Source organism: Halomonas pelophila (assembly GCF_040196315.1).
In the GTDB taxonomy this organism is placed as follows: Bacteria; Pseudomonadota; Gammaproteobacteria; order Pseudomonadales; family Halomonadaceae; genus Halomonas; species Halomonas pelophila.
The window spans coordinates 111,667-304,265 of the sequence record NZ_JBEGCI010000005.1 but is presented as its reverse complement, the minus strand read 5'-3'; the positions used below and the strand labels follow the sequence as shown (position 1 = coordinate 304,265).

Here is a 192,599-nt window from a genome sequence, read left to right as displayed (position 1 = left end):
CAGCAAGGGCTCGATCAGTACATCCATTACTACAACCACGAACGCATCAGGCTGAAACTAAAAGGCCTGAGCCCCGTGCAGTACAGGACTCAGGCCTTGGGCGCTGGCTGAATGAACCGTCCAACTATTGGGGGTCAGTTCATGCCGGCGGGGCCTTTTTCGTTCAATTCGACGGTGCGGAAGGGCTAGACTGCAAGGACACGCCCCGCGACCCGGATCGCCTCAACAGGGAGCCACGACGATGACGGACCACGCCCTGGACTACTATCGCCCGCCACATTCCGAGGCCCTCGGCCTGATTCGCCTGCGCGCCAGCGCCGACGGCCTCACCGAGATCGCCTTCGTGATGGAAGCCGAGGAGCCGGCCCGCCCCAACGCGGCCACCGAGCAGGCCCGCGCCCAGCTCGACGAGTACTTCGCCGGCGCGCGCCACGCCTTCGACCTGCCGCTGGCGCCCGAGGGCACCGACTTCCAGCAGCGCGTCTGGCAGGCGCTGGCGACCATCCCCTTCGGCGAAACCCGCTGCTACGCCGAGATCGCCGAGCAGCTGCACTGCCGCGGCGGCCAGCGCGCGGTGGGGGCGGCCAACGGCAAGAACCCGCTGGCCATCGTGGTGCCCTGCCACCGGGTGATCGGCAGCGACGGCCGTCTCACCGGCTACGCCGGCGGCATCGGCCGCAAGCAGTGGCTGCTGGCCCACGAGGCCGGCGAGGTTCCCTTCGCGCTGAGCTAACGCCTCACCCGGCCTCGACGCTGCATCGACCCGGCCTCTAGCGCGTCACTCGTGCGTCAGCCTCGCGTTCCGCCTGCGATGGCACCTCGCCTACGCCAGGGGGACCGCATAGAAGAGGCAATCGCTGCGGGCGATCTCGCTGTTGGTGGTGGCCATGAAGATGCGCAGCGGGCGGCGAGCATGGAGCCGTCCCTTCCGCACGCAGAACAGCTCCCCGACAAGCTCCCGGCCATCCCCGTCCCGCGCCTGCAGGCAGGAAAGGCCCTGGTGACCCAGCCAACCGAGCGGCGCGGCCGGGGAGGTCACGCCACGGTTGTGCTCGTCGATACGCGCCCAGAGCGTGACATCCACGTCGGGACGGGGCGCGCGGTCGTAGGCGACGCTGGCGCCGGGTCGCAGCTCCACCCGCAACGGATGAACCAGCACCTCGAGCCCAGGGGCGGCGGGCAGGGCCGTCAGGTCCGGACACTCGGCGAGCAGCCGATAGAGGCCCTCGGCCACGTCACGGGCGGCGGGTTGCAGGGCGCCGCCGCACTCGAGGGTGAAGACGGGACAGCCCGCCAGTCGCGGCCGCTGGAGCGGCAGCTCCATGAGGCTGCCCAGCCGCAAGTCGGTGACGATCAACTGCTCGCAGAAACGACCGGTCAGGGCCTCGACGACCGGGTGGCGATGGGTGGTCACGGCGAAAGCGGGCCCGTTGCCGGAGGTGTTGTGGAGATCGATGACGCATTCCGGCGCCCAGGCCTCCAGGTCCTGAATGATGCTCCAGGCGAGCTCCCCGGCCGGCCCTTCGAAGGGGGGGCGGAAACAGCGATTGAGATCCCGGTCGTCCGGGGTATGGCGATGGGTAAAGGCCGGATGCGACAGCGCTCCCCGGACGTTGGCCAGCAACACCGCCAGCCGGGTACGGGGCCGCGGGCGTTCCCCCAGCCAGCGGTGCAGCGCCAGGGTGCCGGAGGGTTCATTGCCGTGCAGCAGGGTGGTGACCACCCGGCAGCGCCGGTCATCCTCACCCTCGAGCATCAGCCAGACGGGCCCGCCGAGGGTCTGGAGCCAGGCCTCGACCTCGCGATGGTCATCCGGTGGGTCGGTGATGACCGGCAGCGACAGTCCCTTCATTCACTCCTCCTGCGGCCAGCGCGCCACCGGCCGGTTGGTGGCCGCCGCGGCACGGTAGGCGTCGAGCAGTCGATGACAGGCCTTGTCGCGGGACAGGCCCCGCCCCTCGAGATGCGCCAGCATCCGACGCTGCCAGCGGGCACCGCTGGCCCGAGCCTGGAGGCGCTCGGCGATCACCCCGAGGTAGCGGTGGCTGTCGGCATCCGCCACGCCCAGGGCGCGCAGCCCCCGCTGGGCCTCGGGCAGCAGCCGCTCGAGCAGCGTCACCACCGACGTCTCCTCCAGGCGGTGGTGCTTGCGATGCGGCCACAGCAGCCGGGCGTCCAGCCCCGACTGGGCGGCGCGATAGAAGTTGTAGTCGGCATAGCGGAACGGCATGGCGCTCAGCCACTCGGTGATGTCGTCGCGCAGGGCGGCCACCAGCCCCAACAGCAGAGCCGCGTTGGCCACCATGTCCACGGCGCTCGGCCCCGACGGCAGGGCGCGCATCTCCACCCGCAGGTGGCCGCCGTCGGCGGGGTCGTAGACCGCCCGGTTCCAGGGCCAGATGGTGCCCATGTGCAGACGCAACTCGGCCAGCCCCGGCGCCGTGGTGCCGGGCGGCCGATCCTCGGGGAGGGTGTCGGAAGTGAGCGGCAGGATCGGCGGGTAAAGGGCCACCGCCTCGGCGAACAGCTCGAAGGCGCCCTCGCGCACCCAGCCCTGGCCGAAGGTCACCCGCGCCGGCTGCTGCCAGCGGTCGGCGCCGCGCATCCGGCAATCCACCGCCTGCTTGAACAGGGCGACGCGGGTCTCGTCCCACAGTCGGCGCTGCAGGAAGAGCGGTGAGTTGGCGGACAGCGCCATCACCAGCGGGGTGACGACTTGAGCGGTGTTGTAGGTCGCGGCGAAGCGTTCGGGGGGAACCCGCAGGTGGAGCTGGAAGGAGGTGTTGGCCCCCTCCAGGACCACATGGTCACTGCTGACCCGCACGCTGTCCTCGCCATGGATCTCGACATCGAAGGGCTCGCCGCGCAGACGCTTGAGGCCCTGCTCCAGGGCGCGATAGCGCGGCAGGTCACTCATGGCGTGCTCCCCCAGGTCCGTCCTGCGCAGGGTGGGCAGAATGCCGATCGGCACCACGTGGGCCTGATGCGCCGCCGCGGCCGCCTCGAGCCGCGCCAGGGCCTGTAACAGCTGGCGCTCCAGGGCATGTAGCGGGCCGCCCGAGAGCGGCAGCGGCGCCAGGTTGTACTCGATGTTGAAGCGGTTGAGCTCCAGCTGCAGCTGGGGATCGTGCAAGGTGTCGACCAGGGTCTGGTTGAGGAGGGCGACCCGGCCACGGTCATCGACGATGTAGGCCTCCAGCTCGGCACCGATGCTGGGTGCCCCCGCCCCGAAGCCCGGCTGGGCGAGCAGCTCACGCAGCACCTCGACGCTGTCCCGCAGGCGCTTGCCGAAGCGCTGGTAGTCCGACGCCGAGAAGGCGTCGCGGTCGATGATCGCGCCCATCGCATCCACTCCCCGGAGCGGCCGTGTTTGTCATCAGTCTAGGTAAAGGCGCCGGGGATGGGACGCCGGAGGAGGATTACAGCGGCAGATGCAGGATAGCGCCGCGCAGGGCCGAGTCGTCGGCCCACAGCTGGCCCAGGGTCAGCGGCAGCGAGAAGCGGCGCCGGCCGGCGCCGCCGGGATTGAACAGCAGCCGGCCGTCGCGCCATTCGTTGCGCGCCTTGTGGGAGTGGCCGTGAAGCACGGCATCGCAGGCGATGGCGGCGTCGAAGTCGGCGATATCGTGCACCAGGTGCAGGCGCCAGCCGTTGACCACCAGATCATGGTGCCAGGGCAGCCGCTCGGCCCAGGCCGCGGTGTCGACGTTGCCGCGCACGGCGTAAACCGGCGCCAGCTCGGCGAGCCGCTCGAGGATTGCCTCATCCTGTGCCCGACTGCCCACGTCGCCGAGATGCAGGATCAGCCCGCAGCCCTCGAGCATCGCCAGCGCCTCGTCGCGCAGCGTGCCGTGGGTATCGGCGATCACCCCGATCGGGGCATCGAGGTCGAAACGCTCGGTCTCCATGCGCCAGGCTCCCTCTCATGCGATTCGACCCCATGGTGACGCCGATCGCGCGGGTCGGCCAGCACCGGCCTCGTTTATGCGAGCGGGGTTTTGCGGCACCATGGCAGCCTGCCCGCCCACCGCGAAGGATTCGCCATGCTCTCACGCCTCTCCCAGGGAACCGAGCTCACTCCCGGCTTCATGGTGATCCACGGCAACCGCCTGGAGGCGCTGCGCGACCTGGCGGTGGAGTGGATTCGCCACCATCCGCTGGGGCCGCTCGAGGACGAGGTGATCCTGGTGCAGAGCAACGGCATCAGCCAGTGGCTGAAGCTGGCGCTGGCCGCCGACCCGCCCGCGGGCGCCGGCATCGCCGCGGCCATGGACGTCACCCTGCCGGCGCGCTACCTGTGGCAGGCCTACCGCGCGGTGCTGACCCAGCAGGACGGCCCCGACGCCGTGCCGCCGGCCTCCCCCTTGGACAAGCCGCGGCTCGTCTGGCGGCTGATGCGCCTGCTGCCGGAGCTCACGGACGACGCCACCTTCGCCCCCCTGGCGCGCTTCTTGGCCGACGACGAGGACCGCCGCAAGCGCCACCAGCTCGCCGAGCGCCTCGCCGACCTCTTCGACCAGTACCAGGTCTACCGCGCCGACTGGCTCGCCGCCTGGGCCGAGGGCCGCGACGAGCTGATCGACGCCCGCGGCCAGGCGCGGCCGCTCGCCGAGGACCAGCGCTGGCAGCCGGCGCTGTGGCGGCGGCTGCGCGACGACATCGGCGAGGCCGGCCTCGCCACCAGCCGCGCCTGGGTGCACACCCGCTTCCTCGAGGCGTGCCGCGAGCTCACCCCCGAGACGCATCCACCCGGCCTGCCGCGCCGGGTGGTGGTGTTCGGCATCTCCTCGCTGCCCCGCCAGACCCTCGAGGCGCTGGCCGCGGTATCGAGGGTCACCCAGGTGCTGCTCTGCGTGCACAACCCCTGCCGCCACTACTGGGCGGACATCATCGAGCACAAGGATCTCTTGAGGGCCGCCCGCCGGCGCCAGCGCCACCGCCCCGGCATGCCCCTCGAGCTCGACGACACCGAGCTGCACCTCCACGCCCAGCCGCTGCTCGCCGCCTGGGGCAAGCAGGGCCGCGACTACCTGCGCCTGCTCGACGAGTTCGACGACCAGGACGCCTACCGGGCGCTGTTCGACGCCGAGGCGATGCGCATCGATCTGTTCGACTCCCCGGCCGAGGCCGAGGCGCCGGGGCTGCTCCAGCAGCTGCAGGACGACATCCTCGAGCTGCGCCCGCCCCAGGAGACCCGCGACACCTGGCCGGCCGTCGATCCGGGGCGCGATCGCAGCCTGCGCTTCCACGTCGCCCACAGCGCCCTGCGCGAGGTGGAGATCCTCCACGATCAGCTGCTCGCCGCCTTCGACGCCGACCCCACGCTGCGCCCGCGCGACGTGCTGGTGATGGTGCCGGACATCGACACCTACGCCGCAGCCGTGCAGGCGGTGTTCGGCCGCCTGGCGCCGGACGACCCGCGCCATATCCCCTTCACGCTCTCCGACCAGACCAGCCGCCACCGCCAGCCGCTGCTGGTGGCGCTGGAGGCGCTCCTGCACCTGCCGGAGGCGCGGCTCACGGTGAGCGACCTCTTGGACCTCTTGGAGGTACCGGCCCTGCGCGGGCGCTTCGGGCTGGACGCGGACGCCCTGCCGGTGCTGCGCCGCTGGATCGAGGGCGCCGGCATCCGCTGGGGGCTTAACGCCACGCAGCGCGCCCGGCTCGACCTGCCCGGCGGGCTCACCGCCAACACCTGGGCCTTCGGCCTGCGCCGGCTGCTGCTGGGCTACGCGGTGGGCCGCAGTACAGAAAACGAGAGCGCCGTCGGCCCCTGGCACGACATCGAACCCTTCGGCGACATCGGCGGCCTGGAGGCGGCCCTGGCCGGCCCGCTGATGGACCTCCTCGACGCCCTCGAGGCCCAGTGGCGCGCGCTCTCCGAGCCCGCCGACGTGGCCACCTGGTGCCGGCGGCTGCGCGGGCTGCTGAGCTCGTGCTTCGCCGCCGAGGACGAGGCGGACCTCGCCACCCTGAGCCGCCTGGAGGAGCTCTTGGAGGAGTGGCAGGAGACCACCGAGGACGCCGGCCTGTCCGAGGCGCTGCCGCTCTCGGTGGTGCGCGAGCACTGGCTCGGCCAGCTCGACGAGGCCAACCTCTCCCAGCGCTTCCTGGCCGGCGCGGTGAACGTCGCCACCCTGATGCCGATGCGCGCCATCCCCTTCCGCCATGTGTGCCTGCTGGGCATGAACGACGGCGAGTACCCGCGGGTGCAGCGGCCGCTGGACATCGACCTGATGGGCCACGACTACCGCCCCGGCGACCGCTCCCGCCGCGAGGACGACCGCTACCTCTTCCTCGAGGCGCTGCTCTCGGCCCGGGACAGCCTGATGATCAGCTGGGTCGGCCGCAGCATCCACGACAACGCGCCTCGCCCGCCTTCGGTGCTGCTCGGCCAGCTCCGCGACCACCTGGCCGCCGGCTGGCGACTCGCCGGACGAGAGCATGAAGACGACGCCGGCCAGGCCCTGCTCGACGCCCTGACCACCGAGCATCCGCTGCAGCCGTTCAGCCGCAGCTACTTTGCTGGCGGAGAAAGGCTGTTTACCTACGCCCGGGAGTGGCGGGCGGTGCACCAGGCCGCGCCGGACGCCGTGGCCGACGGCGAACTGCCGCCCATCGAGCTCGACACCGCCCTGCCGCTGGCGCGGCTCAGTGGCTTCCTCAAGGACCCGGTGAAGGCCTTCTTCACCACCCGGCTCGGCGTCTACCTCGAGCGCGAGGCGCTGGAGAGCCCCGACCACGAGCCCTTCGCCCTGGACGGCCTCGACCATTGGCAGCTCCAGCAGGCGCTGATCGAGGCCGGGCGCCGCGCCGTGGACGAGGGTGCGTCGCCGACGCCCGCCGTCCACGACACCCTGGCGCGCCTGGAGCGCGAGGGGCGCCTCGCCATGGGCGGCTTCGCCGAACTGATGCGCGAGCACCTCGTCGAGCCGCTGGACGACCTCTTCGAGGCCTACGCCGAGAAGCTCGAGGCCTGGCCCCACGCCTGGGAGACGCCGGCGTCCGTGTCGCTCGAGCTCACCACCGCAGACGGTCCGCTGTCGACTGATTCTCTACGAGTGGAGGACTGGCTGGACGGCCTGCGCGAGAACGCCGAGGGCGAGCGCTGCCGGCTGGTGCTGATGACCAGCAGCCTGGTCAACAAGGGCAAGTACCACTGGAAGCACTGGCTCGCCCCCTGGGTCGGCCACCTCGCCGGCCAGCTCGCCCTCGGCCCCATGACCACGGTGCTGCTCTCCCGCGCCGGCGGCGGCACCCTGGCACCGCTGGACGAAGCCACCGCGCGCCAGCACCTGGAGGCCATCGCCCGCGCCTGGCGCGCCGGCATGGCCGCGCCGCTGCCACTGGCCCGGGACACCGCCTTCGCCTGGCATGAGAAGGGCGGCGACGAGAACGCCCTGGCCCGCGTCTTCGGCAGCGACGAGAAGGCGGAAGAAGCCGACCTCAAGGCCTGGAAGGCCGCCGCACGCGTCTTCGAGGGCGACGACTACACCGCCGGCGAGCGCGACCGCGATCCCTACCTCGCCCGCCAGTGGCGTGACCTCGCAAGCCTCGTTCGCCACCAGGCCGCCGGCCGGCGCTTCACCGAGCTGACCGCGGCGCTCTACGCCCCGCTTCACGACACCGTGAAGGCCAAGGGCGGCGACAGGAAGAACGGCGACAAGGGCCAGGGAGGCAGCAACTCATGAACTCGCCCGATACCGCTCGAAATAACGTGGAAACCGTGCAGGCGGCCGAGACCCCGCGCCTCGACCCGGTGGCGCTGCCGCTCACCGGCAGCCGGCTGATCGAGGCCAGCGCCGGCACCGGCAAGACCTTCACCATCGCCCTGCTCTATCTGCGCCTGGTGCTCGGCCCCCGGAACGCCGAGGACGCGGCCAGTTTCCCCCGGCCGCTGACCCCGCCGGAGATCCTGGTGGTCACCTTCACCAACGCCGCTACCCAGGAGCTGCGCGACCGCATCCGCGCGCGGCTGGTCGAGGCGGCAGAGGCCTTCCAGCAAGCGGCCAACCCAGAAGACGAAGCGCCGGGGGCTGCCCCGTCCCCCAACGAAACCGGCGACCTCTTCGCCGAACCGCCGGTGGATAACTCAGAACCTGAGAACGAAGCCTCGAGCGGCGATCCGCTGCTCGCCCTGCGCGACAGCTATCCCCGCGAGAGCTGGCCGACCTGCGCCCGCCGGCTGCGCCTGGCCGCCGAGTGGATGGACGAGGCCGCGGTCTCCACCATCCACTCCTGGTGCCACCGCATGCTGCGCGAGCACGCCTTCGACAGCGGCAGCCTGTTCGCCCTGGAGATGTCGCTGGACCAGTCGGAGATGGACCTGGAGATCGCCCGGGACTACTGGCGCAGCTTCTACTACGACCTCGACCCCGAGGCGCTGTCGATCATCAACAACCACTGCAAATGGTCGACGCCAGACGCCCTCAACGACACCGCCGCCCGGCTGCGCACCCACGCCGCCGCCCTGCCCGCGGCGCCACCGCCCTTTGATGCGCTCGCGAACTACCGCGAGCAGCGCGCCGCGGCGCTCGCCGAGCTCAAGGCGCCCTGGCCGGCCTGGCTCGACGAGCTGGAGGAATTGCTCGAGGCGGCCGCCCAGCGCAAGGCCTTCAACGGCCAGAAGCTCAACGCCAAAAGCCGCGCCAACTGGCTCGCCGCCCTGCGCGACTGGGCCCATGACCCCGAACTCGCGAGCCCCGATCTCACCCCCGCCGCCTGGAAGCGCCTGACGCCCGACGGCATCGCCGAGATCTGGAAGGAAGAGCCGGCCCCGAACCTGCCGGCGCTGGAGGCGCTGGAAGAGTTGCCGGAGCGACTCGCCGCCCTGCCCGACCCGTTCGCCGACCTGCTCGCCCACGCCGTGCACTGGATGGCCGCGCGCCGCGAGACCGTGCAGCGCCGCCGCGCCGAGCTCGGCCCCGACGACCTGCTGCACCGGCTGGACGCCGCCTTCGCGGGGGAGGCCGGCGAGACGCTCGCCGCGCGCATCCGCGAGCAGTTCCCGGTGGCGCTGGTCGACGAGTTCCAGGACACAGACCCGGTGCAGTACCGGCTCTTCGACCGGGTCTATGAGCTGGAACAGAATCGCGATGACAGCGCGGTGCTGCTGATCGGCGATCCCAAGCAGGCGATCTACGCCTTCCGCGGCGCCGATATCCACACCTACCTCCAGGCCCGGCGCGACACCGCCGGCCGCCACGTCACGCTCGGCACCAACTTCCGCTCCGCCGAACCCATGGTCGCGGCGGTCAACCGGGTGTTCGAACACGCCGAGCAGAGCGACGCCGGCGCCTTCCTGTTCCGCCGCGGCGACGACAATCCGGTGCCCTTTGCGGCTGTCGACGCGAACGGCAGGAAGGATGCCCTCACGCGAAACGGCGCCACACAGCCGGCGCTGACCCTCTGGCACCTGGCCGCCGACGAGACCCTCGCCAAGGGGGCCTACCTGGCTGAGCTGGCCGGGCGCTGCGCCACCGAGATGGCCAGCCTCCTGCGCGAGGGCCAGGCTGGGCAGACGGGCTTTTTGAAGGAAGGGGAACTGCGCCCGCTGGCACCGTCGGACCTCGCGGTGCTGGTCAACAATGCCGGCGAGGCCCGCGCCATCCGCGCCGCCCTGCTGGCCCGCGGCATCCGCAGCGTCTACCTCTCCGACAAGGAGGGCGTGTTCGAGACCGAGGCCGCCGCCGAGCTGGAGGGGTGGCTCGCCGCCTGCGCCGCGCCGGACGACGAGCGCTGCCTGCGCGCCGCGCTCGCCACGCCGAGCCTCGGGCTCTCGCTTGCCGAGCTCGATGCTCTGAACGGCGGCCCCCAGCAGGACGAGCTGGCCTGGGAGGCGCGGGTGATGCAGTTCCGCGACTACCACCGCCAGTGGCAGCGCCGCGGCGTGCTGCCCATGCTGCACCGACTGCTGGCCGACTTCGCGGTGCCCGGGCGGCTCTTGGCCGTGCCCGAGGGCGAGCGACGACTCACCGATCTGCTGCACCTCGGCGAGCTCTTGCAGGAGGCCAGCGCCGAGATCGACGGCGAGCACGCCCTGCTGCGCTTTCTCGCCGAGTCCCGCGCGCACCCGCACGCGCAGTCCGACACCCACCGCCTGCGCCTGGAGAGCGACGCCGACCTGGTGCAGGTGGTGACCATCCACAAGTCCAAGGGCCTGGAGTATCCGCTGGTGTTCCTGCCCTTCATCGCCGCCTTCCGCCCGGTGAAGCAGGGCGACCTGCCGCTGCGCTGGCACGACGACGACGGCCACCTGCGCCTGACGCTCTCCGCCGACGAGGCGACGCTCGCCCGCGCCGACCGCGAGCGCCTGGGGGAGGACCTGCGCAAGCTCTACGTCGCCCTGACCCGCGCCCGCCACGCCACCTGGCTCGGCCTGGCGCCGCTGGACGCCATGGAGCGCAGCGCCGTCGGCCACCTGCTCAAGGGAGGCGAGGAACTGACGCCCGAGGCCCTGCGCCCGGCACTCGAGGCGCTGGCCGACGGCGAGGGCCGAGTCACGGTGATCGACGCCCCCGAGGCCGAGGCCACGCCGGTCGAACTCGCCAGCGACGACACCCCGCTCGGCCATGCCCGCGCGCCCGGCCGGACGATCCGCGAGCACTGGTGGATCGCCAGCTACTCGGCGCTGCGCACCGGCGCCACACCGGATGAGGAAGCTGAATCCGCCGTCCAGGCCGAGCCGGCGCCCGAGCCCACCACCGCCGACGAGGCCACGGCGATGGAGGTGATCGACGAGCCCTTCGACGCGGCGGCCGCCACGGTGAGCGAGGGCTCGCTTCACCGCTTCCCCCGCGGCCCCTCGGCGGGCACCTTCCTGCACGGCCTGCTGGAGTGGGCCGGCGAGGAGGGCTTCGCCCGGGTGGCCCAGAACGCCGAGCTGCGCACCGACACCCTGGCCCGGCGCGCCAACCGCCGCGGCTGGGAAGGCCAGATCGCCGCTCTCGAACAGTGGCTGCCGGAGCTTCTGACCACGCCGCTGCCGGTGCCGGATTCGGACGATGGCGAGGCCGCGCCGCTGCGCCTCGACGCCCTGGACGGCTACCGGGTCGAGCTGGAATTCTGGTTCGCCGCCCACAAGGTGAACACCCGCCGGCTGGACGCCCTCGTAAGCGCTCACACACTCGGCGGCCGGCCGCGGCCGGCGCTCGAGCCCGATACCCTCAACGGCATGCTCAAGGGCTTCATCGACCTGGTGGTGGAACACGAGGGGCGCTTCTACGTGCTCGACTGGAAGTCCAACCACCTGGGCGCGGAAGACGCCGCCTACACCGAGGCGGCGATGGGTGAGGCCGTGCTCGAGAAGCGCTACGACGTGCAGTACTGCCTCTACCTGCTGGCCCTGCACCGGCTGCTCGGGGCCCGGCTGCCGGACTACGACATCGAGCGCCACCTGGGCGGAGCGCTCTACGTCTTCCTGCGCGGCACCCGCGCGCCATCCCGCGGCGTGCACGCCGAACGCCCGCCGAGCGAGCTGATCCTCGCGCTCGATGCCCTGTTTCGCGCCGCCGAGGAGGCCACCGCATGATGCCGGATACCCCGAACCACACTGCCGCGCCCGAAACAGCGCTGATGCAAGCGCCCGAACAGGCGCTGGCCGATCACGCGGCGCTCTTCGCCCTGCTCGACCGCTGGGTGGCGCGCGGCTGGCTGCGTTCGCTGGACCGCGCCTTCGCCGCCTTCCTGCATCGCGAGGCGAAGACGGAAAACGGGGTAAGTGAGGCCTCACCCCTGCTGCTGCTGGCGGCCGCACTCGCCAGCCACCAGCTCGGCCGCGGTCACGTCTGCCTGGACCTGGCCCAGACGCTCGCCACCCCGGACCTCGCGCTCTCGCTGCCGCCGGAGGGCGACAGCCTGGAGGATCCGCCGCCGCTGCCCAGCCGGGTGATGGCCGCGCTGGAGCTCGACGCCTGGCGCGCGGCGCTGGCCCAGCCGGAACTCGTCGCCGATGGCCCCGGCAGCACCCCCCTGGTGCTCGCCGGCACCGCCGCACGCCCCCGGCTCTACCTGCGCCGCTACTGGCAGCACGAGCAGGATATCCACACCCGGATCAATGAGCGGCTCGGCGATGCGAAGAGCGATGACGAGACCCCGGACGCGGCCCGCCTGCGCCCGATCCTCGACGCCCTCTTCCCCAACCGGGGGGATGCCCCGCACGCGATCGACTGGCAGAAGGCCGCCTGCGCCCTGGCCGGCCGCTCGCGCTTCGCGGTGATCACCGGCGGCCCCGGCACCGGCAAGACCACCACCGTGGTGCGCCTGCTCGCCCTGCTCCAGGCGCTGGCGCTCGGTGAAGGCCAAGGGGAAGGCGAGAGTGAAGGAGAACAGGCCCTGCGCATCCGCCTCGCCGCGCCCACCGGCAAGGCCGCCGCCCGGCTCAACGAATCCATCGCCGGCCAGGTGGCGAATCTCGACCTCGACGGCCTGGCCGACGATCCCGAGCAGCTGCGCGGCGTGATCCCCAAGGAGGTCTCGACGCTGCACCGGCTGCTCGGCTCGCGCCCCGACACCCGCCGCTTCCGACACGACCGCCACAACCCCCTGCCGCTGGACGTGCTGGTGGTGGACGAGGCCTCGATGGTCGACGTGGGCATGATGGCCGCGATGCTCGAGGCGCTGCCGCCCCGGGCGCGGCTGGTGCTGCTCGGCGACAAGGACCAGCTCGCCTCGGTGGAGGCCGGCTCGGTGCTGGGCGACCTGTGCGCCCGGGCCGAGGGCGGCCACTACACCCCGGCCACCGCCGAATGGCTGGGTGAGGCCACCGGCCAGCCGCTGCCCGCACAGACGCTGGACGCCGACGGCCAGCCGCTCGACCAGGCCATCGCCATGCTGCGCGTCAGCCACCGCTTCACCGCCGACAGCGGCATCGGCCAGCTGGCATCTGCGATCAACCTGGACGCCGAACCCGCCGCCAAGCGCCGCGCCATCACCACGGCGCTTACTCACGGCTTCGCGGACCTCTCGCACCACAAGCTTGCCGCCGACGACGAGCGCGGCCTGGCCCGCCTGGCTGTGACCGGCTGCCCCGAGAGGTTTACTACAAACCAGCCGAATGCCAACACCGCCGACGCACCGCCGGTGGGCTATCGCCACTTCCTGAGCGTGATGGCCGAGGCACGACCGGCGGACGAGGCGGAACAGGCGGCCTTCGATGACTGGGCAAGAGAGGTGCTGGCGGCCCACGGCGACTTCCAGCTGCTGTGCGCGCTGCGCCGCGGCCCCTGGGGCGTGGAAGGCCTGAACGAGCGGGTGCGCCAGGCGCTGGAGCGGGAAAAGCTGATCGACAGCCAGGACGGCCGCCAGCGCTGGTACCCCGGCCGCCCGGTGCTGGTCACCAAGAACGACTACGGCCTGGGGCTGATGAACGGCGATATCGGCATCACCTTGGACATGCCGCGCCCGGACGCTTCACCCGGGGACACCGGCCGCCGCCTGCTGCGGGTGGCCTTCCCCGCCACTGATGGCACCGGACGCATCAAGTGGGTGCTGCCCTCGCGCCTGCAGGCGGTGGAGACGGTGTTCGCCATGACGGTGCACAAGTCCCAGGGCTCGGAGTTCACCCACGCCGCCCTGGTGCTTCCCGACGCGCCGAACCCCATCCTCACCCGGGAGCTGGTCTACACCGGCATCACCCGCGCTCGCCACTGGCTGACGCTGGTGGAAACCGGCCGCGGCCAGCTGATGGACGCGGCGCAGCGGCGGGTAATGCGGGTGAGTGGGCTGGGGAGCTGATGGAGCCGCCTTGCCTCCAAAAAGGGCGAGCGAACAGGTTTCACGGGACGCCAAAAAGCGCCTCGTAGACCTCCACGGCACTGTCGTATTTGGTGAAATGGCTTTTGGGGACGTGACGAATCGCAGGGCGCTCAGCCTTGATCCCTTCCGCATTGCCCTTGGTGTGCCTCGCCATCTTGAATCCTGAAAGATCGGGTAGTGGATTTCCCGGTGAGCCACCGAAGATCAGAAATGGCCCTAGCTCGAGCGTCTCGGCATCGAATTGAACCCAAACCACTACACCTGACGGCTTGATCCCAAGCGCCGTATGCACGTTCTGCTTGGCAGTTCTCGCCTCTCGACTGGAAGCCTTGAGCTGCAGGTGGCGGATCACGCCATTTTCTTCAGCAATCAGATCGTATCCGCTGTTGTCGACTTCTGGTTTTGCAACTTCGAGCCTGCAGCCCCTCTCCAACCAGGAATGCTTAAGCAACTCACCGATAAAAAGATGCTCAATCAAGCGTTCTCGATATGACGAGTGGATGAAATGCTGCTCCAATTTTAACCTCCTCTAGCGATAGCACTGCCTGCATATTGCCCCGAATATTAGTCACTAGGCTATGTAAAAACTCCCTTTCAGAGACGCAAATAATCACACCAGCTAGATACAAGCCTCGCGACTAAAAACAGTGAAGATGGTGTTCGCGATGACGGTGCACAGGCCCCGGGCTCGGATTTCACCCCCGCCGCCCTGGTGCTGCCCGACGCGCCGCCCCCATCCCCACACACGGGAGTTGGTCTACACCGGCATCACTCACGCCCGCCACTGGCTGACGCTGGTAGAAATCGGCCACGGCCAGTTGACGGGCGCGGCGCAGTGGAGAGTGATGCGGGTAAGTGGATTGGGGAGATAAAAGACATAGGCAGCAAACTCTAGCCGTAAGTGGAGTTCATTTCCGTCCAAAAGAAAACCTTCATAAAGTCACCGACGCCGAGGTACGCCGGTGATGAAGAGTCTAAACAACCACTTTGACAAACTTCTCAGCTATCGAACACCGGCACAAGAGAGCCTCGAATAGTAATCAGGATTTAATCCTATCAATCTCTTCTTGGAAAAGACGAATCTTTTCCTCAAGCTCCGCCACTCTATTATCGCCATTATCTTTATCAAAACCTTCATCAAGCTCGAGATCAAACCATTTTGATGGATCTTTAGGCTTTATAACTTCGGCGCTTAAGTCGTGGTCGCGAGCTTTTTCTTCTATGGCGTTACCTAGTGAATCCCGGGCATAATCCTCACCATGCTGAAGGAAGACGGTTCGACCAATCATTTGCCAAGTGTGCCCTTTATGGTGTTCAAAGAGCCAGTTCAGAAGGTCGGCTTGATCAGCATGGCCGGAATAACCGCTTAGCCGTGCAATTTTGGCGCGGATATCGCGGGCTTCAAGGCGCGCCTGGGGTTGATGTTCTTTTTTCTGCCAGATCAACTCACCAGATAAAAAGGCACGATCTTCCAGTTTAACATTCTGGAGTTCGAGGAGTTTTCCGCCAATAGTACCTGAACTGCAGTATCCACTCATCGCCACGATATTTTTTTGAGAAAGAAGTACTTTTGGCAGCCAAGTAGCCGCCGGCCCACCGTCACCAGTTCCAGACCCCATTACAACAACATGAGGACCAGAGCCCACATTTTCGACTTCAACCTTCCTGTTCTTCACAACCGAAATGAGGCCTCGCCACTGTTTAGCGGTGCTGTTACCGTCAGAGACGCGAAGACCTTTTGAATCATGCATCATCCCAAAAGTCGAATCACAAATATCAAGAGCACACTGAAGATGAGAAGGATTGTTTTTTTGCAAACCCAAATCGCTAAAAACCTGCTTTCCAAGCCATAAAGGTCGTACTTTTCCGCTTTGCGATATGACTTGAACCTCTTTAAGTGCCTCAGCAGTAATCTGATTCATCTTTATCGCAGAGGGGCCATCCAATAGAAACTGGATTGATTGGTACCTATCAGGATCTGAGGCAACCACATAATGCAAGTCGAACAGGACATCCTGTGTTCGCCCGACTGCAAAAGCGGGTATTGCCAGTGTGCCATTGGACTCAAGTATCTCATCAAGAAGAGCTTTTAAGCGATGCCGACGGGTGGTTGGGTCTTTATCAGCATCATCACGTACCACGTTTCCGTACGTTGATTCGAGAACGGAAAATGTCCCTTTAGTGGGGTGCATAGGGAAGCGGAGAAAAGGCAATACTTCATTTTTCTCCGATCCTGGGCCGACGTCTCCAGAAAATACAATGCTTCTCTGACCCGATCCTTTTGGACCCCATAAAACTTTCACACTGGTGCCTCCTAAGATGTGACCACTTCGAAAGAATTGGATAAAAAGATCAGTGTCTACGGGATGGTAATTACCAAACCTTGTTTTCCCATCACGACCGGGAGCATGCCACTTTATTGCTTCGACATCCTGTTCTTCATATGCCGTATCTGGAAAACTAGCCGCATCTCGGAGCAGAAGTGTGGCAATATCCCTAGTTTCCTTTGTGCAATACACTGTTCCTTCGAAACCACGCTTATAAAGCTCTGGAATTAACCCGCAGTGATCGGTATGCGCATGCGTCAGCACTATAAACTTCAAATCAGAAGGTTCGAAAGGCCAGTCTTCGCACGAATTCCATACTTCAGCAGTCCGCTCACCTTGCTGCATCCCGCAGTCAATGAGGAAGCTCCATCCCCTGTCTATGTCACGCATCCAAGAGCAAGAACCCGTAACTTTTCCAAGCGGCCCAATAAAACGAATTTCCTTTTTTAACATCCTTGTCAGTATGTATTTCAGTCAACTGGCCAGTTCACCCAATTTTCTGCCTATTCGCGGTGACTGCTGCGTAAGGCCTTCCTCGCCGGCGGAAGTGGGTACTGCTCTAACGGTTAAGGCGGTGGAGACGGTGTTCGCCATGACGGTGCACAAGTCCCAGGGCTCGGAGTTCACCCACGCCGCCCTGGTGCTGCCCGACGCGCCGAACCCCATCCTCACCCGGGAGCTGGTCTACACCGGCATCACCCGCGCCCGGCACTGGCTAACGCTGGTAGAAACCGGCCGCGGCCAGCTGATGGACGCGGCGCAGCGGCGAGTGAGTGGATTGGGGAGTTGATGGGCATAGGTTCCATTTTTCAAAACGGCAGAGTCATTCTTTCAGCTATAAGTGGACGTTTAGCCTACGATCACCTGGGCTCAGCCGTCGGTTTGGATCTGTAGCGGAAAACCTGTTGGCTGCAGCCCCTAGTTAGCCATCTGCAATTTCGGACCACCTTAGGTAGAATAGAAGATAAGGATCTCGAATATCGAAAACGTCGTTATCCCCATCCCACTCGACCACATTATCGTTTGCAGAATCGTTTGCAATATTAGCTGTATGAAAACATGCGTTTGTGATACTGGACCCACTGGGAGAGGCGCCATCACACAACGAACTAATCCTGTCAACTAGAGGCTGATACCTAAAGTTTAGCCGAGGAGGGTCTATAGACAAGGCTTTGAGAAGGAGCCGGTAGACGTCGCCTTGCCATCCAAATTTTGAAATGTAAATCTTCCTGTCTGAGCCTCGTGTTTTAGGCCCATCTAGCATTTTTTCAGCGATCGAACTGTAGTCAGTCGACGCAACAGTTCTGCGACAAATTTCGTCGAAAAATTCTTTCTCATATATTAAATCAACCCGACTATCGGGGACGTCCCTTATTCCTTTTTCAAGACAAGCATTTAAGCACAAATACTGCATTAATTGGGGTGAGCCCGCTGCTTCCTCTGCGAGGTGGTCAACAAGGCCATTCCTATACACGATATTGGCTTTTTCAAAGCCTTTGTAAGCAATCTTTTTAAGAAAATCGCTATTCCAATAATCGAAGTCTATCGAAAAAAAGCGCCCCCTTAGGTCAGGATTGCTCCGAATAACGTCATCAGAATGGTACGGCACAGAAGCACAGATAAATTTCACGCCCTGCCTAATCGCTTCTTTTATCTGTTCAGCCAAGTCAGACTGGATTGACTGGTCAATGTAATGAAAGTCGTCAATGAAGACTACGAAACCTGTATCCGCCAACTCTCTTATTAAAAGCTGCAGGAAGTCAATCGCAGCCGTTTCCGACTGAGCCTGGCTGCTATCATAGCCCGCCGATGCAGATGCCTCTCCCTTTGCCTTCGCAACTAGAATTCCACCCTCTCCTCCAACCTTACCCCCAATCGCCCCCGATTTCGTAGCGCTAGAACTGGAGCTCTTTTCAATCGGAGTCCCTATGATGTCGAAAACTCGGAGCCACAGATCGGAGGAGGCTTTGACTCCAGCCCCAGTCACTTGAATCAAATTTTCCCGCCCCAAAACATTCTCGACGAAAACGGTTTTCCCGGACTTGGAGGGGCCAGATATTGATACCAACATTGAACCATCTTCAATGGTGTCCTTTAGCTGTTCTTCCTTATCTTTCAGGTGATCATCCACATACGTCCATGTTGGAAATCGTCCTGGCGTAAAGATTTCTCTGGTTCTCATCCCACCCTCGATTTAACTTTTATTGGCTAACGCCTTAAAAACCAGAGCAGCTTTTCTGCGTCCGGCACCGAAGGCGCAAAGTTGATTTATCTGTTAGTTACATTACAAGCTCAGCCTAGAATACACACCTTCGACCATACATTCATCACCTTCAACATAGAGCGTGCCATACCCTCCGGCACTGAGAGCTAAGACGGCATCTTCACCAAGCGCAAGGCTTAAACAGGCGCTTGTTTTTATGTATATTCCTTGCCCCCATATTTCATACCAATCATCATCTTCTTGATTAATTATAACTGAGTAGTTTCCGGCCTCTTGCTCACTTTGGCCATAGACTGCTTTGACGTCACATTTGCCACCAGAGTCAGTGAAAATTATCTCGCCAGAATGCCCGTACATCCTGAGAAAAGATTCCTCGTAGTAAACGTACTCATAGCAATATCTGGTATGGATAAGTATGTTCTTACCGTCGATCTTATAGAGATTGCTCCCCTTGCGCGTAACACTGACTCCGTAGTTATCGGCGATTGCCTCAACGGAAATAGATGCGAGAAATAGAGATAGAATTATGCGGAGCTTCATCGATACCTCCTGTATAACTAACAGGTATTAGATAACCAACACGTTTATTTTCTTTAATGAGGCGGCGCATTCAAGTTAATAAACGAGCGCGCCACACCGACCAAAGCTCCATAAAAAACTCAGCATTAAATCTATCTAAGCAAAATAACACGGATAAATGAGCTGACTGCATTTTTCGGCGACTGCGCCATCGCGCAGCAAGCTGCGCTCCTACAAAAAACGTCGCTGACCACTCTGGCCGTGTCATTCCACTTTCTCCGTCACCTTGTTCGCAAAGAAAGCCAGCCTTCCGGCGATCGCCTGCATCTCGTCGATCGGCCACTCATAGCTCCAAGCTACATCGGCACTATCGGGTAGCGAGTAGTAGGTAGTGTCGCCCTTGAACGGGCAGTAGGTCACGATAGACGACACAGAGAGCTTCGGCATGTCCACATCCGCACGCGGGATATACTGACGGTGTGAATAGCTAGGCTCGCGCAATTCGATGGCGTTGCGGGTATCGGCGATCGAGGTGTCGCCATCAAGGATGCTCTCCCGCCGGGTATGCGGGTGCAGGGTGATGCGAGATTTGGCGGTGGGATCGGCCATTGGCAGGTCCATTGCTGGTTGGCTGATCCATCAGCGTAGAGCGATGGAGATCGAATGTCAGCGCACGAGGACAATTTTTCTTAGGTCAATTCGTCTAGGTTTGTTCTCGCCTGACCACTCCCCGCTCGGTCCCGATGAGCCACCACACGCTTGGCGCCTGCGCCCCTGCCCGCCATGATGGTGGCGTTCATGGGCTTCAGGAGACTCTCGGGATGAACCAGACACCACGCGCGCCGGCGCCGCTGACGGAATTGGGCGGCCGGTCGATCCTCTTCGTGATGGCGGCTGAGCCCGAATACGGCCCACACCTTCGGGAGCGGTTCACGCCCTTCATGACCGGCGTGGGGCCAGTGGAAGCGGCGGTGGAGCTCACCGCGGCGCTGGCGGGGCTCGAGCCGCGCGGACGGCTGCCGGACCTGGTGGTGTCGCTGGGCTCGGCGGGCAGCCGGGCGCTGGAGCAGACCGAGGTCTATCAGGCCACCTCGGTCGCCTACCGCGACATGGACGCCACCCCGCTTGGCTTCGCGACGGGCGTCACGCCCTTCCTCGACCTGCCGGCCACTTTGCCCCTGCCGCTGCGCATCCCCGGGATTCGCGAGGCGACGCTCTCGACCGGCGCCGATATCGTTTCCGGCGCGGCCTATGACGCCATCAAAGCCGACATGGTGGACATGGAGAGCTACGCCGGCCTGCGCGCCTGCACCCGTTTCGCGGTGCCGCTGGTCGTGCTGCGCGGCATCTCCGACGGCAAGGCGGAGCTGAACCATATCGACGACTGGACGGAGTACCTGCACGTCATCGACGAGAAGCTGGCCGGCGCCGTGGACCGTCTCGAGGCGGCGATCCGGGAGGGGCTGCTGACGCGCTGAGGCGCCGGGCCCGGGGTGCCGTTCAGTGCCGCCCTGGCGCCAAGCTTCTAGGCTGGGGAAGAGGTTTCGCACCGCCTAAGGAGAGTAGAAATGCCCGCCACCCGCACGACCTCCCCCGCCCTGGAGCGGGTCCACCTGGTCTGGGACCTGCTCATCATCGTGCTGGTGATCGCCAACCTGGCGCTGCTGCTGTTCGACAGTCTCTACCTGCTGCCGCCGCTGAACGCCGCCTTCGAGACCGTGGCTCCCGGCCTGCACGCCGCCTACGAGCGGCACATCCATGCCCGCTTCCTCACCATCGACCTGGCGTTCGTGGCCATCTTCCTGCTCGACGTGCTGCTGGGCTGGGCGGTGGCCATCGCCGAGCGCCACTACCATCGCTGGTTCTTCTACCCCTTCGTGCACTGGTACGACGTGCTCGGCTGCATCCCGCTGGGCGGCTTTCGGCTGCTGCGCATCCTGCGCGTCGTCTCGCTGCTGCACCGCCTGCAGCGCATGGGGCTGATCGACGTGCGCCGCTGGTACCTCTACGGCGTGGTCGCCAAGTACTACGACATCCTGATGGAGGAGCTCACCGACCGCATCGCCATCCGCATGCTCGACAACGTGCAGCAGGAGATCCGCCAGAGCGACGGGCTCTCCGCCCCGCTGATGGAGCGGGTGGTGCGCCCCCGCAAGCAGGCGCTGATCCACGAGATCGGCCAGCGGCTGGAGGCCATGGCGGGCGACGCCTATGCCCACAACCGCGACGACACCCTGCGCTACGTGCGCGGGCTGGTCGGCCGCACCCTGGCCGAGAGCCCGGAGCTCAAGCGGCTCGAGCGCCTGCCGCTGGGCGGCCAGCTGACCCGGGGGCTCGAGGCCTCGCTCTCCGACCTCGCCTGCCGCCTGGTCGACGAGGCCCTGGCGGGCCTGAAGTCGGCGGAGTTCTCCGCCCTGGTGGAGCACCTGGCCGAGAGCGGCTTCGATGCCTGGCTGCGCACCGACCCCGAGACTGAACGGATCACCGAGCAGGTGCTGGTCGACATGCTGGAGCTGCTCAAGGAGCAGATCGCGGTGAAGGGCTGGCAGCACCGCTACCAGTGAACCCGGCGGCGCTCTCAGCTCCGCCGCGCCGCGGGCAGCTCGCCCAGGTCGTGGGCGCCGCCGTGGGCTGTGTCGCTGTCGCACAGCCGGTGGTCGCTGAGCACCTCGATGATGCGGCAGCTCTCCACCTTGCCGCCGGCGCACTGGCCGATCATCCGCTGCAGCTCGTCGCGCAGCGCGGCGAGCCGCTGCAGTCGCGACTCCACTTCCTCCAGGTGGTGCTTGGCGAGGGCGTCGACCTCGTCGCAGCACATGTCGGGCCGGTCCGACATCGCCAGCAGCTCGCGCACCGCCTCCACCGAGAAACCGAAGTCCCGGGCGTGGCGGATGAAGGTCAGCCGCCGCACGGCCTCCTCCCCGTAGCGGCGCTGCCCGCCCTCGGTCCGCGAGGCCGCCTGCAGCAGCCCGATCTGCTCGTAGTAGCGCACGGTTTCCGGCTGGCAGCCGGCCCGCCGGGCCAGCGCGCCGATGCCGATGGTGGGGGAAATCTCCGTCATGGGGGTTCCTCGCTGCAGGGGTGGGTCTGTCACGTCAGACCGCCACTTGAACCTGTAGTTGCTACAGGGTTTAGGCTTAAGACGTTACCCCACGCAGAGGAGCCCCGCCATGGCCACATCGGCATCCACGTCCACCGCCGCGACCCTGACGCTGCGCGTCGAGGGCATGGACTGCGGCGGCTGCGAGCGCAAGGTCGAGTCGGCGCTGGGTCGCCTGGAGGGCATCGCGGAGGTCTCGGCCAGCTCGGTCACCGGCTCGGTCAAGCTGCACTTTTCTACACACCCGCCTGCACACTCGCCCGCGCAGTCCGCGCCCTCCCATGCGGCGATCGAGCGCACGATTCATGAGCTCGGCTATCGCCTGGTCAGCGAGGCGGAGGCGGCCGCGCCGGAGGCCCCGTCGCCCTGGTGGCGCACCGCCAAGGGGCGGCTGGTGCTCGTCAGCGGCGGCCTGCTGGTGCTGGCCTTCGCGCTGCGCCTGGCCTGGCCGGTGCTCGGCCAGTGGCCCTTCGTCGCCGCCACCGCGGTGGGGCTGGTGCCCATCGTGCAGGGCGCCTGGGGCGCGCTGAAGCAGCGCAACCCCTTCACCATCGAGATGCTGATGAGCATCGCCGCGCTGGGGGCGCTGGCCATCGACGCCGCCGCCGAGGCCGCGGTGGTGGTCTTCCTGTTCGCCGTGGGCGAGCTCCTGGAGGGCGTGGCCGCCTCCCGGGCGCGGCGCAGCATCTCGGCGCTGGCGGACCTCACGCCCTCGACGGCGCGACTGCTGGACGGCGACGACACCCGCGAGGTGCCGGCCGCCACCCTCGCGCCCGGCCAGCGGGTGCTGATTCGCCCGGGCGACCGGGTGCCCTGCGACGGGCGCATCCTCGCCGGGGCCTCCGAGCTCGACGAGTCGCCGATCAACGGCGAATCGGTACCCCGCGCGCGGGAGCCCGGCGAAGACGTCTTCGCCGGCACCGTGAACCTGGAGGCCGCCCTGGAGGTGGAGGTGACGCGGCGCGCCGAGGACAACACCATCGCCCGGGTCATCCGCCTGGTCGAGGAGGCCCAGGCCGCCAAGGCGCCGGTCGCCCGCTTCATCGACCGCTTTGCGCGCTACTACATGCCGACGGTGATCGGGCTCGCCCTGCTGATGGCCGTGGCGCCGCCGCTGGTCGCGGGCATGGCGTGGTCGGAAGCGATCTACCGCGCCCTGGCGCTGCTGCTGATCGCCTGCCCCTGCGCGCTGGTGATCTCGACCCCGGCGGCGATCGCCGCCGGGCTCTCGGCCGGCGCCCGGCGCGGCCTGCTGATCAAGGGCGGCGCGGTGCTGGAGCAGCTCGGCAAGCTCAAGCTGGTGGCGCTGGACAAGACGGGCACGCTGACGGAAGGCCGCCCGCGCGTCACCGACGTGGAGGCCCTGGACGCCGGACACGACGAGGGCGAGATCCTGCGGCTCGCTGCGGCCCTGGAGCGCGACTCCAGCCATCCCATCGCCGCGGCGATCCTCGCCCACGCCGAGCGACAGGGCCTCTCGGTGCCGCGGGCGAGCGACGGCCGCGCCCTGGCCGGCCGCGGCATCGCCGGCTGGGTCGAGGCGCGCGAGCTCTCGCTGATCACCCCGCGCCACCTGGCCGAGCAGGTTGCGCTCGGCGAGGATCTCAACGCGCGGATCGCCGAGCTGGAGCAGGCCGGCAAGAGCCTCGCGGTGCTGGTCGAGGGCCAGCGGGCGCTGGGGCTGATCGCCGTGCGCGACGAGCCCCGCGAGGATGCCCGCCACGGCCTGGCGGCGCTGTCGCGCCTCGGCGTGCGGGCGGTGATGCTCAGCGGCGACAATTCCCGCACCGCCACCGCCATCGGCGAGCAGCTGGGCATCGAGGCCCACGGCGAGCTGATGCCCGGGGACAAGGCCCACCGCGTGCGGGAGTGGCAGGCCGCCGGCGAGGGGCCGGTCGGCAAGGTCGGCGATGGCATCAACGACGCCCCGGCGCTGGCGACCGCCGAGGTGGGCATCGCCATGGGCGGCGGCACCGACGTGGCGCTGGAGACGGCGGATGCGGCGCTGCTCAAGGATCGCGTGAGCGGCATCGCCGAGCTGATCGACCTCTCCCGGGCCACGCTGCGCAACATCAAGACTAACGTCGCCCTGGCGCTGGGCCTGAAGGCGGTGTTCCTGGTCACCACGGCGCTCGGCATCACCGGCATGTGGATCGCGGTGATGGCGGATACCGGCGCCACGGTGCTGGTGACGCTCAACGCCATGCGCCTGCTCGGCTACCGCTTCTCGCCGGGGCCCGCGCCGGCGGAGGCCCAGCCCGCCGCTGCGTCGTGACGGCCGCGTGCCCGGTCGACACCGGGCGCGTTTGGCATACCGGAAGGTGTCTGTCAGCATGATCCGCACATACATCCTGTGCTCGGATGACGGCGCCGCCCCCTGCTGAGAGACGCCGGCGGCGGCGCCCTCCTCCTTTGGCATCGCGTATGCCATCGCCACAGACCCTGGGAGGCCCGCATGACCACCCGCCCGTCGACGATACCGCCCCTGGATCCCGCCCGCGTGGCCACCATCGAGGCCTTCGGTGGCACCATCACCCCGCTGGAACCGCTGGGCGCGCAGGTGCAGGGCATCGACCTCACCGCCGCGGACGCGCCGCCGCCCGAGGTGCTCGACGCCCTGGAGCGCGAGATGGCGAGCCGCGGCTTTCTCGTCTTCAAGAACGACACGCCGCTGGCCGCCGACGACTTCCTGCGCGCCAGCTGCTGGTGGGGCGGCAAGGAGCTGCACAGCACCCATGGCGTGCACCCGGCCACCCCCGGGGGCAATCCGCATATCTTTCGCCTCTCGAACGACGCTCGCCACGGCATCCCCGACGTGGGGCCGCAGTGGCACAACGACGGCAGCTTCAACGCGGACACCTTCTCGCACTCGGGCTACCACATCATCCGCCCGGCCGAGAAAGGCGGCGGCACCTACTTCGCCCATCAGGGCGCGGCCTTTGACGCCCTCCCCGAGGAGCGAAAGGAGTTCTGGAGTCGCCTCTCCTCCGTGAACTCCGCCTCGGGCGTGGTGCACCCCGTGGTGCACGAGCACCCCATCACCGGGCGCCGTTGCGTCTGGCTGCATCTCGGCATGACCGGCGCGGTGATCGAGAAGCTCCCCGATGAAGAGGCGTTTCGCCTGCTGCACGAAGATGAGCTGAAGCAGCTCTGCCACGAGTACAACGACCTCCTGAATGCGGGGCTGGAAGACGGCTACGCCATCGCCTTCGAGTACCGGGAGAACGACTGCGTCTTCATCGACAACCTCGCCGTGGCGCACCGCGCCGCCCCCGAGGCGCACCTGCCCGCCGCAGAGCAGGGCCTGCGCATCATGCACCGCAGCACCGTGCGCGGCGTGCAGGACCTCGCCCCCGGCTTCGGCCTGCCGCAGCACGTCGATATCCAGGGACCCAATCCGCTCGGCGAGGGCGTCTGGAAAGGCGGCGGCATCGGCTTTCGGTGGGCGGATGGCTTGCCGATGCAGAACTGACATGGGGTACTCAGGCCAGGAACGGCGTGGTCAGCGGAGCTCCGGGTAACCAGCGGTCATTCGCCGATACCGTGGTAGAACACCACCCTTCCCTCGATCTCCTTGATGCTCGCGAGCGGATTCTCGTAGCTCCACGCCACGTCCTCGTGCTCGCCGAAGGAGTAGTAGCTGGCATCGCCCTTGAACGGGCAGTGGGTCACGGTCTCGGAGGGTGTCAGCAGGTCCATCCGCACGTGGTCGCGGGGGAGGTACTGGCGCGGCGGGTAGCCGGTCTCGCGCAGCTCGATGGCGCGGGTGGTGTCGGCGAGCAGGGTGCCGTCGATGACGACCCGCACCCGGCGGGCGTGCGGATGCAGGGTGATGCGGGGCTCTGAGGTATCGTTCATGCGCGCTCCCTGTGGCGGTGTCTCGTCTCCCGGCAGCGTAGCATCGTCGGTCCAGGACGGGCGCGCCGCCAGGGGAAAGCCACCGCCGCCTGTGCTACGCCGAGGCGTCGCACGCCGCTCATGGGGTGACACTCCGAGAGCGGGCTCTCCTCACAGGACCCGCACCACCACGGGAAGGAGCAGGCCCGAGATCGTGTCCGCGCCTGCGTCAGTGCCCATTGATGGCCAGATACAGCCCCGAAAGACCGACGAGGATCAGGCTCAACGCCCAGACCAGATCGAGGTTGAACCATGTGCGCTTCAGAAACCTGAGCCCGAGGTAGTAATAGGTCCCCGCGGCGATCACGCCGCCGGCCACCATCATGGCGGCGGTATGCGCCAGCGCCACGAGGAACGCCGAGCCGATGTTGCGCTCCATCAGTTCGCGCGCGGCCGTGTGGCCGGCCTCGCCCGACTCCATTCCGGAAATGCCCAGGTAGATCGGCAGCAGCATCAAGCCGGCACCGTGCGCCATCGCGGCGAGAAACGACCAGAGCACCAGGCGCGAGGGATGCACCCGAGCAAGAATCCTCGGGTGCCGGCGATTGATCAGCAGGTAGGCGCCTGCGGCGATCACCAGTGCTGCGGCCCCGACGCGGATTTCGGTCTGCCAGTCGAGCAGTACGGTCATCATGGAGAAGGGCAGCAGGATCGCCAGCATCGCCAGAAGGTGGCCGGCCGCCAACGCCCCGAGCGCCTTGACCATGGCCCGGCCCCGCCCGTCCATCAAGCCGGACGATACGGCTAGCGGCCACCCCATCCCAGGATTGACGCCGTGATAGACCCCGGAAAGCAGGACGGCCCCCCAAAGGGCCGTCACCGTACCCGCGTCGAGCCCCATTCAGAGGTTGGGATAGCAGAAACTGTCGGTCGAGCAATCGCCGCCCTCTAGCCGCACCTGGTGGGCGCGATAGCCCTTGGGGAAATCGACGTAGAAATCGGGATGGAGCGTCAGACCGCCATTGTCACCGACACGGGCCATGACCATCTGGCCGCCCTCCTGCCCGGGATAGAACTGGTTGTCCCATGAGGAATAGAGCGAGTTGGTCCAGTAGACCCGTTTGCCGTCGCGGCTGATCTCGACCATCTGCGGGCCAAAGGCGAAGGCCCCGCCGCCGGGATGGGGCGTGCCACGGGCGATGCCGCCCAGTTCCACCTTTCCGGTCAGGACCGGGTTCATGGGGTCCGACACGTCATACTGGTGCATCTCGCCCAGGCCCCAACAGGCCACGTAGAGGTACTTGTCGTCGAGACTGAGATCGATATCGGTGACCAGCGGTGGCACCGCCTCGAATCCCTGCAGGAGCGGCGGCAGGTTTTCCGCCGCCTCGGGGCGCGGATCGATGGTGATGGTCTTTTTGGACTGCCAGGTGCCATCGTCACCGCGCCACCAGGTGAAGATCGCGCCTTGCAGGTTCGTGGTGTCCACGACAACGCCGCAAAAACCGTAGGATTTCTTCGGGTCGTGCGCGGGCCGGATCTCCAGCGCCATCTGGTAGTTCTCGCCGAAATCCATCGTCTGGATATTCTTGCGCCGGCGCAGATCCCAGAAGTGGATCGAATGGCCGTACCGATTCGCCAGCAGATCCTCGGCGACGATGCCATTCTCGAACTGCGGCGGCAGCCCCCATTCGGAGCTGACCATGTAGTCCTGCGGCAGATTCCACCAGAAATCGTAATGCTTGTCCTGCTTGCCCCGGTCCATCTCGTAACGGCCGAGAATCTCGAAGGTTTCGCAATCCATGATGAAGATGCCGGGCGGGCCGATCGTGCCGTCCGCACCGCCGCCACCGAGTGTCGAGACATAGATGCCCTCGGGCCCGCAATGAACGGTGTGGGGGCGCGAATAACCGGTCTTCTCGAAAACCTCTTCGGGCTCGATGATCTTGTGGATCTGAGCGTCAAGCGGGTCTTTCACGTCGATCACGTAGATGCGTGAGGACCGGATCCCCGGCACGATCAGGTAGCGGCGCTCGAGGAAGGCATGACCGGACATTGGCGACAGCGAGGAGGAACAGGCGTTCCAGCCGAAATGATGGAACTCGTCGCCTGTGTAGGGCATGGCCAGGGTGTGCACGATGCTGCCATAGCGGTCGGAGTCCGGATTCAGATCGACCACGGCGAGCGCGTCCGGTTGCGCGCCGTCCGGGCTGAGCATCACGGTGAAGCCATAGTTCTCCACGGGCGCCTGCATGGCCAGTTGCGCCGTGGCGTGGAATGTCGGGTCGGGTCGGAAAGTCATGGTGACCTCCCTTGGAAAGGACAGGAAATCCGCCTGCGTCGTTCACAAGACCACCGCAGTCCCTGGATCGCTACACCGAGGCGAGGCGGCCGCACGCCAGTAGGCGCCGCGGGCGAGCAGCGCCGGAAAACGGCCACGCTCGCCGGCGGCCCCGCCATACCCATGAGTCTAGGACACTCCGATCACCTTCACCTGACTGTCCAGTCCGAAGGTAGACCCCATTTTCGCTCTCTACCGCTGACCCTGTTTCCGCTGCCCCCGACTCCATGGCTCAGTCGCCGGAGTGCGCGTCCCTTCTCGATTCCAGTACCTGCCTGATCGAGGTCGACATTGACGTCGACTTGCGCATCTTCGGGTCGAAAAAGACCTCTGTCACCTCGTAGTGGCTGGCTTCGCCCTTGAACGGGCAGTGGGTCACGGTCTTGGAGGGCGCGCCGCCAAAGGGAAAGCCTCCGCGGCCCTTGATATGCCGAGACGTCGCACGCAGGTCATGGGGTAACACTCCGAGAGCGGGCTATTCTCAGGGAGACCCGCCCTCACACCGGAAAGGAGCACCTGATGAGCAATCGAGACGCCTACGAGCAGAAGCTGCGCGCCAAGCTGGATGAGCTGCAGGCCGAGGTGGATAAGCTGAAGGCCCGCGCCCAGAGCGTCGAGGCCGATGCGCGCATCGATCGGGAAGAGGAGATCGACCGGCTGGAGGCCCGCCGCGAGGAGATGCGCAAGAAGCTCGAGGAGCTGCGCCACTCCAGCGACGATGCCTGGGACGACATCAAGGCCGGCGCGGAGCGCGCCTGGGACTCGCTGAGCGATGCCATCGAGAGGGCGCGTTCACGCTTCAAGTGATCAGCGATCGGTCATCGACCCGAAGCCCAAACGATGACGCCCGACTCGGATCCCTTGGCCCGAGCCGGGCGTGCCGTTTGCCTCGGCGGGGCGTGCCTCTCAACCGCCGGGCTTCGCGTGATAGGTGATCACCTCGGAGTGCACGCCCTCGGCGTCCACCTTGATCAGCCCGGCGCCTTCGATTGCCGTGCCCGGCACGGTCCACCAGCATGACGCGGTGAGCCGTCCCCCTTCCTCACGGGTGAGCAGCTCAGTCAGCGACAGCATGGGTTCCGGCACTCGCCCCTCGTGCTGCGAGGCGATGGTCTCCTTGAGACCGACGAGATAGTCCGACAGCGCATCTCTGGTCACGACGCCGACGTTCGGGTCATCGAAGGTGAAGTCCTTCGCGGTGGCCTTCAGGATCATGTCGGCATCGCCGTGGGTCCACCCTTCGGCATAGGCGTTCAGGTGTTCTGCTGCGTTCATGGCCTCATCCTCCACTCGGTTATCGACGGGTCAGCTCCCTCGATAGTCCCCAGTGCCCTAGATAGATCAGCCCCTTTATCTCCCGGTGACGTCTTCCCTCAGTCTTTTTTCACCCTCCATTGTCGCCCCTTTAAAGCACAGTCGTGACGCCACTCGGTGCCGGGCCAATGCCCTGCCTCAGTCACCAGCATGGCAAGGATCGGCTGGGGGCGAAACGCCGGAAAAAGAGCCCTATCGAAAGCATAATCGGAGCGGCGAGCTTGTCGACGGCAGGTGCGAAAAAAAACGCGGAACCGCGCTGGTAAATCGCTGCAAGACCCAGCGGGTTCGCGGCCGAGAAGGGACCGAGAAATGCAAGACGCCAGCCTGGCAGGACCAGGCTGGCGTCGAGAAGGCTCAGTCGAGAAGCCCGCGTCGGGAAGCCTCGGCGATCACCGAGGCATCATTCCGGAATCGCTCAGGCGAAGGCGTTGAGGCACCAGGTGATGGCCGGGATGGCGACGATGTCGATCAGCACGGCGCCACACAGCGGCACGATGATGAAGGCCTTGTGCGAGACCACGCGGTAGTGCTCGCACACCGCGCTCATGTTGGCCACGGCGTTCGGCGTAGCGCCCAGGCCATGGCCGATGAAGCCCGCGGTGAGCACGGCGGCGTCGTAGTTGCGGCCGAGCAGGCGGAACAGCACGAACACGCCGAGCACCACGATGGCCAGGGTCTGCACCAGCAGGATCAGCAGCAGCGAGCCGCCCATTTCCTGCAGCTGCCAGATCTTGAGGTTCATCATGGCCATGGTCAGGAAGACGCCCAGCGCCACGTCGCCGACGCTTGCGAGCGCGTTGTCGGGCATGCTGACCCAGTGGAAGCGGTCGTTGAGGTTGCGCAGCAGGATGGCCACGAACATCGCGCCCACGTAGCTCGGCAGGATGATGCCGAGATGGGTGGCCAGGCTCGCCTTGAACCACAGGCCGAGCACCATGATCGGCACGATGATCGCCAGCACCCGCAGCAGCACCCGTCCGTCGATGCTGGCCACGGTCGGGCGCTCCTCGGCGGTGAGCTTCTCGAGGTCATGCACGTCCTCGGCGACCACCGGGATCTGCCGGCGATCGATGATCCAGCGGGCGATGGGCGCGCCGATCACGCCGCCGATGATCATGCCGAAGGTGGCCGAGGCGATGGCCGCGGTGGTGGCACCCTGCACGCCCAGCGCTTCCGCCTCGGGGCCGAAGGCCGCCGCGGCGCCGAAGCCGCCCTCCAGCGAGGTGGCGCCGGCCATCAGGCCAATCAGTGGGTCGAGGCCCAGCAGGCTCGCCATGCCGATGCCCACGCCGTTCTGCATCAGCGCCAGCAGCCAGCAGGCCACCAGGTAGACACCCAGCGCCTTGCCGCCCTTCTTGAGCAGCGCCAGGCTGCCGCCCAGGCCCACGGTGGTGAAGAAGGCGATCATCAGCGGGCTCTGCATGGCGGTGTCGAGCTCGAAGGTGACCAGGCCCAGGTCGCGCAGCAGCCAGGCCAGCAGGGCGAAGCCGAAGCCGCCGACCACCGGCGTGGGGACGCAGAAGTGCTCCAGCCACTTGAGCCGGCGCTTGAGGCCGGCCCCGAGCGCGAGCAATAGCAGGGCCAGTGCCGTGGTGGTCACGGCATCCAGGGAGAAGTGCATGGCGATGCTCCGTTCTTACTGCCGCCAGGTGGCGGTCCGGGTGGTTGTTGCCGCTAGGGAGCGGTTTGGATCATGAGATGAAAATCAGCGGGCGAGCCGCTCCACCAGGCGCGCCGCGACGCGCGCCGTGCGTGATTCGGTGTCCAGGCTCGGGTTGAGCTCGGCCACGTCGACCATCGGCAGCGGGGTGCGCGCCGCCAGGTAGTCGATGACGTCTTCAACGAAGGCGATCTCGATGCCGCGGGCGGCGGGCGCGCTGACCCCCGGTGCGATCCAGCCGGGCAGTGTGTCCAGGCAGATCGTCAGGTAGACCACGTCGACCCGGGCCAGCAACCGGTCCAGCGCGCCCTTGACCTCGGGGCTCTCGATCGAGCGACAGGCGTCGTCCAGCACCCACTCGACGCCCAGCGCCTCGGCGCGCTCGAACAGCGCCGGGGTATTGCCGGTCTGGCTAACGCCCAGGCAGGTGTAGTGGAACTCGATGTCATGCTGCGCGCAGAGCTCGGCGCACTGGCGAAACGGCGTGCCGGAGCTGGCCCGCTCGGCCTGGCGAAGGTCGAGGTGCGCATCCAGGTTGAGGATGCCGATGCGCGGCATGCGTGCCTGGCGGCGGGCGTGCTCGAAGAGCCCCGAGAAGCTGGCGAAGGCGATCTCGTGGCCGCCGCCAAGGCCGATCACCCGGTGGCCCTGGTCGAGCAGGCCGGTCACCCGCTCGGCGAAGGCCTGCTGGGCGTCCTCCAGGGCATCGCCCTGGCAGATCACGTCGCCGGCGTCATAGAGCGGCGACTCCAGGTGATAGGCCAGGTTGGCCAGCTGGCGACGCAGCGCCCCGGGCCCTTCGCTGGCGCCCACGCGACCCTTGTTGCGGGCCACGCCGGCGTCGGAGCAAAAGCCCAGCAGCGCCCGCCCCGGCTGCTCGGCTTCGGCCACCGGACGCACCACCTGATGCCAGCGCCGTGAGTTGCCGGTCTCTTCGCTGTCGACGCGGCCCTGCCAGGGCGCGAGGCGCGCCTCGTTTGCTTGGTCCTGAATCACTCGAGGAGTTCTCCCAATCGCTGTGCACTGTTGCGTGTCTGTTCGGAGAGCCACGCGGTTCGCTGCCGGGTGCGGGCCTCCGGCGCCATGACGCTGATCACCGCCTTGAGCCGTCCGCGGCCGTTGAAGACCGGGGCGCTCGCCCCCCAGACGCCCTGGTCGATCTCACCGAGGCTGATCGCGACGCCCTCGGCGCGAATCTCATCGAGCCCGGCCAAGGCCTCGTTGCGCTCGGCCTCGCTGCGCAGCGTCAGCGCCATTTCCCGCTCTTCCTCGCTCATGAAGGCGAGCAGTGCCCTGGCGCTGGCGCCCTTCAACAGTGGCTGCACCTGGCCCCGGTGATAGCAGCAGCGCAGCGGCTGCGGGCTGTCGATCATCTCCACGCAGAGGGCGTGATCGCGCACCGCCATCAGCAGCGCCGAGCTCTCCTGGGTGATGTCGGTCAGCTCCGTGAGCACCGGCCGCGCCCACTGCAGCAGGTCGTTGCGCTGCTCGAAGCCCTGCTGCAGGCGCACCGCCTGGGGGCCCGGCGCGTAGGTGCCGCCCTCGCGCTCGCTGACCATGCCCCATGCCAGCAGCTGGCGCAGGTGGCGATAGGCGGTCGATACCGGCTGACTGGTCAGCTCGGCCAGTGTCTTTACCGTCAGCGGCGCGCCCTGGTTGGCCAGGCAGCACAGCAGCGCCAACATGCGATCGGAAGGACCCATAGCTCTCACCTCATAATTTGATAAACGATACGCAAGAAAGTCGGCAATCCAAAAAACGGTTATCAATTAATGATAATGACACACACTATACTTTGGTTGTAGATACGCCGCGACTCGGCCACGAAAATGCCGCTCGAGGGACACCTCGAGCGGCGATTTCAGGGGCAGAACAGAACCTTAAGTGCGGCGGAGGGTGATCGCTGGGGCCGGAGTGGACTGATCCAGGTGGGAGAGAAAAAGTGGTGCAGAAGCATCCATCGTCGTTGCCTTGCCGATGATTCCGGTGCCTGGAATCTCGGTCTGGGGCCTGTTCCAAACATTAGAGAAGACCACGTCACGGTTGTGCTCAAGCCGGCGTGTTCGCCTCATCAAGCAACCATTCACGAAACTTTCCGGCGATCGATCGCTCCTGGCCGATGCCCGCACTGACCACGTAGTACGCCTGTTCACAGTTCAGTGGTCTATCACACACCACCTCCAGCTTCCCGGCATTCAGCTCCGCCTGGTGCAGATCTCGACTGCCAAGCAGAATGCCCTGACCGGCTACGGCGGCCTCTTGGGCCAGCAGGCCATTACCAAATCGCAGTTCCCGGAAGACGCCGACTTCACATGCCTGCTGCTTGAACCACTCTTTCCAACCGCACGGCTCGTCGAAGCGGGTAAGGGTGCTGTCACACAGCAACGGTTGTTGGCGCAGGGTGTCGATTCCGGTCACGGTGGTGGCCACCTCGGGGGCGCACATGGGCACCAGTTCCAGACCCATCAGCCGTTGCGGCATGATCCCTGCGTAGTTTCCATAGCCGAGGCGAACGGAAACGTCGATCCCGGAGCGCTTGAGCTCGGTCACACCGAAGACGCAATCACGGGCTCGGTCCACCGTATGCAGGCTAGCCTGCAAGCGCACTTCAGCTTCTGGGCAGATGGCGTAAAAGCGGTGCAACCGGGGTACGATCCACTTCGTCGCGAACAGCGGCTCGGAGCATACGGTGACGATCAGGCGCTCTTCGCCGTAGGAGCGAATCTTGTCCACCGCGCTGTTCAGGGTCTGAAATCCCTCATGCAGCTCCGGCAGGGCCGCACGCGCGGCCGGGGTCAGGCTGACACGCCGGTGGTGGCGGACGAAAAGTTCAACACCAAGATACTCCTCAAGTGCCTTGATCTGATGACTGATCGCCGCCGGTGTGACGTTGAGCTCCTTGGCCGCTGCCGCGAAACTCTTGGTTCGTGCAGCGACCTCGAAATAGGACAGTGAGATCAGGGACGGGAGTCGTAACATGACCAATACTCGCAAAATGGCGGTGGGCCACTGGCACGTCCAAGTGACACGCGTAACGGTCACTATAAACACTGCCGGTGTAAACACCAGGCTGCTAACAAACGGCTGTTCCACACCCTTATCAGCGACCCCATCAGGCTAACAGACTGGTTTCTAGCTGCTGTCGCAGCAGAAATCTCTGGATTCTCCTGCAGCGGTGGTTGTTAGCCGGCCGAAGGTGCCCTGCCTGGGAGGCTGAAAGCGGCGGGCATTCGCCCAGCAGAGACTGGTCGACACGTCTTCGCACGGCTCGCTGCCAAGACGCACGCGGCACCATCCTGTGGGCCGGATACAGGGGGCACACTCCCCCCCTCCACCCCCCGCCTGAGGGGACGAAGAACCAAAAGGTCCGCATCCCGCAAAAAGTTGGTCTATTTTGTCTCCTACCACCGGTGCTTTAGGCCGCTTTGTGATGCCATGCGCGCCTATAGTTAGCGCGTCGAGCCAGTGAGTTAGAGCAGCCAACTTAACTTCATACCCAAAGGTAATAAAAATGACAAACGCTACCCCAACCAGCATTGAAAAAGAAGATGATTTTGGATTCGGGACACAGATCCGAAAGTCTCCCTACTTTGACGCTACCGTCCGGTGGGGCGCAAAAGGGTTTTCGGTATACAACCACATGTATATCCCACGTGACTTCGGAGATCCAGTACAGAACTTCTGGAATCTCGTGAATGATGCGATCCTTTGCGATGTTGCCGCCGAACGTCAGGTGGAAATCACCGGTCCGGATGCGGCAAAATTCATGCAGACCCTAACTCCGCGTGATTTGTCGGAAATGGCTGTCGGGCAGTGCAAGTATGTCCTGATCACCAATCAAGACGGTGGCATTCTTAACGACCCGATCCTGTTGCGGCTGGCAGAAAATCATTTCTGGATCTCGCTGGCTGATACCGACATCCTGTTGTGGGCGCAAGGTGTTGCGGTTCATGCCGGTATGGATGTCAGCATTGGCGAACCCGATGTTTCCCCGTTGCAACTCCAGGGCCCGAAATCGGGCGAAGTGATGAAGAAGCTCTTCGGTGAGAGCATCATGGATCTTCGCTACTACTGGTTGCGCGAACTTGAACTTGACGGCATTCCGCTGATTGTCTCGCGTACCGGTTGGTCGAGCGAACTTGGCTATGAACTTTATCTGCGTGATGGCACGCGGGGGGATGAACTTTGGGAAAAGATCATGGCTGCAGGCGAGTCCTTTGGGTTGAAGCCTGGTCATACCTCTACGATTCGCCGCATTGAAGGTGGAATGCTCTCCTATCACGCTGATGCGGACATCAACACCAACCCTTACGAAATTGGCATGGACCGTCTGGTTAACCTGGACATGGATGCTGACTTTATCGGTAAAGCCGCATTAAAGCGCATTCGTGACAACGGCGTGAGCCGCAAGGAAGTCGGCCTGCGTATTGAAATGGCACCCCTCAAGAAGCCAAACACCCGGTTCTGGCCGCTGACAAAAGATGGGAAGACAGTCGGCAAGGTAACGTCTGCCGTCTATTCCCCGCGTCTTGACCAGAATATTGCTTTGGCCATGGTGGCTACTGAACTTTCAGAAATTGGCACGACGCTAGAGATTCCTAGCGAATCCGGCCCCGTAAAAGCCATTGTTGTCGAAAAGCCTTTCTTCGACCCCAAAAAACAAAAAGCCACATCTTCTTGAAGCCAGAACTATCCTGTTTGATCTTGAAGTTCTGGAGCACCGCGAGGGTGGCAATGATGACCACGATCATTTCTCGAGCACTGCCAGAAAAGATCGTGGCGACCCAAGCATAACGACTGTATTGAAAAGCACCTGCATCCGTGAGCGATCCAGAAAAACTCATTTACTATCAATATCTTGCCTGAATGAAAGAGCATCACCCCAGGCAAGGAAAGAAACTCATCTTATTGATTTTAAAAAGTTTAAATGCAACTCACGGATTCAGGAATCAATAATTGTCTCCACCGTGGTGGTGCTGTGAAAGGAGAAGCATATGTACCCCATACGTCGTTGGGTCGTGCGGCACGCGAGATTTTTTGAGCGCATCTACCAAATGTTCGAACCGGTGATCGTCAAGTTGCAGCCGATTTGGAAGTCGATAGGCTACCAGCGCGCAGAAAAGCCGGTAGGCATGGTGGAAAAGTTCAGCAAGGGGCTGCTGTTCGATTGCAAGATGTGTGGTCAGTGCATCCTCAGCTCCACCGGGATGTCTTGTCCTATGAACTGTCCTAAGTCCTTGCGCAACGGCCCTTGTGGTGGTGTACGGCAGAATGGAAATTGTGAAGTTCATCCCGAGATGCGATGTGTCTGGGTCGAAGCCTGGGATGGGAGTCAGAAAATGAAAGGCGGCGGGCAGATCCATGTGGTGCAACTGCCAGTGGATTACAGCCTAAAGGGGAGTTCATCCTGGCTGCGAGTGGCACGTGGCGCGCCAGATCAAAAACAAGAACATAAATGAGCTTAAAAATAAGCCTCAATGATGTAGATAAATATCGTAACGGTGGACAACCCGCCAAACAGCCATTCTAAAAAATGAACAAGATGAATGACTTAAAGCCATCATCTGGCGAGTCAACAAACAACCATCAATATAAAAAGGCTTTCTAGCATGAAAAAAACCATTGACTACTCAAACCAATATGTACTCACCGTCGACTGCAAAACTGCACCGGGCATCGTTGCCGGGATCGCATCCTATCTGACGGAGCGTGGCGGCTATATCGCAGAACTATCGCAATTCGATGACAAGATCACCGATCAATTCTTCTTGCGAACCATGTTCAACATCACCGCCGACTCCAGCCATACTTTTGAAGACATACGCAACGGATTCGATGTCCTGGCCGAAAAACATGGCATCAAGTGGACCATGCACGAAGTCAGTAGCCCGACAAAAGTCTTGATCATGGTATCCAAGTTTGACCACTGCCTTGTTGATCTTCTTTACCGTTATAACAAGGGTGAATTGAACATCGATATTACCGCGATCGTATCCAACCACCAGGATCTTCAATCGATCGTTGAGCGTGAAGGGTTTCGCTTCATTTACCTACCGGTGACGACAGAAACCAAAGCGGAACAAGAAGCTGAGCTACTCAACATTATCAACGAGACCGGGACCGAACTGGTGGTACTGGCGCGTTATATGCAGATATTGTCTGACAATCTCTGTAAGCATCTGCACGGCCGGGCCATCAATATCCATCACTCCTTCCTGCCCGGTTTTAAAGGTGCCAAACCGTATCATCAGGCATACGAGCGTGGTGTTAAGCTGATCGGCGCCACTGCGCACTATGTGACTGCCGATCTTGATGAAGGCCCGATTATCGAACAGTCCGTCTTGCAGGTTAGTCACGCCTACTATCCTGACGAACTTGTTTCCCTTGGCCGAGACACCGAAACGAAAGCACTAGCAAGCGCTGTCAAACTGCATTCAGAAAACCGTGTGTTAATTTCGGGCAGCAAGACCATTATTTTCAAATAGAAACAGAGGTCATCATGGCTCAATTAATAGACGGAAAGCAGATTTCGGAGCAGGTTTTGCAAGAAGTTGCCTCTGAAGTCGAGTTACTCAGGGCCGAGCATGACATCGTGCCGACGCTGGCTGTAGTGCTGGTGGGAGAGGATCCCGCCAGCCAGGTGTACGTGAGAAACAAGGTGAAGCGGGCGACAGAGGCGGGGATGGGCTCTATCGAGCACCGCCTCGATGCCGAAACCACTCAGGCTGCCCTGAATGAGCTAGTCGATTCTCTAAACAATGATCCTGAGGTACACGGCATTCTGGTGCAGCTGCCACTGCCGTCGCATCTCAACGAGGATGAGGTGATAGCGTCCATCCATCCGGATAAAGATGTTGATGGCTTTCATCCACTGAATGTCGGGGCACTTGCTTCCGGGCGACCATCGCTAGTCCCTTGCACGCCACAGGGTTGCATGATCATGCTGCATCAGGTCCATCCGGATCTCAGTGGTAAAAATGCGGTGGTGGTGGGACGCTCTAATATTGTGGGTAAGCCGATGGCGGCACTGCTTTTACAGGCAAACTGTACGGTCACTATTGCGCATTCACGAACGAAGAACATCGAAGCACTGTGCCGCAATGCCGATATTGTAGTAGCCGCCGTCGGCCGGCCGGAGTTCATCAACGCTGACTGGATCAAACCGGGTGCCACGGTCATTGATGTCGGTATCAACGCCATTGATGTCGACGGCAAGAGAAAGCTCGTGGGTGATGTGGATTTTGAATCGGTAGCTAAGGTCGCTGGTGCCATTACGCCGGTGCCCGGTGGCGTGGGCCCGATGACGATCGCCTGCCTGCTGTTGAATACGACACGTGCCGCCAGGCATCAGTTGGCCTGACGGTTAGATCTGCCGCCGCTTTCACCAAGAAGGTGGCGACCCACACCAAGGCCTCGATCTTTCTGGTCAGGCCCACCGGTGCTAACTAACGCACGCACGCACGCACGCACGCACGCACGCACGCCCACTCAACTACCGACAAACTGAAAGGGAAATAAAAGTGAATAAAATTCCCAAAGACGACAGTGCCCAGCAACCGGGACCCGGCGGCTCCCGGGGCATCCAGGCACCAGAAGGGCCGTCGAACCTCATAGATACCAATTACGTGATAGGACAAGACAACTTCGCGACCACCAAGTTCGGTATCAGCGTCGACATACATGGCAAGGTCTTCACCATCTCCTCGCTGATGGTCCTGGCATTCGTGATCATCACGCTGGCGCTGCAGGACTACGTGGAACCGGTCTTCAATGCCGGCTTCACCTTACTGACCGTGAACCTGTCCTGGTTCTTTTTGCTGGCGGCTAATATCTTCTTGCTGCTCGCGTTAGTGCTGATCTTCACGCCCATGGGTCGGGTCAGGTTAGGCGGTGCCCATGCCAAGCCGGAATTCAGTTTTATCGGCTGGTTTTCCATGCTGTTCGCCGCGGGCATGGGCATCGGCCTGATGTTCTACGGGATCTCCGAGCCGCTGACCCACTACGGCAGCGCCATGGGCGGCATCACCGTGGAAAACGGGGTGCGCACCGACTGGGCACCACTGGGCGCCGCTGCGGGTGACCCGGCCGCCGCCGCCTCGCTGAGCCTGTCCGCCTCTATCTTCCACTGGGGCCTGCATGCCTGGGGGGTCTATGCCGTGGTGGCCCTGGCCCTGGCGCTGTTCGCCTTCAACAAGGGCCTGCCGCTGACCATGCGCTCGGTTTTCTACCCGGTCCTTGGGGAGCGCATCTGGGGCTGGCCAGGCCACGCTATCGACATTCTGGCCGTATTCGCCACCCTCTTCGGCCTGGCCACGTCGCTCGGCCTCGGCGCCACTCAGGCCGCCGCGGGCTTGGAATTCCTGTTCGGCATCCCCAACACCAATGTCACCATGGTGGTGCTGATCATCGGCATCTCCCTGGTAGCGTTGGTATCGGTCGTCGCCGGCGTCGAGAAGGGCGTGCAGCGACTCTCCCAGCTCAATATGGTGCTGGCCTTCCTGCTGCTGGCCTTCGTGATCGCCGTGGGCCCGACCCTGCTGATTGCCACCGGCTTCTTAACGAACCTGGGCAACTACCTGGTCAACCTGCCGGCGCTCTCCATGCCCTTCGGCCGTGAGGACGCCAACTTTAGCCAGGGCTGGACCACCTTCTACTGGGCCTGGTGGGTCTCCTGGGCACCGTTTGTCAGCATGTTCATCGCCCGGGTCAGCCGAGGCCGCACTGTCCGTGAATTCCTGATCGCCGTGCTGCTGGTGCCGTCGATTATCACGGTGCTGTGGATGAGCGCCTTAGGTGGCACAGCCATCGACCAGGTGCTCACCTACAACTTCCAGGGCGCCATGGACGCGGCCCTTGAACTGCAGATGTTCGAGGTGTTCAGCCAGTTGCCTCTGTCACAGATCACCTCCTTCATCGGCATCGTGCTGGTGATCGTGTTCTTCGTCACGTCCTCCGACTCCGGCTCGCTGGTGATCGACTCCATCACGGCCGGCGGCAAGATCGATGCGCCCAAGCCACAGCGTATCTTCTGGGCCCTCATCGAGGGTGCCATCGCCATCGCCCTGCTGTTGGGTGGCGGCCTGAACGCGCTGGCGACGGCGGTGATCGTTACCGCCCTGCCCTTCACCTTCGTCTTGCTGGTGGCGTGCTATGGCATGGTCCAGGGCCTGCGCGAGGAACATCGCGCCCTGAGGCTCGCGAGCGCGGCCTGACACGAGGCCTTCCGCCCGACGACGACGCCCCCGGATGGGGGCGTCGTCGTTTGCGCTGTTCTGAAATGACCCTCTCCTGAGTTGCACAGGCAGTTGCACAGGCGATGGTGCAGCGGTCAGGAGGATCCGATGAACAAAGCAGACCCCACCGTCACAAGCCGGCCCTCCAGGAGGAGGGCCGCGGTGGTCACGGACATCAGGTGATCGTTGCCGACATGGCTTGCAGCATGACTTCGGTCTCCGCAACCGGAGGCTGGATCGATGACGCCGGCTACCGCCGCAACATGAGTCGATCCAGCGCCACCTGCCGCTGAAGTACTGGCAAGTGCGCAAGCATCACCAAGGCTAGCCTGGGATGCCTTCCCCTCTAGCTCAGCAGGGCTTCGGAAGATTCGGGGTTGAGCTCTTTCGGGTCGTCGCGTCCCGGGTACCAGGGCACGCGGCCCTCGAGCACGCCGGTGGCCTTGATGATCTCGGCCACGGTGTGTTCCTGGCGGTAGGCCATGATATGGGCGCCGCTGACGCCGGGAATCTCGCGGATCTCGTTAAGCAGGTCCATGCACAGCTGCTTGCCCTCCTCCTTCTGGTTCTCGGCCCCCTCGAGACGCGCGATCACGCTGTCGGGAATGTGCACCCCGGGCACGTTAGCGCGGATCCAGCGGGCGCTGCGGGCCGAGGCCAGCGGCCCGATCCCGGGCAGGATGAACACACGGTCAGGGCCTTCCAGCAGACCGAGGTCGTTCACCTTGAGCATGAATTCGCGCAACCGATCGATATCGAAGCAGTACTGGGTCTGGATGAACTGGGCGCCTGCGGCCACCTTCTTGGCCAGGCGATGCGGTCGCCAATCCAGGGGTGGCACGAAGGGATTCTCGGCCGCACCGAGGAAGATCCGCGGAGGCATCGTGATGTGCCGCCCGCTATCGAAGCGCTGCTCGTCGCGCATGCCACGGGCGATCTGCAGCAAGGACATGGAGTCGAGATCGAATACCGGCTTGGCCTGGGGATGGTCACCGGCCTGCACACCGTCACCGGTCAGACACAGCAGGTTGCAGGCGCCCATGGCCGCCCCACCGAGGATCTCGCCCTGGATGGCGATGCGGTTTCGGTCACGGCACGATATCTGCAGGATGGTGGCATAGCCGACCCGGGTCAGCAGCGAGCAGACGCTGACGCTGGACATATGGCAGTTGGCGCCAGAGCCATCCGTCGCATTGATGGCATCGACGTAGCCATCGAAGATGGCCGCACGCTTGAGCACCTCTGCCGGGTCGGCAGAATCCGGCGGGTCGATCTCGCTGGTAATGGCGAACTTGCCCGCCCGCAGCACCCGCTCCAGCCGACCGGGGGAAACATGGCCGGGCAGGATCGGCAGGGAGTAGCCCGGTACGGGCTCGTCATCGAACTTCATTTTGTTGTCTCGCTCTTGGCGGTTGAAGAGGCAGTACCATCCAGCTGGCGAACCACGCGAAGCCAGGCAGAAGTTCCCTTGAGGCGATGGTCGACCGGCAATTGAACAGCCTGGATGCGATCGCCATGCTGCATGCGACGACTTCCTTCCCAGGCATCGACCCAGACACACATCATGTCCGGCTTCACTTCGCAATGCCCATTGGCACGCACCCCGCCACAGGGGCCATTGCGCAGTGACTTGGGGCAGTTCATGGGACAGGACATGCCGGTGGAAGAGAGGATGCACTGACCGCACATCTGGCAATCGAAGAGCGCCCCCTTGACGGCCTTTTCCACCGACCTCACCGGCGCCTCGATACGCTCGTGACCCAGTCGCCTCAACACCGGGGCGAGCTTGACCAGCACCGGCTCGAAGCGTCGATAGATCGTCTCAAAGACCCTGGAATGGCGAACCACCCAGCGGCGCGTCCTGTACATGACATGTTCCTTCTTCGTTGAGCGGCGGTGTCCTCACTCTGCCAGAGCCGTCGTGGCTGGCCCCAGGCGACAGGCCGCATACTTGAACTCGGGAATCTTGCCGTCGGGATCCAGCGCCGGGTTGGTCAGCAGGTTGGCCGCTGCCTCAACGTAGCAGAACGGCACGAATACCATGCCCTCCATCATCAGCGGATCGACCCGCGCCTTGAGCGTGATCGCCCCGCGCCGGGTGGTGATGGTCAGCGCTTCCCCGGGGTGCAGCCCCAGTCGCAGAAGCTCACTCGGCGAAACGCTGGCCACCGCCTCGGGCTCCAGGGCGTCGAGTACCTGGCTGCGTCGGGTCATGGAACCGGTATGCCAGTGCTCGAGCTGACGCCCGGTGATCAGCACCGTGGGGAAGGCAGCATCCACGGGCTCATCCGGCGGCAGCGGCCTAGTGGGGGCGAACTTCGCCTTGCCACCCGTTCGAGGGAAGCTCTCGGAGAAGACCACATCGGCCCCGGGGGCATCCTCTGCCGGGCAGGGGTAGGTCACCGAGTTCTCGCGCTCGAGTCGCTCCCAGGTGATGTTGTCCAGAGAGGCCATGCCCCGCTTCATCTCGGCGAACACCTCGCGGGGATGGGCATAGTCCCAGGGCAGCCCGAAGCGCCGGGCGATCTCCTGGAGGATCCACCAGTCGGGCCGTGCCTCACCGGGCAGCGCCACGGCGGCGCGGCCGAGCTGCACCTGGCGATTGGTATTGGTCACCGTGCCGTCCTTCTCCATCCAGCTCGAGGCCGGCAGGATGACGTCGGCGAACTGGGCCGTCTCGGTGACGAACAGATCCTGCACCACCAGGTGCTCGAGCCTGGCCAGCGCACCGCGGGCATGGTGGAGGTCGGGGTCGGACATCGCCGGGTTCTCGCCCTGGATGTACATGCCCTTGATCTGGCCGGCGTGAATCGCATCCATGATCTCCACCACGGTGAGCCCGGGTCGTTCCTCGAGCGTGGTGTTCCACAGTTCCTCGAAGGCGGCGCGCACCTGGGCGTCCCCTACCGGCTGGTAGTCCGGCAGCACCATGGGAATCAGCCCGGCATCCGAGGCGCCCTGGACGTTGTTCTGGCCACGCAGCGGGTGCAGGCCGGTACCCGGGCGGCCGGTCTGGCCGCAGGCCAGCGCCAGCGAGATCAGGCAGCGAGCGTTGTCGGTGCCGTGCACGTGCTGGGAGATGCCCATGCCCCAGAAGATCATCGCCTTGTCGGCGGTGGCATAGAGTCGGGCGATGTCGCGAATGGTGTCGGGGTCGACGCCACAGAGCCCGCTCATCGCTTCCGGCGTCATATCGCTCACGTGGGCCTTGAGTGCCTCGAAGCCCTCGGTGTGCTCGGCGATATAGGCGTCGTCATACAGGCCTTCGCTGACGATCACGTTGAGCATGGCATTGTAGAGCGCCACGTCGCCGCCCGGGGTGAAGCGCACGCTGCGGTGGGCATAGGCATCCAATGCCTGACCGCGGGGATCGAGGATGATCAGCTTGGTGCCGTTTCTGGCCGCCTGCTTGAAGTAGGTGGCCGCCACCGGATGATTGATGGTCGGGTTGCAACCGGTGAGGAGCACCACATCGGCCTGGAGGGCCTGCATGAAGGAGGCCGTCACGGCTCCCGAGCCGATGCACTCCATCAACGCCGCCACCGAGCTCGCATGGCACAGCCGGGTGCAATGGTCGACATGGTTGGAGCCGAAGCCGGTACGCACCAGCTTCTGGAACAACCAGGCCTCCTCGTTGGAGCATTTGGCACTGCCGAAACCGGCCAGGGCGTCGGGGCCATGAGCCGCCTTCAGATCCACCAGTCCCCGAGCGGCCACATCCAGCGCCTCCTCCCAGCTCGCTTCAGCGAAGTGGGTCAGCGGTCGTGCCGGGTCGAAGGCGGGGTCGAGCCCCTTGGGCACCCCGGGACGGCGGATCAGCGGGGTGGTCAGTCGTGAGGGGTGGCGGGGATAGTCAAAGCCGAAGCGGCCCTTGACGCAAAGACGGTTCTGGTTGGAAGGACCATCACGCCCCTCGACGAAGAGGATACGCTCGTCCTCGGCGTGCTGGCCCGTGATGTGATAGGTGAGCTGGCAGCCCACGCCGCAATAGGGGCAGACCGAGTCGACGGTGCGATCGGCGGCCTTCGAGTCGCCGCGCCCCGTGGCGTCGATCAGGGTCGCCGGCATCAGCGCCCCGGTCGGGCAGGCCTGGACGCATTCGCCGCAGGCCACGCAGGTGCTCTCGCCCATGGGGTCGTCGAAGTCGAAGACGACCTTCGAGGCTGCGCCGCGGTGGGCCAGGCCGATGACGTCGTTGCCCTGCACCTCGCGACAGGCACGCACGCAGAGGTTGCACTCGATGCAGGCATCGAGATTGACGTGCATGGCCGAGTGGGTGGTGTCGTGGCCCCTGGCATGGGGAAGAGACTCCGCACGCTCGGCAACATGGTGGACGGTGGGCTCCACTCGTTCGGCCCGCGCGGGTAACCGCTCACGCACCGCGGTGGCGTCGATGGCCAGCAGATCGGCCATCGCCCAGAAGTGGCTCGAGCGGTCGGGGCCAGCGTCGCGCTCGGGCTGGTCGGCGATCAACAGCTCCATCACCCCTTCCCGGGACACGCGTGCCCGCTCGGAGGTGGCACTCTTGACCACCATGCCAGGCGCCGCCTCGCGCAGGCAGCTCGCCGCCAGCACACGCTCGCCTTCCACTTCCACCATGCAGGCGCGGCAGTTGCCGTCGGCCCGGTAGCCGGGGACATCCTTGAAGCACAGATGCGGAATGGTCTCGCCGGCGCGCTTGGCCACCTGCCAGAGGGTCTCGCCGGGATGGGCGTCGACCTCGGTGCCATCCAGGGTCAGGGTGAAGCTTTCCTTCACGCTCGGTTCTTTCATGCTCATCTCCCCTACCCCCTGACGATCACGTGCTGGCCGGCGAGCTCGTCGCGGAAGTCCTTGAGCAGCCCCAACACCGGGTTGGGCGCCGCCTGGCCAAGGCCGCAGATCGAGGCGTCCATCATCACCTGCGAGAGTCGCTGGAGCTGCTCGACATCCCATTCGGGGCGCTCGAGCAGGCTCAGCATCTTCTCGGTGCCGACCCGGCAGGGCGTGCACTGACCGCAGGATTCATCAGCGAAGAAGGCCAGCAGATTACTGGCCACCTGGCGCAACTCGTCCTGGTCGGAGATCACGATGACCGCGGCCGAGCCGATGAAACAGCCCTCGGCCTGCAGGGTATCGAAGTCCAATGGGATATCGGCCTTGCTGGCGGGCAGGATCCCTCCCGAGGCGCCACCCGGCAGGTAGCCGGCCAGGCGGTGGCCGTCGGCCATGCCGCCCCCGTACTCATCGATCAGCTCGTTCAAGGTGATGCCCGCCGGGGCCAGGTGAACGCCGGGGCGCTTGACCCGACCCGAGAGGGAGAAGCTTCTCAGTCCACTGCGACCATGGCGACCGTGACCGGCGAACCAGTCGGCGCCCTTGTCCCAGATCTCGGGAATCCAGTACACGGTTTCGACGTTGTTGACCAGGGTCGGGCGGCCGAAGAGTCCTTTCTGAGCGACGAAGGGCGGGCGATGGCGCGGCTTGCCCGGCTTTCCCTCCAGGGATTCGATCATCGCCGACTCCTCGCCACAGATGTAGGCCCCGGCCCCGCGACGCAGCACGATATAGCCCGGCGGCGCGAGGCCGGCCGCCTCGAGCTCAGCGATCGCCTCGCCGAGAACCCGATGCAGGCCGGGATATTCGTCACGCAGGTAGATATAGAGCGCGCAGGCCTCCACCGCCCAGGCACTGATCAGCGCCCCCTCGAGGAAGCAATGCGGTGCACGCTCCAGATAATAGCGATCCTTGAAGGTGCCGGGCTCGCCCTCGTCGGCGTTGATCGCGCAATAGCGCGGACCCGGCTCCTGGCGCACGAACCTCCATTTCTTGAAGGTGGGAAAGCCGGCACCGCCCAGGCCGCGCAGGTTGGCCCGCTCAAGCGCTTCCATCAGTGCCTCGACCGTCACGCGATTCTCGTGGCAGTCGGCGAGCAACCGATAACCGCCCTGCTCCCTGTAGCCATCGAGGCGTTGCCAGTGAATCGCCTCGGGGTGGAAGTGGCCCGTATCGACCACCGATTCGACACCCTCGCGAGTGGCGTACAGCACATGATGATGCCCCACTTCCACTACCGGTGCGGTATCGCAGCGGCCCATACAGGGCGCCCTCACCACTCGGACCGCCTGAGGATCGACACCGGCTTCCAGCTCCGCCTTGAGCGTCGCGGCACCGGCCAACTGGCAGGACAGCGAGTCGCAGACCCTCACCGTCACCTCCGGTGGCGGCGTCTGATCGTCATGCACCACGTCGAAGTGGGCATAGAAGGTCGCCGTCTCGTAGACCGCCGCCATCGGCAGGTTCATGTAGGTGGCCAGCGCCCGAAGGTTCACCAGCGACAGATGACCATGGGCATCCTGGATGGCGTGCAGGTACTCGATCAGCAGATCACGGCGCTGCCGTCCCGGGTCGCTGCGCTCGTCACCGAGCAGCTGGCGCAGCGCGGCCAGGGCGACGGGGGGCAGGTCACGGCCACGTGGTTTGCCACGGAAACGACGCTGGGGAGTGAGGGTCTCGACGGTCATGGCGGGCTCGTTGTTATCGGTGGGCGTTGGCCTACCTGGCGTGTTCGCCCTGGCTCTCGCCAGGGCGATGGGCGGCTCCACTCCTCGTGCCTGAGCGACTCAGGCGGACGGGCCGGTCTCGAGCTTCTGGCGCAGCTGGAACTTCTGGACCTTCCCCGTCGAAGAGGTGGGCAGCGGGCCAAAGATGACCTTCTTGGGCACCTTGAAGCGGCTGATGTTCTCCTTGCAGAAGCGGATCAGCTCCTCTTCGCTCAGCTCGCTGCCGGGACGCAACTGGACAAAGGCGGCGGGCACCTCGCCCCACTTGGCATCCGCCATCGCCACGACCGCCACGTATTCGACATCGGCGTGCCGCTGAATGATCTCCTCCACCTCCAGTGAGGAGATGTTTTCCCCGCCGGAGATAATGACGTCCTTCAGCCGGTCGCGAATCTTGACGTAGCCGTCCGGCTCCATCACGGCCAGGTCGCCGGAGTGAAACCAGCCGCCGGCAAAGGCCTCACGGGTCGCGGTTTCGTTGCGCAGGTAGCCCTTCATGACGATATTGCCACGGAACATGATCTCGCCGACCGTCTGGCCGTCGGCGGGTACGGGCTCCATCGTGACCGAGTCGAGCACCGCGATGCTTTCCTGCAGGGGATACGCCACGCCCTGGCGGCCATTGAGCCGAACCCGCTCCTCCAGGGGAAGCTGATCCCAGCCATCCTGCTTGACGCAAATCGAGGCCGGACCATAGGTCTCCGTCAGCCCGTAGACATGGGTGAGTTCGATGCCGATCTTTTCCATCCGCTTGAACACGGACGCCGGCGGCGCCGCCCCGGCGATCAGCCCGCAGACCTTGTGCTCGACCACCGCCTGCGCGGCATCGGCCGCATCGGCGATCATGGCGTGGACGATGGGGGCACCGCAGAAATGGCTTACGCCGTGCTTCCCGATCAGCTTGAGGATCAGCTCGGGGTCCACGCGCCGCAGGCAGACGTTGGTCCCGCCGATGGCCGCCAGCGTCCACGGGAAGCACCAGCCGTTGCAGTGGAACATCGGCAGGGTCCACAGGTAGACCACCGAGGAAGGAAGGCTCCAGGCCAGCACATTGCTGGTCGCGTTCAGGTAGGCGCCACGATGGTGGGTGACCACCCCCTTGGGGTTGCCGGTCGTGCCTGAGGTGTACCCCAGCGCGATCGCATCCCACTCGTCGGCGGGTAACTGCCACTCCTCCCACACCGGCTGATCGGCCAGCAGCGTCTCGTACTCGAGCTCACCGATGGCGCGCTCCACGCCCTGGCTCGGATCGGGCACGTTGATCACCGTGGGCGCCGGCCCTTCCAGACGGGCCAGGGCCTTTTCGACCACGTCGACGTACTCGGGGTCGACCAGCAGCAGGCGCGAGCGGCTGTGCTCGAGGATGAAGGCCACCGCCTCCGGATCGAGGCGGATGTTGATGGCATTCAACACGGCTCCCACCATGGGCACGCCGAAGTGGGCTTCGTACATGGCGGGGACGTTCGGGAGCATGACGGCCACCGTATCGCCCCTGCCGATGTCAAACTGCCTCAACAGGGAAGCGAGTCGACAACAGCGCGCATAGGTCTGCTGCCAGCTGTACCGCGTCTCGTTGTAGATCAGCGCCGTCCTGTCGGGATATACGGCGGCTGCCCGTTTGATAAAGCTCAAGGGTGACAGCGCGACGTAATTCGCCGCCGTTTTCTCGAGCGCATCATTGTAATGGCAGGCTTCACTCATGGTCTTACCCCTATTGTTTTTTTAGGGAAGGGTACGTCTCCAGCCGTTCAATCGGCGCGACGGCCTTACCAGGACATTGACGGTTCAGTTGTCAGCCCCCAATCCACGGCCATGCCGCCTTGGGAGTCGCGGCCCTGACCGAGACGACGGCTGTGGCACTAGCGGCCCGGCTGTTCCCAGACGGGTTGACGCTTGGCAAGAAAGGCATCGATTCCCTCGCCTGCGTCAGGGCTCATCATGTTGTCGGCCATCACGTTGCCGGCAAAGTCATAGGCATCGGCCAACGCCATCTGACGCTGGGGATGGAACATGGCCTTTCCAAAGCGCACGGCCGCAGGACTCTTGCTCAGGATCGTTGCCACCTTATCGGCCACGGCGGCCTCCAGCTCGGCATCCGCGACGACGGCACTCACCAGTCCCCACTCCAATGCGGTATCCGCATTGATAAACTCGCCGGTCACCAGCATGTCGAAGGCCCGCTTGGGGGAAATGCTGCGTGACAGCGCCACGGCTGGGGTCGAGCAGAACAGGCCCACGTTGATCCCCGACACCCCGAAGCTGGCCGATTGGGCGGCGATGACCAGATCGCAGCTGGCCGCCAACTGGCACCCCGCCGCCACGGCCATGCCCTGGACCTGGGCGATGACCGGCACCGGCAGCGCGACGACACTCTTCATCACCCGGCTGCAGTTGCGAAACAACTCCTGGTAATAGGAATGGTCGGGATTTGCCCGCATTTCCTTCAGGTCATGGCCGGCGCAAAACCCTCGCCCTGCGCCTTTGATCACCACACAACGGACAGCGGGATCGGCAGCGATCGCATCCAATTCCCGCTGCAATGAGGCAAGCACTGCTTCGGAGAGCGTGTTGAATTTATCCGGACGATTCAGTGTGAGGTAGACAGCTCCTTCCTTATCATCCCTGAGAAGAACGCTTTCTGAAGACTGACTGTTATTCATAAATAACTCCCGCCAGAGATGGCTGATTAAACACTATTTATCGTCACCTCGGTGGTGATCGAGTTATGAAAGAAAAAGTTACTATAGGCGCTAGCATGGATGCTGGATATCATTTTTTCTGACATCATATCTCCGCCGAAGGTGATGTACGGGGACAGCACGACACGCATGATCTCCATCCTTTTTTTATCGTTTCGCTCCAGATGTCCGACTGGACTGCCTTCGCCAACGGATGGCGGACTGAAAGGCCGACATGGAGAGGCTTCCTGCCTCAGAGTAGCCTCAGCGTAAGGGATTCAGGAAACACCTGGAAAGCGACAATTTCTAAGCAGCTAGATTAGTCTAGCTAATGCGAGGTCTCGCGACCTGCTTTAACGGTGACCTGGATGCACCACCCAGCCCCACCAGAATCGAACCCGAGCCGCCAATCCACAACCCATGGATTACGAAAAATAAGCCAAATACTTAGAAACTATCGCTTTACCGCTCAAAGCCCCCCGGGTAGCCTGCACATGGTCAGGCGGCATCCAAGCTATCATGCTTCAAGCAATAAAAACTTTTCAATATATCCCACCAGTCTTTAATAACTTAGACAGCGGTTTGAGCCAGGCGCGATGATTTTCAACCATCCAGGCACACCTTAATAAAATAAAGCACCTTAAAAGATGAGGCGCCACATGAGCGAATCTACTATGAAAACCATTAATGTTGAATACGCCATCATCGGTGCCGGCACCTCTGGACTGGGCGCCTACTCGAAGATCAGCCGCAAGACCGACAGCTTGGTGATGATTCAGGACGGTCCCTACGGGACTACCTGCGCACGGGTTGGCTGCATGCCCAGCAAGTTGCTGATCACCGCTTCCGATTACGCGCACCACTTGACCACCAGCGATTTTTTCGGCGTGACATCCGAAGGTCACGTGGATGGACGCAAAGTGCTCGAAAGGTTGCGCCGAGAGCGAGATCAGCGCTTTGTCGCCAACAATCTCCGCTACGTCAACAAGATTCCGCCCCATCACAAGCTCGAGGGGCACGCCAGGTTTATCGGACCGGGCCACCTCAGGGTGGGCGAATCCGTCGAGGTCAAAGCAGAGAAGATCATCCTCGCCTGCGGCTCCAGGCCTGCGGTCAGTAAGGTATTCGAGCCAGTAATGGACCGCGTGCTCACCAGTGATACGGTATTTGAGCTGGAGGACCTGCCCAGCTCGATAGCGGTGATCGGCATGGGCGTTATCGCACTGGAGCTGGGGCAGGCTCTCCACCGGCTCGGGGTCAAAACGACAGTTTATGGCCGTTCCGGAAAGATCAACGCCCTCACCCACCCGGACATGCAGCAGGAAGCCCTTGATATCCTCGGCTCCGAGCTGGATATCTATCCCAGCGGCCAGGTGGTGAGCACCTGGGAAGATGCTGAAGGTGCCTGGATCGAGTTTGAACAGTCGAACGGCCAGCGGGTCACCAAGGTGTTCGACAGGATCCTGGTCGCCACGGGGAGGATCTCCAATGTAGACCAGTTGGGCATGGAGCATACAGGAGCGGAATTCACTGAAGCGGGCAAGGTGATATTCGATCCACAGACGATGCTCTGCTCTGACTATCCCATTTTCATTGCCGGCGACGCGGCTGAATACCTGCCGGTGTGGCACGAAGCCTTTGATGAGGGACGTATCGCCGCCGATAACGCGTTGAACTACCCCGACCCGGTGCCAGTAGATCGTAGGCCGCCATTAATGGTGTTCTTCACCGATCCTCAGATCGCCATCATCGGGCAGAGTTTTCGGGAGCTTGAAGGCCTGGAAATCGTCATTGGAGAGCTGCCGTTCTCAAGTCCCCGTCATGTGGTTTGGAACAAGGTCGAAGGACGTATTCAAGTCTACCTGGACGCACGAACTGGCGTAATTCTAGGCGCCGAGTTGCTTGGTTACCAAGCCGAACACCTGGCGCACCTGCTTGCCCTGGCCATTACCCACAGCATGACGGCAGAGCAGGTACTGATGATGCCTGTCTATCACCCCAGTGCCGAAGAGCTGTTAAGGGATGTTTTGATCGACGCCAGGGAAAAGCGTCGGGTCTATGCAGCTGAAACCATGATTCATTCAAACTCAGTCCCGGCATATTCATAAAACAGGCCTGAAAAATAGCGGATGGCATCTTCTCTGGAAATCGTCAAGTTCTACGAACAAGATGATTCCAGAGGGCCATCCGCTATGATCGCCGCACCTGATGACCTCCTCGCCGACCCACGCGATCCGCAGCGCGTCCGCCACCCCCTGAAGGTACCGATGCTTTCGCCATACTTCTTATAAAAACAGCGACTTACAGATACCACAAGGCGCTGACCTCATGAGCTCGGTATGATATCGTTCAGTTTGATCCAGCTGCTGGTAACGTCTAGTATGGTGGTGTATGGCAGGGATAAGTTTCCTTGTGTGCGAGAGCTTCGGAAACCACAGTAAATCGACTCACTGACCCACCCTAGCATGTTGCACTTTTAGTCCAGCTCAAGATTTCCTCTAGAGTGATCTCGATCTCAAGGCGCCGTATCTAGCATCGGAAAGCACCTTCGCCTCACTTCTGAACCAGCTCCTGCGTCGGGGATTACAATGGAGGATGAAAACAAATGAGAAAAATTGCAATTGATGCCGCAGACATCCGCATTCTTTGCGCAGTGCAACATCACGGGCATCTCAGCAAGACCAAACTATCAGAACTCGTCAATCTTTCCCCGACACCATGCTGGATTCGTTTCAACCGGTTAAGGGAAGCTGGGCTGATAAGTGGATATCATGCGGACATCGCGCTCGACAAGATCGCAGATGTCACTAGAGTTATTGTTACCGTTTCGCTCAAGGAACATGGTAAATCGATTTTTAATCGTTTTGAGCAGCACATCAATCAAGTGGATGAGATCGTCGAATGCACAGCGACGGGTGGAGGGATGGATTACATCCTGAAAGTAGTGACGCTCAGTCTTCCCGCTTTTCAAGATGTGATGGAAGAACTTCTTTCAGCGGATTTAGGGATTGATCGCTACATGACCTACATCACCATCAGAGAGATCAAATCTGCTCAACTGAATCTTACCAATCTGACGACTGACCCAAGAAGCTGAACCGGAAGGAGCTTGATTCGGCTCTTCGTCACATCACATGGATCTTGTGTGATCCAGCATGCAGCTCATGGGGCTAGCGGCCGAGATCGAACTGGTGACGCTCCCTCTGCGCGGCCGGGGAGCGTGGTGTCGGAACGAGCGGTCCGCGGCCGGTGAGCTGACCTCACTCTCTTCACTTCATCCTGATCGCGCCGCCAGCACCTGCCTGAGCTCCTGCCGATAGGCTACCTCGTGACCTGCCGGGTCGGCAGGGAAGCGGCCGAGTTCGACGGCCAGCTCGAAGAAGCCCGCCCGGGGCAACTCGCCACGGCGACTGACCACCAGGGCGGCGATCAGCGGGCAGCCGGCGGCCGCGTCCTCGCGCATCAGCGCCTCCAGGGCCAGGGCGACGCGCTGGATGGTGCGCGGCGGCACCAATCCCAGCGCCTCGGCCGCCTGCTGATAGGTGATCGGCACGTCCTCGTCGGGCAGCTTCGTCAGCAGCGCACGCAGGCGCGGGGCCAGCTCGGTTTGCTCATTCACGCTCGTTCTCTCCGGGTTCCGGTGTCATCGATCCCGGGCCTGGGGTGGCGCTCACCCGGCGGGTCAGGATGGCGCAGGGCGGCGACAACGGCAATCGGGGTTGCACGCCTCATACGGCCGTCTCCTGATGCGTCGCCTCTTCATGCGTCGCCTGCCAGATACCGGACGCGGCGATGCGACGAGCGAAGTCCGCGACGTCGGCGGGTTCACGACCCAGCGCCCGCTGCACGCCGTCGGCCACGTAGGCGTTGCGGCCGTCGAGCACCGTCTCGAACAGGTAGTTCAGCAGCCAGGCGATGTCCGCCGGCGCGCCCGACTCGGTGATGGCGCGTGCAAACCCGGCCGCGGGGACCTGCGTGAAACTCACGTCGCGCCCGGCGGCGCGGGAGAGCTCCCGGGCCAGCTCGGCGAAGGTCAGGCAGCGGGGTCCTGTGACCTCATAGGTCTCGTAGGCATGTCCCTCCTCGGTCAGCGCGGCCACCGCGACATCGGCAATGTCGTCGACGTCGATGAAGGGCTCGGGGATGTTCGCCGCCGGCAGCGTGATGGCGCCGGCCTGGACCATGCCGAGAAACTCGCCTTCCGAGAAGTTCTGCATGAACCAGCTCGCGCGCACCACCGTCCACTCGACCTCGGCGGCCTGGAGGACTCGCTCGCAGGCCTGCGCCTCTTCCTCGCCGCGCCCGGAGAGCAGCACGAGGCGCCGGACGCCCTTGGTGACGGCCAAGTCCACGACACGGCGAATCGCCTCCGTGGCGCCGGGAATCGCCAGATCCGGGGAATAGGTGAGATAGGCCGCCGTCACGCCCTCGAAGGCCGCCTCCCAGCCGCTTGGCGCGTTCCAGTCGAAGGCCGGGGTCGTCGAGCGCGAGGCGATACGGGTCTCGATGCCGCGGGCCTGAAGGCGCTCGGCGACGCGACGCCCGGTCTTGCCGGTGCCGCCCAGAACGAGAACGACGCCCTGGTGATCCTGTTGGGTGATGGATGCTGCGTTCATGGCGCTTTCTCCTGAAGATCTAGCGGTGCTGCCCCGGGGGGGGGCGTGGGTGACACCTTGAAGATTAAGGAGGGCTCCGGTGACCCACCATGCGCGGGACGCTCGGTTTCATACGCATCCGTCTATAATCGTGCGATGGATACACTAGGTGGACTGCTGGACGCGCCGCGGGCCCGTGGGGCCTTCGCCCTCCGCACGGTGATGACGCCGCCGTGGTCGCTGAGAATCGTCGCCGAATCGCCCCTGACACTGGTCGCCGGCGTGGCGGGCGAGGTATGGATCGTGCCCGACGAGAGCGAGCCGGTGCGGATCGGCCCCGGCGATATCGCCGTGACTCGCGCCCCGGTCCATTACACCGTCGCCCACGCGCCGACGATGCCCCCGCAGGTGGTGATTCACCCGGGTCAACGCTGCTGCGATCTGGCGGGCTACTCCGTGCGGGAAGAGATGACCCACGGCGTGCGCACCTGGGGCAACGATCCTCGGGGGAAGACGGTGTTTCTCGTCGGCGCCTATGAGCACCTGAGCGACATCAGCGATCGCCTCCTGCGTTCGCTGCCGCCCGTGCTGTCGCTGTCCCGCCGCGACTGGGCCTCGCCCCTGGTTCAGCTGCTGTGTGACGAGGTGATCATCGACGAGCCGGGGCAGGCGGCGGTCCTCGACCGCCTGCTCGACCTGCTGATCACCGCCGTGCTGAAGGCCTGGTTCGCCCGACAGGGCGCACAGCGACCGGCCTGGTGGCGCTACCAGGGCGACCGGATCGTGGAAAACGCCCTGCGCATCATGCATGACCACCCCGCCCACCCCTGGACACTGGATACGCTGGCCCTGGAGACGGGCGCCTCGCGCTCGTCGCTGGCGCGTCGCTTCCATGACCTGGTAGGCGAGCCGCCCATGACCTTCCTGAAGAACTGGCGCTTGGCTCTGGCGGCGGACCTGCTGTGCCAGCCCGACGAGACGGTCGGCAGCGTGGCGGACAAGGTCGGCTATGCGACGCCCTATGCCTTCAGCGCCGCGTTCAAGCGGGTGCGGGGCGTGAGTCCGAAGGCGCACAGAGCGAGAGCCCTGGCCAGCGACTGAGCGGCCCCGGGCGACGCCCGCGCTCACCTCCCCACCGAAAACCTTCCTACACTGGATTGACCCACACCCGTCACCCCACCACGTGGGCGCTCGGCCACCGGTATCTCGCCATGAAAAAGCCCCTGATCGCTTTCCCTGCGATCCTCATGCTGTGCCTTCTACCCATGACGGCATTCAGCCAGGACACCGCGCAGGCTTCTGCCGTCATCTACAAGACCGGCGACCCTGCCAACTGGCCAGAAGAGCTGGATGCCGTGGTCGCGGCACCGAACAATCACGAGATCCTCCTGGAGAACGACAGGGTGCGAGTGCTGGAAGTCACCCTGCTGCCGGGTGTGGTTGAGCCCCTGCATTCCCATCGCTGGCCCAGCGTGCTCTATCTTCAGGCCGCGGGGGAATTCATCGATCGTGACGCGGAAGGCAACATCATCTTCGATACCCGAGAGCTGGAGGCGCCCCTAACCTTCCCGTTGACGATGTGGAAGGCGCCGGAAGCCCCCCACTCGGTGGAGAACCTGAGTGACGAGGTCACGTTGCGCCTGATCCGTGTGGAGATAAAGCCGGAGGCGTCACCCGCCGGAGAATGAACGGAACGGCCCGGTGGAATCCCGGGACGCATCGTTCCCGCCACTCACGGGGGTCATGACGGCCTGTCGGGGCGCGCCCCTCATGGCCATCGGGCATATCCCGTGGAGTCGCCATGTCTCCACATATCTCGGCTCCGCCGGCAACGCGGCCCCGGCCGGGGGCTCTGCTACGCTGAGCGAGTCACTCCACCACTCAAGCGACTCGCGAGGTGAATCATGAAAAGGACTTACCGCATGAGCAGGACCGGCGCGCTGCCACGGATGGGCCTGGCGCTTGCCCTGGCTATCGTCGTTGCACTGGCCTCGGCGTCCGCGCTGGCCGCCAGCCCGCAGAAGATCACCGCCGTCGAGGCGGCCCAAAACGTCACCCTGGGTCCTCGCCCGCTGTTCCTGATCCAGGACATGGACGAGAGCACACAGCGCGAACGCCACCTCAAGGAGACCCTGATGCGCTGCGCCGCCGGCACCGAGCAGTGGCAGCGCCGGGACTTCTCGATCGGCCATCGCGGGGCGGCCATGCAGTTCCCCGAACACACTCGCGAATCGTACCTGGCGGCGGCGCAGATGGGCGCCGGCATCGTGGAGTGCGACGTGACCTTCACCGAGGACAAGGCGCTGGTGTGTCGCCACTCCCAGTGCGACCTGCACGCCACGACCAACATCCTCGAGACCAACCTGGCCGATCAGTGCAGCTTGCCGCCGTCCTTCGATCCCGACACCGGCGCGCTGACCAATGCCGAGGCGATCCAGTGCTGCACCAGCGACATCACGGTGTCCGAGTTCAAGAGCCTGGAGGGCCGCATGGATGGCGTGAACTCCGAGGCCGAGAGCCTGGCGGAATATCTCGATGGCACACCCGGGTGGCGCACCAACCTCTACGCCACCCGCGGCACCCTGATGACCCACGCCGAGAGCATCGAGCTGTTCCGCTCGCTTGGCGTGCGCATGACGCCGGAGCTCAAGGCACCGGGCGTGGCGATGCCCTTCGATGGCATGAGCCAGGCCGACTACGCCCAGAAGATGATCGATGAGTACAAGGAGGCCGGCGTGGCGGCCGAGGACGTCTTCCCGCAGTCGTTCAACCTGGACGACGTGCGTCACTGGATCGACAACGCGCCCGAGTTCGCCGCTCAGGCGGTCTACCTCGACGACCGCTACGACGTCGAGACCTTCGACCATCGCGACCCGGCGAGCTGGTCGCCGAGCATGGAGGAGCTCGCCGAGCAGGGCGTGAAGATCCTGGCACCGCCGATGTGGATGCTGCTCGAGGCGCGTCCCGAGGCCGGCGAGAACGAGGAGCGCATCGTGCCCTCGGTCTATGCCGAGCGCGCCAAGGCGGCCGGGCTCGAGCTGATCGCCTGGACCTTCGAGCGTTCCGGGCCCCTCAGCGAGGACGGCGAGTGGTACCACCAAAGCGTCGATGCGGTGGTCGACAACGAAGGCGACAAGCTGCTGGTGCTGGACGTGCTGGCCAAGGATGTGGGCATCATGGGCCTGTTCTCGGATTGGCCGGCGACCGTGACCCTCTACGACAACTGCCTCAATCCCGAGCCCGCTTCCTGACGCCGTACGAGGATCGACATGACGTCACACCGCTCGCTTTCCACCCATAAAGGCCAGGGAGTGGCCTTCAAGGTGGCCATCGCCGGGAGCATCCTGGCCGGCCTGGCCGCCCTCTCCATGGCCGGGGCCGGGCCGGCCTATCGCCTGGAGATGCTCTCGCTCGGTGAGGCGTTCAGCATGCTGCGCTACGGGGCCCTCGTCGCCCTCGCCGCCGCCGGGCTGGGCGCGGTGAGCCTGCTCATCGCCGCCTTCACCCGCCGCACGCTGCCGGCGCTGCTGGCCGCGCTGGTGATCCTGGCCGGCCTGGCGCTGGTCGCGGTGCCCTGGCAGCAGCTGCAGCAGGCGCGCACCGTACCGCCCATCCACGACATCACCACCGATCTCGAGGATCCGCCCGCCTTCGAGGCCCTGGTGGAGGCGCGGGAGGCCGCGCCCAACGCCGTGACCTACCCCGGCGCGGCGACCGCGAAGCAGCAGCGCGAGGGGTATCCGAGCCTTCAGCCGCTGGTACTGGAGGCGCCGCTATCGAGCGTGCGGGAGGCCATCGAGGCGTTGGCTCGCGAGGCCGGCTGGGAGATCGCCGCGGTGAGAGACGATGGACTCGAGGCCACCGACACGACCTTCTGGTTCGGCTTCAAGGACGACGTGGTGATCCGCCTGCGCGAGACGGACCGCGGCGTCCGGGTGGACATGCGCTCCGCCTCGCGGCTCGGCACCAGCGACGTGGGCACCAACGCGGCCCGCATTCGGGCCACCCTCGAGGCCCTGGAGGCACGCGTGGGCGAGTGAGCGGCACGCCGATTCTTCAGATGCAGCACGCGCGAGCGGCGGCCCGATGGCCGCCGCTCGTCGTTCAGGGCCTACGCCGGTCCTCCCTTCACGTCATCTCGGAGCCGCGCTCGACCAGGAACTCGCGCATGTGCGGGCGCAGCCTGGTGCCGAACAAGGGGGTGAGGTCGTAGGCGTGCCGGCCAACGGCAGAAGGTCGGCATACCATTGCTTCCTTCGCATCAGCCTGAGCTGTACCTTGGGCACCATCGAATCGCAATTACAGGGATGACTGCCCCATGCTGACGAGACACTCCACGCTTCCCGACCCTCGCGTCTGGCGGTTCGCCCTTGTGCTGATCATGGCGATGCTGCTGGCCGGCTGCGGCGTCAACAATATCCCCACCTACGACGAGCAGGTGAAGTCGGCCTGGGCACAGGTGGAGAACCAGTACCAGCGGCGCGCGGACCTGGTGCCCAACCTGGTCGAGACGGTGAAGGGGTTTGCCCGACAGGAGCAGGAGACCCTGACCGCCGTGGTGGAGGCGCGGGCCAAGGCCACCTCCATCCAGATCGACGCCGAGTCGTTGGACGACCCGCAGAAGATGCGCCAGTTCGAGCAGGCCCAGCAGCAACTCACCGGCGCGCTGAGCCGCCTGATGGCGGTGTCCGAGCGCTATCCCGACCTGAAGTCGAACCAGAACTTCCTGGCCCTGCAATCACAGCTGGAGGGCACCGAGAACCGCATCGCCGTGGCGCGGCGCGACTTCATCACCGCGGTGGAGCGCTACAACACCGAGCTGCGCACCTTCCCCGGTCGCCTGTGGCACACAGTGCTCTACAGCGACATGCAGCTTCGCGAGACCTTCGACGCCACGACCGATAACGCCGACCAGGCCCCCCAGGTGGAGTTTGAATGATCGATCTTCTGCGCATTCCGTTATTGGCGCTGCTGCTGTCGGGGACCCTGGGCCTCCAGGCCCAGGACCTTCAGGCACAGCAACTCGACTTCCCCGAACTGACAGGCCGCGTGGTGGACCGGGCCGAGCTGCTGGACCAGGCCACCGAATCACGCCTGAGCGAGCAGCTGGCGGCGCACGAGAAGGCCACCACCGAGCAGCTGGTGGTGGCCACCCTGCCGGACCTCCAGGGCGTGACCATCGAGGAGTATGGCTATCAGCTGGGGCGCCACTGGGGCATCGGCCAGGAGGAGAAGGACAACGGCGCCCTGCTGATCGTCGCGCCGAATGAGCGCAAGGTGCGCATCGAGGTCGGCTATGGCCTCGAGGGTCGACTGACCGACGCCCAGTCCTCGGTGATCATCAACCGCATCCTGACGCCGGCCTTCCGCGAGGGCGACTACACCCGCGGCATCACCGAAGGGGTGGGGGCGATGATCCGGGTGCTGGGCGGCGAGCCTCTGGACACCAGCGCCGCCCCCGGCGCCCAGGCTAGGGGGCAGGAGCCCGAAGGACCGGCATCGATTCTCTTCTTCGTGATGTTCGTCATCGTGATGACCCTGGTACGGGGCGGTCGCGGCGGGCTGCTGGCCGGCATGCTGCTGGGCGGTGCGCTCGGCGGCCGGTCCCGCGGCGGCGGCGGTTTCGGTGGAGGCGGCGGCTTCGGAGGCGGCGGCGGTGGCTTCGGTGGCGGCGGCGCGTCCGGCGGCTGGTAATCCCGCCTTCCGTCCGGCGGCGACACCCACATGACAATCAGGATTCGGAGATCACGATCCCCATGGCTTTATTGAGTGAAGACGAGCAGCGCCAGGTCGCCGAGGCGATTCATCGGGTCGAACGCGATACCGATGCCGAGCTGGTCACCGTGCTGGCTCCGCAAGCGGACAACTATGCCTATATTCCGCTGCTCTGGGCCGGCCTCCTGGCCCTGGTGGTGCCCGGTGCGGTCAACTACTTCCCCGGCTGGCTGACGGCCTACGAGCTGACGCTGGTACAGTGGGCGACCTTCATCGTGCTGGGCCTGGCGTTCCGCCGCCCCGCCATCACCACCCGGCTGATCCCGCAATCGGTTCGCCACTGGCGGGCGGGCAACCTCGCCCGGCGGCAGTTCCTGGAACAGAACCTGCACCATACCGAGGGGGAAACGGGGATGCTGATCTTCGTCTCCGAGGCCGAGCGGTATGTGGAGATTCTGGTCGACCGGGGCATCTCGGCGCGCATCAGCGACGAGGCCTGGCAGACCATCGTGGCGGCCTTCACCCGGCGGGTGATGGCCGGCGAGACCCTGAAGGGCTTCCTGGAGTGCATCGAGGCCTGCGGCGAACATCTCAAGGAGCAGGTGCCGGCCACCCACGAGCGCAATGAACTGCCCAATCACCTGATCGTGCTGGACTGACCCACTGCTGCCCATGCATACGGGCACTGTGATCGCTTCTGCCCGTCCGATCCTCAGCGGAAGGGCTGCCGCCGTTCGAGATGCGCCGACCGATGCGAGTAAACGGCATGACGCACGACTGCATGGCACAGGCGCTCCGACTCACGGCTCGGCACGAGCGACGTGGGCAGCAAGGTGACGCGCACCCGATCCACTCTCGAGGCCCTGGAGGCGCGAGTGGGCGGTTGAGCCGGCACACTGTCGTCCGCACGTCGCAGGAGCCTGTGAGCCGACTTCCATGGGAGCACTGCTGGCAGGGCGATGGGCGTCGTCAGGCTCCCAGCCAAGGGCATTCACCCTACCAACGGCAACTAACCCACCACCGCTGCGCGGCGGATCGCGCGGCGAGCAGCGCTCCTACGAACCGCGCCGTCATCCCGCTCACTTCATCTCGAAGCCGCGCTCGACCAGGAACTCGCGCATGTGAGGGCGCAGCTTGGTGTCAAACAGCGGGGTGAGGTTGTGCGACCAGTCGCTCTGCTTGGTGCCGCCCTTCCGCGCCTGGTAGTAGGCGTGCATGGTCTCGTCGAAGGCGGCGACCTGCTCGCGATCGTCGGTGTAGGTGTCCTGCTTGAGGATCGCCTCCACCGGCAGGCGCGGCTTCACGTCCGGCTGGTGGGCCGGGTAGCCCAGGCACATGCCGAACACCGGGTAGACGTGGTCGGGCAGGCCGAGCAGGTCGCTGACCTGCTGCGGGTCGTTACGGATGCCGCCGATGTAGCAGATGCCGAGCCCCTCCGATTCCGCGGCGACGGCCACGTTCTGGGCCATCAGGGCGGTGTCCACGCTGGCTACCAGCAGCTGCTCGGTCATGCCACGCACCACACGGGCGTCGGTGCGCTCGGCGGCCTCGGTGGGGCGCTTCATGTCGGCGCAGAACACCAGGAAGGCGCCTGAGCTCGCCACGTAGGCCTGGCCGCCGGCCAGCTCGGCGATCGTCTCGCGATTGGTGGGATGGGTCACGTGGATGACGCTGTAGGCCTGGACATGGCTGGAGGTGGCCGCGGCCTGCCCGGCGCGAATCAGCTCCTCCAGCAGCTCGCGAGAGACCGGCTGGTCGGTGAACTTGCGGATCGAGCGATGGGACTTGAGCAGTTCGATGGTGGGATTCATGGCGTCTCCTGAGAGGCAGGCAGGGATAGTCGGTGAGCATGGGGCCGGCGCGCCGGCGACCGATGAGCTTAGCTAGCCAGCTTACTATCTTTTGGCCCGTTTTCGCGCGTACCGAGGGCGGTGGAGGACGGCTCGCCGGCCGTCAAAAATATTTGTACAATAGCGATACATAGATAAAACTAATATGTAAGCTTACTCCATCGGCTCGCCATCGCGACGAACGGCCACGGCCAAGGATCACAAGGAGGTGTCCCATGGGGCGTTGCGCAAGAAGGGACGGACACTGCGGTCGCTGCGAACGGGAGCTGCCCTTCGCCTTCACCATGGCCTTCCAGCCGATCGTCGATCTGCACCGGCGGCGGGTGCACGCCTACGAGGCCCTGGTCAGGGGCCCCGAGGGCGAGCCGGCGAGCCAGATTCTCGATCAGGTCACCGAGGCGCTGCTCTACCGCTTCGACCAGGCGTGCCGGGTCAGGGCCATCGAGCAGGCCAGCGCGCTCGGCATGCAGGAGAGCCTGTCCATCAACTTCCTGCCCAATGCCGTCTACGAGCCCGAGGCGTGCATCCAGGCCACCCTGGACGTCTCGCGGCGGGTGGGATGGCCGCTGGAGCGGCTGATCTTCGAGGTCGTCGAGTCGGAGCGCATCCAGGATCATGCTCACTTGAGCGCCATCATCACGGCCTATCGGCGCATGGGGTTTCGCGTCGCCCTGGATGATTTCGGCACCGGCCATGCCAACCTCGACGTGCTGACCTCCCAGCGGCCCGACAAGCTGAAGATCGACCACCAGCTGGTGATGGGCTGCGACACCGACCCACGACGCCAGGCGCTGCTGCGTGCGCTGATCGGCCTGGCCCGCCCGCTGGAAGTCGACCTGATCGCCGAGGGCGTCGAGAAGGCGGACGAGGCGCGCTGGCTCTACCGAGCCGGCATATATCTGCAGCAGGGCTACTACTTCGCCCGACCGGCCCTGAATGCCCTGGCGGAGGGCGTTGAAGCGCGCCTCTCGGCGGTGCTCGACGGCCCTTTCCCTGGCGATGAAGCCACCTCATGACGCTGATGCTTGAGCCATTCGACAACACGGAGACGGTCATCCGTGCCGCCCCCATCGGCATCTGCATCACCGATGCCGAAGGCCACTTCGAGATGGTCAACCCCGCCTACTGCGACTTCTACGGCTATCGCGAGGAGGAGCTGCTCGGCCAGCACTTCACCCTGGTCGTGCCCGAGGCCGATCACGCCTCGATGAATGACCTGCATCAGCGCTTCGTCGCCGGGGACAGCGACTTGGAAGACACCCAGGAGTGCGAGGTACTGGGCAAGGATGGCCAGCCGAGGAACATCCTCGCGAAGGCCGCGCGCATTCAGGACGGCCGCGGCGAGGTGAAGAAGGTCACCTTCGTGGTCGACATCTCCGAGCGCAAGGCCATGGAGCAGCGCCTGGAATATCTGGCTCACCATGACGAGCTGACCGGCCTGCTCAACCGCCGCGCCGGACTGGGGCTTCTCGAGGAGGAGATCCAGCGCAGCCGCCGCTATGCCACCCCCCTGTGCGTGGCGAGCTGCGACCTGGATCACTTCAAGCGCGTCAACGACCGTCATGGTCACGCGGTGGGCGACCAGGTGCTGAGCGAGTCCGCCAGGATGATGAAGGAGACAATGCGCCAGCACGATCACGTCATTCGCCTGGGCGGCGAGGAGTTCCTGATCCTGCTGCCCGGTGTGACTCAGGAGCAGGCGAGCCAGGCCGTGGAGCGGCTGCGCCAGCGCCTCGCGATGACCCCGGTGGCCGCCGCGCGAATACACCTGACGCTCTCGGCCGGCATCGCCCAGCTTGCGGACGGCGAGGAAGCCGATGCCTTGCTGGAGCGCGCCGATCGCGCCCTCTACGGCGCCAAGCACAAGGGACGTAACCAGGTGCAGGAAACCGCCGAGGCGCATCCGGCCAGCGAGTCGGCCTCATAGCCTCCGTTTCATCACATCGAGAGCAGGCATCGAGAGCAGCAGATCGGCCTGACGACAGGACCACGTTGGCTCACCCGGGTGGGCCGCCAACCAAAGATGAGAAGAGCAGAGTATCTTGCCGCACACGCCAGCGCACGAGGCCGACAGGCCCACCCACGCCGCCGCGCGCTTCCCGCGTCCGGCCTCGCCCTGCACCAAGGTCTGTCGGATCGATGAGGCCACCGATAACTGCCGGGGGTGCGGTCGCACTCTCGACGAGATCGCCCGCTGGGGCAGCATGAACGCGGAAGAGCGAGAGGAGGTATGGCAGCGCCTGGAGCGAGTCGCGTTCCCCAAGCGCTGAGCCTCGACCCGTCACCGGCCCACCCGCGACGAGACGAGCGTGATAGTCTCGCCCCTTTGCCCGATGGAGCCCGTTTCGTGAACCCCGAAGACCTCGAGAAACTGGTCACTCTGCGCATGCCCTTCGGCAAGCATGCGGGATGGCTGATCGCCGACCTGCCCGGCCCCTACCTCAACTGGTTCGCCCGCGAGGGCTTTCCCGACGGCCAGATCGGCCGCCTGCTGTACCTGATGCACGAGATCGACCACAACGGCCTGAGCGGGCTACTCGATCCCTTGCGCCGGCGCAGCTGAACCCCGTGCCTGTCAGCGGAGTCCCGCCGGGGCAGATCGCGTCGGCTACCTGTCCTCCAGGCGGCGAGTCATCAGCAGCCAGCGGCCGCCATGCGGACAGCCGGGCCAGGGCACCAGCGGCAGGGAGGCGATCTCCCGAAAGCCCAGCCGATGATAGATCGCGCAGGCCGTGCGGTTCTCCTCGGCCACGATCAGGCTCAGCTCGTGGCAACCGGCGCCAATCGCCGAGGCCTCGGCCTGGGCCATCATCAGCCGTCCGACGCCCTTGCGACGCGCCGCCGGCAGGGTCGCGATGCCGTTGATGTACCAGCTACCCGGCACCTGGGCCTCGAGGCGCAGCAGGGGCTGGACAGGGGCGGGGGCCTCGTCCAGATCCTCCAGATCGTAGGGGTCGGGCAGCCGATAGGCGATAATCATCCCGACGATTCGCCCGCGATCGATGCACACCCGGGCGTGTCGGTAGCTGAAGCCGCCCTCCTCGCGGCCGGCTCGCTCCGCGCCGACCTCCAGGGACGATTTTCCGCCCTCGGCCATCTGCCCCCACAGGGTCTCGGGCAGCCCCTCCCCCGCCAGGTTGATCAGATGAGCCAGGTCCCGGGCATCGGCCCGGGTGGCATCGCGCAGTCGCATGGTCGACTCCCTGCCTTCGCGCCACGAAGGCCCGGCGGCAAAGGCGTCACTCGAAGGTCGCGCAGACCTCCGACTGAGCACCCGGGTCGTGGCTCTCCACGTGGGTGACCGCCTCGCCGGAAGCCTCCAGCGGCACGCTCCACTGGTGATCGGTTCCCATGGGATCGCAGCTGCCTTCGCTGCCACCGCCGAAGTTGGAGTCGATCCAGTAGTGCACCGCGTAGCTGCCGCCTTCGCTCAGGGCGCCGGGGAAATCGAAGGAGAAGGTCGGGTCATCATCGGCGGAGACCGTGCCGGAGGCCGTCTCGAGCACCTCGCCGGAGTCGGCATCGACCAGGGCCGCCTGCACGGCCTGTCCGCCGTGGGCGCCGGCGAAGCTGGCATCGCCCTGAAAGGTCAGGTCGTGCCCTTCGCTGGCCAGGGTCAGCGGGGCGACGAGGAGCAGGCCGAGCAGCAGCCGCCGGGGGGTGAGGACGTCGTGGACGGTGAGCATTGTCATGAAGCACCTCTTTAGCTGTCGACAAGTCGTCAATAGGCGCGCCGCTAGTAGGCCGTTGGCGACCTGTCAGTCAGTCGACGAGCGATGAACTCGCAACGAACGTGCAGGCCACACGGGACGCGACCTGTCCACTCCTCAGCATAGTGTCCCCCGGCGCCCCCTGCAGGCGCCCGTCAGTGGTTCTTCACGCGCTGGATGCGCCAGGCCAGCAAGCCGATGATCCCGAGCCCCAGGGGCCCCAGCACCCCGGCGGCAACGCTCGGCTCGATGGGCATGCCCAGGGCATCGAGGCCCTCCAGCCCCAGCTTGCCCAGGCTGATGAGGTAGTAGCTCATGACGATGATCGAGAGTCCCTCGACCGCCCTCTGGATCTTCAGCTGGCTGCTGGTGCGCTCGTTGAGGCTATGGAGGATCTCGAAGTTCTGCTCCTCGATCTCCACCTGGGCGCGGGTCCGCAGCAGGTCGTTGAGCCGTGCCACGCTCTCCGCCAGGCTCTCCTGGCGCTGGTTGATGGCGGCGCAGTAGTGCACCGTCGGCCGGAAGCGTCGCAGCATGAAGGTGCCCAGCCGGGGGCGGTCGCCGAGGCGCTCCTCGCGCAGCTCCTCGATGCGGGTGAAGACGATCCGCGCGTAGGCCTCGGTGGCGCTGAAGCGCTGCCGCGAGCGGGCTCCGCTGCGCTCGAGCCGCGCCGAGAGCGCGGAGATGGCCGCCAACAGCGGGCGCGGGCTCTCCTCCTTGCCGTGGGTATTGCGCTCCGACAGCTCGCCGAGCTCGAGCTCATAGTCGCGCAGCTCCAGGCTCAGCTCCTTGGCCACCGGCAGGGCCAGCGAGGCCATCATGCGGTAGGTCTCGATCTCCAGCAGCCGTCGGGTCATGCGCCCCAGGCGAAAGGCGTTGAGCCCGCGGTTGACCAGCAGCACGCGGTTGAGCCCCGCCGCGGTGAGCCGGAAATCGCTCCACACGGTCGCATCGCCGCCGCCGACGCTGGAGCCTGCGGGGTCGCGAAAGCCGTACGCCTCGGCTTCACCCTTCCAGCTAGCCTCGGACTCGACCAGTATCAGGCTCGCATTGATGAGGGCCTTGTGATGCACGGCGGCGATCTCCGCCAGCGTCGCGGGCGGCGCCGGCCACGGCTCGCCCTGGCCGGCGGGCCTCGGCACCAGCAGGGTCAGGGTGAAGAATTCGGTGTGCCGCTCCCACTTCAGGGTCTGGTCGCCGAGATCAATGATCTCCTGGGCCGCCTCGCGATCGGGGGTGCGGCCGGCGACCTCGGCAATCCGGTCGAGGATGTCCGCGGCGATCTCGCCCTCGTCCAGGAAGGCGTAGTGGTGGAGGTGCGCCGGCTCCTCGAAATAGATCGAGGGCCGGGCATGGAGCTCGTTGTGCAAGCGTGCGCGTTGTGGGTGCATGTGAAAGCCTGGCGAGAAAAGAGCCCCCGAGACTAGAGCCTGGCGTGGGCCAGGCCAAGTGCGATGCATCAACGTGCCGGCTGGCGGACTGGCCTCACAGCCACTTCTTGCGCCGAAACATCCACAGCAGGGCGAGGCCGATGACCAGCATCACCCCGAGCACCACGAAATAGCCAAAGCGATAGGCGAGCTCCGGCATGTTGGCGAAGTTCATGCCATAGATGCCGGCGAGGAAGGTCAGCGGCACGAAGATGGCGGTGATCACCGTGAGCACCCGCATGGTGATGTTGAGCTGGTGCGAGGAGAGCGAGATATAGCCGTCGACCAGATCGCCGCAGATGTCGTAGTACATCTGCGTCAGGCTGTGCAGGCGCTCGAATCGCTCATGGACGTCGTTGATGGCATGCAGGGTGTCTTCGTTATCGCGAGGCAGGTGCGAATAGTCGTAGGCGGTCAGCTCCTGGGTGATGCCAACGTGGTAGTTGAATACCCGGCGCATCTTCACCAGCCGCGAGCGATAGGCGATCACCCGGCGCATCAGGGCATCGCTGCCGTCGTCGAGCAGCGCATCCTCCAGGTCGCTGAGGGCATTCTCGAACTGGAGCAGGCTGTCGAGGTAGAAGCCGGCGGAGACGTACATGACCTTCAGCGCGACATGCTCGGGTGAACGGCGCAGCAGCGCCTCGCCTTCGTGGGCCATCAAGCGGTCGATGCTCAGTGCCTTGCCGGGATGCAGGCTGATCAGGTAGCGCTCGCCGAGGAAGAAGGCGACCTGCTGGGGTTGGAAATTGAGCTCGGCATCGAAGGAGGAGATGCCCCGATAGAGGACCAGGGTGTGCGTCTCGAACTCCTCGACCTTGGGCGGATGTCGCTCACGCTCGGCATCGTCGATGGCCAGCGGATGACAGCAGAAGGCCTCGAGGAGCTCGCGGGCACGTTCCCGGGGCTCGCCCTGCACGTCGATCCAGATGCGGCTCTCGGGATTCTCTCGCCAGCGAGCGATCAACTCCTCCCCGCCTCTCGCCACCCGGCCATCGGCTTCCAGCAGCAGCGCTCGCATCATCGCAGCATCCTCCTCTAACGAAACCCTGCCCACGATGAATGCCCTTGAACCGGCATCGTCGCCGCGCGGCACGGCTCATCGGACATGGCCCGGCCGCCCCCGACATGAATGGCGAAAGGCATTCGGCGAATCAGGCCTGACGCTCGTCGGCGGCCTTGAGGCGGTAGAACTCGGCGACAACCTCATCCATGGCGGCGGCGTCGTAGTCGCACAGGCCGCTGACCACCAGCTTCTTGGAGCCGCTGCCGACCGCCTCGCCGCCGGCGGTGATGCGAAATTCCAGCAGCGCATCGCCGCGCTTGCCGGCCACCGACAGCGAGGAGTCGAGGAGCTCCAGACCCGGCAGACGGCCATTCAGCCGCTCCAGCGAGAAGCCCATGCTGTCGTAGATCACCAGCGGGCGACGCGGGTTGAACATGACCCCCTGCTCTTCCATCAGCGGCTTGAGGTAGTGGGGGAAGTTCTTGCCCGAGAAGGCCACGTAGCAACGGGTGAAGGCCTCGACCACGGCCTCGTCATGGGTCGTCTCGCCGCTGCGGGTTACCTCCAGGTAGCCCTTTCCTTGCTCGTCGCAGACGCGGATCAGGCCGTCGTCGTCCTCATGGAAGCAGAGCGGCACGCCGTCACCCACCATGCTCAGGAAGCGAAAGCTCATGTTCTGAGAAAGCCCATAGCGCGACAGCACCAGAGCGAACAGCAGGTCGCCGGGCACGCAGAAACGTCGTGCATCGACGTTATGAATGGGGTTGAAGTCACCGGCGACGCGCTTGGCGAAACGGCTGGCCTGCTCGGCGGAGATCCGGATCCAGCCATCCGTGCGCGTGTGGAAGTCGTCAAGAAACATGTGTCGTGAGCCTGCCCCGAGTCATTGGCAATCCGTGGTCTCCGGCAGCCGCCGGAGGGGCAGATGATGCCACAAATTAACGGCTTGCGTGGCCTAGGGAAAGGGCGAATCTGCGCCTTCCAGCGCGTTCTTGACTCATACCAAAGATGCACAGAGTAATAAAGAGGGGAGCACACTGCGCTGCAGCACGCTGTGATAAGATCGATTCACTTTTACACCCTTCCCGCCACCTTCTGCCTCAGGATGATTGCAGCCATGCTGAACACCTGTCGTACCTCCCACTGGCCGCGGCAATTCGCCCGCTGGCCGGGCATGCTGATGCTTGCCCTCGTTGCTCTCCTCGCCAGCGGACCGGTGCTCGCCGTGACCGGCGAACTCGACCTGACCAGCTCCTTCGTGGGCCTGCTCGCCGTCGCCGTCTTCGTGCTCGCCTACGCCCTGGTCATGGCCGAAGAGAAGATCCACATGCGCAAGTCGAAGCCGGTGCTGGTCGCCGCCGGCATCATCTGGGCGCTGATCGGCTGGGTCTACGTGAAGGCGGGCATGCCCGCCGAGTCTGAGCACGCCTTTCGCATGACCCTGCTCGAGTTCACCGAGCTGATGCTGTTCCTGCTGGTGGCGATGACCTACATCAACGCCCTGGAAGAGCGCCGCGCCTTCGACGCCCTGCGCTCCTGGATGGTCCGCAAGGGCTTCAGCTACCGCTCGTTGTTCTGGATCACCGGCGTGCTGGCCTTCATCATCTCGCCGATTGCCGACAACCTGACCACCGCCCTGCTGATGTGTGCCGTGGTGACCAAGGTGGCCGAGGGCGACAAGCGCTTCATCAACCTGGCCTGCATCAATATCGTGGTGGCCGCTAACGCGGGCGGCGCCTTCAGCCCCTTCGGCGACATCACCACCCTGATGGTCTGGCAGGCCGGCCTCGTCGAGTTCTACGAGTTCTTCGAGCTGCTGATCCCCTCGCTGATCAACTTCCTGATTCCGGCCGTGGTGATGAGCTGCTTCATCCAGAACCGCAAACCCGACAGCCTGGAAGAGGATGTCTGGCTCAAGCGCGGTGCGCGGCGCATCATCGCCCTGTTCCTGCTCACCGTGGCCACCGCCGTGGCCTGCCATACCCTGCTGCACCTGCCGCCGGTGCTGGGCATGATGACGGGCCTTGGCTACCTGCAGTTCTTTGGCTACTTCCTGCGTCGCACCCTGCCCCGCTCCCTGGAGCGCAAGCGCACTCGCTACAGCCAGCGTGGCGACTGGAAGAAGCTCGAGAGCCTGGGCAGCGTGGTGCCCTTCGACGTCTTCAACCGCGTGGCACGTGCCGAGTGGGACACCCTGCTGTTCTTCTACGGGGTCGTCATGTGCGTCGGTGGCCTGGGCTTCATGGGTTACCTGGGGATGCTCTCCGATGCCCTCTACACCGGCTGGAACGCCACCGGGGCCAACGTCACCCTGGGCGTGCTCTCGGCGGTGGTCGACAACATCCCGGTGATGTTCGCCGTGCTGACCATGGAGCCCGACATGTCCCATGGCCAGTGGCTGCTGATCACCCTGACGGCTGGCGTCGGCGGCAGCCTGCTGTCGATCGGCTCGGCGGCCGGCGTCGCCCTGATGGGCCAGGCCCGCGGCAACTACACCTTCATGGGCCACCTGCGCTGGACCCCGGTGATCGCGTTGGGCTACATCGCCAGCGTCATGGCCCACCTGTGGCTCAACGCCGAGAGCTTCAACGTGCTGTGATCGCCCGTTGATCGCAAATGCCCTGCCATTGCTTTCCGGCGGCCTGCGAGCCGCCGGAATTTTCATGAGACGTTGATACTCCTGCCTGTAAATCTCGTTAAAGTGATGTAGCGTATAAGGATGACCAGTGCCGACATGGCAAGGTGGCCTTTCTAGTGCCCGTCAGGCCTCACCGCTAATTCGCACTAAGATGAAAAACACACAGACCTCATGATCTGCAGGGAGACGGCGTCATCGACTCATACACACACAACGTGTGGGCTGCGCCCGAATGGCGCATGAGCCTGTCGTTAACGAGACAACGGGAACACCCCCCCCGATGCCGGCTTACGTCCTGATCCACTCTCCCGACGCGGCAGCGACCGCCGCTGATGGGCGCAGACCAGGGAGGCGCTCACCATGGTGCGCCTGACCGCCCTCGCGCTGACCACCGTGATGCTGCTGGCCAGCACCATGACCAGTGCCCAGGAAATGTCCCTCGCGGTCGTGGCTCATCCGGACGTGACGACCCATCAACTGACGCGCGATACCACCCGCGCCATTTTCGCCATGCGTCAGCGTACCTGGCCCGACGGTCAGGCCGTGCGGGTCTTCGTGCTCGACAACAACCATCCCGTGCATGCGCGCTTTGCCAAGGAGCAGCTGGCCGTCTATCCACACCAGCTGCAGCTGGCGTGGGATCGCATGGTGTTCTCGGGAACCGGGCAGGCCCCCAATCGGGTCCATGACCAACAGGCGATGCTCGAGCGCATCGCCACCACGCCCGGCGCCCTGGGATATCTTGAAAGGGAGTACCTGGATGATAGTGTCCAAGTCATTTCAATGGAGTGATGCGCGCTCCGTAACTGTCATCATCGCCGGGCTGGCCCTGGGCCTGTCGGCCGAAGCCAGGAGCGAGGAGCGCGTGCTGGACACTCTCCAGATGCACGGCTTCCTGAGTCAGGCGCTGGTCATCACCGATGACAACAACTTCTTCGGCCCCAGCAGCGAGGATGAAGGGAGCCTCAAGTTCACCGAGATCGGTGCCAACGTCTCGCTGCGCCCCCACGAGGACGTGCTGCTGGCCGCCCAGGTGCTGAGCCGACGCGCCGGGGGAGACGGTAGCGATGCCAGTCCCAAACTGGACTACGGCCTGATCGATTATCAGATGCTCTCGAACCAGCAGCGCACCTTCGGGATCCAGGTCGGACGGTTCAAGAACCCCTTCGGCTTCTATAACCAGACCCGAGACGTGGCCTTTACCCGTCCCAGCATCCTGCTGCCACAGTCCATCTATTTCGACAGAACGCGCTCTCTCGCCCTCTCGGGTGATGGCATCTCCCTCTATCACGAGGAACGTTTCAACCAAGGTTTATTGAGGACGCAAATTGGATTCGGCCAAGCACAGGCTGGTGACGACCTGCGTAGAACCCTAAGGCTCGACACGCTGGATGGAAGCCTTGACCCAAGGGAATCTGCCATTGGCCAGATACGCTATGAGCACGACGGCGGGCGGATCATTGCCGCTATCAGTACGGCCAGTGCCAATGCTCGCTTCGACTCATCGACCCCAGGCTTGAGCGATGGCGACTTCTTTTTCAAACCTTGGATCTTCTCGCTTCAGTACAACGAGGAAAACTGGAGCCTGACCGGTGAGTACGCGTGGCGTAATTCGGGCCTTGAGGATTTCAATAACCCCGCACTCAACTTCGATGTTACGGGGGAAAGCTGGTACGTGCAGTACACCCGCCGCTTCGATGAAAACTGGCAGTGGCTAATACGCTACGACAGCCTGATCAGCAATCGTGACGATACCTCTGGTAATGAGTACGAGGAAAAGGGGCTGGGACCAGCACACTCACAGTTCGCAGACGATATCACCTTAGGGCTCCAGTGGACGCCACACCCCAGATTGCTCTTGGCCGGCGAATATCACCATGTGGATGGCACTGGCTGGCTACCCGTCCAAGATAATCCGGATCCCTCGGAAACCAGTCGTCGCTGGAACATGCTGCTATTTCAGCTCTCACTGCGCTTCTGACGACTCCATGTCTCTGGCCTGGAATCTAACGAGATGACCGTTCCTCCGTCCCTCCAGATCCGCCATCGACTCAGCCTGACGTGGCGAGTCATCGCCCTGAGCAGCCTGTTGCTGGTCGGTCTCGTGGCGCTGTTCACCTGGCTGGGCCACGAGAACCTGACGCGTCAGTTCCAGGAGAGCCGTCACGAGCATCATGAGCGCCAGCAGCGCGAGATCCGCCTCGCCCTGCAGCGCTCGGCAGAGAACCTTCGCCAGCTGGCAGGCCTGGCCGCGGCCTCACCTCGCCTGGGTCCCCCGCTCGAGGCCGGCAATTCAGAAGAGGTCGAGAAGGCGCTGGCCTCCCAGTGGCCGACGCTGCAGCTCGAGGCCGGCGTCGACGAGATACGAATCGCGGATGCCGAGGGGCGGCTCCTGGGGCACTGGGGCTCCGACCAGTCGGACGGCAGCCTGCCGATCCAGGCCTGGGTGCAACGGGTCATGAGCACCGAGATGCCCATCACGCGGCTGCGCTGCACGACGAACTGTCAGCAGGTGGCCGCAGTGCCGGTGCTGGTGGATGGCGAAAGCGTCGGCCTGGTCGTGCTCTCCCGCTCGCTGGCCGATGTGACCCGCCAGGCCCGAGAAGTCTCCAACGCAGAGGTGGCCCTGCTGGTCACGGGCCCGCTGGATAGCCAAAGCCTGCTCGAAGAACGCAAGCTGGCGCCCTGGGATGGCTACCTGCTGGCGCTGACGCGACAGGAAGAGAGCCTGCCCCTGCTGCAAAAGGCTTCACACCTCAGCCCCATCGGCGACCTGCTGCAGAGGCCTGTACAGCTTCAGGACCAAGGACAGCATCTCGAACTCAGTGCGGTTCGGATGGACGAGGACGCCGGTGGTCGCGGCAACGGCTATTTCCTGCTGATCTCCGATATCTCGTCCCAGATAAGGGCCATCAACGAGGACACACGTACCCTGATGGGCGTCGGCCTGATCGGCTGGCTGGCCGCCGAGCTGCTGCTGCTGCTGATCCTGCTGCGCCCGATGGCGCGCCTGCGCCGGATTGCTGGCGTTCTGCCGACGCTCGCCAGCGGGGGATTCGAGGATGTCAGATCCGCGATTCCCGCGACCCGTCATCGCCTGCCGGACGAGATCGACGTGCTGGAGGGCACCACCCTGGCACTCTCACGGCAGCTCGAGATGCTGGAAGAGGAGGTTCAGGAGCGCGGTGACCAGCTGGCAGAACGTGTCGACGAGCTGGCCAAGGAGCGTGACTTCGTCAACAGCCTGCTGGATACCGCCCGCGTCTTCATCATCGCCCAGGACAGCCGGGGCCGGATCAGCCTCGTCAACGACTATACCCGCTCGATGCTGGACCTGGACGATCCCTCCCTGCTGGGGCGCCACTTCGTCGACGTGTTCGAGGCCGGGCGCCCCTCGCCGGTGAGCACCTTCGACATCCCTCAGCAGGAAGAGCGGACGCTGCATACCCCGGACCAGCGCCTGCACACCATCGCCTGGTACCACGCGCCGCTGCCCTCGGGCGGCGACGACGGCAAGTCACGGATCTCGGTGGGGCTCGATATCACCGAGCGCAAGGCCGCGGAGGCACGCCTGACCTGGCTGGCCGAACGCGACCCCCTGACCGAACTCTATAACCGACGCTACTTTCAGGACGCCCTGCAGCAGGCACTATCGCGCGAGTCGCGAGGTGCGGTGCTCCTGCTGGATCTCGATCAGTTCAAGGAGGTCAACGAGCTGAGCGGCCACCATGTCGGCGACCGCCTGCTGCGCGAGGTAGCCGAGACCCTCTTGCTGAACCTGGGGCATCGCGGGGTCATCGCCCGTCTGGGCGGCGATGAGTTCTCGCTGCTGCTGGAGCATGCCGATGCGGACCAGGCGATACAGGTTGCCCAGCACATCGACCAGCTGCTCGACACGCTGGGTTTCACCGCCGCAGGACGACGCCACCGGGTCACCGCCAGCATCGGCATTGCCCTTTTCCCCTCTCATGGCAAGACCCCGGCCGACATGATGGCCAGCGCCGACGTGGCCATGTACAAGGCCAAGGAGAGCGGCATCCAGCAGTGGCACCTGCTCTCACGATCCGAGAATGCCAAGGACGAGCTGCAGGAACGCGTCTACTGGGTAGAGCGCGTGCGCAGTGCCCTGGCGGAGGACGACTTCGAGCTAATGGTGCAGCCCATCATGCGGCTGGAGGATCGCGACGTGAAGCACTATGAGGTGCTGCTGCGCATGCGCGATGCCGATGGCAGCCTGGTCTCTCCCGCCGCCTTCATCCCGGTAGCGGAACGCAGCGGCCAGATCGTGCAGATCGATCGCTGGGTGCTGCGCCACAGCCTGCGTCTTCTCAGCCAGATCCAGGAGCGTGGCATCTGCCTGGCGGTCAACCTCTCCGGCCAGTCCCTGCATGACGAGTGCCTGAAGCAATACCTGGCCGACGAACTGGCCGCCAGCGGAGCCGATCCCCACCACCTCATTCTCGAGGTCACCGAGACCGCCGCCGTGACCGACTTCTCCACGGCACGCGGCGTGCTGCAGGCACTGCGCGACCTCGGATGCCGAACCGCCCTGGACGACTTCGGGGTAGGGTTCAGCAGCTTCCACTATCTGGGGCAGTTGCCGGTGGACTACATCAAGATCGACGGCTCCTTCATTCGCAGCCTGCTGATCAGCCCGGAGAGCCGAGTGATCGTCCAGGCCATTGCCGATATCGCCGCCGGGTTCGGCAAGCAGGCGATCGCCGAATTCGTCGATCAGGAAGCCCTGCTGCCGATACTGAAGTCCTATGGCATTACTTATGGCCAGGGATTTCATCTAGGAAAACCAGCTCCTCTGAATCAAGCATTCGGCTTCTCACTTCACGGCTTTCTTGCTGACCAAGAGCTTATTCCCACGTCAAACTCAAGGAAAAGAGAATGAGTCATTGCTCACCTGATGGGAAGGCAGAGTCTTCTACTCAGCTTCTGGAACGCTTTAGAAGCGGCTTTCGTTTCGTGCTTGCCACTAGCGAAGCAGAGAAAAAGAAAATATATCGCTTGAGGTATGACATCTATTGCGATGAACTCGGCTATGAAGAGCCCTCTGATGCTCGCGAGAAGCTAGAATACGATGAACATGATGAGCGATCGCTACATTGTCTAATAGAACACAGACGTAGCGGAAAAGCGGCTGGGTGCATGCGTCTTGTACTCCCGCCTCCTGATCATGACTGCCGCGACACAAGACTTCCTTTGCAAAGTTATGCAGGTCAAAGCCTTACACATGAAATTTTTCACCCTGCGTTGCTAGACAAAAACGAAATCTGCGAAGTATCAAGGCTTGCAGTGCCTCTTTCCTTTCGAAGAAAATCTTTAAAGGCCGAGATTGCCGACGGCATCAAAACAAGCTCCGAGGAGTTCACGCTGGATGAAAAGAAAACATTCCCAGTTATCGTGATCGGCCTCTTCCTTGCCACCTATGCGCTTGTCGGCATCACGAATCGACGGCATGTCTTTGCCATGATGGAACCGCGACTTCCACGCTTACTCTCCATGTCGGGCTTCAATTTCACCAAAGTCGGTGACAACATCAATTTTCATGGCAAAAGAAGTGCATTTTATATCGACCAGCACCAGGCCGAAAAAGAAATCCATGCAGAACTTTTGCCGCTCTACCGACATATACAGAATGAGTTGGAATTTCAGATGGAAGAACTACCAATGCCGGAGGCCAGCGTTTACTGATCCTGATTCACCGCGAGCACCGGCCCCGAGTAGAGGCGGTCCGGCCAGTCCAGCAGCATGATGGCCAGCACGTTGCGGTGCTCACCGCTGGCCAGGTCGGTGCCCCCCTGCTCTGACGGCACCATCCGCGCCACTGGATCATAGGCGTCGAGGAGCGCGTCGCGCAGGCGTCTCACGGCCGGTTCATCCTCCTGCCCGGCCAGCAGGAAGCTGATGCCCACCTCCGTGTAGATGTCCTCCTTGGTATCGAGGAGGATGCGATCCAGTCCGGCCGCGAATTCATCCAGCACCCAGCGGAAATCCTCGGCGGCTACGGGCTGCTGATAATAGTCGCTGGCGGCGATCACGAAGTGCGTCATGCCGTAGATCTTGTTGCGGTATTCGGCCGTCGAGAGCCTCGCATCGCGCGCCGGGGGATACTGGCGGCGAAAAGCCGAGACGACCTCCTCTCGCAGATCGGTGACGCCCAGGTCCTCGAGGTAGTACACCAGGTTGGCGACCTGGGCGGCGTAGACCGCCATCACCTCGGGATCGAGCAGAAAAGCGCGGAAATCGACGCTCGCCAGGTAGTCCAGCGCCCGCCGGTGGCCGGGGAGCTCGGCGTCGTTCAAGAGGCCGTAATAGCTCGCCTGGGTCAGCTTGAAGGCCAGCCCCTTCGCGTAGGCGATCTCTCCCCACTCCGCGAGCATCCGCTTGCGACGACGCTGCTTCTGGCTGCTGACCGGGTAGGCCGCCACCGCCTCCCGGGCGCGCCGCGCCGCATAGCCGGGATCGGCCAGGCCGTCGATCTCCTCACGCAGGGCGCCCACCAGGCGACGCCCGTAGTCGCGATTGAGGGGCAGGTAGCGATCATCGCCGGTCAGGCGATAGAGCCGCTGGGCATAGTGGCGCTGCTTGCTCGAGGGCAGGTCGGGCAGGGCCTGCTCGTAGCGTGCCTGGATCGACTGCGCGACGTCTTCGTATGTGAGCGTCGTGTCACGCTCCGGGAGCGAGCATCCGCTCAGCGTCAGCAGCGCCACCAGCAGCCAGGCTGTGAGCCTCACGGGCGAGAGGCCCGCGCGCACTCCCGGTCGCAAACCCGACTGCGCTCTCGATTGCGCTCCCGAATTCAAACCGGGCAGGGCCAGTCTCATTTTGACTTGCCTCCCCGCCGGGCGCGACCGGGCGGAATCATCCTTACCCGCACCTTGGCGCGCCTCTGCGGCTTCTCCACCTCCGGATCTCGATCATCCTCGTCGTGGCCGTCTTCCTCGGGGGTCTCCCGAGCCTGGGACGGTTGCACCACCACCCAGGCGAATACCGGCAGGGAGAGGCCCCAGTAGATAGCCGAGAGCCGCAGCCCCAGGGTGACACCTAGCCCGGTGGCGATGGAAATGCCCAGCGGGGCGGACAGGGCCTCCAGGCCGACGAAGGCCACGCCGCCGGCAATGGAGGCGGTGGCATAGATCTCGCTGCGCAGCACCATGGGCACCCGACGCGCCAGCACGTCACGCGTCATGCCGCCTGCCACGCCGGTCAGCATCCCCATCAGGACCGCCACCACGCCGGGCGCCTCGAGTATCAGGGCCTTGTGGGCGCCGATCACCGTGAACAGCGCCAGGCCGAAGGCATCGGCCACCGGCAGGAAGCCCCGCGAGAGGCGGTGGATATAGTGAAAGCCGAGGATCGACAGCCCCACGGTGGCGAGGATCACCCAGAGGTAGGTCGGATCGGTCACCCAGAACACCGGACGCACGCCTAGCACCAGGTCACGCAGTGTGCCGCCGCCGATGCCGGTCACCGCCGCCAGCACCAGCATGCCGAACGGGTCCATCCGCGAGCGGCAGGCCAGCACCACCCCCGAGAGGGCGAAGACGATCACCCCCGCCATATCCAGCCAGTAGACCAGCCCCGTCACATCGTTTCTCCCTTGTGCGCTGGCCGGCAGCATAGCGCATCGCGGCGCGGTTTGGCCTCATCCCGGGCGGGATGGCACCCGCGGGCGCTCACGACAGGTCGCGCCCAAAGCGCTCCAACTGCATCTCGCGCAGGCGACTGAGCACCCGCCGGAAGGGGAAGGCGAGATAGCCGTGGGGATAGAGCTCGTCCATCGCCACCTCGGCCTCCAGATAGAGCGGGATGCGCCGGTCATAACACTCGTCGACCAGGGCGATGAAGCGGCGCACGCCGTCGTCGTGGCGAGAGAGTTCGGGGAAGTCGCGATCGCCGGCCGCGACCCGCGCCGCGCCGTCCTCGGTGCCCCGGGCGATGGCGCTCGCCGGCGCGTGACGGCTCAGCCGCGGGACCTCGCTCAGCAGCACGTGATCGAAGCGGTCGCCGAGGGCGATGAAGTCCAGCGCCGCCAGCGGCGCCTCGCACAGATCATCATAGCGACACCAGAGCACCCGCTCGCTGCGCCTGAGCACGGCGATCTCGCGATGCCCCAGCTCGATGGGAGCGTGGCACTCGGGAAGCCCCTGGCGCAGTCGCTCGAATACCGCGGGCAGGGCGCTCGGCTGCCCGGGGCGTGAGATCCAGTAGCGGGGGTGGGCCCGGCCGGGGTGCAGGCGATGGTCCTGTCCGCCGTCGAGCTCGACCACCCGGGTGTGCCGTTCGATGGCGGCGATGGCGGGGAGGAAGCGCTCGCGGTTGAAGCCCTCGGCATAGAGCTGGTTCGGTGCCTGGTTCGAGGTGCAGACCAGCACCAGCCCGTGGTCAAACATCGCGCCGAACAGCCCGCCAAGGATCATCGCGTCGGCGATATCGCTGACGAAAAGCTCGTCGAGGCACAGCACCCGGATCTCGTCGGCCAGCTCCCGCGCCACCGCCGTCAACGGGTCGGCGGTGCCGGAGAGCCGAAACAGGCGGTGATGCACCCAGCGCATGAAATGATGGAAGTGCTGGCGCCGCGAGGGAACGTCGAGGTGGCGCTGGAAGAGATCCATCAGCCAGGTCTTGCCGCGCCCGACGGGGCCCCAGAGGTAGAACCCGGACGCCTCGTCCTGCCCCTCGTGCAAGGCGTGAAAGCAGGCCTCGAGATGCTCGACCGCCTGGTCCTGGGCCGCGTCGTCGACGAAGCCGGCACGCGCGATCGCCTGTCGGTAGGCCGCCAAGGGCGAGGCCGCCTCCAGGGCGTCATGCCGCGCCTCTGCGTCCCCGACGATGCCGTGGCCGGTCATACCGTCGCTGGTCGTATCGCTGGACATGCCGTCACTGGTCATGAAGCCCCCTGCGGATCCGCCTCCCTATGTGCAGACGGATCCTACAGGAGAGGGCCCGCCCCGTCCCGGGACGGGCCCTGTCGACGGCTCCGGCTTCGGGCTCAGCCGCGCTGGAAGGGGTAGACGGCGCCGAGGGAGAGCAGCCGCGTCAGCTCGTCCAGGGCAGTGAGGGTCTCGGCGGCGAGCTGCGGGTCGGCCAGGTCCTCCGGGGCCAGGCGATCGCGGTAGTGACGCTCGACCCAGGCGGTGAGATCGCCGTGCAGGCCGTCGTCCAGCAGCACCCTTCCTGCGAGCGCGGCCCGCTCGGCGGCCGAGAGCACCACCCGCAGGCGCAGGCAGGCGGGCCCACCGCCGTTGCGCATGCTCTGCTTGACGTCCTTGACCACCACCTCGGTGATGGGGTTGTGGCCGGCCAGCAGATGATCCTGGATGGCCCGCCAGACGCTCTCGCGCTCCTGGCACTCGCCGGGCACCACCAGCGTCATGGTGCCGTCGGGGTTGGAGAGCAGCTGCGAGTTGAAGAGGTAGGAGGCCACGGCATCCTCGAGGCTCACCGCCTCCTCCGGCACCCGCACAGGAATCAGCGGCGTGGTCATCTTCGCGCGCAGCTCGTCCAGGGTGCCCTGCTCGTCGAGGAAGGCCCGCTCGTGATAGAGCAGCACCGGGCCGTTGCCCACCGCGATCACGTCGTTGTGGAAGACGCCGGCGTCGATCGCCTCGGGATGCTGCTGGGCGAACACCACCTGGGACTCCGTCAGGCCGTGCTGGCGGGCGATCGCCTGGCTCGCCTCCAGGGTCTGGCGCGCCGGGTAGCGACGCGGCGCCACGCCCTCCCCCGCGCCCCAGCCGAAGGCCGCGCGGCCGTAGACGAACAGATGCACACCGGGCTCGCCGTACTCGGCGGCGAGCCGGGTGTGGTTGGCCGCGCCCTCGTCGGAGAAGGCCGGCGTGCCCGGCAGCGCCGGGTGATGGGCGAAGTGGTTCTGATCGCGGAAGATCGAGGCCAGCACCCGGCCGGTGGTGTCTGGTTCCAGGTAGCGGTGAAAGCTCGACTGCAGGTTGGCCGGCGTGAAGTGCACCCGACCGTCCGGGGCGTCGGCCGAGGGCGTCACGGTCGCCGCGTTGGCGGTCCACATGCTCGAGGCCGAGCAGACCGCCCGCAGCAGCTGGGGCGCCTCGCCGGCCGCCCGGGCCAGCACCTGGGCATCGCTGCCGTGAAAGCCCAGCCGCCGAAGCGCGCCCAGGTCGGGGCGCTGCTGGGGCGGCAGCACGCCCTGGGCATAGCCGGCCTCCATCAGCGACTTCATCTTGCCCAGGCCCTGCATGGCGGCCTCCTTCGGGTTGGCCACCAGGCCCTGGTGGGTCATGGAGGCCAGGTTGCCCAGCGCCAGGCCGGAGTAGTTGTGGGTCGGGCCGACCAGGCCATCGAAATTGACCTCGCGCGCGTCCACGGTCGGCTGTTCCCCGATGTCGTTCATTCCATCGCTCATAGCGTCACCCCCGGCGGCAGTGTGTCGGGCAGGGCCAGCGCCTCGCTCTCCATGGAGGCCACGGGGTAGGCGCAGTAGTCGGCCGTGGTCCAGTAAGAGCGCGCTGGCAGCGCCCTGGTCGAGATGGACATAAGATTCTGGCTCATAGCGTCACCCCCGGCGGCAGTGTGTCGGGCAGGGCTAGCGCCTCGCTCTCCATGGAGGCCACGGGGTAGGCGCAGTAGTCGGCCGTGGTCCAGTAAGAGCGCGCTGGCAGCGCCCTGGTCGAGATGGACATAAGATTCTGGCTCATAGCGTCACCCCCGGCGGCAGTGTGTCGGGCAGGGCCAGCGCCTCGCTCTCCATGGAGGCCACGGGGTAGGCGCAGTAGTCGGCCGCGTAATAGGCGCTGGGGCGGTGGTTGCCGCTCGCGCCCACGCCGCCGAAGGGCGCGTCGCCGGAGGCGCCGGTGGTCTGGCGGTTCCAGTTGACGATGCCGGCGCGGATGCGCAGCAGGAAGTCGTCCCAGTCGCCGCGCTCGCCGCCGATCAGCCCCGCCGAGAGGCCGTAGCGGGTGTCGTTGGCCAGGCGCAGGGCCTCGTCCCAGTCGCGATAGCGGTAGACCTTGAGCAGCGGGCCGAAGTGCTCCTCGTCGGGCACCTCGAGGCCGGTGACGTCGATCAGCGCGGGGCTGAGCAGGCTGGTACCGGCCTCCAGGCGCTCCATGCGCGAGAGCACCGTGCCACCGCGCGCCTCCAGGTCCTCCTGAGCCTTGAGCAGGCCGTCGGCCGCCGCCACGTTGGCGAGGCCCGCATAGAAGGGCGCCGGCTCGCTGAACTGGCCGGCCACCCGCAGCCGCGAGATGGCGTCACTGAGGGCGTCGAGCAGGTGATCGCCCACCTGGCCCTCGGGCACGATCAGCCGCCGGGCGCAGGTGCAGCGCTGGCCGCCGGAGAGGAAGGCCGACTGCAGGATGGTCAGCACGGCGGCCTCCTGGTCGGGCACGTCCTTGACCACCAGCGGGTTGTTGCCGCCGAGTTCCAGGGCCAGGATCTTGTCGAACTGGTCGGCGAACTGGCGGTGCAGGATGCCGCCCACCCGGGCGCTGCCGGTGAACAGCAGGCCGTCGATGCCGGGGTGCGCGGAGAGCGCCTGGCCCGTGGCGGCCGCGCCCTGGACGAGATTGATCACCCCGCCGGGCAGCCCCGCCTCCTGCCAGCACTGCAGGGTGAGGTCGGCGGTCAGCGGCGTCTGCTCACTGGGCTTGAAGACCACGCTGTTGCCGGCCAGCAGCGCCGGGACCATGTGGCCGTTGGGCAGGTGGCCGGGGAAGTTGTAGGGGCCGAACACCGCCATCACGCCGTGGGGCCGATGGCGCAGCACGGCGGTGGCGTCACCCAGGTCGCGGCTGCGCTCGCCGGTGCGCTCCTGGTAGGCGCGCAGGGAGATCGCCACCTTGCCGATCATCGCGCCGATCTCGGTGCGCGCCTCCCAGAGGGGCTTGCCGGTCTCGTGGGCGATGGCCGCGGCCAGGTCCTCGCGGTGGCGCTCGAGCACCTCACGGAAGCGCTCGACCAGCGCCTGGCGCTCGGCGAAGGGGGTGCGAGCCCAGGCCGGGAAGGCCTCGCGGGCGGCCGTCACGGCGGCGTCGACCTGAGCCTCGTCGGCCGCCTGGCCTTCCCAGAGACACTCGCCTCCCACCGGGTCGCGCTTGGTGAAGGCCTCGCCTCGTCCCGCCTGCCAGGTGCCGCCGATCAGCAGTTGTTCTGTTGCCTTCATCACGCCTCCTCCTCGGTATCCAGTATGCGCAGGGTGTCGCCGGAGGCGACCTCCAGCCGACGCGCCTCGCCCTCGTCGAGGGTCACCACGCCCTGCTCGTCCGGGCCTCGGCCCAGCCAGGCGGCCCGGAAGCCGGCCATGCCGGTGGTGGCCGCCAGCCAGCGCGGACGCGGCGTCGCCTCCAGCGTGCCGGCCTTCACTTCCACCCGGCAGCGCCGCGACAGCCGCACGCCGCGCACGTCGTCGATATAGGCCTCGACGGTGGGGCCGCCGTCGAAGATGTCGATGTAGCCCTCCCAGCGCAGCCCCTGCTTCTTGAGCATGGCCAGCGCCGGGCGGGTGTGTTCGTGGACCTGGCCGATGCAGGCCCGCGCCTCCTCGGAGAGGAACGGGGTGTAGATCGGGAACTTGGGCATCAGCTCGCCGATGAAGCTCTTCTGGCCGAGCCCGGTGAGCTTGTCCGCCTCGTCGAAGTCGAGCGGGAAGAAGTGGCTGCCCAGGCACTCCCAGAAGGGGCTGCGACCGCGCTCGTCGAAGACGCCGCGCATCTCGGCCAGCACCTTCTCGGGGAAGCGGTCGCGGAACTCGGCCATGAACAGCCAGCGCATCATCGACAGCATCGCCCCGTTGCGCTGATGGCGGGGGTCGCCGCCGCGGTACTCGGGCCGCAGGAACAGCGAGGCCACCTCGGCATCACCGGTGTGGTCGGAGCTCAGGAAGAGGGTATCGATGGTGCGGTGCAGGTCGAGCTGCACCGAGGAGTGCGCCAGGGTGCCCAGGCGATAGTGGTAGAACGGCGTCTCGCGCCCCACCTGGCCCTCGATGGCGCAGCAGCCGGCCAGCCGGCCGGTCTCCTCGTCCTCCAGCACGAAGAAGTAGAGCCGCTGATCCACCGGGGTGCGCTCCTCGAAGGCGCTCACCGTGGAGGCGATCCGGGCAGCCAGGAACTCGCGGTTGTCGGGCAGCGAGGTGAAGCCCACGCCGGTCTCCCGGGCCAGAGCCTGGAGTTCGTCGATATCGGTCTCGACGATCGGTCTCATGCGCATTACAGCTCTCCCTCGTCGTAGCCCGGCTCGTCGGCGTCGGCGCCCGGCAGTGCCAGGGGGGCGGCCAGCACGGCGCGCCCCTCCTCCACGCCCAAGAGCTCGGCGTGCTCGGGCGAGAGCATCAGCTGTCCGGTGGGCGACAGCGCATAGCGCGCCACCACGCAGCGGAAGTCCGCCAGCCGCTGGTTGGCGATCATGGCCGGCTCGGCATCGGGCAGGGCATGGGCCGGGCGGATTCGCACCGGGTGCCAGGCGGCGCGCCGGAAGCTCGCCAGGCGCTCGCGTTCGCCCTTGATCACCGGGCCGGCATCGAAGATGTCCACGTGGCGCGAACGTAAGAAGCCCTCGGCCAGCATCTCGTTCATCGCCGTCTCATGGTCGGGATGCTCGCGGCCGATGGCGGCGCGGGCCTGGGGCGTGAGCAGCGCCAGATAGAGCGGGAACTGCGGCATCACCTCGGCGACGAAGCTCTTCGAGCGCACCCCGGCGAAGTAGTTGATCTCCTGGTAGTCGCGCACGAAGAAGTGGCGGCCCACGCTGTTCCAGAACGGCGATTCGCCCTGCCCGTCCAGGTAGCCCGGGAAGGCCATGGCGAGCAGGTCGGCGAAGCGCTCGGGGTACTGGCTGATGAACATCAGTCGCGCGCGGCGCAGCAGGCTCTCGGCGCTGGTGCCCTTGTAGCGGGGATCCAGCGACAGCGCGCAGAGCAGGGTCGCGTCGGAGACCTCGTGGGAGAGCGCCAGGGTCGGCACCTCGCGACGCACGTCGAGCTGCTGGGAGGCGTGGATCAACGTCTCCTGGCGATAGGTGTAGTAGGCCTCGCGGGCGCCGGCCTGGGCGCGGATGGTGGCGGTCCCGGCCACCTCGCCGCGCTCCAGATCCTCGAGCACGAAGATGTAGTGCTCGTCGCCGGGCGCGTCGATGTCGCTGGCGAAGGCGCGCTGGGAGCGCGCGATGCGCTCCTCGAGGCGGTCACGATGGGCCGGCAGGTTGGTCAGGCGCGGCGTGGCGCTGCCGGCCAGCCGCTCCAGGGACGGCAGGTCCGCCGGGCGAACGGGACGAATGACCAGCATGGCAGGATCTCCGGTGGGGGATGAGTCGTCGCGCAGGGGGGAGCCGCGGCTCACTGCCCCGCCACCAGCCGCGCCACCGCCCGCTCGAGGCGCGCCATGCCCTCGCGGATGTCCTCCTCGGGAATCACCAGCGACGGCGCCATGCGCAGCACGTTGGGCCCGGCGATCAGCGCCATCAGGCCCTCCTCGATGGCCAACGGCAGGATTTCCTTGGCGCGCCCCTCGTAGTCGGCGGACATCTGGGCACCCATCAGCATGCCCATGCCGCGGATCTCCTTGAACACGCCGTACTGGCGGTTGATCGCCTCGAGATGCTCGCGGAACAGATCATGGCGACGCTTCACGCCCTCGAGCACCTCGGGGGTGTCGATGTACTCCACGGCGGCCAGCGCCACGGCGGAGGCCAGGGCGTTGCCGCCGTAGGTGGAGCCGTGGGTGCCGATGGCCATGGCCGGGGCGATGGCGTCGGTGGTCAGCATGGCGCCCACCGGGAAACCGCCGCCCAGCGACTTGGCGCTGGTCAGCACATCTGGAGTCACGCCGTACTCCATGTAGGCGTAGAGCGAGCCGCTGCGGCCGACGCCGGTCTGCACCTCGTCGAAGATCAGCAGCGCCTGGTGCTCGTCGCACAGCGCGCGCAGGCCCTCGAGGAATTCCTGGGTAGCCGGCACGATGCCGCCCTCGCCCTGCATCGGCTCGACCATCACCGCGCAGGTGTCATCGCCCATCAGTTCGCGCACCGCCTCGAGGTCGTTGAACTCGGCGTGCAGGATGCCGCCCGGGATCGGCCCGAAGCCCTGGGAGTACTTGGGCTGGCCGCCGACGCTGACGGTGAAGAAGGTACGGCCGTGGAACGACTGGCGGAAGGAGATGATCTTGTCCTTGTGCTCGCCATGCTCGTTGTAGGCCCAGCGGCGCGCCAGCTTCAGCGCCGCCTCGTTGGCCTCGCCGCCGGAGGAGCACAGGAACACCTTGTCGGCGAAGGTGCGCTCGACCAGCGCCTGGGCGAGCTTCAGGGCCGGCTCGTTGGTGTAGACGTTGGCCAGGTGCCAGAGCTTGTTGGCCTGCTCGGTGAGGGCATCGACCAGCACCGGGTGGCAGTGGCCCAGGGCGTTGACGGCGATGCCGCCGGCGAAGTCGATGTACTCCTTGCCTTCCTGGTCCCACAGGCGGCTCCCCTCGCCGCGCACCGGGATCGCCTGCTGGGGGGCGTAGTTGGGCACCATGTACTGGTCGAAATCGGCGCGGGTCGGGGTCTGGCTCATGTGGCTCTCCATTTCTCGGAATGACGATATTTTCTATCACTCGAGTATAGGGAGAGCCGGGTCGGGAAGCTTTCAGCAATGGGACGGCGAGTTGTGTAAGAAGGCAGCCGGGGCCAGGACGGCCCCGGCGGGAGGATGTCGCGCCGCCGCGCGCTCGGACGGGCGCTATTCCCGCCCGACGGCCCGCTCAGGGGCCTGCGGCGACCGCCGGCGCCTGGCGCTGCTGGCGCCGGGAGAGCACGGCGAAGGTAGCGAGCATGATCACCACGCTGAGAAGCACCGTCAGGCTGCTCTCGGTGATGCCGGCGATGACGAACGAGACCAGGGCGATGGCCGCATTGGTCAGCGAGTAGGGCAGCTGGGTGCGCACGTGGTCGATATGATCGCAGCCGGCGCCGGTGGAGGCGAGAATCGTCGAATCGGAGATGGGCGAGCAGTGATCGCCGAAGATACCGCCGGAGAGCACGGCACCGATGCTGACCACCATGGGCGCGTCGAGGCCGATGGCCATGGGAATCGCCAGCGGCAGCATGATGGCGAAGGTGCCCCAGGAGCTGCCCGTGGCGAAGGACATCACCGCAGCCGAGAGGAAGATGATCGCCGGCACGATGAAGGCCGGGACGTTGCCCTCCATCAGCTCGACGATATAGGTGGCCGTGCCCATCTCGCCGAGCAGGGAGCCCAGCGCCCAGGCCAGCACCAGGATCAGCACCACGTTGACCATCTTCTGCATGCCGGCGATATAGGTGTCGAAGATCTCGCCCAGGCGCTTCACCTTGAAGCGGATCATCAGCGCGATCAGCACCACGGCGGCGAACAGGTAGCCGGTGCTCAGGGCGACCCGGAAGTCGCTGCCCGGCACGGATTCGAACGGGAAGCCGTAGGAGATCAGCAGGCCGAACAGGGTGACGAACAGCACCAGCAGCGGCAGCCAGATCAGCATGGGGTGGCTCTCGCCCGCCGCGCCGTCCGCCTGCGGCTCGATCGTGCGCAGCGGCTTGGACTCGGGCCAGCTGAGCGCCCCGGTGTCCCGCACGCGACGATCGGCGCGCTGCATCGCACCGAAGTCGATGCCCGCCAGGGCGACGACCGGCACCGCCAGCACCGTCAGGATGGCGTAGAACTGGAAGGGAATCGCCTGCACGAAGGTCGTGAACTCGGACGCGCCGATGTCGAGCCGCTGAAACTCCTCGCGGATCAGGCCCATCACGTAGACCCCCCAGCCGATGAAGGGAATCATGATCGCCACCGGCGAGGCGGTGGAGTCGAGGACCCAGGCGAGCTTTTCCCGCGACACCTTGACCTTATCGAAGAGCTTCTCGAAGACGGGGCCGACGATCAGCGGCGTGCCCATGTCCGAGAAGAAGATGATCAGGCCGCCGAGCCACGCCGAGACCTGCGTCTTCACCCGAGTATCGATGAGGTGCATGGTGCGCCGAGCGAGCGCCGCGCCGCCGCCCGAGTGCTCGACCAGCGATACGAAGCCGCCGATGAAGAGCAGCAGCACGATCACGGCGGCGTTGTAGCTGTCGGTGAGCTGGGGGGAGATGTAATCGCGAATCGTCCCGGTCGTGGCCGCGATGGGATTGCCCCCGGAGAGGATCATCAGCCCCGTGAAGATGCCGACGAACAGCGAGATGATGACGTTTCTGAACAGCACCGCCAGCACGATGGCCAGCAGGGGGGGAATGAGCGAGACGAAGCCCATGTGTTCCATCTGGATGATCCTTTTTTACTTGGTGTCGGTTGATACCCGTAGGCTGCGTGAAGCGCCGGCACAGGGACGCAGGCATCGAACGCTGCGCCTCGGCGAATCGTCTCGGCGGGGTCGCCCCGTGACATGTGACGGTGACGTGAGGACGAGGAAGGTTCAGCCGTCGTCGAGGATCCCGCAGCGTCCTGCCATGACGTGCCTGCCCGGCTGAAGCGGCGGCGATTTTAGCAAATTCGACTGCCTCGACAACGCTTCATCGAAGACGCCTGCCTCATCGCCGGATGGGGTAGGCTGAAGAGACCCATCCACCAGGAGTCCCTCATGTTCAACACCACGGCCTGGAACCGCATCCGCTATGGACTCTACGCGCCGGTCTACGACCTGGTGGCCGAGCGCGCCTTCCGCGAGGCGCGCCGCAGGGCCGTGGCGCAGGTAGACTGGCATCCCGGCATGCGTGTGCTGCTGGTCGGGGCCGGCACCGGGCTCGACCTGCCCTGGCTGCCCCGCGACATCGAGCTGCACGCCACCGATCTCGCGCCGGCCATGGTGCGGCGCCTCGAACGCCGCGCCGAGGGCCTCGGTCGCGATGTCCAGGCCGAGGTGATGGACGCCGAGCGGCTCGACTACCCCGACGATCACTTCGATGTGGTGGTAATGCACCTGATACTGGCGGTGATGCCCGACCCGGGGCGGGGGCTGGCCGAGGCCCGCCGGGTGCTGAAGGGCGACGGCCAGCTCTGCGTGATGGACAAGTTCCAGGCCGATGCGCGCCCGGCGAGCCTGCCCCGCCGCGGGCTCAACGCCCTCACCTCGGCCATCGCCACCGACATCACCCGCCAGGCCCGGCCGCTGCTGGAGAGCGCCGGCTTCGTGATCGAGCAGGACACCCCGGTGATGATGGGCACGCTGTTTCGCGCCCTGCTGGCCCGCCCCGCCTGATCAGACCGAGCGGCCGGCCCCATATGCTCGCCGCGGCGGCGGCGCCAGGGTGCACCAGACGCCGCCGATCACCACCAGGCTGCCGACCACCTGCACCGCGAGGATGGTGTCGCCGAGCCACCACCAGGCCCCCAGCATGGTGAACACCGGCAGCAGGTTCAGGTAGATCGCGGCGCGGGTCGGCCCGAGATCGCCCAGCGCACTGCTGTAGAGCAGCAGCGCCACCACAGAGGGGAAGATGCCGAGATAGCCAAGCCCGGCCCACTCGGCGGCGGAAAGGCGCGGCACCACCTGCCAGGCGCCCTCCCAGAGGGCGATGGGCATCAGCGTCAGGTTGGCGATGGCCAGCATCACCAAAAGCCCCCCATAGCGCGGAAAGCGCGCCATGTGCTGCTTGATCAGCAGCGAATAGCCCACCCAGACCAGCACCGCCAACCCCATGATCAGATCCCCCGGATTGATCCCGCCGGGCGAGAGCGTGGCGCCCTCCCCCGCGGTGATCACCACCACGGCCCCGGCCAGGGAGACCCCCACGCCGAGCCACTGCAGGGGACGGAAGCGCTCGCCCAGCAGCAGCACGCTGGCGAGCAGGGTCGCCACCGGTACCAGGCTCTCGAGGATGGCGACGTTGGTCGGCAAGGTGAACTTCAGCGCCGCGTAGATCAGCGCATTGAAGAAGGTCACCCCGGTGAGGGCGAGGCCCAGCAGCGGGCGCCAGTGGCGACGAAACACCGGCCAGTCCCGGCGCGCCTGGTGCCAGCCCAGCGGCAACACGACGAGCAGCGCGATGGCCACCCGGCCCAGCGAGATGGTGAAGGGCGGCAGGTCGCCAAGCGCCTTGCCGACCAGGATGTTGCCGGAAAAGATCATCACCACCAGCAGCAGGAAGAGGTGGGGGCGCAGCGCGCTCATGGTGCCTCCATGGCAGGAAAGGGTCAGGCCAGGCGTTCCTCGCGGGGCGTGATGCCGAAGTGATTGCGGTAGGCGGTGGAGAAGTGGGCCGCCGAGGAGAAGCCGGTCAGCAGGGCGATCTCGCCGGCGGGGTGGTCGCTCTCGCGCAGCAGGCGACGCGCCCGCTGCAGGCGCAGGTCCAGGTAGTAGCGGCTGGGCACCGCTTGCAGGTACTTCTTGAAGAGGCGCTCGAGCTGACGCCGCGAGATGCCCAGGTGCTCGGCCAGCTCGTGGGTGGTCAGCGGCTCCTCGATGTTGGCCTCCATCAGCGCCACCGCCTCGGCGAGGCTCTCAGGCGCATGGCTAAGCCGCGAGCGCAGCGGCATCTGCTGGGGCTCGTCGCCCATGCGGATGCGCTCCAGCACGAAGTGCTCGGAGATGCGCTCGGCGAGCCGCGGGCCGTGCTGGCTGCCGACCAGGGTCATCATCATGTCCATGGCGGCGGTGCCGCCGCCGCAGGTCAGGCGATCACGATCGATCTCGAAGAGCTGGCGCGAGAGGCGCACCTGGGGGAAGTCGTCGGCCACGGCGTCGAAGCGCTGCCAGGGCAGCGTGGCCCGGTAGCCGTCGAGCACCCCGGCCCGGGCCAGCACCTCGGTGCCGCCGCCGATGCCGCCCAGCAGCACCCCGGCGCCGGCGAGCCGGCGCAGCCAGTCGACCAGGGCCTCGGGGACACGACCGGCGAGCGGCCCGGGGGCGCACACCAGTAGCAGGTCCAGCGGCTCATCCACCTCGCCGATGCCGGCCTGGGGCATCAGCGCCTGCTGGGAGGCGCTCGCCACCGGGCCCGACGCGGTCGCGAAGGTGGTGAGTCGATAGAGCGGACGCCCTTCCAGCCGGTTGGCCACGAACAGCGGCTCGGTGGCGCAGGCCTCGGCCAGCAGGGAGAAGCCGGGCAGCACCACCACGCCGACATGCCGCGAAATCGACATGCTCGGTGAGGCCATCGAAGACTCGGGCATGGGGCGCTCTCGTTACGGGTGAAAGGTCACAGTCTATCCAATGACGACGCTCTCGACAGCCGTCCGGACGCGACGACGCCGGGCACGGGGCCCGGCGTCGCAGCGCGAGGAATGGCGAACGGTCAGCTGCCAAGGCCGATCACCAGCAGACCGATCACCACGGCGGCCACCGCCACGATCAGCACGATCAGCAGCCACGACATTCCCCCGGCGGGTTGCCTGGCCTCGGGCTGCTCCACGTCCGGCTCGGGGTGCTCGAAGTCCTCGGGCTGGCTCACTTCCTTGAGGTGCTGCAGCTCCTCTTCCGGCGTCTTGCTGTCGCGGGTATCCATGGCACGACTCCTTCGCTGGAGAACCGATCCCGCGACCTGCACATCTGACGCAAACGCGGGTCCTACAGGTTCACGACATCGAAGTCGGCGACCGGGTTCACCTCGGCGTCGTAATCCACGTCGTCGCGCTCGAAGCCGAACAGCTTCAGGAAGTCGTGCTTGTAGCCAGCGTAGTCGGTGATCTCGAAGAGGTTCTCGGTGGTCACCTGGGGCCACAGGTCCTGGCAGGCCTGCTGGACGTCGTCACGCAGCTCCCAATCGTCCAGGCGCAGGCGGCCGGCCTCGTCGGTCTCGGCGCTGCCGCCATAGAGTCGCTCGCCGAACAGGCGGTTGAGCTGATCGATGGTGCCCTCGTGCAGACCCTTCTCCTTCATCACGCGGTAGACCATGGCGATGTAGAGCGGCATGACCGGAATGGCCGCGCTGGCCTGGGTGACCACCGACTTGAGCACCGCCACGTTGGCGCCGCCGCCGGTGGCCGCGAGACGCTGGCCGATCTCGCCGGCAGCGCGATCCAGGTCTTCCTTGGCCTTGCCCAGCGCCCCGTGCCAGTAGATCGGCCAGGTGATCTCGGTGCCGATATAGCTGAAGGCCACGCTGCGCGCGCCCGGCGCCAGCACGCCGGCGCGGTCCAGAGCATCGATCCACAGCTCCCAGTCCTCGCCGCCCATCACCGCCCTAGTGTCCTCGATCTCCTGCTCGGTGGCGGGCTCGACCTCGGCCTCGATGATGGCGTCCTTGTTGGTGTCGATGGCGGTGGCGCGGTAGGTCTCGCCGATCGGCTTGAGGCTGGAGCGCTTGAGCTCGCCCGAGTCGGGCAGCTTGCGCACCGGCGAGGCCAGCGAGTAGACCACCAGGTCCACCTGACCCATGTCCTGCTGGATCAGCTCGATGGCCTTCTCGCGCGCCTCATGGGAGAAGGCGTCGCCGTTGATCGACTTGCTGTAGAGCCCTTCCTGCTTGGCGAACTTGTCGAAGGCCGCGCTGTTGTACCAGCCGGCGGTGCCGGGCTTCTTCTCGGTGCCGGGCTTCTCGAAGAACACGCCCAGGGTGTCGGCGCCGTAGCCGAAGGCCGCGGTGACGCGCGCCGCCAGGCCGTAGCCGCTGGAGGCACCGATCACCAGCACCTTCTTCGGGCCCTTGGCCTTGTCCAGGCCGCGGGCGCGAGTCGCCTCGATCTGCTCGAGCACGTTCTGCTCGCAGCCGACGGGATGAGTGGTGGTGCAGATGAAACCGCGGACCTTGGGCTTGATGATCACGACAGACCTCGTTTTTGCTGACGGACACGACGGCCTGACACGGCCGCCGGACTCGAATGAGTGGCACGAACGCATGAGCCGTGCCGGAGTGGGCCACATTCTAGCGGCAAGGGCGCCGGCTGTCCGCCCTTGAGGCCACTGCCCGGCTGGTGCAGGATTGCGAGCGTGGCCCGAGCGGCAAACCTGGCAGGAGAGAGTGGATGGATGCGCAGACCCTGGTCGATGAGCGCGGCGAGCTGTGGCTCGCGCTAGCCCCGCTGTGGCTGGAACGCGAGCCCCGCGAGACCGACTACGCGCGCATGATCGCCGAGATAGAGCGCCACGAGCTGAGCCTGCGCGACCTGGAGTGGATCTTTCGCCTGGAGCTCGCCCCGGTGATGGCCCGCCACCAGCTGTCGGTGGCCGGCGAGTGGCGCTCCTTCAACGACTATCAGCTGATGCAGCAGCTGGTGTCCCACAACCTGCGACTCAAGGGCTGGCGACGCAAGAGCTGGGCGCTGTTCTCGGGACTGACCACCATGATGACCCGCCATCGCTGGAACGAGCTGATCGGGCGGCTGATGGTCGAGCGCGGCGAGACGCCCTGAGCCCGTTCCGAAATCAGGGCTCGTCCAGCGCCTTCTCCAGCGCCTCGCGCAGCTCCGTCTCGCCGTCGCGGGGGGAGAAGCGGCGGATCACCCGGCCGTCGCGGCCGACCAGGAACTTGGTGAAGTTCCACTTGATCATGCCCGTGCCCAGCACCCCCGGCGCCTGGCGCTTGAGCTCGACGAAGAGGGGATGGGCGCCGTTGCCGTTGACGCGCACTTTCTCCATCAGCGGGAAGGAGACGCCGAACTCCTGCTCGGCGAAGCGGCTGAAGTCCAGTGCCGACTCCGGCGACTGGCGCGCAAACTGGTTGCAGGGGAAGGCCAGCACGGTGAAGCCGCGGTCGCGATAGCGCACGTAGAGGTGCTCGAGGTCGCGCAGCTGGGAGGTGAAGCCGCACTGGCTGGCCACGTTGACGATCAGCAGCACCTGACCCCGCAGGGCGCGGAGGTTGAAGGGCTGGCCGCTCTGGGTGCGGCATTCGTGGTCGTGAATGGTCATCAATCGGGCTCGCTCGTTGAGCCTCCTACGATGCCACGCCGGTTCCTGACGCGCCAGTCCCAGCCCCTCAGCCACTGGTTCCACTCATCTCAGCCTCGCCGCGGCCTCGGCAGGCGGCGGCGCACCTCGGCCACCCGCCGCGACAGACGCCGACGACACACGGCCCGCTCGGGCGCCTCGAGCGGGGCATAGGCGAGCCGCTCGAGGTCATGGGCGCAGTCGTTGAGGGCCCGGGCCGCCGCCCCGGCATGGGGCGCGATGCGCCGCAGGTGGGCGGCGGGCGACTCCCCGGGCACCGCCGCCAGCCCGCGACGGGCCAGCCAGGCCTGCAGGGCGCCGACCAGGCGTCGTTCGTCCCGCTGGAGCCGCCATCGCCCCACGCCCAGGCACGCCAGCAGCGCACCGCCCGCCGCCACGACCAGCACGGCTGCCAGGCCAAGCGTCGTTGCCAGCACGCCGCGCCCCGGCAGCCAATCATCCAGCCGCGCCCAGAGCTCGTGCCAGCCATCGCTCAGCCGCGCCAGCAGCGAGTGTCGCGACTCGCGCTGATAGCCGATCACCCCGCGCTGCCAGCGATACTCCAGCCGCTCCCAGCCCAGGCGCAGCCGGTTCGCCCAGCCCAGCTCGCGCAGGCGTAGCGCCGAGAAGCGGGCGTCGGCCAGGAAGGCCTCGGCCCCCTCCTCGACCGCCTGGGGGCCCTGCTCGATACGCTCCGGGGCGATCACCGCCGTGGGGTCCAGGCGCTGCCAGCCGCCCTCCCGCCAGACCTCCACCCAGGCGTGGGCATCGTAGTCGCGCACCGTGTAGTAACCGTCCGGATGGCGCTCACCACCCAAGAAGCCCGCCACCACTCGCGCCGGAATGCCCGCCATGCGGGCCATCACGGCGGCCGCCGAGGCGTAATGGCTGCAGTAGCCGGCCCGGCTGTCGAACAGGAAGTCATCGACGCGATCCTCGCCGACGAGACGCGGCGGCGAGAGCGTATAGCGGTAGGGGGCCTCGCCGAAGCGCGCCATCATCGCCGCGAGGTAGGCGTCCGGGTCGCCGCCGCTCTCGCGCCAGAGTCGCTCGACCAACGCCCGGGTGCGCGGGTTGGCCTCCACCGGCAGCAGGCGGTGCCAGCGCGACCCAGCGGGATCGGGATAGGCCGGCGCCGCGCCGCTGCTGTCGAGGCGCAGCAGGCCGCGGGAGCTCAGCGCGGCGAGCCCCTCCAGGGTGCCGTCGGCCAGGTAGCGCTGGGCCTGCCCGGTGGCGAGCGGGGCGCCCAGGGAGGGCCGCCAGGGGCGGCTGTCGGGCTCCAGCAGCAGCTCGGCACTGAAGCGCGCGGTCGCCGGCGCCTGCCAGGGGGAGCGCGCGCCCACCCCGACGAAGGCCTCGACGGGACGTTCCAGGGTCGCGGCCAGCTGCTCGGGGGTGGCCCGCGACCAGCGGATCCCGTCGAAGTGCGACAGGGTATAGACCCGCCAGTAGCGCTCGCCCGGAGCGGGCTCGGGGCCCTGGAAGCTTGCCCGGAAGGCGCGCCCGGCGCTGCGCGAGAGCTCGGCGATGTCGCCCGGGGCGATCTGATCGGAGAGCCCGGTGGAGGCCCGATCCAGTCGCGGCATGCTCCACAGCGGCCCCAGGCGCGGGAAGGTGACGAACAGCAGCGCCATCAGCGGCGCCGAGAGCACCAGCAGCCAGGCCATCTCGCGCCACGCCTGGCGACGGTCGCGGCCGCCGGCGAGCCGCACCAGCGACTGCAGCAGCCAGGCCACCGCCAGCAGCGCCCCGGCGGCCATCGGCAGGCCCTGATCGTGGAGGAAAGCCACGGCCGTGGCGATCAGGCCGATCATCACCACGACCCGGGCATCGCGTCGATCCTGGGTCTCGAGCAGCTTGAGCAGGTAGACGCCGAGCAGCAGGCCGATCAGGCCATCCATGCTGCCCAGCGTGCCGTACTGAGCGCGCAGCGCCAGCACCAGCCCACCCACGGCGGCGATCCTCCTCACCACGCCGACGCGGGGCAGGCCGCGACGCCACTGCAGCCACCGATAGCCGGCCACCGCCAGGGCCAGCGCCACGAGCCAGACGGGCATCCAGGCCAGGTGCAGCGCCAGCACCAGGCACTGGCCGATGAACAGCTGGCGCAGCAGGCCACCGTCCAGGCGCCGACCATCGGCGAACGGCGCCACGCTGTCGCTCAGGGCGTCTCGATGAGCGGCACGAGAAGCCGAGCGAGGATCGCTCATCGCGCGCCCTCCCCCGCCGGCAGACCGAAGCGCGCCAGGGCATCCAGCGCCCGGCGGCGCTGGCCGTCGCCCTCCCCCTGGGCCAGGGTCAGGCCCGGCAGCCGCAGGCCATAGCGCTCCCCGGCGCGATGGTGGGCGAGCACCCGACCACAAAGCAGCGACAGGCGCCGCTCCGGGTCGCCGCGACAGGCGTCGTAGTCGAGCCAGCGCTCATGGCGGGGCGGCGCGCTAAACTGCTTGGTGGCGAGCACCCCGCTGCGGCTCCACTGTTTCCAGGCCACCTGGCCGGGGCTGTCGCCGGGCTGGAAGCGGCGCAGCCCGGCGAAGTCACCGGCGTCCTCGTCCGCACCAGCCTGGCGCGCCGCCGGCGCCTCCTCCTCCAGCGGGTGGGGCCAGACCAGCAGCTCGGCGTCGTGGCTCACCCAGGCCACCACGCGCACCAGGCCCAGCGGCCAGCGCGTCTCGATGCGCAGCCAGGGCAGCGCCACGCTGCCGCGCCTGGGCGTCGGCAGGGCCAGTTCGGCCTCGCCGACGCCCTCGTCGATATCCAGCCAGGCGTGGGCGCCATCGCAGTGCAGCTCCAGGGCCGTGCGCGCCCGGCGGGCCCGCAGCACCGCGCGAAGGCGCGCCTCGCCGCCGGCGAAGGCCTCGCGGGGCAGGCGCAACCCAGGCGTGACGCCCAGCAGGTTGAGCCAGCCGCGCAGCAGCGCCACCACGCCGATACCGAACAGCCAGAAGGCCAGCACGTAGGCCAGGTTGTTCTGGTAGTTGATGCCGAACAGCAGCAGCACGACCACCAGGGTCGCCCAGCCCAGGCCGAAGCGGGTAGGAATCAGGAACAGCCGCCGCTGGGGCAGCGGCGCGTCGATCGGGGTGGCCAGGCGACTGCGCCACCAGCGGCGCAGCCGCTCACGGCGCGGTGCACGGGGCGCCACCCCGGCCGCCACGCTCACCCCATCACCGACACGCGGGTCAGCAGATGGCGCGCCAGGGCCTCGCCCTCCTCGCGCGGCCCGTTGCTGAGCCGGTGCCCCGCCACCGGGGCCCACACCGCCTGGACGTCCTCGGGCAGCACGTGGTCGCGCCCCTCGAGCAGCGCCCAGCCCCGCGCCGCCTGCAGCAGGGCCAGCACGCCGCGGGTGGAGAGCCCCCAGGCGAACTCGGGATGCTCGCGGCTGGCCGCGGCCAGCGCCTGCACGTAGTCGAGCAGCGCCTCGGCCACGTGGATGCGATCCAGCCGCGCCTGCCAGGCCCGCAGCCGCTCGGCGTCGAGCAGCACCGGCAGCGAGGCGAGCCGCGCCCGCCCGGCCTGGCCGCGCAGGATCTCGCGCTCAGCCCGCGGGTCCGGATAGCCCAGCGAGAGGCGCATCAGGAAGCGGTCGAGCTGCGATTCCGGCAGAGCGAAGGTGCCGGCCTGCTCCTGGGGGTTCTGGGTCGCGATGACGAAGAAGGGATCCGGCAGCGAGCGGGTCTCGCCCTCCACGCTCACCCGCCCCTCCTCCATGGCCTCGAGCAGCGCGCTCTGGGCCTTGGGGGTCGCACGGTTGATCTCGTCGGCGAGCACCAGGCCATGGAAGATCGGCCCGGGATGGAAGCGGAAGCTGCCCTCGCGCGGGTCGAAGACCGAGACGCCGAGCACGTCGGCGGGCAGCAGGTCGCTGGTGAACTGCAGGCGCTGCATGTCGAGCCCGGCGACCCGCGCCAGGGCCTGGGCCAGCGTGGTCTTGCCAAGACCGGGCAGGTCCTCGATCAGCAGGTGGCCCCGGGCCAGCAGGCAGCAGAGGGCCAGGCGCACCTCCCGGGGCTTGCCGAGCACCACCCCCTCGAGGGCGGCGAGCAGGGCGTCCAGGTCATCCAGCTGAGCGGGTCGGTTCATGGCCTGGCCTTGAGCTTGGGCTTGATCTTGAGTTCTAGTTCGCCGGCGGCCCGCAGGGCCTCGACCGCCTGGCGGGTATCCGGGGTGATGCCCTCCAGGGCCAGGGCCTCGTCGGGCGCCAGCCAGAAGGCGTCGGCCACCTCCTCGGCCTGCAGGGTCAGCGGCCCGTCGTGATCGACCAGGAAGACGCTGCCGAAGATATGGTTACCGCGCTCGGCATGCACGAACTCCAGGGCGTGGCGCAGCGGCACGCCGCGGATGCCCAGCTCCTCGGCCAGCTCGCGGCGCGCCGCCACGTGCACCGCCTCGCCGGCCCCCACCACCCCGCCGGCGGCCAGGTCCAGGCCGCCCGGGAAGACCTCCTTGGTCAGGGTGCGGCGCTGCACGCAGAGCTCGCCGCGGGCGTTGCGCACCACGATATAGGTGGCCCGGTGCCAGAAACGAAAGCGCCGCATGGCGGCCCGCGGCGCGCTGCCGCAGGGGCGGTTGCGGGTATCCACCAGCTGGATCTGCTCATCGGCGATGAACGGCTCGGGCGGCGCGTCGGCCTGGGTGGGTTGCACGGTCATGGGGGACTCCAGTGAAATTGCCTTCAGCCTAACCAGTCGCGGCACAAGCGTCACGCCACGCGTTGACCGCCCACGGGGCGCCGACCATGCTCAGGGAAGGCCCCATTCGCGGAGCTCGACCATGTCCGACGCCACCGCCCGCAGCCGCCTCGCGACCCACACGGTGACCAACCAGCCCGCCCCACAGAGCGCGCGCGACCTGCTCGCGGAGGACGCCCCGCTGTGCGAGGCGCTGGTCCGCGAGGCGCCGGACTGGGTGGCCAGAAATCTCGCGCCCCTGGGCCGCGAGGCCGGCAGCGCCGAGGTCCAGGCGCTGGGCGAGGCCGCCAACCGCTACCCGCCGGAGCTGCGCCTGTTCGACCGCCACGGCCGGCGGCTCGACGAGGTGAGCTACCACCCGGCCTACCACGCGCTGATGCATCTCGCCATCGACCGGGGCGTCCACGCCGTGGCCTGGCAGGAGGAGGGGCGCGGCGGCCACCAGGCCCACGTCGCCGCCCTCTACCTGCTGACCCAGGCCGAGCCCGGGTTCTGCTGCCCGATCACCATGACCCACGCCGCCATGCCGGTACTGCGTCAGTCACCCGCCGTCGAGGCCCGCTGGGCGCCGGGCCTGCTGGCCTGGGACTACGACCCCCGCGTCCTGCCAGCCACCGAGAAGAGCGGCCTGACCTTTGGCATGGCGATGACCGAGAAGCAGGGCGGCAGCGACGTGCGGGCTAATTCCACGCGAGCCGACCCCCTCGCCCACTCCAAGCGAGCCGCCCCCCTCGCCACCACGCGCGCCGAACCCCACTCGACCTCGAGGGATGACGGCTGGTGCCTGACGGGTCACAAATGGTTCTGCAGCGCCCCGATGTCCGATGCCTTCCTGACCCTCGCCCAGACCGACGAGGGCCTCTCGTGCTTTCTGGTGCCGCGCTTCACGCCAGACGGTGAGCGCAATGCCATCGAGCTGCAGCGCCTCAAGGAGAAGTGCGGCAACCGCGCCAATGCCTCGGCGGAGATCGAGTACCGCGGCGCCTGGGCCGAGGCGGTCGGCGAGCCCGGGCGCGGCATCGCTACCATCCTCGAGATGGTCCAGCAGACCCGGCTCGATGCCGCCACTGCCCCGGTGGGCATGATGCGCCAGGCGCTGGTGGAGGCCTGGCGGCACGTGCGCGAGCGGCACGCCTTCGGCCGTGCCCTGGCCGAGCAGCCGCTGATGCAGGTGCTGCTGGCCGACATGGCCGTGGAGGTGGAGGCCGGCCTGGCCCTCTCGCTGCGCGCCGCCCGGGCCTTCGATGGCGCGGCCCGCGGCGAGGCGTCGGAGGCCGCCCTGGCCCGACTGCTGCCCACTCTGGCCAAGTACTGGCACAACAAGCGCACGCCCGCCTTCATGGCCGAGGCCATGGAGTGTCTCGGCGGCATCGGCTACGTGGAGGAGACGCCGCTCGCCCGGCTCTATCGCGAGGCGCCGGTCAACTCGATCTGGGAGGGCTCGGGGAACGTGATCTGCCTGGACCTGCTGCGGGTGCTGGCCCGCCATCCGGCGTCGCTTGAGGCGGTGCGCGAGGAAGTCGTCGCCGCTCGCGGTCGCCAGGCCGACCTCGACCGCGCCTGGACGAACCTGGAGGCGGAGCTTGGCGCAGCGCCGGACACGCTCGAGCCGCGTGCCCGCTGGCTGGCCCAGCGCCTCGCCCAGTGTCTGCAAGGGGCGCTGCTGCTGCGCCATGGCCCGCCGGCGGTGGCCGAGACCTTCTGCCGCTCGCGGCTGGGGAGCGAGGCCGGCCCGGCCTACGGCGTGCTGCCCGGCGACGCCCCGCTGGCGGCGCTGCTGGCGCGGATCGGCGACTGAGCGCCGGCCAGCGCCAGGATATCCGCGGCGGGCATCGGCCGCCCCAGGCCGAAGCCCTGGGCGTGGGTGCAGCCAAAGCGCTCCAGGGTCGGCAGGCAGGCGAGATCCTCGATCCCCTCGGCCACCACCCGGATGCCCAGCCGGCGCCCGAGCAGCGCCACCGCCTCGACGATGGCGGCATCCTGGGAATCCTCGAGCAGGCGGCTGACGAAGCTGCGATCGACCTTGAGCTCGCTGATCGGCAGCAGCTGCAGCCGCGCCAGCGACGAGAAGCCCACCCCGAAGTCATCCACCGAGACCTCCAGGCCGCTCAGGTGCAGCCGGGCCGCGACCTCGCTGCCGAGCAGCTCGTCCTCCATGGCCGCGGTCTCGGTGATCTCCAGCACCACCGGCGACTCGCCCAGCGTGCGGCGCCCCTCGCTGACCAGCGATAGCAGCTCCGGGCACATCAGATCATCGGCGGTGACGTTGACCGAGAGCGACAGGGAAAGCCCGGCCTGGCGCCAGCGGTGGGCGTCCTCGAGGGCGAGCTGCAGCACGCGGCGGGTCAGGTGGCGGTTCTGGTCGGGCGTCAGCAGGGGCAGGAAGCGGCCGGGCACCAGCAGGCCCGCCACGGGGTGGGCCCAGCGCACCAGCGCCTCGACGCCGCTCAGGCGACCGGTGGAGAGCTCGAACTGAGGCTGATAGTGGAGCGTGATCTCCTGGCGGGCGAAGGCGCGGTCCAGCTCCTCGAGGCGACATGGATGGAGCGCATCCGGCTCATCGTCCGGGGCGTCGTCCTCAAGTCGCTGGCGCAGCTCGGCGAGGCGCATCGGCTTGTCCAGGGAGAGCAGCATCGAAAGCCCCAGGGCCTGGCCCAGCCGCTCGGCGATGCGCACGATCTTGCGCTCGACCCCGCTGAGCAGCAGCACCCGGCCGCGGTAGCCGCACTCGGCGAGCCGGCGCAGCATGGAGAAGCCATCGTGCTGGCCGAACTCGAGGGCCATGATGACCAGGTGCGGGCGGCGCGCCACGACCTCACCGATCAGGTGCTGGCCCTGGCGACAGTAGCGAGATTCCATTCCCAGAGTACGCAGCTGCAAGGAGAGCGTGGCGGCGGCATCGGGGTCCTCCTCGAGCACCACGGCCAGCCGCGAGGCCTGCATTGTCAGATCGTTCATCCAGGATGATTCCGGCCAGAAGACTCGCTTTCAGCCTATCAGCAAAACGCCTGACTCACCGGTTCGAGAAGCGTCATGCCAATCAACGCTGGGATTCCATCGTGATAATGAGCCAGGAGGCTCAGACGAACGGATCAGCCGAGCGGCCCCGCCACCACCCTCAGCGCCAACGCCAGCAGCAGCACCCCGGTGAGGCGGTTGAGCCAGTGGGCGCGCGCCTGCAGCCACGGCAGCACCCGCGAGTGCGACAGGCCCACCGCCACCAGCACGTACCAGCCGGCATCGATGACCATCGCCGTGCCCACCACCAGCGCCTTGGCCGCGAGACTCATCTCCGGGGTGACGAACTGGCTGAGCAGCGCGATGAAGAAGAGCATCAGCTTGGGGTTGCCCAGGGCCACCAGCATGCCCTCGCGGGCGGCCTGGCGGCGGCTGGTGGCGCTTCCCGTGGCGCTCAGGGCACCCGCCCGGCCGGCTCTCAGGGCCTGGATGCCGAGCCATGCCAGGTAGGCGGCCCCCGCCCAGGTGATCACCTGGAACAGCGTCGGCAGGCGCACGATCACCGCGCCCAGCCCCCACACCGTCAACAGCGCATAGAGGCCCACGCCCAGGGCATGGGCGAGCGCCGCCGAGACGCCCGGCATGCGCCCGCCGCCCAGGGTGTGGCGCAGCACCATGGCCAGGCTCGGGCCGGGCGACATGGCGCCCATGGCGCAGACCGCGGCCAGTGACAGCCATAACGAAAAGGGCATGTACCGCCTCCTGAATCCCGGGCATTACTGTGGTTCACGGCTATTCTCGCTGGTCACATAGCCGCAGAACCTAGCGTCAATAGTTAGGGAACAGTGTTTACAAACACTGTTTTTATACTAGCCTGAGCGAATAGGGAATCATGTAGCCGCAGACTCGATTCCCGCTCCCGCTGGCACGGGCGGCAAGACCCTCACCTGCACATACCGTCAAGCATCCTGAGCCAGCGCCCTTACAAGAGACTTTGAGGTGAGACTGCCGTCATGACAATCGCCATAGCCACCCCGCTCGCATCCAGCTGGCAGCACGTCCATGCCGACTGGTGGCAGGACGCTCAAGGCAACGACATCCATCTTGTCGAGATCGATGGCGACGCACTCTACCACTGCCACCACGCCGGATCGCCGCTGCCCTGGGATGCGGTGGCCACCAGCCTGGGCGAGGCCATGGCGATCGCCTCGAGGCCCCCGGAATACCGGTGCACAACGCCGTGATGCTCTGCAAGGTGAGGTAGCCGGCCCGAGTGATCTACTGAACTTGAACAGCGGCGGGAGATGCACGACAGGCGCCTACCGGTGAAACTGGCCTTCCCGCTCGGGCTGCCAGAGGATGGCGTCGATGCGCAGTCGCGACTCGCGGCCGCCCGGCAGTGGCCAGACGATAGTATCGCCGATGCGCAGGCCCAGCAGGGCCGCCCCGACCGGCGCCATCACCGAGATGCCGTCCTCGGTGGTGCTCAGCGCATGGGGATACACCAGGGTGCGGATGATCTGGCGGTCGCGGTCTAGGTCGGTGAACTGCACCTGGCTGCACATGCTGACCACGTCCTCGGGCACGTCCTTCGGGTCGACCACCTCGCCGCGCGCCAGCTCCTCCTCGAGGGCCTCGGCCACCGCCAGGGTGTCGTCGTCGGCATCGTCGATGAGCCGCTGCAGCCGCTCGGCATCGAGCCGGTTGATGATAAGGGGGGGACGCGTCGTCATAAGGCCTCCTGGACAACGTCAACGCTGATTACACGCTTACGGGGTTGCCAACGAAAACAGTCCTCCACCGACGATAGGGCGAAGGACTGTGAGCCAACTACTCTACGCCATCCGAACAGCCGGCAACAGTCCTCGGCGACAGCGCCACGGGAAGACTGCAGCCAAGGCGATCAGGCAGTTACACTGCGGGAACACCCGCACGGAGACATCCTGATGTCGGTTCGCACCCTGGCCATCGCCCTGCTGATCGCGGGCGCCCTGCTGCCGATCATCGGCTGGCAGACCGAGAGCCCCGTTGGCTTCGTCGGCCCCGCCCTGCTGCTGCTCGGCGGCCTGCTGCTGTGGACACGCAAGCGCCATGGCCGGTGAGGCCACCGACCCCGAGCCCGAGACCACCCGGGGCGACCTCGGCCGGCTGCTGGCGCGGGTTCAGGGGGCCGGGCGCCACGCCGAGAGCGTCAGCCTCGAGGCGATCCTCGATAGCCTCGGCCAGCGCTCCTTCGCCCCTTTCCTGCTGGTGGCGGGGCTCGTCACCCTGGCACCGCTGATCGGCGACATCCCCGGCGTGCCCACCCTGATGGCGGCGCTGGTGGTGCTGGCCGCCGTGCAGCTGCTGGCCGGGCGGGAGCATATCTGGCTGCCGAACTGGCTGCTGCGGCGCCGTGTCTCCCGGGCGCGCTTCGTCGCGGTCATCCGCTGGATGCAGCGACCGGCGCACTGGATCGACCGCCTGCTCAAGCCGCGCCTGACGCTGCTCACCCGCCCGCCGGCGCACCTCCCCGTGGCCCTGACCTGCCTGCTGATCGCCCTGGCCATGCCGCCCATGGAGGTGGTGCCCTTCACCGCCAGCGGCGCGGGGCTCGCCCTGACCCTGTTCGCCCTGGCGCTGCTCGCCCACGACGGCCTGATGGCCCTACTAGGCTATTTCCTGACCTTCGGCACCTTGACCATGGTGATCATCGGCCTGGCCTGAGGCACTCGGGCTGCTCAGCTACGGGCTCTAATCCCTGATCAACGCCGGCTTCCGGGATACCAGCGTCGACTGATCGGGCACGCGGAAACGCCACGCTTGATGGAAAGCGCAGGAATCGAAAGATCGAGATGGATGGTGCTGGTGAGGCGCCACTGAGGGCGGGATGGTGCTGGTACCGGCGGTCGGACTCGAACCGACAAGAGGTTGCCCTCGGCGGATTTTGAATCCGCTGCGTCTACCAATTCCGCCACGCCGGCAACGCGGGAAGCATTATACGTGGGCGCCGGGGGAGGTCAATCGGCCGGCTGACTTCGCCGCGTCGAGGCGGTATCCTAGCGGGCTTTGCGCGGCTCACCGCGAGCCGCCCACGACGCCCCTCTTCCGGACCGAAACGTCTCATGCAGCGTGCCGACTTCCACTACGAGCTCCCCGAGGCGCTGATCGCGCGCTATCCCTCCGAACAGCGCAGCGACTGCCGCCTGCTGTGCGTCGATGGCAAGAGCGGAACTCTCGCCCACCGCCGCTTCCCCGACCTGGTCGAGCTGCTCGAGCCCGGCGACCTGCTGGTGTTCAACGATACTCGGGTGATTCCCGCCCGCCTGCATGGCCACAAGGCCAGCGGCGGCAAGGTGGAGATGCTGCTCGAGCGCCCGCTGGACGCCCACCGCGGCCTGGCGCACCTGCGCTCGAGCAAGTCGCCGAAGCCCGGCACCGAGCTGATCTTCGAGGGCGACATCCGCGCCGTGGTGGAGGGGCGCCGGGACGCCCTGTTCGAGCTGCGCTTTCTCGGCGAGACGCCGCTGATCGCGCTGCTCGAGGCTCACGGCCACATGCCGCTACCGCCCTATATCACCCGCGAGGATGAGCTGGCCGACCGCGAGCGCTACCAGACCGTCTATGCGCGCCGCGACGGCGCGGTGGCCGCGCCCACCGCCGGCCTGCACTTCGACGAGCCGCTGCTCGAGCGGCTGGCCGAGAAGGGCGTGGAGAGCGCCTACGTCACCCTGCACGTGGGCGCCGGCACCTTCCAGCCGGTGCGCGCCGACGACATCCGCGAGCACCACATGCACAGCGAGTGGATCGAGGTGAGCGAGACCGCCTGCGAGCAGGTGCGCCGCGCCCGAGCGGCGGGCCGCCGGGTGATCGCGGTAGGCACCACCAGCGTGCGCTGCCTGGAGTCGGCCTGCCTGAAGAGCGGCGCTGATCGTCAACAGGGGGACGAGATCGCCCCCTACCGCGGCGAGACCGACATCTTCATCTACCCGGGCTACGAGTGGCGGGTGGTCGACGCTCTGGTGACCAACTTCCACCTGCCGGAGTCGACCCTGCTGATGCTGGTGTCGTCCTTCGCCGGCTATGACACGACGATGGCGGCCTACCGGGAGGCGGTGGCCGAGCGCTACGCCTTCTTCAGCTACGGCGACGCCATGTTCCTGGAGCGCGCGCGCTGAGCCGCCCGTTCTCTTTCGACCATCCTTTTCGGACCGCCCTGACACCCGGGCCCCGCCTGCCGTTAGCACGGGGTCCCTTCGAGGCACAGCGAGACTCCCATGCGTAAAGAGAGCTTCATGACATTCGAGCGCCTGGCCAGCGACGGTCGGGCCCGGCGCGGCCGCCTGACCTTCCCGCGGGGCACGGTGGAAACGCCGGCCTTCATGCCGGTGGGCACCTATGGCACCGTCAAGGGCATGACGCCCGAGTCGGTCAAGGAGATCGGCGCCGAGATCATCCTCGGCAACACCTTCCACCTCTGGCTGCGCCCCGGCACCGAGGTGATCGAGGCCCACGGCGACCTCCACGACTTCGCCCAGTGGGACAAGCCCATCCTCACCGACTCCGGCGGCTTCCAGGTCTTCTCGCTGGGCGCCATGCGCAAGATCACCGAGCAGGGCGTGCACTTCCGCTCGCCGGTGGACGGTGCCAAGGTGTTCATGGGCCCCGAGGAGTCCATGGCCGTGCAGCGCTCGCTGGGCTCCGACGTGGTGATGATCTTCGACGAGTGCACGCCCTACCCCGCCACCGAGAAGGAAGCCGAGCTCTCCATGCAGCGCTCGCTGCGCTGGGCGATGCGCTCCCGCGAGGCCCATGGCGACTCGCCCTCGGCGCTGTTCGGCATCATCCAGGGCGGCATGTACCCGGAGCTTCGCGAAGCCTCGCTCAAGGGCCTCCTGGAGATCGGCTTCGATGGCCTGGCCATCGGCGGCCTCTCCGTCGGCGAGCCCAAGGAGGAGATGATCAAGGTGCTCGACTACCTCCCGACCTGGATGCCGGAGGACACCCCGCGCTACCTGATGGGCGTGGGCAAGCCCGAGGACCTGGTGGAGGGCGTGCGCCGCGGCGTCGACATGTTCGACTGCGTGATGCCCACCCGCAACGCGCGAAACGGCCACCTCTTCACCGCCGAGGGCACGGTCAAGATCCGCAACGCCAAGCATCGCCACGACACCGGGCCGCTGGAAGAAGGCTGCGACTGCTACACCTGCCAGAACTTCTCGCGCAGCTACCTTCACCACCTCGATCGCTGCGGTGAAATGCTCGGCTCGATGCTCAATACCATCCACAACCTGCGCCACTATCAGCGCCTGATGGCCGGTTTGCGCGGTGCCATCGAAGCGGGTACATTGGCGAACTTCGTGGAAGGCTTCTATAAGCAGCGCGGCCTGCCGGTTCCTCCCGCACCGAATTGACCCATGACCGGCCCGCCGGGCCGGTCATCCATACCTTTATTCATCACTCAGGAGATCGTCATACATGCTGGACTTCTTCATTTCCCCGGCCATGGCCCAGGATGCCGGCGCAGCCGGTGGCGGCATCGCCCAGATCGTCATGCTGGTCGGCTTCGTGGCCATCTTCTACTTCCTGCTGTGGCGCCCCCAGGCCAAGCGTGCCAAGCAGCACAAGCAGCTGATCGGCAACCTTGCCAAGGGTGACGAGATCGTCATCGGCGGCGGCATGCTGGGCCGCATCACCAAGGTGAGCGACGACAGCGAATTCCTGAGCATGGAAATCGCCGACGGTACCGAGGTCAACGTGCAGAAGAATGCCGTGGCCACCGTCCTGCCCAAGGGCACCATCAAGTCCATCTGACCCGGGCGCCCTCGCCCCCCGTCGCCGGCCACCCCCGGCCGCGGCGGGGGCCGCCCTGCGGCCGGTGCGGCAGGAGCCGCGCGACCGGCTCTCCTCTTCATTGCCCGCCCGGTCCGCCTCGTCAGCCTCTAACGTCCGCAACCTGAGGACAGGGCCCCATGCTCAACCGTTACCCCCTGTGGAAGTATCTGCTGATACTCATCGTCCTCCTCGCCGGCCTGGTCTACTCCCTCCCCAACCTCTTCCCCGAGGATCCGGCAGTCCAGATCAGCAGCGAGCGGGGCGACGCCACCATCGATGAACGCCAGCTCGAGCGCATCCGCAACGACCTCGACGAAGCCGGCATCGAGATCAACGAGGCCGAGCGCGAGGCCAACCGCGTGTTGATCCGCCTCGACAACGCCGACGACCAGATCAGGGCCCGCGACCGCATCGCCGAGATGCTCGGCAGCGACTACGTGGTGGCGCTGAACCTCGCCGAATCGACCCCCGAATGGCTGCAGTCGCTCTCCGCCTCACCCATGACCCTGGGCCTCGACCTGCGCGGCGGCGTGCACTTCCTGCTCGAGGTCGACATGGACGCCGCCCTGGAGCAGCGCCTGGAGGTCAACGCCAGCGCCATGCGCGAGCAGCTGCGCGAGGAGCGGATCCGCTACCGCGACACCCAGATCGAGGGCAACACCGTCTCCATGGCCTTCGCCAACGCGGAGGATCGCGACGAGGCCCGCGTCCTGTTCAGCCGGGAGTTCCCCGAGTTCACCTACCAGAGCGAGGGCGACGATCGCGGCGCGCGGCTGGTGATGACCATGACCGACCAGGCCGTGGACGAGCTCCAGGACTACGCCATCAACCAGAACCTCACCACCCTGCGCAACCGGGTGAACGAGCTGGGCGTGGCGGAGCCGCTGGTACAGCGCCAGGGACCGGACCGCATCGTGGTGGAGCTGCCCGGCGTGCAGGACACCGTGGCCGCCAAGCGCATCGTCGGCGCCACCGCCAACCTCGAGTTCCGCCTCGAGGCGCGCCCGGACACCCCGGACAACGAGACCGAGTCCTTCGAGTTCCGCAACAGCGAGGGCCGCCGCGCCGACCTGATGCGCGACGTGATCATCACCGGCGACAGCGTCTCCAACGCCAACCACAGCTTCGACGAGAACGGCCGCCCGCAGGTCAACATCGACCTGGACGGCACCGGCGGCACGCTGATGAACCGCGCCACCCGCACCAACATCGGCCGCAACATGGCGGTGCTGTTCATCGAGCACAAGACCCGCGAGACCACCCGCATGGTCGACGGCGAGGAGGTCGTCGAGCGCATGCCCTACACCGAGCGCGGCATCATCAGCCTGGCCACCATCCAGAGCGCGCTGGGCAACAGCTTCCGCATCACCGGGCTCGACTCGCCCACCGAGGCGGCCGAGCTCGCCCTGCTGCTGCGCTCGGGCTCGCTGGCCGCGCCGATCTACTTCGCCCAGGAGCGCACCATCGGGCCGAGCCTCGGCGCCGAGAACATCGAGCGCGGCGTGCTCTCGGTGCAGATCGGCCTGCTGCTGGTGGTGCTGTTCATGCTGGCGCGCTACAAGGTCTTCGGGGTCTTCGCCAACGTCGCCCTGGCGCTCAACCTGACCCTGCTGGTGGCCGCCATGTCGCTGCTCGGGGCCACCCTGACGCTGCCCGGCATCGCCGGCATCGTGCTGACGCTGGGCATGGCGGTGGACGCCAACGTGCTGATCTTCGAGCGCATCCGCGAGGAGCTGCGCACGGGGCTCTCGGTGCAGCAGGCCATCCACGCCGGCTACCAGCGCGCCTTCACCTCGATCGTCGATGCCAACATCACCACCCTGCTGGTGGCGCTGATCCTGTTCTCGATCGGCACCGGGCCGGTCAAGGGCTTCGCCGTGACGCTCTCGCTGGGCATCCTGACCTCGCTGTTCACCGCCCTGATGGTGACCCGCGCGATGGTCAACCTGTCCTACGGCGGCAAGCCCATCAAGAAGCTCTGGATTTAAGAGGTGCCTATGAAATCCCTGACACAACGACAGTTCGACTTCATGGGCAAGCGCCGGATCGCCTTCGGGGTCTCGGTGGCGATGCTGCTGGCCGCGGTGGTCGCGATGCTGGCGCTGGGCCTCAACCTGGGCCTCGACTTCACCGGCGGCACCCTGGTCGAGGTGCGCTTCTCAAGCGCCCCGGCGCTGGAGACGGTGCGCCAGACGCTGGAGGCCACCGGCTTCCAGGACGTCGCGGTGCAGACCTTCGGCGCCTCCACCGAGGTGCTGATCCGCCTGCAGCAGGCCTTCGAGGCCGGCGTCGGCGACCAGGTGGTGACCCTGCTGCAGGACGCCGGCCATGACGTCTCGCTTGTGCGCGCCGAGTTCGTCGGCGCCCAGGTCGGCGATCAGCTGCGCGACCAGAGCGGCATGGGCATGCTGGTGGCGCTGGGTATCGTGATGCTCTACGTCGCGGCGCGCTTCCAGTACAAGTTCGCCGTGGGCGCCCTGCTGGCGCTGCTCCACGACGTGATCATCGTGATCGGCGCCTTTGCGCTGTTCGGCTTCGAGTTCGACCTCACGGTGCTGGCGGCGGTGCTGGCGGTGATCGGCTACTCGCTCAACGACACCATCGTGGTCTACGACCGCATCCGCGAGAACATCCGCAAGTCGCGGATCGATGACATGCCGACCATCTTCAACGAGTCCATCAACCAGACCCTGTCGCGCACCCTGGCGACCTCCGGCACCACCCTGCTGGTGCTGCTGGCGCTGGTGATCCTCGGCGGCGACATGATCCACTACTTCGCGGTGGCGCTGATCCTCGGCGTGGTGGTCGGCACCTTCTCCTCCATCTACGTCTCCGCGGCCCTGCTACTGCCGCTGAAGCTGGCGCGGGAGGACCTGATCCCCGCCAAGAAGGAGGACCCGGAGGCCGAGGAGCTGCCCTGACGGCGGCCCTTCTCGCCCCCACCAAAAAGCCACCCTTCGGGGTGGCTTTTTTTTGGTGCGAGGTGAGGCTAGAGCCTCGAATCAAGCCTCGGCGGGTGCCGTCTCGCGGGCACGGCGCACCGCCGCGGAAAGCGAACGGGTCAGCTCGAGCACGCTGCGCGAGGCCTCGGCGGGGCTCTCGGCCCGGGCGACGCTGTCGGTCAGCGCCGAGCCGACCACCACCGCATCGGCGAAGCGGGCGATGCGCTCGGCCTGCTCAGGGGTGCGGATGCCGAAGCCGACGCCGATCGGCAGCGCGGTGCGCGCGCGGATGGCCTCGACTTCCTGCGCCACGCGCTCGGCGGACGGCGCGGCGGCGCCGGTCACGCCGGTGCTGGAGACGTAGTAGAGGAAGCCCGAGGTGTTCTGCAGCACCAGCGGCAGGCGCTGCGCGTCGGTGGTCGGCGTCGCCAGGCGAATGAAGTCGAGGCCGTGGGCCCGGGTCGGCAGGCACAACTCCGCGTCGTGCTCCGGCGGCAGGTCGACGACGATCAGCCCGTCCACGCCGGCCTCGGCGGCCTCGGTCAGAAAGGCCTCGACGCCCATGCAGTAGATGGGGTTGTAGTAGCCCATCAGCACCACCGGCGTGGCGTCGTCGCGCTCGCGCAGCGCCCGCACCATGGACAGCGTCTTGCGCATGTCCTGCCCCCCCTTGAGGGCACGCAGTGTGGAGGCCTGGATGGACGGGCCGTCCGCCATGGGGTCGGTGAACGGCATGCCCAGCTCGATCACGTCGGCGCCCGCCTCGGGCAGGGCCAGCAGGGTCTCGAGGCTGGTGTCGTAGTCGGGATCACCGGCGCTGATGAAGGTGACGAGGCCGGCGCGATCGGCGGCCTTGAGTTCGTTGAAGCGGCGTGCGATACGGTCGTGGCGTTGAGTCATCGCCTCTCTCCTCAGTCGGCCAGCTCGTCGGCCAGGTGGTCGGTGACGGTGGCCATGTCCTTGTCGCCCCGTCCACTCAGGTTCAGCACCATCACGTGTTCCGCCGGCAGCGTCGGCGCCAGCTTGATCGCATGGGCGATGGCGTGGGCGGACTCCAGGGCCGGGATGATGCCTTCCAGACGGCACAGCGTCTTGAAGGCGTCCAGCGCCTCGTCATCGGTCACCGCGACGTACTCGGCGCGACCGGTCTCGTGCAGCCAGGCGTGCTCGGGGCCGATACCCGGGTAGTCGAGCCCTGCCGAAATGGAGTGCGCGTCGGTGATCTGCCCCGCGGCGGACTGCAGCAGGAAGGTACGGTTGCCGTGCAGCACGCCGGGGCTGCCGCCCTGCAGGCTGGCGGCGTGCTTGCCGGTGTCCAGCCCCTCGCCGGCGGCCTCCACGCCGATCAGGCGCACGCCCTCGTCCTCGAGGAACGGATGGAACAGGCCCATGGCGTTGGAGCCGCCACCGATGCAGGCCACCAGGGAGTCCGGCAGCCGGCCTTCCTTCGCGGTCATCTGCTCGCGCACCTCGCGGCCGATCACCGACTGGAAGTCGCGCACCATGGCCGGATAGGGATGGGGGCCGGCCACGGTGCCGATGATGTAGAAGGTGTCCGCCACGTTGGTCACCCAGTCGCGCAGGGCATCGTTCATCGCGTCCTTCAGGGTGCCGGTGCCGCTGGTCACCGGGATCACCTTGGCGCCCAGCAGCTTCATGCGCTGCACGTTGACCAGCTGGCGGTCGATGTCGGTGCTGCCCATGTAGATGATGCATTCCAGGCCGAAGCGGGCGGCCACGGTGGCGGTGGCCACGCCGTGCATGCCGGCCCCGGTCTCGGCGATGATGCGCTTCTTGCCCATGCGCCGGGCGAGCAGCACCTGGCCGATGCAGTTGTTGATCTTGTGCGCGCCGGTATGCATCAGGTCTTCGCGCTTGAGGTAGATCCGGGCGCCACCCAGCTGCTCGGTCAGCCGCTCGGCGAAATAGAGCGGGCTCGCTCGCCCGATGTAGTCGCGGTGCAGTGCCTCCAGCTCGGCGTGGAAATCGGGATCCTGCTTCGCCGACTCATAGGCCGCCTGAAGCTCGAGGATCAGCGGCATCAGGGTTTCGGCGACGAAGCGACCGCCGAAGCGGCCGAAGAAACCATCGGCATCGGGGGCGAGTTCGGCGGTCGGGTGCGGCAGACCCATGGTGACGACTCCTGACTGGTGAGGTTGGCCACCAAGATAAAGCGCGCCGCGGCCCTGTGATAAGCGATCATTGCGCGCTAATCTGTGAGAAAAGCTGACATGTCAGGAGCCCGCCTTGAGCGATCGACTGCCCTCGCTGAATGCCCTGCGCGCCTTCGACGAGACGGCCCGCACGCTCAGCGTCAGCCGCGCCGCCGAGGCCCTCCATGTGACCCATGGCGCGGTCAGCCGCCAGCTCAAGCAGCTCGAGGCGCAGCTCGGGGTGACGCTGTTCCGGCGCCAGGGCCGCGGACTGGTGCTGACCCAGGAGGGCGAGCTGCTGCGTGCCTCGACCTCACAGGCCTTCGAGCGGCTCGGCCAGGCCTGCACCCAGCTGCGCCGACGCGCCTCGGAGGCGCCGCTGGTGCTCGGCTGCCCCGGCAGCTTCCTCGCCCGCTGGTTCATCCCCCGGCTGGATCGCCTGAAGGCGCAGTGCCCGAACCTGAACCTGCACCTCACCGCCGACGAGGAAGTGGCTGGCCGGCTTGGCACCGACGTGGACGCCGTGCTGCGCTTTGCCGAGCCGCCCTGGCCCGACGACGTGCGGGTGGTCGAGCTGGCGCCGGAGCGCATGGGGCCTGTGCTGGCGCCGGAACGGCTAGACCTGCCCGATCCCGCTGCCGCCGACCTCACGACGCTGCCGATGCTGCATACCCAGTCGCGCCCCCAGGCCTGGGCGCAGTGGTTTGCGGCAAAGGGCCTGGACCCCGCCACGATGCGCCATGACCAGTCGTTCGAGCACCTTAACTACATGCTCGAGGCAGCCCTGGTGGGCCTGGGTGTCGCCATCGCGCCGTCTTACCTGGTAGAGGAGGACCTGCGCACCGGGCGGCTGATCGCGCCCTGGGGCTTCATCGAGACGCCGGCCCGGCTCGGCCTGTGGCTGCCGCCGGGCCCGCCACGGCGGGATCTTGCGTGGCTCACCGAGTGGCTGACACAGGAACTGGACCGCTCCCCCGCCTGACGACCCGACAGCGAGTCACCAGCGACGGGGGACGGATGCCCTTCTCACGATGGTTGCCCTTCTCACAACGCAGACGCCCCCACGGCAGGGCCGTGGGGGCGTCTCGTGATCCGCCGACGTCGTCGCTCAGAAGTGCGGCTTGAGCTGCTGCACCAGGGCCTTGTAGAGGCGCGGGCCGGCGGCCATCAAGCGCCCCTCGACCTCGACGCTGGGCTGGCCATCGGGGGTGCCCATCAGCGCGCCACTCTCCTTGAGCAGCAGCGAGCCGACGTGCAGGTCCTGCTCCTCGAGGCCCAGCACGAAGGCGGCGTCCGCCCGCCCGGCGGCCAGGTCGGCCATGTCGAGCAGGCCGCTGCCGGAGGCGCGCTGCTGCTCGATCTGCGGGCCGAGCTGCTGGACCAGGGTCAGGTAGGAGGGCAGATAGCGCGAACGCAGCCAGGTCTCGGGCAGGCCCATGGCGACGCGGGTGCCGCTCACGGCGGTGGGCTTGGTCACGCGCAGGCGCTTGCCGTTGAGCTGGGCACCGCGACCGCGGCTGGCCAGATATTCGTCGTCGCTGAAGGGGCAGATCACCACCGCGTGCTCCGGACGGCCCTTGACGAGACACACCACCGACATGGCGAAGCCGGGGGCGGCGACGCTGAGATCGGAGTAGCCGTGGAAGGGTTCGATCTTCCAGAGGGTGTCGGCGCCTTCGCCCTCGCCGGCGCGATGAGGGGTGAAGCGCCCCTGGACGCCGTGCTGGGGGTAGCCGCGGGCGAGCTGACGAACGATCAGCGTCTCGGCGTTGCGGGCGGCGTCCTCGAGCAGGCGGTCGAGGCTGGGCTCCTGGTGGGAGTTCTCGATTCGCTCGCGGATGCGCAGGAATTGTTCGCCGGCACTGCGTGCGGCACGCAGGGCGAATTGGACCATCGGATGCATGATCGGGCCTTGGGGAGTCGGTGGTGTTAAAGAACGGAACGGCGCGAATCCTAGCAGAAGCGCATCGGATGCGCCATTCGTGGCGACCGGCCGCCATGCTAGAATCGCCGCTCTCCGTTTCTCCAGGATCCACAGGCCCCCACCATGCTCGAGCGCATCCGCATCGTCCTGATCGGCACCAGCCACCCCGGCAACATCGGCGGCACCGCCCGCGCCATGCACAACATGGGGCTGGCCGACCTGGCCCTGGTGGCGCCGCGCTGCGAGCCGCTCACCGCCGACACCGTCTCGCGCGCCTCGGGGGCCGACCATATCGTCCACGCGGCGCGCACCGTCGAGAGCCTCGAGCAGGCGGTGGGCGATTGCACCCTGGTGGTCGGCGCCAGCGCCCGCTCGCGCACCCTGCCCTGGCCGATGATCACGCCCCGGGCGCTGGGCGAGCGGCTGCCCGCGGAGCTCGCCGACCCGGCGGCCCGCGTGGCGCTGGTCTTCGGCCGCGAGGACAGCGGCCTGACCAACGCCGAGCTGCAGCGCTGCCATGCCCACGTGCATATCCCCACCAACCCCGACTTCAGCTCCCTGAACCTGGCCGCCGCGGTGCAGGTGCTGGCCTACGAGTGCCGCCAGGCCTGGCTCGGCCAGCAGCAGACGAGCGAGCCGGCCGAGGCGGCGACGACCGCGCCGCTGGCCAGCCACGAGGAGCTCGAGCGCTACTTCGCGCACCTCGAGCGCACCCTGATCGGCATCGGCTTCCACGACCCGGCCATGCCGCGCCAGCTGATGGCCCGGCTGCGCCGCTTCACCCTGCGGGCCCGCCCCGAGCGCATGGAGCTCAACATCCTGCGCGGCATCCTCACCGCCACCGAGCAGCAGGCCGAGCGCCAGCAGGACGTCGACGCCTCGGGCGACGCTTCGCCGGGCGACGTTTCACCGGGGCAGTGACCCGCGCGTCTTGAAGCCGGCGCGGCGCGCCCCCACTATGAAGGCCATTCCCCTTCGCCACGCCACCCAAGGACCGCCGCATGCTTCAACGTCTGCGCGAGGACATCAACAGCGTATTTGCCCGCGACCCGGCGGCTCGTAACTTCCTGGAAGTGCTGACCAACTACCCGGGACTGCATGCCTTGCTGGCGCATCGGCTGAGTCACTGGCTGTGGCGAAAGAACCTGAAGTGGCTGGCGCGCACCCTGTCGCAGCTGGCGCGCCTGCTGACCGGCATCGAGATCCACCCCGGGGCGACGATCGGTCGGCGCTTCTTCATCGACCACGGCATGGGCGTGGTGATCGGCGAGACCGCCGAGGTCGGCGACGACGTCACCCTCTACCAGGGCGTGACCCTGGGCGGCACCAGCTGGAACAAGGGCAAGCGCCACCCGACCCTGGAGGACGGCGTGATCGTCGGCGCCGGCGCCAAGATCCTCGGCCCCTTCACCGTGGGCACGGGGGCCAAGATCGGCTCCAATGCGGTCGTGACCAAGGAGGTGCCGGCCGGCGCCACCGTGGTCGGCATCCCCGGCAAGGTGGTCCAGCGCAGCCAGCCCGACGACCCCGAAGCGATCGAGGTGGATCCCGAGCGCCGCGAGGCGATGCGCCGCAAGTTCGGCTTCGACGCCTACGGGGTCAGCCAGGACATGCCCGACCCGGTGGCCCGCTCGATCCAGGCGATGCTCGATCACATGCACGCCGTGGACGAGCGCATCGAGCGCATGTGCACCACCCTGCGCAAGGTCGACGCCAGCTATCGCGACGGTCGCCTGCCGGAGCTGCGCGATGAGGACTTCGCCGACATCCTCGACGACGTCGACGGCGGCTGCCCGCCGGCCCAGGGGCCGGACGACACCCCCGCCGACACGTCCAAGAGCCCGCAGCAGGAGCAGGAGGCGTCCCCGCGCCGGCGCAATGGTTGACCATGATACTCGGCCTTTATCATAATGGCCGATCACGTTCATTGACTGCCGACCCGCGCGTCGGTGCCGAGGTGAGTTCCTCATGCGCCTGACCACCAAGGGACGCTACGCCGTCACCGCCATGCTCGACCTGGCCATGAATGCCGAGTCCGGCCCCATCAGCCTCGCCGACATCTCCAAGCGCCAGGAGATCTCGCTCTCCTACCTGGAGCAGCTGTTCGCGCGGCTGCGCCGCGCCGGGCTGGTCGGCAGCGTGCGCGGCCCGGGCGGCGGCTACCTGCTGGCCATGGCGCCGGATGAGATCACCGTGGCCCGCGTCATCCAGGCCGTCAACGAATCGGTGGACTCCACCCGCTGCGGCGGCCTCTCGGACTGCCAACAGGGCGACACCTGCCTGACCCACCACCTGTGGTGCGAGCTGTCCGAGCATATCCACGACTTCCTCGAGCGGGTCACCCTGGGACAGCTGGCCGGGCGCGAGGAGATCCTCGAGATCGCCAGCCGCCAGCAAGGCCGCCGTGACGACGGCATCCTGGCCTCGACCCTCTGAGCCGCCACCCCTGCCACCCAACCCCGGAATCGACTGCGAGCCCATGAGCGCACACGTCTACCTCGATTATGCCGCCACCACCCCGGTCGACCCGCGGGTTGCGGAGGTCATGAGCCGCTACCTCACCCTGGACGGCATCTTCGCCAATCCCGCCTCGCGCAGCCACATGCTGGGCTGGCAGGCGGAGCAGTCGGTGGAGAGCGCGCGTCGCCAGGTCGCCGACCTGATCGGCGCCGACCCCCGCGAGATCGTCTGGACCAGCGGCGCCACCGAGGCCGACAACCTGGCGCTGACCGGCTTCATGCGCGCCAACCGCGCCCATGGGCGCCACCTGATCACCTCCACCATCGAGCACAAGGCGGTGATCGATACCGCCAAGGCGCTGGAGGACGAGGGCTTCGAGGTGACCTGGCTCGCCCCCGGCCGCGACGGTCGCATCACGCCGGCGCAGCTTCGCGAGGCCATGCGCGAGGACACCGTGCTGGTCTCGCTGATGGCGGTGAACAACGAGCTCGGCGTCATCCACGACCTGGCGGCGCTCTCCGAGGTGGCGCACGCCGGCGGCGCGATGTTCCACGTCGACGCCGCCCAGGCGGTGGGGCGCACCCCGCTGGACGTGGCGCGCCTGGGCATCGACCTGATGTCGCTCTCCGGCCACAAGGCCTACGGCCCCAAGGGCATCGGCGCGCTCTACGTGCGGCGCAGCCCGGACCTGCGCATCGAGGCGCTGATCCACGGCGGCGGCCACGAGCGCGGCATGCGCTCGGGCACCCTGCCGACCCACCAGATCGCCGGCATGGGCGAGGCCTTCGCCCTGGCCGTCGCCGAGGGCGAGGCCGACCAGGCCCGCATCACCGCGCTGCGCGACCGCCTGCTGGACGGCCTCGGCGACCTCGACGGCATCCACCGCAACACCGCGATCGAGGCCTCGGTGCCCAACATCCTCAACCTGGCCTTCGAGGGCGTCGACGGCGAATCGCTGCTGATGACGCTGCGCGACATCGCGCTCTCGACCGGCTCGGCCTGCAACTCGGCCAGCGTCGAGCCATCCTACGTACTGAAGGGCATCGGCGTGCCGCGCGCGCTGGCGCTGGCCTCGCTGCGCTTCAGCTTCGGCCGCTTCACCACCGAGGCCGACATCGACCGCACTCTGGACGCCCTGCGACATGCCCTCAAGGGGCTGCGTCGCCGGGCGGTCTGACCCTATCCCGACCAGGAGAGAGACCATGGCGCATCTTTCGATCACCACGTCCGCCGCCGAGCAGATCCACCGGGTGCTCGACGAACGCGGCCACGGCCTGGGCCTGCGGGTCTCGGTCAAGCCCAGCGGATGCTCGGGCTACAGCTACGTGCTCGACTTCGCCGACGAGGCCGCCAACGACGACGTGACCTTCGAGGAGCACGGCGTGACCGTCTTCGTCGCCCCCGAGGCGCTGGAGATGCTCGACGGCAGCGAGGTCGACTACGTCACCGAGGGGCTCAACCGTTTCTTCCGCTTCAACAACCCCAACGTCAAGGACGAGTGCGGCTGCGGCGAGAGCTTCAGCGTCTGAACGGCGTCGGCGTCTGAACGATTGTTCAACGTCGGCTCGGGGCGTTATAATCCCCGCCCCGTCGGCGAACCGCGCCGAACCGCCGGATCGCCGGCCGCTCTATCCGATTCGCCGCGCCGTCCCACGCTCCCGACAGCGGAGCCGCGGACGGCGCGGCGCTATCCATCGTCATAAGACGCCCATGTCGCGTCGCCAGACGACAACAGATCCAATCCTACGCTAGCCCGATCCGCGGCTAGCCCGAGTCCAACCGGAGACATGCCCCATGGCTAACCAGCGCACCCTGTCCATCATCAAGCCCGACGCCGTTGCCAAGAACGTGATCGGCGAGATCGAGAGCCGCTTCGAGAAGGGCGGCCTGAAGATCGTGGCCGCCAAGATGATGCAACTCTCCGAAGAGAAGGCCGGCGGTTTCTACGCCGAGCACAAGGAGCGCCCCTTCTTCGGCGATCTGGTCGGCTTCATGACCTCCGGCCCGGTGATCGTGCAGGTGCTCGAGGGCGAGGACGCCATCGCCAAGAACCGTGACCTGATGGGCGCCACCAACCCGAAGGAAGCGGCCGCCGGCACCATCCGGGCCGATTTCGCCGAGACCATCGACGCCAACGCCGTGCACGGCTCCGATTCTCCGGAATCCGCCGAGCGCGAGATCGCCTACTTCTTCGAGGCCGACGAGATCTGCGCACGCTGATCCCGCCTCTCCCGCGGGGGTGCTTCCACCCCCGCCCTGCCCCACCGATGCGCTGACCACCATGACCGACACCACTGCTCCCCGACTCACCAACCTGCTCGGCATGACGCGCGAGGAGATGGAAGCCTTCTTCCTCTCCATCGGCGAGAAGAAGTTTCGTGCCGCCCAGATGTTGAAGTGGATCCACATCGAGGGCTGCGACGACTTCGCGGCCATGACCAACCTCTCCAAGGCGCTGCGGACTCGCCTGGCCGAGGTCGCCGAGATTCGCGGCCCGGGCGTGGTCTACGAGGGCTCGTCGAGCGACGGCACCCGCAAGTGGGTGCTCGAAGTGGAAGACGGCAGCTACGTGGAGACGGTGCTGATTCCCGCCGACAACGGCAAGCGCCGCACCCTGTGCGTCTCTTCCCAGGTCGGCTGCTCGCTGGACTGCAGCTTCTGCTCCACCGGCAAGCAGGGTTTCCAGCGCAACCTCACCGCCGCCGAGATCATCGGCCAGGTGTGGGTGGCTCAGCGCAGCGTGGGGCCGCGCCGCGACACCGCCAACCGCCCCGTCACCAACGTGGTGATGATGGGCATGGGCGAGCCGCTGCTGAATTACGACAACGTCGTGCCGGCCATGAAGCTGATGCTCGACGACGACGGTTACGGCCTCTCCAAGCGCCGCGTCACGCTCTCCACCTCCGGGGTGGTGCCGATGCTCGACAAGCTCGGCGACGAGCTCGACGTGAGCCTGGCCGTCTCGCTGCACGCCGCCAACGACGAGCTGCGCAACGAGCTGGTGCCGCTCAACCGCAAGTACAACATCCGCAGCCTGCTCGATGCCTGCCACCGCTACCTGGCCAAGTGCCACGACACGCGCCAGGTGACCATCGAGTACACCGTGATCAAGGACGTCAACGACCAGCAGGAGCATGCCGAGCAGCTCGCCGCCCTGCTCGAGGAGTTGCCGTGCAAGATCAACCTGATCCCGTTCAACCCCTTCCCGCACTCGGGCTACGAGAAGCCGTCGCGCAATCAGGTGATGCGCTTCCAGCAGTGGCTCTATGAGCTGGGCTACACGGCGATGATCCGCTCCACCCGCGGCGACGACATCGATGCCGCCTGCGGCCAGCTGGTGGGTCGCGTCAAGGATCGCACCAAGCGCCATGCGCGCTACATCCAGTCGATCCAGATCGACGCCGACTGAGCGGGGGGCGCCTTGACTTCAACCGGTCTCGGCGCTTTGATGGACGGGCCTTTTTTCACCGTCGGCCGCGTGTCGAACACCTCCCGCGGCCCTCGGTTGCGTGCCTATCTGGAGAGGATGCCATGACCCCTTGCCCGAGCATGACCGGCCTTCGGCAGTTACCCGCCGCCCTCATGCTGCTGGGCACGCTGTGGCTGTCCGGCTGTGCCACCCAGGCCAACCTGCCCGCGGACGACGGCGGCGACGCCGCCGAGGCCTACACCCGCCTCGGCGTGGCCTACCTGGAGCGCGACAACCTGCCCCGCGCCATGAACGCCCTGGACCGCGCCCTTCAGATCGACCCCGGCGATGCCGAGGCGCTGCAGGCCATGGCCATGGTCCACCAGCGCCAGGGCGAGGGGGCACTGGCCGGCGAGATGTTCCGCCGCGCCATCGAGGCCGACCCGACGTTGACCCGCACGCGCAACAACTACGCCGCCTTCCTGTATGATCGGGGCCGCATTGCCGAGGCCTGCGAGCAGCTCGAGCGCGCCTCCGAGGACACCCAGTACGCGAATCGCGGCCAGCTGTTCGCCAACCTCGGCCAGTGCCGCCTCGAGATGGGCGACGTCACCGCCGCTCGCCAGAGCCTCGCCCGCGCCCAGGCCATCGATCCGCGCGGCGCGCGCAGCTATCTGCTGCTGGCCGAGCTCGAGGCCGCCGAGGGCAACCTCGAGCGCGCCGAACGGCAGCTGGAGCGCTACATGCGCCTGGCCGGCCCCCGGGTCGAGGCCCTGCGCCTGGCCCACGACGTGGCCCGCCGCCGCGGCGACGCGGCGACCGCCGACTTCTATGCCGATCAGCTGGAGGGCACCCGTGCCGGGCCCTGACCACCGTTTTCTGACGAAGGATGCTCAGACATGAGCGACATTCATAACGACGCTGCCGCCGAGACCACGCCCCGCCTGGCCTCGCCCGGCGAACTGCTGCGTCGCGAGCGCGAGTCCCAGGGGCTCGATCGCGACGAGGTGGCCGACGCCCTCAATCTGCGCCCGGCGGTGATCCAGGGGCTGGAGAACGACAGCTACGAGGAAGTGCCCGTCCCCGCCTATCGCCGCGGCTACCTACGCAGCTACGCCCAGCTGCTGGGCATCGACGACCGCGCGGTCCTCGACGCCTACAAGACCCACTTCGGTAGCAACGACGTCGAGCATCGGGTCACCCCCGTGCAGATCAACCGGCCGCCCTCGCGGCTCGGCGCCTGGCTGTTCCGCCTGGTCACCCTGCTGGTGATCGCCGGCATGATCGGCCTGACGCTGATGTGGTGGCAGAGCCGCGGCGGCAGCCAGCCGCCCACCCCCGGCGACAGCGGGCCGGTGGCGGTGGACAGCCTCGACGGCAGCACCACCATCACCGAGAATCCCGGCGCCGCCAACGACGAGTTGCCGCCGCTGCCCGACGAGGGGAGCGATCTCGGCCTGGTCGACGAGAGCGCCTCCGACGAATCGGCGCAGGCCTCCGCCGCGACCGGCGACGAGGCTCAGGCACCCGCCGAGGGCAGCGACGAGCCGACCGTTACCGACAGCGACGCGACCGCCGCCGAGCCCACCGCCGAGGGCGACGCCCCGGCGGCCGATGACGCCACCGACGTGGCCGCGAGCGATGCCGACGCCGCCGAGGCGACCGAGACCGCCGATACCAGCGTGCTGGAGCTGACCTTCAACGAGCAGTCCTGGACCGAGATCTTCGATGCCGACAACCAGCGCATCTTCGTCGGCCTCCAGCAGCCCGGCACCTCGGCCCGGGTCGAGGGCACGCCGCCGTTTCGCCTGACCGTGGGCAACGCCACCGGCGTCGAGCTGAGCTGGGGCGGCGAGCCCGTCGACCTCATGGCCCGCGCCGGCGCCAACAACGTCGCCCGCTTCACCCTGGGAGAATGATTCCGTCATCATGCACGCACAATCCCCCATCGTTCGTCGCAAGTCGCGCCAGATCCACGTCGGCAAGGTGCCGGTCGGGGGCGACGCTCCCATCTCCGTCCAGAGCATGACCAACACCGACACCCTGGACGTGGCCGCCACCGTGGCCCAGATCCGCCAGCTGGAGGCCGCCGGCGCCGACATCGTGCGCGTCTCGGTGCCCGACATGGACGCCGCCGAGGCCTTCGGGCGCATCAAGCGCGAGGTCGAGGTGCCCCTGGTCGCCGATATCCACTTCGACTACAAGATCGCCCTGCGCGTCGCCGAGCTCGGCGTCGACTGCCTGCGCATCAACCCCGGCAACATCGGCCGCGAGGAGCGCGTGCGCGCCGTGGTCAGCGCCGCCCGGGACAACGGCATCCCGATCCGCATCGGCGTCAACGCCGGTTCGCTGGAGAAGGACCTGCAGAAGAAGTACGGCGAGCCGACTCCCGAGGCACTGGTCGAGTCGGCGATGCGCCACATCGACCACCTCGATCGCCTCGACTTCCAGGAGTACAAGGTCAGCGTCAAGGCCTCCGATGTGTTCATGGCCGTGGCCGCCTACCGCCAGCTCGCCACCCGCATCGAGCAGCCGCTGCACCTCGGCATCACCGAGGCCGGCGGGCTGCGCTCGGGCACCGTCAAGTCCTCCATTGGCCTGGGCATGCTGCTGATGGACGGCATCGGCGACACCATCCGCGTGTCGCTGGCCGCCGATCCCGTCGAGGAGATCAAGGTCGGCTTCGACATGCTCAAGAGCCTCAAGCTGCGGGCCAAGGGCATCAACTTCATCGCCTGCCCCAGCTGCTCGCGCCAGAACTTCGACGTCATCGGCACCATGAATGCCCTCGAGGAGCGCCTCGAGGACGTCATGACGCCGCTGAACGTTTCGGTGATCGGCTGCGTGGTCAACGGCCCGGGGGAGGCCAAGGAAACCGACGTCGGCCTGACCGGCGGCTCCCCGGCCAACCTCGTCTACCTCGACGGCAAGCCGGCCAGCAAGCTGCGCAACGACCACCTGGTCGACGACCTGGAGCGGCTGATCCGCGACAAGGTCCGCGAGAAGCAGCAGGCCGAGCAGGACGTGATCGCCCGGGACGCCTGAGCCGGCGCCCCCACAAGGAGCAAGCAGTGAGCAAGTCCGACACGAGTCAGAAGAAGATCCAGGCCATCCGTGGCATGAACGACCTGCTGCCCGAGCAGTCCCCGCTCTGGCAGTACTTCGAGGGCCAGGTGCGCGCGCTGATGGGCCGCTACGGCTACGACGAGATCCGCACCCCGGTCGTCGAGCAGACCGCGCTGTTCAAGCGCTCCATCGGCGAGGTCACCGACATCGTCGAGAAGGAGATGTACACCTTCGACGACCGCAACGGCGACAGCCTGACGCTGCGCCCCGAAGGCACGGCGAGCTGCGTGCGCGCCGCCATGGAGCACGGCCTGCTGCACAACCAGACCCAGCGACTGTGGTACCAGGGGCCGATGTTCCGCCACGAGCGCCCCCAGAAGGGCCGCTATCGCCAGTTCCACCAGATCGGCGTGGAGACCTTCGGCCTCGAGGGCCCGGACATCGACGCCGAGGTCATCCTGCTCTCGGCGCGGCTGTGGCAGCAGCTCGGCCTCGACAAGCACGTGACCCTGGAGCTCAACTCGCTGGGCTCCTCCGCGGCCCGCGCCGCCTATCGTGACCTGCTGGTGGCCTACTTCGAGCAGCATGCCGAGGCGCTGGACGAGGACTCCCAGCGTCGCCTGGGAAGCAACCCGATGCGCATCCTCGATTCCAAGAACCCGGCGATGGCCGAGGTGATCGAGGGCGCACCCAAGCTGATGGATCACCTGGACGAAGAGTCCCGTGAGCATTTCGAGCGGCTCTGCGCGATGCTCGACGCCGCCGGCATCGCCTACGTGATCAACCCGCGGCTGGTGCGCGGCCTGGACTACTACGGCCGCACCGTCTTCGAGTGGACCACCACCGCGCTCGGCAGCCAGGGCACGGTCTGCGCCGGCGGCCGCTACGACGGCCTGGTCGAGCAGCTCGGCGGCAAGCCGACCCCGGCGGTGGGCTTCGCCATGGGCATCGAGCGGCTGATCCTGCTGCTCGAGACCCTCGAGCTCGTGCCCGACGAGGCCCGCGGCGCGCTGGACGTCTACCTGCTGCCCATGGATGAGGCGGCCACCGGCCCGGCCCTGCTGCTCGGTGAGCGCCTGCGCGAGGCGCTGCCCCAGCTGCGCGCCCAGCTGCACTGCGGCGGCGGCAGCTTCAAGAGCCGCATGAAGAAGGCCGACAAGAGCGGCGCCCGCCTGGCCCTGCTGCTCGGCGAGGACGAACTGGCGGACGGCAGCGTGACCCTGAAGTTCCTGCGCGAGGAGCGCGAACAGCAGCGCCTGCCCCGGGCCGAGCTCGCCGACACCCTGACATCCCTGCTGGACGGCGAGCCCCTCGCCTGACGGACACCCGCATCAAAGGAGACCGCCCGTGGCGGAGCTGAGAACCGAGGAAGAACAGCTTGAGGCGATCAAGCGCTGGTGGAAGGAGAACGGCACCTCGCTGATCGCCGGCGCCGCCATCGCGGCGGCCGGCGTGTTCGGCTGGAACGCCTGGCAGGACTACCAGGCCGGCCAGGGCGAGGCCGCCTCGCTGCGCTACCAGCAGCTGGTCGACCTCACCGGCCGCGACGAACTGGGCGAAGACGCCCGCCGTCGCGCCGAGGAGCTGGTGAGCGAGATCACCGACGAGCACGGCACGACCCTCTATGCCGACCTGGCCCGGCTGCTCGACGCCCGCCTGGCCGTCGAGGTCGATGACCGGGCGCGCGCCCGCGCCGCCCTCGAAGCGGTGATCGAGGACAGCGAGCGCGACTATCTCGAGGGCCTGGCCCGCCTGCGCCTGGCCCGCCTGCAACTCGTCGAGGGCGAGGCCGAGACCGCCCTGACCACCCTGGAGGGCGTGCCCGAGGCCCTCGCGGCCCAGCGCGCCGAGGTGGTCGGCGATGCGCAGCATGCCCTGGGGCGCGTCGATCAGGCGCGCCAGGCCTGGCAGGAGGCCCTCTCCCTCGCCGAGCAGCACAATCAACCGCTCTACGGCGTCCAGCTCAAGCTGGATGACCTCGGCACCGAGGAGGCCATCCTATGAGACCGACCCTGCTGATCGCCGCCGGCGCGGCCCTGGCCGTGCTGACCGGCTGCGCCAGCGGCCCCGAGCCCCAGTACGCCCCGCGCGAGCTCACCGACATCACGGCCACCACCGAGATGGACACCCTGTGGAGCGAACGCGTCGGCAAGGGGCTCGGCGATGCCGGCTATCCCGTGGCGCCCGCCCAGGACGGCAATACCCTGTTCGCCGCCGACGGCCGCGGACTGATCGAGGCCCTGGACGCCGACACGGGCGAGACCCGCTGGGAAGTCGAGCTCGACACCCCGGTCTCCAGCGGCCTGACCGCCGTGGCCGACAGCCTCTTCCTGGCCACCCGCAACGGCGAGGTGCTCTCCCTCGACCAGCGTGACGGCAGCGTCCAGTGGCGCGCGCGGGTCACCAGCGAGGTGCTCGCCGCGCCCCAGGCCAGCCAGCAGCTCGTGGTCGTGCAGGCCGTCGACGGGCGCGTCACCGCGCTGGATCGCGTCAGCGGCGATGAGCGCTGGGTCTTCAGCGGCCCGCGCCCCTCGCTGAGCCTGCGCGGCACCGGCACGCCCACGGTGATCGACCCGGTGACCTTCGCCGGCTTCGCCAACGGCCGCCTGGTGACCCTGGATAACCGCAGCGGCCAGCCGCTGTGGGAGCGGCGCATCGCCACGCCCCAGGGGCGCAGCGAGATCGACCGCCTGGTCGACCTGGCCGGCCAGCCGGTCCTGACCCAGGACGGCCGCCTCTTCGTCACCAGCTACAACGGCCGCCTGGTCGCGCTGGAAGCGCCCTCCGGCGAGGTGCTGTGGTCGCGGGAGCTCTCCAGCTACCTGACCCCGATCCTGGTGGGCGACTTCCTGTTCGTGATCGACGAGGCCAGCCACGTGATCGCCGTGGATGCCGGTACCGGCAACGAGATCTGGCGCAACGAGGCCCTCGAGGGCCGCTCGCTCACCGCGCCGGCCTTCGCCACCGACCACCTGGTGGTGGGCGACGCCGACGGCTACCTGCACCTGCTCGATCCCCGCGCGGGCGAGATCGTCGGCCGCACCCGCGTCGACGGCTCGGGCCTCAGCGTGCGCCCGCTCACCGATCGTCGTCGCGTCTACGCGCTGGCCGACGACGGCACCCTGGAAGCCCTGGAGCTTCGCCCATGACCCCGGTGATCGCACTGGTCGGCCGTCCCAACGTCGGCAAATCGACCCTCTTCAACCGCCTGACCCGCTCGCGGGACGCCCTGGTGGCCGACTTCCCGGGCCTGACCCGCGACCGCAAGTACGGCAACGGCATGCTCGGCGACAAGGCCTACACGGTGATCGACACCGGCGGCATCAGCGGCGACGAGGAGGGCATCGATGCGGCCATGGCCGAGCAGTCGCTGGCCGCCATCGACGAGGCCGACATCGTGCTGTTCCTGGTCGACGCCCGCGCCGGCCTGAACGTCGCCGACGAGGCCATCGCCAACCACCTGCGGGTCAACCAGAAGAAGACCTGGCTGGTGGTCAACAAGGTCGACGGCCTGGAAGAGCACAGCGCCATGGCCGACTTCTGGCAGCTCGGGCTCGGCGACCCGCACGCCATCGCCGCCGCCCACGGTCGCAACGTCACCACGCTGATCGAGGAGGTGCTCTCGCCCTTCCCGGCCCGCGACGAGAGCATCCCCGCGGACACCGGCACCAAGGGCATCCGCATCGGCGTCATCGGCCGCCCCAACGTCGGCAAGTCGACCCTGGTCAATCGCCTGCTCGGCGAGGAGCGGGTGGTGGTCTTCGATGAGGCCGGCACCACCCGCGACGCCATCGAGATCCCCTTCGAGCGCCGCGGCAAGCCCTACGTGCTGGTGGATACCGCCGGGGTGCGGCGGCGAAAGAACGTCCGTGAGGTGGCCGAGAAGTTCTCGATCATCAAGACCCTGGAGGCGATCAAGGAGTGCCATGTCGCCATCATGGTGCTCGATGCGCGCACGGGCCTGGTCGAACAGGACCTGCACCTGCTCGACTACGTGCTGACCAGCGGCCGTGCCCTGGTGCTCGCGGTCAACAAGTGGGACGGCCTGGAGAGCGAGGCCAAGGAGAAGATGCGCGCCGAGATCAAGCGCCGCCTGGGCTTCGCCGACTACGCCGAGATGCACTTCATCTCGGCCCTGCACGGCACCGGAGTGGGCGACCTCTACCCCTCCATCGAGCGCGCCTTCGACTCGGCCAACAGCCACTGGTCGACCAACCGCCTGACCTCGATCCTGCGGGACGCGGTGGAGCAGCACCAGCCGCCCATGGTCCATGGTCGGCGCATCAAGCTGCGCATGGCCCACCAGGGCGGCAGCAACCCGCCGATCATCGTGGTCCACGGCAACCAGACGAGCTCGCTGCCCGAGGCCTACAAGCGCTACCTGACCAACACCTTCCGCAAGGTGCTCAAGGTGCGCGGCACGCCGATGCGCTTCGAGTTCCGCTCCGGCGACAACCCCTATGACACCATGTCGGGGGCCAGCGACCGGGAGAAGGCCAAGAAGCGCGAGCTGGGCCGCACCAAGGAGGCGCGCAAGAGCCGCCGCTGAGTCCTGGCGCCGTTCTCCGACCCCACCACCGCCCGGTCCGTCATCGCTGACGGGCCGGGCGGTGTCGGTTGGGGCCGACAGGTGTGCTTCCGAGACGCGCAGAGAGGGGCGCCGATGCCTTGACGCGACGCGCCGCTGGCCCTGAAATACGCCTCCGCGCTGCACCGCAGCACCGCTCTTCCGGAGGATCCCCCCGATGCGTTTTCGCCACCTCACGCGCCGCTGGCGCCTGCTCGCTCCGCTCTGCCTGGCCGCCCTGCTCGGCGGCTGCCTGGCGCTCCCCCAGACCGGCCTCTTCGCCTTCCGCCTGGCGGTGACCTCGCTGGGCGTGGAGGAGGTGCGCATCGGCCCCCTCGCCGTGGATGCGCGCCTCGACACCAGCGACCTGACCTCGCTGATCGCCTCCGGCCTCGGCGCCGGCAGCCTGCCGGTACAGGCGACCCTGGCCATGGGCCTCGGCCTGCCGGTCGGCATGCCGCCGGTGGCGATGTCCGGCTTCCGCTGGTCCCTGGACATGCCCGGCGTGGAGCCAGTGAGCGGCGACTACGAGGAGGAGGTCACCCTCACCTCGGGCAAGGATGCCAAGCTGCGCCTGCCGGTGGCCTTCGACCTGCTGGGCGGCGACCGCGAGGGCCTGGCGCCGATGGTGGAGCTGGCCCAACAGCTGGCACGCCAGGGCGAGCTGCCCGCCGGCAGCGAGCTGGCCATCACTCCGGGGGATCTGAGCGGGCTCGGCATGACCCTGCCCGCCGGGCTGCTCACCCCCACCGTGCGACTGGGCGTGGGCGAGGACGGCAGTCTGATTCCCCAGGGCTAGGGCTGGCAACGGGCCAACTTGGTGATGCCTCCGTCGATGCTTGACGGTGCTGCACCGTCGACAGGCCCCGGGGTGCCGGACCAGATCGGGGGCGCTGTGAATCCCTCCCTTGGCGCTACCGATGCCCTGCGTCGCTCTAGCGTCCTGCTCCGCTTGCAGGGCCGGTGCTGGCCATCCCTGGCCAGCCCGTTCGGAGAGATCCTCCTCACCCCTGGCATAGGCCCCCTCCAGACCTGTCCCCGTCGCCTCGACACTTGCCAGCCACCGCGAGCGCTACGCCCCATGCAGGCGGCGCCGGCCCACCCACTGGGTGGCGAACTGCCAGGCGCCCCGGCCGCTGCGCCCGCCGCGCAGGGTGGCGAAGCGGATCGCCTCGGCCCGCGCGTCGGCGTTCCAGTCCTCGCGCTCGCCCAGCTGGGTGACCCAGTGGCAGCAAGCCTCCAGGTAGACGTCCTGATTGAAGGGGTGAAAGCCCAGCCACAGGCCGAAGCGATCCGCGAGCGAGATCTTCTCCTCGACGGCGTCGCCATGGTGCAGCTCGTCGCCCACCAGGCGCGAGGCGTCGTTGTCGCCCATCGACTCCGGCAGCAGGTGGCGACGGTTGGAGGTGGCGTAGAGCAGCACGTTGGGCGGCGGCCCGGTCAGGGCCCCGTCGAGCACGCTCTTGAGCGCCTTGTAGGCATCGTCGTGGCCCTCGAAGGAGAGGTCGTCGCAGTAGACCACGAAGCGCTGGGGCTGGTGGCGCAGCAGCTCCACCAGCGTCGGCAGCGCCGCGAGGTCGTGGCGGTCGACCTGCACCAGGCGCAGCCCCTCGGCGGAAAGCCCGTTGAGCAGGGCGCGGATCAGCGACGACTTGCCGCTGCCCCGCGAGCCCCACAGCAGGGCGTGGTTGGCCGGCAGCCCCTGCAGGAAGGCGCGGGTGTTGTCGACCAGCGCGAGCTTCTGGCGCTCGATGCCGAGCAGGTCGTCGAGCCCCAGGGCGTCCCGCGGCGGCACCGGCAGCAGCCGCCCGCCCAGCGCATGGCGCTGCCAGAGGGCGGCGACGTCGCGTGTCCAGTCGACCTCCTGCGGCGGCGGTGGCAGCCAGGGCTCGAGGTGGTCGAGCAGCGTGAGCAGGCGACGCGAAAGCTCGGCGTCCATGGCGGTTCCTCCCTCTGTGCAAGGCACGGTGTGTAGCGTTCCCGGTTGACCTGACCGGTGGTCGGGGTATCTTGTGGCGAACCTCGACGCCCCGTCCAGCGTCATAGTGACCTGGACATCACTGGAGCCCACCATGCGCTGGATTCATTGCCTCGCCATCGGCGCCCTGAGCCTGGGCCTGGCCGCCTGCACCACTTCGCCCACCGGTCGCTCCCAGCTCACCCTGCTCTCCGACGAGCAGCTCGACCAGATGGGGGCCCAGGCCTTCGCCCAGTACCAGCAGGAGCTGCCGATGGTCGGCGGTGCACCGCTGCGCTACGTGCAGTGCGTCACCGACGCCGTGATCCGCGCCCTGCCGGAGCGCGAGCGCGCACAGAACTGGCAGGTCAAGGTCTTCGAGTCCGAGCAGGCCAACGCCTTCGCGCTGCCCGGCGGCTACGTGGGCATCAACACCGGCCTGCTCGATGTGGCCCGCAACCAGGACCAGCTCGCCTCCGTCATCGGCCACGAGATCGCCCATGTGCTGGCACGCCACGCCAACGAGCGCGCCTCCACCGAGACCGCCACCCAGCTGGGGCTGTCGGTGATCTCGTCTGCCTCGGGCCTGCAGGGCGCCGGCGGTGAGACCATGATGGCGGCGCTCGGCATGGGCGCCCAGTACGGCATCCTGCTGCCCTTCTCGCGGCGTCACGAGAGCGAGGCCGACACCCTGGGTCTGACCCTGATGGCCGAGGCCGGCTTCGACCCGCGCGCCAGCGTCGCGCTATGGAACAACATGAGCCAGGCCGGGGGCGCCAGCCCGCCGGCCTGGCTCTCCACCCACCCGAGCCACGGCCAGCGCATCGGCGGCCTGGAGGCGGGCATGGGCGAGGCCATGGCGCGCTATGAGCAGGCCCGCCGGACCGGCCGCACCCCTAACTGCCCACGCCCCTGAAGGAACGCGCGACTCGTATGCTGAAGATCGGACTGCTGCTGCTGATACTGCCCATCCTGGTACTGATGGGCGTCTATTTCATCGAACTGGGGGACGTGCGGGACTGCCTGCTGCTCCAGGAAGGGCACTGGGACTATCGCGCCGGCGTCTGCCGGGACACCGCTCAGCCCTTCGTGCCCTGGGTCGACCGCCACCCCTGGCTGGTCAACGGCGGCATGCTGCTCTCGGTGGCCGGCCTGGCGATGTGCATGGTGGGGCTGTACGTCAAGAAACGCTGAGGGCTCTTCAAAAAAGCCGCTGAGGGCTCTACGTGAAGCGCCGCTGAGCCGAGCCCAGCAGTATCGTAGATAGCCCGGATCGCTCGAGTCTGATCCGGCCAGCGGCAGGCCGACGAGGAGGCGCTGTGAACCCCTCCCTGGGCGCTACCGACGCCATCCATGGCGTAGGACCTCCTCTATGGCCTGCCCCAGGCACTCCTCACTATCGGCAACCACAACCCCAGGGCTAGGCCAGAAACTCACAGCGCGCGGCGCAGCGCCTCGCGAACCGGCGCGGTATCTGGACGCTTGCCACGCCACTGGAAGAACGACTCGGCGGCCTGTTCCACCAGCATGCCCAGGCCGTCGAGGGGGCGGGCGCCGCGCTCGGCCGCCCAGCGCAGGAACACCGTGGGCGCGGCACCGTACATCATGTCGTGGGCCGTCGCCCCGGGGGCGAAGAGGGCGTCGGGCAGCGGCGGCAGGTCACCGGCGAGGCTCGCGCTGGTGCCGTTGATCACCAGATCGAAGGGCCCCTCCACCGCCTCGAAGCCGCCGCCGTGTATCCTGCCCAGGTCGCCGAAGTCGTTGGCCAGGGCCGCGGCCTTGGCCGCGGTGCGATTGGCGATCCGCACGCTCGCGGGCGCCTCGGCCAGCAGCGGCTCCAGCACCCCGCGTACCGCGCCGCCGGCGCCCAGCACCAGGATCCGCGCCCCGGCGAGACGCACCCCGTGACGCTTGAGATCACGCACCAGGCCGACGCCGTCGGTGGTGTCGCCATAGGTCAGCCCGTTGCCGCCGAGGATCAGGGTGTTCACCGCCCCGGCGCGGCGGGCGCGCTCGCTCAGGGTGTCGCAGAGGGCAAACGCCGCCTCCTTGAAGGGCACGGTGACGTTGGCCCCGCGCCCGCCCTCGGCCACGAAGGCGCGCCAGGCGCCGGCGAAGTCGTCGAGCGGCGCCTCGATGGCGGTGTACTCGAGGCGCTCGCCGGTCTGCTCGGCGAAAGCCGAGTGGATGGCCGGCGACTTCGAGTGGCCGATCGGGTGGCCAAACACGCAGTAGCGATCGATCATGCCTCGTCCTCCTCGGCCGCCTCGCCCAGCCAGTCGCGGGGGTGTAGGTAATCGTCGAGCGCCGCCTCGGGGCTGCCCGGCTCGGGCTGCCAGTCGTAGATCCAGCGCGCCAGGGGCGGCATCGACATCAGGATCGACTCGGTGCGACCGCCGCTCTGCAGGCCGAACAGCGTGCCGCGGTCCCACACCAGGTTGAACTCCACGTAGCGGCCGCGACGATAGAGCTGGAAGTCCCGCTCGCGCTCGCCGAAAGGCGTGTCGCGGCGGCAACGCACGATCGGCAGGTAGGCGTCGAGGAAGCTGTCGCCGACGGCGCGCTGGAAGGCGAAACTCGCCTCGAAGCCCTCCTCGTTGAGGTCGTCGAAGAAGAGCCCGCCGACCCCGCGGGTCTCGTCGCGATGCTTGAGGGTGAAGTAGTCGTCGCACCACGCCTTGTAGCGCGGATAGGCCGCCTCGCCGAAGGGCGCGCAGGCGTCGCGGGCCACCCGATGCCAGTGCACCACGTCCTCGAGCACCGGGTAGTAGGGGGTCAGGTCGTAGCCGCCGCCGAACCACCACACCGGCGCCTCACCCTCCTTCTCGGCGATGAAGAAGCGCACGTTGCCGTGGCTGGTCGGCACGTGGGGATTCTCCGGGTGCAGCACCCAGGAGACCCCCACGGCGTGGAAGCTGCGCCCGACGAGTTCGGGACGCGCCGCGGTGGCCGAGGGCGGCAGGCGCGCGCCGAACACATGGGAGAAGTTGACGCCGCCCTTCTCGAAGAGCCGGCCCTGCTCGATCACCCGGGAGCGGCCGCCGCCGCCCTCCTCGCGCTGCCAGCTATCCTCGCGAAAGGCGCCGCCGTCCTCGGCGGCCAGGGCCGTGCAGAGGCGATCCTGCAGGTCGAGCAGGTAGGTCTTGACGTCATCGAGATGGGCGTGGGCCACCGGTGCCTCCAGGGAAAATCGGGGTGATTCAGGAACGCAGGACCCGGCCGGTCGCCAGGTCGCGGATGGTGCTGGGACGCTCGAGCCCGCCGAGCGCGCCCTCGAGGACGGCATCGAGCTCGTCGCCGAAGACGCGACGGATCTCGTCGGCGCTCATCGCCGGCGGCTCGCCGGCCCGGTTGGCCGAGGTCGAGACCACCGGGCCGCCGACGGCCTCGCACAGGGCGATGACCAGCGGGTGATCGCTGACGCGCAGCGCCACCCTCTCGTGGTCGCCGCGCACCAGGGCATGGGCGCGGCCGTTGTCGGGCACCAGCCAGGTCGTGGGCCCCGGCCAGCTCGCCTCCAGCGGCGCGCGCTGCGCTGCCGTGAGGCCCTCGAGCCAGGGTGCGAACTGCGCGATGCTCGCGGCCACCAGGATCACGCCCTTGGCCGGGTCGCGCGCCTTGAGGCGCAACAGGCGCGCAAGCGCCGCCTCGTCGTCGGGGTCGCAGCCGAGGCCCCAGACGGCCTCGGTGGGATAGGCGATCACGCCGCCGGCCCGCAGGGCGGCGACGGCATCGGCAAGCGCGCTGGCCTCGTTCATGGGTCTCCTCGCCTCGACTGGCGATGCCGCGAGGCGGCATCCGGGGAGGCGTATGCTATCACGCTCCCGGGCGGGTCGGCAGGCGCACCCAGCCGCCGGCGGCCTGGGTCGCGGCGCCCTCGAGCTCGAGTTCCAGCAGGCCGCGCTGGCAGTCGGCGACGCCGCGGCCGGTCAGCGACACCAGGGCATCCACCGGGGTGGGCGTGTCGCTTAGCCAGCGCAGCAGCGAATCCTCGCGGGCCTCGATCGGGTCGGGCGCCGCGGCGGGGTCGACGGCGCTCTCCATGGCATTCCCCACAGTCCCCTCCATGGCATTCCCCACCGCGCTCGATACGGCCCACTGGCTCAGCTCGGCGAGGATGTCGTCGACCTGGCGCACCAGCACGGCGCCGTCGCGAATCAGCTGCAGGCAGCCCCGCGCCATGGGGTTGTGGATGGAGCCGGGCAGGGCGAAGACCTCGCGGTTCTGCTCGAGGGCCAGGCGGGCGCTGACCAGCGAGCCGCTCTTCTCGGCGGCCTCGACCACCAGCACCCCCAGTGACAGGCCGGTGACGATGCGGTTGCGCCGCGGGAAGAAGCCGGCCCGTGCCAGGGTGCCGGGGGGATGTTCGGAGAGCAGCAGCCCGCCCGTCTCCTGCAGCCGCCGGTGCAGGCGGTGATGGCGCGGCGGGTAGACCACGTCCACGCCGCAGCCGAGCACCGCGATGCTGGTGCCGCCGGCCTCCAGGGCGGCCTGCTGGGCGGCGGCGTCGATGCCCAGCGCCATGCCGCTGACCACGCACCAGTCGCGCCCGGCGAGCTCCCTGGCGAAGCCGGCGGCGTTGGTGAGGCCCTCGCGGGTGGAACGACGGGAGCCGACCATGGCCAGGCGCGGCGGCCCGAGCGCGGCGAGATCGCCCAGCGCCCAGAGCACCGGCGGCGGGTCGGCGATCTGCTCGAGCAGCCTCGGCCAGTGGGGATGGCCCGGATGGAGCAGGTGCCGGGCGGGCCCGGCGGCGAGCCAGGCCTCCTCGGCGTCGAGTTCGGCGGTGAGGGGGCTGCGCGCGGGATGATCGAGCCACAGCCGCAGGGCCGTGGCGGCCTCCCGGGGCAGCGCGGCCAGAAAGCCCGCCGGCCAGTCGGGGCGCGCCGCCAGCAACTCGCCGAGCCGCCGCGACCCGACGCCGGGCAGCCGTGCCAGGGCGCGCCACTCGCGCGACTGCATCTCGTGAGCCTGCATGGCGCTTCAGGGCTGCACTGGTGGCCGCGTCGCCCCTAGCGCAGCGCCGTGTCCAGCCGGCGCTGGGGGCTATGGATGCGATCGCCCACCGAGAGCGTGCGGTTGGCCTCCATCACCAGGCCATAGCTCATCTTCTCGTAGGGCCGGAAGACCATCACCAGGCCGGCATCCTCGCCGGGCAGGCGCAGCGGCTCGCCGGTGCGCGGATCGTCGACCAGTTCGCCGCGCTGCTCGACCATCAGCACGTGCCCCGTCTCCAGGCCGTCGCGGCGGCCGCGATCCAGCGCCACCACCTGCAGCGGCCCGATGAAGCGAACGCCGCCCGGCACTGCCAGGATGCGGCCGTCGATCTCGCGGTCGGGCGCCCGGGGCAGGAACTCGGTCACCAGGCGACGATCCTCGAGGGGCAGCGCGATGTCGTCGTCGCGGACCTCCTGGCGGGAGGCGGTCACCTCCATCACCACGATGTCGTCCTCCTGGCGCAGCCGGCGCGCCTCGCCGACGCTCTCGAGTTCGAGGCCGAGCGACTCGCCGGTGGCGCTGTCGACGTACTGCTCGCCGACCCGGTAGAGGCCGACGCGACCGCCGCCCTCGACCCGCCCACGGGCGTAGAGGCGATCGCCGCGGCCGCTGACCAGCCGGCCGTCGTCCCCGGCGACCACGTAGGCCAGCTCGTCCAGCGCCTCGGGGTCCTCGATCACGCGATGATCGCGCAGGAAGTGGCGCACGGCATCCAGCGGGATCGGCTCGATGGCCTCGCGGTGCGACGAGGTGCGCACCTTCGGCGACAGCCGTACCACGCCCTGGCCGCGCTCCAGGCCGAGACAGGGTCGGCCGTTGCAGTCATAGAGGTAGACGACATCGCCGGGGTAGATCAGGTGGGGGTTCTTGATCTGCGGGTTGACCTGCCAGACCTCTGGCCACTGCCAGGGGTGCTGCAGGAAGCGACCGGAGATGTCCCACAGGGTGTCGCCCTTCACTACGGTATAGCGATCCGGGGCATCCCCCCTCAGGCCATCGTCCCAGGAGAGCCCCTGCGCCTGGACCAGGGGAAGACCAAGCATCCCGCCCATCAGCACGGCTCCGAGCCCCACTTTCAGGCGCCGACACCAGCGCTCTGCGCATCCTGTCTGTTTCATCCCTGCTCTCCCCCGGGTTGCTGGCCCCACGCCTGCCGCCCATGGAACAATGGCGACGTGGTATAGTCAGATGCTATCGATATGATGCACGTTCGACGGTGTCGCCGTAGATCGCGCCCTTCTAGAATAGTGTCATCTTGTAAATGACAGCATAACGGTGATTCCAACGCCATGGCCAAATTACCCATCCTCGAATTTCCCGACGAGCGGCTTCGCACCATCGCCACGCCGGTCGAGGCGGTCGACGACGAGGTGCGCCGCCTGGTCGACGACATGCTCGAGACCATGTACGACGCCAGCGGCATCGGACTCGCCGCGACTCAGGTGGACGTCCACCGCCGGGTCATCGTCATGGACGTCAGCGACGACCGCTCAAGCCCGCTGGTGCTCATCAACCCGAGCTACACGCCCATCGGCGACGAGCGTGACCCAATGCAGGAGGGGTGCCTGTCGATCCCCGAGTACTACGCCGAGGTTCCGCGTGCCCTGAAGGTGCACCTCGAGGCCCTGGATCGCGACGGCAAGCCCTATGAGCTCGAGGCCGAGGGGCTGCTCGCCCACTGCATCCAGCACGAGTTCGATCACCTGGAGGGCGTGCTGTTCGTCGACTACCTCTCCCCGCTCAAGCGGGATCGGGTGATGAAGAAGATGCAGAAGCGCCACAAGCAGCTGCAGCCCGCCTGATACCCGGTTGCACTCGGCGCCGCCCAGCGGCTCCCCGAAGGCCGGCGTTTTCACGTCGGCCTTCGTCGTTTCCGGTCGCCTCCGTTATCATGAGGGCCATCGCCCACTGGCAAGGCCCTCAACATGTCCCGACCCCTGCGCGTCATCTTCGCCGGCACCCCCGACTTCGCCGCCGAGAGCCTGTCGGCGCTGCTGGCGAGCCAACATGACGTCATCGCCGTCTACACCCAGCCGGACCGTCCGGCGGGCCGCGGCCGCAAGCTGACCCCGAGCCCCGTCAAGGCACTGGCGCTGCAGCATGACCTGCCGGTCCATCAGCCCGCGACCCTCAAGGCCCCCGAGGCGCAGGCCGAACTCGCGGCCCTCGAAGCCGACATCATGGTGGTGGTGGCCTACGGCCTCATCCTGCCCCAGGCCGTGCTCGACATCCCCCCGCGGGGCTGTCTCAACGTGCATGCCTCGCTGCTGCCCCGCTGGCGCGGGGCAGCACCCATCCAGCGGGCCATCGAGGCCGGCGATGACGCGAGCGGCGTGACCATCATGCAGATGGACGCGGGCCTGGACACCGGCGACATGCTGCTGATCAAGCAAACGCCGATCACCGCCACCACCACCGGCGGCGAGCTTCACGACACCCTGGCGAGCCTGGGCGGCGAGGCCCTGGTCGAGGCCCTGGAGGCACTGGCCGGCGAGGGACTTACCCCCATGCCCCAGCCCGCGGAGGGCGTCACCTACGCCGCCAAGCTCTCCAAGGCCGAGGCGGAACTCGACTTTCGCCGTCCGGCCGACGAGCTGGCCGCCCGCATCCGCGCCTTCAATCCCTGGCCGGTGGCCTGGTGCGCGCTGGGCAGTGACCGCCTGCGCCTGCTGATGGCCCACGGCGAGCCTGCGGCGCCGGACGAGGCAGCGAGTCGCCCCGGCACCCTGCTCTCGCCCTCGACCGAGGCCCTGCGCATCGCCTGCGGCGAGGCCGGCGACCAGGTGCTGGCGGTGAGCCGCGCCCAGCTGCCCGGCGGCAAGGGCATGGCCGTGCGCGAGCTGCTCAAGGCGCGCGCCGAGCGATTCACCCCCGGCACCCGCCTGGGACACCACGACGAGGAGAGCCCGGCATGAGCCAGACGCCCCACGCCCCCCGCACCAAGACGGGCGACAGCGGCCTGGCCGTCCGCGCCGCCGCCGCCCGCGCCCTCGCCCCGGTGATCACCGGCAAGGGCTCGCTCACCGGCCTCGACGACCACCAGGTGGTCGCCCGGGACCGCTCCCTGTTCAAGGCGCTCTGCTACGGCACCTGCCGCACCCTGCCACGGCTCGAGGCGCTGGCCAACACGCTGCTGGCCAAGCCGTTCAAGGCGCGCGACGCCGATGTTCAGGCGCTGCTGCTGCTCGGCATCTATCAGCAGCTCTACCTGCGCATCCCGGCCCATGCCGCCGTGGGCGAGACCGCCGGCGCCGCGCGCCTGCTCGGCAAGGAGTGGGCCACCCGGGTGCTGAACGGCTGCCTGCGCCGCCTGCAGCGCGAGAGCGCCGAGCTCCAGGCCGAGGTGGACCGCGACCCGGCCGTGGCCCTGCTGCACCCCAAGTGGTGGCTCAAGACCCTGCGCCAGGCCTGGCCGGACGACTGGCAGGCCATCTGCGAGGCCAACAACCTGGCCGGCCCCATGACGCTGCGCGTCAACCGTCGCCACGGCGATCGTGAGATGTACCTGGACCGTCTCGACGGCGCCGGCATCCAGGCGCGCCTCTGCCTGCATGCCCCGGATGGCCTGACGCTGGAGACGCCGCGCGACGTCGAGACGCTCCCCGGCTTCGCCGAGGGCCACGTCAGCGTCCAGGATGAGGCGGCCCAGCTGGCCGCCGTGCTGCTCGGCCCATCGCTCGCCCCGCGCCCCGGCGCCCGCGTGCTGGACGCCTGCTGCGCTCCGGGCGGCAAGACCGCCCACCTGCTGGAGCTCTACGACCTCGACCTGCAGGCCATCGACTGCGACGACGTGCGCCTGGCCCGGGTCGAGGACACCCTGTCACGGCTGGGGCTCGAAGCGACCCTGGCCGCCGGCGATGCCACCGCGCGCGACTGGTGGGACGGCACGCCCTTCGACGCCATCCTGCTCGACGCGCCCTGCTCCGGCAGCGGCGTGATCCGCCGCCACCCGGACATCAAGCGGCTGCGTCGCCCGTCGGACATCACCAAGCTGGCCGAGCTGCAGGCCCGCCTGCTCGACAACCTCTGGCCGCTGCTGGCCCCGGGCGGCACCCTGCTCTACGCCACCTGCTCGGTGCTGCCCGCCGAGAACGCCGAGCAGATCGACGCCTTCCTGGCGCGCACTCCCGATGCCGAGGTCACCATGCCGGCCGACCTGGGCTGGGGCCGCGCCTCGGGCGTCGGCCGTCAGCTGCTGCCCGAGCCCGACAGCCATGACGGTTTCTTCTATGCCAGACTGGGGAAGCGTCCCGCCTGACCGGCGGGGCATCCGATACGCCAGACAGGAGGCCGCATGAGCCATCACATCTACAAGCATATCGAGCTGACGGGATCCTCGGAGAAGGACATCGAAAGCGCCGTCCAGAATGCCCTGACCAAGGCCTCGGAGAGCCTGCACGGCATGCGCTGGTTCGAGGTCACGGAGACCCGTGGCCACATCGAGCACGCGCGGGTTGCCCACTGGCAGGTCACCATCAAGGTCGGCTTCACCCTGGACTGAAGCAGGGCGCGACCTGTTCTTCTGCCGACGGCTGATTTAGGCTTGCCTCGGTATGCTGCGGCGCACACGGTGCGCCGCTCTCGATCCCCCGGGTCTGACCAGAGCGGATAGCACATCGATGAAGATCATCATTCTGGGCGCCGGCCAGGTCGGCGGCACCCTGGCCGAACACCTGGCCCGGGAAGAGAACGACATCACGGTGGTGGACACCGACGGCGAACGCCTGCGCGAGCTGCACACCCGACTCGATATCCGCACGGTGTCCGGCGCCGGCTCCTACCCGATGGTGCTGCGCCAGGCCGGCGGCGAGGACGCCGACATGCTGATCGCGGTGACCAACTCCGACGAAGTCAACATGATCGCCTGCCAGGTGGCGCACACGCTGTTTCGCACCCCCACCAAGATCGCCCGGGTACGCGCCACCGCCTACCTCACCCGCAAGGGGCTGTTCGCCCACGACGCGGTGCCGATCGACGTGCTGATCAGTCCCGAGCAGGTGGTCACCGACCATATCCGCCGCCTGATTGAGCACCCCGGCGCACTGCAGGTGCTGGAGTTCGCCAGCGGCCTGGTGCAGCTGGTGGCGGTCAAGGCCTTCTACGGCGGCCCGCTGGTCGGCCAGGAGCTCGGCTTCCTGCGCCGCCACATGCCCAGCGTGGATACCCGGGTGGCTGCCATCTACCGCCGCAACCGACCGATCATCCCCCGCGGCGATACCGTGATCGAGGCCGACGACGAGGTCTTCTTCATCGCCGCCCGCCGCGACATCCGCGCGGTGATGAGCGAGCTGCGCCGCCTCGACCGCGACTTCCGCCGGGTGATGATCGCCGGCGGCGGTAACATCGGCGAGCGCCTCGCCGAACACCTGGAGCACAGCCACCAGGTCAAGATCATCGAGCACAACCTCGACCGCTGCACCCAGCTCTCCGAGCGCCTGGACCGCACCGTGGTGCTGCACGGCAGCGCCACCGCCAAGCGGCTGCTCGAGGAGGAGAACATCGAGGACTGCGACATCTTCTGCGCCCTGACCAACGACGACGAGGTGAACATCATGTCGTCGATGCTGGCCAAGCGCATGGGCGCCAAGAAGGTGCTGACGCTGATCAACAACGCCGCCTACGTGGACCTGGTGCAGGGCGGCGAGATCGACATCGCCATCTCCCCCCAGCAGGCCACCATCGGCAGCCTGCTGACCCACGTGCGCCGCGGCGACATCGTCAACGTCCACTCGCTGCGCCGCGGCGCCGCCGAAGCCATCGAGGCCATCGCCCACGGCGACACCCAGTCGTCGAAGGTGGTGGGCCGCGCCATCGGCGAGATCGACCTGCCCCAGGGCACCACCATCGGTGCGGTGGTGCGCGGCAAGGAGGTGCTGATCGCCCACGACGACGTGGTGGTGGCCTCCGGCGACCACGTCATCCTGTTCGTGATCGACAAGCGCCGGCTGCGCGACGTCGAGCGGCTCTTCCAGGTCGGACTGACGTTCTTCTGATGGCCTGTCCCGTACCCCCTGGCGACCCGAGGAGAGCCGCCCGATGAGCCTGCGCATGATCCTGCGCATCCTGGGCCTGCTGCTGATGATGTTCAGCCTGACCATGGTGCCGCCCATCCTGATCTCGCTGCTGTACCAGGACGGCATGTGGGAGGCCTTCGCGGTGGCCATCGGCATCACCGTGGCCACCGGGGCGGTGATGTACCTGCCCAACCGCCATGCCCTCAAGGAGCTGCGCACCCGCGACGGCTTCTTGATCGCGGCGCTCTTCTGGAGCGTGCTGGGGCTGTTCGGCTCGCTGCCGCTGATGCTCACCGGCGACACGGCCCTGTCACCCACCGACGCGGTGTTCGAGTCCTTCTCGGGGCTGACCACCACCGGCGCCACGGTGATCACCGGCATCGAGTTCCTGCCCAAGGCGGTGCTCTACTACCGCCAGCAGCTGCAGTGGCTGGGCGGCATGGGGATCGTGGTACTGGCCGTGGCCATCCTGCCGACCCTGGGGGTCGGCGGCATGGCGCTCTATCGCTCCGAGATCCCGGGGCCGCTCAAGGACTCCAAGCTCACGCCGCGCATCACCGAAACCGCCAAGGCGCTGTGGTACATCTACGCCTCCCTGACCATCGCCTGCATGCTCGCCTACATGGCCGCCGGCATGGACTGGTTCGACGCCCTGGGGCACAGCTTCTCCACCGTGGCGATCGGCGGCTTCTCGACCTACGACGCCAGCATCGGCTACTTCGACAGTGCCGCCATCGAGATGATCTGCACCGGTTTCCTGCTGATCTCGGCGTTCAGCTACAGCCTGCACTTCCTGGCCTGGCGCCAGCGCAGCCTGACCCACTACTTCCAGGATCCCGAGGCGCGCTTCCTGATGCTCTTCCTGAGTGGCCTGACGGTGATCACCGCGATCTCGCTGTGGCTGACCGACGTCTACTCGACCGCCCAGGGGCTTCGCCATGCGGTGTTCGAGGTGGTCTCGGTAGCCACCACCGCCGGCTTCGCGGTGGCGGACTTCTCCACCTGGCCCGGCGCCCTGCCCTTCCTGCTGTTCGTCGCGGCCTTCGTCGGCGGCTGCTCCGGCTCCACCGGCGGGGGCATGAAGGTGATCCGCATCATCCTGATCCTCAAGCAGGGCATGCGCGAGGTGATGCGCCTGATCCACCCCAATGCGGTGATCACGGTGAAGATCGGCAAGGTCAGCGTGCCGGACGGCATCGCCCAGGCGGTGTGGGGCTTCTTCTCCGCCTACGTGATGCTGTTCTTCCTGATGCTGGTGGGGGTGATGGCCACCGGCGTCGATCAGGTCACCGCCTGGTCGACGGTGGGCTCGGCGCTCAACAACCTCGGCCCGGCGCTCGGTGAGGCCAGCGCCCACTACGGCGACCTGCCGATGCTGGCCAAGTGGATCCTGGTGGTGGCGATGCTGCTCGGCCGCCTGGAGATCTTCACCGTGCTGGTGCTGTTCACCCCGGCCTTCTGGCGAAAGTAGCAACCCTCATGCAAGCGTCGCGGCGGGTTTGGCCTGCCCCGGCGCTTCGTGGATAATCGTTCCTTCACTCCCACAGCCCGAGCGTCCATGACCGACTCCCAGGACTCCGTGATCACTCCCCCGCAGGACGAGACCACCAGCGGCCCGCGCCGGGAGCTCGTGGTGGGCGAGACCCGCTACACCCTGCTGGGCACCGCCCATGTCTCCGCCGAGAGCGCCGCGGACGTGCGTGCGCTGATCCGCTCCGGCGAGTTCGATGCCGTGGCTATCGAGCTGTGCGACTCGCGCCACCACAGCCTGATGAATCCCGATGCCCTGGGCGAGCAGGACCTGTTCCAGATCTTCCGTCAGGGCAAGGCCGGCATGGTCGCCGCCAGCCTGGCACTGGGCGCCTTCCAGCAGCGCGTCGCCGAGCAGTCGGGGATCGAGCCGGGCGCCGAGATGCGCGCCGCCCTCGAGGAGAGCCGCGACGCCGACCTGCCGCTGCTGCTGATCGATCGCGACGTGGGCATCACCCTCAAGCGCATCTATCACAACGTGCCCTGGTGGCAGCGCTTCTCACTGTTCTCGGGGCTGCTCGGCAGCGTGCTGTCGCGCCAGCAGGTCTCCGCCGAGGAGATCGAACGGCTCAAGGAGGGCGACGTCCTGGAGTCCACTTTCAGCGAGTTCGCCGCCGAATCGGCCTCGCTCTACGACCCGCTGATCAGCGAGCGCGACCGCTACATGGTGCTGCGCCTGGCGGAAGACGCCGCCCCCGGACGCTACCGAAGCGTGCTGGTGGTGATCGGTGCCGGCCACATGAAGGGCATGGCCGAACAGCTGGAGCAGCCGCTGCCAGAGGCGCCGCACCCGGAGCGCGAGGCCCTGGAGGCCACGCCGCCGCCGTCGAAGGTCTGGAAGGCGCTGCCCTGGGCGATCACCGCGCTGGTGCTGACCGGCTTCGCCATCGGCTTCTCGCGCAACACCGAGCTCGGTTGGCAGCTGGTGGTGGAGTGGTTCCTGATCAACGGCGTGCTCTCCGGCGCCGCCACCCTGGTCGCCCTGGCGCATCCGCTCACGGTCGCGGCGACCTTCGTCGCCGCCCCGCTCACCTCGCTCAACCCCACCATCGGCGCCGGCTTCGTGGCCGCCGGCGTCGAGCTGTGGCTGCGCAAGCCCAAGGTGCGGGACTTCTCGACCCTGCGACACGACGTCACCGAGCTCAAGGGCTGGTGGCGCAACCGAGTCTCGCGCACCCTGCTGGTGTTCCTCACCGCCACCCTCGGCTCCGCCGCCGGCACCTGGATCGCCGGCTTTCGTATCGCCGGCAAGCTGTTCGGCGGCTGATCCCGCACCGCCCCTCCTCCCGCCCCGAGCCCCTCGTCGTCGCCTCTGTCGCTCCAAGTGCGAGCGGCGGCGGGCCCGTGGAAAGGCGCGGCGGCGGGCCCGTGGAAAGGCGCGGCGGCGGGCCCGCGAGCGAGCGAGGCCACGCCGGCATGAGAAAAAGCAGAAATCGCCCCCCAGCTCCCTGACCTATGTTCAAGGCAGCGGCCACGAAGCCCCACGGCCTCGTGGTCGCCTTGAGCGAGGCATCCTCCCGGGTGCCTGAGAATCGATTCATGGGGGGCGAGACGATGAAGACGACCGTGCTATTCCTGACGCTGGGCGGCCTGCTGCTGGGCGCCGCCTCCGCGGCAGCGGACATGCATGCCGACATGCAGCAGCTGGCCGAGGAGAAGCAGTGCCTGAGCTGCCACGCCCGGGACGACGACACCCCGCGGGCGCCGAGCTTCAACAGCATCGCCGCCAAATACGCGGGCAGCGAGATGCACGACTACCTGGTCGAGGTCGTGCTGAGCGGCGGCGAGGACCACTGGGGCTCGGCGACCATGCCGGAGCCCGGGGAGCGCCCCGAGGTGAGCGAGGCGGAGGCCAAGCAGCTGGTCGACTGGATCCTCGGCAAGGCCAAGGAGTGAGGTCGGCCCGGCGAGCGGGACTCGCCTAGCGGCCGGCCCGCTCCAGCAGCCGCCGCATCGCCGGCGTGGGCGCCTTGAGCTTGTGGTGGCGCCGGCTGGCAGCGTAGCTGTCGTTGAAGGCGTCGAAGGTGTCGTCAAGCACCTCGGCGGCCTCGCGGTCGCCTGACTGGCGAAGCAGCTCGATAGCTACCTCGGCGGTGCAGAGGTGGGCCGCCGAGGCCGGCTTGCGCAGCCGATAGCGGGTCAGCCGCTCGGTGGCCAGCGGCAGTACCGGCAGCCGCTCGAGGTAGGGGCTCTTGCGGAATATGCGTCGCGCCTGACGCCAGGTGCCGTCGAGGATGATGAAGACCGGTACCCGCCCCGACCGCTTGCCGGCCGCGACGCGTTCCATGCCCACCACGCGATCGGCATAGTCGGGCTGGTCGTCGGGGAAGATCACGAAGGGATCGAAGCGCTCGTCATCGAGCAGCGCCAGCAGCCGCGCGTCCGGCGCCGTGCGATACCAGGTGAAGACCTCGGTATCGCTCAATACATCGCCGATCAGCCGGCCGGTATTGGTCGGCTTATGGTGCTCCAGCGGATGGGTCAGCAGCCACACCTTCGCCTCGCTCTCGGCGCTGACCCGATAGGGACACAGGCAGTTGAGCGCCGGCAGGTTGCAGCCCTCGCAGCGCGTCACGAAGCTGCCGCGCGCCTTGAACTCGCGCCGCGGCGGCCGCGGATGACCGGTGGCGGGGTCACCGGAGAGACCGGCTTCGGGGTCGCTAGAGAACTCGGTGGCGGAGTCGCGCTCGATGACGGTGTCCTGAAGGGTGTCGTCCTGCATGCTGGCATGATCCCGGCGGTAAAGGGGCGGCATTCTAGCATGCCTCACGCCTCGCCCAGCAGGGTCTCCGGCAGCCACAGCCGCCCCTCCCGGCGCCAGTGGCGCACCAGGGCCGGCACGCCCTTGCCGGCCGGTTGCTCGAGGGCTGTCGTGCCGGGCGGCGCCAGAGCGCGGGCCTCGGGATCGACCAGCACGCAGGGCGCATCCAGGGGGGCGTACTCGAGCAGCGCCGCGGCCGGCATCACCGCGAGCGAGGTGCCCACCACCAGCAGCAGGTCGGCCCGGGCCACGGTCTCGCAGGCCTCACTGAAATGCGGCACGCCCTCACCGAACCACACCACGTCCGGGCGAAGCTGGCTGCCCTTGTCGCAGAGATCGCCCAGCCGGATCCCGCCGCGGAGCAGCGGGTAGTGCATGCGCGCGTCCACCGTGGAGCGCGCCCTGAGGATCTCGCCGTGCAGGTGCAGCACCCGGCGTGAGCCGGCGCGCTCGTGCAGGTCGTCGATGTTCTGGGTGATGATGCTGACCGCGAAGCCCTGCTTCTCGAGGCTCGCCAGCGCCTTGTGGGCGGCGTTGGGGCGGGCCCGGCGCACCTGGTCGCGGCGCTGGTCGTAGAAGCGCAGCACCCGCTCGGGATCGCGCCGCCAGGCTTCTGGAGTGGCGACATCCTCGATCGGATGGTCGGCCCACAGGCCGTCGCTGGCGCGAAAGGTCTGGATGCCGCTCTCGGCACTGATCCCCGCTCCAGTGAACACCACCAGATGCGGCGCACGCTGCTCGACCATTCACCACCTCTCGCCACGCGGGCGCCAGCGACTCACTGTCCATCGCCGGCGACCCTAGATATCCAAACGTTGCCACTGCCTGAAACTACCACCCAGGCCCCCGTGCGACCAGACAGGGCCCCGGCCGGCTGTTCCAGCAGTGGGGCGACAGGCATTTGGTGGCCCGGCGACGGCCCCTCCACTCCATTGGCACGGCCGACGAGCTGCGGCCTGCCCATCGAGCGGCATGTGGATCATCTCGATGGAACAGCGGTGCCGCCCGGGCGCTAGGACGCCAGCCGCGGCGGGCATTCTGGATGGCCGGATGGCACGGGACGGTCAGGCGCCGTGGTAGCCATCATCTTCGGGGTTCTCGTGCTCCCCCCTGGGTAAGTCACCGACCCAGGCCATGGCCGCGGCGTGATCGCGCATGGGAAAGGTACGGAGCTCCACGGCCTTGAACAGGCGATCTTCCAGGTGGGTGAGATGCTTGACCCACTCCTGGTCGGTGACCACGGCGGCCCGATGGTAGTGCTTGAGATCGCCGAGCTGGGTCAGGCCGTAGCCGAGATCCTTCAGCAGGGCGGTCAGGGTCAGCCAGCGTAGGCCGTCGATCTCGACCACCAGGCTGACCCGGGGATGGGCCCGCTTGGCGGCCTCGATGGCATCGATGGCGCGCTGCAGCTCCTGGGCCGTGACGACGCCACTCGCCTTCATCGCCACGACATGCTCCGCAGGGTGAGAAATGAGGTCCAGCATGGGCGCTCTCCTTGGAGTTGATAGCGTGGCAAAGCAGGCTCGGTGGCTTTCAGCATAGCGTGCCTCGGCCTGGCCCGGGGCTGGCTAGTAGACACGGCTAGTAGGTCAGGCCGTTGCCCTCGTCGCCGGCGAAGCGGCGCTTGTTGCGATACGGATAGACGTCGATCACCCGGCCATCGAGGATGGCTTGCTGCAGCCCCTTCCAGTAGTCGGCATCGAACAGCTCCGGGTGCAGCTGGTAGAAGAGCTTGCGCCGGCGCACGTCGGCGAACAGGAAGGGGCCGAATTCCTCGGGGAACACATCATTGGGCCCCACCGAGTACCAGGGCTCGTCGGCCAGCTCCTGCTCCGGGTACATGGGCTCGGGAATGTGCCGGAAGTGACACTCGGTGAGATAGGTGATCTCGTCGTAGTCGTAGAAGATCACCCGCCCATGGCGGGTCACCCCGAAGTTCTTCAGCAGCATGTCGCCGGGGAAGATGTTGGCGGCGGCCATCTGCTTGATGGCGTTGCCATAATCCTTGAGCACCGCGCTGGCCTCCGCCTCGTCGCAGGTCTCCAGGTAGAGGTTGAGCGGGGTCATCATGCGCTCGGTATAGCAGTGCTTGATGATCACCTTGTCGCCGCGCAGGTAGACGGTGGACGGCGCCACCTCGAGCAGGTGCGCCAGGCAGTCGGGGTCGAAATGGTCCTGGCGGGCGATAAAGTTGGAGAACTCCTGGGTATCGGCCATGCGCCCCACCCGATCGTGGCGCTTGACCAGGCGGTACTTGTCGCGGACGTTCTCGGCGGTCATCTCCTTGCTCGGGTCGAAGCGGTCCTTGATGATCTTGAACACGGTGCGAAAGGAGGGCAGCACGAACACGGCCATGACCATGCCGCGCACCCCAGGGGCGATGATGAACTGATCCTCGCGCCGCGCCACCTGATGGTTCAGGGCGCGGAAGAACTCGGTCTTGCCGTGCTTGAAGAAGCCGATGGCGGCATACAGCTCGCCCTGGGGCTTGTCAGGCATCAGCTCCTGGAGGTAGTGAACGAACTCGCTGGGCACCACCACCTTGACCTGGAAGTAGGCGCGGGTGAAGGAGAAGATGATCGAGACCTCCTCGGGCTCGATCAGCAGCGTGTCCAGGTGCAGCCCCTCGCCCTCGCGGTGCAGCACCGGCAGCACCAGCGGCACCTGCTCGCCGCCGCCCAGCACCCGCCCGACCAGGTAGGCGCCCTTGTTGCGATAGAAGACGCTCTTGATCAGCTCGATCTCGGCCTCGGGGTCCTCCTGGATGGCCGCGGGAAGCAGCCGTCGCAGCACCTCGCTGCCGAGCTCGGCGTCGCGCGACAGGTCGACGAAGGGCGTCTCGAAGCGCGCCTCGCCGAGCGCCCAGGCGAGGCCCGCCGCCCAGTCGCCGCCCACCCGCCGCACGCGACACAGCTCGAGGCCGGAATGGTGCGCCGCCCGCTCCCGTGAGCTGTAGACGAACATCCAGTCGTTGCGGATGTGGCGATGGTGGAACAGCGAGCAGAACATCGAGTTGAAGAAGGTCTCGGCCAGTTCGTAGTCGAGCCGCTGATCGATCAGCTCGGCATAGTGCCCGCGGGCCTCCTGCCAGCACACGCAGTTGGTCAGCTGCTCGTCGTCGAGGGTGCGCCTGAGGCGCACCAGGGTGTCCTGGACCTTCTCGTCGTAGAGGTCGATGCGCTCCGCCGAGGCCTGCTGCGCCTCGCGCCAGGCCGCATCGCGAAAGCGCCGACTGGCGTCATCGGTGATCTGCTTGAAGCGCGAGCGATATTCGTCGAAGCCGTGCAGCACCGTGGCGGCAAGGCGATAGGCGGGCGAATGCGACATGATCGGGCTCCGGGCGGCAATCGCGTCCAGCATGACGAATCGTGTCGCCCGAGACGAGCCGACCATGGTGGTGTCCCTGTCGAAAGGTCGTACTTAACTCGGTGAAAGGTCGTGCTTCTCTCGGTGAAAGGCGCCTGGGGCAAACGGTGCGCGTGGTGAAAGGTTCCACCTGCCCCTTGGCGAACCGCCGGCCAGCCCCCCACACTGTCGGGGCAGACTCGCGGCGTGCCGCGACGCGCCGCCACGCCGCGCGTCTCGCGACGTACACCCCACGACCGATCTTCACGACCGACTTCAACGACAAGGAAGCACCCCATGACGATAGCCAAGGGCGACAAGATTCCCGACATCACCCTCAAGACCAACGGCCCCAAGGGCCCCGAGGACCTCTCCACCGGCGACTTCTTCGCCGGCCGGCGGGTGGTGCTCTTCGCCGTGCCCGGCGCCTTCACGCCGGGCTGCTCCAACACCCACATGCCGGGCTTCGTGGTCAATGCCGACAAGCTCTCCGCCCAGGGCGTGGAGGCCATCGCCTGCCTGGCGGTGAACGATGCCTTCGTGATGGATGCCTGGCAGAAGGATCAGAACGCCCAGGCCATGACCATGCTGGCCGACGGCAATGCCGAGTTCACCCGCGCCCTGGGCATGGAGCTGGACGCCTCCGGCGGCGGCATGGGCCTGCGCTGCAAGCGCTTCGCCCTGATCGCCAACGACGGCGTGGTGGAGTACCTGGGCATCGACGAGAAGGGCGTCGAGGCGAGCAGCGCCGAGACCGTGCTGGCGCAGCTCTAGGCTCGACCGGCGCCCGGGAAGAAGCAGCATGAGCGGGGCGTGAGAGAGCACGGCCGGGATGACAGCGCGGCGCCAGGGGGCGACAATGGCGCCCCCTTGTCCCGGCCCCGAAGCTCCGATGACGCCACCGCTCAGCCTTCTCTATCAGGATGACCACCTGGTCGCCGTGCACAAGCCGGCCGGCCTGCTGGTGCATCGCAGCGCATTGGCCCGCGGCGAGCGCGAGTTCCTGCTGCAGCGCCTGCGCAACCAGCTGGGTCGGCGGGTCTACCCGGTGCACCGCCTGGATCGCCCTACCTCCGGGGTGATCGTCTTCGCCCTGGATTCACGGATCGCGGCGTCGCTCCAGGCGGCCTTCACCGAGCGACGAATAAGCAAGCGCTACCTGGCGGTGGTGCGCGGCGTCGGCCCGGCGCAGGAGCGCCTGGACTACCCGCTGCGCGAGGAGGATGGCCGCCGGCCCAAGGCGGAAATGCCCGCCATGGAAGCGGTAACCGAGGTCCGCCGGCTCGACAGCGTGGAGCTGCCGGTGCGCGTGGACCGTTACCCCCAGAGCCGCTATTCGCTGATGGAGGCGAGCCCGCTCACCGGCCGTCGCCACCAGATCCGCCGACACCTCTCGCGGCGCGGCTATCCGATCATCGGCGATGCCAAGCACGGCAAGGGCAACCACAATCGCTTCTTCGCCGAGCAGCTGGCCTGCCCCCGCCTGCTGCTGGCCGCCGTGGGCCTGGCCCTCGATCATCCGGTCAGCGGTGAGCGCCTGGATCTCCACTGCCCGTTGGACGCCACCATGACGGCCCTCTTCGAACGGTTCGGGTGGACCGGCCACCTGCCGACCCCGACCCGCTCCACCTCTCAAGCGTGATGCCATGACCGATTCCGCCCCGCTCGCTTCGCCCTCTTCTGCGCCCGACGACTTCGAGGCCCGCTTCGGCGGCATCCGCCGGCTCTATGGCCGGCGAGCCGCCGAGCGCTTCCGCACCGCCCACGTGGTGGTGGTGGGCGTGGGCGGCGTGGGCAGCTGGACGGTGGAGGCGCTGGCGCGCTCGGGGATCGGCAAGCTGACGCTGATCGACCTGGACGACGTCTGCGTCTCCAACGTCAATCGTCAGCTGCACGCCCTGGACGGCACCATCGGCCGTCCCAAGGTGGAGGTGCTGGCCGAGCGCTGCCGGGCCATCCAGCCGGGCATCGAGGTGGTGGCCGACAGCGCCTTCGTGACGCCCACCAACCTGGCCAAGCGCATCCCCGAGGATGCCGACCAGCTGGTGGACGCCATCGACAGCGTGGTCGCCAAGGCGGCGCTGATCGCCTGGTGCAAGCGCCGCAAGCTGCCGATCGTGGTGACCGGTGCCGCCGGCGGCCAGACCGATCCCACCCGCATCCGGGTGGCCGACCTGACCCGCACCGAGCACGACCCACTGCTGGCCAAGGTCCGGGCCCGCCTGCGCCGCGACTTCGGCTTCTCGCGCAATCCCAAGCGGCGCTTCTCAGTGGAGTGCGTCTACTCCGACGAGCAGCTGGTCTACCCGGGCAGCGACGGCGAGGTCTGCTTCCAGAAGCCCGGCGAGAGCGAGGCGACCCGGCTCGACTGCGCCTCGGGCTTCGGCGCGGCCACCTTCGTCACCGGCAGCTTCGGCTTCACCGCCGCCTCTCGGGTGCTGGGCCGGCTGGCGAAACAGGCCGCCGCCACCTCCTGAACCGCACGCCCACGATCACCAACCCAACAGAGGATTCGCTGCCATGGACAAGAAGGCCCCTCGCGGCATCTACCGCCACTACAAGGGTCCGCTCTACGAGGTGCTCGGGGTCGCCCGGCACAGCGAGACCGAGGAGCCGCTGGTGGTCTACCGCGCGCTCTACGGCGACTACGGGCTCTGGACGCGGCCGTTGGACATGTTCCTCGAGACCGTCGAGGTGCAGGGCGAGCCGGTGCCACGCTTCGCCCTGGAAAAGGCCTTTCCATAACGAAGGGCCTTCCATGAAGAAGCCCCTTGGCATGATGAAGCCCCATTAACGACAGAGCGCCCCGTGGCGGCAGGCCACGGGGCGCTCTGTCTTCTGGTAAAGCCAGTTCCGGTCGAGCGGTTGCCGCGCGGGCGTTACTCGTCGCCGGCTTCCTGCATCTGCTTGAGCAGGTAGTTCTCGATGCCGACCTTGTCGATCAGGCCCAGCTCGGTCTCGATATGATCGATGTGGTCTTCCTCATCGGCGAGGATGTCACGGAAGAGGTCGCGGCTGACGTAGTCCTTGACCTGCTCGCAGTAGGTGATCGCCTCGATGTAGTCCTGGCGGCCTTCGTGCTCGATCTTGAGGTCGCTCTCGAGCATCTCACGCACGTTCTCGCCGATGTGCAGTTTGCCCAGATCCTGCAGGTTGGGAACGCCTTCGAGGAACAGGATCCGCTCGATCAGCTTGTCGGCGTGGTTCATCTCCTCGATGGACTCGTCGTACTCCCACTTGGCCAGCGCCTTCAGGCCCCAGTCCTTGTACATCTTGGCATGCAGAAAGTACTGGTTGATCGCCACCAGCTCGTTGCCGAGCGCAGTATTCAGGTGCTCGATGACCTTGCTGTCGCCTTTCATCTCATTACCTCGATCACGGTTGTCAGTACACGATTCCAGCTTGGCATGGGCACGACGGCCTGGCCAGCCCGTGGCGTCACAGTGTAGACATCGCCAGAGATAACTCAATCAAATCATGGGTTTGTAAAACCAAGGCGAACGATAACGATTTCTGTCAAACGGCGTAGGCGAGCCACTCGGCGGCGTTACTCATCTCAGCCTTGATGGCCTCGCGGGTGATGTCCTTGCCCGTGCTGGCACACTTGCCACACTGGGTCGCGCACCCCGTCTGCTGCTGGACCTCGCGCCAGCTGCGTGCGCCCTCCTCGACGGCGCCGCGAATTCGATGGTCGGTCACGTTCTTGCAGAGACATACGTACATGTCATCACCCCACGCTGATCATGAAGTGAATGTAAATGATTCGCATGGGTAACCGCAAGCGCCGCGCGGTGTAAATCTGATCGATATCAGGTTTTCTGGCCCGACGCTGCCAAGGCGCTCAGCGGGTCTTGGGCAGCACCACCACCCGGGTGCCGGAGACGATATCCGGCCAGCTGCGCTTCTCGTCGTCGAAGAGGATCCACAGATACCCAAGGCCGAAGGCGGCCAGCGAGATGCCGGCCACCAGGAAACGCTGCAGCGCCTGGAGGGCGGTGATCGAGCAGCCGTCGAGGGTCTGCACCCTGAGCCGCCAGGCCTGCATGCCGAGCGTCATGCCGCCGCGAGTCCAGAAGAAGGCGAAGAACACGAAGGCGCCGAGTGCCATCAGCAGGCGCAGCGAGAGCACCTGAGCCGCGCCCAGGCCGACCTGCTCGGCAGGCACCGCCAGCACCAGCCGCACCACTGCCAGATGCAGCGCGGCGATGACGATCCAGATCGCCAGCACCAGCAGGCCATCGTAGAGCATGGCGCCCAGCCGCCGGCCGAGGCCGGCCGGCCAGACTTCGTCGAGTCGATCGAAACGTCGCTGCATGGAATCCTCGTTCAGCCGGTACGGCGCAATAGGTACAGGCCCACCCCGGCACACAGCAGGGTCGGCGCCAGCACCGCCCAGGCCGGCGAGAAGCCGAACACCGTCGACGCCGGCCCCAGCAGGTCCTGGAGGTACTTGAAGGAGAGGCCGACGATCACCCCGTAGAAGACCCGGGTGCCGGCCGCCACGGTGCGCAGGGGACCGAACACGAAGGAGGCCGCCACCAGCACCAGCGAGGCCATGGTCAGCGGCATCAGCATCTTCTGCCAGAAATAGAGCAGCGGCTGGGTCGCCTGCTGTCCCTGCTCGCGCAGATAGCGGGCGTAGTTCCACAGTTCGCTGGGGGCCTGAGTCTCGACGTCGCGCAGCAGCCGGTCGAGCTGCGCGGGGGTCATGCTCGTCTCCCAGGGCAGGGTGTCGTGGTGCCGAGCCTCGGTGCGCCCCTCGTCGAAACGGGTCACGGCGACCTGCCTGAGCTGCCAGTGGTCGCCCTGCCAGACTGCCTGGCGGGCGCTCAGCGCCTCGGTGAGCGTGCGGCCCTCGAAGCGATAGCGGGTCAGATCGAGCACGGTATCGTCGGCGCGGATGGCGCCGAAGCGGTAGACGTCGTCCCCCTCACGCTGCCAGCCGCCCCGCTGGGTGAGCAGCGCGCCCTCGCCCTGCATCTGCTCGAGGCGCCAGGCGCTGGCGAACTGCTCGGTGCGCGGGCTGACGAACTCGGCGATGGTCAGCACCACCAGGATCACCAGGATGATCGGCTTCATCACCCCCCAGAGGATGCGCACCAGGGAGCGACCGGCGGCGCGCATCACGGTCAGCTCATTGCTCGAGGCCATGCTGCCGAGGCCAATCAGCGCGCCGATCAGCACCCCCACCGGCGCATACTGATAGAAGCGCCAGGGCAGGCGCATCAGCAGGTAGAGCAGCACCTGAAAGGCGCCGTAGTCGCCCTCGACGTCGCCGAGGTCGTTGATATAGGTGATCACCAGGTCCAGCCCCAGCAGCACGACCTGCACGACGAGGATGGCACCCAGCACGTTGCGGGCGATATAGCGATCGAGACGGTCGGTGATCATCCGCTCATTCCCTTGCGCTGGGCCCTGGCCATCATGGCCAGGCCAATGGCCAGAAAGCCGCCGTGGATCGGCCACATGCCGATCGCCACCGGCCAGCTGCCGCGGCCGATGGCGTCCAGCGCCGCCAGCAGCAGGCTGAGGTAGGCCACGTAGAGGAAGATCGCCGGCAGCAGCTTGGAGAAGCGCCCCTGGCGCGGGTTGACCCGCGACAGCGGCATGGCCAGCAAGGTCAGGATGAAGACCATCAGCGGCAGGCCGAGGCGCCACTGCAGCTGGGCCAGGGCCGGCAGGGCCTCGGCGCTGAACAGCGCAGCAGTGGTGGCATACTCCGGAGCATCGAGCTCGGGGCTCTGGGCGGCGCCGGAGAGGCGCACGGCGTAGGTGCCGAACTCGAGGCGCTCGGCCTGGGCGCGGCCGGGGTCGACGCTGTAGCGCTCGCCGTCTTCGAGCACCAGGAAACGACTGCCGGTTTCCTCATCGACGGTCTGGTAGCCGGCACCGGCCCGAGTCACCACGGTCGAGGGGGTGTCGTCGCTGCGCGACTGGCGCTCGCTGATGAACACCTCCTGCATCCGCGTGCCGTCGTCGTTGAAGCCCTCGGTGTAGGCCGTGCGACCGCCGCCGAAGTCTTGGAAGCGCCCCGGCGCCAGGGCCGTGAAGTCGAGCTGGCTGCGCTGCTCCTCGAGGAGCACCTCGTTGTGCAGGGCGCCGGCCGGGGTCAGCCACAGGCTGCAGACCCCGACCAGCAGCGCCACCAGCGTCGCCGGCACCAGGCTGACCTGCAGCAGGCGATGGGGACTGGTGCCGCAGGCCACCAGCACGGTGATCTCGCTGTTGAGGTAGAGCTGGCCGTAGGCGAGCAGGATCCCCAGGAAGAAGGCCAGCGGCAGGATCAGCTCAAGAAAGCCCGGCAGGTGGAAGAGCATCAGGGTGCCGAGGATGCTCACCGGGATCTCCCCTTCCGCCGCGTTGGAGAAGTAGCGGATGAAGCGGCTGCCCATGATCACCAGCAACAGCACGCCGGCCACCGCGGACATGGTCAGCAGGATTTCACGGGTCAGGTAACGAAATATGATCAACGTTGTCTCCCGGCTGGACACCCCCCGGTGCCCGGCCATCTTCCATGCAATGACGCCTTGCCTTGGGTACACTGGGATGACTCGGCAACGTGCCGGCATTATCCAGAATCCCCCTTCGCTTGTAACCCCAAAGCTTGTCTTGTGGAGACTCCATGGAATTCCCCGTTCAGACGGCCAATCCCGCCAAGGTCGAGACGGCCTGTCTCGTGGTACCGGTATTCAAGGACGGCGAGCTGCTGCCGGCCGCCGCCAAGCTCGACAACGCCAGCGAGCGGCTGATCGGCCAGCTGATCGAGCGCGGCGATTTCGAGGCCAAGCTGGGCAATGTCCTGATGGTGCCCTTCGCCCCGGGGCTCAACACGGACCGACTGATGCTGGTGGGGCTGGGCGAGCGCGGCAAGTGCAATGAAGGCGCCTTCCGCAAGGCCGTGGACGCCGCCTTTACCGCCATCGCGCCGCTGCCCGCCGAGGACATCGCCGTGGCCTTCGCCGACGTGCCGGTTGCCGACCGCGGCTGCGACTGGAAGGCGCGCATGGTGGCCGAGGCCGCGCATCGCGCCGTCTACCGCTTCGACGACTTCAAGTCCGAGAAGGCGCCCGCCCCGCGCCTGGAGAAGGTCACCCTGCTGATCAGCGAGCAGGGCGACGCCGACGCGGCCCGCCAGGGCGCGCGCATCGGCGACGCCATCGGCCAGGGCGTGGCGACCACCCGCACCCTGGGCAACCTGCCCGGCAACGTCTGCACGCCGAGCTACCTGGCCGAGCGCGCCGAGCAGCTGGCCGCCGAGTCCGGCGGCGCGCTGACCGCCGAGATCCTCGACGAGACGGCGCTGGAGGCGCTGGGCGCCCACAGCCTGCTCTCCGTGGGCCGCGGCAGCGAGCAGCCCTCGCGGCTGATCGTCATGAAGTACCAGGGGGCCGAGGAGCCCAACGAGGCGCCCCACGTGCTGGTCGGCAAGGGCATCACCTTCGATACCGGCGGCATCTCGCTCAAGCCCGGCGAAGCCATGGACGAGATGAAGTTCGACATGTGCGGCGCCGCCAGCGTGTTCGGCACCGTCACCTCGGTGCTCGCCATCAAGCCCAGGATCAACCTGGTGGCCATCGTCGCCGCCGCTGAGAACATGCCCGACGGCCGCGCCACCAAGCCCGGCGACATCATCCAGACCCTCAAGGGCCTCTCCGTGGAGGTGCTCAACACCGACGCCGAGGGCCGCCTGGTGCTGTGCGACGCCCTGACCTACGCCGAGCGCTTCGAACCGGCCAGCGTCGTCGATATCGCCACCCTGACCGGCGCGGCGATCATCGCCCTGGGCCACCACGCCACCGGCCTGCTGTCCAACGACGACGACTTGGCGCTGGATATCCTGGATGCCGGCGAGACCGCCTGGGATCGCGCCTGGCACCTGCCGCTGTGGGACGAGTACCAGGAGCAGCTCTCCTCCAACTTCGCCGACCTGGCGAACATAGGCGGCCGCCCGGCCGGCACCATCACCGCCGCCTGCTTCCTCTCGCGCTTCGCCGACAAGTTCCCCTGGGCGCACCTGGACATCGCCGGCACCGCCTGGACCTCGGGCAAGGAGAAAGGCGCCAGCGGACGTCCCGTCGGCCTGCTGACACAGTACCTGCTGGACCGCGAGGCCGACAGCGAGGTCGAGGTCGCCGACGACTGATCGCCGCCGGCGGGGTTGCCTTTTCCCCACGCTGACCTTTTCATGTGGGATGACGATTCTCATGCACCGGGCCCTCGCCGGCCCGGTTCCCTTTTTCTTGTCGAGGGCGCCCGACGGCGCCCCGCCAGAAGCGGAGACCCCTTGCCGTGTCCATCGAACGTTTTTCCGTGCTGTCCACGACCCAGCCGACCGCGCCGCAAATCCGTGAGCAGATCCTCACCAACCCCGGCTTCGGTCGCTACTTCACCGATCACATGGCCCACGTGCGCTGGACCCTCGACGACGGCTGGCATGGCCACGAGGTGCGCCCCTATGGTCCGCTGACCCTGGATCCCGCCGCCGCCGTGCTGCACTACGGCCAGGAGATCTTCGAGGGGGTCAAGGCCTACCGCCACGCCGACGGTTCGGTGTGGACCTTCCGCCCCGAGAAGAACGCCGAGCGCTTTCGTCGCAGCGCGCGCCGCCTGGCGCTGCCGGAGCTCTCCGACGAGGACTTCATCGACTCGCTCAAGTCGCTGCTGGCCAAGGACCAGGCATGGGTGCCCACCCCGGCCGACGAGACCGACGAGTCGAGCCTCTACCTGCGTCCCTTCATGATCGCCAGCGAGACCTTCCTCGGCGTGCGCCCCTCCCATGAGGTCGACTACTACGTCATCGCCTCGCCAGCGGCGGCCTACTTCCAGGGCGGCGTGAAGCCGGTCTCGATCTGGCTCTCCTCGCACTACAAGCGCGCCGCCGCGGGCGGCACCGGCTTCGCCAAGTGCGGCGGCAACTACGCCGCCTCGCTGGCCGCCCAGAAGGAGGCCGCGGCCCACGACTGCAGCCAGGTGGCCTTCCTCGACGCCGCCGAGAACAAGTGGATCGAGGAGCTCGGCGGCATGAACCTGTTCTTCGTGTTCAAGGACGGCCGCATCGTCACTCCGCGCCTCACCGACACCATCCTCGAGGGCGTGACTCGCGATTCGGTGCTGACCCTGGCCGGCGACGAGGGGCTGACCCCCGAGGAGCGCCCGATCAGCATCGACGAGTGGCGCGAGGGCGCGGCCTCCGGCGAGATCACCGAGGTCTTCGCCTGCGGCACCGCCGCGGTGATCACTCCGGTGGGCGAGCTGGTCACCGAGGAGGGCAGCATCCGGCTCGCCGCCGAGGGCGACAACGAGGTGGCCAAGCGCCTTCGCACCCGCCTGCTCGACCTGCAGTACGGTCGCAGCGAGGACACCCGCGGCTGGCTGACCCGACTCGCCTGAGCCCTTCCCGGCCCCCGGCAAGACGGCCTTTGCCGGGGGCAAGACAGCTCCATTGCCTCTCAAGACTCCGAGATAAAACGCCGACGAGCGAAGGCCAGACAAGGCAAAAATCGGCGAAAGAACGGAGTTTACTGGTTGTTAAACGAGTATCTTGAGCCGATTTTTAACGCCGTATGGCCGAGCGCAGTCCGTTTTAGACGGAGTCTCATGACCCGCATCGATTTCTATATCCTCCCCGACACCACCCTGGCCGCCCGTTTCGGCTTCGCCTGCCGGCTTGCCGAGACGATCTACCGCAAGGGGTATCGGCTGCACCTGCATGCCGAGGACGAGGCCATGGCCCGCGAGCTCGACGACCGGCTGTGGACCTTCCGCCCCGACGCCTACCTGCCCCACGCCCTGCTCGGCAGCGACCAGGAGGCGACGGTGCCGGTGACCATCGGCTGGGAGGGCCCGCCGGAGCCCGGCGCCCAGGCGCTGCTCAACCTGCACCCGGGCATCCCGGAGTGGTTCTCGCGCTTCGAGCGGGTCGCCGAGATCATCAACCAGCACCAGGACGTGCTCACCGCCAAGCGCGAGTGCTGGCAGACCTACAAGAAGCGCGGCTACCCGGTCACCCCGCACCACCTGCGCGCTCAAGCCTGAGAGATAGCACGCCGGGGACAGGTCACAGAGGGGGTCCTACGCCAGGGATGGCGTCGGTAGCGCCCAGGGAAGGGTTCACAGCGCCCCCGGAGGGCCGGCCCCGCTCGAAGACCTGTCGACGGAGTCCCGGCAGCCATGGCCCTCGCCCATGACGCCGGCCCGCCGGGCAGGCTATAATCGGGCCCATTTTTCGCGCCCTGCGGCGCCGCCATGACGCGGCCTGCCGTGCCTCGACGCCACCCTGAACACCCGGAAGCCCCCATGGACAAGACCTACCAACCCGAGCAGATCGAAACCCGCTGGTACGAGCGCTGGGAGGCCGACAACCGCTTCGCCGCCTCCGGCGAGGGCGAGCCCTTCTCCATCATGATCCCGCCGCCCAACGTCACCGGCAGCCTGCACATGGGCCACGCCTTCCAGGACACCATCATGGACACCCTGACCCGCTGGCGGCGGATGCAGGGGCGCAACACCCTGTGGCAGGTCGGCACCGACCACGCCGGCATCGCCACCCAGATGCTGGTGGAGCGCAAGGTCGCCGCGGAAGAGGGCAAGAGCCGCCACGACCTCGGGCGCGAGGCCTTCACCGACAAGATCTGGGAGTGGAAGCACGAATCCGGCGGCGAGATCACCCGCCAGCTGCGCCGCATGGGGGCCAGCGTCGACTGGAGCCGCGAACGCTTCACCATGGACGACGGCTTCTACAAGGCCGTGCAGGAAGTCTTCGTGCGCCTGCATGAAGAGAACCTCATCTACCGCGGCAAGCGGCTGGTCAACTGGGACCCGACCCTGCACACCGCGATCAGCGATCTCGAGGTCGAGAACCGCGACCAGCAGGGCAGCTTCTGGCACTTCCGCTACCCGCTGGCCGACGGCGTCACCACCGACGACGGCAAGGGCTACCTGGTGGTCGCCACCACCCGCCCCGAGACCCTGCTCGGCGACAGTGCCGTGGCGGTCAACCCCGAGGATCCGCGCTACGCCTCGCTGGTCGGCAAGTTCGTCGAACTGCCGCTGGTCGGGCGCCGCATCCCGGTGGTGGCCGACGAGCACGCCGACATGGAGAAGGGCTCGGGCTGCGTGAAGATCACCCCGGCCCACGACTTCAACGACTACGAGGTCGGCAAGCGCTGCGGCCTTCCGCTGATCAATGTCTTCACCCAGGACGCCGCGGTGCGCGAGACCGCCGAGGCGTTCGACCTCCAGGGTCGCCCGCTCCCCGACGTCGACCCGAGCCTGCCCGCCGCCTACGCCGGCCTCGGCCGCTTCGAGGCCCGCGAGCGCATCGTCGCCGACATGGACGCCGCCGGCCTGCTCGAGCAGGTCGAGACGGTCAGCAACACCCTGCCCTACGGCGACCGCAGTGGCGACGTCATCGAGCCGCTGCTCACCGATCAGTGGTTCGTCGCCGTGGAGGAGCTCGCCAAGCCCGCCATCGCCGCGGTGGAGAACGGCGACATCGAGTTCGTGCCGAAAAACTACGAGAACATGTACTTCGCCTGGATGCGCGACCTCCAGGACTGGTGCATCTCCCGCCAGCTCTGGTGGGGCCACCGCATCCCCGCCTGGTACGACGCCGAGGGCAACGTCTACGTGGCGAGAAGCGAGGCCGAGGCCCGCGAGAAGCACGGCCTGCCCGCCGATCTCGAACTGACCCAGGACGAGGACGTGCTCGACACCTGGTTCAGCTCCGGGCTCTGGACCTTCGGCACCCTGGGCTGGCCCGAGCAGACCGAGGAGCTCGCCACCTTCCATCCGACGAGCGTGCTGGTCACCGGCTTCGACATCATCTTCTTCTGGGTCGCCCGGATGATCATGATGACGCTCAAGTTCACCGGCGAGGTGCCCTTCAAGCAGGTCTACGTGCACGGCCTGGTGCGCGACGGCCAGGGCCAGAAGATGTCCAAGTCCAAGGGCAACGTGCTCGACCCCATCGACCTGATCGACGGCATCGCGCTGGAGACCCTGGTCGAGAAGCGCACCGGCAACATGATGCAGCCGCAGAAGGCCAAGGCGATCGCCAAGGCCACCCGCGCCGAGTTCCCCGAGGGCATCGAGCCCCACGGCACCGACGCCCTGCGCTTCACCTTCCTCTCCCAGGCCACCACCGGGCGCGACATCAAGTTCGACATGGGCCGCCTGGACGGCTACCGCAACTTCTGCAACAAGCTATGGAACGCCTCGCGCTACGTGCTGATGAACGCCGAGGGCCAGGACACCGGCGCCGACGGCGGCGAGGTCGAGCTGTCGCTGGCCGACCGCTGGATCGTCTCGCGCCTGCAGCAGACCCAGGCCCAGGTGACCCGGGCGATGGAGGAGTTCCGCTTCGACCACGCTTCCCAGGCGCTCTACGACTTCGTCTGGAACGAGTACTGCGACTGGTACCTGGAGCTCTCCAAGCCGGTGCTGTGGGACGAGGGCGCCAGTGACGCCGCCAAGCGCGGCACCCGCCGTACCCTGGTGCGGGTGCTCGAGGCGATCCTGCGCCTCGCCCACCCGATGATGCCCTTCATCTCCGAGGAGATCTGGCAGCGCGTCGCGCCGCTCGCCGGCACCCGCGCGGCGGACGGCGACTCGATCATGAACCAGCCCTGGCCGCTGGCCAACGAGGCGCTGGTCGACGAGGCGGCGACCCGCGACATCGAGTGGCTCAAGGGCGTGATCGTGGCGGTGCGCAACATCCGCGCCGAGATGAACATCGCCCCGGGCAAGCCGCTGGAGGCACTGCTCACCAAGGGCGGGCCGGAGGACGCCGAGCGCCTGGCGGCCAACCGCCTGTTCCTCTCCAAGCTGGCCAAGCTCGAGCGCGTCGAGTGGCTCGACGACCCCGAGCAGGCGCCGCTCTCGGCGACCCAGCTGGTCGGCGACATGGAGGTGCTGGTGCCGATGGCCGACCTGATCGACAAGGACACCGAGCTCGCGCGCCTGGCCAAGGAGATCGACAAGCAGGAGAAGCTGATCGGCGGCATCGAGAAAAAGCTCGGCAACGAGAGCTTCGTCGCCAAGGCGCCGGAAACGGTGGTCGAGAAGGAGCGTGCCAAGCTCGCCGACTTCGAGGCCGCGCGCCGGCTGCTGGTCGAGCAGCGCGAGAAGATCGACGCGCTCTGATCGCACGCGGGTCGTGATCCCGAACGACCGAGGGGCCGGGCGCCACGCGCCCGGCCCCTTCTGTTGCGCATCGCGAGGGCCTAGAGCCCGCGGAAGCTCTCCCACAGCGCCGGCACGCCCGGGAACATCCCGATGCCCGCCATCACCGTGCAGAGGACCGCGAACACCACGCCGGGAATGATCCAGCGCCCCATGTGGCCGAGCTCGCGGCCGCGCTCCTTGCAGCCGATCAGCCCCAGGTTGTCCAGCAGCACCGTCAGCGACCAGCCGAACACCGGATTGACCAGCGCCGAGGAGAAGATCACCACCGCCGCGGACTGGGTGGTCTTGCCCTTGCGGGTCATCTGCATGCCCGCCTCGAGCAGCGGCACGTAGACCCCGACCATCAGCGCCACGCTGAGCACCGGCTGCCACACCGCCAGGTCCATCGGGTAGCCCCAGAGGGCGGCGACGACGCACAGCAGGCCGGTCAGCACCGCCCCGGCGGGGATCGGGCGCCGGGCGATCGCCGCCGGCACGATGTAGGTGCCCCAGGAGGAGCTGATGTTGCCGCCGCCCAGCAGGCTGCCGGCCACCTGGCGGGCCGAGGCGGTGACCATGGTGTCGTCCATGTTCATCACCACCCGGTCGGTCTTCGGCGGGTAGTTGAGCTGCTGGAAGACCCGGTGGCCGACGAAGTCCGGCGACCACATAGCCACCGCCAGCACCGCGAAGGGCGCCACGGCGACGAAGTGGTGGAACGACGGCAGGCCGAGCTGCCAGCCGGAGTCCTCGCCCCACCAGTAGAGCGGGTTGAGGGTGGGGATGCCCGGCTCGGTGGTGAACTCGAAGGGCGCGCCCATCGCGAAGGAGAGCGCGCCGGCCAGCAGGGCGCCCAGCGGGATCGCCAGCCAGCGCATCTGGACGTGCTCCAGGTAGGCGTACATGAGGATCGTGGCGATGATCACCACGAACGCCAGGTGGGCCATGTCGAAGCTCTCGGCCCAGGCGAACAGGCTCTCGATCTGGCCGCTGATGCCGATGAAGCCCAGGTAGAGCAGCAGGCCGCCGCACACCCCGTTACCGGTCAGCCGGGCCAGCAGGCTGCCGCCCTTGCTGATGCCCAGCAGGAAGCCCAGGGCGCCGATCATCAGCCCCAGCGCCATGGGGTGGCCCCCCGAGGCGACGATCAGCGGCACCAGCGGGATCAGCGGGCCGTGGGTGCCGGCCAGGTTGCTGGTCGGATTGAGGAAGCCCGAGACCAGCACCACGAACAGCAGCGCGGCGATCAGCATCTCGTAGCGGACGTTCTCGATGACGAAGTCGTCGGAGAGCCCGAGCTGGCCGGCGAAGGCCGCGACGATGGCGGCGACCATCACGATCTTGCCGATGGTGGCCGCCATGGCCGGCACCCAGTCCTCGAGTTCGAAGCGGTAGTCCCGGCCGGGCAGGTTGGGTCGCCAGCGCCGGGGCGCCATGCTCTGCAGCTCGTGCTCCAGGTACTCCGCCCGGGAGGCGAAGGCCGAGCGCGGCCGGCGGCGGTGGCGATAGTCGTCGTGGGAGTCGGTCATGGGCTCACTTGCGGGTGGAGACAGAGAGTGGCGAAAAAAAGCTCGCCCACTCTAGGGAGGCCCGACCCGAGCCACAATCTGACATTCGGCTAATATAACGAAGCGCCCGGTCCATGGCAGGCGACGACGCCGCGCCGCTTCTTACCTGGACACCCGAGACGCTCAATCGACGCGGCGAAAGCCCCCCAGCACCCGCTGATCGGGGCCGAAGAACACCAGCCGATCGTGATCGATCAGGTAGCGATAGGCGTTCTCCAGCATCCCGGTCACCCGGGCGGCATCCTCGGCCCGGGGACAGGCGCGCCGCGTGGTGGCAAGCTCGGTGAAGGCGATCCGCTGGTTATCGCCCAGCGCTGCCTGGCCGGTCAGCCGGTTGCAGCCGTCGCTGCCGCTCACCCGCCCCTCGCCGTCGATCACGAAGTAGGGCCGCGTGGGCATGTCGAGGCGCTCGCTGGTACCCACCAGCAGCAGGTTCCAGCGCTGCTCGACCACCGGCCCCTCGAGGCGGGCCGAAGGCTCGTCGACGACTTCGGGGGCCGGCCCACCGCGACAGGCGGCGAGCAGCAGGGTCCCGGCGGCGAGCAGAGCGATATTGCGTAACGTTTTGATCATCATGGTATCTTCCTTGAGGCGCGGGGCGATGGTCCGGCGCCAAGCTTGCCCCAGCCGGGGCATCGAGACAATTCTCCGCCGGACCAGGAGGTCCCCGCATGCTCAAAGCGCTTCACAACGACGCCCTCGGCAAGCTGATCCTGCGCCTCGCCGTGGGCGGCCTGATACTCTTCCACGGCGTGGCCAAGCTGCTCAACCCGGGCAGCCTCGACTGGATCGGCGGGATGCTCCAGGGCTATGGCCTGCCCTCCTTCCTGGCCTACGGGGTGCTGATCGGCGAGGTGCTCGCGCCGATCATGGCTATCGTGGGCTGGCAGAGCCGCCTGGCCGGGCTGCTGATGGCCGGCAACATGCTGGTGGCCTTCCTGCTGGTACACACCGGCGAGGTGTTCATGCTCAGCGACAGCGGCGGCTGGCAGCTGGAGCTGCAGGGCATGTTCTTCCTCTCGGCCCTGGCGCTGGTCTTCCTGGGCAGCGGGCGCATGGCCTGGCGGCCGGACTGAGTCGCGACACACTCCCCGCCAGACCACCGTTTTGCTGTTACAAGCTTCCAATGAGGAAGGATAGATTTCCGTCGCGAGCGAAGAGAGGCTGGTCAACGCCGGAGCACAGCCACCGGAGTGTAGCCTGCTACCTGAGGATGGCGACGGTTCGACGCCTCGACACCGCCGGCGACCAGCCTGGCTAGGTTTGTTCCCGACGAACCAACACACTTCCCACCTCCATGTGGGTCGTCGGGCGCAGCAGGAAATCCGTCCTTCCTCACCAGGTGCCGGTGTTCTCCATGGATGCCCAGGGTTCCTTGGGCGGCAGGGCATCGCCTGACTGCAGCAGCTCCACCGAGATGCCGTCGGGGCTCCTGACGAAGGCCATGTGGCCGTCGCGGGGCGGGCGGTTGATGGTCACGCCGTTGGCCTGGAGGTGCTCGCAGAGGGCGTAGATGTCGTCCACCCGGTAGGCCAGGTGGCCGAAGTTGCGCCCGCCGCCGTACTCTTCCGGGTCCCAGTTCCAGGTCAACTCGATCTCCGGCGCCTGGAGCTCGGCCGAGCGCGCCTCGTCCTGGGGGGCGGTGAGAAAGACCAGCGTGAAGCGGCCCTTCTCGTTCTCCTTGCGGCGCACTTCCTTGAGCCCCAGCAGGTCGCAGTAGAAGTGCAGCGAGGCATCGATGTCGCTGACGCGGACCATGGTGTGCAGATACTGCATGACAGACTCCTGTCGCTTCAGTCGTGGGTGTACTCGGCAAAGACCGACGGCGTGCGATCGTCATGGCGCCAGCCCAACACGGTATAGTCGTCGTGACGTCCGGTCTCCATGCCGGGGGAGCCGTGGGGCATGCCCGGCACGGCCAGACCCGCCAGGTCGGGCCGCTCGTCCAGCAGGCGGCGAACGTCCGATGCCGGCACGTGGCCCTCGATCACGTAGCCGTCGACCACCGCCGTATGGCAGGAGGCGAGCCCCGGCGTCAGGCCGTGCTCGATCTTGACCGCGCGCATGTCGCGGGTCTCGTGCTGCCGCACCTCAAATCCCGCTTCCTCCATGTGCTCGGCCCAGGCCGTGCAGCAGCCGCAGTTGGGATCCTTGTGCATCTCCACCAGAGGCGCCTCGGCCCAGGCGGGGCTGGCGGCGGCGGTCAGCAGGGCGCCGGCGAGGATCAGGCGGTGCAGTGGTGTCATGACGGGCACTCCAAGGGTTAAGGTGTCGTCGATTGTCGGGCATCTCCCGGCTCCACTGCCACCCCGGAGCGACAGCATGAGCCACTACTGCGACCTGGCCCCCGGGCATCCGTTCCACGGGCCCTACCACGACCACGAATACGGCTTCCCGGTGGAGGACGATCGCGCCCTCTTCGAGCGCCTGGTGCTGGAGATCAATCAGGCGGGGCTCTCCTGGCTGACCGTGTTGAAGAAGCGCGCGGCCTTCCAGGCCGCCTTCGAGGGCTTCGACATCGACCGGGTCGCAGCCTACGGCGAAGCCGAGCGGGCTCGACTGCTGGCGGATGCCGGCATCATCCGCAACCGCTTGAAGGTCGATGCGGCGATCCACAACGCCGGCGTGGTCCAGGCCCTGCGTGCCGAGCATGGCAGCTTCAAGGCCTGGCTCGATCACCATCATCCCCTCGAACACGGCGACTGGGTGCGCCTGTTCAAGCGCACCTTCCGCTTCACCGGCCCCGAGATCGTCGGCGAACTCCTGATGAGCAGCGGCTACCTGTCCGGCGCCCATCGCGACGACTGCCCCGTCCAGGCGCGCATCCTGGACGCCGGGCCCGCCTGGGCCCGGCCCGATTGAGCCCAGTCCCGGCAAGCCCCGGGGAACCGCAGAACCGCCTTGCCGTCACAGCAAGGGCCTGCCGCTGACGAAGGAGACCCCTCGATGGATTCGATGACCCAGGCCGCGCTGGGCGCGGCGATCGGCGGCGCCGTGCTCGGCCGGCGGCTGGGCCGCAAGGCGGTGCTGATCGGTGCGGCGCTGGGCACCCTGCCCGATCTGGACGTGATCATCGACTACGGCGACGCCGTGGCCAACGTCACCCAGCACCGCGGCTTTTCCCACTCGCTGTTCGTGCTGGCGGGGCTCGCCATCGCGCTGGCGCTACTGTCGTCGCGCCTCGCGAAAGCGCGAGACATCTCGCTTGCCCGCTGGGGGACCTTCTTCGGACTCATCCTGCTGACCCACCCGCTGCTCGACGCCCTGACCACCTACGGCACCCAGCTGTGGTGGCCGCTTGGCGCGCCGCCCGTGGCCTGGCCTCACGTCTTCATCATCGACCCGCTCTACACCCTGCCGCTGCTGGTGGGCGTCGGCGTGGCGCTGATCAGCGGCCGCGCGGCGCGCCCCGCGACCTGGGGGCTGACGATCGCCTGCGCCTACCTGGTGCTCGCCATGGGCGCCCGGCAGCTGGTCGAGACGCGCATCGAACCGACACTGGCCGAGCGGGGCCTCGAGCAGGCCCCGCGGCTGATCCAGCCCACGCCCTTCAACATCCTGCTGTGGCGAGTCACCGTGGCCGACGGCGCGCGCTACCACGAGGCCCTGGTGGGCGTGTTCGACGGCGACAGCGCCCCCTTACTCGAGACTTATGCCCGCGGCGCCGAGCTGGAGGCGGCGGCGCTCGATAGCCGGCGCGGCCAGCGGCTCGACTGGTTCGCCGGGCCCTTCCTGCGCTATGAGGTGCGCGAACGCGATGGCCGCGACACCCTGGTGGCCACCGATCTGCGCCTCGGCTTCCCGGGCTTTCACCCCTTCTCTTTTACCCTCGCGACCCGCGAGGGCGACGACTGGCGGCCGGTGGCGGTCTCCGAGCAGCTCGCCCCGGCCGGGCAAGACCGCCGCCAGGCGCTGACCCGACTGAGTGGGCGTCTCTTGAGCCCGGAGCCCCGGCTCTGCACCAGCGACTTCGTCTCCCGCCAGTGGCTCGTCGGCACGCCCGGTTCGTGCTGATGTGCTGAAGTGCGGGGACCACGAACGCGAACGGGGTGGCATCGGCCACCCCGTTCGCGGGTTTCCAGCAGACGCCTGAGCGGTCAGAGGCCCTGCACCAGCCCCTCGATGGCCTGCTTCGCCTCCTTGAGCGCCGCCTCGCGGTGCGTCTCGCCCAGGGCGAGTCCCTCGGCGAAGACCACGTCCACCTCGGTAATGCCGATCAGGCCCAGCATGCCCTTGAGGTGCGGCGTCTGGCTGTCCATCGCGGTGCCGGCATACTGACCGCCCCGGGCCGCCAGGATCACCGCCCGCTTGCCCTCGATGAGCCCCTTGGGCCCACTCTCGGTATAGCGGAAGGTCTCGCCGGCCCGCAGCACGCGGTCAAACCACGCCTTGAGCTGGGACGGGACGCCGAGGTTGTACATCGGCACGGCCAGCACCACGACGTCGTGCTCGTGAAGTTCGCGGATCAGCGCGTCGGAGCGCTCGGCCAGCGCACGCTGATCGACGCTTCGCTCGTCGGCCGGCACCTGCCAGCTGGCGAGCTCCGGCTGGGTCAGGTGCGGCAGCTCGTCGGCCACCAGGTCGCGAGCGGTAATCGTGAGGCCGTCGCGGCCGGCGGCCTGGGTGCGAAAGTGCTCGGCCAGGGCGATGGACTGGCCGTCCTCGCCGAGGATCGACGAGGTGAGAACGAGGGCGCGGGTAGTCATGGCGATCTCCTTGAACCGTGAGCGGTGTATGGGCGCCATTCTACGTGCACGGAGTGCAACGAAAAGCGCAAAGATCTGCCGTCTTCTTTCGATAAAAACGAAAGAAGCGCCCTCACCGCCTCAGGGCGCGATGCCCTGACCGCAGCCCCGGTAGACCTGATCGTTGAGCGCCAGCGTCACCCGGGCCGGCCAGGGCCGGCCGCTCATGGTGTCGAAACAGGACTTCGCCTCGATGCGCAGGGTAAAGGGGCGCGCCGCCTGGCCGCTGGCCAGGATCACCCGCCCGGCGTCGTTATCCAGGGTGGTCACCCGGTAAGGCAGGGTCACCTCCCGGTTGCCGTAGTCCAGCGTCATGGTCAGCTCGGGGACGTCGTTGGCGAGCTCCACGTGCCAGCCAGGCTCATTGCCCTGGCCGCGGAACATCACCCCGGGGTGACCCTGCCGGGTCAGGGCGTCCCGGGTGACGTCGACCCGGCAATCGAGCCGGCCGCGCTGGCTCTCGACCAGCGCCTCCCGCCCCTTGTTCCAGAAGCTCAGGTCGCCCTGCTGGTAGCGGGCGCCGCTGGCCACCACGGCGGGATCGAGACGCGTGCCCCCCTGGGCGGACCACAGCCGCAGCTCCTCCTTGGTGGCGGCGGTGACCAGGTCCTGAGCCGGGGTGCAGCGCCAGGCGGTCAGCGTCTCGGCCTCGCCGGGAAACAGCGTCGAGGGCAGCAGCGGCGCCTTGGCCGAGGCCTCGTCCTGCACCGGGTCGGCTTGCTTCGAGGAGGACGGCGACGGCTCGGGCGCCGGCGCGCTCACGTAGGTGACGCAGCCGGACAGCCCCAGGGCCAGCAGCAGCGGCAGGGCGAGACGAAGGGGGGCATGGCGGGACATGGCAGGGCTCCTTGGCAGACGATTCCTTGACGTGCGCTTACGCGGCGTGCGCTTTCGTTACCGCCAGGATACCAGCCGCCGGACGGCTTGGCGCCGCCCGGCCGTCAGTCATGGGGCCAGGAGCCATCAGCAACGCGGGGCTGCTCCGTCGACAGGTCCCGAAGTGTCGGACCATCGGAGGGGGCGCTGTGAACCCTTCCCTGGGCGCTACTTTTGCCGTTCCTGGCAAAAGCCCCCCTCTCCGACCTGTCCCCGGCGCCCCTCGTCAAGGCGGCTGGCTGTGGGCACAGACCTCAGCCGTGGCGCTGACGCAGCACCCGCGCCGCCTCCACCATGTTGGCGAGCGCCGGCTCCACCTCGGCCCAGCCGCGGGTCTTGAGGCCGCAGTCCGGGTTCACCCAGAGTCGCTCGACCGGGATGCGCTCGGCGGCCTGCTCCATCAGCGCCACCATCCAGTCCACCTCGGGAATGTTCGGCGAGTGGATGTCGTAGACGCCGGGCCCGATGGCGTTGGGATAGGCGAAGTCCTGGAAGGCGTCGAGTAGCTCCATGTCCGAGCGCGAGGTCTCGATGGTGATGACGTCGGCATCCAGCGCCGCGATGGCGGCGATGATGTCGTTGAACTCGGCGTAGCACATGTGGGTGTGGATCTGCGTCTCGTCGCGCACCCCCGCCGAGGTCAGCCGAAAGCACGCCACCGACCAGTCGAGATAGCCCTGCCACTCGGCCTGGCGCAGCGGCAGCCCCTCGCGCAGCGCCGGCTCGTCGATCTGGATGGCGCGGATGCCCGCCGCCTCGAGGTCGAGCACCTCGTCGCGCAGCGCCAGGGCGATCTGCCGGCAGGTGGTCTCGCGGGGCTGGTCGTCGCGCACGAAGGACCACTGCAGCACGGTGACGGGGCCGGTGAGCATGCCCTTCATCGGCCGCTCGGTGAGCGACTGGGCGTACTGGCTCCAGCGCACCGTCATGGCCGCCGGGCGCACCACGTCGCCGAAGAGGATCGGCGGCTTGACGCAGCGCGTGCCGTAGCTCTGCACCCAGCCGAAGCGGGTGAAGGCGAAGCCGTCGAGCTGCTCGCCGAAGTACTCGACCATGTCGTTGCGCTCCGGCTCGCCATGCACCGGCATGTCGATGCCGAGCGCCTCCTGGCGCGCCACGGCTCCGGCGATCTCCTCGCGCATCTGCGCCTCGTAGGCCTCGCGGGACAGGTCGCCGGCCTTGAAGGCGCGCCGCGCGGCGCGGATCTCGTCGGTCTGGGGGAAGGAGCCGATGGTGGTGGTGGGGAACAGCGGCAGGGCGAGATGGCGCTGCTGGGCCACGGCGCGCTCGGCATAGGGCCGCCGGCGCCGCGCATCGTCGTCGCTGACGCCGGCCAACCGCTCGGCCACCTCGGGGCGATGCAGACGCTTCGCCTCGCGGCGCGCCTGCAGGGCGCGGCTGGCGGCCTCCATGCGCTCGCGGTCGGCGGCGTCGGCGCGGCCGTCGAGCAGGCGGGCCAAGGTGGCGACCTCATCCAGCTTCTGGCGGGCGAAGGCCAGCCAGCTTTTCAGCTCGGGCTCGAGGGTGGTTTCCGCCTCGAGATCCACCGGCACGTGCAGCAGCGAGCAGCTGGTGCCGATCCAAAGCCGCTCGCCCAGGCGCATGCGCGCCACCGCCAGGCGCTCGCGCCACAGGGCCAGGTCGGCCCGCCAGACGTTGCGCCCGTCGATCGCCCCCACCGAGAGCACCTTGTGGGGCAGCAGGCGGTCGAGCACCGCCTCCAGCTCGTCCGGGGCGCGCACCACATCGATGTGCAGGCCGGCCACCGGCAGGCTCACCGCCAGGGAGAGGTTCTCGCCGAGACCACCGAAGGGGCTGGCCAGCAGCAGCTTGACCGGGGCGGCCTGCAGGCGGTGGTAGGCGCGTTCATAGGCCTGGCGCCAGGCGAGCGGCAGGTCCTGCACCAGCGCCGGCTCGTCAAGCTGCACCCAGTCGACGCCCTGCCCGCCCAGCCGCTGGAGGATCTCGGCGTAGACGTCGAGCAGGCCGTCGAGCAGTGTCAGGCGATCGAAGTCTTCGGGCACGTCGCCGCGCCCCTTGCCGAGCCACAGCCAGGTCAGCGGGCCGGTCAACGCCACCTTGACCGGGTGGCCGGCGGCGTGAGCCTCCTCCACCTGGTCGAACAGCCGCGCGCTGGCCAGCCGGAAGCGCTGCCCGGGATGCAGCTCCGGCACCAGGTAGTGGTAGTTGGTATCGAAGTACTTGGTCATCTCGCAGGCCGCGGCCGGCGTCCCGCTGGGGGCTCGGCCCCGGGCCATGCGAAAGGCGGTATCGAGATCCACCTCGCCGCGGGCCACCTCGTCCTCGGCGGCGAAGCGCGCCGGCACCGCCCCCACCATCACCGAGACGTCGAGCACCTGGTCGTAGAAGGCGAAGTCGCCCACGGTCACCAGGTCGAGCCCGGCCGCGCGCTGGTCCGCCCAGTTCGCCAGGCGCAGCTCGCGCCCGGTGGCCTCCAGGGCCTGGCGGTCGAGGCTGCCCTGCCAGTAGGCCTCGGTGGCACGCTTCAGTTCGCGATCCGCGCCGATGCGCGGATAGCCGGCAATATGAGCCATCGTCATGATGACATCCTTTCTTCATGAATGATGGTGGTGAGTCTCGCTGGCCATGGGAGGTGAATCAAACTAAACTTTCACATCTTAAAGATGAATCAGGCTCACTCCCATGCTCGAACTTCGCCATCTGCGCACCCTGGTCGCCCTGCGCGATGCCGGCTCACTGGTGGAGGCGGCCGAACGCGTGCACCTGACCCAGTCGGCGCTCTCCCACCAGATCAAGGACCTGGAGGAGCGCCTGGGCAGCCCGCTGTTCCTGCGCAAGACTCGGCCGGTGGAGTTCACCCGCGCCGGCCTGCGCCTGCTGACCCTGGCCGAGCAGGTGCTGCCGCAGGTGCGCATGGCCGAGCGCGACCTGGCGCGCCTGGCCGGCAACGAGCAGGGCCGGCTGCACATGGCCATCGAGTGCCACAGCTGCTTCCAGTGGCTGATGCCCACCGTCGATCACTTCCGCGACCACTGGCCGGAGGTGGAGATCGACATTCCCGGCGGCCACCACTTCGACCCGCTGCCGGCGCTGGCCCGCGAGCAGCTCGACCTGGTGATCACCGCCGACCCCCAGCCGCTGCCGGGGGTGCACTACGAGCCGCTGTTCCGCTACGAGGGGCTCCTGGCGGTGGCGCGCCAGCACCTGCTGGCAAGCAAGCCCTTCGTCACCCCGGCAGACCTCGCCGAGGAGACGCTGATCACCTACCCGGTGGAGCACTCGCGCCTGGATGTCTTCACCCAGTTCCTCGACCCCGCCGGGGTGCGCCCCAAGGAGGTGCGCACCGCCGAGCTGACGATCATGATGATGCAGCTGGTCGCCAGCGGCCGCGGCGTGTGCGCGCTGCCCAACTGGGCGCTGACCGAGTACCGGGAGCGCGATTACGTGAAGGCCGTGGCGCTGGGCGAGAAGGGGGTGTGGAGCACGCTGTTCGCGGCGATCCGCGAGGAGACCCGCGACGCGCCCTGGATGGAGGACTTCCTGCGCACCGCCCGGGAGACCTCCTTCGCGGTGCTGGAGGGGATCAGGCCGGCGTAGGCAAGCGGCGCGGCAGCAGCAGGGTGAAGCGGGCACCGCCCAGGTCGGCGCTGGCATCCAGCACCACGCTGCCGCCGTGCCAGGCCATGATCTTCTGCACGATGGAGAGCCCCAGGCCGTAGCCGCCGGAGCGCCGCGTACGGCTGTCGTCGAGACGGGCGAAGGGCTTGAAGACCTCGGAGCGCGACGCGGCGGGGATGCCGGGGCCATCGTCCTCCACGTCCAGGCGCACCAGTCGCGGCTCGCCCTGCAGGCGGATCACCACCCGGCTGCGGGCATGGCGGCAGGCGTTGGCCACCAGGTTCTGCAGGGCGCGCTGCAGGTAGCGGGGCTCGGCCTGGATCTCCACCTCCGGCCCCTCGACCAGCTCGATGCGGATATCGCCGTGCAGCGACCTGAGGGCCTCGATGACGCGTCGCGCCATGGCGCGGCAGTCGACCAGCGAGGTCTCTAGCTCCGCGCCGTTGGCGGTCTCGCTGCCCAGCCGGGCGTAGGTGAGGATCTCGTCGATCAGCTCGTCGAGCTCGGCGATATCGCCGTCGACACCCTCGAGCTGGCGGCGGATGGCCGGATCATCGGTCATGTCCTCGACCATCTGCACCGCGAAGCGGATGCGCGCCACCGGGGTGCGCAGCTCGTGGGAGACGGCGCGAATCATGTCCTGCTGGGCGCGCAGCAGCGACTGCACCTGGGCCGCCATGCCGTTGAAGGCCATCCCCAGCCGCCCCAGAAAGTCACCGCTTTCGACCTTGACCCGGGTATCCAGGCGCCCGCCGGCGATGCGCGTGGCGGCGAGCTCGAGGCGCGCCATGCGGGCCTCCACGCCGCGCACGATCAGGTAGATGATCGCCGCCAGCACGCTGAGCAGCAGCATCAGCAGCGTCAGCTGCAGCGGAAGCGGCAGCGGCTCGAAGGCCTTCACCGGGCCGATGGCAAGCCAGCTCGCCCGGGGACCGCCGTTGGGCAGCAGGCGATACATCGCCATGGAGAGGCGCCCCGGGATCAGCCGGATGACCACCTCGCCGTCCGCCAGGCGCACCAGCTGTCGGGTATCCAGTCCCTCGGGGGCCGTGACCAGCAGCTCGAGGGGAATGGCGTCGCCGGCCATGCGCTCGAGCTGCGCCTGGCGCTCGCCGGGGGGCACCTGGACGAGCCACTCGGCGAAGAGCTCGGTGAGCCCGCGCAGCTGCTGCTCGCTGAGGGTCGCCACGTCCACCTCGAGCAGCTGTTGCTGGTCGGCCAGCAGATGCCAGAGCCGCCAGCCGTTCTCCTCGCGGGGCATCACCAGCACGCGGCCCTCCCGCAGGCGCGTGCGCGAGAAGTAGTTCAGGGAGCGCGCCTTGACCGGCACCACCCGCAGGGTCATGTCGAGCTGCTCGGAGCGCTGCAACAGCCACGCCTCGCGCTGCGCCTCGGGCAGCGACTCGACCCAGCGGGTCAGCACGCGCATGGGCGGTTCGACCAGCTGCTCGCGATAGTGCTCGCGGCGCACCTGGTCGACCAGGGCCAGCCCCAGCAGGGCCAGGCCGAAGGTCAGCAGCAGCGCCAGGGCCAGCAGCACATAGACGCGCAGGAAGGTGCTGTCGGCCAGCATCCGACGCATGGTTCAGCCATCCCTGACGAACAGGTAGCCCTTGCTGCGCACCGTCTTGATGCGGTGCGGCTGGTTGGGATCGTCGCCTATCTTGGGGCGAATGCGCGAGACGCGCACGTCGATGGAGCGGTCCTGGCCGTCGTAGCGGATGCCGCGCAGGCGATCGAAGATCTCCTCGCGGGTCAGCACCCGGCCGGCGTTGCTGGCCAGCAGCCACAGCAGGTCGAACTCGGCGCTGGTCAGGTCGATACGCTCGCCGTCGAGCCACGCCTCGCGGGTCGCGTTGTCGATCACCAGGTCGCTGAAGGTCAGGCGCGTCTCCTCGCCGGCGGCCCCCGGCTCGGCGCGTCGAAGCAGGGCGCGCATGCGCGCCAGCAGCACCCGCGGCTGCACCGGCTTGGGCACGTAGTCGTCGGCGCCCATCTCGAGTCCCAGCACCTGATCCATGTCGTCGGTGCGGGCGGTCAGCATCATGATCGGGCCGGCGTAGTCGCTGCGCACCCGGCGACAGATCGACAGACCGTCCTCGCCGGGCAACATCAGGTCGAGGATCACCAGGTCCGGCTGCAGGGAGAGGATCCGCTCGACGCCGCGGGCGCCGTCGGCCTCGACCGTGACCTGGAAACCGTTGGCCTCCAGGTAATCGCGGGTCAGCCCGGCCAATCGCTCGTCGTCCTCGATGATCAGCACGTGATCCAGTTCCTGGGCTTGCAAGCTGTCGTCCATCCTCTATTCCATCCTGGCGAGCAGGTGAGCGGTGCGGGCTCCCGGGGTCGGGAGCCGACGCCTTTGCCTGAAGGATACCCGAAAACCGGGTTCTCGCCTTCCCGTCGCCATATGGCGACAGGAGGTGTCGCCGGGCCCAACCACGGGGCCTGGCGAGAGGCCCAATTCTACCCCACGGAAGGTCACAGCCCATCCACAGGTTATCCACTTGATGAAGCCGAGAAAGCACACTATCTTGTGCCTCGATCCGGCACGAACACTACATCATGTGCCTCTAGCAATCACACCCACAGCTGTCAACCGTCGTCCGAGCGACGGCCTTCACCACACGTTTCACCGAGTCAGGGACCCGGCGCCATGGATACCAATGTCACACCGGACGAGTCGTCCGTTTCCGTCACCGCACCCAAGGCCCTGCGCGTCATCAAGCGCAACGGCGACGTCATGCCCTTCGATGCCGACAAGATCGCCGTGGCCATGAGCAAGGCCTTCATCGCCGTGGAGGGCGACAACGCCGCGGCCTCCTCCCGGGTTCGCGACTTCGTCCGCCAGTCCACCGAGGCGATCGAACACGCCTTCGTGCGCCGCATGCCCGACGGCGGCACCCTGCACATCGAGGACATCCAGGACCAGGTCGAGCTGGCGCTTATGCGCGGCGGTGAGCAGAAGGTCGCCCGCGCCTACGTGCTCTACCGCGAGGAGCACGCCCGGGCCCGCGCCGCCGCCGGTGACGATATCCAGAAGCCCCACCCGAGCCTCAACATCACCCTGCCCGACGGCAGCACCCGTCCGCTGGATCTCGGCCGAATCGAGACCCTGGTCTATGAGGCCTGCTCGGACCTGCCCAACACCGCGCCGCAGAAGATCGTCGACGATTCGGTGCGCAACCTCTACGACGGCGTGAGCGCCGACGGCGTCTCCCAGGCGCTGACCATGACAGCGCGCACCCTGGTCGAGAAGGACCCGAGCTACACCTACGTCACCGCGCGCCTGCTGCAGGACAGCATCCGCCGCGAGGCGCTCTCCTTCCTGGGGGTGGCCGAGGAGGCCACCTACAGCGACATGGCCGAGCTCTATGCGCCGGCCTTCAAGGCCTACATCGAGAAGGGCATCGAGTTCGAGCAGCTCGACGAGGCGCTGGCCGAGTTCGACCTGGAGCGCCTGGCCGCGGCGCTGGACCACACCCGCGACAACGCCTTCACCTACCTGGGCCTGCAGACCCTCTATGACCGCTACTTCATCCACCGTGATGATGTTCGCTACGAGCTGCCCCAGGTGATGTTCATGCGCGTCGCCATGGGCCTGGCGCTCAACGAGGACGACCGCGAGGCGAGGGCCATCGAGTTCTACGAGCTGCTCTCCAGCTTCGACTACATGGCCTCCACGCCGACCCTGTTCAACGCCGGCACCCAGCGCAGCCAGCTCTCCAGCTGCTACCTGACCACCGTGCCCGACAACCTCGACGGCATCTACAGCGCCATCCGCGACAACGCCATGCTCTCCAAGTGGGCCGGCGGTCTCGGCAACGACTGGACGCCGGTGCGCGCACTGGGCTCCTACATCAAGGGCACCAACGGCAAGTCCCAGGGCGTCGTGCCCTTCCTCAAGGTGGTCAACGACACCGCCGTCGCCGTCAACCAGGGCGGCAAGCGCAAGGGCGCCGTCTGCGCCTACCTCGAGAGCTGGCACCTCGACGTCGAGGAGTTCCTGGAGCTGCGCAAGAACACCGGCGACGACCGTCGCCGCACTCACGACATGAACACCGCCAACTGGGTGCCGGACCTGTTCATGAAGCGCGTCTTCGACGACGAGGAGTGGACGCTGTTCTCGCCGGCCACCTGCCCGGACCTCCACGACCTGTACGGCGCGGCCTTCGAGCAGCGCTACCAGGAGTACGAGGAGATGACCCGCAACGGTCAGCTCAAGCTCTTCAAGCGGGTCAAGGCCAAGGACCTGTGGCGCAAGATGCTCTCGATGCTGTTCGAGACCGGCCACCCCTGGATCACCTTCAAGGATCCGTGCAACCTGCGCAGCCCCCAGCAGCACGCCGGCGTGGTGCACTCCTCCAACCTGTGCACCGAGATCACCCTGAACACCTCGGTCGACGAGATCGCGGTCTGCAACCTGGGCTCGGTCAACCTCGCCCAGCACATGACCGACGGCGAGCTCGACGGCGAGAAGCTCAGGAAGACCGTGCGCACCGCGGTGCGGATGCTCGATAACGTCATCGACATCAACTACTACGCAGTGCCCCAGGCCAAGAACTCGAACCTCAAGCACCGCCCGGTGGGGCTTGGCATCATGGGCTTCCAGGATGCTCTCTACGCCCACGGCATCGCCTACGCCTCCGAGGACGCCGTCGAATTCGCCGACCGCTCCATGGAGCTGGTCAGCTACCACGCCATCGAGGCCTCCTCGGATCTTGCCGCCGAGCGCGGCCAGTACCAGAGCTACGAGGGCTCGCTGTGGAGCCAGGGCGTGCTGCCCATCGACTCCATCGAGAAACTGAAGCAGGAGCGTGGCGAGCAGTACATCGAGGTCGACACCTCGCAGACTCAGGACTGGTCGCGCATCCGCGAGAAGCTGGCCGAGCAGGGCATGCGTAACTCCAACGTCATGGCCATCGCCCCGACCGCGACCATCTCCAACATCTGCGGCGTCTCGCAGTCGATCGAGCCCACCTACCAGAACCTGTTCGTGAAATCGAACCTCTCCGGCGAGTTCACGGTGGTCAATTCCTACATGGTCAACGACCTCAAGGAGCGCGGCCTGTGGGACGAGGTGATGATCAACGACCTCAAGTACTACGACGGCAGCGTGCAGCCCATCGACCGCGTGCCGGCCGATCTCAAGGCCCGCTACGCCACCGCCTTCGAGGTCGAGCCCAAGTGGCTGGTGGAGGCCGCCTCGCGTCGCCAGAAATGGATCGACCAGGCGCAGTCGCTGAACCTCTACATCCAGGGCGTCTCGGGCAAGAAGCTCGACGTGACCTACCGGATGGCCTGGTTCCGCGGCCTGAAGACCACCTACTACCTGCGCGCCCTGGGCGCCACCTCGGTGGAGAAGTCCACCGTGGAGCGCGGCACTCTCAACGCGGTGAGCAACGCCGCGCCGGGCGCCGCGCCGGCTCCGGCGCCGAGCCCGCAGGCCAAGCCCGAGGCGCGCGGCGTCGAGGACTTCCTGTCCGGCAAGAGCGGCAGCGGTTCCCGGGCGCCCTCCGCGGGCGAGATTGACGAGCTGGGCTGCGAGGCCTGCCAGTAACGCCGCGGCGCGAGCGCCGATCCCCCTGACAAGCCCGGAAGGCCCCGCAGGCCTTCCGGCCCCACGACACATCGAGGAACACGACATGCTGAACTGGGACGAATTTCACGAAGACGACAGCGCGGTGGCCGAGCAGCCGGCCGCGGCCAAGCCCACCCCGGCAGCGGCGCCAGAGCCCGCGCCCGCCCCGGAAGCGGTGGCGGAGAGCGCCGGCGCCTACCAGGTCGCCGACGAGGACCGCATGGCTCGTGCCAAGCGCTCGCTGGAGGAGCTCGACGTGGCCGCCGGTCTCGAGGAGCTCGAGATGGGCGCGGCGCGCATCGAGGTCGACGACAAGCAGATGATCAATGCGCGCGCCGACCTCAACCAGCTGGTGCCCTTCAAGTACGAGTGGGCCTGGCAGAAGTACCTGGACGGCAGCGCCAACCACTGGATGCCCCAGGAAGTGAACATGAACGCCGACATCGCCCTGTGGAAGAGCGCCGAAGGCCTCACCGCGGACGAGCGGCGCATCGTCGAGCGCAGCCTGGGCTACTTCTCCACGGCGGATTCGCTGGTCGCCAACAACCTGGTGCTGGCCCTCTACCGTCTGATCACCAACCCCGAGTGCCGCCAGTACCTGCTGCGCCAGGCCTTCGAGGAGGCGATCCACACCCACGCCTACCAGTACTGCGTGGAGTCGCTGGGTATGGACGAAGGCGAGGTCTTCAACATGTACCGCGAGGTGCCCTCCGTCGCCGCCAAGTCGGCCTGGAGCCTCAAGCACACCCAGTCGCTCTCCCGCCCGGACTTCAACACCGGCACCCCGGAGACCGACCAGGAGCTGTTGCGCAACCTGATCGCCTTCTACTGCGTGACCGAAGGCATCTTCTTCTACTGCGGCTTCAGCCAGATCCTCTCCATGGGTCGCCGCAACAAGATGACCGGCGTCGCCGAGCAGTTCCAGTACATCCTGCGCGACGAGTCCATGCACCTGAACTTCGGCGTCGACATGATCAACCAGATCAAGATCGAGAACCCGCACCTGTGGACGGCCGAGTTCCAGGACGAGGTCACCCAGATGATCCTCGAGGGCACCGAGCTCGAGATCGCCTACGCCCGGGACACCATGCCCCGCGGCGTGCTGGGCATGAACGCGGCGATCATGGAGGAGTACCTCCATTTCATCTGCAACCGCCGCCTGGCCCAGATCGGCTTGAAGGAGCAGTTCCCCGGCGCGAAGAACCCCTTCCCGTGGATGAGCGAGATCATCGACCTGCGCAAGGAGAAGAACTTCTTCGAGACCCGCGTCACCGAGTACCAGGTGGGCGGCGCGCTGAGCTGGGATTGATAGGAAGAATTTGGCCCTTGTACTAAACAAGGGTCAATAAAAAACGCCCGAAGCGGCAACTTCGGGCGTCTTGAGCGTCAGGGCGTGTGGCCACCCCTGAAGGCTCGGGTAGGCTAGCTACCAAAAGCGGAGAGATTGTCCTCTCTAGGTTAGCCAAGGTCAAGTTGGCCGCCTCACAGACAGAGTATATTAGCCATGGCTAAAACCGATTCTGGCAAAAAAAAGGTGCATGTACCTGCGCACACACGGACTGACCAAAGCGGTAAGAAAGTCCGCGTGCCCGAGCATTACCGCTCGACTCCGAACTGACAGTCGACAGGGGCTCCCCACAGGGGGACGCCCCTTTTTTTCGAGCTAATAGAGCCTCTTGGTAGTGACGTAATGTAGGGGCCATAGCTCTTGAAGAGGGCAATCCAATGCATGCAACCCAAGGCAACAGCACCCATCGCAACGCCAGGGAGTGGCAGACCGCCCTGGATCGGGCATTGAAGGCTCATGGCGGTGCCGATGCCCTGGCCCGCTATCCCCACCTCGCCAACGCCTTTCCCGCCTCCTCATCCTCTACCCGACAACATCCCCTGCTCGATTACCGGGAGCTCAAGGCCTGGGCGACCCGCCGCGGCTGGCGAGTGCGTCCGGCACCGGAGCGGGCCTTCGGGGAGGACCGGCGCCATCCGCCGGTTCGCTTCAGCCGCCGGCCATCCGATATCGGGCGGCACTCGCCCTGACCCTGCACGCCCCTGCGTGAGTCTCCACCCCCCACCGCCTTCGGCGCGGGCCTCATGCCCGCGCCAGGGTGATCTTCACGCATGGGGCGATTGATTCTCAGTCTTCGGCATGAGAAGTTCTGTGAGCTTCACACTCGCCTCGATTCTCTCAAGGCTCGATCCGCCTGAAGACGGGCCGGAGCCATTTTGATGGCCAATAAAATGCCAACGAAGGGTACTCGATGAAGTTGACCGACCCCCTCCCCCCACTGTCATGGGACTCGCGTCGGATCCAGATTCAGGGCTTCATGGCGGGGCTTCATCAGATCGAGTGGTTGCTGGTCACCCTGATCATTCTCTACCTGGTGATCATTGGCGCCCCGGATGAGCGTAGTCTGGGACTGCTTCTCACCACGGTGGCCTATTTCGGCTTCAGCCTAGTCGCCAGCCGCCTGCATTTCTTCGGCGACAGGCAACGCTGGCTGCTGGCCATCCATACCTGGGTGATGATCGGTTTTATCACCTGGTTTCTCCACAACACCGAGGGGGCATCGGGGCCCCTAACGAGCCTCTACCTGCTGGCAGTGGTGACCAGCGCCCTGACGCTGGGCGTCCTGGCCACCATGCTCCAGGTCGTGGCGATCGGCGCCTGCATCCTGCTGCTGTTTCAGCTCAGCGGCGATAGCATCTCGGCACCTGAACACCTGTCTCTCATGAGCATCAACCTCATCGCCTTCCTCATCGTCGGCTACCTGACGTCGGCACTGGTCAACGGCATAGAGGTCTCCAACCGGATGCTGATCGAGATGGCGAGCCAGGACCCCCTGACCGGCCTCTTCAACCGTCGCGCCTTCAACGACCTGGTGAAACCCATCGAGGCCATGGCCAGGCGGTCACGACGCCCCTACAGCGTCGTGGTCATCGACATGGACGGGCTCAAGGCCATCAACGATGCCCAGGGTCACGTCGAGGGCGACCGCGTCATCCAGCTCCTCGCCGACGAGCTCAAGGCCCATACCCGCAGCAGCGACCTCCTGGCGCGCCATGGAGGCGACGAGTTCCTCATCATGCTGCCGGACACCGACGCCGACGGGGCGACGCGGATGCTGCGGCGCCTGCTCGCGGCCCCGGACCACGAGATCCCCGCCATCAGCATCGGGGTGGCCTGCTACCCCGAGCATGGCGAGAGCTTCGATGCCCTCTTCGAGCAGGCCGACCAGGCGATGTACATCAGCAAGGGCCTCGGCGGCAATCGGGTACACGTCGCCGACCGCCCCGACGCCCCCTCCGGCATGGCCCAGGGCAAAGGACGGACCCCATGAGCTACTCTCCCTCGCCAGACCGCTACGAGCGCATGCCCTACCACCGCTGCGGACGCAGCGGCCTGAAGCTGCCCGCCCTGTCGCTGGGGCTGTGGCAGAACTTCGGCGAGACCGGAAGCGTCGACAACGCCCGGGCGATCTGCCGTACTGCCTTCGATCACGGCATCACCCACTTCGATCTGGCCAACAACTACGGCCCGCCTCCCGGCAGCGCCGAGGTGCTGTTCGGACGCATCCTCTCCAGCGACTTCGCCGGCTACCGCGACGAGCTGGTGATCTCCACCAAGGCCGGCTACCGCATGCACCCGGGGCCCTATGGCGAGTGGGGCAGCCGCAAGACCCTGCTCTCGAGCCTGGATCGCAGCCTCGAGCGCCTGGGTGTCGACTTCGTCGATATCTTCTACTCCCACCGCTTCGACCCCGAGACGCCGCTCGAGGAGACCATGGGTGCGCTGGATCAGGCGGTGCGCCAGGGCAAGGCGCTGTATGCCGGCATCTCCTCCTACAACGCCCAGCGCACCCGCGAGGCGGTCGAGATCCTGCGCTCGCTGGGCACGCCTTGCCTGATCCACCAGCCCAGCTACTCGCTGGTCAATCGCTGGATCGAGGACGACGGCCTGCTCGATACCTTGGACGATCTCGGCATGGGCTCGATCGTCTTCTCGCCACTCGCCCAGGGCCTGCTGACCGACAAGTACCTGGACGGCATCCCCGAGGACAGCCGCAGGGTCCGGGGCAAGGCGCTCAATGACGCCCACCTGTCGGCGGAGAACCTGGCGCGGGTGCGGGCGCTGAACGAGATCGCCCGGCGCCGCGGCCAGACCCTCGCCCAGATGGCCATCGCCTGGACGCTGCGCGGCGGCCGAGTGACCTCGGCGCTGATCGGCGCCAGCCGGCCCGAGCAGGTGATCGACAGCGTGGGCGCCCTCACCGGGCCGGCCTTCACCGACGAGGAGCTCGCCGAGGTCGACCGCCATGCGGTGGAGGGCGGCGTGAACATCTGGGCGGCCTCCTCGGAAAGCTGAGGCCGGCGACGCGGTAAAAGACGGTCGAGACACCCCAGGGCCAGGCACACCATGCCGCGGGGGCCGTTGCGATTTAATCAACTGATTAATACACTGCCGGCATGGCCTCGGGCGTGCCCGACGCCCAACGCTCGCCGTCGAGGATCCCTCCATGCCGCTCCCCCGTCGCCTGTCGGCCCTCTGCGCGCTGCTGGCCGGCCTCTCCTGGCTCGCCACGGGCTGCTCGCCGGAGGCGAACGCGCCCGCCGAGCCGCCGCCCACGGTGGTCGATAGCCACGTCATCCAGGCGGGCAACGCCACCGCCGTCACCCGCCTCTCGGGCCGGGTCAAGGCCGCCGAGCGCACTTCCCTGAGCTTCGAGATCCCCGGCGAGATCCGCCGGCTCAATGTCGACGTCGGCGAGCGCTTCGCCGCCGGCGACGTGCTGGTCGAGCTCGATGCCGCCCGCTACCGCCTGGTGGCCGACCAGCGCCGCGCCGAGCGGCAGGAGGCCCAGGCGGTGCTGCGCGAGAAGCGCGAGGACTACCGCCGCCACGCGAGCCTCGCCGAGAAGGGCTACGTCAGCCAGACGCGCCTGGATGCCGCCCGGGCCGCCCTGGGCACCGCCGAGTCCCGCCGGGCCTCGGCCCGGGCCGCCCTCGAGCTCGCCGAACGCGACCTCTCGCTGACCACCCTCGCGGCCCCCTTCGACGGCTCGGTGAGCCGGCGCCAGGCCGAACCCTCCGAGCGGGTCGGGGCCAGCCAGCCGGTGCTCGAGGTGATCTCCGATCGCGAGGGCTTCGAGGTGGAGACCAGCATTCCCGAGACGCTGGTCGGGGCCCTGGCGGTGGGCTCGACCCATCGCGTCATCCTGCCCGCCCTGGGCGAGGCCGAAAGCGCGGCCACCCTGCGCCACCTGGGCACCCAGCCCCGCTCCTCCAACGACTATCCGGTGATCCTCGGCGTGGACACGCCGCCGCCCGGCCTGCGCTCGGGCATGACCGCCCGGGTCGAGCTGTCGCTCGACGAGCGCAAGCACGACGGCGAGGGCGCGCTGCCGGTGCCGATGACCGCGCTGGCCTTCGATGACGATGGCGACGGCCAGAGCCAGGCCCATGTGCTGCGCATCACCGAGGAGCTGACCCTCGAGCGGGTCGCGGTGGAGGTGGTGACCATGAACGACGGCCGGGCCAGCGTGCGCGGCGCGCTCTCGCCGGGCGAGCGCATCGTGGCCCGCGGCGTGGAGTTCGTGCGCCCCGGCCAGTCCGTGAGCCTGCTCGGCCACGGGCCCGAGCGCTACCACTGAGGCCGCCATGAACCTGAGCGAACTCGCCCTCAAGCGCCGTCCGGTCTTCTTCCTGGCCACCGTGGTGGCCATGCTCTACGGCCTCTACAGCTACGTCACCCTGCCGGCCCGGGAAGACCCCGAGATCACCGTGCGCGAGGCGGTGGTCACCACCGCCTTCCCCGGCCTGCCGGCCGCCCAGGTGGAGGAGAACATCACCAAGCCGCTGGAGGAGAGCATTCGCGCCATCGGCGAGGTGGAGCGGATCAGTTCGACCTCCATGCGCGGCCGCTCGATCCTCCACGTGGAGATCCAGGACCGCTACTTCGACCTGGAACAGATCTGGGACGAGGTGCGCCAGAAGGTCGAGGCGGCGACGCCGGCCCTGCCCGCCGGAACCCGGGACCCGGTGCTCAATGACGACTTCGGCGACGTGGCCGTGGTCACCGCGGCGCTGACTGCCGCCGACTTCCCCCAGGCCGAGCAGCAGGAGATCGCCGAGCATATCCGCACCCGCCTCTATGGCGTCGCCGGCATCAAGCAGGTCGAGCTGCTGGGCATCCAGGAGCAGCGCATCTTCATCGATATCGCCGAGGCGCGCCTCGCCGAGCTCGACCTCTCTCCCGGCGCGCTGGCCGGCCAGATCCAGAGCCGCAACATCTTCCCCCCCGGCGGCATCCTCGCGGCCGGCGAGCAGCGCCTGGCCCTCGAGGTCAGCGGCGAGTTCGCAAGCCTCGAGGCGCTGGGCGACACCGAGCTGCGCCTGCCGGACGGCGGCACCCTGCGCCTGCACGACCTGGGCGAGATCCGCCGCGGCTACGAGAACCCGGCGGACAAGCCCGCCTACTTCAACGGCCGGCCGGCGATCGTCTTCGCCGTCTCGATGCTCGAGGGCGAGAGCGTGCTGGACGTCGGCCGCGCCATCAAGGCACGCCTGGACGAGATTCGCACCACCCTGCCGGCCGGCTACCGGCTCGACATCATGACCTTCCAGCCCGAGCAGGTGGCCAATGCCGTCTACGGGGTGACCGCCAGCGTCATGCAGACGCTGGCCATCGTGCTGGGGGTGGTGATCCTCTTCCTGGGGCTGCGCACCGGGCTGATCGTCGGCTCGATCATCCCCACGGTGATGCTGGTGACGCTCGCCATCATGGGGCTGGCCGAGCTGACCCTGCAGCGGGCGAGCCTCGCCACCCTGGTGATCGCCCTGGGCCTGCTGGTCGACAACGCCATCGTGGTCGCCGAGGACTTCAAGACGCGGCTGGAGGCCGGCAGCGACCGCGACCAGGCCCTGCGCGAGACCGGCGCCGAGCTCGCCCTGCCGCTGCTCTCCTCCAGCCTGACCACCATCCTGGTGTTCCTGCCGCTGATGCTCGCCGAGCACGCCTCCGGCGAGTACACCCGCTCGATCTCCATCGTCATCGCCATCACCCTGCTCGCCTCCTGGTTCCTGTCGATGACCGTCACCCCGGTGCTGTGCCATCGCTTCCTGAAGGCGCCCCGGGGCGATCGGCAGGGCGCGAGCGACGCCCCCCGGCTCTCCGATCGCGCCTTCGGCTGGGTTTCCCGTCGCTATGGCCGCGGGCTCGCCGGGCTGCTCCACCACCGGGGGCTGTTCCTGGCCGTCATGGCCCTGACCCTGGTGGCCGGGGTGGCGATGATGCACGTGGTGCCCAAGAAGTTCTTCCCCGACTCGGACCGCAACCAGGTACTGGTGACCATCGACTTCCCCTCGGACATCGCCGAGAACCTCACCGGCCAGCGCGTCCAGGCGCTAAGTGACGCCCTGCTCGGCGCCCCGGCGCTCGGCGAGGACGTCACCGGCGTGGCCGCCTACGCCGGCTTCGGCGGGCCGCGCTTCGTGCTCTCGCTCACGCCGCTGGACCCGGCGCCCAACAAGGGCTTCATGGTGCTCAACGTCGCCGACCGCGAGCGGGTCGAGGCGGTGATCCAGGCGACCCGCACCTTCCTCGCCACCCGCCACCCGGACCTCTCGCCCCAGGTCACGCGGATGTTCCTGGGCCCCTCCGACAGCACCCTGCTGCAGGTGCAGGTCAAGGGTCCGGATCGTGAGGTGCTGTTCGCGGCCGCCGAGCGGGTCGAGGGCATCCTGCGCGACCTGGACGGCGCCCGGGACGTGCGCCAGAGCTGGGAGGCGCGGATTCCCTCGCTTGCCATCGAGGTCGACCAGGCGCGGGCGCGCAGCGCCGGCATCACCTCCGAGGACATCGCCCGCTCGCTCAGCGGCGCCATCGACGGCTACCACCTGAGCCACTACCGCGAGGGCGACGACATCATCCCGGTGGTGATGCGCTACGCCGACGCCCAGCGCGAGAGCGTCGAGCGCCTCAAGTCGCTGATCGTCTATCCGCTGGGCACCCCCGGGGCGGGCGTGCCCCTCAACCAGGTGGCCGAGCTGCGCCTCGACAGCGGCTACTACCGCATCGACCGCGAGAACCTGGTGCGCACCATCACCGTCGAGGGGCGCAACCGCTACTACACCGCCGAGGACATGGTGCCGAGGGTCGAGCCGGCGCTGCGCGACCTGGAAGCCACCCTGCCCCCGGGGCACTGGATCGAGTTCGACGGCGTGGTGGCGGAGTCCAGGGAGGGCCAGGCCGCCCTGCAGGCCAATCTGCCGCTGTGCATCGGGCTGATCTTCATCCTGCTGGTGGGCCAGTTCAACTCCTTCAAGCGCCCGCTGGTGATCATCGCCACCATCCCGCTGGTGATTGTCGGCGTGGCGCTGGGCCTGCTGGCCACCCGCGCCGACTTCGGCTTCATGGTGCTGCTCGGCATCTACAGCCTGGCCGGCATCATCATCAACAACGCCATCGTGCTGATCGACCGCATCGACATCGAGCGCGCCGACCCCGAACTGACCGGCCGCGATGCCGTCATCAAGGCCTCGGCCCGGCGCCTGCGGCCGATCCTGATGTCGGCGATCACCACCATCCTTGGCTTCCTGCCGCTGATCCTCGGCCGCGATCCGCTGTTCTTCGGCATGGCCGCGGCCATGGCCTTCGGCCTGGGGATCGGCACCGTCATGAGCCTGGGGGTGGTGCCGGTGCTCTACACCGTCTTCTTCGGCATCGACACCCGCGCACCGGCCAGGGAGGCGTGACGCCATGGCCCCCCGTCCCGATGGTGCCGATACCCGCGACCGACTGATCCAGGCCGGCATCCGGCTGTTCGGCGAGCACGGCTTCAAGGCCACTACCACCCGCGGGCTGGCCGAGGCGGCGGGCGCCAACATCGGCTCCATCGCCTACCACTTCGGCAACAAGCGCGGGCTTTATCTCGCCGCGGCGCGCTATATCGCAGAGCAGCTGAGGATGCGGCTGGCCCTCGACGAGGCGGCCGCGCAGGCGCCCGTGGAGGATCGCGACGCCGCCCTGGCCGCGCTGCGCGCCCTCGCCCGGCGCATGGTGCGCACCTTCGCCGAGGACGAGGAGTGCCGCCAGTGGCTGCTGCTGGTGATGCGCGAGCAGGTGCGTCCCGGCGAGGCCTTCGAGATCCTCCAGGCCGAGGCCTTCGGCCTGGTCCAGGCGACGCTGGGCGGCCTGATTGCCCGGCTCACCGACCGGGCGATCGACGACCGGCGGGTGATACTCGAGACCCACACCCTGGTCGGCCAGATCGTCTTCTTCCTGATCGGCCGCGAGCCCCTGCTGCGCCGCCTGGAGATCAAGGCCTTCGACGAGACGATCCTGGCCGAGATCGAGGCGGTGATCGACGCCCACCTGCGCCTCTATGCGGCGCCGGACGCTGACCTGACGCCAACACGCCCGACCTGAGGAGGCCGCATGCAACAGCCGATCGTTGGCTATCATCGCGATGAGGAGGACCACTGGGTGGCCGAGCTTGCCTGCGGCCATAATCAGCACGTCCGCCATCAGCCGCCCTGGGCCGAGCGGCCCTGGGTGCTCACCGAGGAGGGCCGACGCTCGCGGCTCGGCCTGGCGCTTGAGTGCGTGAAGTGCGACCGGGGCGAGCCCCGCGACATCCCGCCGGTACCGTGAGCGCGAGGGCCCCAAATGAAGTCGGGCCACCCGCAGGTGACCCGAATCGATTGGCGGCGGAATCGCGGCTGGCGTCGCTACCCCTTGGGGCCAAGCAGCAGCCAGACGATCAGCCCGATCAGCGGGAAGAACAGCAGCACCAGGATCCAGAGCAGCTTGGCGAGCCCCCCGGCCGGGCTCTTGGCCACCTTGACGATGGCCCAGATCACGATGATCAGCCAGATGAGGCCCAGCAGGCCGCCGACTTCGATACCCATATGACGTCTCCTTGTCCGTTGCCCCTCGGCGAAGGGCGCTCTCGGGAAGGTCACCTCTAGGGGTAGCACAGCGGAGGGGAAACACACAATCGCCGCCCCGCCATGGTCGACCCAGCGCCGTCGACCCGCCGGCACTGCATCGCTCACATCCGGGCCTGCCTTCAGGCAGCGGCCTGGCGCCTCAATCGGGCAACAGGTGGCCCACCTTGACGTAGATCAGCGCGCCGTCCTCGCCGGTGAAGGGAGTGTGCTGACTGCGATGGGGACTTCTCAGCCAGCTGCCGGCGGGATAGGCGCCGTGCTCGTCGTGGAAGGTGCCCTCGAGCACCAGGATCTCCTCGCCGCCCCAGTGGGCATGCGGCTGGAAGTGGGTGTTCGGCGCCCAGCGCACCAGCGCCACGTGCTCGCCCTCGAAATCGTGGAGCGGCAGCACCGAGAGGCCCTCGACCAGGCCCGGCCGCCAGTCACCGGCCCGGGTGTCGATCGCCTTCTGCGCGGTGTCGTCCGGCGAGAACTGGTGCAGCTTGACGAAGATCAGCGCGCCCTGCTCGCCCACCCGGGGCGCATGGGACGTGCCGATGGGGTTGCGCAGGTAGTGGCCCGCCGGGTAGCGGCCGTGCTCGTCGGCGAACTCCCCCTCCAGCACCAGGATCTCCTCGCCCCCGCCGTGCTCGTGGGTCGGGAAGGTGCTGTTCGGCGCGTAACGCACCAGGGAGGTGGCCCGGGCCACCTCGTCGCCGACGCGGTCGAGCATCATCCGCTCAACGCCGGCCGTGGGGGAGTTCACCCAGCGGTACTCCTCGGGGGTGACCACTGCCCGGCGGTCGAAGTCGGCATTGAGTCGCATGGCGGTCTCTCCTGTCGGCAATGAAGGGGCATCGGTGACGAATGGGACCGGACATGACGCCTGCCGTTCCCGTCGGTCACGGCGCCCGCCTGACCCGCGGTCGTGCCCATCGGGTAACATGGGGACCGCCCCCGCCATTCGCAAGGAGCGCTCCTTGGCCATCGACCTGCTGCTCAACGCCCTGATCTTTCTCGCCGCGGCGGTGCTGATCGTGCCGATCTTCAAGCGCCTCGGGCTCGGCGAGGTGCTGGGCTACCTGGCCGCGGGGGTCGCCATCGGCCCCTCGGCCCTTGGCCTGGTGGCCGATGCCGAGGCCGTGCTGCAGTTCTCCCAGGTGGGCATCATCTTCCTGCTGTTCGTGATCGGCCTGGAACTCAAGCCCTCGCGCCTCAAGCTGATGCACAAGGCGGTCTTCGGCTTCGGCAGCCTGCAGGTCGGGGTGACCACGCTGCTGCTCACGGCCTGCGCCTGGGCGCTCGGCCTGTCGCCCATGGTCGCGGCGGTGACGGGCTTCAGCCTGGGACTCTGCTCCACGCCGCTGGTGCTGCAGCTGCTGGGGGAGCGCCACGAGCTGCAGAGCCGACACGGCCGCAACGCCTTCGCCCTGCTGCTCTTCCAGGACCTGGCCGCGATCCCGGTGCTGGCCCTCATCCCCTTGCTGGCCACCCAGGACTTGCTGGCGCGGGGGCTCATGCCGATGCTCCAGGAGATCCTGGTGGCCGTCGGCGCCTTCGCCGGCCTTATCGTCGGCGGCCGGCTGCTGCTGCGGCCGCTGTTCCGCTTCGCCGCCGGCACCCGCAGCCGCGAGGTATTCGCCGGCACCGCCCTGCTGGTGGTGATCGGCGCCGCCCTGCTGATGGAGCTTGCCGGCCTCTCCATGGCGCTGGGCGCCTTCATCGCCGGGGTGCTGCTGGCCGACTCGGAATACCGCCACGGCATCGAGGCGGACATCGAACCCTTCCGCGGCCTGCTGCTGGGCCTGTTCTTCATGGCGGTGGGCATGACCGCCCAGATCGGCCTGCTGGCCGAGCACCCCGGGATGATCCTCGGCCTCACCGGCGCCCTGCTGCTGGCCAAGGCCCTGAGCGTGGTGGCAGCGGCCAGGGCCTTCGGCACCGGCTGGCGCGAGGCCCTCAACCTCGGCGTACTGCTCTCCCAGGGCGGCGAGTTCGGCTTCGTGCTGCTCACCGCCGCCGGCGCCGCGGCGCTGCTGCCCGCCTCCCTGGTCAACCAGCTGGTGCTGGTGGTGTCGCTGTCGATGGCCGCCACGCCGGTGATGTTCCTGGCCCACGCCAGGCTGGTGCGCCCGCTCTTCAAGACCCGGAAGGCCCGTCCCGACTTCGACCCCCTGCCGGACGAATCGCCGCAGATCATCCTCGCCGGCTTCGGGCGCTTCGGCCAGATCATGGGCCGTGCCCTGCAGGGGCTGAAGATCCCCTACACGGTGCTCGACATCAACGCCGACCAGGTGGCCTTCGTCCGCCGCTACGGCAACAAGGTCTATTTCGGCGACGCCTCCCGCATCGACCTCCTCGAGGCCGCCGGCGCCGACCAGGCCCGGGTGCTGGTGGTGGCGGTGGGTGACCCCGAGGCCTCGATGCGCATCGTCGCCAGCGTGCGGCAGCGCTTCCCCCACCTGCGCCTCTATGCCCGGGCCCGCAACCGCTACCACGCTCACCTGCTGATGCGGGCCGGGGTGAACGACCTGGTCCGCGAGTTGCTGCCGGCGAGCCTGGAGCTGACCCGCGACGTGCTGGTCGGCCTGGGCATTCCCCGCGACCAGGCCCAGCACACCATCGACACCTTCCGGCCCCATGACGAGCTGACGCTGCGCCGCCAGCTCGAGGTGTTCGGCAACGAGAAGAAGCAGATCCAGACGGTCCAGGAGGCGGCCCGGGAGCTCGAGGCCCTCTACGAGGCCGACGAGGATGTCACCACCTCGCTGGAGGAGCCGCCCCACCGCGAGTCGTGACGGCCGGCCCTCCGGGCCGCCCGCCCCCTCGCCCTCAGCGACGCGTCCCGCACGGCGGCCCCCACCAGGCCGGCAGGCGCTGGCGCACCTCGCACCGGGCGAAGCGATCGTCCATCAGTACCACGGTGCCGCGGTCATCGGGCCCGCGGATCACCCGGCCGGCCGCCTGCACCACCTTGATCAGCCCGGGGATGTGATAGGCGTAGTCGTCGCCGCGGCCGAAGCGCGCCGCCAGCCGCGCCTTGAGCGCCTCGTTGAAGGGATCCGCCGGCGGCAGCCCCAGGGTGGCGATGAAGGCGCCGACCAGCCGGTCGCCGGGCAGGTCGATCCCCTCGGCGAAGGCACCGCCCAGCACCGCGAAGCCGATGCTCGCCCCGCCCGGCGTGAACTCGGCCAGGAAGGCGTCCCGCGCCTCCTCGCGCATGCCGCGGGTCTGGGTGCGCACGGGGATCTCGGGATGCGTCTCGCGAAGGCGCGCCAGGGCCGCCTCCAGGTAGGCGAAGCTGCTGAAGAAGGCCAGGTAGTGGCCCGGCCGGCGGCGAAACTGCTCGGCCAGCTCGGCGACGATGGGCGCAAGCGAGGCCTCCCGGTCGCGCAGCCGGGTGGAGATGTCGGCGCGGATGCGGACCTCGAGCTGCTCGGCGGCGAAGGGCGAGGCCACCTCGCGCCAGACGGTGGCATCGGGCAGGCCCAGCAGGTCGCGATGGTAGTGGGCCGGGCTCAGGGTCGCCGAGAAGAGCACGGCCGCGTGGGTGGCCGCGAAGCGAGGCGCCAGGAAGTCCGCCGGCACCAGGTTGCGCAGCCCAAGCACGGCCCGCCCGCGACCATGGCGAGTCAGATCGCACAGCGAGTGATCGCCGAAGCGCTCGGCCAGCCGGGTGAAGGCCAGCGCCTCGAAGAGCAGCTCCTGCAGCGCCAGGGAGGCCTGTTCCGGGTGCTCGCCGAGGTGCTCGGTGATGGCGCTGGCCACTCCCGAGAGCGCCGCGGCCATGCCGTCGGGCAGGCCGTCGAGCACGCGGTAGGCCGGGCGCCCCGGCTCGCCGGCCTCGCTCATCCCGGCCTCCCGGACCAGCGACTGCCACTGGCGGCTAAGCCGCCCCAGCGGGCCCTTCAGCGCCCCGGGCGCCTCGCGGCGCAGCCTCGCCAGGCGGCGCTGGTCGAGCTCGGCGCTGTACATGCCCCGGGCCCGCTCCACCAGGTTGTGGGCCTCGTCGACCAGCAGCCCGGTGCGCCAGCCGTTGGCCCGGGCCAGGCCGTGCAGCAGGGCGCTGTCGTCGAACCAGTGGTTGACGTCGCCGACGATGACGTCGCACCAGCGCGCCAGCTCCTGGCCGAGGTAGTAGGGGCACACGCCGTGTTCGCCAGCCACCGCACGCAGCGCCGCGCGGTCCAGGAAGCCCCGCGCCACCGCGGCCCGGCGCGCCGCCGGCAGCCGGTCGTAGAAGCCCGCCGCCAGCGGGCAGGCCTCGCCGTGGCAGGCCCGGCCGGGGTACTCGCAGGCCTTCTCCCGGGCGGTGAGCTCCAGCACCCGCAGCGCCCGGGGGGTGGCGTACGGGCTTCCGGCGTCCGAGAGATCGGCGTCCGGGCTTCCGGCGTCCGGGACTCCGGAATCAGAGCGTTCGGCATCCGGACGTTCGGCGTCATCCGAGCCCTCGGCGCCGAGCGCGGCCAGGGCATCCAGCGCCAGACGGCGCCCCGGGGTCTTCATGGTCAAGAAGGCCACACGGTCGAGCCCGCGTCGCGGCATGGCCTTGAGCAGCGGGAAGAGCGTGCCCAGGGTCTTGCCGATGCCGGTGGGCGCCTGGGCGAGCAGGCAGCGGCCGGTGCTCGCGGCCTTGTAGACGCTCTCCGCCAGGTCGCGCTGGCCAGGGCGAAAGTCGGGGTGGGGAAAGGCGAGCGCGCCCAAGGCCGCGTCGCGGCGGGCGCGGTGCGCTGCCTCCTGCTCGGCCCAGGCGAGAAAGCGCCGGCACTGGGTCGCGAAGAAGGCCTCGAGTTCCGCGGCGCTCGCCTCCCGGGTCAACACGGTCTCGCGGCCGCTGGCGACGTCCAGGTAGACCAGCGCCAGGGTCACCGAGGCCAGGCCGCGCTCGGCGCACAGCAGCGCGCCGTAGACCGAGACCTGGGCCCAATGCAGGGCGCGCTGGTTGTCGGCCATGCGATCGAGCCGACCGCGATGGGTCTTGATCTCCTCCAGGCGGTTGGCCGCGGGATCATAGCCGTCGGCACGCCCGCTCACCGTCACCCCCTCGAAGGTGCCCGAGAGCGGCAGCTCGGCTTCAAAGCCCTCGCCGCGCCGCCCCGCCACCAGGGCGTGGCCGACGATGCCCTCCCGGGCGCTGGGGGCCGGCGTGAAGCGGTGATCGAGATCGCCCTCCCGGGCGGTGAAGTCGCACAGCGCGCGCACCGCCACCTGCCGGGGCGCGGCCTCACTCATCCCCGAGCGCCTCCGGCGATGGCTGCCAGGCGACATGGCAG

At 67.5% G+C, this 192,599-nt stretch carries 177 protein-coding genes, 1 tRNA gene and 1 pseudogene (1 of these 179 running past the window's edge); 93 read left to right on the top strand and 86 right to left on the bottom strand.

What is annotated here, in order from left to right; all coding sequences use genetic code 11:
• Positions 1–111: IS3 family transposase (locus tag ABE957_RS07940; protein WP_349756947.1), on the top strand; the 111-nt coding region annotated here is incomplete at its 5' end.
• A gap of 130 nt (positions 112–241) precedes the next feature.
• Positions 242–733 (top strand): methylated-DNA--[protein]-cysteine S-methyltransferase, encoded by a 492-nt coding sequence (locus tag ABE957_RS07935; RefSeq protein ID WP_349758133.1) that lies wholly within the window; start codon positions 242–244, stop codon positions 731–733.
• Positions 734–823: 90 nt separating this feature from the next.
• On the opposite strand, the gene ABE957_RS07930 is transcribed toward ABE957_RS07935, so the two are convergent.
• The 3 genes from ABE957_RS07930 to ABE957_RS07920 all read right to left on the bottom strand — a co-directional run bounded on the left by ABE957_RS07930 (position 824) and on the right by ABE957_RS07920 (position 3,908).
• A complete protein-coding gene (locus ABE957_RS07930; protein ID WP_349758132.1) occupies positions 824–1,852 on the bottom strand; it encodes a M14 family metallopeptidase in 1,029 nt (342 codons plus the stop codon).
• A complete protein-coding gene (locus ABE957_RS07925; protein ID WP_349758131.1) occupies positions 1,853–3,343 on the bottom strand; it encodes a glutamate-cysteine ligase family protein in 1,491 nt (496 codons plus the stop codon).
• Between the two features lie 76 nt (positions 3,344–3,419).
• Complete coding sequence (locus ABE957_RS07920) at positions 3,420–3,908, bottom strand: metallophosphoesterase family protein (RefSeq protein WP_349758130.1); 489 nt, start codon at positions 3,906–3,908, stop codon at positions 3,420–3,422.
• Positions 3,909–4,043: 135 nt separating this feature from the next.
• On the opposite strand from ABE957_RS07920, the gene recC reads away from it, so the two are divergent.
• From recC to recD, 3 genes are read left to right on the top strand one after another with little or no spacing between them, the layout of a single operon-like run.
• On the top strand, positions 4,044–7,691 hold the full coding sequence (gene recC / locus ABE957_RS07915) for an exodeoxyribonuclease V subunit gamma (protein WP_349758129.1): 3,648 nt from the start codon (positions 4,044–4,046) through the stop codon (positions 7,689–7,691).
• Positions 7,688–11,530, top strand: coding sequence for an exodeoxyribonuclease V subunit beta (gene recB, locus ABE957_RS07910; protein WP_349758128.1), 3,843 nt, complete (start codon positions 7,688–7,690; stop codon positions 11,528–11,530). Before recC ends, recB begins: the two co-directional genes overlap by 4 nt.
• Positions 11,527–13,734 (top strand): exodeoxyribonuclease V subunit alpha, encoded by a 2,208-nt coding sequence (recD, locus tag ABE957_RS07905; RefSeq protein WP_349758127.1) that lies wholly within the window; start codon positions 11,527–11,529, stop codon positions 13,732–13,734. Before recB ends, recD begins: the two co-directional genes overlap by 4 nt.
• 40 nt (positions 13,735–13,774) lie before the next feature.
• Here recD and ABE957_RS07900 read toward each other — a convergent pair whose 3' ends face one another.
• Together ABE957_RS07900 and ABE957_RS07895 are read right to left on the bottom strand one after the other, a co-directional pair.
• Positions 13,775–14,272: a hypothetical protein gene (locus ABE957_RS07900; protein WP_349758126.1), complete on the bottom strand. Its 498-nt coding sequence runs from the start codon at positions 14,270–14,272 to the stop codon at positions 13,775–13,777.
• Positions 14,273–14,795: 523 nt separating this feature from the next.
• The gene (locus tag ABE957_RS07895) at positions 14,796–16,535 is read right to left on the bottom strand and encodes an MBL fold metallo-hydrolase (protein WP_349758125.1); all 1,740 of its coding nucleotides are present in this window, start codon (positions 16,533–16,535) and stop codon (positions 14,796–14,798) included.
• Positions 16,536–16,647: 112 nt separating this feature from the next.
• Between ABE957_RS07895 and ABE957_RS07890 the strand changes: the two are divergent.
• Positions 16,648–16,872: pseudogene (locus ABE957_RS07890) on the top strand (ATP-binding domain-containing protein); the annotation flags it as partial.
• 132 nt (positions 16,873–17,004) lie between these two features.
• Here the strand turns inward: ABE957_RS07890 and ABE957_RS07885 are convergent.
• The 3 genes from ABE957_RS07885 to ABE957_RS07875 form a co-directional block, all read right to left on the bottom strand.
• Positions 17,005–18,264: a P-loop NTPase family protein gene (locus tag ABE957_RS07885; RefSeq protein ID WP_349758123.1), complete on the bottom strand. Its 1,260-nt coding sequence runs from the start codon at positions 18,262–18,264 to the stop codon at positions 17,005–17,007.
• Between the two features lie 102 nt (positions 18,265–18,366).
• Positions 18,367–18,846 carry a hypothetical protein gene (locus ABE957_RS07880; RefSeq protein WP_349758122.1) on the bottom strand — a complete coding sequence of 160 codons (480 nt, stop codon included), beginning with the start codon at positions 18,844–18,846 and terminating at the stop codon, positions 18,367–18,369.
• 243 nt (positions 18,847–19,089) lie between these two features.
• Positions 19,090–19,434 carry a DUF427 domain-containing protein gene (locus ABE957_RS07875; protein ID WP_349758121.1) on the bottom strand — a complete coding sequence of 115 codons (345 nt, stop codon included), beginning with the start codon at positions 19,432–19,434 and terminating at the stop codon, positions 19,090–19,092.
• Between the two features lie 212 nt (positions 19,435–19,646).
• Between ABE957_RS07875 and ABE957_RS07870 the strand changes: the two genes are divergently transcribed.
• On the top strand, positions 19,647–20,303 hold the full coding sequence (locus ABE957_RS07870; protein ID WP_349758120.1) for a 5'-methylthioadenosine/S-adenosylhomocysteine nucleosidase: 657 nt from the start codon (positions 19,647–19,649) through the stop codon (positions 20,301–20,303).
• A gap of 90 nt (positions 20,304–20,393) precedes the next feature.
• On the top strand, positions 20,394–21,389 hold the full coding sequence (locus ABE957_RS07865) for an ion transporter (protein WP_349758119.1): 996 nt from the start codon (positions 20,394–20,396) through the stop codon (positions 21,387–21,389).
• A 14-nt stretch (positions 21,390–21,403) separates the two neighbouring features.
• On the opposite strand, the gene ABE957_RS07860 is transcribed toward ABE957_RS07865, so the two are convergent.
• Positions 21,404–21,886 carry a MerR family transcriptional regulator gene (locus ABE957_RS07860; protein WP_349758118.1) on the bottom strand — a complete coding sequence of 161 codons (483 nt, stop codon included), beginning with the start codon at positions 21,884–21,886 and terminating at the stop codon, positions 21,404–21,406.
• A 109-nt stretch (positions 21,887–21,995) separates the two neighbouring features.
• On the opposite strand from ABE957_RS07860, the gene ABE957_RS07855 reads away from it, so the two are divergent.
• A complete protein-coding gene (locus tag ABE957_RS07855) occupies positions 21,996–24,200 on the top strand; it encodes a heavy metal translocating P-type ATPase (protein WP_349758117.1) in 2,205 nt (734 codons plus the stop codon).
• 180 nt (positions 24,201–24,380) lie between these two features.
• Positions 24,381–25,397 carry a TauD/TfdA dioxygenase family protein gene (locus ABE957_RS07850; protein ID WP_349758116.1) on the top strand — a complete coding sequence of 339 codons (1,017 nt, stop codon included), beginning with the start codon at positions 24,381–24,383 and terminating at the stop codon, positions 25,395–25,397.
• Between the two features lie 56 nt (positions 25,398–25,453).
• On the opposite strand, the gene ABE957_RS07845 is transcribed toward ABE957_RS07850, so the two are convergent.
• The 3 genes from ABE957_RS07845 to ABE957_RS07835 all read right to left on the bottom strand — a co-directional run bounded on the left by ABE957_RS07845 (position 25,454) and on the right by ABE957_RS07835 (position 28,064).
• A complete protein-coding gene (locus tag ABE957_RS07845) occupies positions 25,454–25,783 on the bottom strand; it encodes a DUF427 domain-containing protein (protein WP_349758115.1) in 330 nt (109 codons plus the stop codon).
• Between the two features lie 208 nt (positions 25,784–25,991).
• Complete coding sequence (locus ABE957_RS07840; protein WP_349758114.1) at positions 25,992–26,528, bottom strand: hypothetical protein; 537 nt, start codon at positions 26,526–26,528, stop codon at positions 25,992–25,994.
• Positions 26,529–26,663: 135 nt separating this feature from the next.
• The gene (locus ABE957_RS07835) at positions 26,664–28,064 is read right to left on the bottom strand and encodes a selenium-binding protein SBP56-related protein (RefSeq protein WP_349758113.1); all 1,401 of its coding nucleotides are present in this window, start codon (positions 28,062–28,064) and stop codon (positions 26,664–26,666) included.
• Between the two features lie 558 nt (positions 28,065–28,622).
• Between ABE957_RS07835 and ABE957_RS07830 the strand changes: the two genes are divergently transcribed.
• The gene (locus ABE957_RS07830) at positions 28,623–28,910 is read left to right on the top strand and encodes a sll1863 family stress response protein (RefSeq protein WP_349758112.1); all 288 of its coding nucleotides are present in this window, start codon (positions 28,623–28,625) and stop codon (positions 28,908–28,910) included.
• 99 nt (positions 28,911–29,009) lie between these two features.
• Here the strand turns inward: ABE957_RS07830 and ABE957_RS07825 are convergent, their stop codons facing one another.
• From ABE957_RS07825 to ABE957_RS07805, 5 genes are all read right to left on the bottom strand, one after another.
• Positions 29,010–29,378, bottom strand: a complete 369-nt coding sequence (locus ABE957_RS07825; RefSeq protein ID WP_349758111.1) for a nuclear transport factor 2 family protein — start codon at positions 29,376–29,378, stop codon at positions 29,010–29,012.
• A gap of 457 nt (positions 29,379–29,835) precedes the next feature.
• Positions 29,836–31,041 carry a sodium/glutamate symporter gene (gene gltS / locus ABE957_RS07820; protein WP_349758110.1) on the bottom strand — a complete coding sequence of 402 codons (1,206 nt, stop codon included), beginning with the start codon at positions 31,039–31,041 and terminating at the stop codon, positions 29,836–29,838.
• An 84-nt stretch (positions 31,042–31,125) separates the two neighbouring features.
• The gene (gene hutG / locus ABE957_RS07815; protein ID WP_349758109.1) at positions 31,126–32,076 is read right to left on the bottom strand and encodes a formimidoylglutamase; all 951 of its coding nucleotides are present in this window, start codon (positions 32,074–32,076) and stop codon (positions 31,126–31,128) included.
• Positions 32,073–32,783, bottom strand: coding sequence for an IclR family transcriptional regulator (locus ABE957_RS07810; RefSeq protein WP_349758108.1), 711 nt, complete (start codon positions 32,781–32,783; stop codon positions 32,073–32,075). Before ABE957_RS07810 ends, hutG begins: the two co-directional genes overlap by 4 nt.
• 346 nt (positions 32,784–33,129) lie before the next feature.
• On the bottom strand, positions 33,130–34,059 hold the full coding sequence (locus tag ABE957_RS07805) for a LysR family transcriptional regulator (protein ID WP_349758107.1): 930 nt from the start codon (positions 34,057–34,059) through the stop codon (positions 33,130–33,132).
• A gap of 532 nt (positions 34,060–34,591) precedes the next feature.
• Between ABE957_RS07805 and ABE957_RS07800 the strand changes: the two genes are divergently transcribed.
• The 5 genes from ABE957_RS07800 to ABE957_RS07780 all read left to right on the top strand — a co-directional run bounded on the left by ABE957_RS07800 (position 34,592) and on the right by ABE957_RS07780 (position 40,292).
• On the top strand, positions 34,592–35,761 hold the full coding sequence (locus ABE957_RS07800) for a glycine cleavage T C-terminal barrel domain-containing protein (RefSeq protein ID WP_349758106.1): 1,170 nt from the start codon (positions 34,592–34,594) through the stop codon (positions 35,759–35,761).
• 313 nt (positions 35,762–36,074) lie between these two features.
• A complete protein-coding gene (locus tag ABE957_RS07795; protein WP_349758105.1) occupies positions 36,075–36,539 on the top strand; it encodes a methylenetetrahydrofolate reductase C-terminal domain-containing protein in 465 nt (154 codons plus the stop codon).
• A 150-nt stretch (positions 36,540–36,689) separates the two neighbouring features.
• Complete coding sequence (gene purU / locus ABE957_RS07790; protein ID WP_349758104.1) at positions 36,690–37,565, top strand: formyltetrahydrofolate deformylase; 876 nt, start codon at positions 36,690–36,692, stop codon at positions 37,563–37,565.
• 14 nt (positions 37,566–37,579) lie between these two features.
• Entirely contained in the window at positions 37,580–38,440 is an 861-nt protein-coding gene (gene folD / locus ABE957_RS07785; RefSeq protein ID WP_349758103.1) for a bifunctional methylenetetrahydrofolate dehydrogenase/methenyltetrahydrofolate cyclohydrolase FolD, read from the top strand.
• Positions 38,441–38,609: 169 nt separating this feature from the next.
• Entirely contained in the window at positions 38,610–40,292 is a 1,683-nt protein-coding gene (locus ABE957_RS07780) for a BCCT family transporter (protein ID WP_432765409.1), read from the top strand.
• A 367-nt stretch (positions 40,293–40,659) separates the two neighbouring features.
• Here the strand turns inward: ABE957_RS07780 and ABE957_RS07775 are convergent, their stop codons facing one another.
• The 6 genes from ABE957_RS07775 to ABE957_RS07750 form a co-directional block, all read right to left on the bottom strand.
• Positions 40,660–41,703, bottom strand: coding sequence for a methylenetetrahydrofolate reductase (locus tag ABE957_RS07775; protein WP_349758101.1), 1,044 nt, complete (start codon positions 41,701–41,703; stop codon positions 40,660–40,662).
• Entirely contained in the window at positions 41,700–42,182 is a 483-nt protein-coding gene (locus tag ABE957_RS07770) for a methylenetetrahydrofolate reductase C-terminal domain-containing protein (protein WP_349758100.1), read from the bottom strand. Before ABE957_RS07770 ends, ABE957_RS07775 begins: the two co-directional genes overlap by 4 nt.
• 33 nt (positions 42,183–42,215) lie before the next feature.
• On the bottom strand, positions 42,216–45,086 hold the full coding sequence (gene fdhF, locus ABE957_RS07765; protein WP_349758099.1) for a formate dehydrogenase subunit alpha: 2,871 nt from the start codon (positions 45,084–45,086) through the stop codon (positions 42,216–42,218).
• Between the two features lie 11 nt (positions 45,087–45,097).
• Positions 45,098–46,816: an NADH-ubiquinone oxidoreductase-F iron-sulfur binding region domain-containing protein gene (locus ABE957_RS07760; protein ID WP_349758098.1), complete on the bottom strand. Its 1,719-nt coding sequence runs from the start codon at positions 46,814–46,816 to the stop codon at positions 45,098–45,100.
• A 99-nt stretch (positions 46,817–46,915) separates the two neighbouring features.
• The gene (locus ABE957_RS07755) at positions 46,916–48,556 is read right to left on the bottom strand and encodes an acyl-CoA synthetase (RefSeq protein ID WP_349758097.1); all 1,641 of its coding nucleotides are present in this window, start codon (positions 48,554–48,556) and stop codon (positions 46,916–46,918) included.
• A gap of 158 nt (positions 48,557–48,714) precedes the next feature.
• Complete coding sequence (locus tag ABE957_RS07750) at positions 48,715–49,515, bottom strand: enoyl-CoA hydratase (protein WP_349758096.1); 801 nt, start codon at positions 49,513–49,515, stop codon at positions 48,715–48,717.
• Positions 49,516–50,192: 677 nt separating this feature from the next.
• Here ABE957_RS07750 and ABE957_RS07745 point away from each other — a divergent pair.
• Positions 50,193–51,641, top strand: a complete 1,449-nt coding sequence (locus ABE957_RS07745) for a dihydrolipoyl dehydrogenase (RefSeq protein ID WP_349758095.1) — start codon at positions 50,193–50,195, stop codon at positions 51,639–51,641.
• A gap of 497 nt (positions 51,642–52,138) precedes the next feature.
• Positions 52,139–52,630 (top strand): Lrp/AsnC family transcriptional regulator, encoded by a 492-nt coding sequence (locus ABE957_RS07740; protein WP_349758094.1) that lies wholly within the window; start codon positions 52,139–52,141, stop codon positions 52,628–52,630.
• Positions 52,631–52,807: 177 nt separating this feature from the next.
• Here ABE957_RS07740 and ABE957_RS07735 read toward each other — a convergent pair whose 3' ends face one another.
• Entirely contained in the window at positions 52,808–53,152 is a 345-nt protein-coding gene (locus tag ABE957_RS07735) for a hypothetical protein (RefSeq protein WP_349758093.1), read from the bottom strand.
• Positions 53,153–53,261: 109 nt separating this feature from the next.
• On the bottom strand, positions 53,262–54,149 hold the full coding sequence (locus ABE957_RS07730; RefSeq protein WP_349758092.1) for an NmrA family NAD(P)-binding protein: 888 nt from the start codon (positions 54,147–54,149) through the stop codon (positions 53,262–53,264).
• 135 nt (positions 54,150–54,284) lie between these two features.
• On the opposite strand from ABE957_RS07730, the gene ABE957_RS07725 reads away from it, so the two are divergent.
• The 7 genes from ABE957_RS07725 to ABE957_RS07695 all read left to right on the top strand — a co-directional run bounded on the left by ABE957_RS07725 (position 54,285) and on the right by ABE957_RS07695 (position 60,502).
• Positions 54,285–55,229 carry an AraC family transcriptional regulator gene (locus tag ABE957_RS07725; RefSeq protein ID WP_349758091.1) on the top strand — a complete coding sequence of 315 codons (945 nt, stop codon included), beginning with the start codon at positions 54,285–54,287 and terminating at the stop codon, positions 55,227–55,229.
• A 110-nt stretch (positions 55,230–55,339) separates the two neighbouring features.
• A complete protein-coding gene (locus ABE957_RS07720; RefSeq protein ID WP_349758090.1) occupies positions 55,340–55,816 on the top strand; it encodes a hypothetical protein in 477 nt (158 codons plus the stop codon).
• Positions 55,817–56,050: 234 nt separating this feature from the next.
• Positions 56,051–57,379 (top strand): glycerophosphodiester phosphodiesterase family protein, encoded by a 1,329-nt coding sequence (locus ABE957_RS07715; RefSeq protein WP_349758089.1) that lies wholly within the window; start codon positions 56,051–56,053, stop codon positions 57,377–57,379.
• A gap of 18 nt (positions 57,380–57,397) precedes the next feature.
• Positions 57,398–58,168 (top strand): DUF1499 domain-containing protein, encoded by a 771-nt coding sequence (locus ABE957_RS07710; RefSeq protein WP_349758088.1) that lies wholly within the window; start codon positions 57,398–57,400, stop codon positions 58,166–58,168.
• A 278-nt stretch (positions 58,169–58,446) separates the two neighbouring features.
• A complete protein-coding gene (locus tag ABE957_RS07705) occupies positions 58,447–59,067 on the top strand; it encodes a LemA family protein (RefSeq protein ID WP_349758087.1) in 621 nt (206 codons plus the stop codon).
• Entirely contained in the window at positions 59,064–59,822 is a 759-nt protein-coding gene (locus ABE957_RS07700) for a TPM domain-containing protein (RefSeq protein WP_349758086.1), read from the top strand. The genes ABE957_RS07705 and ABE957_RS07700 overlap by 4 nt, the downstream gene beginning before the upstream one ends.
• Before the next feature lie 62 nt (positions 59,823–59,884).
• On the top strand, positions 59,885–60,502 hold the full coding sequence (locus tag ABE957_RS07695) for a TPM domain-containing protein (protein WP_349758085.1): 618 nt from the start codon (positions 59,885–59,887) through the stop codon (positions 60,500–60,502).
• Positions 60,503–60,922: 420 nt separating this feature from the next.
• Here the strand turns inward: ABE957_RS07695 and nfsA are convergent, their stop codons facing one another.
• Entirely contained in the window at positions 60,923–61,654 is a 732-nt protein-coding gene (nfsA, locus tag ABE957_RS07690) for an oxygen-insensitive NADPH nitroreductase (RefSeq protein WP_349758084.1), read from the bottom strand.
• A gap of 254 nt (positions 61,655–61,908) precedes the next feature.
• Between nfsA and ABE957_RS07685 the strand changes: the two genes are divergently transcribed.
• The 4 genes from ABE957_RS07685 (at position 61,909) to ABE957_RS07670 (ending at position 64,256) form a co-directional block, all read left to right on the top strand.
• The gene (locus tag ABE957_RS07685; RefSeq protein WP_349758083.1) at positions 61,909–62,709 is read left to right on the top strand and encodes an EAL domain-containing protein; all 801 of its coding nucleotides are present in this window, start codon (positions 61,909–61,911) and stop codon (positions 62,707–62,709) included.
• Positions 62,706–63,620, top strand: a complete 915-nt coding sequence (locus ABE957_RS07680; RefSeq protein ID WP_349758082.1) for a sensor domain-containing diguanylate cyclase — start codon at positions 62,706–62,708, stop codon at positions 63,618–63,620. Before ABE957_RS07685 ends, ABE957_RS07680 begins: the two co-directional genes overlap by 4 nt.
• Before the next feature lie 115 nt (positions 63,621–63,735).
• On the top strand, positions 63,736–63,963 hold the full coding sequence (locus tag ABE957_RS07675; RefSeq protein WP_349758081.1) for a DUF1289 domain-containing protein: 228 nt from the start codon (positions 63,736–63,738) through the stop codon (positions 63,961–63,963).
• Between the two features lie 77 nt (positions 63,964–64,040).
• On the top strand, positions 64,041–64,256 hold the full coding sequence (locus ABE957_RS07670) for a DUF3820 family protein (protein ID WP_349758080.1): 216 nt from the start codon (positions 64,041–64,043) through the stop codon (positions 64,254–64,256).
• A 45-nt stretch (positions 64,257–64,301) separates the two neighbouring features.
• Here ABE957_RS07670 and ABE957_RS07665 read toward each other — a convergent pair whose 3' ends face one another.
• The 5 genes from ABE957_RS07665 to ABE957_RS07645 all read right to left on the bottom strand — a co-directional run bounded on the left by ABE957_RS07665 (position 64,302) and on the right by ABE957_RS07645 (position 68,701).
• Complete coding sequence (locus ABE957_RS07665; protein WP_349758079.1) at positions 64,302–64,886, bottom strand: GNAT family N-acetyltransferase; 585 nt, start codon at positions 64,884–64,886, stop codon at positions 64,302–64,304.
• 46 nt (positions 64,887–64,932) lie between these two features.
• Complete coding sequence (locus tag ABE957_RS07660; protein WP_349758078.1) at positions 64,933–65,385, bottom strand: hypothetical protein; 453 nt, start codon at positions 65,383–65,385, stop codon at positions 64,933–64,935.
• Positions 65,386–65,558: 173 nt separating this feature from the next.
• On the bottom strand, positions 65,559–66,794 hold the full coding sequence (locus tag ABE957_RS07655) for a DUF3422 domain-containing protein (protein ID WP_349758077.1): 1,236 nt from the start codon (positions 66,792–66,794) through the stop codon (positions 65,559–65,561).
• Between the two features lie 94 nt (positions 66,795–66,888).
• Complete coding sequence (locus ABE957_RS07650) at positions 66,889–67,857, bottom strand: magnesium transporter CorA family protein (RefSeq protein ID WP_349758076.1); 969 nt, start codon at positions 67,855–67,857, stop codon at positions 66,889–66,891.
• 130 nt (positions 67,858–67,987) lie between these two features.
• On the bottom strand, positions 67,988–68,701 hold the full coding sequence (locus ABE957_RS07645) for a DUF3581 domain-containing protein (RefSeq protein ID WP_349758075.1): 714 nt from the start codon (positions 68,699–68,701) through the stop codon (positions 67,988–67,990).
• A 255-nt stretch (positions 68,702–68,956) separates the two neighbouring features.
• On the opposite strand from ABE957_RS07645, the gene nhaD reads away from it, so the two are divergent.
• From nhaD to ABE957_RS07620, 5 genes are all read left to right on the top strand, one after another.
• Positions 68,957–70,438: a sodium:proton antiporter NhaD gene (gene nhaD / locus ABE957_RS07640; protein ID WP_349758074.1), complete on the top strand. Its 1,482-nt coding sequence runs from the start codon at positions 68,957–68,959 to the stop codon at positions 70,436–70,438.
• Positions 70,439–70,873: 435 nt separating this feature from the next.
• Entirely contained in the window at positions 70,874–71,269 is a 396-nt protein-coding gene (locus ABE957_RS07635) for a hypothetical protein (protein ID WP_432765408.1), read from the top strand.
• Positions 71,238–72,458, top strand: a complete 1,221-nt coding sequence (locus tag ABE957_RS07630; protein WP_349758072.1) for a hypothetical protein — start codon at positions 71,238–71,240, stop codon at positions 72,456–72,458. Before ABE957_RS07635 ends, ABE957_RS07630 begins: the two co-directional genes overlap by 32 nt.
• A 33-nt stretch (positions 72,459–72,491) precedes the next feature.
• Positions 72,492–75,377: a bifunctional diguanylate cyclase/phosphodiesterase gene (locus ABE957_RS07625; protein ID WP_349758071.1), complete on the top strand. Its 2,886-nt coding sequence runs from the start codon at positions 72,492–72,494 to the stop codon at positions 75,375–75,377.
• The gene (locus ABE957_RS07620) at positions 75,374–76,180 is read left to right on the top strand and encodes a PEP-CTERM/exosortase system-associated acyltransferase (RefSeq protein ID WP_349758070.1); all 807 of its coding nucleotides are present in this window, start codon (positions 75,374–75,376) and stop codon (positions 76,178–76,180) included. The genes ABE957_RS07625 and ABE957_RS07620 overlap by 4 nt, the downstream gene beginning before the upstream one ends.
• Here ABE957_RS07620 and ABE957_RS07615 read toward each other — a convergent pair.
• The 11 genes from ABE957_RS07615 to ABE957_RS07565 all read right to left on the bottom strand — a co-directional run bounded on the left by ABE957_RS07615 (position 76,174) and on the right by ABE957_RS07565 (position 87,729).
• A complete protein-coding gene (locus ABE957_RS07615; RefSeq protein WP_349758069.1) occupies positions 76,174–77,223 on the bottom strand; it encodes a DUF3541 domain-containing protein in 1,050 nt (349 codons plus the stop codon). The genes ABE957_RS07620 and ABE957_RS07615 overlap by 7 nt on opposite strands.
• A gap of 86 nt (positions 77,224–77,309) precedes the next feature.
• Positions 77,310–78,077: a trimeric intracellular cation channel family protein gene (locus ABE957_RS07610; protein ID WP_349758068.1), complete on the bottom strand. Its 768-nt coding sequence runs from the start codon at positions 78,075–78,077 to the stop codon at positions 77,310–77,312.
• 88 nt (positions 78,078–78,165) lie between these two features.
• A complete protein-coding gene (zapE, locus tag ABE957_RS07605; RefSeq protein ID WP_349758067.1) occupies positions 78,166–79,380 on the bottom strand; it encodes a cell division protein ZapE in 1,215 nt (404 codons plus the stop codon).
• Between the two features lie 101 nt (positions 79,381–79,481).
• Positions 79,482–80,870, bottom strand: a complete 1,389-nt coding sequence (gene astB, locus ABE957_RS07600; RefSeq protein WP_349758066.1) for an N-succinylarginine dihydrolase — start codon at positions 80,868–80,870, stop codon at positions 79,482–79,484.
• Positions 80,867–81,016: a hypothetical protein gene (locus ABE957_RS07595; protein WP_349758065.1), complete on the bottom strand. Its 150-nt coding sequence runs from the start codon at positions 81,014–81,016 to the stop codon at positions 80,867–80,869. The genes astB and ABE957_RS07595 overlap by 4 nt, the downstream gene beginning before the upstream one ends.
• Complete coding sequence (locus ABE957_RS07590; RefSeq protein ID WP_349758065.1) at positions 81,013–81,162, bottom strand: hypothetical protein; 150 nt, start codon at positions 81,160–81,162, stop codon at positions 81,013–81,015. The genes ABE957_RS07595 and ABE957_RS07590 overlap by 4 nt, the downstream gene beginning before the upstream one ends.
• Complete coding sequence (gene astD, locus ABE957_RS07585; protein ID WP_349758064.1) at positions 81,159–82,628, bottom strand: succinylglutamate-semialdehyde dehydrogenase; 1,470 nt, start codon at positions 82,626–82,628, stop codon at positions 81,159–81,161. Before astD ends, ABE957_RS07590 begins: the two co-directional genes overlap by 4 nt.
• Positions 82,628–83,674, bottom strand: coding sequence for an arginine N-succinyltransferase (gene astA / locus ABE957_RS07580; protein ID WP_349758063.1), 1,047 nt, complete (start codon positions 83,672–83,674; stop codon positions 82,628–82,630). Before astA ends, astD begins: the two co-directional genes overlap by 1 nt.
• Complete coding sequence (locus ABE957_RS07575; RefSeq protein ID WP_349758062.1) at positions 83,674–84,747, bottom strand: arginine N-succinyltransferase; 1,074 nt, start codon at positions 84,745–84,747, stop codon at positions 83,674–83,676. Before ABE957_RS07575 ends, astA begins: the two co-directional genes overlap by 1 nt.
• 50 nt (positions 84,748–84,797) lie before the next feature.
• Positions 84,798–86,012 carry an aspartate aminotransferase family protein gene (locus ABE957_RS07570; protein ID WP_349758061.1) on the bottom strand — a complete coding sequence of 405 codons (1,215 nt, stop codon included), beginning with the start codon at positions 86,010–86,012 and terminating at the stop codon, positions 84,798–84,800.
• Positions 86,013–86,199: 187 nt separating this feature from the next.
• Positions 86,200–87,729 (bottom strand): Na+/H+ antiporter NhaC family protein, encoded by a 1,530-nt coding sequence (locus ABE957_RS07565; protein WP_349758060.1) that lies wholly within the window; start codon positions 87,727–87,729, stop codon positions 86,200–86,202.
• Between the two features lie 318 nt (positions 87,730–88,047).
• On the opposite strand from ABE957_RS07565, the gene ABE957_RS07560 reads away from it, so the two are divergent.
• Positions 88,048–88,665 carry a class I SAM-dependent methyltransferase gene (locus ABE957_RS07560; RefSeq protein ID WP_349758059.1) on the top strand — a complete coding sequence of 206 codons (618 nt, stop codon included), beginning with the start codon at positions 88,048–88,050 and terminating at the stop codon, positions 88,663–88,665.
• Here the strand turns inward: ABE957_RS07560 and ABE957_RS07555 are convergent, their stop codons facing one another.
• The 4 genes from ABE957_RS07555 to fabV form a co-directional block, all read right to left on the bottom strand.
• A complete protein-coding gene (locus ABE957_RS07555) occupies positions 88,666–89,577 on the bottom strand; it encodes a DMT family transporter (protein ID WP_349758058.1) in 912 nt (303 codons plus the stop codon). It lies immediately after the preceding gene.
• A gap of 23 nt (positions 89,578–89,600) precedes the next feature.
• The gene (locus tag ABE957_RS07550; RefSeq protein ID WP_349758057.1) at positions 89,601–90,578 is read right to left on the bottom strand and encodes a GlxA family transcriptional regulator; all 978 of its coding nucleotides are present in this window, start codon (positions 90,576–90,578) and stop codon (positions 89,601–89,603) included.
• 122 nt (positions 90,579–90,700) lie between these two features.
• Positions 90,701–90,910 (bottom strand): hypothetical protein, encoded by a 210-nt coding sequence (locus ABE957_RS07545; RefSeq protein WP_349758056.1) that lies wholly within the window; start codon positions 90,908–90,910, stop codon positions 90,701–90,703.
• Positions 90,911–90,972: 62 nt separating this feature from the next.
• Positions 90,973–92,169, bottom strand: coding sequence for an enoyl-ACP reductase FabV (fabV, locus tag ABE957_RS07540; RefSeq protein WP_349758055.1), 1,197 nt, complete (start codon positions 92,167–92,169; stop codon positions 90,973–90,975).
• A gap of 200 nt (positions 92,170–92,369) precedes the next feature.
• On the opposite strand from fabV, the gene ABE957_RS07535 reads away from it, so the two are divergent.
• Positions 92,370–92,756, top strand: coding sequence for a DUF7079 family protein (locus ABE957_RS07535; protein WP_349758054.1), 387 nt, complete (start codon positions 92,370–92,372; stop codon positions 92,754–92,756).
• 13 nt (positions 92,757–92,769) lie between these two features.
• Here ABE957_RS07535 and ABE957_RS07530 read toward each other — a convergent pair whose 3' ends face one another.
• The 5 genes from ABE957_RS07530 to ABE957_RS07510 all read right to left on the bottom strand — a co-directional run bounded on the left by ABE957_RS07530 (position 92,770) and on the right by ABE957_RS07510 (position 97,928).
• Entirely contained in the window at positions 92,770–93,255 is a 486-nt protein-coding gene (locus ABE957_RS07530; RefSeq protein WP_108445472.1) for a glutathione peroxidase, read from the bottom strand.
• An 89-nt stretch (positions 93,256–93,344) separates the two neighbouring features.
• A complete protein-coding gene (locus ABE957_RS07525) occupies positions 93,345–95,483 on the bottom strand; it encodes a transglutaminase TgpA family protein (protein ID WP_349758053.1) in 2,139 nt (712 codons plus the stop codon).
• The gene (locus tag ABE957_RS07520) at positions 95,480–96,418 is read right to left on the bottom strand and encodes a DUF58 domain-containing protein (protein ID WP_349758052.1); all 939 of its coding nucleotides are present in this window, start codon (positions 96,416–96,418) and stop codon (positions 95,480–95,482) included. The genes ABE957_RS07525 and ABE957_RS07520 overlap by 4 nt, the downstream gene beginning before the upstream one ends.
• Positions 96,419–96,432: 14 nt before the next feature.
• The gene (locus ABE957_RS07515; protein ID WP_349758051.1) at positions 96,433–97,359 is read right to left on the bottom strand and encodes an AAA family ATPase; all 927 of its coding nucleotides are present in this window, start codon (positions 97,357–97,359) and stop codon (positions 96,433–96,435) included.
• Positions 97,356–97,928, bottom strand: a complete 573-nt coding sequence (locus ABE957_RS07510; protein WP_349758050.1) for an NUDIX hydrolase — start codon at positions 97,926–97,928, stop codon at positions 97,356–97,358. The genes ABE957_RS07515 and ABE957_RS07510 overlap by 4 nt, the downstream gene beginning before the upstream one ends.
• A 121-nt stretch (positions 97,929–98,049) precedes the next feature.
• On the opposite strand from ABE957_RS07510, the gene ABE957_RS07505 reads away from it, so the two are divergent.
• Positions 98,050–99,765, top strand: coding sequence for an acyl-CoA dehydrogenase family protein (locus tag ABE957_RS07505; RefSeq protein WP_349758049.1), 1,716 nt, complete (start codon positions 98,050–98,052; stop codon positions 99,763–99,765).
• On the opposite strand, the gene ABE957_RS07500 is transcribed toward ABE957_RS07505, so the two are convergent.
• Both ABE957_RS07500 and ABE957_RS07495 read right to left on the bottom strand, forming a co-directional pair.
• On the bottom strand, positions 99,705–100,925 hold the full coding sequence (locus ABE957_RS07500) for an EAL domain-containing response regulator (RefSeq protein ID WP_349758048.1): 1,221 nt from the start codon (positions 100,923–100,925) through the stop codon (positions 99,705–99,707). The genes ABE957_RS07505 and ABE957_RS07500 overlap by 61 nt on opposite strands.
• Positions 100,926–101,059: 134 nt before the next feature.
• On the bottom strand, positions 101,060–101,677 hold the full coding sequence (locus ABE957_RS07495) for a LysE family translocator (protein ID WP_349758047.1): 618 nt from the start codon (positions 101,675–101,677) through the stop codon (positions 101,060–101,062).
• 261 nt (positions 101,678–101,938) lie between these two features.
• Here ABE957_RS07495 and ABE957_RS07490 point away from each other — a divergent pair, with 261 nt between their 5' ends.
• Positions 101,939–102,169, top strand: coding sequence for a hypothetical protein (locus ABE957_RS07490; RefSeq protein ID WP_349758046.1), 231 nt, complete (start codon positions 101,939–101,941; stop codon positions 102,167–102,169).
• Positions 102,170–102,244: 75 nt separating this feature from the next.
• Here ABE957_RS07490 and rnk read toward each other — a convergent pair whose 3' ends face one another.
• On the bottom strand, positions 102,245–102,658 hold the full coding sequence (gene rnk / locus ABE957_RS07485; RefSeq protein WP_349758045.1) for a nucleoside diphosphate kinase regulator: 414 nt from the start codon (positions 102,656–102,658) through the stop codon (positions 102,245–102,247).
• A 213-nt stretch (positions 102,659–102,871) separates the two neighbouring features.
• Between rnk and ABE957_RS07480 the strand changes: the two genes are divergently transcribed.
• A complete protein-coding gene (locus ABE957_RS07480; protein ID WP_349758044.1) occupies positions 102,872–103,027 on the top strand; it encodes a hypothetical protein in 156 nt (51 codons plus the stop codon).
• A complete protein-coding gene (locus ABE957_RS07475; RefSeq protein WP_349758043.1) occupies positions 103,017–103,631 on the top strand; it encodes an exopolysaccharide biosynthesis protein in 615 nt (204 codons plus the stop codon). The genes ABE957_RS07480 and ABE957_RS07475 overlap by 11 nt, the downstream gene beginning before the upstream one ends.
• A 170-nt stretch (positions 103,632–103,801) precedes the next feature.
• Here ABE957_RS07475 and ABE957_RS07470 read toward each other — a convergent pair.
• A tRNA-Leu gene (locus tag ABE957_RS07470) sits at positions 103,802–103,888 on the bottom strand.
• A 141-nt stretch (positions 103,889–104,029) separates the two neighbouring features.
• On the opposite strand from ABE957_RS07470, the gene queA reads away from it, so the two are divergent.
• The 5 genes from queA to secF all read left to right on the top strand — a co-directional run bounded on the left by queA (position 104,030) and on the right by secF (position 109,660).
• Positions 104,030–105,082, top strand: coding sequence for a tRNA preQ1(34) S-adenosylmethionine ribosyltransferase-isomerase QueA (gene queA, locus ABE957_RS07465; RefSeq protein WP_349758042.1), 1,053 nt, complete (start codon positions 104,030–104,032; stop codon positions 105,080–105,082).
• A 117-nt stretch (positions 105,083–105,199) separates the two neighbouring features.
• Positions 105,200–106,318, top strand: coding sequence for a tRNA guanosine(34) transglycosylase Tgt (tgt, locus tag ABE957_RS07460; RefSeq protein WP_349758041.1), 1,119 nt, complete (start codon positions 105,200–105,202; stop codon positions 106,316–106,318).
• A gap of 64 nt (positions 106,319–106,382) precedes the next feature.
• Entirely contained in the window at positions 106,383–106,718 is a 336-nt protein-coding gene (yajC, locus tag ABE957_RS07455) for a preprotein translocase subunit YajC (protein WP_349758040.1), read from the top strand.
• Between the two features lie 158 nt (positions 106,719–106,876).
• On the top strand, positions 106,877–108,727 hold the full coding sequence (gene secD / locus ABE957_RS07450; protein WP_349758039.1) for a protein translocase subunit SecD: 1,851 nt from the start codon (positions 106,877–106,879) through the stop codon (positions 108,725–108,727).
• Positions 108,728–108,736: 9 nt separating this feature from the next.
• A complete protein-coding gene (gene secF, locus ABE957_RS07445; protein ID WP_349758038.1) occupies positions 108,737–109,660 on the top strand; it encodes a protein translocase subunit SecF in 924 nt (307 codons plus the stop codon).
• An 81-nt stretch (positions 109,661–109,741) separates the two neighbouring features.
• Here the strand turns inward: secF and trpA are convergent, their stop codons facing one another.
• Positions 109,742–110,581, bottom strand: a complete 840-nt coding sequence (trpA, locus tag ABE957_RS07440; RefSeq protein WP_349758037.1) for a tryptophan synthase subunit alpha — start codon at positions 110,579–110,581, stop codon at positions 109,742–109,744.
• An 11-nt stretch (positions 110,582–110,592) separates the two neighbouring features.
• Entirely contained in the window at positions 110,593–111,813 is a 1,221-nt protein-coding gene (gene trpB / locus ABE957_RS07435) for a tryptophan synthase subunit beta (protein WP_349758036.1), read from the bottom strand.
• Positions 111,814–111,928: 115 nt separating this feature from the next.
• Here trpB and ABE957_RS07430 point away from each other — a divergent pair, with 115 nt between their 5' ends.
• Positions 111,929–112,816, top strand: a complete 888-nt coding sequence (locus ABE957_RS07430) for a LysR family transcriptional regulator (protein ID WP_349758035.1) — start codon at positions 111,929–111,931, stop codon at positions 112,814–112,816.
• A 126-nt stretch (positions 112,817–112,942) separates the two neighbouring features.
• Here ABE957_RS07430 and ABE957_RS07425 read toward each other — a convergent pair whose 3' ends face one another.
• Positions 112,943–113,737: an inositol monophosphatase family protein gene (locus ABE957_RS07425; RefSeq protein WP_349758034.1), complete on the bottom strand. Its 795-nt coding sequence runs from the start codon at positions 113,735–113,737 to the stop codon at positions 112,943–112,945.
• Between the two features lie 144 nt (positions 113,738–113,881).
• Here ABE957_RS07425 and trmJ point away from each other — a divergent pair, with 144 nt between their 5' ends.
• From trmJ to ABE957_RS07350, 15 genes are all read left to right on the top strand, one after another.
• Positions 113,882–114,679 (top strand): tRNA (cytosine(32)/uridine(32)-2'-O)-methyltransferase TrmJ, encoded by a 798-nt coding sequence (gene trmJ, locus ABE957_RS07420; RefSeq protein ID WP_349758033.1) that lies wholly within the window; start codon positions 113,882–113,884, stop codon positions 114,677–114,679.
• An 80-nt stretch (positions 114,680–114,759) separates the two neighbouring features.
• Positions 114,760–115,644, top strand: a complete 885-nt coding sequence (gene cysE, locus ABE957_RS07415; RefSeq protein ID WP_349758032.1) for a serine O-acetyltransferase — start codon at positions 114,760–114,762, stop codon at positions 115,642–115,644.
• A gap of 82 nt (positions 115,645–115,726) precedes the next feature.
• Complete coding sequence (gene iscR, locus ABE957_RS07410) at positions 115,727–116,194, top strand: Fe-S cluster assembly transcriptional regulator IscR (protein WP_349758031.1); 468 nt, start codon at positions 115,727–115,729, stop codon at positions 116,192–116,194.
• Between the two features lie 43 nt (positions 116,195–116,237).
• Positions 116,238–117,395 (top strand): aminotransferase class V-fold PLP-dependent enzyme, encoded by a 1,158-nt coding sequence (locus tag ABE957_RS07405; RefSeq protein ID WP_349758030.1) that lies wholly within the window; start codon positions 116,238–116,240, stop codon positions 117,393–117,395.
• A 25-nt stretch (positions 117,396–117,420) separates the two neighbouring features.
• On the top strand, positions 117,421–117,747 hold the full coding sequence (locus ABE957_RS07400; protein ID WP_089850057.1) for a HesB/IscA family protein: 327 nt from the start codon (positions 117,421–117,423) through the stop codon (positions 117,745–117,747).
• Between the two features lie 265 nt (positions 117,748–118,012).
• On the top strand, positions 118,013–118,438 hold the full coding sequence (gene ndk, locus ABE957_RS07395; protein ID WP_349758029.1) for a nucleoside-diphosphate kinase: 426 nt from the start codon (positions 118,013–118,015) through the stop codon (positions 118,436–118,438).
• A gap of 61 nt (positions 118,439–118,499) precedes the next feature.
• Positions 118,500–119,627, top strand: a complete 1,128-nt coding sequence (rlmN, locus tag ABE957_RS07390) for a dual-specificity RNA methyltransferase RlmN (protein WP_349758028.1) — start codon at positions 118,500–118,502, stop codon at positions 119,625–119,627.
• A gap of 122 nt (positions 119,628–119,749) precedes the next feature.
• The gene (gene pilW / locus ABE957_RS07385; protein ID WP_349758027.1) at positions 119,750–120,496 is read left to right on the top strand and encodes a type IV pilus biogenesis/stability protein PilW; all 747 of its coding nucleotides are present in this window, start codon (positions 119,750–119,752) and stop codon (positions 120,494–120,496) included.
• A gap of 30 nt (positions 120,497–120,526) precedes the next feature.
• Positions 120,527–121,546, top strand: coding sequence for a RodZ domain-containing protein (locus ABE957_RS07380; protein ID WP_349758026.1), 1,020 nt, complete (start codon positions 120,527–120,529; stop codon positions 121,544–121,546).
• A 10-nt stretch (positions 121,547–121,556) separates the two neighbouring features.
• Positions 121,557–122,672, top strand: coding sequence for a flavodoxin-dependent (E)-4-hydroxy-3-methylbut-2-enyl-diphosphate synthase (gene ispG / locus ABE957_RS07375; protein ID WP_349758025.1), 1,116 nt, complete (start codon positions 121,557–121,559; stop codon positions 122,670–122,672).
• 26 nt (positions 122,673–122,698) lie between these two features.
• On the top strand, positions 122,699–124,012 hold the full coding sequence (gene hisS / locus ABE957_RS07370) for a histidine--tRNA ligase (protein ID WP_349758024.1): 1,314 nt from the start codon (positions 122,699–122,701) through the stop codon (positions 124,010–124,012).
• Between the two features lie 28 nt (positions 124,013–124,040).
• Positions 124,041–124,697, top strand: a complete 657-nt coding sequence (locus ABE957_RS07365) for a YfgM family protein (protein WP_349758023.1) — start codon at positions 124,041–124,043, stop codon at positions 124,695–124,697.
• The gene (bamB, locus tag ABE957_RS07360; RefSeq protein WP_349758022.1) at positions 124,694–125,842 is read left to right on the top strand and encodes an outer membrane protein assembly factor BamB; all 1,149 of its coding nucleotides are present in this window, start codon (positions 124,694–124,696) and stop codon (positions 125,840–125,842) included. Before ABE957_RS07365 ends, bamB begins: the two co-directional genes overlap by 4 nt.
• Positions 125,839–127,242 (top strand): ribosome biogenesis GTPase Der, encoded by a 1,404-nt coding sequence (gene der / locus ABE957_RS07355; protein WP_349758021.1) that lies wholly within the window; start codon positions 125,839–125,841, stop codon positions 127,240–127,242. Before bamB ends, der begins: the two co-directional genes overlap by 4 nt.
• A gap of 196 nt (positions 127,243–127,438) precedes the next feature.
• Positions 127,439–128,059: a hypothetical protein gene (locus ABE957_RS07350; protein ID WP_349758020.1), complete on the top strand. Its 621-nt coding sequence runs from the start codon at positions 127,439–127,441 to the stop codon at positions 128,057–128,059.
• A 273-nt stretch (positions 128,060–128,332) separates the two neighbouring features.
• Here the strand turns inward: ABE957_RS07350 and ABE957_RS07345 are convergent, their stop codons facing one another.
• On the bottom strand, positions 128,333–129,199 hold the full coding sequence (locus ABE957_RS07345) for an ATP-binding protein (RefSeq protein ID WP_349758019.1): 867 nt from the start codon (positions 129,197–129,199) through the stop codon (positions 128,333–128,335).
• A 133-nt stretch (positions 129,200–129,332) separates the two neighbouring features.
• Between ABE957_RS07345 and ABE957_RS07340 the strand changes: the two genes are divergently transcribed.
• Together ABE957_RS07340 and ABE957_RS07335 are read left to right on the top strand one after the other, a co-directional pair.
• Positions 129,333–130,133, top strand: a complete 801-nt coding sequence (locus tag ABE957_RS07340; protein ID WP_349758018.1) for a M48 family metallopeptidase — start codon at positions 129,333–129,335, stop codon at positions 130,131–130,133.
• Between the two features lie 17 nt (positions 130,134–130,150).
• Positions 130,151–130,411 carry a hypothetical protein gene (locus ABE957_RS07335; RefSeq protein ID WP_349758017.1) on the top strand — a complete coding sequence of 87 codons (261 nt, stop codon included), beginning with the start codon at positions 130,151–130,153 and terminating at the stop codon, positions 130,409–130,411.
• A 239-nt stretch (positions 130,412–130,650) separates the two neighbouring features.
• Here the strand turns inward: ABE957_RS07335 and aroE are convergent, their stop codons facing one another.
• From aroE to ABE957_RS07310, 5 genes are read right to left on the bottom strand one after another with little or no spacing between them, the layout of a single operon-like run.
• Entirely contained in the window at positions 130,651–131,463 is an 813-nt protein-coding gene (aroE, locus tag ABE957_RS07330) for a shikimate dehydrogenase (protein ID WP_349758016.1), read from the bottom strand.
• A complete protein-coding gene (hemF, locus tag ABE957_RS07325) occupies positions 131,460–132,389 on the bottom strand; it encodes an oxygen-dependent coproporphyrinogen oxidase (RefSeq protein ID WP_349758015.1) in 930 nt (309 codons plus the stop codon). Before hemF ends, aroE begins: the two co-directional genes overlap by 4 nt.
• Positions 132,390–132,417: 28 nt before the next feature.
• On the bottom strand, positions 132,418–132,975 hold the full coding sequence (tsaC, locus tag ABE957_RS07320) for an L-threonylcarbamoyladenylate synthase type 1 TsaC (RefSeq protein ID WP_349758014.1): 558 nt from the start codon (positions 132,973–132,975) through the stop codon (positions 132,418–132,420).
• Positions 132,976–133,033: 58 nt separating this feature from the next.
• Entirely contained in the window at positions 133,034–134,194 is a 1,161-nt protein-coding gene (gene dprA / locus ABE957_RS07315; RefSeq protein ID WP_432765407.1) for a DNA-processing protein DprA, read from the bottom strand.
• Between the two features lie 35 nt (positions 134,195–134,229).
• Positions 134,230–135,333 carry a LysM peptidoglycan-binding domain-containing protein gene (locus ABE957_RS07310; protein ID WP_349758013.1) on the bottom strand — a complete coding sequence of 368 codons (1,104 nt, stop codon included), beginning with the start codon at positions 135,331–135,333 and terminating at the stop codon, positions 134,230–134,232.
• A gap of 171 nt (positions 135,334–135,504) precedes the next feature.
• Between ABE957_RS07310 and def the strand changes: the two genes are divergently transcribed.
• The 8 genes from def to ABE957_RS07270 all read left to right on the top strand — a co-directional run bounded on the left by def (position 135,505) and on the right by ABE957_RS07270 (position 143,655).
• Complete coding sequence (def, locus tag ABE957_RS07305; RefSeq protein ID WP_349758012.1) at positions 135,505–136,017, top strand: peptide deformylase; 513 nt, start codon at positions 135,505–135,507, stop codon at positions 136,015–136,017.
• 123 nt (positions 136,018–136,140) lie between these two features.
• Positions 136,141–137,130, top strand: a complete 990-nt coding sequence (gene fmt, locus ABE957_RS07300) for a methionyl-tRNA formyltransferase (protein ID WP_349758011.1) — start codon at positions 136,141–136,143, stop codon at positions 137,128–137,130.
• The gene (rsmB, locus tag ABE957_RS07295) at positions 137,127–138,473 is read left to right on the top strand and encodes a 16S rRNA (cytosine(967)-C(5))-methyltransferase RsmB (protein WP_349758010.1); all 1,347 of its coding nucleotides are present in this window, start codon (positions 137,127–137,129) and stop codon (positions 138,471–138,473) included. Before fmt ends, rsmB begins: the two co-directional genes overlap by 4 nt.
• 36 nt (positions 138,474–138,509) lie before the next feature.
• On the top strand, positions 138,510–138,716 hold the full coding sequence (locus ABE957_RS07290; RefSeq protein WP_349758009.1) for a dodecin: 207 nt from the start codon (positions 138,510–138,512) through the stop codon (positions 138,714–138,716).
• 118 nt (positions 138,717–138,834) lie between these two features.
• Complete coding sequence (trkA, locus tag ABE957_RS07285; protein ID WP_349758008.1) at positions 138,835–140,208, top strand: Trk system potassium transporter TrkA; 1,374 nt, start codon at positions 138,835–138,837, stop codon at positions 140,206–140,208.
• Between the two features lie 43 nt (positions 140,209–140,251).
• Positions 140,252–141,700 carry a TrkH family potassium uptake protein gene (locus tag ABE957_RS07280; RefSeq protein WP_349758007.1) on the top strand — a complete coding sequence of 483 codons (1,449 nt, stop codon included), beginning with the start codon at positions 140,252–140,254 and terminating at the stop codon, positions 141,698–141,700.
• An 87-nt stretch (positions 141,701–141,787) separates the two neighbouring features.
• Positions 141,788–143,026, top strand: coding sequence for a TraB/GumN family protein (locus ABE957_RS07275; RefSeq protein ID WP_349758006.1), 1,239 nt, complete (start codon positions 141,788–141,790; stop codon positions 143,024–143,026).
• A 287-nt stretch (positions 143,027–143,313) separates the two neighbouring features.
• Complete coding sequence (locus ABE957_RS07270) at positions 143,314–143,655, top strand: c-type cytochrome (RefSeq protein WP_349758005.1); 342 nt, start codon at positions 143,314–143,316, stop codon at positions 143,653–143,655.
• A 25-nt stretch (positions 143,656–143,680) separates the two neighbouring features.
• On the opposite strand, the gene ABE957_RS07265 is transcribed toward ABE957_RS07270, so the two are convergent.
• The 4 genes from ABE957_RS07265 to aceK all read right to left on the bottom strand — a co-directional run bounded on the left by ABE957_RS07265 (position 143,681) and on the right by aceK (position 147,847).
• The gene (locus tag ABE957_RS07265; protein WP_349758004.1) at positions 143,681–144,481 is read right to left on the bottom strand and encodes a tRNA-uridine aminocarboxypropyltransferase; all 801 of its coding nucleotides are present in this window, start codon (positions 144,479–144,481) and stop codon (positions 143,681–143,683) included.
• Positions 144,482–144,525: 44 nt separating this feature from the next.
• Complete coding sequence (locus ABE957_RS07260) at positions 144,526–145,266, bottom strand: SIR2 family NAD-dependent protein deacylase (RefSeq protein ID WP_349758003.1); 741 nt, start codon at positions 145,264–145,266, stop codon at positions 144,526–144,528.
• 318 nt (positions 145,267–145,584) lie between these two features.
• The gene (locus ABE957_RS07255) at positions 145,585–146,004 is read right to left on the bottom strand and encodes a SpoIIAA family protein (protein ID WP_349758002.1); all 420 of its coding nucleotides are present in this window, start codon (positions 146,002–146,004) and stop codon (positions 145,585–145,587) included.
• 97 nt (positions 146,005–146,101) lie between these two features.
• Positions 146,102–147,847: a bifunctional isocitrate dehydrogenase kinase/phosphatase gene (gene aceK, locus ABE957_RS07250; RefSeq protein ID WP_349758001.1), complete on the bottom strand. Its 1,746-nt coding sequence runs from the start codon at positions 147,845–147,847 to the stop codon at positions 146,102–146,104.
• A 315-nt stretch (positions 147,848–148,162) separates the two neighbouring features.
• Between aceK and ABE957_RS07245 the strand changes: the two genes are divergently transcribed.
• The 4 genes from ABE957_RS07245 to ABE957_RS07230 all read left to right on the top strand — a co-directional run bounded on the left by ABE957_RS07245 (position 148,163) and on the right by ABE957_RS07230 (position 150,610).
• Positions 148,163–148,639: a peroxiredoxin gene (locus tag ABE957_RS07245; protein WP_349758000.1), complete on the top strand. Its 477-nt coding sequence runs from the start codon at positions 148,163–148,165 to the stop codon at positions 148,637–148,639.
• 118 nt (positions 148,640–148,757) lie between these two features.
• Positions 148,758–149,507: a pseudouridine synthase gene (locus tag ABE957_RS07240; RefSeq protein WP_349757999.1), complete on the top strand. Its 750-nt coding sequence runs from the start codon at positions 148,758–148,760 to the stop codon at positions 149,505–149,507.
• 4 nt (positions 149,508–149,511) lie between these two features.
• Positions 149,512–150,342, top strand: coding sequence for a tRNA cyclic N6-threonylcarbamoyladenosine(37) synthase TcdA (gene tcdA, locus ABE957_RS07235; protein WP_349757998.1), 831 nt, complete (start codon positions 149,512–149,514; stop codon positions 150,340–150,342).
• Positions 150,343–150,385: 43 nt separating this feature from the next.
• The gene (locus ABE957_RS07230) at positions 150,386–150,610 is read left to right on the top strand and encodes a DUF1653 domain-containing protein (protein WP_089852014.1); all 225 of its coding nucleotides are present in this window, start codon (positions 150,386–150,388) and stop codon (positions 150,608–150,610) included.
• 134 nt (positions 150,611–150,744) lie between these two features.
• On the opposite strand, the gene bfr is transcribed toward ABE957_RS07230, so the two are convergent.
• From bfr to lptF, 5 genes are all read right to left on the bottom strand, one after another.
• Entirely contained in the window at positions 150,745–151,227 is a 483-nt protein-coding gene (gene bfr / locus ABE957_RS07225; RefSeq protein WP_349757997.1) for a bacterioferritin, read from the bottom strand.
• A gap of 154 nt (positions 151,228–151,381) precedes the next feature.
• Positions 151,382–151,588, bottom strand: a complete 207-nt coding sequence (locus ABE957_RS07220; protein WP_349757996.1) for a (2Fe-2S)-binding protein — start codon at positions 151,586–151,588, stop codon at positions 151,382–151,384.
• A 118-nt stretch (positions 151,589–151,706) separates the two neighbouring features.
• Complete coding sequence (locus tag ABE957_RS07215; protein ID WP_349757995.1) at positions 151,707–152,180, bottom strand: RDD family protein; 474 nt, start codon at positions 152,178–152,180, stop codon at positions 151,707–151,709.
• Positions 152,181–152,191: 11 nt separating this feature from the next.
• Positions 152,192–153,256 (bottom strand): LPS export ABC transporter permease LptG, encoded by a 1,065-nt coding sequence (gene lptG / locus ABE957_RS07210; RefSeq protein WP_349757994.1) that lies wholly within the window; start codon positions 153,254–153,256, stop codon positions 152,192–152,194.
• Positions 153,253–154,335, bottom strand: a complete 1,083-nt coding sequence (lptF, locus tag ABE957_RS07205) for an LPS export ABC transporter permease LptF (RefSeq protein ID WP_349757993.1) — start codon at positions 154,333–154,335, stop codon at positions 153,253–153,255. The genes lptG and lptF overlap by 4 nt, the downstream gene beginning before the upstream one ends.
• 152 nt (positions 154,336–154,487) lie before the next feature.
• Here lptF and ABE957_RS07200 point away from each other — a divergent pair, with 152 nt between their 5' ends.
• The 4 genes from ABE957_RS07200 to ABE957_RS07185 all read left to right on the top strand — a co-directional run bounded on the left by ABE957_RS07200 (position 154,488) and on the right by ABE957_RS07185 (position 161,008).
• Positions 154,488–156,008: a leucyl aminopeptidase gene (locus ABE957_RS07200; protein ID WP_349757992.1), complete on the top strand. Its 1,521-nt coding sequence runs from the start codon at positions 154,488–154,490 to the stop codon at positions 156,006–156,008.
• A gap of 146 nt (positions 156,009–156,154) precedes the next feature.
• Complete coding sequence (locus tag ABE957_RS07195; protein WP_349757991.1) at positions 156,155–157,255, top strand: branched-chain amino acid aminotransferase; 1,101 nt, start codon at positions 156,155–156,157, stop codon at positions 157,253–157,255.
• Between the two features lie 207 nt (positions 157,256–157,462).
• On the top strand, positions 157,463–157,900 hold the full coding sequence (locus ABE957_RS07190; protein ID WP_349757990.1) for a DNA polymerase III subunit chi: 438 nt from the start codon (positions 157,463–157,465) through the stop codon (positions 157,898–157,900).
• A 261-nt stretch (positions 157,901–158,161) separates the two neighbouring features.
• Positions 158,162–161,008 carry a valine--tRNA ligase gene (locus ABE957_RS07185; protein WP_349757989.1) on the top strand — a complete coding sequence of 949 codons (2,847 nt, stop codon included), beginning with the start codon at positions 158,162–158,164 and terminating at the stop codon, positions 161,006–161,008.
• 80 nt (positions 161,009–161,088) lie between these two features.
• Here ABE957_RS07185 and ABE957_RS07180 read toward each other — a convergent pair whose 3' ends face one another.
• Complete coding sequence (locus ABE957_RS07180) at positions 161,089–162,558, bottom strand: DUF3360 family protein (RefSeq protein WP_349757988.1); 1,470 nt, start codon at positions 162,556–162,558, stop codon at positions 161,089–161,091.
• 162 nt (positions 162,559–162,720) lie between these two features.
• Positions 162,721–163,170, bottom strand: a complete 450-nt coding sequence (locus tag ABE957_RS07175) for an META domain-containing protein (RefSeq protein WP_349758138.1) — start codon at positions 163,168–163,170, stop codon at positions 162,721–162,723.
• A gap of 98 nt (positions 163,171–163,268) precedes the next feature.
• Between ABE957_RS07175 and ABE957_RS07170 the strand changes: the two genes are divergently transcribed.
• Complete coding sequence (locus ABE957_RS07170; protein ID WP_349757987.1) at positions 163,269–163,673, top strand: DoxX family protein; 405 nt, start codon at positions 163,269–163,271, stop codon at positions 163,671–163,673.
• Between the two features lie 259 nt (positions 163,674–163,932).
• On the opposite strand, the gene ABE957_RS07165 is transcribed toward ABE957_RS07170, so the two are convergent.
• Together ABE957_RS07165 and ABE957_RS07160 are read right to left on the bottom strand one after the other, a co-directional pair.
• Positions 163,933–164,373 carry a VOC family protein gene (locus ABE957_RS07165; protein WP_349757986.1) on the bottom strand — a complete coding sequence of 147 codons (441 nt, stop codon included), beginning with the start codon at positions 164,371–164,373 and terminating at the stop codon, positions 163,933–163,935.
• Between the two features lie 17 nt (positions 164,374–164,390).
• Positions 164,391–164,843 (bottom strand): DUF411 domain-containing protein, encoded by a 453-nt coding sequence (locus tag ABE957_RS07160; protein WP_349757985.1) that lies wholly within the window; start codon positions 164,841–164,843, stop codon positions 164,391–164,393.
• A gap of 76 nt (positions 164,844–164,919) precedes the next feature.
• Here ABE957_RS07160 and ABE957_RS07155 point away from each other — a divergent pair, with 76 nt between their 5' ends.
• On the top strand, positions 164,920–165,459 hold the full coding sequence (locus tag ABE957_RS07155; protein WP_349757984.1) for a DNA-3-methyladenine glycosylase I: 540 nt from the start codon (positions 164,920–164,922) through the stop codon (positions 165,457–165,459).
• A gap of 84 nt (positions 165,460–165,543) precedes the next feature.
• The gene (locus ABE957_RS07150; RefSeq protein WP_349757983.1) at positions 165,544–166,611 is read left to right on the top strand and encodes a metal-dependent hydrolase; all 1,068 of its coding nucleotides are present in this window, start codon (positions 165,544–165,546) and stop codon (positions 166,609–166,611) included.
• A gap of 83 nt (positions 166,612–166,694) precedes the next feature.
• Here the strand turns inward: ABE957_RS07150 and ABE957_RS07145 are convergent, their stop codons facing one another.
• The 3 genes from ABE957_RS07145 to metE form a co-directional block, all read right to left on the bottom strand.
• Positions 166,695–167,303 carry an FMN-dependent NADH-azoreductase gene (locus tag ABE957_RS07145; RefSeq protein ID WP_349757982.1) on the bottom strand — a complete coding sequence of 203 codons (609 nt, stop codon included), beginning with the start codon at positions 167,301–167,303 and terminating at the stop codon, positions 166,695–166,697.
• 120 nt (positions 167,304–167,423) lie between these two features.
• Positions 167,424–168,179: a COG3650 family protein gene (locus tag ABE957_RS07140; protein ID WP_349757981.1), complete on the bottom strand. Its 756-nt coding sequence runs from the start codon at positions 168,177–168,179 to the stop codon at positions 167,424–167,426.
• A 293-nt stretch (positions 168,180–168,472) separates the two neighbouring features.
• Entirely contained in the window at positions 168,473–170,779 is a 2,307-nt protein-coding gene (metE, locus tag ABE957_RS07135) for a 5-methyltetrahydropteroyltriglutamate--homocysteine S-methyltransferase (RefSeq protein ID WP_349757980.1), read from the bottom strand.
• A 103-nt stretch (positions 170,780–170,882) separates the two neighbouring features.
• Here metE and ABE957_RS07130 point away from each other — a divergent pair, with 103 nt between their 5' ends.
• Positions 170,883–171,797, top strand: coding sequence for a LysR family transcriptional regulator (locus ABE957_RS07130; protein ID WP_349757979.1), 915 nt, complete (start codon positions 170,883–170,885; stop codon positions 171,795–171,797).
• On the opposite strand, the gene ABE957_RS07125 is transcribed toward ABE957_RS07130, so the two are convergent.
• Entirely contained in the window at positions 171,784–173,400 is a 1,617-nt protein-coding gene (locus ABE957_RS07125; protein ID WP_349757978.1) for an ATP-binding protein, read from the bottom strand. The two genes, ABE957_RS07130 and ABE957_RS07125, sit on opposite strands and share 14 nt — an antisense overlap.
• A 3-nt stretch (positions 173,401–173,403) precedes the next feature.
• Complete coding sequence (locus ABE957_RS07120) at positions 173,404–174,117, bottom strand: winged helix-turn-helix domain-containing protein (protein ID WP_349757977.1); 714 nt, start codon at positions 174,115–174,117, stop codon at positions 173,404–173,406.
• A gap of 357 nt (positions 174,118–174,474) precedes the next feature.
• Here ABE957_RS07120 and ABE957_RS07115 point away from each other — a divergent pair, with 357 nt between their 5' ends.
• The 9 genes from ABE957_RS07115 to ABE957_RS07075 all read left to right on the top strand — a co-directional run bounded on the left by ABE957_RS07115 (position 174,475) and on the right by ABE957_RS07075 (position 187,048).
• Positions 174,475–177,378: a ribonucleoside-diphosphate reductase subunit alpha gene (locus tag ABE957_RS07115; RefSeq protein ID WP_349757976.1), complete on the top strand. Its 2,904-nt coding sequence runs from the start codon at positions 174,475–174,477 to the stop codon at positions 177,376–177,378.
• Positions 177,379–177,463: 85 nt separating this feature from the next.
• A complete protein-coding gene (locus ABE957_RS07110) occupies positions 177,464–178,708 on the top strand; it encodes a ribonucleotide-diphosphate reductase subunit beta (protein WP_349757975.1) in 1,245 nt (414 codons plus the stop codon).
• Positions 178,709–179,124: 416 nt separating this feature from the next.
• The gene (locus ABE957_RS07105; RefSeq protein ID WP_349757974.1) at positions 179,125–179,436 is read left to right on the top strand and encodes a hypothetical protein; all 312 of its coding nucleotides are present in this window, start codon (positions 179,125–179,127) and stop codon (positions 179,434–179,436) included.
• A 287-nt stretch (positions 179,437–179,723) separates the two neighbouring features.
• On the top strand, positions 179,724–180,737 hold the full coding sequence (locus tag ABE957_RS07100) for a GGDEF domain-containing protein (RefSeq protein ID WP_349757973.1): 1,014 nt from the start codon (positions 179,724–179,726) through the stop codon (positions 180,735–180,737).
• Positions 180,734–181,762: an L-glyceraldehyde 3-phosphate reductase gene (gene mgrA, locus ABE957_RS07095; RefSeq protein ID WP_349757972.1), complete on the top strand. Its 1,029-nt coding sequence runs from the start codon at positions 180,734–180,736 to the stop codon at positions 181,760–181,762. Before ABE957_RS07100 ends, mgrA begins: the two co-directional genes overlap by 4 nt.
• 151 nt (positions 181,763–181,913) lie before the next feature.
• Entirely contained in the window at positions 181,914–183,047 is a 1,134-nt protein-coding gene (locus ABE957_RS07090) for an efflux RND transporter periplasmic adaptor subunit (RefSeq protein WP_349757971.1), read from the top strand.
• Positions 183,048–183,054: 7 nt separating this feature from the next.
• The gene (locus tag ABE957_RS07085; protein WP_349757970.1) at positions 183,055–186,150 is read left to right on the top strand and encodes an efflux RND transporter permease subunit; all 3,096 of its coding nucleotides are present in this window, start codon (positions 183,055–183,057) and stop codon (positions 186,148–186,150) included.
• Between the two features lie 4 nt (positions 186,151–186,154).
• Positions 186,155–186,823 (top strand): CerR family C-terminal domain-containing protein, encoded by a 669-nt coding sequence (locus ABE957_RS07080; protein WP_349757969.1) that lies wholly within the window; start codon positions 186,155–186,157, stop codon positions 186,821–186,823.
• A 9-nt stretch (positions 186,824–186,832) separates the two neighbouring features.
• Complete coding sequence (locus tag ABE957_RS07075; RefSeq protein ID WP_349757968.1) at positions 186,833–187,048, top strand: DUF3565 domain-containing protein; 216 nt, start codon at positions 186,833–186,835, stop codon at positions 187,046–187,048.
• A 77-nt stretch (positions 187,049–187,125) separates the two neighbouring features.
• Here ABE957_RS07075 and ABE957_RS07070 read toward each other — a convergent pair whose 3' ends face one another.
• Positions 187,126–187,305, bottom strand: coding sequence for a PLDc N-terminal domain-containing protein (locus ABE957_RS07070; protein WP_349757967.1), 180 nt, complete (start codon positions 187,303–187,305; stop codon positions 187,126–187,128).
• Between the two features lie 181 nt (positions 187,306–187,486).
• Positions 187,487–188,152 (bottom strand): cupin domain-containing protein, encoded by a 666-nt coding sequence (locus ABE957_RS07065; protein ID WP_349757966.1) that lies wholly within the window; start codon positions 188,150–188,152, stop codon positions 187,487–187,489.
• 154 nt (positions 188,153–188,306) lie between these two features.
• On the opposite strand from ABE957_RS07065, the gene ABE957_RS07060 reads away from it, so the two are divergent.
• The gene (locus tag ABE957_RS07060) at positions 188,307–190,124 is read left to right on the top strand and encodes a monovalent cation:proton antiporter-2 (CPA2) family protein (RefSeq protein ID WP_349757965.1); all 1,818 of its coding nucleotides are present in this window, start codon (positions 188,307–188,309) and stop codon (positions 190,122–190,124) included.
• Between the two features lie 34 nt (positions 190,125–190,158).
• Here the strand turns inward: ABE957_RS07060 and ABE957_RS07055 are convergent, their stop codons facing one another.
• Positions 190,159–192,558 (bottom strand): helicase C-terminal domain-containing protein, encoded by a 2,400-nt coding sequence (locus ABE957_RS07055; RefSeq protein ID WP_349757964.1) that lies wholly within the window; start codon positions 192,556–192,558, stop codon positions 190,159–190,161.
• On the bottom strand, positions 192,551–192,599 hold the 3' portion of the coding sequence (locus ABE957_RS07050; protein WP_349757963.1) for a VRR-NUC domain-containing protein. It continues 1,718 nt past the right edge of the window; 49 of the gene's 1,767 nt are visible here — the last part of the coding sequence; the start codon falls outside the window, past its right edge; its stop codon occupies positions 192,551–192,553. Before ABE957_RS07050 ends, ABE957_RS07055 begins: the two co-directional genes overlap by 8 nt.

Excerpts from the sequence above, each read along its gene's own strand:
- ABE957_RS07935 (WP_349758133.1), top strand. The coding sequence starts at position 242 with ATGACGGACCACGCCCTGGACTACTATCGCCCGCCACATTCCGAGGCC.
- ABE957_RS07930 (WP_349758132.1), bottom strand. The coding sequence starts at position 1,852 with ATGAAGGGACTGTCGCTGCCGGTCATCACCGACCCACCGGATGACCAT.
- ABE957_RS07925 (WP_349758131.1), bottom strand. The coding sequence starts at position 3,343 with ATGGGCGCGATCATCGACCGCGACGCCTTCTCGGCGTCGGACTACCAG.
- ABE957_RS07920 (WP_349758130.1), bottom strand. The coding sequence starts at position 3,908 with ATGGAGACCGAGCGTTTCGACCTCGATGCCCCGATCGGGGTGATCGCC.
- recC (WP_349758129.1), top strand. The coding sequence starts at position 4,044 with ATGCTCTCACGCCTCTCCCAGGGAACCGAGCTCACTCCCGGCTTCATG.
- recB (WP_349758128.1), top strand. The coding sequence starts at position 7,688 with ATGAACTCGCCCGATACCGCTCGAAATAACGTGGAAACCGTGCAGGCG.
- recD (WP_349758127.1), top strand. The coding sequence starts at position 11,527 with ATGATGCCGGATACCCCGAACCACACTGCCGCGCCCGAAACAGCGCTG.
- ABE957_RS07895 (WP_349758125.1), bottom strand. The coding sequence starts at position 16,535 with ATGTTAAAAAAGGAAATTCGTTTTATTGGGCCGCTTGGAAAAGTTACG.
- ABE957_RS07885 (WP_349758123.1), bottom strand. The coding sequence starts at position 18,264 with ATGAGAACCAGAGAAATCTTTACGCCAGGACGATTTCCAACATGGACG.
- ABE957_RS07880 (WP_349758122.1), bottom strand. The coding sequence starts at position 18,846 with ATGAAGCTCCGCATAATTCTATCTCTATTTCTCGCATCTATTTCCGTT.
- ABE957_RS07875 (WP_349758121.1), bottom strand. The coding sequence starts at position 19,434 with ATGGCCGATCCCACCGCCAAATCTCGCATCACCCTGCACCCGCATACC.
- ABE957_RS07870 (WP_349758120.1), top strand. The coding sequence starts at position 19,647 with ATGAACCAGACACCACGCGCGCCGGCGCCGCTGACGGAATTGGGCGGC.
- ABE957_RS07865 (WP_349758119.1), top strand. The coding sequence starts at position 20,394 with ATGCCCGCCACCCGCACGACCTCCCCCGCCCTGGAGCGGGTCCACCTG.
- ABE957_RS07860 (WP_349758118.1), bottom strand. The coding sequence starts at position 21,886 with ATGACGGAGATTTCCCCCACCATCGGCATCGGCGCGCTGGCCCGGCGG.
- ABE957_RS07855 (WP_349758117.1), top strand. The coding sequence starts at position 21,996 with ATGGCCACATCGGCATCCACGTCCACCGCCGCGACCCTGACGCTGCGC.
- ABE957_RS07850 (WP_349758116.1), top strand. The coding sequence starts at position 24,381 with ATGACCACCCGCCCGTCGACGATACCGCCCCTGGATCCCGCCCGCGTG.
- ABE957_RS07845 (WP_349758115.1), bottom strand. The coding sequence starts at position 25,783 with ATGAACGATACCTCAGAGCCCCGCATCACCCTGCATCCGCACGCCCGC.
- ABE957_RS07840 (WP_349758114.1), bottom strand. The coding sequence starts at position 26,528 with ATGGTCAAGGCGCTCGGGGCGTTGGCGGCCGGCCACCTTCTGGCGATG.
- ABE957_RS07835 (WP_349758113.1), bottom strand. The coding sequence starts at position 28,064 with ATGACTTTCCGACCCGACCCGACATTCCACGCCACGGCGCAACTGGCC.
- ABE957_RS07830 (WP_349758112.1), top strand. The coding sequence starts at position 28,623 with ATGAGCAATCGAGACGCCTACGAGCAGAAGCTGCGCGCCAAGCTGGAT.
- ABE957_RS07825 (WP_349758111.1), bottom strand. The coding sequence starts at position 29,378 with ATGAACGCAGCAGAACACCTGAACGCCTATGCCGAAGGGTGGACCCAC.
- gltS (WP_349758110.1), bottom strand. The coding sequence starts at position 31,041 with ATGCACTTCTCCCTGGATGCCGTGACCACCACGGCACTGGCCCTGCTA.
- ABE957_RS07810 (WP_349758108.1), bottom strand. The coding sequence starts at position 32,783 with ATGGGTCCTTCCGATCGCATGTTGGCGCTGCTGTGCTGCCTGGCCAAC.
- ABE957_RS07805 (WP_349758107.1), bottom strand. The coding sequence starts at position 34,059 with ATGTTACGACTCCCGTCCCTGATCTCACTGTCCTATTTCGAGGTCGCT.
- ABE957_RS07800 (WP_349758106.1), top strand. The coding sequence starts at position 34,592 with ATGACAAACGCTACCCCAACCAGCATTGAAAAAGAAGATGATTTTGGA.
- ABE957_RS07795 (WP_349758105.1), top strand. The coding sequence starts at position 36,075 with ATGTACCCCATACGTCGTTGGGTCGTGCGGCACGCGAGATTTTTTGAG.
- purU (WP_349758104.1), top strand. The coding sequence starts at position 36,690 with ATGAAAAAAACCATTGACTACTCAAACCAATATGTACTCACCGTCGAC.
- folD (WP_349758103.1), top strand. The coding sequence starts at position 37,580 with ATGGCTCAATTAATAGACGGAAAGCAGATTTCGGAGCAGGTTTTGCAA.
- ABE957_RS07775 (WP_349758101.1), bottom strand. The coding sequence starts at position 41,703 with ATGAAGTTCGATGACGAGCCCGTACCGGGCTACTCCCTGCCGATCCTG.
- ABE957_RS07770 (WP_349758100.1), bottom strand. The coding sequence starts at position 42,182 with ATGTACAGGACGCGCCGCTGGGTGGTTCGCCATTCCAGGGTCTTTGAG.
- fdhF (WP_349758099.1), bottom strand. The coding sequence starts at position 45,086 with ATGAAAGAACCGAGCGTGAAGGAAAGCTTCACCCTGACCCTGGATGGC.
- ABE957_RS07760 (WP_349758098.1), bottom strand. The coding sequence starts at position 46,816 with ATGACCGTCGAGACCCTCACTCCCCAGCGTCGTTTCCGTGGCAAACCA.
- ABE957_RS07755 (WP_349758097.1), bottom strand. The coding sequence starts at position 48,556 with ATGAGTGAAGCCTGCCATTACAATGATGCGCTCGAGAAAACGGCGGCG.
- ABE957_RS07750 (WP_349758096.1), bottom strand. The coding sequence starts at position 49,515 with ATGAATAACAGTCAGTCTTCAGAAAGCGTTCTTCTCAGGGATGATAAG.
- ABE957_RS07745 (WP_349758095.1), top strand. The coding sequence starts at position 50,193 with ATGAGCGAATCTACTATGAAAACCATTAATGTTGAATACGCCATCATC.
- ABE957_RS07740 (WP_349758094.1), top strand. The coding sequence starts at position 52,139 with ATGAGAAAAATTGCAATTGATGCCGCAGACATCCGCATTCTTTGCGCA.
- ABE957_RS07730 (WP_349758092.1), bottom strand. The coding sequence starts at position 54,149 with ATGAACGCAGCATCCATCACCCAACAGGATCACCAGGGCGTCGTTCTC.
- ABE957_RS07725 (WP_349758091.1), top strand. The coding sequence starts at position 54,285 with ATGGATACACTAGGTGGACTGCTGGACGCGCCGCGGGCCCGTGGGGCC.
- ABE957_RS07720 (WP_349758090.1), top strand. The coding sequence starts at position 55,340 with ATGAAAAAGCCCCTGATCGCTTTCCCTGCGATCCTCATGCTGTGCCTT.
- ABE957_RS07715 (WP_349758089.1), top strand. The coding sequence starts at position 56,051 with ATGAGCAGGACCGGCGCGCTGCCACGGATGGGCCTGGCGCTTGCCCTG.
- ABE957_RS07710 (WP_349758088.1), top strand. The coding sequence starts at position 57,398 with ATGACGTCACACCGCTCGCTTTCCACCCATAAAGGCCAGGGAGTGGCC.
- ABE957_RS07705 (WP_349758087.1), top strand. The coding sequence starts at position 58,447 with ATGCTGACGAGACACTCCACGCTTCCCGACCCTCGCGTCTGGCGGTTC.
- ABE957_RS07700 (WP_349758086.1), top strand. The coding sequence starts at position 59,064 with ATGATCGATCTTCTGCGCATTCCGTTATTGGCGCTGCTGCTGTCGGGG.
- ABE957_RS07695 (WP_349758085.1), top strand. The coding sequence starts at position 59,885 with ATGGCTTTATTGAGTGAAGACGAGCAGCGCCAGGTCGCCGAGGCGATT.
- nfsA (WP_349758084.1), bottom strand. The coding sequence starts at position 61,654 with ATGAATCCCACCATCGAACTGCTCAAGTCCCATCGCTCGATCCGCAAG.
- ABE957_RS07685 (WP_349758083.1), top strand. The coding sequence starts at position 61,909 with ATGGGGCGTTGCGCAAGAAGGGACGGACACTGCGGTCGCTGCGAACGG.
- ABE957_RS07680 (WP_349758082.1), top strand. The coding sequence starts at position 62,706 with ATGACGCTGATGCTTGAGCCATTCGACAACACGGAGACGGTCATCCGT.
- ABE957_RS07665 (WP_349758079.1), bottom strand. The coding sequence starts at position 64,886 with ATGCGACTGCGCGATGCCACCCGGGCCGATGCCCGGGACCTGGCTCAT.
- ABE957_RS07660 (WP_349758078.1), bottom strand. The coding sequence starts at position 65,385 with ATGACAATGCTCACCGTCCACGACGTCCTCACCCCCCGGCGGCTGCTG.
- ABE957_RS07655 (WP_349758077.1), bottom strand. The coding sequence starts at position 66,794 with ATGCACCCACAACGCGCACGCTTGCACAACGAGCTCCATGCCCGGCCC.
- ABE957_RS07650 (WP_349758076.1), bottom strand. The coding sequence starts at position 67,857 with ATGATGCGAGCGCTGCTGCTGGAAGCCGATGGCCGGGTGGCGAGAGGC.
- ABE957_RS07645 (WP_349758075.1), bottom strand. The coding sequence starts at position 68,701 with ATGTTTCTTGACGACTTCCACACGCGCACGGATGGCTGGATCCGGATC.
- nhaD (WP_349758074.1), top strand. The coding sequence starts at position 68,957 with ATGCTGAACACCTGTCGTACCTCCCACTGGCCGCGGCAATTCGCCCGC.
- ABE957_RS07635 (WP_432765408.1), top strand. The coding sequence starts at position 70,874 with ATGCTGCTGGCCAGCACCATGACCAGTGCCCAGGAAATGTCCCTCGCG.
- ABE957_RS07630 (WP_349758072.1), top strand. The coding sequence starts at position 71,238 with ATGATAGTGTCCAAGTCATTTCAATGGAGTGATGCGCGCTCCGTAACT.
- ABE957_RS07625 (WP_349758071.1), top strand. The coding sequence starts at position 72,492 with ATGACCGTTCCTCCGTCCCTCCAGATCCGCCATCGACTCAGCCTGACG.
- ABE957_RS07620 (WP_349758070.1), top strand. The coding sequence starts at position 75,374 with ATGAGTCATTGCTCACCTGATGGGAAGGCAGAGTCTTCTACTCAGCTT.
- zapE (WP_349758067.1), bottom strand. The coding sequence starts at position 79,380 with ATGACCAGTGACGGCATGTCCAGCGATACGACCAGCGACGGTATGACC.
- astB (WP_349758066.1), bottom strand. The coding sequence starts at position 80,870 with ATGAGCGATGGAATGAACGACATCGGGGAACAGCCGACCGTGGACGCG.
- ABE957_RS07595 (WP_349758065.1), bottom strand. The coding sequence starts at position 81,016 with ATGAGCCAGAATCTTATGTCCATCTCGACCAGGGCGCTGCCAGCGCGC.
- ABE957_RS07590 (WP_349758065.1), bottom strand. The coding sequence starts at position 81,162 with ATGAGCCAGAATCTTATGTCCATCTCGACCAGGGCGCTGCCAGCGCGC.
- astD (WP_349758064.1), bottom strand. The coding sequence starts at position 82,628 with ATGAAGGCAACAGAACAACTGCTGATCGGCGGCACCTGGCAGGCGGGA.
- astA (WP_349758063.1), bottom strand. The coding sequence starts at position 83,674 with ATGCGCATGAGACCGATCGTCGAGACCGATATCGACGAACTCCAGGCT.
- ABE957_RS07575 (WP_349758062.1), bottom strand. The coding sequence starts at position 84,747 with ATGCTGGTCATTCGTCCCGTTCGCCCGGCGGACCTGCCGTCCCTGGAG.
- ABE957_RS07570 (WP_349758061.1), bottom strand. The coding sequence starts at position 86,012 with ATGAGCCAGACCCCGACCCGCGCCGATTTCGACCAGTACATGGTGCCC.
- ABE957_RS07565 (WP_349758060.1), bottom strand. The coding sequence starts at position 87,729 with ATGGAACACATGGGCTTCGTCTCGCTCATTCCCCCCCTGCTGGCCATC.
- ABE957_RS07560 (WP_349758059.1), top strand. The coding sequence starts at position 88,048 with ATGTTCAACACCACGGCCTGGAACCGCATCCGCTATGGACTCTACGCG.
- ABE957_RS07555 (WP_349758058.1), bottom strand. The coding sequence starts at position 89,577 with ATGAGCGCGCTGCGCCCCCACCTCTTCCTGCTGCTGGTGGTGATGATC.
- ABE957_RS07550 (WP_349758057.1), bottom strand. The coding sequence starts at position 90,578 with ATGCCCGAGTCTTCGATGGCCTCACCGAGCATGTCGATTTCGCGGCAT.
- ABE957_RS07545 (WP_349758056.1), bottom strand. The coding sequence starts at position 90,910 with ATGGATACCCGCGACAGCAAGACGCCGGAAGAGGAGCTGCAGCACCTC.
- ABE957_RS07535 (WP_349758054.1), top strand. The coding sequence starts at position 92,370 with ATGGATGCGCAGACCCTGGTCGATGAGCGCGGCGAGCTGTGGCTCGCG.
- ABE957_RS07530 (WP_108445472.1), bottom strand. The coding sequence starts at position 93,255 with ATGACCATTCACGACCACGAATGCCGCACCCAGAGCGGCCAGCCCTTC.
- ABE957_RS07525 (WP_349758053.1), bottom strand. The coding sequence starts at position 95,483 with ATGAGCGATCCTCGCTCGGCTTCTCGTGCCGCTCATCGAGACGCCCTG.
- ABE957_RS07515 (WP_349758051.1), bottom strand. The coding sequence starts at position 97,359 with ATGAACCGACCCGCTCAGCTGGATGACCTGGACGCCCTGCTCGCCGCC.
- ABE957_RS07510 (WP_349758050.1), bottom strand. The coding sequence starts at position 97,928 with ATGACCGTGCAACCCACCCAGGCCGACGCGCCGCCCGAGCCGTTCATC.
- ABE957_RS07505 (WP_349758049.1), top strand. The coding sequence starts at position 98,050 with ATGTCCGACGCCACCGCCCGCAGCCGCCTCGCGACCCACACGGTGACC.
- ABE957_RS07500 (WP_349758048.1), bottom strand. The coding sequence starts at position 100,925 with ATGAACGATCTGACAATGCAGGCCTCGCGGCTGGCCGTGGTGCTCGAG.
- ABE957_RS07495 (WP_349758047.1), bottom strand. The coding sequence starts at position 101,677 with ATGCCCTTTTCGTTATGGCTGTCACTGGCCGCGGTCTGCGCCATGGGC.
- ABE957_RS07490 (WP_349758046.1), top strand. The coding sequence starts at position 101,939 with ATGACAATCGCCATAGCCACCCCGCTCGCATCCAGCTGGCAGCACGTC.
- rnk (WP_349758045.1), bottom strand. The coding sequence starts at position 102,658 with ATGACGACGCGTCCCCCCCTTATCATCAACCGGCTCGATGCCGAGCGG.
- ABE957_RS07480 (WP_349758044.1), top strand. The coding sequence starts at position 102,872 with ATGTCGGTTCGCACCCTGGCCATCGCCCTGCTGATCGCGGGCGCCCTG.
- ABE957_RS07475 (WP_349758043.1), top strand. The coding sequence starts at position 103,017 with ATGGCCGGTGAGGCCACCGACCCCGAGCCCGAGACCACCCGGGGCGAC.
- queA (WP_349758042.1), top strand. The coding sequence starts at position 104,030 with ATGCAGCGTGCCGACTTCCACTACGAGCTCCCCGAGGCGCTGATCGCG.
- tgt (WP_349758041.1), top strand. The coding sequence starts at position 105,200 with ATGACATTCGAGCGCCTGGCCAGCGACGGTCGGGCCCGGCGCGGCCGC.
- yajC (WP_349758040.1), top strand. The coding sequence starts at position 106,383 with ATGCTGGACTTCTTCATTTCCCCGGCCATGGCCCAGGATGCCGGCGCA.
- secD (WP_349758039.1), top strand. The coding sequence starts at position 106,877 with ATGCTCAACCGTTACCCCCTGTGGAAGTATCTGCTGATACTCATCGTC.
- secF (WP_349758038.1), top strand. The coding sequence starts at position 108,737 with ATGAAATCCCTGACACAACGACAGTTCGACTTCATGGGCAAGCGCCGG.
- trpA (WP_349758037.1), bottom strand. The coding sequence starts at position 110,581 with ATGACTCAACGCCACGACCGTATCGCACGCCGCTTCAACGAACTCAAG.
- trpB (WP_349758036.1), bottom strand. The coding sequence starts at position 111,813 with ATGGGTCTGCCGCACCCGACCGCCGAACTCGCCCCCGATGCCGATGGT.
- ABE957_RS07425 (WP_349758034.1), bottom strand. The coding sequence starts at position 113,737 with ATGCATCCGATGGTCCAATTCGCCCTGCGTGCCGCACGCAGTGCCGGC.
- trmJ (WP_349758033.1), top strand. The coding sequence starts at position 113,882 with ATGCTCGAGCGCATCCGCATCGTCCTGATCGGCACCAGCCACCCCGGC.
- cysE (WP_349758032.1), top strand. The coding sequence starts at position 114,760 with ATGCTTCAACGTCTGCGCGAGGACATCAACAGCGTATTTGCCCGCGAC.
- iscR (WP_349758031.1), top strand. The coding sequence starts at position 115,727 with ATGCGCCTGACCACCAAGGGACGCTACGCCGTCACCGCCATGCTCGAC.
- ABE957_RS07405 (WP_349758030.1), top strand. The coding sequence starts at position 116,238 with ATGAGCGCACACGTCTACCTCGATTATGCCGCCACCACCCCGGTCGAC.
- ABE957_RS07400 (WP_089850057.1), top strand. The coding sequence starts at position 117,421 with ATGGCGCATCTTTCGATCACCACGTCCGCCGCCGAGCAGATCCACCGG.
- ndk (WP_349758029.1), top strand. The coding sequence starts at position 118,013 with ATGGCTAACCAGCGCACCCTGTCCATCATCAAGCCCGACGCCGTTGCC.
- rlmN (WP_349758028.1), top strand. The coding sequence starts at position 118,500 with ATGACCGACACCACTGCTCCCCGACTCACCAACCTGCTCGGCATGACG.
- pilW (WP_349758027.1), top strand. The coding sequence starts at position 119,750 with ATGACCCCTTGCCCGAGCATGACCGGCCTTCGGCAGTTACCCGCCGCC.
- ABE957_RS07380 (WP_349758026.1), top strand. The coding sequence starts at position 120,527 with ATGAGCGACATTCATAACGACGCTGCCGCCGAGACCACGCCCCGCCTG.
- ispG (WP_349758025.1), top strand. The coding sequence starts at position 121,557 with ATGCACGCACAATCCCCCATCGTTCGTCGCAAGTCGCGCCAGATCCAC.
- bamB (WP_349758022.1), top strand. The coding sequence starts at position 124,694 with ATGAGACCGACCCTGCTGATCGCCGCCGGCGCGGCCCTGGCCGTGCTG.
- der (WP_349758021.1), top strand. The coding sequence starts at position 125,839 with ATGACCCCGGTGATCGCACTGGTCGGCCGTCCCAACGTCGGCAAATCG.
- ABE957_RS07350 (WP_349758020.1), top strand. The coding sequence starts at position 127,439 with ATGCGTTTTCGCCACCTCACGCGCCGCTGGCGCCTGCTCGCTCCGCTC.
- ABE957_RS07345 (WP_349758019.1), bottom strand. The coding sequence starts at position 129,199 with ATGGACGCCGAGCTTTCGCGTCGCCTGCTCACGCTGCTCGACCACCTC.
- ABE957_RS07340 (WP_349758018.1), top strand. The coding sequence starts at position 129,333 with ATGCGCTGGATTCATTGCCTCGCCATCGGCGCCCTGAGCCTGGGCCTG.
- ABE957_RS07335 (WP_349758017.1), top strand. The coding sequence starts at position 130,151 with ATGCTGAAGATCGGACTGCTGCTGCTGATACTGCCCATCCTGGTACTG.
- aroE (WP_349758016.1), bottom strand. The coding sequence starts at position 131,463 with ATGATCGATCGCTACTGCGTGTTTGGCCACCCGATCGGCCACTCGAAG.
- tsaC (WP_349758014.1), bottom strand. The coding sequence starts at position 132,975 with ATGAACGAGGCCAGCGCGCTTGCCGATGCCGTCGCCGCCCTGCGGGCC.
- dprA (WP_432765407.1), bottom strand. The coding sequence starts at position 134,194 with ATGCAGGCTCACGAGATGCAGTCGCGCGAGTGGCGCGCCCTGGCACGG.
- ABE957_RS07310 (WP_349758013.1), bottom strand. The coding sequence starts at position 135,333 with ATGAAACAGACAGGATGCGCAGAGCGCTGGTGTCGGCGCCTGAAAGTG.
- def (WP_349758012.1), top strand. The coding sequence starts at position 135,505 with ATGGCCAAATTACCCATCCTCGAATTTCCCGACGAGCGGCTTCGCACC.
- fmt (WP_349758011.1), top strand. The coding sequence starts at position 136,141 with ATGTCCCGACCCCTGCGCGTCATCTTCGCCGGCACCCCCGACTTCGCC.
- rsmB (WP_349758010.1), top strand. The coding sequence starts at position 137,127 with ATGAGCCAGACGCCCCACGCCCCCCGCACCAAGACGGGCGACAGCGGC.
- ABE957_RS07290 (WP_349758009.1), top strand. The coding sequence starts at position 138,510 with ATGAGCCATCACATCTACAAGCATATCGAGCTGACGGGATCCTCGGAG.
- trkA (WP_349758008.1), top strand. The coding sequence starts at position 138,835 with ATGAAGATCATCATTCTGGGCGCCGGCCAGGTCGGCGGCACCCTGGCC.
- ABE957_RS07280 (WP_349758007.1), top strand. The coding sequence starts at position 140,252 with ATGAGCCTGCGCATGATCCTGCGCATCCTGGGCCTGCTGCTGATGATG.
- ABE957_RS07275 (WP_349758006.1), top strand. The coding sequence starts at position 141,788 with ATGACCGACTCCCAGGACTCCGTGATCACTCCCCCGCAGGACGAGACC.
- ABE957_RS07270 (WP_349758005.1), top strand. The coding sequence starts at position 143,314 with ATGAAGACGACCGTGCTATTCCTGACGCTGGGCGGCCTGCTGCTGGGC.
- ABE957_RS07265 (WP_349758004.1), bottom strand. The coding sequence starts at position 144,481 with ATGCAGGACGACACCCTTCAGGACACCGTCATCGAGCGCGACTCCGCC.
- ABE957_RS07260 (WP_349758003.1), bottom strand. The coding sequence starts at position 145,266 with ATGGTCGAGCAGCGTGCGCCGCATCTGGTGGTGTTCACTGGAGCGGGG.
- ABE957_RS07255 (WP_349758002.1), bottom strand. The coding sequence starts at position 146,004 with ATGCTGGACCTCATTTCTCACCCTGCGGAGCATGTCGTGGCGATGAAG.
- aceK (WP_349758001.1), bottom strand. The coding sequence starts at position 147,847 with ATGTCGCATTCGCCCGCCTATCGCCTTGCCGCCACGGTGCTGCACGGC.
- ABE957_RS07245 (WP_349758000.1), top strand. The coding sequence starts at position 148,163 with ATGACGATAGCCAAGGGCGACAAGATTCCCGACATCACCCTCAAGACC.
- ABE957_RS07240 (WP_349757999.1), top strand. The coding sequence starts at position 148,758 with ATGACGCCACCGCTCAGCCTTCTCTATCAGGATGACCACCTGGTCGCC.
- tcdA (WP_349757998.1), top strand. The coding sequence starts at position 149,512 with ATGACCGATTCCGCCCCGCTCGCTTCGCCCTCTTCTGCGCCCGACGAC.
- ABE957_RS07230 (WP_089852014.1), top strand. The coding sequence starts at position 150,386 with ATGGACAAGAAGGCCCCTCGCGGCATCTACCGCCACTACAAGGGTCCG.
- bfr (WP_349757997.1), bottom strand. The coding sequence starts at position 151,227 with ATGAAAGGCGACAGCAAGGTCATCGAGCACCTGAATACTGCGCTCGGC.
- ABE957_RS07220 (WP_349757996.1), bottom strand. The coding sequence starts at position 151,588 with ATGTACGTATGTCTCTGCAAGAACGTGACCGACCATCGAATTCGCGGC.
- ABE957_RS07215 (WP_349757995.1), bottom strand. The coding sequence starts at position 152,180 with ATGCAGCGACGTTTCGATCGACTCGACGAAGTCTGGCCGGCCGGCCTC.
- lptG (WP_349757994.1), bottom strand. The coding sequence starts at position 153,256 with ATGATCACCGACCGTCTCGATCGCTATATCGCCCGCAACGTGCTGGGT.
- ABE957_RS07200 (WP_349757992.1), top strand. The coding sequence starts at position 154,488 with ATGGAATTCCCCGTTCAGACGGCCAATCCCGCCAAGGTCGAGACGGCC.
- ABE957_RS07190 (WP_349757990.1), top strand. The coding sequence starts at position 157,463 with ATGACCCGCATCGATTTCTATATCCTCCCCGACACCACCCTGGCCGCC.
- ABE957_RS07185 (WP_349757989.1), top strand. The coding sequence starts at position 158,162 with ATGGACAAGACCTACCAACCCGAGCAGATCGAAACCCGCTGGTACGAG.
- ABE957_RS07180 (WP_349757988.1), bottom strand. The coding sequence starts at position 162,558 with ATGACCGACTCCCACGACGACTATCGCCACCGCCGCCGGCCGCGCTCG.
- ABE957_RS07175 (WP_349758138.1), bottom strand. The coding sequence starts at position 163,170 with ATGATCAAAACGTTACGCAATATCGCTCTGCTCGCCGCCGGGACCCTG.
- ABE957_RS07170 (WP_349757987.1), top strand. The coding sequence starts at position 163,269 with ATGCTCAAAGCGCTTCACAACGACGCCCTCGGCAAGCTGATCCTGCGC.
- ABE957_RS07165 (WP_349757986.1), bottom strand. The coding sequence starts at position 164,373 with ATGCAGTATCTGCACACCATGGTCCGCGTCAGCGACATCGATGCCTCG.
- ABE957_RS07160 (WP_349757985.1), bottom strand. The coding sequence starts at position 164,843 with ATGACACCACTGCACCGCCTGATCCTCGCCGGCGCCCTGCTGACCGCC.
- ABE957_RS07155 (WP_349757984.1), top strand. The coding sequence starts at position 164,920 with ATGAGCCACTACTGCGACCTGGCCCCCGGGCATCCGTTCCACGGGCCC.
- ABE957_RS07150 (WP_349757983.1), top strand. The coding sequence starts at position 165,544 with ATGGATTCGATGACCCAGGCCGCGCTGGGCGCGGCGATCGGCGGCGCC.
- ABE957_RS07145 (WP_349757982.1), bottom strand. The coding sequence starts at position 167,303 with ATGACTACCCGCGCCCTCGTTCTCACCTCGTCGATCCTCGGCGAGGAC.
- ABE957_RS07140 (WP_349757981.1), bottom strand. The coding sequence starts at position 168,179 with ATGTCCCGCCATGCCCCCCTTCGTCTCGCCCTGCCGCTGCTGCTGGCC.
- metE (WP_349757980.1), bottom strand. The coding sequence starts at position 170,779 with ATGACGATGGCTCATATTGCCGGCTATCCGCGCATCGGCGCGGATCGC.
- ABE957_RS07130 (WP_349757979.1), top strand. The coding sequence starts at position 170,883 with ATGCTCGAACTTCGCCATCTGCGCACCCTGGTCGCCCTGCGCGATGCC.
- ABE957_RS07125 (WP_349757978.1), bottom strand. The coding sequence starts at position 173,400 with ATGCGTCGGATGCTGGCCGACAGCACCTTCCTGCGCGTCTATGTGCTG.
- ABE957_RS07120 (WP_349757977.1), bottom strand. The coding sequence starts at position 174,117 with ATGGACGACAGCTTGCAAGCCCAGGAACTGGATCACGTGCTGATCATC.
- ABE957_RS07115 (WP_349757976.1), top strand. The coding sequence starts at position 174,475 with ATGGATACCAATGTCACACCGGACGAGTCGTCCGTTTCCGTCACCGCA.
- ABE957_RS07110 (WP_349757975.1), top strand. The coding sequence starts at position 177,464 with ATGCTGAACTGGGACGAATTTCACGAAGACGACAGCGCGGTGGCCGAG.
- ABE957_RS07105 (WP_349757974.1), top strand. The coding sequence starts at position 179,125 with ATGCATGCAACCCAAGGCAACAGCACCCATCGCAACGCCAGGGAGTGG.
- ABE957_RS07100 (WP_349757973.1), top strand. The coding sequence starts at position 179,724 with ATGGCGGGGCTTCATCAGATCGAGTGGTTGCTGGTCACCCTGATCATT.
- mgrA (WP_349757972.1), top strand. The coding sequence starts at position 180,734 with ATGAGCTACTCTCCCTCGCCAGACCGCTACGAGCGCATGCCCTACCAC.
- ABE957_RS07090 (WP_349757971.1), top strand. The coding sequence starts at position 181,914 with ATGCCGCTCCCCCGTCGCCTGTCGGCCCTCTGCGCGCTGCTGGCCGGC.
- ABE957_RS07085 (WP_349757970.1), top strand. The coding sequence starts at position 183,055 with ATGAACCTGAGCGAACTCGCCCTCAAGCGCCGTCCGGTCTTCTTCCTG.
- ABE957_RS07080 (WP_349757969.1), top strand. The coding sequence starts at position 186,155 with ATGGCCCCCCGTCCCGATGGTGCCGATACCCGCGACCGACTGATCCAG.
- ABE957_RS07075 (WP_349757968.1), top strand. The coding sequence starts at position 186,833 with ATGCAACAGCCGATCGTTGGCTATCATCGCGATGAGGAGGACCACTGG.
- ABE957_RS07070 (WP_349757967.1), bottom strand. The coding sequence starts at position 187,305 with ATGGGTATCGAAGTCGGCGGCCTGCTGGGCCTCATCTGGCTGATCATC.
- ABE957_RS07065 (WP_349757966.1), bottom strand. The coding sequence starts at position 188,152 with ATGCGACTCAATGCCGACTTCGACCGCCGGGCAGTGGTCACCCCCGAG.
- ABE957_RS07055 (WP_349757964.1), bottom strand. The coding sequence starts at position 192,558 with ATGAGTGAGGCCGCGCCCCGGCAGGTGGCGGTGCGCGCGCTGTGCGAC.